At 72.5% G+C, this 228,407-nt stretch carries 203 protein-coding genes, 4 tRNA genes, 3 pseudogenes and 1 riboswitch (2 of these 211 running past the window's edge); of the genes and pseudogenes, 116 read left to right on the top strand and 94 right to left on the bottom strand.

What is annotated here, in order from left to right:
• Positions 1-533 carry the 5' portion of a GNAT family N-acetyltransferase gene (locus OOK41_RS02765; protein WP_266267715.1) on the bottom strand. 13 nt of this gene lie to the left of the window's left edge, so 533 of the gene's 546 nt are visible here — the first part of the coding sequence; the start codon lies at positions 531-533; the stop codon falls past the left edge of the window.
• Positions 534-687: 154 nt separating this feature from the next.
• On the opposite strand from OOK41_RS02765, the gene OOK41_RS02760 reads away from it, so the two are divergent.
• Positions 688-1,230: a DoxX family protein gene (locus tag OOK41_RS02760; protein ID WP_266262857.1), complete on the top strand. Its 543-nt coding sequence runs from the start codon at positions 688-690 to the stop codon at positions 1,228-1,230.
• Positions 1,231-1,444: 214 nt separating this feature from the next.
• On the top strand, positions 1,445-2,899 hold the full coding sequence (locus OOK41_RS02755) for a glycosyltransferase 87 family protein (protein WP_266262856.1): 1,455 nt from the start codon (positions 1,445-1,447) through the stop codon (positions 2,897-2,899).
• A 40-nt stretch (positions 2,900-2,939) separates the two neighbouring features.
• Here OOK41_RS02755 and OOK41_RS02750 read toward each other — a convergent pair whose 3' ends face one another.
• The 4 genes from OOK41_RS02750 to moaC form a co-directional block, all read right to left on the bottom strand.
• Positions 2,940-3,368: a molybdenum cofactor biosynthesis protein MoaE gene (locus tag OOK41_RS02750; RefSeq protein ID WP_117668170.1), complete on the bottom strand. Its 429-nt coding sequence runs from the start codon at positions 3,366-3,368 to the stop codon at positions 2,940-2,942.
• Positions 3,368-4,627: a molybdopterin molybdotransferase MoeA gene (locus OOK41_RS02745; protein WP_266262855.1), complete on the bottom strand. Its 1,260-nt coding sequence runs from the start codon at positions 4,625-4,627 to the stop codon at positions 3,368-3,370. The genes OOK41_RS02750 and OOK41_RS02745 overlap by 1 nt, the downstream gene beginning before the upstream one ends.
• A 140-nt stretch (positions 4,628-4,767) precedes the next feature.
• Positions 4,768-5,238 carry a molybdenum cofactor biosynthesis protein B gene (locus tag OOK41_RS02740; RefSeq protein WP_117668168.1) on the bottom strand — a complete coding sequence of 157 codons (471 nt, stop codon included), beginning with the start codon at positions 5,236-5,238 and terminating at the stop codon, positions 4,768-4,770.
• The gene (moaC, locus tag OOK41_RS02735; protein ID WP_266262854.1) at positions 5,235-5,726 is read right to left on the bottom strand and encodes a cyclic pyranopterin monophosphate synthase MoaC; all 492 of its coding nucleotides are present in this window, start codon (positions 5,724-5,726) and stop codon (positions 5,235-5,237) included. Before moaC ends, OOK41_RS02740 begins: the two co-directional genes overlap by 4 nt.
• 711 nt (positions 5,727-6,437) lie before the next feature.
• On the opposite strand from moaC, the gene OOK41_RS02730 reads away from it, so the two are divergent.
• From OOK41_RS02730 to OOK41_RS02715, 4 genes are read left to right on the top strand one after another with little or no spacing between them, the layout of a single operon-like run.
• Entirely contained in the window at positions 6,438-8,969 is a 2,532-nt protein-coding gene (locus OOK41_RS02730; protein ID WP_266262853.1) for a bifunctional diguanylate cyclase/phosphodiesterase, read from the top strand.
• Positions 8,966-10,324: a glycosyltransferase family 87 protein gene (locus OOK41_RS02725; protein ID WP_266262852.1), complete on the top strand. Its 1,359-nt coding sequence runs from the start codon at positions 8,966-8,968 to the stop codon at positions 10,322-10,324. Before OOK41_RS02730 ends, OOK41_RS02725 begins: the two co-directional genes overlap by 4 nt.
• 3 nt (positions 10,325-10,327) lie before the next feature.
• Complete coding sequence (locus tag OOK41_RS02720) at positions 10,328-10,963, top strand: phosphoribosyltransferase (RefSeq protein WP_266262851.1); 636 nt, start codon at positions 10,328-10,330, stop codon at positions 10,961-10,963.
• Between the two features lie 19 nt (positions 10,964-10,982).
• Positions 10,983-11,387 carry a zf-TFIIB domain-containing protein gene (locus OOK41_RS02715; protein ID WP_117668163.1) on the top strand — a complete coding sequence of 135 codons (405 nt, stop codon included), beginning with the start codon at positions 10,983-10,985 and terminating at the stop codon, positions 11,385-11,387.
• 131 nt (positions 11,388-11,518) lie between these two features.
• Here OOK41_RS02715 and dnaB read toward each other — a convergent pair whose 3' ends face one another.
• The 5 genes from dnaB to rpsF form a co-directional block, all read right to left on the bottom strand.
• Positions 11,519-14,272, bottom strand: a complete 2,754-nt coding sequence (dnaB, locus tag OOK41_RS02710; RefSeq protein ID WP_266262850.1) for a replicative DNA helicase — start codon at positions 14,270-14,272, stop codon at positions 11,519-11,521.
• A gap of 414 nt (positions 14,273-14,686) precedes the next feature.
• Positions 14,687-15,133 carry a 50S ribosomal protein L9 gene (gene rplI / locus OOK41_RS02705; protein ID WP_117668161.1) on the bottom strand — a complete coding sequence of 149 codons (447 nt, stop codon included), beginning with the start codon at positions 15,131-15,133 and terminating at the stop codon, positions 14,687-14,689.
• A gap of 14 nt (positions 15,134-15,147) precedes the next feature.
• A complete protein-coding gene (gene rpsR, locus OOK41_RS02700) occupies positions 15,148-15,387 on the bottom strand; it encodes a 30S ribosomal protein S18 (RefSeq protein WP_007073789.1) in 240 nt (79 codons plus the stop codon).
• Positions 15,388-15,428: 41 nt separating this feature from the next.
• Positions 15,429-15,965, bottom strand: a complete 537-nt coding sequence (locus tag OOK41_RS02695; protein ID WP_172896610.1) for a single-stranded DNA-binding protein — start codon at positions 15,963-15,965, stop codon at positions 15,429-15,431.
• A gap of 89 nt (positions 15,966-16,054) precedes the next feature.
• Positions 16,055-16,345 (bottom strand): 30S ribosomal protein S6, encoded by a 291-nt coding sequence (rpsF, locus tag OOK41_RS02690; protein ID WP_117668160.1) that lies wholly within the window; start codon positions 16,343-16,345, stop codon positions 16,055-16,057.
• A gap of 680 nt (positions 16,346-17,025) precedes the next feature.
• Between rpsF and OOK41_RS02685 the strand changes: the two genes are divergently transcribed.
• Both OOK41_RS02685 and OOK41_RS02680 read left to right on the top strand, forming a co-directional pair.
• The gene (locus OOK41_RS02685) at positions 17,026-17,817 is read left to right on the top strand and encodes a deoxyribonuclease IV (RefSeq protein ID WP_266262849.1); all 792 of its coding nucleotides are present in this window, start codon (positions 17,026-17,028) and stop codon (positions 17,815-17,817) included.
• Entirely contained in the window at positions 17,814-19,883 is a 2,070-nt protein-coding gene (locus OOK41_RS02680; protein WP_266262848.1) for a hypothetical protein, read from the top strand. Before OOK41_RS02685 ends, OOK41_RS02680 begins: the two co-directional genes overlap by 4 nt.
• A 25-nt stretch (positions 19,884-19,908) precedes the next feature.
• On the opposite strand, the gene OOK41_RS02675 is transcribed toward OOK41_RS02680, so the two are convergent.
• The 3 genes from OOK41_RS02675 to OOK41_RS02665 all read right to left on the bottom strand — a co-directional run bounded on the left by OOK41_RS02675 (position 19,909) and on the right by OOK41_RS02665 (position 25,095).
• Positions 19,909-21,420, bottom strand: a complete 1,512-nt coding sequence (locus OOK41_RS02675) for a glycosyltransferase family 87 protein (protein WP_266262847.1) — start codon at positions 21,418-21,420, stop codon at positions 19,909-19,911.
• 130 nt (positions 21,421-21,550) lie between these two features.
• The gene (locus tag OOK41_RS02670; RefSeq protein WP_266262846.1) at positions 21,551-24,430 is read right to left on the bottom strand and encodes a transglycosylase domain-containing protein; all 2,880 of its coding nucleotides are present in this window, start codon (positions 24,428-24,430) and stop codon (positions 21,551-21,553) included.
• Positions 24,431-24,621: 191 nt separating this feature from the next.
• Positions 24,622-25,095 carry a DUF5318 domain-containing protein gene (locus tag OOK41_RS02665; protein ID WP_266262845.1) on the bottom strand — a complete coding sequence of 158 codons (474 nt, stop codon included), beginning with the start codon at positions 25,093-25,095 and terminating at the stop codon, positions 24,622-24,624.
• Between the two features lie 174 nt (positions 25,096-25,269).
• On the opposite strand from OOK41_RS02665, the gene OOK41_RS02660 reads away from it, so the two are divergent.
• Together OOK41_RS02660 and OOK41_RS02655 are read left to right on the top strand one after the other, a co-directional pair.
• Positions 25,270-25,908: a PadR family transcriptional regulator gene (locus OOK41_RS02660; RefSeq protein WP_266262844.1), complete on the top strand. Its 639-nt coding sequence runs from the start codon at positions 25,270-25,272 to the stop codon at positions 25,906-25,908.
• Positions 25,909-25,931: 23 nt separating this feature from the next.
• Entirely contained in the window at positions 25,932-27,011 is a 1,080-nt protein-coding gene (locus tag OOK41_RS02655; RefSeq protein WP_117668154.1) for an inositol-3-phosphate synthase, read from the top strand.
• A 62-nt stretch (positions 27,012-27,073) separates the two neighbouring features.
• Here OOK41_RS02655 and OOK41_RS02650 read toward each other — a convergent pair whose 3' ends face one another.
• From OOK41_RS02650 to OOK41_RS31835, 4 genes and pseudogenes are all read right to left on the bottom strand, one after another.
• Positions 27,074-27,334, bottom strand: a complete 261-nt coding sequence (locus tag OOK41_RS02650) for a hypothetical protein (RefSeq protein WP_128763559.1) — start codon at positions 27,332-27,334, stop codon at positions 27,074-27,076.
• Positions 27,335-27,456: 122 nt separating this feature from the next.
• Positions 27,457-27,663: a ribbon-helix-helix protein, CopG family gene (locus OOK41_RS02645; protein ID WP_161688708.1), complete on the bottom strand. Its 207-nt coding sequence runs from the start codon at positions 27,661-27,663 to the stop codon at positions 27,457-27,459.
• A 206-nt stretch (positions 27,664-27,869) separates the two neighbouring features.
• Positions 27,870-28,157 carry a hypothetical protein gene (locus tag OOK41_RS02640; RefSeq protein ID WP_266262843.1) on the bottom strand — a complete coding sequence of 96 codons (288 nt, stop codon included), beginning with the start codon at positions 28,155-28,157 and terminating at the stop codon, positions 27,870-27,872.
• Between the two features lie 208 nt (positions 28,158-28,365).
• Positions 28,366-28,596: pseudogene (locus OOK41_RS31835) on the bottom strand (hypothetical protein); the annotation flags it as partial.
• A gap of 433 nt (positions 28,597-29,029) precedes the next feature.
• On the opposite strand from OOK41_RS31835, the gene OOK41_RS02635 reads away from it, so the two are divergent.
• Both OOK41_RS02635 and OOK41_RS02630 read left to right on the top strand, forming a co-directional pair.
• Positions 29,030-29,884 (top strand): helix-turn-helix transcriptional regulator, encoded by an 855-nt coding sequence (locus tag OOK41_RS02635; protein ID WP_323136252.1) that lies wholly within the window; start codon positions 29,030-29,032, stop codon positions 29,882-29,884.
• 4 nt (positions 29,885-29,888) lie between these two features.
• Entirely contained in the window at positions 29,889-30,116 is a 228-nt protein-coding gene (locus OOK41_RS02630) for a DUF397 domain-containing protein (RefSeq protein WP_117668151.1), read from the top strand.
• A gap of 40 nt (positions 30,117-30,156) precedes the next feature.
• On the opposite strand, the gene OOK41_RS02625 is transcribed toward OOK41_RS02630, so the two are convergent.
• A complete protein-coding gene (locus tag OOK41_RS02625) occupies positions 30,157-30,636 on the bottom strand; it encodes a methylated-DNA--[protein]-cysteine S-methyltransferase (RefSeq protein ID WP_266262841.1) in 480 nt (159 codons plus the stop codon).
• Positions 30,637-30,799: 163 nt separating this feature from the next.
• Between OOK41_RS02625 and OOK41_RS02620 the strand changes: the two genes are divergently transcribed.
• Both OOK41_RS02620 and OOK41_RS02615 read left to right on the top strand, forming a co-directional pair.
• Positions 30,800-31,312: an NfeD family protein gene (locus tag OOK41_RS02620; protein ID WP_266262840.1), complete on the top strand. Its 513-nt coding sequence runs from the start codon at positions 30,800-30,802 to the stop codon at positions 31,310-31,312.
• Positions 31,313-31,367: 55 nt separating this feature from the next.
• Positions 31,368-32,864 carry a flotillin family protein gene (locus OOK41_RS02615; protein ID WP_117668149.1) on the top strand — a complete coding sequence of 499 codons (1,497 nt, stop codon included), beginning with the start codon at positions 31,368-31,370 and terminating at the stop codon, positions 32,862-32,864.
• A 54-nt stretch (positions 32,865-32,918) separates the two neighbouring features.
• On the opposite strand, the gene OOK41_RS02610 is transcribed toward OOK41_RS02615, so the two are convergent.
• Positions 32,919-34,382: a CCA tRNA nucleotidyltransferase gene (locus OOK41_RS02610; protein WP_117668148.1), complete on the bottom strand. Its 1,464-nt coding sequence runs from the start codon at positions 34,380-34,382 to the stop codon at positions 32,919-32,921.
• A gap of 127 nt (positions 34,383-34,509) precedes the next feature.
• Between OOK41_RS02610 and murJ the strand changes: the two genes are divergently transcribed.
• From murJ to OOK41_RS02575, 7 genes are all read left to right on the top strand, one after another.
• Positions 34,510-36,255, top strand: coding sequence for a murein biosynthesis integral membrane protein MurJ (gene murJ, locus OOK41_RS02605; RefSeq protein WP_266262839.1), 1,746 nt, complete (start codon positions 34,510-34,512; stop codon positions 36,253-36,255).
• 449 nt (positions 36,256-36,704) lie between these two features.
• A complete protein-coding gene (locus tag OOK41_RS02600; RefSeq protein WP_117668146.1) occupies positions 36,705-38,306 on the top strand; it encodes a protein kinase family protein in 1,602 nt (533 codons plus the stop codon).
• A gap of 43 nt (positions 38,307-38,349) precedes the next feature.
• Entirely contained in the window at positions 38,350-39,246 is an 897-nt protein-coding gene (sigM, locus tag OOK41_RS02595; RefSeq protein ID WP_266267714.1) for an RNA polymerase sigma factor SigM, read from the top strand.
• Entirely contained in the window at positions 39,243-40,238 is a 996-nt protein-coding gene (locus OOK41_RS02590; RefSeq protein WP_266262838.1) for a hypothetical protein, read from the top strand. Before sigM ends, OOK41_RS02590 begins: the two co-directional genes overlap by 4 nt.
• 237 nt (positions 40,239-40,475) lie before the next feature.
• Complete coding sequence (trxB, locus tag OOK41_RS02585) at positions 40,476-41,429, top strand: thioredoxin-disulfide reductase (protein ID WP_117668143.1); 954 nt, start codon at positions 40,476-40,478, stop codon at positions 41,427-41,429.
• A gap of 85 nt (positions 41,430-41,514) precedes the next feature.
• Complete coding sequence (gene trxA / locus OOK41_RS02580) at positions 41,515-41,838, top strand: thioredoxin (RefSeq protein WP_117668142.1); 324 nt, start codon at positions 41,515-41,517, stop codon at positions 41,836-41,838.
• Positions 41,839-42,054: 216 nt separating this feature from the next.
• On the top strand, positions 42,055-43,224 hold the full coding sequence (locus OOK41_RS02575) for an N-acetylmuramoyl-L-alanine amidase (RefSeq protein WP_117668141.1): 1,170 nt from the start codon (positions 42,055-42,057) through the stop codon (positions 43,222-43,224).
• A gap of 112 nt (positions 43,225-43,336) precedes the next feature.
• On the opposite strand, the gene OOK41_RS02570 is transcribed toward OOK41_RS02575, so the two are convergent.
• Positions 43,337-44,002 carry a GNAT family N-acetyltransferase gene (locus OOK41_RS02570; protein ID WP_117668140.1) on the bottom strand — a complete coding sequence of 222 codons (666 nt, stop codon included), beginning with the start codon at positions 44,000-44,002 and terminating at the stop codon, positions 43,337-43,339.
• 313 nt (positions 44,003-44,315) lie between these two features.
• On the opposite strand from OOK41_RS02570, the gene OOK41_RS02565 reads away from it, so the two are divergent.
• Together OOK41_RS02565 and OOK41_RS02560 are read left to right on the top strand one after the other, a co-directional pair.
• Positions 44,316-45,629 (top strand): PLP-dependent aminotransferase family protein, encoded by a 1,314-nt coding sequence (locus tag OOK41_RS02565; RefSeq protein WP_266262835.1) that lies wholly within the window; start codon positions 44,316-44,318, stop codon positions 45,627-45,629.
• A gap of 7 nt (positions 45,630-45,636) precedes the next feature.
• Positions 45,637-46,635: a D-alanine--D-alanine ligase gene (locus OOK41_RS02560; RefSeq protein WP_266262833.1), complete on the top strand. Its 999-nt coding sequence runs from the start codon at positions 45,637-45,639 to the stop codon at positions 46,633-46,635.
• A gap of 201 nt (positions 46,636-46,836) precedes the next feature.
• Here OOK41_RS02560 and OOK41_RS02555 read toward each other — a convergent pair.
• The 9 genes and pseudogenes from OOK41_RS02555 to rpmH all read right to left on the bottom strand — a co-directional run.
• Positions 46,837-47,427 (bottom strand): annotated as a pseudogene (locus OOK41_RS02555) (hypothetical protein); the annotation flags it as partial.
• A gap of 2,726 nt (positions 47,428-50,153) precedes the next feature.
• Positions 50,154-51,212, bottom strand: coding sequence for a ParB/RepB/Spo0J family partition protein (locus OOK41_RS02550; protein WP_117668137.1), 1,059 nt, complete (start codon positions 51,210-51,212; stop codon positions 50,154-50,156).
• 27 nt (positions 51,213-51,239) lie between these two features.
• Positions 51,240-52,592: an AAA family ATPase gene (locus OOK41_RS31830; protein ID WP_323136151.1), complete on the bottom strand. Its 1,353-nt coding sequence runs from the start codon at positions 52,590-52,592 to the stop codon at positions 51,240-51,242.
• 251 nt (positions 52,593-52,843) lie between these two features.
• Complete coding sequence (gene rsmG / locus OOK41_RS02540; protein ID WP_266267713.1) at positions 52,844-53,557, bottom strand: 16S rRNA (guanine(527)-N(7))-methyltransferase RsmG; 714 nt, start codon at positions 53,555-53,557, stop codon at positions 52,844-52,846.
• A gap of 247 nt (positions 53,558-53,804) precedes the next feature.
• A complete protein-coding gene (locus tag OOK41_RS02535; RefSeq protein WP_117668134.1) occupies positions 53,805-54,398 on the bottom strand; it encodes a R3H domain-containing nucleic acid-binding protein in 594 nt (197 codons plus the stop codon).
• Positions 54,399-54,615: 217 nt separating this feature from the next.
• Positions 54,616-55,602: a membrane protein insertase YidC gene (gene yidC / locus OOK41_RS02530; protein WP_117668132.1), complete on the bottom strand. Its 987-nt coding sequence runs from the start codon at positions 55,600-55,602 to the stop codon at positions 54,616-54,618.
• Positions 55,603-55,605: 3 nt separating this feature from the next.
• Positions 55,606-55,845 carry a membrane protein insertion efficiency factor YidD gene (gene yidD, locus OOK41_RS02525; protein ID WP_207892709.1) on the bottom strand — a complete coding sequence of 80 codons (240 nt, stop codon included), beginning with the start codon at positions 55,843-55,845 and terminating at the stop codon, positions 55,606-55,608.
• 44 nt (positions 55,846-55,889) lie between these two features.
• A complete protein-coding gene (gene rnpA / locus OOK41_RS02520) occupies positions 55,890-56,306 on the bottom strand; it encodes a ribonuclease P protein component (RefSeq protein ID WP_117668130.1) in 417 nt (138 codons plus the stop codon).
• 35 nt (positions 56,307-56,341) lie between these two features.
• Positions 56,342-56,479 carry a 50S ribosomal protein L34 gene (gene rpmH / locus OOK41_RS02515; RefSeq protein WP_117668129.1) on the bottom strand — a complete coding sequence of 46 codons (138 nt, stop codon included), beginning with the start codon at positions 56,477-56,479 and terminating at the stop codon, positions 56,342-56,344.
• A 586-nt stretch (positions 56,480-57,065) separates the two neighbouring features.
• Here rpmH and dnaA point away from each other — a divergent pair.
• From dnaA to OOK41_RS02490, 5 genes are all read left to right on the top strand, one after another.
• On the top strand, positions 57,066-58,946 hold the full coding sequence (gene dnaA / locus OOK41_RS02510; RefSeq protein WP_266262825.1) for a chromosomal replication initiator protein DnaA: 1,881 nt from the start codon (positions 57,066-57,068) through the stop codon (positions 58,944-58,946).
• Between the two features lie 838 nt (positions 58,947-59,784).
• On the top strand, positions 59,785-60,918 hold the full coding sequence (gene dnaN, locus OOK41_RS02505; RefSeq protein ID WP_117668127.1) for a DNA polymerase III subunit beta: 1,134 nt from the start codon (positions 59,785-59,787) through the stop codon (positions 60,916-60,918).
• A 41-nt stretch (positions 60,919-60,959) separates the two neighbouring features.
• Positions 60,960-61,832: a phosphogluconate dehydrogenase (NAD(+)-dependent, decarboxylating) gene (gene gnd / locus OOK41_RS02500; RefSeq protein WP_117668126.1), complete on the top strand. Its 873-nt coding sequence runs from the start codon at positions 60,960-60,962 to the stop codon at positions 61,830-61,832.
• A 16-nt stretch (positions 61,833-61,848) separates the two neighbouring features.
• Positions 61,849-62,982, top strand: coding sequence for a DNA replication/repair protein RecF (recF, locus tag OOK41_RS02495; RefSeq protein ID WP_117668125.1), 1,134 nt, complete (start codon positions 61,849-61,851; stop codon positions 62,980-62,982).
• Positions 62,972-63,697, top strand: coding sequence for a DUF721 domain-containing protein (locus OOK41_RS02490; RefSeq protein ID WP_266262820.1), 726 nt, complete (start codon positions 62,972-62,974; stop codon positions 63,695-63,697). The genes recF and OOK41_RS02490 overlap by 11 nt, the downstream gene beginning before the upstream one ends.
• 3 nt (positions 63,698-63,700) lie before the next feature.
• Here OOK41_RS02490 and OOK41_RS02485 read toward each other — a convergent pair whose 3' ends face one another.
• A complete protein-coding gene (locus OOK41_RS02485) occupies positions 63,701-63,928 on the bottom strand; it encodes a hypothetical protein (RefSeq protein WP_117668124.1) in 228 nt (75 codons plus the stop codon).
• Between the two features lie 103 nt (positions 63,929-64,031).
• Between OOK41_RS02485 and OOK41_RS02480 the strand changes: the two genes are divergently transcribed.
• Entirely contained in the window at positions 64,032-64,514 is a 483-nt protein-coding gene (locus OOK41_RS02480; protein WP_117668110.1) for a MarR family winged helix-turn-helix transcriptional regulator, read from the top strand.
• Here the strand turns inward: OOK41_RS02480 and OOK41_RS02475 are convergent.
• A complete protein-coding gene (locus tag OOK41_RS02475; protein WP_117668109.1) occupies positions 64,499-65,053 on the bottom strand; it encodes a hypothetical protein in 555 nt (184 codons plus the stop codon). The two genes, OOK41_RS02480 and OOK41_RS02475, sit on opposite strands and share 16 nt — an antisense overlap.
• A 528-nt stretch (positions 65,054-65,581) precedes the next feature.
• Between OOK41_RS02475 and gyrB the strand changes: the two genes are divergently transcribed.
• From gyrB to OOK41_RS02425, 10 genes are all read left to right on the top strand, one after another.
• Positions 65,582-67,528, top strand: coding sequence for a DNA topoisomerase (ATP-hydrolyzing) subunit B (gene gyrB, locus OOK41_RS02470; RefSeq protein ID WP_117668108.1), 1,947 nt, complete (start codon positions 65,582-65,584; stop codon positions 67,526-67,528).
• A gap of 130 nt (positions 67,529-67,658) precedes the next feature.
• Positions 67,659-71,441, top strand: coding sequence for an intein-containing DNA gyrase subunit A (gene gyrA / locus OOK41_RS02465; RefSeq protein WP_266262814.1), 3,783 nt, complete (start codon positions 67,659-67,661; stop codon positions 71,439-71,441).
• Positions 71,442-71,444: 3 nt separating this feature from the next.
• Positions 71,445-72,350: a DUF3566 domain-containing protein gene (locus tag OOK41_RS02460; RefSeq protein WP_117668106.1), complete on the top strand. Its 906-nt coding sequence runs from the start codon at positions 71,445-71,447 to the stop codon at positions 72,348-72,350.
• 151 nt (positions 72,351-72,501) lie between these two features.
• A tRNA-Ile gene (locus OOK41_RS02455) sits at positions 72,502-72,575 on the top strand.
• 43 nt (positions 72,576-72,618) lie between these two features.
• Complete coding sequence (locus OOK41_RS02450; RefSeq protein ID WP_243639459.1) at positions 72,619-72,747, top strand: DLW-39 family protein; 129 nt, start codon at positions 72,619-72,621, stop codon at positions 72,745-72,747.
• A gap of 43 nt (positions 72,748-72,790) precedes the next feature.
• Positions 72,791-72,866 (top strand) — tRNA-Ala (locus tag OOK41_RS02445).
• 198 nt (positions 72,867-73,064) lie between these two features.
• A complete protein-coding gene (locus OOK41_RS02440; protein WP_266262810.1) occupies positions 73,065-73,706 on the top strand; it encodes a DNA-binding response regulator in 642 nt (213 codons plus the stop codon).
• A 98-nt stretch (positions 73,707-73,804) separates the two neighbouring features.
• Entirely contained in the window at positions 73,805-74,755 is a 951-nt protein-coding gene (locus OOK41_RS02435) for an ABC transporter ATP-binding protein (protein ID WP_266262808.1), read from the top strand.
• Positions 74,755-75,501: an ABC transporter permease gene (locus OOK41_RS02430; RefSeq protein WP_266262806.1), complete on the top strand. Its 747-nt coding sequence runs from the start codon at positions 74,755-74,757 to the stop codon at positions 75,499-75,501. The genes OOK41_RS02435 and OOK41_RS02430 overlap by 1 nt, the downstream gene beginning before the upstream one ends.
• Before the next feature lie 71 nt (positions 75,502-75,572).
• Entirely contained in the window at positions 75,573-76,724 is a 1,152-nt protein-coding gene (locus OOK41_RS02425) for a sensor histidine kinase (RefSeq protein WP_266262805.1), read from the top strand.
• Between the two features lie 175 nt (positions 76,725-76,899).
• On the opposite strand, the gene OOK41_RS02420 is transcribed toward OOK41_RS02425, so the two are convergent.
• Positions 76,900-77,658: a class I SAM-dependent methyltransferase gene (locus OOK41_RS02420; RefSeq protein WP_266262804.1), complete on the bottom strand. Its 759-nt coding sequence runs from the start codon at positions 77,656-77,658 to the stop codon at positions 76,900-76,902.
• A gap of 431 nt (positions 77,659-78,089) precedes the next feature.
• On the opposite strand from OOK41_RS02420, the gene OOK41_RS02415 reads away from it, so the two are divergent.
• Positions 78,090-79,055 (top strand): L-threonylcarbamoyladenylate synthase, encoded by a 966-nt coding sequence (locus OOK41_RS02415; protein ID WP_266267712.1) that lies wholly within the window; start codon positions 78,090-78,092, stop codon positions 79,053-79,055.
• On the opposite strand, the gene OOK41_RS02410 is transcribed toward OOK41_RS02415, so the two are convergent.
• Complete coding sequence (locus OOK41_RS02410) at positions 79,006-83,598, bottom strand: cation-translocating P-type ATPase (protein ID WP_266262802.1); 4,593 nt, start codon at positions 83,596-83,598, stop codon at positions 79,006-79,008. The two genes, OOK41_RS02415 and OOK41_RS02410, sit on opposite strands and share 50 nt — an antisense overlap.
• A gap of 418 nt (positions 83,599-84,016) precedes the next feature.
• On the opposite strand from OOK41_RS02410, the gene OOK41_RS02405 reads away from it, so the two are divergent.
• The 4 genes from OOK41_RS02405 (at position 84,017) to OOK41_RS02390 (ending at position 87,277) form a co-directional block, all read left to right on the top strand.
• A complete protein-coding gene (locus OOK41_RS02405; RefSeq protein ID WP_266262800.1) occupies positions 84,017-85,456 on the top strand; it encodes an MFS transporter in 1,440 nt (479 codons plus the stop codon).
• Between the two features lie 131 nt (positions 85,457-85,587).
• A complete protein-coding gene (locus OOK41_RS02400) occupies positions 85,588-86,373 on the top strand; it encodes an SDR family oxidoreductase (protein ID WP_266262798.1) in 786 nt (261 codons plus the stop codon).
• 37 nt (positions 86,374-86,410) lie between these two features.
• Positions 86,411-86,605 carry a hypothetical protein gene (locus tag OOK41_RS02395; protein ID WP_117668099.1) on the top strand — a complete coding sequence of 65 codons (195 nt, stop codon included), beginning with the start codon at positions 86,411-86,413 and terminating at the stop codon, positions 86,603-86,605.
• A gap of 123 nt (positions 86,606-86,728) precedes the next feature.
• Entirely contained in the window at positions 86,729-87,277 is a 549-nt protein-coding gene (locus OOK41_RS02390) for a YbaK/EbsC family protein (RefSeq protein ID WP_117668098.1), read from the top strand.
• Positions 87,278-87,328: 51 nt separating this feature from the next.
• Here OOK41_RS02390 and OOK41_RS02385 read toward each other — a convergent pair whose 3' ends face one another.
• The 4 genes from OOK41_RS02385 to OOK41_RS02370 all read right to left on the bottom strand — a co-directional run bounded on the left by OOK41_RS02385 (position 87,329) and on the right by OOK41_RS02370 (position 90,882).
• On the bottom strand, positions 87,329-87,964 hold the full coding sequence (locus OOK41_RS02385) for a DsbA family protein (RefSeq protein ID WP_266262796.1): 636 nt from the start codon (positions 87,962-87,964) through the stop codon (positions 87,329-87,331).
• Between the two features lie 164 nt (positions 87,965-88,128).
• The gene (locus OOK41_RS02380; protein ID WP_266262794.1) at positions 88,129-88,560 is read right to left on the bottom strand and encodes a SufE family protein; all 432 of its coding nucleotides are present in this window, start codon (positions 88,558-88,560) and stop codon (positions 88,129-88,131) included.
• A gap of 67 nt (positions 88,561-88,627) precedes the next feature.
• Positions 88,628-89,053 (bottom strand): CBS domain-containing protein, encoded by a 426-nt coding sequence (locus OOK41_RS02375; RefSeq protein WP_266262792.1) that lies wholly within the window; start codon positions 89,051-89,053, stop codon positions 88,628-88,630.
• Between the two features lie 59 nt (positions 89,054-89,112).
• Entirely contained in the window at positions 89,113-90,882 is a 1,770-nt protein-coding gene (locus tag OOK41_RS02370) for a proline--tRNA ligase (RefSeq protein WP_266262790.1), read from the bottom strand.
• A gap of 345 nt (positions 90,883-91,227) precedes the next feature.
• On the opposite strand from OOK41_RS02370, the gene OOK41_RS02365 reads away from it, so the two are divergent.
• From OOK41_RS02365 to OOK41_RS02355, 3 genes are read left to right on the top strand one after another with little or no spacing between them, the layout of a single operon-like run.
• Positions 91,228-91,995 carry an SGNH/GDSL hydrolase family protein gene (locus tag OOK41_RS02365; RefSeq protein ID WP_266262788.1) on the top strand — a complete coding sequence of 256 codons (768 nt, stop codon included), beginning with the start codon at positions 91,228-91,230 and terminating at the stop codon, positions 91,993-91,995.
• A gap of 1 nt (position 91,996) precedes the next feature.
• Positions 91,997-92,473, top strand: a complete 477-nt coding sequence (locus OOK41_RS02360; protein WP_266262786.1) for a hypothetical protein — start codon at positions 91,997-91,999, stop codon at positions 92,471-92,473.
• A gap of 10 nt (positions 92,474-92,483) precedes the next feature.
• A complete protein-coding gene (locus OOK41_RS02355; protein ID WP_117668120.1) occupies positions 92,484-93,386 on the top strand; it encodes a sulfurtransferase in 903 nt (300 codons plus the stop codon).
• A gap of 53 nt (positions 93,387-93,439) precedes the next feature.
• Here OOK41_RS02355 and OOK41_RS02350 read toward each other — a convergent pair whose 3' ends face one another.
• Positions 93,440-94,609 (bottom strand): hypothetical protein, encoded by a 1,170-nt coding sequence (locus OOK41_RS02350; RefSeq protein WP_266262783.1) that lies wholly within the window; start codon positions 94,607-94,609, stop codon positions 93,440-93,442.
• On the bottom strand, positions 94,606-95,136 hold the full coding sequence (locus OOK41_RS02345; RefSeq protein ID WP_117668090.1) for a SigE family RNA polymerase sigma factor: 531 nt from the start codon (positions 95,134-95,136) through the stop codon (positions 94,606-94,608). The genes OOK41_RS02350 and OOK41_RS02345 overlap by 4 nt, the downstream gene beginning before the upstream one ends.
• Before the next feature lie 267 nt (positions 95,137-95,403).
• Between OOK41_RS02345 and OOK41_RS02340 the strand changes: the two genes are divergently transcribed.
• The gene (locus OOK41_RS02340) at positions 95,404-97,041 is read left to right on the top strand and encodes a triacylglycerol lipase (RefSeq protein WP_266262779.1); all 1,638 of its coding nucleotides are present in this window, start codon (positions 95,404-95,406) and stop codon (positions 97,039-97,041) included.
• 29 nt (positions 97,042-97,070) lie between these two features.
• Here OOK41_RS02340 and OOK41_RS02335 read toward each other — a convergent pair whose 3' ends face one another.
• Entirely contained in the window at positions 97,071-97,457 is a 387-nt protein-coding gene (locus tag OOK41_RS02335; protein ID WP_266262777.1) for a hypothetical protein, read from the bottom strand.
• A 255-nt stretch (positions 97,458-97,712) separates the two neighbouring features.
• Here OOK41_RS02335 and OOK41_RS02330 point away from each other — a divergent pair, with 255 nt between their 5' ends.
• The 4 genes from OOK41_RS02330 to OOK41_RS02315 all read left to right on the top strand — a co-directional run bounded on the left by OOK41_RS02330 (position 97,713) and on the right by OOK41_RS02315 (position 104,595).
• Positions 97,713-99,500, top strand: a complete 1,788-nt coding sequence (locus OOK41_RS02330; protein ID WP_117668088.1) for an HSP90 family protein — start codon at positions 97,713-97,715, stop codon at positions 99,498-99,500.
• Positions 99,501-99,507: 7 nt separating this feature from the next.
• A complete protein-coding gene (locus OOK41_RS02325) occupies positions 99,508-102,357 on the top strand; it encodes a hypothetical protein (RefSeq protein ID WP_266262773.1) in 2,850 nt (949 codons plus the stop codon).
• Positions 102,358-102,449: 92 nt separating this feature from the next.
• Positions 102,450-103,073 carry a TetR/AcrR family transcriptional regulator gene (locus OOK41_RS02320; RefSeq protein WP_117668086.1) on the top strand — a complete coding sequence of 208 codons (624 nt, stop codon included), beginning with the start codon at positions 102,450-102,452 and terminating at the stop codon, positions 103,071-103,073.
• Positions 103,074-103,221: 148 nt separating this feature from the next.
• Positions 103,222-104,595, top strand: coding sequence for an acetyl/propionyl/methylcrotonyl-CoA carboxylase subunit alpha (locus OOK41_RS02315; protein ID WP_266267711.1), 1,374 nt, complete (start codon positions 103,222-103,224; stop codon positions 104,593-104,595).
• Between the two features lie 115 nt (positions 104,596-104,710).
• Here the strand turns inward: OOK41_RS02315 and OOK41_RS02310 are convergent, their stop codons facing one another.
• Positions 104,711-105,547, bottom strand: coding sequence for a hypothetical protein (locus tag OOK41_RS02310; protein WP_266262770.1), 837 nt, complete (start codon positions 105,545-105,547; stop codon positions 104,711-104,713).
• Between the two features lie 1,048 nt (positions 105,548-106,595).
• Between OOK41_RS02310 and OOK41_RS02305 the strand changes: the two genes are divergently transcribed.
• The 4 genes from OOK41_RS02305 (at position 106,596) to OOK41_RS02290 (ending at position 113,566) form a co-directional block, all read left to right on the top strand.
• Positions 106,596-107,507, top strand: coding sequence for a hydroxymethylglutaryl-CoA lyase (locus tag OOK41_RS02305; RefSeq protein ID WP_266262768.1), 912 nt, complete (start codon positions 106,596-106,598; stop codon positions 107,505-107,507).
• Positions 107,508-107,722: 215 nt separating this feature from the next.
• On the top strand, positions 107,723-109,255 hold the full coding sequence (locus OOK41_RS02300) for an acyl-CoA carboxylase subunit beta (RefSeq protein ID WP_266262766.1): 1,533 nt from the start codon (positions 107,723-107,725) through the stop codon (positions 109,253-109,255).
• 103 nt (positions 109,256-109,358) lie between these two features.
• Positions 109,359-110,507, top strand: coding sequence for an acyl-CoA dehydrogenase family protein (locus tag OOK41_RS02295; protein WP_117668081.1), 1,149 nt, complete (start codon positions 109,359-109,361; stop codon positions 110,505-110,507).
• A 149-nt stretch (positions 110,508-110,656) separates the two neighbouring features.
• Complete coding sequence (locus OOK41_RS02290) at positions 110,657-113,566, top strand: helix-turn-helix domain-containing protein (protein WP_266262763.1); 2,910 nt, start codon at positions 110,657-110,659, stop codon at positions 113,564-113,566.
• Between the two features lie 296 nt (positions 113,567-113,862).
• On the opposite strand, the gene OOK41_RS02285 is transcribed toward OOK41_RS02290, so the two are convergent.
• The gene (locus OOK41_RS02285; protein WP_117668080.1) at positions 113,863-114,372 is read right to left on the bottom strand and encodes a MarR family winged helix-turn-helix transcriptional regulator; all 510 of its coding nucleotides are present in this window, start codon (positions 114,370-114,372) and stop codon (positions 113,863-113,865) included.
• 101 nt (positions 114,373-114,473) lie between these two features.
• On the opposite strand from OOK41_RS02285, the gene OOK41_RS02280 reads away from it, so the two are divergent.
• Together OOK41_RS02280 and OOK41_RS02275 are read left to right on the top strand one after the other, a co-directional pair.
• Positions 114,474-115,055 carry a YceI family protein gene (locus tag OOK41_RS02280; RefSeq protein ID WP_117668079.1) on the top strand — a complete coding sequence of 194 codons (582 nt, stop codon included), beginning with the start codon at positions 114,474-114,476 and terminating at the stop codon, positions 115,053-115,055.
• A 366-nt stretch (positions 115,056-115,421) separates the two neighbouring features.
• Positions 115,422-116,900: a glutamate--cysteine ligase gene (locus OOK41_RS02275; protein ID WP_266262760.1), complete on the top strand. Its 1,479-nt coding sequence runs from the start codon at positions 115,422-115,424 to the stop codon at positions 116,898-116,900.
• Between the two features lie 7 nt (positions 116,901-116,907).
• Here OOK41_RS02275 and OOK41_RS02270 read toward each other — a convergent pair whose 3' ends face one another.
• Positions 116,908-118,461, bottom strand: coding sequence for a hypothetical protein (locus OOK41_RS02270; protein ID WP_266262758.1), 1,554 nt, complete (start codon positions 118,459-118,461; stop codon positions 116,908-116,910).
• A gap of 111 nt (positions 118,462-118,572) precedes the next feature.
• Here OOK41_RS02270 and OOK41_RS02265 point away from each other — a divergent pair, with 111 nt between their 5' ends.
• Positions 118,573-119,256, top strand: coding sequence for a PASTA domain-containing protein (locus OOK41_RS02265; protein ID WP_117668118.1), 684 nt, complete (start codon positions 118,573-118,575; stop codon positions 119,254-119,256).
• 93 nt (positions 119,257-119,349) lie between these two features.
• Positions 119,350-120,129, top strand: coding sequence for a PASTA domain-containing protein (locus OOK41_RS02260; protein WP_266262756.1), 780 nt, complete (start codon positions 119,350-119,352; stop codon positions 120,127-120,129).
• Between the two features lie 66 nt (positions 120,130-120,195).
• Here OOK41_RS02260 and OOK41_RS02255 read toward each other — a convergent pair whose 3' ends face one another.
• Together OOK41_RS02255 and OOK41_RS02250 are read right to left on the bottom strand one after the other, a co-directional pair.
• On the bottom strand, positions 120,196-120,645 hold the full coding sequence (locus OOK41_RS02255) for a hypothetical protein (RefSeq protein WP_117668076.1): 450 nt from the start codon (positions 120,643-120,645) through the stop codon (positions 120,196-120,198).
• A 100-nt stretch (positions 120,646-120,745) separates the two neighbouring features.
• Positions 120,746-121,033 (bottom strand): hypothetical protein, encoded by a 288-nt coding sequence (locus tag OOK41_RS02250; protein WP_117668075.1) that lies wholly within the window; start codon positions 121,031-121,033, stop codon positions 120,746-120,748.
• Between the two features lie 624 nt (positions 121,034-121,657).
• Between OOK41_RS02250 and OOK41_RS02245 the strand changes: the two genes are divergently transcribed.
• The 3 genes from OOK41_RS02245 (at position 121,658) to OOK41_RS02235 (ending at position 123,371) form a co-directional block, all read left to right on the top strand.
• Positions 121,658-122,539, top strand: coding sequence for a helix-turn-helix transcriptional regulator (locus OOK41_RS02245; protein WP_117668074.1), 882 nt, complete (start codon positions 121,658-121,660; stop codon positions 122,537-122,539).
• Positions 122,509-122,730, top strand: coding sequence for a DUF397 domain-containing protein (locus tag OOK41_RS02240; RefSeq protein WP_117668073.1), 222 nt, complete (start codon positions 122,509-122,511; stop codon positions 122,728-122,730). The genes OOK41_RS02245 and OOK41_RS02240 overlap by 31 nt, the downstream gene beginning before the upstream one ends.
• A 233-nt stretch (positions 122,731-122,963) precedes the next feature.
• Positions 122,964-123,371, top strand: coding sequence for a hypothetical protein (locus OOK41_RS02235; protein ID WP_117668072.1), 408 nt, complete (start codon positions 122,964-122,966; stop codon positions 123,369-123,371).
• Here OOK41_RS02235 and OOK41_RS02230 read toward each other — a convergent pair.
• Positions 123,339-123,941 carry a hypothetical protein gene (locus OOK41_RS02230; protein ID WP_266262755.1) on the bottom strand — a complete coding sequence of 201 codons (603 nt, stop codon included), beginning with the start codon at positions 123,939-123,941 and terminating at the stop codon, positions 123,339-123,341. The two genes, OOK41_RS02235 and OOK41_RS02230, sit on opposite strands and share 33 nt — an antisense overlap.
• Before the next feature lie 173 nt (positions 123,942-124,114).
• Between OOK41_RS02230 and OOK41_RS02225 the strand changes: the two genes are divergently transcribed.
• Positions 124,115-124,633: a GNAT family N-acetyltransferase gene (locus OOK41_RS02225; protein WP_266262754.1), complete on the top strand. Its 519-nt coding sequence runs from the start codon at positions 124,115-124,117 to the stop codon at positions 124,631-124,633.
• Between the two features lie 28 nt (positions 124,634-124,661).
• Here OOK41_RS02225 and OOK41_RS02220 read toward each other — a convergent pair whose 3' ends face one another.
• From OOK41_RS02220 to OOK41_RS02210, 3 genes are all read right to left on the bottom strand, one after another.
• Positions 124,662-125,468: a WecB/TagA/CpsF family glycosyltransferase gene (locus OOK41_RS02220; RefSeq protein WP_117668117.1), complete on the bottom strand. Its 807-nt coding sequence runs from the start codon at positions 125,466-125,468 to the stop codon at positions 124,662-124,664.
• A complete protein-coding gene (locus tag OOK41_RS02215; protein ID WP_266262752.1) occupies positions 125,465-126,538 on the bottom strand; it encodes an NAD-dependent epimerase/dehydratase family protein in 1,074 nt (357 codons plus the stop codon). The genes OOK41_RS02220 and OOK41_RS02215 overlap by 4 nt, the downstream gene beginning before the upstream one ends.
• Before the next feature lie 128 nt (positions 126,539-126,666).
• Positions 126,667-126,752 (bottom strand) — tRNA-Leu (locus OOK41_RS02210).
• A 232-nt stretch (positions 126,753-126,984) separates the two neighbouring features.
• Here OOK41_RS02210 and OOK41_RS02205 point away from each other — a divergent pair.
• Genes OOK41_RS02205 through pknB form a run of 7 tightly spaced genes read left to right on the top strand, consistent with a single transcriptional unit; the run spans position 126,985 to position 135,976 of the window.
• On the top strand, positions 126,985-127,761 hold the full coding sequence (locus OOK41_RS02205) for a DUF3662 and FHA domain-containing protein (protein WP_117668069.1): 777 nt from the start codon (positions 126,985-126,987) through the stop codon (positions 127,759-127,761).
• A gap of 6 nt (positions 127,762-127,767) precedes the next feature.
• Positions 127,768-128,256, top strand: a complete 489-nt coding sequence (locus OOK41_RS02200; protein WP_007073875.1) for an FHA domain-containing protein — start codon at positions 127,768-127,770, stop codon at positions 128,254-128,256.
• The gene (locus OOK41_RS02195) at positions 128,253-129,686 is read left to right on the top strand and encodes a PP2C family serine/threonine-protein phosphatase (protein WP_117668068.1); all 1,434 of its coding nucleotides are present in this window, start codon (positions 128,253-128,255) and stop codon (positions 129,684-129,686) included. The genes OOK41_RS02200 and OOK41_RS02195 overlap by 4 nt, the downstream gene beginning before the upstream one ends.
• Before the next feature lie 30 nt (positions 129,687-129,716).
• Entirely contained in the window at positions 129,717-131,207 is a 1,491-nt protein-coding gene (locus OOK41_RS02190) for an FtsW/RodA/SpoVE family cell cycle protein (RefSeq protein ID WP_266262747.1), read from the top strand.
• Positions 131,204-132,709, top strand: a complete 1,506-nt coding sequence (locus OOK41_RS02185; protein WP_117668066.1) for a penicillin-binding protein 2 — start codon at positions 131,204-131,206, stop codon at positions 132,707-132,709. The genes OOK41_RS02190 and OOK41_RS02185 overlap by 4 nt, the downstream gene beginning before the upstream one ends.
• Before the next feature lies 1 nt (position 132,710).
• Positions 132,711-134,168 (top strand): serine/threonine-protein kinase, encoded by a 1,458-nt coding sequence (locus tag OOK41_RS02180; protein ID WP_266262745.1) that lies wholly within the window; start codon positions 132,711-132,713, stop codon positions 134,166-134,168.
• Entirely contained in the window at positions 134,165-135,976 is a 1,812-nt protein-coding gene (gene pknB, locus OOK41_RS02175; protein ID WP_266262743.1) for a Stk1 family PASTA domain-containing Ser/Thr kinase, read from the top strand. The genes OOK41_RS02180 and pknB overlap by 4 nt, the downstream gene beginning before the upstream one ends.
• Before the next feature lie 162 nt (positions 135,977-136,138).
• Here pknB and OOK41_RS02170 read toward each other — a convergent pair whose 3' ends face one another.
• The 4 genes from OOK41_RS02170 to OOK41_RS02155 form a co-directional block, all read right to left on the bottom strand.
• Complete coding sequence (locus OOK41_RS02170) at positions 136,139-136,789, bottom strand: aminodeoxychorismate/anthranilate synthase component II (protein ID WP_117668063.1); 651 nt, start codon at positions 136,787-136,789, stop codon at positions 136,139-136,141.
• 4 nt (positions 136,790-136,793) lie between these two features.
• Positions 136,794-137,069 carry a hypothetical protein gene (locus OOK41_RS02165; protein WP_266262740.1) on the bottom strand — a complete coding sequence of 92 codons (276 nt, stop codon included), beginning with the start codon at positions 137,067-137,069 and terminating at the stop codon, positions 136,794-136,796.
• A 2-nt stretch (positions 137,070-137,071) separates the two neighbouring features.
• Positions 137,072-138,193: a class E sortase gene (locus tag OOK41_RS02160; RefSeq protein WP_266262738.1), complete on the bottom strand. Its 1,122-nt coding sequence runs from the start codon at positions 138,191-138,193 to the stop codon at positions 137,072-137,074.
• Positions 138,194-139,113: 920 nt separating this feature from the next.
• On the bottom strand, positions 139,114-139,920 hold the full coding sequence (locus OOK41_RS02155; protein WP_266262736.1) for a DUF881 domain-containing protein: 807 nt from the start codon (positions 139,918-139,920) through the stop codon (positions 139,114-139,116).
• Positions 139,921-140,150: 230 nt separating this feature from the next.
• On the opposite strand from OOK41_RS02155, the gene OOK41_RS02150 reads away from it, so the two are divergent.
• From OOK41_RS02150 to OOK41_RS02130, 5 genes are all read left to right on the top strand, one after another.
• Positions 140,151-140,414: a cell division protein CrgA gene (locus OOK41_RS02150; RefSeq protein WP_117668059.1), complete on the top strand. Its 264-nt coding sequence runs from the start codon at positions 140,151-140,153 to the stop codon at positions 140,412-140,414.
• A 307-nt stretch (positions 140,415-140,721) separates the two neighbouring features.
• Positions 140,722-142,917, top strand: a complete 2,196-nt coding sequence (locus OOK41_RS02145; RefSeq protein WP_266262733.1) for a (Fe-S)-binding protein — start codon at positions 140,722-140,724, stop codon at positions 142,915-142,917.
• Between the two features lie 328 nt (positions 142,918-143,245).
• Positions 143,246-144,562, top strand: a complete 1,317-nt coding sequence (locus OOK41_RS02140) for a hemolysin family protein (protein WP_266262731.1) — start codon at positions 143,246-143,248, stop codon at positions 144,560-144,562.
• A complete protein-coding gene (locus OOK41_RS02135; RefSeq protein ID WP_266262729.1) occupies positions 144,555-145,556 on the top strand; it encodes a hemolysin family protein in 1,002 nt (333 codons plus the stop codon). Before OOK41_RS02140 ends, OOK41_RS02135 begins: the two co-directional genes overlap by 8 nt.
• A gap of 218 nt (positions 145,557-145,774) precedes the next feature.
• Positions 145,775-146,794, top strand: coding sequence for a C40 family peptidase (locus OOK41_RS02130; protein WP_266262727.1), 1,020 nt, complete (start codon positions 145,775-145,777; stop codon positions 146,792-146,794).
• 162 nt (positions 146,795-146,956) lie between these two features.
• Here OOK41_RS02130 and OOK41_RS02125 read toward each other — a convergent pair whose 3' ends face one another.
• Positions 146,957-148,948, bottom strand: a complete 1,992-nt coding sequence (locus OOK41_RS02125) for an N-acetylmuramoyl-L-alanine amidase (protein WP_266262725.1) — start codon at positions 148,946-148,948, stop codon at positions 146,957-146,959.
• Between the two features lie 212 nt (positions 148,949-149,160).
• Positions 149,161-149,301: riboswitch (cyclic di-AMP (ydaO/yuaA leader) on the top strand.
• Positions 149,302-149,367: 66 nt separating this feature from the next.
• Here OOK41_RS02125 and OOK41_RS02120 point away from each other — a divergent pair.
• On the top strand, positions 149,368-150,354 hold the full coding sequence (locus tag OOK41_RS02120; protein ID WP_266262723.1) for an NlpC/P60 family protein: 987 nt from the start codon (positions 149,368-149,370) through the stop codon (positions 150,352-150,354).
• Between the two features lie 55 nt (positions 150,355-150,409).
• Here the strand turns inward: OOK41_RS02120 and dcd are convergent, their stop codons facing one another.
• On the bottom strand, positions 150,410-150,988 hold the full coding sequence (dcd, locus tag OOK41_RS02115; protein WP_117668115.1) for a dCTP deaminase: 579 nt from the start codon (positions 150,986-150,988) through the stop codon (positions 150,410-150,412).
• A 99-nt stretch (positions 150,989-151,087) separates the two neighbouring features.
• On the opposite strand from dcd, the gene OOK41_RS02110 reads away from it, so the two are divergent.
• On the top strand, positions 151,088-151,645 hold the full coding sequence (locus tag OOK41_RS02110; RefSeq protein WP_266262721.1) for a pyridoxamine 5'-phosphate oxidase family protein: 558 nt from the start codon (positions 151,088-151,090) through the stop codon (positions 151,643-151,645).
• 72 nt (positions 151,646-151,717) lie between these two features.
• On the opposite strand, the gene OOK41_RS02105 is transcribed toward OOK41_RS02110, so the two are convergent.
• Positions 151,718-152,701, bottom strand: coding sequence for a zinc metalloprotease (locus OOK41_RS02105; RefSeq protein WP_266262719.1), 984 nt, complete (start codon positions 152,699-152,701; stop codon positions 151,718-151,720).
• Between the two features lie 287 nt (positions 152,702-152,988).
• Between OOK41_RS02105 and OOK41_RS02100 the strand changes: the two genes are divergently transcribed.
• Positions 152,989-153,062: transfer RNA gene (locus OOK41_RS02100), tRNA-Gly, on the top strand.
• A 113-nt stretch (positions 153,063-153,175) separates the two neighbouring features.
• Here OOK41_RS02100 and OOK41_RS02095 read toward each other — a convergent pair.
• The 10 genes from OOK41_RS02095 to OOK41_RS02050 form a co-directional block, all read right to left on the bottom strand.
• On the bottom strand, positions 153,176-153,694 hold the full coding sequence (locus tag OOK41_RS02095; protein ID WP_266262717.1) for a hypothetical protein: 519 nt from the start codon (positions 153,692-153,694) through the stop codon (positions 153,176-153,178).
• 495 nt (positions 153,695-154,189) lie between these two features.
• Complete coding sequence (locus OOK41_RS02090) at positions 154,190-155,350, bottom strand: tyrosine-type recombinase/integrase (protein ID WP_266262715.1); 1,161 nt, start codon at positions 155,348-155,350, stop codon at positions 154,190-154,192.
• A complete protein-coding gene (locus OOK41_RS02085) occupies positions 155,239-155,556 on the bottom strand; it encodes an excisionase family DNA-binding protein (RefSeq protein ID WP_266267710.1) in 318 nt (105 codons plus the stop codon). Before OOK41_RS02085 ends, OOK41_RS02090 begins: the two co-directional genes overlap by 112 nt.
• The gene (locus OOK41_RS02080) at positions 155,549-157,312 is read right to left on the bottom strand and encodes a replication initiator (RefSeq protein WP_266262713.1); all 1,764 of its coding nucleotides are present in this window, start codon (positions 157,310-157,312) and stop codon (positions 155,549-155,551) included. The genes OOK41_RS02085 and OOK41_RS02080 overlap by 8 nt, the downstream gene beginning before the upstream one ends.
• A 69-nt stretch (positions 157,313-157,381) precedes the next feature.
• Complete coding sequence (locus OOK41_RS02075; protein WP_266262711.1) at positions 157,382-157,960, bottom strand: DUF2637 domain-containing protein; 579 nt, start codon at positions 157,958-157,960, stop codon at positions 157,382-157,384.
• Positions 157,957-158,148 (bottom strand): hypothetical protein, encoded by a 192-nt coding sequence (locus tag OOK41_RS02070; protein WP_266262710.1) that lies wholly within the window; start codon positions 158,146-158,148, stop codon positions 157,957-157,959. The genes OOK41_RS02075 and OOK41_RS02070 overlap by 4 nt, the downstream gene beginning before the upstream one ends.
• A 5-nt stretch (positions 158,149-158,153) precedes the next feature.
• Entirely contained in the window at positions 158,154-158,408 is a 255-nt protein-coding gene (locus tag OOK41_RS02065; protein WP_266262708.1) for a hypothetical protein, read from the bottom strand.
• On the bottom strand, positions 158,405-160,024 hold the full coding sequence (locus OOK41_RS02060) for an FtsK/SpoIIIE domain-containing protein (RefSeq protein WP_266262706.1): 1,620 nt from the start codon (positions 160,022-160,024) through the stop codon (positions 158,405-158,407). The genes OOK41_RS02065 and OOK41_RS02060 overlap by 4 nt, the downstream gene beginning before the upstream one ends.
• A gap of 276 nt (positions 160,025-160,300) precedes the next feature.
• Complete coding sequence (locus tag OOK41_RS02055; protein ID WP_266262704.1) at positions 160,301-160,699, bottom strand: transcriptional regulator; 399 nt, start codon at positions 160,697-160,699, stop codon at positions 160,301-160,303.
• Positions 160,700-160,888: 189 nt separating this feature from the next.
• A complete protein-coding gene (locus OOK41_RS02050; protein WP_266262702.1) occupies positions 160,889-162,172 on the bottom strand; it encodes a hypothetical protein in 1,284 nt (427 codons plus the stop codon).
• 120 nt (positions 162,173-162,292) lie between these two features.
• On the opposite strand from OOK41_RS02050, the gene OOK41_RS02045 reads away from it, so the two are divergent.
• Positions 162,293-162,736, top strand: coding sequence for a hypothetical protein (locus OOK41_RS02045; protein ID WP_266262700.1), 444 nt, complete (start codon positions 162,293-162,295; stop codon positions 162,734-162,736).
• On the opposite strand, the gene OOK41_RS02040 is transcribed toward OOK41_RS02045, so the two are convergent.
• The 4 genes from OOK41_RS02040 to OOK41_RS02025 all read right to left on the bottom strand — a co-directional run bounded on the left by OOK41_RS02040 (position 162,726) and on the right by OOK41_RS02025 (position 165,133).
• Positions 162,726-163,508, bottom strand: coding sequence for a glycosyltransferase (locus OOK41_RS02040; RefSeq protein ID WP_266262698.1), 783 nt, complete (start codon positions 163,506-163,508; stop codon positions 162,726-162,728). The genes OOK41_RS02045 and OOK41_RS02040 overlap by 11 nt on opposite strands.
• Entirely contained in the window at positions 163,496-164,308 is an 813-nt protein-coding gene (locus tag OOK41_RS02035; RefSeq protein ID WP_266262696.1) for a GntR family transcriptional regulator, read from the bottom strand. Before OOK41_RS02035 ends, OOK41_RS02040 begins: the two co-directional genes overlap by 13 nt.
• 158 nt (positions 164,309-164,466) lie before the next feature.
• Positions 164,467-164,712 (bottom strand): precorrin-4 C11-methyltransferase, encoded by a 246-nt coding sequence (locus OOK41_RS02030; RefSeq protein WP_266262694.1) that lies wholly within the window; start codon positions 164,710-164,712, stop codon positions 164,467-164,469.
• Between the two features lie 88 nt (positions 164,713-164,800).
• Positions 164,801-165,133, bottom strand: coding sequence for a hypothetical protein (locus OOK41_RS02025; protein WP_266262692.1), 333 nt, complete (start codon positions 165,131-165,133; stop codon positions 164,801-164,803).
• A 549-nt stretch (positions 165,134-165,682) separates the two neighbouring features.
• Between OOK41_RS02025 and OOK41_RS02020 the strand changes: the two genes are divergently transcribed.
• The 3 genes from OOK41_RS02020 (at position 165,683) to OOK41_RS02010 (ending at position 169,034) form a co-directional block, all read left to right on the top strand.
• Complete coding sequence (locus tag OOK41_RS02020; protein WP_266262690.1) at positions 165,683-166,105, top strand: GntR family transcriptional regulator; 423 nt, start codon at positions 165,683-165,685, stop codon at positions 166,103-166,105.
• Positions 166,106-166,292: 187 nt separating this feature from the next.
• A complete protein-coding gene (locus tag OOK41_RS02015) occupies positions 166,293-167,615 on the top strand; it encodes a protein kinase (protein WP_266262688.1) in 1,323 nt (440 codons plus the stop codon).
• An 84-nt stretch (positions 167,616-167,699) separates the two neighbouring features.
• On the top strand, positions 167,700-169,034 hold the full coding sequence (locus OOK41_RS02010) for a DNA methyltransferase (protein ID WP_266262686.1): 1,335 nt from the start codon (positions 167,700-167,702) through the stop codon (positions 169,032-169,034).
• On the opposite strand, the gene OOK41_RS02005 is transcribed toward OOK41_RS02010, so the two are convergent.
• On the bottom strand, positions 169,018-170,070 hold the full coding sequence (locus OOK41_RS02005; RefSeq protein WP_266262684.1) for a hypothetical protein: 1,053 nt from the start codon (positions 170,068-170,070) through the stop codon (positions 169,018-169,020). The genes OOK41_RS02010 and OOK41_RS02005 overlap by 17 nt on opposite strands.
• Positions 170,067-172,445 (bottom strand): hypothetical protein, encoded by a 2,379-nt coding sequence (locus OOK41_RS02000; RefSeq protein ID WP_266262683.1) that lies wholly within the window; start codon positions 172,443-172,445, stop codon positions 170,067-170,069. The genes OOK41_RS02005 and OOK41_RS02000 overlap by 4 nt, the downstream gene beginning before the upstream one ends.
• 612 nt (positions 172,446-173,057) lie before the next feature.
• On the opposite strand from OOK41_RS02000, the gene OOK41_RS01995 reads away from it, so the two are divergent.
• Positions 173,058-173,378: a hypothetical protein gene (locus OOK41_RS01995; RefSeq protein WP_266262681.1), complete on the top strand. Its 321-nt coding sequence runs from the start codon at positions 173,058-173,060 to the stop codon at positions 173,376-173,378.
• A 436-nt stretch (positions 173,379-173,814) separates the two neighbouring features.
• Here the strand turns inward: OOK41_RS01995 and OOK41_RS01990 are convergent, their stop codons facing one another.
• On the bottom strand, positions 173,815-173,970 hold the full coding sequence (locus tag OOK41_RS01990; protein WP_266262680.1) for a hypothetical protein: 156 nt from the start codon (positions 173,968-173,970) through the stop codon (positions 173,815-173,817).
• 70 nt (positions 173,971-174,040) lie between these two features.
• Here OOK41_RS01990 and OOK41_RS01985 point away from each other — a divergent pair, with 70 nt between their 5' ends.
• The gene (locus tag OOK41_RS01985; RefSeq protein ID WP_243639445.1) at positions 174,041-174,295 is read left to right on the top strand and encodes an e9imm peptide; all 255 of its coding nucleotides are present in this window, start codon (positions 174,041-174,043) and stop codon (positions 174,293-174,295) included.
• On the opposite strand, the gene OOK41_RS01980 is transcribed toward OOK41_RS01985, so the two are convergent.
• Entirely contained in the window at positions 174,247-175,158 is a 912-nt protein-coding gene (locus OOK41_RS01980; RefSeq protein ID WP_266262678.1) for an inositol monophosphatase family protein, read from the bottom strand. The genes OOK41_RS01985 and OOK41_RS01980 overlap by 49 nt on opposite strands.
• Positions 175,159-175,444: 286 nt before the next feature.
• Between OOK41_RS01980 and OOK41_RS01975 the strand changes: the two genes are divergently transcribed.
• Positions 175,445-176,311, top strand: a complete 867-nt coding sequence (locus OOK41_RS01975; protein WP_266262676.1) for an SDR family oxidoreductase — start codon at positions 175,445-175,447, stop codon at positions 176,309-176,311.
• Positions 176,312-176,443: 132 nt separating this feature from the next.
• Here OOK41_RS01975 and OOK41_RS01970 read toward each other — a convergent pair whose 3' ends face one another.
• Positions 176,444-177,001, bottom strand: coding sequence for an SAM-dependent methyltransferase (locus OOK41_RS01970; protein WP_266262674.1), 558 nt, complete (start codon positions 176,999-177,001; stop codon positions 176,444-176,446).
• A 77-nt stretch (positions 177,002-177,078) separates the two neighbouring features.
• A complete protein-coding gene (locus OOK41_RS01965; protein ID WP_266262672.1) occupies positions 177,079-177,555 on the bottom strand; it encodes a GNAT family N-acetyltransferase in 477 nt (158 codons plus the stop codon).
• A gap of 213 nt (positions 177,556-177,768) precedes the next feature.
• On the opposite strand from OOK41_RS01965, the gene OOK41_RS01960 reads away from it, so the two are divergent.
• On the top strand, positions 177,769-178,659 hold the full coding sequence (locus OOK41_RS01960) for an LLM class flavin-dependent oxidoreductase (RefSeq protein ID WP_117668046.1): 891 nt from the start codon (positions 177,769-177,771) through the stop codon (positions 178,657-178,659).
• A 125-nt stretch (positions 178,660-178,784) separates the two neighbouring features.
• Here the strand turns inward: OOK41_RS01960 and OOK41_RS01955 are convergent, their stop codons facing one another.
• From OOK41_RS01955 to OOK41_RS01945, 3 genes are all read right to left on the bottom strand, one after another.
• Positions 178,785-179,198: an ASCH domain-containing protein gene (locus OOK41_RS01955; RefSeq protein ID WP_266262669.1), complete on the bottom strand. Its 414-nt coding sequence runs from the start codon at positions 179,196-179,198 to the stop codon at positions 178,785-178,787.
• A 77-nt stretch (positions 179,199-179,275) separates the two neighbouring features.
• Positions 179,276-180,439 (bottom strand): questin oxidase family protein, encoded by a 1,164-nt coding sequence (locus tag OOK41_RS01950; protein ID WP_266262667.1) that lies wholly within the window; start codon positions 180,437-180,439, stop codon positions 179,276-179,278.
• A 47-nt stretch (positions 180,440-180,486) separates the two neighbouring features.
• Entirely contained in the window at positions 180,487-181,035 is a 549-nt protein-coding gene (locus OOK41_RS01945; RefSeq protein ID WP_266262665.1) for a phosphoribosyltransferase family protein, read from the bottom strand.
• A 196-nt stretch (positions 181,036-181,231) separates the two neighbouring features.
• Here OOK41_RS01945 and OOK41_RS01940 point away from each other — a divergent pair, with 196 nt between their 5' ends.
• The 4 genes from OOK41_RS01940 to OOK41_RS01925 all read left to right on the top strand — a co-directional run bounded on the left by OOK41_RS01940 (position 181,232) and on the right by OOK41_RS01925 (position 185,712).
• Positions 181,232-181,885, top strand: a complete 654-nt coding sequence (locus OOK41_RS01940; RefSeq protein WP_266262663.1) for a septal ring lytic transglycosylase RlpA family protein — start codon at positions 181,232-181,234, stop codon at positions 181,883-181,885.
• A 121-nt stretch (positions 181,886-182,006) separates the two neighbouring features.
• The gene (locus OOK41_RS01935) at positions 182,007-183,134 is read left to right on the top strand and encodes a PP2C family protein-serine/threonine phosphatase (protein WP_117668043.1); all 1,128 of its coding nucleotides are present in this window, start codon (positions 182,007-182,009) and stop codon (positions 183,132-183,134) included.
• 248 nt (positions 183,135-183,382) lie between these two features.
• On the top strand, positions 183,383-185,239 hold the full coding sequence (locus OOK41_RS01930; protein WP_266262662.1) for an acyl-CoA dehydrogenase: 1,857 nt from the start codon (positions 183,383-183,385) through the stop codon (positions 185,237-185,239).
• A 203-nt stretch (positions 185,240-185,442) separates the two neighbouring features.
• Positions 185,443-185,712, top strand: a complete 270-nt coding sequence (locus OOK41_RS01925) for a DUF6458 family protein (RefSeq protein ID WP_043961115.1) — start codon at positions 185,443-185,445, stop codon at positions 185,710-185,712.
• Between the two features lie 103 nt (positions 185,713-185,815).
• Here OOK41_RS01925 and OOK41_RS01920 read toward each other — a convergent pair whose 3' ends face one another.
• Positions 185,816-186,346: a histidine phosphatase family protein gene (locus tag OOK41_RS01920; RefSeq protein WP_266262656.1), complete on the bottom strand. Its 531-nt coding sequence runs from the start codon at positions 186,344-186,346 to the stop codon at positions 185,816-185,818.
• Positions 186,347-186,461: 115 nt separating this feature from the next.
• On the opposite strand from OOK41_RS01920, the gene OOK41_RS01915 reads away from it, so the two are divergent.
• Complete coding sequence (locus OOK41_RS01915) at positions 186,462-186,749, top strand: DUF6458 family protein (RefSeq protein ID WP_117668040.1); 288 nt, start codon at positions 186,462-186,464, stop codon at positions 186,747-186,749.
• A gap of 105 nt (positions 186,750-186,854) precedes the next feature.
• Here OOK41_RS01915 and OOK41_RS01910 read toward each other — a convergent pair whose 3' ends face one another.
• Complete coding sequence (locus tag OOK41_RS01910; RefSeq protein ID WP_266262653.1) at positions 186,855-187,532, bottom strand: hemolysin III family protein; 678 nt, start codon at positions 187,530-187,532, stop codon at positions 186,855-186,857.
• A 106-nt stretch (positions 187,533-187,638) separates the two neighbouring features.
• On the opposite strand from OOK41_RS01910, the gene OOK41_RS01905 reads away from it, so the two are divergent.
• The 3 genes from OOK41_RS01905 to OOK41_RS01895 are packed head-to-tail and all read left to right on the top strand — an operon-like array spanning position 187,639 to position 189,858.
• A complete protein-coding gene (locus OOK41_RS01905; RefSeq protein WP_117668038.1) occupies positions 187,639-188,250 on the top strand; it encodes an allophanate hydrolase subunit 1 in 612 nt (203 codons plus the stop codon).
• Positions 188,247-189,125, top strand: coding sequence for a biotin-dependent carboxyltransferase family protein (locus OOK41_RS01900; RefSeq protein ID WP_117668037.1), 879 nt, complete (start codon positions 188,247-188,249; stop codon positions 189,123-189,125). Before OOK41_RS01905 ends, OOK41_RS01900 begins: the two co-directional genes overlap by 4 nt.
• Complete coding sequence (locus OOK41_RS01895) at positions 189,109-189,858, top strand: LamB/YcsF family protein (RefSeq protein WP_117668036.1); 750 nt, start codon at positions 189,109-189,111, stop codon at positions 189,856-189,858. The genes OOK41_RS01900 and OOK41_RS01895 overlap by 17 nt, the downstream gene beginning before the upstream one ends.
• 87 nt (positions 189,859-189,945) lie before the next feature.
• Here OOK41_RS01895 and OOK41_RS01890 read toward each other — a convergent pair whose 3' ends face one another.
• From OOK41_RS01890 to pdhA, 6 genes are all read right to left on the bottom strand, one after another.
• Positions 189,946-191,784, bottom strand: coding sequence for an NHL domain-containing thioredoxin family protein (locus OOK41_RS01890; RefSeq protein WP_266262649.1), 1,839 nt, complete (start codon positions 191,782-191,784; stop codon positions 189,946-189,948).
• 541 nt (positions 191,785-192,325) lie between these two features.
• Positions 192,326-195,289, bottom strand: coding sequence for a hypothetical protein (locus OOK41_RS01885; RefSeq protein WP_266262647.1), 2,964 nt, complete (start codon positions 195,287-195,289; stop codon positions 192,326-192,328).
• 342 nt (positions 195,290-195,631) lie between these two features.
• Positions 195,632-195,769: a hypothetical protein gene (locus OOK41_RS01880; protein WP_165878079.1), complete on the bottom strand. Its 138-nt coding sequence runs from the start codon at positions 195,767-195,769 to the stop codon at positions 195,632-195,634.
• Between the two features lie 221 nt (positions 195,770-195,990).
• The gene (locus tag OOK41_RS01875; RefSeq protein WP_266267709.1) at positions 195,991-197,430 is read right to left on the bottom strand and encodes a dihydrolipoamide acetyltransferase family protein; all 1,440 of its coding nucleotides are present in this window, start codon (positions 197,428-197,430) and stop codon (positions 195,991-195,993) included.
• 5 nt (positions 197,431-197,435) lie between these two features.
• A complete protein-coding gene (locus OOK41_RS01870) occupies positions 197,436-198,425 on the bottom strand; it encodes an alpha-ketoacid dehydrogenase subunit beta (protein ID WP_266262644.1) in 990 nt (329 codons plus the stop codon).
• Positions 198,425-199,606 (bottom strand): pyruvate dehydrogenase (acetyl-transferring) E1 component subunit alpha, encoded by a 1,182-nt coding sequence (gene pdhA / locus OOK41_RS01865; protein ID WP_266262642.1) that lies wholly within the window; start codon positions 199,604-199,606, stop codon positions 198,425-198,427. The genes OOK41_RS01870 and pdhA overlap by 1 nt, the downstream gene beginning before the upstream one ends.
• Before the next feature lie 502 nt (positions 199,607-200,108).
• Here pdhA and OOK41_RS01860 point away from each other — a divergent pair.
• Together OOK41_RS01860 and OOK41_RS01855 are read left to right on the top strand one after the other, a co-directional pair.
• Positions 200,109-200,837 (top strand): hypothetical protein, encoded by a 729-nt coding sequence (locus OOK41_RS01860; protein ID WP_266262640.1) that lies wholly within the window; start codon positions 200,109-200,111, stop codon positions 200,835-200,837.
• A 70-nt stretch (positions 200,838-200,907) separates the two neighbouring features.
• Positions 200,908-201,540: a phosphatase PAP2 family protein gene (locus tag OOK41_RS01855; protein WP_117668112.1), complete on the top strand. Its 633-nt coding sequence runs from the start codon at positions 200,908-200,910 to the stop codon at positions 201,538-201,540.
• A gap of 130 nt (positions 201,541-201,670) precedes the next feature.
• On the opposite strand, the gene OOK41_RS01850 is transcribed toward OOK41_RS01855, so the two are convergent.
• Positions 201,671-202,354 carry an NUDIX domain-containing protein gene (locus OOK41_RS01850; protein WP_266262638.1) on the bottom strand — a complete coding sequence of 228 codons (684 nt, stop codon included), beginning with the start codon at positions 202,352-202,354 and terminating at the stop codon, positions 201,671-201,673.
• Between the two features lie 78 nt (positions 202,355-202,432).
• On the opposite strand from OOK41_RS01850, the gene OOK41_RS01845 reads away from it, so the two are divergent.
• Both OOK41_RS01845 and OOK41_RS01840 read left to right on the top strand, forming a co-directional pair.
• A complete protein-coding gene (locus tag OOK41_RS01845) occupies positions 202,433-203,530 on the top strand; it encodes an SPFH domain-containing protein (RefSeq protein ID WP_266262636.1) in 1,098 nt (365 codons plus the stop codon).
• Positions 203,527-204,438, top strand: a complete 912-nt coding sequence (locus tag OOK41_RS01840; RefSeq protein WP_117668027.1) for a hypothetical protein — start codon at positions 203,527-203,529, stop codon at positions 204,436-204,438. The genes OOK41_RS01845 and OOK41_RS01840 overlap by 4 nt, the downstream gene beginning before the upstream one ends.
• A 182-nt stretch (positions 204,439-204,620) precedes the next feature.
• Here OOK41_RS01840 and OOK41_RS01835 read toward each other — a convergent pair whose 3' ends face one another.
• The 3 genes from OOK41_RS01835 to OOK41_RS01825 form a co-directional block, all read right to left on the bottom strand.
• Positions 204,621-205,838 (bottom strand): hypothetical protein, encoded by a 1,218-nt coding sequence (locus tag OOK41_RS01835; RefSeq protein WP_117668026.1) that lies wholly within the window; start codon positions 205,836-205,838, stop codon positions 204,621-204,623.
• Positions 205,839-205,890: 52 nt separating this feature from the next.
• Positions 205,891-207,582 (bottom strand): GTPase, encoded by a 1,692-nt coding sequence (locus OOK41_RS01830; protein ID WP_266262634.1) that lies wholly within the window; start codon positions 207,580-207,582, stop codon positions 205,891-205,893.
• A 108-nt stretch (positions 207,583-207,690) separates the two neighbouring features.
• Positions 207,691-209,538: a GTPase domain-containing protein gene (locus OOK41_RS01825; protein ID WP_266262633.1), complete on the bottom strand. Its 1,848-nt coding sequence runs from the start codon at positions 209,536-209,538 to the stop codon at positions 207,691-207,693.
• Positions 209,539-209,733: 195 nt separating this feature from the next.
• Between OOK41_RS01825 and dnaK the strand changes: the two genes are divergently transcribed.
• The 5 genes from dnaK (at position 209,734) to OOK41_RS01800 (ending at position 214,552) form a co-directional block, all read left to right on the top strand.
• Complete coding sequence (dnaK, locus tag OOK41_RS01820; RefSeq protein WP_266262631.1) at positions 209,734-211,608, top strand: molecular chaperone DnaK; 1,875 nt, start codon at positions 209,734-209,736, stop codon at positions 211,606-211,608.
• 42 nt (positions 211,609-211,650) lie between these two features.
• Positions 211,651-212,409, top strand: coding sequence for a nucleotide exchange factor GrpE (grpE, locus tag OOK41_RS01815; protein ID WP_266262628.1), 759 nt, complete (start codon positions 211,651-211,653; stop codon positions 212,407-212,409).
• Positions 212,410-212,488: 79 nt separating this feature from the next.
• Positions 212,489-213,673, top strand: a complete 1,185-nt coding sequence (dnaJ, locus tag OOK41_RS01810) for a molecular chaperone DnaJ (RefSeq protein ID WP_117667999.1) — start codon at positions 212,489-212,491, stop codon at positions 213,671-213,673.
• A gap of 32 nt (positions 213,674-213,705) precedes the next feature.
• Entirely contained in the window at positions 213,706-214,140 is a 435-nt protein-coding gene (locus tag OOK41_RS01805) for a MerR family transcriptional regulator (RefSeq protein ID WP_117667998.1), read from the top strand.
• Positions 214,141-214,321: 181 nt separating this feature from the next.
• Complete coding sequence (locus tag OOK41_RS01800; protein WP_266262625.1) at positions 214,322-214,552, top strand: hypothetical protein; 231 nt, start codon at positions 214,322-214,324, stop codon at positions 214,550-214,552.
• Between the two features lie 75 nt (positions 214,553-214,627).
• On the opposite strand, the gene OOK41_RS01795 is transcribed toward OOK41_RS01800, so the two are convergent.
• The 3 genes from OOK41_RS01795 to OOK41_RS01785 all read right to left on the bottom strand — a co-directional run bounded on the left by OOK41_RS01795 (position 214,628) and on the right by OOK41_RS01785 (position 216,956).
• Complete coding sequence (locus OOK41_RS01795; protein WP_117667996.1) at positions 214,628-215,059, bottom strand: hypothetical protein; 432 nt, start codon at positions 215,057-215,059, stop codon at positions 214,628-214,630.
• 183 nt (positions 215,060-215,242) lie between these two features.
• Positions 215,243-216,448, bottom strand: coding sequence for a cation:proton antiporter (locus OOK41_RS01790; protein WP_117667995.1), 1,206 nt, complete (start codon positions 216,446-216,448; stop codon positions 215,243-215,245).
• Positions 216,449-216,455: 7 nt separating this feature from the next.
• The gene (locus OOK41_RS01785; RefSeq protein WP_117667994.1) at positions 216,456-216,956 is read right to left on the bottom strand and encodes a cation:proton antiporter regulatory subunit; all 501 of its coding nucleotides are present in this window, start codon (positions 216,954-216,956) and stop codon (positions 216,456-216,458) included.
• Between the two features lie 636 nt (positions 216,957-217,592).
• On the opposite strand from OOK41_RS01785, the gene clpB reads away from it, so the two are divergent.
• From clpB to OOK41_RS01725, 12 genes and pseudogenes are all read left to right on the top strand, one after another.
• Positions 217,593-220,184 (top strand): ATP-dependent chaperone ClpB, encoded by a 2,592-nt coding sequence (gene clpB / locus OOK41_RS01780; RefSeq protein ID WP_266262619.1) that lies wholly within the window; start codon positions 217,593-217,595, stop codon positions 220,182-220,184.
• Between the two features lie 91 nt (positions 220,185-220,275).
• On the top strand, positions 220,276-220,647 hold the full coding sequence (locus tag OOK41_RS01775) for a hypothetical protein (protein ID WP_266262617.1): 372 nt from the start codon (positions 220,276-220,278) through the stop codon (positions 220,645-220,647).
• 70 nt (positions 220,648-220,717) lie between these two features.
• Entirely contained in the window at positions 220,718-221,599 is an 882-nt protein-coding gene (locus OOK41_RS01770; protein ID WP_266262615.1) for a hypothetical protein, read from the top strand.
• Positions 221,600-221,682: 83 nt separating this feature from the next.
• Positions 221,683-222,315, top strand: a complete 633-nt coding sequence (locus tag OOK41_RS01765; RefSeq protein WP_266262613.1) for a DUF4178 domain-containing protein — start codon at positions 221,683-221,685, stop codon at positions 222,313-222,315.
• A 3-nt stretch (positions 222,316-222,318) separates the two neighbouring features.
• Positions 222,319-222,819: pseudogene (locus OOK41_RS01760) on the top strand (DUF2617 family protein); the annotation flags it as partial.
• A 119-nt stretch (positions 222,820-222,938) separates the two neighbouring features.
• Positions 222,939-223,364 (top strand): DUF4247 domain-containing protein, encoded by a 426-nt coding sequence (locus OOK41_RS01755; RefSeq protein ID WP_117667988.1) that lies wholly within the window; start codon positions 222,939-222,941, stop codon positions 223,362-223,364.
• Positions 223,365-223,400: 36 nt separating this feature from the next.
• On the top strand, positions 223,401-223,823 hold the full coding sequence (locus OOK41_RS01750) for a DUF350 domain-containing protein (RefSeq protein ID WP_117667987.1): 423 nt from the start codon (positions 223,401-223,403) through the stop codon (positions 223,821-223,823).
• Positions 223,820-224,602 (top strand): hypothetical protein, encoded by a 783-nt coding sequence (locus tag OOK41_RS01745; RefSeq protein ID WP_323136251.1) that lies wholly within the window; start codon positions 223,820-223,822, stop codon positions 224,600-224,602. Before OOK41_RS01750 ends, OOK41_RS01745 begins: the two co-directional genes overlap by 4 nt.
• Positions 224,599-226,191 carry a polyamine aminopropyltransferase gene (locus tag OOK41_RS01740; protein WP_266262608.1) on the top strand — a complete coding sequence of 531 codons (1,593 nt, stop codon included), beginning with the start codon at positions 224,599-224,601 and terminating at the stop codon, positions 226,189-226,191. Before OOK41_RS01745 ends, OOK41_RS01740 begins: the two co-directional genes overlap by 4 nt.
• A 40-nt stretch (positions 226,192-226,231) precedes the next feature.
• On the top strand, positions 226,232-227,254 hold the full coding sequence (locus tag OOK41_RS01735) for a hypothetical protein (RefSeq protein WP_117667986.1): 1,023 nt from the start codon (positions 226,232-226,234) through the stop codon (positions 227,252-227,254).
• A 58-nt stretch (positions 227,255-227,312) separates the two neighbouring features.
• Positions 227,313-228,254, top strand: coding sequence for a hypothetical protein (locus OOK41_RS01730; protein WP_117667985.1), 942 nt, complete (start codon positions 227,313-227,315; stop codon positions 228,252-228,254).
• Positions 228,255-228,380: 126 nt separating this feature from the next.
• Positions 228,381-228,407, top strand: partial view of a hypothetical protein gene (locus OOK41_RS01725; protein ID WP_266262607.1) — the start only. Its footprint extends 600 nt past the window's final position; the window shows 27 of its 627 coding nt (coding positions 1-27); the start codon lies at positions 228,381-228,383; its stop codon lies off the right edge, out of view.

Genomic DNA, 228,407 nt, shown 5'->3' with positions numbered 1-228,407 from the left:
CAGGGCGGCGGGAAGAACACCTCGCCACGGGGCACCGGGCCGTCCCCGCTGGTGCTGGGCGGCAGGACCAGCGCCTGCCAGGGGTCGCCCAGGCCGGACCACGGGCTGGTCAGCCCCATCCGGTCGGCCCTGGTGAAGCCGAACCGCCGGTAGAAGGCCGGGTCGCCGAGCACCAGCACGAGCCGCTCGCCCAGCTCGGTGGCGGCGTCCAGGGCGGCCTGCACCACGGCCGAGCCGTGACCGACCCGCTGCCGGTGCGGCGCGACGGCGACCGGGCCGAGGGCCAGCGCCGGGGCGGTGCCGCCGTCCGCGCGGACCCGGACCCGGGTCAGCAGGGCGTACCCGACCACCTCGCCGCCGTACTCGGCGACCATGGCCAGCTCGGGCACCCAGGCGTCGGTGCCACGCAACTCGTCGACCAGCCCCACCTCGGGCGGGGTCGACACGTCGGGGCGGGCGAAGGCCGCGGCCAGCACCCGGCGGATCGGGCCGGTGTCGGCCGGGCCCTCGGGTCGGAGCCGCAGCGTGGTCACCCGGGCGAGGTTACCGGCCGGAGCCCGTCCACCAGCGACGGTCGCCCCGATCGGCGTGGCGGTCCGGATCATGGGTACGCACGGTGTCCACGCCGACCGATCGGATCGGGCCGTTGCAGGGGTAGCCGCCGCCGCGACGGGGTATGACTGATCCATGAAACCCGTGCGCTCCCTCGCCCGCGTCATGTTGAGCGGCATCTTCGTGGTCAGCGGCGCCCGCAGCTTCCAGAACCCGGGACGGCTGGTGCCGACGGCGAAGCCGGTGACCGACCAGGTCGCCCCGCTGATCCAGCAGGTCTCCCCCCGCATCCCCACCGACCCCGAGGCGCTGGTCCGGGTCAACGGGGCCACCCAGCTCATCGGCGGCCTGATGCTGGCCACCGGGAGGTTCACCCGCCCGGCCGCGCTGGTGCTCGCCGGCACGCTGGTCCCGACCACCATCGCCGGTCATCCCTTCTGGAAGGGCGACCCGGCCGAGCGGGCGCAGAACCAGATCCACTTCATGAAGAATCTCGGCCTCCTCGGCGGGCTGTTGCTCGCCGCCGCCGACACCGAGGGGAAGCCGGGTCTACGGTGGCGGGCGGGGCACCGGATCGGCCACTCGCGACGGTCGGTGCGGCGGGCCGTCCGGACCGCCCGCCGGGAGGCCCGGATCGCCGTACGATCGGCCGCCACCGCGCGCCGACTGCCCGGCTGACCTGCGGCGCGACGCCCCTCCCGCAGCCCGCACCCGGTCAACGCCGCGAATTACCTGAACCACCCGGTACGCGTTAACGCGGTGGAAATGTAAAAAACCAGTGTGGGATCGGACACGGTCGCATAACGCGGGAGGCATCAACGTGAGGCGCCGTTCTAGGCTCCGTGCTGGACCTGGACGGGTAGGACGACCTTGGTATGGGGGTGGCCACGCCATGCCGGCGACCGTCGGACGACGGATGGACCGCCTCGCCCCGGTTCGCCGCGTGACCCGGGCGACCCGTGGGGTCGACCGCAGGACCGTGGTGCGGGCCGGCGTCGTGGCCGCCGTCGCGTACGCCGCCTGGTTCGCCATCGGCGCCTTCGGGCGGCCGTACAACTTCTTCGACATGAAGATCTACCACGGCGCGGTGGTGTGGTGGGCGAACGGCAACGAGCTGTACGACTTCATCGCCCCCTCCACGACGCTCGGCTTCACGTACCCGCCCTTCGGCGGGCTGGTCATGCTCCCGATGGCGTTGCTGCCGGTGGAGGTCGCCGGCTGGCTGAACGCGCTGGCCAGCATCGCCGCCCTCGCCCTCGTCCTGGCCGGCCTGCTGCGGCCGGTCGTGGACCGGCTCGGCTGGCCGCTCTGGTTCACCGTGGGCATCGCGACGCCGATGGCGGTGGCCATCGAGCCGGGCCGGGAGACCCTCGGCTTCGGCCAGGTCAACCTGCTGCTCTTCGCGCTGATCATGGCCGACCTGATCGGGCTGCGCTGGCGGGCGAAGCGGGGCACCCGGTTCGACCCCGCCGACGGGCCGCTGCGGCGCTTCGTGTTCAGCGGGGCCTGGGCCGGGGTCGGCATCGGCCTGGCCACCGCCGTCAAGCTGACCCCCGCGCTGTTCATCGTCTACCTCATGATCACCCGCCAGTGGCGGGCGGCGGCCACGGCGGTCGGCACCGCGATCGGGGTGACCCTCGCCGGCTTCGCGCTCGTCGGCACCGAGTCCCGGGCGTACTTCGGCGGCGTGCTGTGGCAGACCGAGCGGGTGGGCGCGGCCGACATGACGCCCAACCAGTCCCTCGCCGGCCTGCTGGCCCGGCTCTACGACTCGATCGAGACGCCCGGCCTGCTCTGGCTGTCGTTCTCGGTGCTGGTCCTGGCCCTCGGGCTGTCCCGGGCCGTCAGCGCCCGCGGCGACGGCGACGAGCTGACGGCGTTCACCCTGGTCGGGCTCACCGCCAACGTGATCAGCCCGATCTCCTGGTCGCACCACCTGGTCTGGGTCATTCCGGCGATCATCGTCCTGGCCGACGCGGCGGTGCGCCGCCGGGAGGCGAGCCGGGGGTTGGTGCAGCGCCCGGGCCAGGCGTCGTCGTACAGCGGGCTGCCCGGGGTGAACGGGCTGCGCCCGCCGATCTGGTATCCGACGCTCACCGGCCTGCGGCACGGCGTGGCGGCGGTCGGCCTCTACCTGCTGTTCCTGATCTCGCCGATCTGGCCGTACGAGCACCAGCTCCCCGAGGTGTCGCACTACCAGGACGGCCTGTTCGGGGCACTGATGGAGAACTCCCTCGCCGTGGCCCTGATCGTGCTGGTCGCCGCGCTGCCGTGGCGGCCCGGCGCCGAGCCGGCCTTCTACGCCGACCGGTTCGGCCGCGCCGCCCTGGTCAACGGCCGCCGCTGACGCTCCGCCGCCGTCACCGGTCCGGGTGTGCCCGGCGGCGTCAGGGGCAGTTGACCCATTCCTCGGTGCCGTCGGCGAACACCTGCCGCTTCCAGATCGGCAGCCGCGCCTTCACCTCGTCCACCAGCCGGGCGCAGGCGGCGAACGCGGCGGCCCGGTGGGCCGTGCTGACCGCCGCGACCAGGGCCACGTCGCCGATGTCGAGCGGGCCGACCCGGTGCGACACCGCGACCGCGTACACGTCCGGGTCGGCGGCCACCTCGGCGGCGACCTGCCGGAGCACCACGGCGGCGCTCGGATGGCCCTCGTACTCCAGGCTGGTCACCCCGCGGCCGTGGTCGTGGTCACGGACCACGCCCTGGAACGACACCACCGCCCCGGCCCGCCGGTCGGCGACCGCCGCCTCGTGCGCGGCCAGGTCCAGCGGGTCGGTGGTCACCGTACCGAAGACCGCGGACTGCTCGATCATCACCAGGACCGCTCCCCGGGGAGCAGGGGCAGCGGCACGACCGGCACCCGCGCGCCCGGCTCGCCGCTGGTGCCCGGCCGGATGACCGCGAACCCGTCCGCGCCGGCCAGGCCGCGCAGCATCGCCGAGCCGACGTGCCGGACCGGGTGGGCGGTGCCCGCCGCCCGGTCCAGCCGGACCAGGGCCAGATGGGTGAAGCCGCCGCGCCCCGGCACCGGCTCGGCCAGCGTGGCGTGCGGCAGCGCCGGCATCGGCCGCCCCTGCAACCCGGCCAGCAGCGGCGCGACCAGCGAGACGAGCGCGATGATCGCGGACTGCGGGTTGCCGGGCAGGCCGGCGACGAACCGGACCCGGCCGTCCGGGTCGGCCAGCCGGGCCAGCAGCATCGGGAAGCCGGGGCGGACCGCGACCGTGTTGACCACGTAGTCCGCGCCGAGCACCGCCAGGGCGGGGTGCAGGTGGTCGACGGGGCCGTGCATCGTCCCGCCGGTCGTGCAGACCAGGTCCGCGGTGGCCAGCGCCACGCGCAGGGCCGCCACGTGCGCCGGCAGGGTGTCGGCCACCGGGCCCACCACGTCGGCCGGGCGTACCTGGCAGCCGTACCGGCGCAGCCAGGCCGGCACGGCCGGGCCGAGGGCGTCGCGGACCCGGCCGGCGCCCGGCGGGCCCGCGGTCAGCAACTCGTCGCCGAAGACCAGCAGCGCGGCACGCGGCGGCCGGCGCACCAGCAGGGTGTCGTGCCCGCAGGAGGCGGCCAGGCCGATCAGCGCCGGGTCGACCGGGGTACCGGCCGGGAGCAGTTCCTCACCCGAGTACGCCTCCTCACCCGGCCGGCGCCACTCCGGGTCCCGCCGTGGGGTGCCGGCGACCCGGCCGTCGGCCGTCCGGGTGGACTCCTCGACCCGGACGATCGCGGTGACGCCCTCGGGCACCATCGCGCCGGTGGCGATCTCGACGGTGGTGCCGTCCTCGGCCAGCGGGGGCGGGTCGCCGCCGGCCAACACCCGGCCGACGATCCGCCACGGCCCGTCCCCGCGCACCGCCCAGCCATCCACGCTGGAGGTGGGGAAGGCCGGCAGGTCGGTGCGGGTGGCCAGCGGCTCGGCGAGGGTGTGCCCGTCGGCGTCGGCGAGCGGCCGACGCACGGCGGGCAGCGCGGCGGCCAGGCCGGCGGCGTACACCCGGGAGCGGGCCTCCGCCCAGCCGGCCGGCGGCGGTACGGCGACCTGCTCCGCGGCGGACGCGGTTTCCGTGCTCACCGGCCGAGCCTATCCTCGGGCGGTCCGGCCCACCCCGCCAGTGCCCACGCACGCCGGTCGGGCGACCGGCGCACGCCGGCCCCAGGGCCGCGACCGCCCCGCCCGCCGGAGCCGGCGGTGCTCGGACCCTGGCCGGACCGTCAGTGGTCGCCGCCGCGCAACTGGTCGACGGCGTGGGCCAGGATCGGGCCGAGCACGGCGAGGCCGTCGCGGGCGCCGCCGGTGGAGCCGGGCAGGTTGACCACCAGCATCCGGCCGACCACCCCGGCGACGCCCCGGGAGAGCGCCGCCGCAGGCACCTTGTCCCGGCTGTGCGCGCGGATCGCCTCGGCGATACCGGGGATCTCGTGGTCGAGCAACGCGCGAGTCACGTCCGGCGTCCGGTCGGTGGGGGTGATCCCGGTGCCGCCGCTGGTCAGCACGACGTCGACACCGTCGGCGAGCGCGGCCCGCAGCGCCTCGCCGACCGGCTCGCCGTCGGGCACCACCACCGGCTCGTCGACCTGGCAGCCCAGCTCGCGCAGCCCGGCGGCGAGCAGCGGGCCGCTGGTGTCGGCGTAGACGCCGGCCGAGGCGCGGTTGGAGGCGACCACCACCCGGGCGCGGATCACGGCCGGTCCTCCGGCCGCAGCCAGCGGCCGGTCTTGCCGCCCTCCTTGCACAGCACCCGCACCGCGTCCACCGACGCCGCCGGGTCGACCGCCTTGACCATGTCGACCAGGGCCAGTCCGGCGACCGCGACCGCGGTCAGCGCCTCCATCTCCACCCCGGTGCGGTCGGCGGTCCGCGCCGTGGCGGTGATCTCGACGGTGTCGTCGGCCAGGGTGAGGTCGACCGTCACCCCGTGCAGCGCGATCGGGTGGCAGAGCGGGATCAGGTCGGGGGTCCGCTTCGCGCCCATGATGCCGGCGAGCCGGCCCACGGCGAGCGCGTCGCCCTTGGGTAGCCCGTCGCGGCGCAGCAGGTCGACCACCTCGGGCGTGGTCCGCAGCCGACCGGCGGCCACCGCGAGCCGGCCGGTCACCGCCTTGGCGGAGACGTCGACCATGCGGGCCGCGCCCGCCGCGTCGACGTGGGTGAGCTGGGCGGGATCGGTCACGGTGGGGAGCCTATCTTCCGGTACGCCCCGGGCCCCGGCCCGGCCGGAGGTCGTCCGCGCCGGAGTTCGGGCCACGCCGGAGTCCCGCCGGAGGTCTGGTCCGCCGGGAGAGCCGGATCCGCGAAACAAACCGGGCCGGTCGTACGCGCGGTAATGGGAGCCGCCGCGGGACGGGACGAATGGCGAGCGCCCGAGAATTGATTGCCGCAGGTCCGGCCACGCATATGTATACAAACTTAAACAAAGCATTGCAAAAAGTGCGACAGACTCCGTACACCGAACGGACACCGTACTGTCACCACAATTCACCGCACCGCCGATCGACCGCACCACGGGGTACCGACACCAGCACAAACGGCTATTGGACGGACCGGGGAGAGACGAGACGGAAGCCCGCTCCGATAATTATGGCGAGTACCCACAAAAGTTGCGCTGTGGGTTTTCACGCCGGGACGGTGAGTGACAGGAACGGCACTCATTAGCGCATTCTGCGCATATGGACATGTAATGCCGCGAACTCCCATCAAACGTCATAAGATTCAGCGTGTCAGCCAAGCCCGGGCAGGCATCGGTCGACGAAGTTCTTAGGACGAAAGGCGGGACCATGAAGGCTCACGACTGGCTCTGATCGAACTCTTCACCCGAGACCTGACCGGCCGTAAAGTCCGAGATACGCACTGCCAGGAATCATCCGCGGCAGAGGGACTGGACGTGACTGGGAGCGCAAGACGCGACAGTGAGACCGATCGGCGGCTTCTGCTGCTTGTCGGTCTCGTCGTGCTGTGCGCCGCCGCCGCGGTCGCGGTGAGCCTGCGCGACATCGGGTTCGACAGCCCGCCGAGCGCCCGCGAACTCACCAGCGCGGCGACCGTGGCCTTCCTCGTGGCGGTGGGCGCCACCGTGAACGTGCGGATCCGCATCCGGGCGACGACCCACGGTGTCTCCTGGACCGAGGTCGCGGTGCTCGTCGGGCTCGCGGTGGCACCCGTGCCCTGGGTGATCCTCGCGACCGGGCTGGGCGTCGGGTTCGTCCGGGGCATCGTCCGGGTGGCACCCCTCAAGCTGGCGTTCGGCGTCGCGAAGGACATGGTCACCGCGGCTGTCGGCGGGCTGGTGCTGCTGACCGTCGGCTGGAGCTGGCCCATCGGTGGGTCCGTCGGCCGGTCGATCTGGGCGCTCGTCGCCGCGTACCTCGTGGTCGTCGTCCTCGACGAGGTGCTGACCTTCCCGGTCATCGCCCTCGCCACCCGGACCCGGGTCCGCGACCTGTTCCGCGAGCACTTCGACCTGCGCATCGCGAGCGCCGCCGCCCGGTTCGCCGTCATCGTCTCCACCCTGCTGATCCTCAACAGCAACCCCAGCTTCCTAATCGTCGTGCCGCCACTGGTGCTGAGCCTGCACCTCGCCTACTCCAGTCGGGTCCGCAACCGGGCCGAACGCGACGCCTGGCAGCGGCTCGCCCGGACCACCGACGCGCTCAACGTCGTCGACCTCGACAAGGTGCTCACCACCGCCGTCACCCAGGCCGCCGAGCTGTTCTCCGCGGACGAGGTGGAGATCGCCCTGCGCGAGGGCACCCGGACCGTCCGGGGTGCCGCCGGCGCCCTCACCTACGACGGGCCCGCCGACCAGGCCGGCGCGGTGGACGGGTCGGTCATCGAGGTGCCCCTCGAAGGACCCGACCGGGCCGCCGACGTCGGCACGCTGCGGCTGCGGTTCCGCGGCCCGGTCCGGCTCTCCGAACGCGAGCAGTACACCCTGCGCACCTTCGCCTCCGCGCTGTGCACCGCCGTGCGCAACGCCCAGGCGTACGCCGAGCTGGCCCGCGTCGCCGACGAGCACGCGTACGCGGCGACCCACGACGCGCTGACCGGGCTGGCCAACCGGCGGGAGCTGCTGGAGCAGGGCACCGAGCAGCTCGACGCCCGGCACGCCGACGGGGTGACCGCGCTGGTGCTGATCGACCTCAACCACTTCAAGGAGGTCAACGACACCCTCGGCCACGCCGCCGGCGACCGGGTGCTCATGCAGGTCGCCGGCCGGCTGCGCGGTGCCGCCCAGGGCGACGACCTGGTGGCCCGCCTCGGCGGCGACGAGTTCGCCGTGCTCCTGCGCGGCCTGCCCGCGCCGGCGGTGGCCGCCCACCGGGCGGAGGCGCTGCTCGCCGCGCTGCACGAGCCGCTCAACCTGGACGGCATGCGGATCAGCGTCGAGGCCAGCGGCGGCATCGCCGTCGCACCGGCCAGCGGCGGGGTGGCGGAGCTGCTGCGCCGTGCCGACGTGGCGATGTACCAGGCGAAGCGGGCCGGCCAGCGGATCTCCACGTACGCCCCGGCCCGGGACACCGCCGACCTCGGCCGGCTCACTCTCGGCGGGGAGTTGCCCCGGGCGGTCGCCGACCACGAGTTCACCGTCAACTTCCAGCCGATCGTCGACCTCGGCACCGGCGAGGTGACCAGCGCGGAGGCCCTGGCCCGCTGGCACCACCCGGTGCACGGCATGATCGACCCGCTGCGCTTCCTGGAGGCCGTGGAACGCTCCGGCCTGCTCCCGGCGTTCGCCGAGGCGATCCTCGACCAGGCGCTGATCGCCGCCGACAGCTGGCGGGTGGCCGGCTTCGACCTGCCGGTGGCGGTCAACGTGTCGCCGCGCAGCCTGCTCGACGCCCGCTTCCCCGGCTCTGTGCTGGCCCGGCTGCGCGCCCACGACCTGCCGCCGGACCGGCTGGTCCTGGAGCTGACCGAGACGCTGACCCTCAGCCAGCTCGACGTGGTCGACCGGGTGCTCAACCGGCTGCGCGACGAGGGCGTCCGGCTGGCCCTGGACGACTTCGGCACCGGCTACTCCTCGCTCTCCCTGCTCTCCCGGATCCCGGTCCACGAGCTGAAGATCGACCGCAGCTTCGTGTCGGTCATGGAGGGTTCGGCCGAGGCCGCCGCCGTGATCCGATCGACCCTCGACCTCGGCCGCAGCCTCGGGCTCACCGTGGTCGCCGAGGGGGTGGAGAGCGAGCCGCAGCGCCGCGCCCTCTGGGAGGCCGGCTGCACCGCCGGGCAGGGCCACCTGTTCGGCCGGCCGGTGCCGGCCAGGACGCTGCTCTCCACGCTGCACCGGGGTTTCGGCGGTCGCCCCGGCATCCTCGCCCCACCGCTACACGACGCGGGCGCCGTGCTCCGGCTCCCCGCCGGCCGCCGGCAGGGCGGCCGGGCCCGGGGGGAGCATCTGCCACACTTGCCCGCGTGACCGCCGCCGCCGACCGGACCGTCCGCACCCCCTCGCGCTGGCGGAGGGCCGACCGGGCCGCTGGCGGGCTCGCCCTCGACCTCGGCCTGTACGCCGCCTCCGCCGCGTTCGCGGCGGTCACCGCCGCCACCTCCACCCTGCCGCCGCACCGCGCCTGGGGAACCGTCGCCGCGTACGGCTACCTGCTCGCCGCCGTCGCCGTCGCCGTCGCGTTGGCCGCCCGTCGGAGGGACGCCAGCTCCGCCCTGGCCGGCCTGCCGGCCCGCTGGGCGGTCGCCGGGCTCGCCTGGGTCACCGCCACCATGCTGCCGCTGGTCCAGCAGGGCGTGCAGCGGGTGGCCGGCCGGACCGACCGGGCACAGGAGGAGGTGGTGGTCGTCGAGCACGCCGGCAATCGTCTCGTCGAGACCGGCACCCCGTACCTCGGGCACGACGCGATCGCCGCGCTCCCCGCCGACGAGCGGCTGCTCGGCTACACCCCGTACCAGCCGGGGATGGCCCTGTTCGGGCTGCCCCGGGCCGTCGCGGACGGCTGGTGGACCGACGCCCGGGTGTGGTTCGCGGTCGCCACCGCGCTGGTCCTCGCGCTGGCGGTCCGCGCCCTGCGCACGGACGCCCCGACCGACCCGACCGGCCGGGCCGACCGGGGCGCGCTGGTGCTGCGGGGCGTCCAGGCGGCCACCGTGCTGCCGATCTGCGCCCTCACCCTGGCCACCGGCGGCGACGACCTGCCCGTGCTCGCCCTCTGCCTGCTGGCCCTCGCCCTCGCCGCCGTCGACCGGCCGGGCCGCGCGGGCCTGGCCGTCGGGCTGGCCGGCGCGCTGAAGCTCTTCGCCTGGCCGGTCGCCCTCGTCCTGATCGCCTGGGCGGCGACCCGGCGCTCCACCGGGCGACTCGCCGCCGGCGCGCTCGGCGTGCCGGCACTCGCCCTGCTCCCGGCCCTGCTGGTCGACCGGGACGCGCTGGTCGAGAACGTGCTGCGCTTCCCGCTCGGCCACGGCCTGGTCACCAGCCCCGCGCAGTCCCCGTTCCCCGGGCAGCTGATCGCGACCGCCCTGCCCGCCGGCCGGGTGGTCGCCGCCGCGCTGCTGGTCGCGGTCGGCGTCGGGATCGCCGTCCGGCTGCTGCGCCGCCCGCCGCGCACGGCCGCCGCCACCGCCCTCGTCTGCGGGTACGGGCTGCTCGCCGCGATCCTGCTGATGCCGTCCACCCGCTTCGGGTACCTGCTCTACCCGGTCGCCCTGCTGGTCTGGGCGCCCGCGCTCACCCGCCCCGAACCGGCCACCTACGCCCCCCCTGACCGGGGGTCTTCGCCGGAGTGCCGGCGCGGGACGCCAGGCACGGCGTACACCTGAGGTATGACGACGACCTACCGCGACCGGCAGGAGGCCGGCCGGATCCTCGCCGACCGGCTCGCCGGGCTGGCCGACCGGCCCGACGTCACCGTGCTCGGGCTGGTCCGGGGCGGGGTGCCGGTGGCCCGGGTGATCGCCGACCAGCTCCACGCCCCCCTCGACGTGCTGGTGGTGCGCAAGCTCGGCCTCCCGATGGCACCCGAGGTCGCCTTCGGCGCGCTCGGGCCCAACGGGGTGCGGGTGCTCAACGAACCGGTGGCCGTCCGGGTCGACCCGGGGGAGGTCGCCGAGGTACAACGCCACGAGCAGGCGGAACTGGAACGCCGGGAACGCCGCTACCGGATCGGACGGCCCCCGCTCGACCTGACCGGGCGGACCGCCGTCGTCGTCGACGACGGCCTGGCCACCGGGGCCACCGCCCGCGCCGCGGTCCAGGTGGCCCGGCGGCTCGGTGCCCGCCGGGTGGTCGTCGCGGTCCCGGTCGGCGCCGAGGAGGCGTACGAGATGTTGGCCGCCGAGGCCGACGAGGTGGTCTGCGACCAGCGGCCCGCCGGCTTCGGCGCGGTCAGCAGCTACTACCAGGACTTCCACGAGGTCTCCGACGACGAGGTGACCGAGGCGCTCGGCACGATCCGGTGACAGCACCAGGTACCTTCGGATAATGCAGCTCACCTGTCCCAAGTGTCACGGAGACATGCGCCAGTACGAACGCAGCGGAGTCGTCATCGACCAGTGCGGCGAATGTCGAGGAATCTTCCTCGACCGCGGCGAACTGGAGAAGCTGTTCGAGGCCGAGGCGAACTGGAACCGCCAGCAGTCGGCGGGCGCCCCGAACCCGGCACAGCGTCCCCAGGCGCCCGGCGGCTACCCGCCGCCCCCTCCGCCCGCGCACCAGCCACAGCAGCCGGGATACGGCGCGGTTCCCCCGCCGCCGCCTCCGCCGCCCGCGCACGGCTACCCGCCCGCCGCTCCGGCGTACGGCGGGCACGGCCAGCACTACGGTTACCACGGCCACTACCGCCGCAAGAAGCACCACGGCTTCCTCGGCGAACTCTTCGACTAGGGCGGACTGCCCTTTCATCATGGGCCGGGCCGGTTCCGTCACCGGTCCGGCCCACGGTGCGCCCGAGGCCGGGTGGTCTCCCTTGGGCGACCGGGACTGGCCGCTCGGCCGTCCCGCTCGCCGGCGGGGCTTCAGACGATCGCCATGTCCACGAAGCGGGAGAGGTGAAGCTGGGCGGCCACCGTGATGCTGTCGGTCGGCCCATTCCGATGTTTGGCGACAATAAAATCCGCCTCGCCCGCTCGCGGGGACTCCTTGTCGTAGTAGTCGTCCCGGTGCAAAAGGATTACTACATCAGCATCCTGCTCAATTGAGCCAGATTCACGCAAATCAGACAGCTGGGGCCGCTTGTCCGTCCGTTGTTCCGGGCCACGGTTGAGCTGACTCACCGCGATCACCGGGCACTCGACCTCCTTGGCGAGCAGCTTGAGGCCACGGGAAAGGTCCGCGACCTCCTGCTGCCGGCTCTCGGTGCGCTTCGGCGAGGTCATCAGCTGGAGGTAGTCGACCACGATCAGCTTAAGGTCGTGCTTCTGCTTGAGTCGGCGCGCCTTCGCCCGGATCTCCATCAGGTTCATGCTCGGCGTGTCGTCGACGAAGAGCGGGGCCTCGCTGATCTCGCCCATGCACCGGGCCAGCTTGGTCCAGTCGTCGTCGGAGAGCTGGCCGCTGCGCAGCACGTGCAGCGGGACCCGGGCCTCGGCCGAGAGCAGTCGCATGACGATCTCGACCTTGCTCATCTCCAGCGAGAAGATCGCCGCGGCCTGGTTGGCCCGGATAGCCGCATTACGGGCAAAGTCCATGCTCGCGGTGCTGTTGTGCGTCGGGATCATGGACCGGCCGGCCAGGTAGAGGTGGTCCGGGTTGTCCACCGTCACGCAGCGGACCGGGACGCTCGGCACCGGCCGCACATCGACGATGAACCGGCTGTCAGTCCGAGCGGTACTCTCGCTGCGCCTGCGTAGGCGATGAGCCTCCTGCTTCCGAGGCAGGTGGAACACCTCGTCAGTGGTCGTGAAGTTGAGGTTGTACGCGATCGAGGTTTCCGGCCTGCGACCCTTCACCACCTTGCGGCTGATTGAACAGCGATATCCGAGACTGACGACCAGTTCGTAGGCACCCTCGGCAAGCCTCGCCGAGGTTGTAGTGAGCTGAACAGTGCCGGCGTTGGTGATGGTGCCGTCGGTGTCGAGCAGGCCCGCGAGCAGCGCCCGGCGCTGCGTCTGCGATGCCCGCAGGTACGACTGCGGCACGTGCTTGTTACCGAGCACGCCGATTGCCCGCAGCGACTGCGTCAGCGACGACGGCGAACTGGCGCAGAGAACGCAGCCCTTGCGGCCACGGCCACACATTGGGCATTCCGGAGGCCGGATTGAGTGCAGCGTCGGCTCTGTCGTTGACTTTTTCGTCTCGAAGCCGTCCGCCTCGATCCGCCGCAGGATATCCGGGTCAACGGTGGTGAGCCGGCTACCGGCGCTGTGTCCGTCACCAAGCCAGGCGCCCAGCGTGTACGGGGGCACCGGCAGGTCCGCCTCCGGCAGTTGCAGTGCTTCGGCGTTTCGTACCGCGTGGTTCAACCTGCGGTCGGCGGTGGTGGTTCGCAGCGTTGCTCGGATCTCTTCGGTCGTAACGACATCGGAGTACCGGGCGGCGGCAACCGTATTCTGCCAGGCGCTTACGCGATCCAGAAGGCGCCCGTAGATGGCGCGGGCCGGGTAGACACGGGCACGCGGGCCCCCGCGCCGCTCCTGCGCCAGCGGAGCGAATTGGTACGGGAGGTCTCGCACGACGCGGCGGGCGGTGTGGACGAACTCGTCGCCGATCACCGACGCCAGTTCAGCAACGCTGACATCCTCGGATGCCTCAGACGTCACTCGTCGCAGCCGCTCCACCGCAGAGGGGGACCAAGCGACCTCCCGGCGAACCGCGCCGGCACGCCGGGAAGCGCGTGTAGTCGTCTTCCACAGGTGCTCGGCATCCGCAACGATCACACTGCCGTCGGAGAACTCGACTTCGTAGCAGGGTCGACCCTCCATTACGTCAAATGCGTGGGTGACCGTCGTCGGGCACCCGTCAGCACCGATAAGTTGGTCGCCGGCCTTAACTTCGCCCATCGTCGTCCAGCCGTTGGGCGTGGGCAGCGGGGTGTCGAGGGCGAGTGCCTTGCCGAGGCCGGGCCGCCCCGCCACGATGATGAGCTGCCCGGCGTGCAGGCCGTTGAGCAACCGGTCGAGGTCGGTGAAGCCGGTCGGCACCCCGGTCATCACGCCGCCCTGCGCGCCGACCGCCTCGATCTCGTCCAGGGTGGGCTGGAGCATATCGGCCAGGACGGCGAAGTCCTCGCTGACCCGGCGCTCGGTGATCTCGTAGACGGCCTGCTGGGCGAGGTCGACGATGTCGTCCACGTCCCGGCTGCCGTTGTTGCCGGTGCCGTACCCGAGCTGCACGATCTTCGTGCCGGCCTCGACCAGCCGGCGGAGCACCGCCCGCTCTCCGACGATCCGCGCGTAGTAGGCGGCGTTCGCGGCGGTCGGCACGCTCGCGATCAGCGTGTGCAGGTACGGGGCCCCGCCGATGCGGGCCAGGTCGCCGGAGTCGGCCAGGGCGGCGGCCACGGTGATCGGGTCGGCGGGCTCGCCCCGGCCGTAGATGTCGAGGATGGCGTCGAAGACGGTGGCGTGCACCGGCCGGTAGAAGTCGTTGGACTTCAGGATCTCGACGACGTCGGCGATGGCGTCCTTGGACAGCAGCATGCCGCCGAGGACGCACTGCTCGGCGGCCACGTCCTGCGGCGGGGTCTTCTCGAACTGGCCCTCTCGCTGGGCGGGGGCTGGTGGCTGTCCGCCGCCCCGTGGCTCCGTCCGCATGTCGTCGGTGACCGACACGGGTCCCCCCTCCGCTGCGTCGGTTCGAACTACCGGTCCGCCGCCGGGCACGACGACTGCCGATCGGACCGGTCGGGTCGATCGGGGGTCATCGCACCGTCGGTCGAGAGGCAACCATACGGAACCCGAGGTCAGCGACTCAACCACGCCGGTGGATGAGCCTTGGGACAACCTGTGGACGCCGGGGACAATCATGTGCGCAGGGTGTGCACAGGCTGTGGACAACCGCTGGGGAATTCTCCCACGGAATGCGCTGAGCTGCTCAAACGCCGCCCACACCCTGTGGAGAAGAAAATTTCCGGTGAGCTTCGCCGCCCCATCGGCCCCTACCATCTCCTGCGAACGGCCCACCACAGCACGCACAGAGCCCGCCCCGGCGTACCGGTGCGGGCTCTGTGCGTGGTGCTTCGGGTGTCAGCCCTGGACGACGTTCAGGGCGAACTTGGCGGTCACCTCGGGGTGCAGCTTGATGCTGACCGGGTACGCGCCCAGCGACTTGATGTGGCCGGGCAGTTCCAGCCGCCGCCGGTCGAGGGTCGGGCCGCCGGCCGCCTTGACGGCGTCGACGATCTCGGCCGGGGTGACCGAGCCGAAGAGCCGCCCACCGTCGCCGGCACGGGCCTTCAGGTTGACCTTCAGGCCGTCGAGCTGGGTCTTGACCTCGTTGGCGTGGCCGAGGTCGCGGATCTCCCGGGCCGAGCGGGCCCGCTTGATGACCGTGACCTGCTTCTCCGCACCCTTGGTCCAGGCGATCGCGAAGCCCTGCGGCAGCAGGTAGTTACGGCCGTAGCCGTTCTTCACCTCGACGATGTCGCCCGGGGCACCGAGGCCGGACACCTCCTGAGTCAGGATGATCTTCATGTCGGTGCCTCCTCTCAGCGGGCCGTGGCCGTGTACGGCAGGAGCGCCATCTCGCGGGCGTTCTTGACCGCACGGGCGATCTGCCGCTGCTGCTGCGAGGTCACGCCGGTCACCCGCCGAGCGCGGATCTTGCCGCGGTCGGAGATGAACTTGCGCAGCAGCGCGGTGTCCTTGTAATCGATGTAGGTGATCCCGTCCTTGTCTAGCGGGTTCACCTTCTTCTTTGGCTTGCGAAGGGCCGCAGCCTTAGCCATTGCTCGTGCTCCTGGTTTGCGATCGCGGGCGCTCGGCGCCATTAGAACGGAGGCTCCTCGTCAAAGTTTCCGCCACCCGAACCACCGCGCGAGGGTGCCGGTGCGGCCGAAGCCCAGGGGTCGTCGAAGTTGCCTCCGCCGCCGCCCTGGCCGCCACCACCACCGCCGCCGAAGCCGCCGCCGCCCCCGCCGGAGCGGGACATCTTCTGCACCTTCGCCGTGGCGTAGCGCAGGGACGGGCCGATCTCGTCGACCTCGAGCTCAATGACGGTGCGCTTCTCGCCCTCGCGGGTCTCGTAGGACCGCTGACGCAGCCGGCCCGACACGATCACCCGGGCGCCACGCTGGAGCGACTCGGCGACGTGCTCGGCGGCCTGCCGCCAGACCGTGCACGCGAGGAACAACGGCTCGCCGTCCTTCCACTCGCCGGACGCCTTGTCCATGAACCGGGGCGTCGAGGCGACCCGGAACTTGGCGACCGCGGCCCCCGAGGGGGTGAATCGCAACTCGGGGTCATCGGTCAGATTGCCGATGACCGTGATGGTGGTGTCTCCTGCCATGACCATCTCCTCGCGCACTCATCGTTCGCCGTACAGGCTCTCAGAGCCCTACGACAGCGTCGATGAGGCTGATCCGGGTGAACCGGGTGAACCGGGTTGAATGCTTGTTAGCGCATCTCCGGCCGGATGACCTTGGTGCGCAGCACGGACTCGTTGAGCCGCAGCTGACGGTCCAGCTCGGCCACCGCCGCAGGCGTCGCCTGCAGGTCGATGACGGCGTAGATGCCCTCGGCCTTCTTGTTGATCTCGTACGCGAGGCGCCGGCGGCCCCACACGTCGGTCTTCTCGACCGAGCCACCCGCGGTCCGGATCACGTTCAGGTACGTGTCGAGCGACGGGGCGACGGTGCGCTCCTCGAGGCTGGAGTCGAGGATCACCATGACTTCGTAATGACGCAAGACGTGCTCACCTCCTGTGGGCTAAGCGGCCACGGTCCTTCCGTGGCAGGAGGTCGTGCGTCGTGGCCCGCTCCGGAGCCGGGGGAACCCGGCCGGACGCGGACAACCGGACCAGGATACCTGGTCCGAACGATCATGCCCGGGCAGGCTGGCCGCTCCCGGCGGGCCGGCGGGAGCGGCCGGCCGGGCGACGGACCCGGTGCACCGGCGGCCGAACAGGATCGGGGCCCGGGCCGACGCTGACGTCGGACCCGGGCCCCGGTCACGAGGCCGCGGGGCGTCCCGTCCGCATTCCTTGGGTGGGACCTGGGGAGGAACGACCACACCGATGAGGTTGGATCGCGACGCCCCGCGGAGCTTCATCGTGTTGTTATCTGACGGTACAACGACTCTCGTCCCCTGTGGGGCGGATTGGAACTTTCACCCGAGTTTATGCTGATGCTCCGGGTTCCGGACCGCCCGTCGGCCGGGGTGACGGAGATTCCGCTCCGGTTGGCCGGAGCCCGGTCCCGCCGTGGCCTACGGCCCGGAGAGCCGACCGTCGATCCCACCCGGACCAACGACCGCCCGCACCCCGGGTGACGCCCCGCCCACCGGCGCCCGTCCCTGGATGCCGTACCGGGCCCCACCCCGCCGCACCGTCACCCCGCACGGCGGCGCCGCGACGTAGGCTCGCCTCCATGCGTATCGGAGCCCACGTCGATTCCGCCGACCCGCTGTCGGAGGCGGCCGCCCGGGCCGCCGAGGCCGTGCAGTTCTTCCTCTCCGACCCACAGGGCTGGAAGGCCCCGCAACCACGGGAGGACGCCGACCGGTTGCGAGCCGCCGAGGTCGACCGCTACGTCCACGCGCCGTACGTCATCAACGTGGCGACGTTGAACAACCGGATCCGCATCCCGAGCCGGAAGCTGCTGCTCGCTCACGCCACGGCGGCGGCGGAGATCGGCGCGAAGGGCCTGATCGTGCACGGTGGGCACGTCAACGCGGGCGACGACCTGGCGGTCGGCTTCGACAACTGGCGCAAGACCTTCGCGTTCGCGGCGGACTCCGGCGGCTTCGCCCTGCCGGTGCTGATCGAGAACACGGCCGGCGGCGACAACGCCTGCGCCCGTCGCCTCGACGCGCTGGCCCGGCTCTGGGACGCCGTCGGCGAGTACGAGGTGGGCTTCTGCCTGGACACCTGCCACGCCCACGCCGGGGGTGAGGACCTGTTGGACCTGGTCGACCGGGTCAAGGCGATCACCGGCCGGATCGACCTGGTGCACGCCAACAACTCCAAGGACGCGTTCGGCTCGGGCCGGGACCGGCACGACAACCTCGGCGGCGGCAGCATCGACCCGGAGCTGGTGGTGGCCGTGATCCGGGCGGCGGACGCGCCGGTGATCGTGGAGACCCCGGGCGGGGTCGAGGGGCAGGGCGCCGACATCGCGTTCCTGCGCGACCGGCTCGGTGCGGGAAGCCCGGCGGCATGACGACCGAGCGGTCGGACACCACCGACGAGGACACCGCTGGCGAGAAGCCGCCGACGACGGGCACCCCCGGCGAGCAGCCGCCGACGACGGGCACCGCCGACAACAGCGCCGACGCCGTGCAGGACGACGCCTCCGTCGGGAAGGCTGCCGCCGCCAAGGACGGTGTCATCGGGGACGGTGCCGCCGCGACGGGCACCGAGGCCACCGACACCGCCGGCACCACGAGGAACGCCAAGACCGAGCGGACCGACACCGCCAAGGACGACGGCGACAGCACGAAGGATGGCAAGGGCGGTAAGCCGGATCGGTGGGAGGCGTTCGCCCCCGCCCCGGAGCCGGTGCCCGGACGGGTGCGGCGCGTCCTGCGGGCGGTCGGCCGGTTCCTGGTCCACGAGTGGACCCTGGCCGTGCTCGTCTCGCTGGCCCTGGCCGCCGCGCTCACCTGGCCGACGCTGCGCTACCCGCTCTACACGCTGCCCCAGGACTACTGGGACCCGAGCCTCCAGGCCTGGCAGTTGGCCTGGTCGGGGCACATCCTGCTGACGGATCCGGCGCAGCTCTGGCAGTCCAACACGTTCTTCCCGGAGCCGTGGAGCTTCGCCTTCTCCGACACCCTGCTCGGCTACGCGCCGGCCGGCATGATCGGCACCGGTCCCGAGGCCGCCCTGCTGCGGTACAACATCATGTTCGTGCTGGCCCACGCGTTGGCCACGCTCGGGGCGTACGCGCTGGCCCGGCAGCTCGGCGCGGGTCGGGCCGGCGCGGCGGTGGCCGGGGTCAGCTACACCTACGCCCCCTGGCTGCTCGCCCAGGCGGGTCACCTGCACATCGTGTCCAACGGCGGCATCCCGCTGGCGCTGGCCATGCTGGCCCGGGGGCACGGCTGGTCGCTGCGCCACGGCTACCGCCCCGAGCGACGGCACGCCGGCTGGGCGTACGCCGGCTGGCTGGTGGCCGCCTGGCAGCTCAGCCTGGGCTTCGGCATCGGGCTGCCGTTCGCGTACGTGCTGGCGGGGGCGACGCTGGTCGCCGCCGTGACGTGGTTCGTCCGGCGGCGGTCGAACCCCCGGCCGTTCGGGATCCGGCTGCTCGTCGCCGACGCGGTCGGCGCGCTGCTCTTCGCCGGGGTGGGCGGGCTGTTGGCCGTCCCCTACTTCAAGGTCACCGAGCTGCACCCGAACGCCGCGCGGACGCTCGGCGACATCGGCGTCTACTCGCCGCCGTTCGCGGGCTTCTTCACCGCCCCGGCGGAGTCCCGGGTGTGGGGCGGCCTGCACGAGGGCGCGCGGTCGGTCCTGCCCTGGCACCCGGAGATGACCCTGCTGCCGGGCTTCGTGCTGTACGCGCTCGCCGCGGGCGGGCTGTTCTTCTCGGTGTGGCGGCTGCGGCACCGGCTGCTGCTGCTCGCCGGGGTGGTGGTGACGATGGTGCTGGCGATGGGCACCCGGTTCTTCGGTGGCACCTTCACCTACGGGTTGCTCTTCGAGTACTTGCCCGGCTGGAACGGGCTGCGCACGCCCGGGCGGATGATGCTGTGGACGACGCTGCTGCTCGGGCTGCTCGCCGCGGGCGCGGTCAGCGCCTTCGCCGTGCGGGTTCGGGAGTGGGCCGCCGAGCGGGTCCCGCCGTGGCCGGGTCCGTGGCTGCGGCTGGCCACGGTGCTGCCGCTGCTCCTGGTGGCCGCCGAGGGGCTGAACAGCACGCCGCATCCGGTGGTGCCGGCCCAGCCCGCCGCGATGCGGTCGGTGGACGGCCCGATGCTGGTGCTGCCGAGCAGCCAGAACCTCGACCAGCCGGTGATGCTGTGGTCGACCAGCAGGTTCCAGGACATGGTCAACGGCGGCAGCGGCTTCACCCCCGTCCGGCAGGCCGAGATCCGGCAGGCCACGGAGAGCTTCCCGAACCAGGCGAGCGTGACCTACCTGCGTGACCTGGGCGTGCGCAACGTGGTGGTGCTGCGCGACCGGATCGCGGGCACGCCGTGGGAGACGACGATCGACACTCCGGTCGATGCCCTCGGCATCACCCGTGAGGAGGTCGACGGCGCGGTGGTCTACCGGCTCTAGCGGAATCCGACCGGGCCGGGTGGCGTCAGGGGCTCGCCGGGGCCGGTTCGGCGGTGGCATCCGGGGCGGTCGGCCGTCGCCAGCGGCTCAGCCAGGGTGCGTCCGGTGCGCCGTCGAGCACTCCGCCGTCCGGATCGTCGGCGTAGGTGGCCCGCACGGCGTCCCGCCCCGGGTCCAGGATCTCCTTGACGACCAGCACGCAGAGCAGCACGACGGTGCCCAGCCGCAGCGCCGAGGCCAGCACGAAGACTCCCTCGGGGAACACCGGGCGGCTGGTCGCGGTGCCGAGCAGCTCGCCGTAGAAGGCGGCGAAGTAGCCGATCTCGGCGACCTGCCAGGCGATGAACGCGCCCCACTTCGGGCGGGCGAGGACGGCCAGCGGCAGCAGCCAGAGCACGAACTGCTGCGACCAGACCTTGCTGAAGATCAGGAACGCGGCGACGACCAGGAAGGCGAGTTGGGCCAGCCGGGGCCGGCGCGGCGCCCGCAGCGCCAGCCCGGCCACCCCGAGGCAGGCCAGCCCGAACAGGGCGTACGAGAGCCAGTTCAGGGTGGGGATGTTGGCGTTCAGCCACTCGAACGGGCCCATCGAACCAGGGCCGCCGGTGTTGACCTTGCCGTCGAGGTAGCGCCCGATGTACCACAGGGTGCCCCAGTCGATGGGCCGGGTGGTGTTCAGCTCGAAGAAGCGGTCCCAGTTGTCGCGGTAGGGCACTGCGGCGGGGAGGTTGACCGCGACCAGCGCCACGAGCGCCGTGCCGAGGGCGGTGAGGCCGGCGCGGAGCCGGTTCGCGCGCAGGGCGAGCACCAGGATCGGCCCGAGGACGAACAGCGGCCACATCTTGGCCGCCCCGGCCAGGCCGAGCAGCAACCCGGCCATCGCCGGGCGGCGGCGGGCCCAGGCGAACAGCCCGAACGCGGCCAGCCCGACGGCCAGCAGGTCCCAGTTGACGGTGGCGGTAAGGAACAGGGCGGGGGCGAGCGCGAAGAGGGCGGCGTCCCACGGTCGTCGGCGGCGCAGGTTGAGGATGACCGCGACGGTGGCCACCGCGAGCGCGCCGAGCACCAGGACGTTGAGGTTGTAGAACCACTGCCCCTGGTTGATCTCCGGGTTGTCGACGCCGAGCGCGTGCACCGGCAGCCCGAGCGCGCCCATGAAGTACCCGGTCAACACCGGGTACTCGACGGGGTGGTCCCGGTATGGCACCTTGCCCTCGTTGAGCCCTTCGGCGTAGTAGAGCGCCAGCACGTCGGTGTAGCACATGCGGGTGTACTGCGCGTTGTTCTGCCAGGCCCCGTCCTGGCAGGGGGACTTCTGCACCCAGTGCAGGGCCAGCGTCAGGCAGGCCAGGGCCAGCACGATCCGGGCTGCCGTCCAGAACCGGCTCTCCCGGTCGGCCTGCCGGTCCAGCGCGACCGCGTGGTCGCCCAGCGGGCCGCCGATCAACTCCGAGGCGCCGCGGACGAAGCCGTCCGACCGGGACGGGTGGTCAGCGGGCCCGGCGTCGTCGATGTCTGTCGTCGACTGGGTGCTCATGGACAGGAATCATCCCGTACCGGTGGCCTCCGCGTCCCGCCCAGGCGCGAACATTCCGGTAGGCGAAACGCCGCCGGCGGCCGGACCATGGGGTCCGGCCGCCGGCGGCGTGATGATCAGCCCAGCCCGCTCACTCGCGGGTGCGGGGCGCGATGGTGGGCAACAGCCCCCCGCCGTTTCCGCCGTCGTCGTTTCCGCCCGGCCGGGGGCCGGTCGGGTTCCCGGGGGTGCCCGGGGTGCCGGGGGTGCCCGGCGGGGTTCCGGGACCGCCGGGGGTTCCGGGGCCGCCGGGGGTCTGCGGGCAGAAGATGTTCAGCGGGTCGCAGTTCGGCTGCTCGGGCTGGGTCGGGGGGGCCGGCTCGGTGCCGTTGCCGGCCTCCTGGTCGCCCATCCCGGTGACCGAGGGCAGGCCCTCCTTGTCCTCGCCGTCCAGCGCGGCGTTCATGTACCGCTGCCAGATGGCGCCGGGCAGCTTGGAGCCGCCGATGTCCGCGCCGTCCTTGTCGATGATCTGCGGTTTCTTCGGATCCTTGCTGCCCACCCAGACCGCGGTGGCGATCTGCGGGGTGTAGCCGACCATCCAGGCGTGCGCGTTGTGCTTGCTGTCGTACTCCCAGGTGCCGGTCTTGCCCGCCGCCTCCCGGCCGTTCGCCAGCGACCGGCTGTTGGGGCCGGGGATCTGCTTGAGGACGCCGGTGACCTCCTTGGCGACCTCCGCGCGGATCCGCTGCTGGGGCTTGAGCTGCTCCCCCTTGACCAGCTCCCACTGGCCGGTGTCGACGTTCTGCTTCTGGACCTTCAGCACGAAGTGGGCCTTGTTGTACTTGCCACCGTTCGCGAGGGTGGCCAGGCCGTTGGCGTGGTCGAGGACCGTCACGGGGTACTGGCCGTAGCCGATGACGTGGTAGAAGGGCGCGGGCGCGACGTCCTCGCCCTTCTTCTTGGTCAGGTCGATCGGCTTCGGCGGGTTGTCGGACGTGGTCCACATGGTGGTGACGCCGGCCGCGCGGGCCATGTCGACCACCTTTCCCGGGCCGATCTTCTCGGTGACGTGGAAGAACGGCACGTTGTACGACCGGACCGTCGACTCCTCCAGGGTGCACCACTGCTTACAGACGCCGGCGCCGCGGCCCGCGTTCTGCACCTCGTTCTTGAAGCCCTCCGGCTTGAACGGCGTGGCGTCCCAGTGCGACTTCACCGAGATGCCCTCGTTGATCGCCGCGGCCAGCGTGTAAATCTTGAACGACGAACCCGGGGAGTGGCCGCCGGTGAGATTGCCGGCGGAGTCGGTGTTCTTGCCGGCGTAGTCGAAGTCCGCGCCGCTGTCCCCGCCGTAGTAGGCGAGCACCCGCCCGGTCGCCGGGTCGATCGAGACCACCGCCGCCATCAGGTTCTTCGGCTGGTCGTTGAGCTCGGAGTTCTTCTTGGCCCGCATCGCGGTGTTCTCCGCGGCGGTCTGGAGCTTCGGGTCGATCGTGGTCTGGATCCGGTAGCCGCCGTCACGCAGCGCATCGACACAACTGACCTTGCCGGCGGCCTCGGAGTTGGTGCAGATCCCCCACTGCTCCATCTCCTCGCGGACGTAGTTGATCACGTTGCCACGAGGGCTCTTCACGCCGAACGCGGCCGAGCCGGCGTTCTTCGGGCTGAGCGTCTTCGGATACTCCGCGTCGGTCGGCCGCTGCGGCCGGTTCGGGGCGTTGATCCAGCCCTCGGCGGTCATGCCGTCGAGCACGTACGTCCACCGGGACTTCGCGTCGACCGGGTTGACCGCCGGGTCGTAGCCCCTGTGGGTGTCGCTGGCGACCGGCTGCTTGATCAGCGCGGCGAGCACCGCGGCCTGGGCCACGGTGAGCTTCTTGGTCGGCACCCCGAAGTAGGTCTGCGCCGCCGCCTCGATGCCGTACGCGCCGCGCCCGAAGTAGATCACGTTGAGGTAGTGCTCCATGATCTCGGACTTGGTGTACTCGTCGCTCAGCTTGGAGGCGAGGATCGCCTCCTTGACCTTCCGGGCGTACGTGTCGTCCTTCAGGCTCTCGTAGGCGTTGCGGGCGTACTGCTGGGTGATCGTCGACGCGCCCTGCTTGTCGCCGCCGGAGAGGTTGTTCCACGCGGCCCGGGCGATGCCCTTGTAGTCCACGCCCGAGTGCCGGTAGAAGTTCCGGTCCTCGGCGGCGGCCACCGCGTCCTGCACGTGCTTCGGAATGTCGGCGATCTTGACGAGCTGCCGGTTCTGTTCGCCGAGCTTGGCCAGGACCGTCTTGTTGTCCTTGGCGTACACGGTGGTGGACAGCGGCAGCGGCAACTGCTCGGGCAGCACCACGGTGGTGGAGTAGTAGGTGAAGCCGACGACGCCGATTCCGGCCAGCATGATGAAGACCGCGAAGCCGGCGATCAGCATGTTGATCCGGCGACGCTTCTTCGCCCGCGCGACCGCGTTCGGGTCGCCGCCGCGCCCGCCGCGCCCGCCCCGGCCCGGCCCGGTGGGCCCGCCCGGGCCGCCCGGCCCGCCCGCGCCGCCGGAGACCGGAGCCACCCCGGCCCGCCCGACGGTGGCCCGGCCGGCGAGCCCGCCCACCGCCGCGGAGCCGACGCTCGCCCGCCCGGCGGAGCCGACCCCGACCGAGGCCCGCCCGGCCGGGGCGCCGCCGGGTGCCGGGGAGACGGGCACCGAGGCGCGGCCCGCGCCGGCCCGGCCGGCCGCCGGGGCACCGGGTGCCGGGGAGACGGGCACCGAGGCGCGGCCGGCGCCCGCGCGCCCGACCGAGGCGGACCCGGAGGCCGCCCCACCGCGCGGTGGCACCGCCGCCGAGCCACCCACCGAGGCGCGTCCGCCGGCGCCCCGGGGCGCGACCGAGGCCCGCCCACCCTGTGCCGTACCCTCTGGTGACCAGCCGTTGCCGCGGGCGTCGCCGCCTCGGCCGTACGCGTCGGCCGTGCCCGGGTCGCCGTTGGCGCCCGGGATCTGGGCCCGCCCGCGCGAGGAGCTGGGATCGCCGTACGAGTTCATTCCTCACACCCTGCCGGTCGCGGTGGGACGCGATCGCGCCGCCACCGGGTTGCCGTGAGCTGAAACACGCGACGTCCCCGCCCGAGCGCGTCGGGCCGGGGGCGTTGCTTCCGGATCAATCGGGCCAATCAGGCCAAAGGGCTGTCGGTCGTCCCGTCTCCTCCACACCGGGCCAACCGAATCAGCTGGATTCACCGTTGCGCCTCTCGCCTCCGCCGAGCGGCCGGGCCGGGAACCGCGGCCGAGGCGGCCGTGCCACCCACCGCGCCCTGCTCCGCCCCGTCCTCCGTGTCACCGGCCAGCCCGTCCCGGCCGAGCAGGTACTGCTCGACGAGGTGGTTCCAGTCGCAGCCGAGGCACACCTCCACCACGAAGACCTGGAACTCACGCAGAGTCATCGCCAGGACGGGCAACTCGGTCAGAGTACGCGCCTGCCCGGCGGACTGCTTGAGCTCGTCCCCGTAAATGTAATGGACGTGGGTCAGGTTCTCGCTGCGGCAGATCGGGCAACGCTCCTCGGTCGGTTCCCCGTGGAACCGGGCGGCGTTCTTCAGGTACGGGGAGGCGTCGCAGACGTCGTACGTGCCGACCCGGCCAGCGAGGAGTTCGCGCAGCACCGCCCGCTTCCGGAGCGAGTAGTCGACGACCTGGCGCTGCGTACGCATGCGGAGAAGGGTACGCGGTCCGGCTCGACGAGGCGACCACCGTCACAATCCGTCACCCCAGGAACTCGCCTCGAAGGTTTGCCCTGATCCTGGGTGAGCCGCTAACGTGCGATGTATCGGTCCGATACATCGCGGTGGTTACGCCCACGCGTCGGGGGTAAGAAGGGGTGGCCCGTGCTCGAGCTCGCCATCCTCGGCCTCCTCCAGGAGTCCCCGATGCACGGCTACGAACTCCGCAAGGAGCTCGCGGCCAAGTTGGGGGCGATCCGGGCGGCGATCAGCTACGGCTCGCTCTACCCCACCCTGCGCAGGTTGCAGGCGGCGGAATGGATCACCGAAGCCGCCGAGACACCCGCGACCGCCGAGGAGGTTCCCGCGCTGACCAGCCGACGAGGTCGGGTGGTCTACAAAATCACCGCAGAGGGCAAGGAACGCTTCGCCCAGCTCATCGCGCAGGCCGGCCCCGAGACGTACGACGACACGGGCTTCGGCGTGCACTTCGCGTTCTTCGCCCGCACGGACCAGGCGACCCGGCTCCGCATCCTGGAGGGGCGCCGCCGAAAGATCGAGGAGCGTCGCGAGGGGCTTCGCGACGTGCTGGGCCGCGCGGCCGAGCGCCTCGATGCGTACACCCTGGAACTGCAACGCCACGGTCTCGACGCCTGTGAGCGCGAGGTCCGCTGGCTGGAGGAGCTCATCGCCAACGAGCGCTCCGGCCGTGCCCCGACGGTCCCGCGAGCCGGGACGGTTGGCGGCCGACGAGATACCGACAGCCCGCCTCCGCCTGGAGAGTCCAGGAAAGAGCGGCCGTGATGAAGAAGAAGGAGGCAGACGCTATGGGCTCCGTCCGCGTCGCCATCGTCGGTGTGGGGAACTGCGCCTCGTCCCTCGTGCAGGGCGTGGAGTACTACCGCAACGCCGACCCGAACGACCGCGTCCCGGGTCTCATGCACGTCACCTTCGGCGACTACCACGTTTCGGACGTGGAGTTCGTCGCGGCGTTCGACGTGGACGCCAAGAAGGTGGGCATGGACCTCGCGGAGGCGATCGTCGCCAGCGAGAACAACACCATCAAGCTCTGCGACGTGCCGCCGACCGGCGTCAGCGTGCAGCGCGGCCCGACCTTCGACGGCCTGGGCCAGTACTACCGCGAGATCGTCGAGGAGTCGGACGCCGCGCCGGTCGACGTCACGCAGGCGCTGCGCGACGCGCAGGTCGACGTCGTCGTCTCCTACCTGCCGGTCGGCTCCGAGCAGGCCGACAAGTTCTACGCCCAGGCCGCGATCGACGCCGGCTGCGCGTTCGTGAACGCCCTGCCGGTCTTCATCGCCTCCGACCCGGAGTGGGCGCAGAAGTTCACCGACGCGGGCCTGCCGATCGTCGGCGACGACATCAAGAGCCAGGTCGGCGCCACCATCGTGCACCGCGCCCTGGCGAAGCTCTTCGAGGACCGCGGCGTCGAGCTGCTGCGCACGTACCAGCTCAACTTCGGCGGCAACATGGACTTCATGAACATGCTGGAGCGCAACCGGCTGGTCTCGAAGAAGATCTCGAAGACCCAGTCGGTCACGTCGCAGATCCCGCACGAGATGCAGAAGAGCGACGTGCACATCGGCCCGTCGGACCACGTGCCGTGGCTCGACGACCGCAAGTGGGCGTACATCCGCCTGGAGGGCCGCTCGTTCGGCGACACCCCCCTCAACGCCGAGCTGAAGCTTGAGGTGTGGGACTCGCCGAACTCGGCCGGCGTCATCATCGACGCCGTCCGGGCCGCGAAGATCGCCCTGGACCGGAAGATCGGCGGCCCGATCCTGTCGGCCTCGTCGTACTTCATGAAGTCCCCGCCCGTGCAGTACGCCGACCACGACGCGCACGCCGCCGTCGAGTCCTTCATCAAGGGCGAGGTCGAGCGCTGACGCGCTGACCACCAGCACCGCCGCGAGGGCCGGGTCCGTCGGGACCCGGCCCTCGCCGTCGCTCAGGCCGACATCTCCAGGTACGGCGACAGCCGCAATGCCAACTCGTCGACCGAGTCCACCTCACCACTGGTCAACGCGTCGGTCAGCCCCATCCGCTCCTTGGCCGGCATGGTGAAGGTCAGCCCGCCGCGCTGCAGAAACACCCGCATCGCTGCCCAGGCCAGCCCGGCGTTCCACATGTCCAGGGGCCGCCACATCATCAGCCCGTGCAGCAGCGCCGCCGCTTTGTCCAAGACGGTCGGGTAGGCCGGGCGATTCATCATTCGAGCGTGCGGACGGGCCGCTGCGGCGACCAGGATGCCCGCGTCCCGCACCCCACTCTGCGGACCGGTGTACTCAGCCAGAAGGGTCAGCAGATCCTCCGGCTCCGGCCAGGGCTGCCTCACCGGTCCCCCAACATCTCGAAGAACTCGGCGTCCTCCTCGAAGACCCGCCGGGCTGCCTGGCGGGTCCACTCGTTGCGTTCTTGACGTTCGAGGTACTCCTGGATCGCCACCTCGACGGTCTTGTGCATCGAGCGGTGCTCGGCTTCGGCCAGCTCACGGAGCCGCTGTTCGACTTCGGGCTTGAGCGTCAGGGTGAAGGCCATACCACTTTTGTATAACTCTTCAGGGGCCACGTCAATCATGCTTGGCACTCTCTCTGCCTCCTCGCAAATTAGGTGGAGCGGGTCCTGTTGACCTGCTCGGATGTTGCTCCCGAGCGCCGCCCGCAGGCCGCGTACCGGCCAACGGCTGGACAGGAAAGTCGGGTGCGGCAGCATGAGAATCGAAATGTGTAACAGCCGTCACTTATTCATCCGCCGCGTGTCCGCCGGAGCGTCGGTACGGCGTGCCCTCGGTACCCGCCCGGGGCCGCTCTCGGTGCGACGCGGAGCCCGGCCGGCTGCACGTAGATGGTCCGGCGCTCGACCGCGTCGCCCTCCGCATCGAGTTGGTAGACATCGAGCCAGCGCCAGCCGTGGTAGGTGATTAAGTCGTCGCGCACCCGGATCACCCGGGCGATGATCGGCCGACTGATGAACTGGACGCTCGCAGCCCGGGTCACCTGGACCACGTCCCCGGCCCTGATCTCGACGCTCACGACCCGTACCGCCGCCACGCCCTGATCCGGGCCCGCGCCACCTCGACGGCAGGACAACAACTCCCGACGCAGCACGCCCGACAACGGTGGTGCCGGTGGTACTCCAACACCTGCCAGGCAATTCGCACCAGTGCCGGCAGCCGCCGCCCGGTCACGACTCAAGCCAGTTCTCGCGGCCGGTAGGGATAGGGGGACGCGCCCAGCACAGGCGATGCGGTGCCCGCCAGCGTCGCAGGGCCGCCAGGCGGGATTCCGGCACCGCCGCTGGGCACACCGGCAACCCCAACTCGACCAGTTGGTTCGCCGCCGCGTTGGCCGGCCGGCACGGTCCCGGGACCTGGCAGACCCGGCAGAGCCCCGCCGGATCGAGTACGTGCGCGGCGATGATCTCGTACGCGGCGCGGCTCTCCGGCCGTACCCGGCTCTCGTGCAACCCCATCGGTGCGTACCCCTCGCCTGAAGGGGGCGGGCGCGCGGTCCGTCACCGCCGCGAGGGGGATTCGCGGCGGGGTCCACGCGCCCGCCCGGCTTGGCGCCGAGGAATGCGCTGTCGGGTCAGCGCACCCCTCGGCTGGAAACCGAAGGGGTACGCACAACGCAGGCGCGCCGGTGTCCGCTCACAGCGGGTACGGCGTGGTAGACAGTCGGGGAGTCGTTCCCCGGGACGCCATCCATCGCGATGTGTCTCCCGTTCGGCTCGTTCCCGGGCCGGGGTGGGCATGCCGCCAAGCCAACCCACCCCGGTCCTTCCATCAGCCGCCAATTACCTTCAGTAACAGCAGCCACACGCAGCATGCATCAGATCTAGCACTGGTGCAAGCTTGCAACAAGGGAATCTGTTCGCCATGCTGATGCAGACGAATGGAGACGTGATGCCGAACGAACTTGCCTCCACACTTCGCGCCCAGTGGCTTGGTCAGCAGCTCCGCGAGATGCGGGAAGCTGCCCGGCTGACGCTGCGGGACGTGGGTGAATGCCTCAATCGCAACGCCAGCACCGTCAGCCGGATCGAGTCCGGCATGCTGCCGGCCCGGGTACCCGAGGTGCTGGCCTACCTCGATGTCTGCGGGATCGACGACCCCAAACGACGCGACGACCTCAAGACGATGGCGCAGGATGTCTGGCAAAAGGGCTGGTGGGACGGCTTTAGCGCCAACGTCGCCGCCTCATTGATCGACTGGATCTGGCTGGAGAGCCGCGCCACCGCAATCGACTCATTTCAGGACTCGGTGATCCCCGGCCTGCTCCAGACCCGGGAGTACGCCGAGGCCGTCATCCGGGCCGCCGACCAGCACCTTCCCGACGATCAACTCCAACGCTTCGTCGAGCTGCGCATGAACCGCCAGCAGCGCTTGAGCCATCCCGAGCCGATCCGGCTCTCCGCGATCATCGACGAGGGCGCGTTGCGCCGGACGATCGGCGGATCCGAGGTGATGCGCGCCCAGCTTGCCCACCTTCGTTCGCTGGCCGGCTGGCCGAACGTCGAGATCATGATCCTGCCGCTCGCCGCAGGCGCCCACGCCAGCCCAAATGGTGCCTTTGATGTCTTCCGGATGCGGCGGCCGTATCCACCCGCCGGCTGCATCTCCACGGTCGTCGGGACAGTCGTGGTCGAAGGGGAGAAGGCCGATTCGCTGCACCAGCGCTACGATCGGCTACGCCGGGCGGCGCTGCGTAACGGCGCCGTGCAGCGGATCCTCTTCGACCTGGAAGCACGTCTGGAGTGAGCACATGGCGACCGTCGGCCGATCGACCAGCACCGCACTGCCGGTGGCCTGGCACGTCAGCACCCGCAGCGGCAACGGCGACGGCAACTGCGTCGAGGCCGGGCCGGTGCGCGACGGCAGCGGGCGGTTCGCCGTCCGCGACAGCAAGGACCGCGGCGGACCCGTCCTGGTCTACGCCGCCGCCGACTGGGGCACCTTCCTCACCGGCCTGCGCGCCGGACGTCTCGCCTGACTCGCTGACCCGCCCCTCCCGCCGTACACCCCGGCAGCGGTCAGGACCAGGCGCGCCGCAGGGCGACGCCGGCCTCCAGCTCCAGCAGCTTCACCTTGCGCGGCAGGCCGCCGCCGAAGCCGACCAGCTTCGCCCCCGCGCCCACAATCCGGTGGCAGGGCACGATGACGGGGACCGGGTTGCGGTTGCAGGCCACCCCGACCGCCCGCGCCGCACCGGGGTCGCCGACCACCCGGGCCACCTCGCCGTAGGTCGACGTCTCCCCGTACGGGATGCGGGTCATCTCCCGCCACACCGCCCGCTCGAAGTCGGAGCCCCGGCGCACCGCCACCGGCACCGTGAACTCGGTCAGCTCACCGGCGAAGTACGCTCGCAGCTCCGCCACGGCCCGCCCGGACAGCTCGTCGCCGGGCACCTCGGCCGCCGCCGCCACCCGCCCGAAGTGCGCGCCGCACACCCCGGCGTCGTCGGTGGCCACGGAGAACTCGCCGATCGGCGAGTCGAGAACGGTCCAGCGCACACCCCCATTCTTCCCTCCCGGTCCGACCACGCCGCGACCCGGCCTCCCGGGCAGGCAGGACCTTCGGTGCTCGCCTTTCCGACCGGGCGGGAAACTGGCCCAGCAACCCGTGCCCTGGAGGTGGCCTTGGGTGACCTTGCGCGGCAGGGCTACCGTGCAGGTCATGGCCTCGGGGACACTCATCTTCCTGATCATCGGCGGGGTGGGCGTCGCCGTGCTGGCGCTGGCCCTGCTCGGCGCGGAGCTGTTCCAGTTCGGCCATCCCGACGTCGACGGGCCGGTGTCCGTCGAGGCGGTCGCCGGGTTCACCGGCGCCTTCGGCTTCGGTGCCGCGATCGTCAACGAGCTGGTCGGCGGGCGTACCCCCGGTATGATCGCGGCGGCGGCGGCCGGTGGCGCGCTGGCGGCGGTGCCCACGGCCTGGCTCGCGGTCCGGCTCAGTCGGGCGGCCCGCGCCATGCGGACCGACCCCACCCCCAGCCGCAACGACCTGGTCGGCGCGCTCGGCCTGGTGGTGACTCCGGTGCCGACGGACGGGTACGGCGAGGTCCGGATCCGCGTCGCCGGCCAGCCGGTGAAGCTCAACGCCCGCGCCGACGGCCCGATCCCGGTCGGTGCCCAGGTCTTCGTGGTGGAGGCCCTGAGCGAGACCAGCGTGCACGTCGAGACCTACTGAATCCCTGCGCAGAGAACCACCGAACCCCCTTTCACACCCTCAGAGCGGAAGTCGTATGCCCCTCCTCATCGCCATCGGCGGCGCGGTTCTCCTCGTCGTCGTCCTCGTCCTGTTCGTGCTCTCCCGGATCAAGGTCGCCGGGCCCAACGAGGCATTCATCGTCACCGGCCGCAAGGGCCGGACCACGCAAACCGCCGACGGCGGCCGGTCCACCGACAACTCCGGGCAGAAGGTCGTCCTCGGCGCGTCGGTCTTCGTCCTGCCGGTGGTGCAGAAGATCCAGTCGCTGGACCTGTCCAGCCGCCGCATCGACGTCGGCATCAAGGGCGCGGTGAGCAAGCAGGGCATCCGGGCCGACCTGCACGGCGTCGCCATCGTCAAGGTCGGCGGCACCGAGGGCGCGATCCGCGCCGCCGCCCAGCGCTTCCTGCACCAGCAGGGCGAGATCGACAACTTCACCCGCGAGGTGCTGGCCGGCGCGCTGCGCTCGATCGTCGGCCGGCTCACCGTCGAGGAGGTCATCCGGGACCGCGCGGCGTTCGCCAACGCGGTGGCGGAGGAGGCCGAGCACTCGATGACCAACCAGGGCCTGGTGCTGGACACCTTCCAGCTCCAGGACATCGTGGCCGAGGGGTCGTACCTTCAGGACCTCGGGCGGCCGGAGGCGGCCCGGGTGCTCAAGGACGCCTCGATCGCCGAGGCCCGGGCCCGGCAGCAGGCCGAGCAGGAGCGGCTGCTGGCCGAGGAGGCCATCGCCGAGGCGAACCGGAACCTGTCGCTGAAGCAGGCCGCCATCCAGGCCGAGATCGACGCCGCGAAGGCGAAGTCGGCGGCGGCCGGGCCGCTCGCCCAGGCCGAGCGGGACCAGGCGATCCTCTCCGAGCAGCAGAAGGTGGCCGAGCGCAACGCCGAGCTGAAGCAGCGCCAGCTCGACACCGAGGTACGCAAGCCGGCCGACGCCGCCCGGTACAAGGTGGAGCAGGAGGCCGAGGCGGCCCGCAACGCGGCCGTGCTGAACGCCGACGCCCAGCGGCAGGCCACCATCGCCGCCGCCCAGGCCGTCGCCGAGCAGGCCCGGCTCACCGGTGAGGGCGAGCGGGCCCGCCGGGCCGCCCTGGCCGAGGCGAACGCGATCGAAGGCGCCAAGGAGGGCGAGGCCGAGCAGCGCCGGCGCTCCGCGATCGCCGAGGCGGTCGAGCGGGAGGGCCAGGCGGAGGCGACGGCCATCCTGGCCAAGGGGCAGGCCGAGGCCGACGCGATGGCCCGCAAGGCCGAGGCGTTCGCCGCGTACGGCGAGGCGGCGGTGCTGGACCTGCTGGTCCGGGTGCTGCCGCAGGTGGTCGAGGCGGCCAGCGCGCCGATCGGCGCGATCGACAAGATGACGGTGATCTCCACCGACGGGGCGTCCTCGCTGACGAAGTCGGTGGCGAGCAACGTGGCGCAGGGGCTCCAGCTCGGCACCGACCTGACCGGCATCGACCTGGCCGGCCTGCTCGGCAAGCTCGGCGCGGCCCAGTCCGTCGGCGGCGGCAAGCCCGCGGTCGACGCCTGATCTGACGAAGGGGCCCCGGCCGACGGAATACGTCGGCCGGGGCCCCTTCCACGCTCAGGCCGGCGTGACGCCCTGCTCGCGGGCCCAGCGCAGCAGCTCCGCCTCGGCCTCGTCGCGGTCCAGCGGGCCGCGCTCCAGGCGCAGCTCCTTCAGGTGCTTCCAGGCCTGGCCGACGACCGGCCCCGGTGGCACGCCGAGCAGCTCCATGATCGCGTTGCCGTCCAGGTCGGGGCGGACCCGGGCCAGATCCTCCTCGGCCGCGATCCGGGCGATCCGCTCCTCCAGCGCGTCGTAGTCCGCCGCCAGGGCGGCGGCCTTGCGCCGGTTGCGGGTGGTGCAGTCCGAGCGGGTCAGCTTGTGCAGCCGGGACAGCAGGTCCTCGGCGTCGGTGACGTAGCGGCGCACCGCCGAGTCCGTCCACTCGCCCCGGCCGTACCCGTAGAAGCGCAGGTGCAGACCGACCAGCTTGACCACCTGCGCGGTGACGTCCTTCGGGTACTTCATGGCCTTCATCCGGGCCTTGGTCAGCCGGGCGCCGACCACCTCGTGGTGGTGGAAGCTGACCCGGCCGTCCGGCCCGACCGCCTTGGTGGCCGGCTTGCCGATGTCGTGCATCAGGGCGGCCATCCGCAGGACGAAGTCGCAGCCGTCGGTCTCGTACGACACGGCGTTGCTCACCACGGTGAGCGTGTGCTCGTAGACGTCCTTGTGCTGGGCGTGCTCGTCGATCTCCAGCTTCAGCCCGGTCAGCTCGGGCAGGAAGCGGTCGGCCAGCCCGGTGTCGACCAGCAGCCGCAGCCCGGTGATCGGGTCCGCGCCGCAGAGCAGCTTGGTGAACTCGTCGCGGACCCGCTCGGCGGTGATCCGGTCGAGGTCGGCGGCCATCCGGGTCATCGCCGCCCGCACGTCCGGGTGGACGGTGAAGCGGAGCTGGGCGGCGAACCGGGCCGCCCGCAGCATCCGCAGCGGGTCGTCGCCGAACGACTCGGCGGGGGTGCCGGGGGTGCGGATCACCTTGGCGGCGAGGTCGTCGAGGCCGCCGTGTGGGTCGGTGAACCGGTGCCCGGGCAGGCTGACCGCCATCGCGTTGACGGTGAAGTCGCGGCGCCTCAGGTCGTCGGTGAGGTTGGTGCCGTACTCGACGACCGGGTTCCGGCTGACCTGGTCGTACGCCTCGGCGCGGTAGGTGGTGATCTCCAGCCGCAGCCCGTCGCGCTGGCAGCCGATGGTGCCGAACTCGCGGCCGGTCTCCCAGATCGACTCGGCCCAGCCCTTGATGACCCGCAGGGTCTGGTCGGGGTGGGCGTCGGTGCAGAAGTCCAGGTCGTCGCCAAGGCGGCCGAGCAGGGCGTCGCGTACCGAACCACCCACCAGGTGCAGCTCGTGGCCCGCCTCGGCGAACCGGCGACCCAGCTCGTCGGCGACGGGGGAGACGCGGAGCAGTTCGGCGACGGCGTTGCGCTGCGCGGCGGTGAGCTCGCGGCGGTCGGCGGCGTGGGGAGCGGAGGCTTCGAACATGGGATCGCCAGCCTATCGGGCCGGTGGGGGAACTGATCCGCCGGGCGCGGGTAAGCGGTGGAGGTTGACTATGGTCATGGGGTGCGGGCCGGTGCCCGGCTCCGACGTACCCCTTGGAGGCTGGAAGATGAGCGGCGGTCTCTACCGCAGCGCGAACGCCGCGCAGGGCGGCGGCCGGCCCCCGGGTGACGACGCCACCTTCATCTCCGCGGAGCCGCTGAACCAGCCCGCGATGGAGTCGACCGCGCCGCCGCCGGAGGTCGTCGCGGAGACGAGCGCCGCGACGAACAGCGCGGTGATGGCGATCGGCAGCCTGGTCAGCCGGGGCACCGGCTTCCTGCGCACGCTCGTGCTCACCGCCGCGCTGGGCGGGGCCCTGGTCGGCGACGCCTACACCACGGCGCAGATCTTCCCGGGCATGGTGTACGAGTTCCTGCTCGGCGGCATCCTGACCAGCGTGCTGGTCCCGGTGCTGGTGCGCCGGCGCAAGACCGACGACGACCGGGGCCAGGCGTACGCCCAGCGGCTGCTCACCCTGGCGGTGATCGCGCTGGCCGTGGCGGCGGTGCTCGCGGTGGTGATGGCCCCGGTGCTGACCTGGCTGTACGCCAGCGACCAGCAGACCGGCGACTACCGCGGCCTGGTCAACGCGCTGTCCCGGCTGATGCTGCCGATGATCTTCTTCACCGGCCTGAGCGCGCTGATCAGCGCGGTGCTGAACACCCGGGGGCACTTCGCGGCCCCGATGTGGGCCCCCATCCTCAACAACGTCGTGGTGATCGCGACCGGCGGGCTCTACATCGCGATCTTCGGGGCGAAGATCGTCGATCCGGGCGAGATGACGTTGGGGCGCGTCCTGTTGATCGGCGGGGGCACCCTGCTCGGCGTGGCGATCCAGGCCGCCGGCCTGCTGCCGGCGCTGCGCAAGGTCGGCTTCCGCTGGCGGTTCCGCTTCGACTTCGGCAAGCTCGGCCTCGCCGAGCTGGGCCGGCTCGGTGCCTGGATGTTCTGCTACGTCGCGGTCAGCCAGCTCGGCCTGGTCGTGGTGTTCAACCTGCTGAGCCGGGCCAGCGGCGAGAAGGCCGCCGGCCCACTGATCTACAACAACGTCTTCCTGCTGCTGATGATGGCGCACGGCATCATCGCCGTGTCGATCATCACCGCGCTGATGCCCCGGATGAGCGCCGCCGCCGCCGACGGCCGGTACGCCGACCTCGCCGCCGACCTGTCCCGGGGCACCCGGACGGTCACCGCGGTGCTAGCCCCGATCGGGGTCTGCTACGCCGTGCTCGCCGCCCCGATCGCCTTCGCCCTGTTCCAGCACGGCGCGTTCACCGAGCAGAACGCCCGGGACACCGTCCCGGTGCTGGTCGTGGCGGGCATCGCGCTGGTGCCGTTCGCGATCAGCCAGCTGTTCACCTTCGCCTTCTACGCGCTGCCGGACACCCGGACCCCGGCCCTGGTCAACATCCCGGTGGTGGGGCTGCGGGTGGCCGTGCAGATCGGCCTCTTCTCGCTCTTCGCGGCGAGCTTCGCCGCCGCCGGGATGATGCTCGGCAACGCCGTCTCGTACGTGGCGGCGGCCGTCATCTCGGCGTGGCTGCTGCGCGGCCGGGTGGGCCGGATCGGGATGGGGCAGATCGCCGGCACGTTCGTGCGGGTGGCCGTCGCCGCCGCCGGGGCCACCGTCCTCGGGTTGCTGGTGGTGAAGCTGCTGCCGGGCGACGACGCGCCCACGCTGGTCCAGTCGGCGGTGCAGATCGTGGTCGGCGGCGCGGTCATCGGCGGGACGTACCTGGGGCTGGCCATGGTGCTGCGGATCAGGGAGATCACCGAGGTGATCGGGATGGTCCGCAGCCGCCTCGGGCGCTGACCCGGCACCGCGCCGGGGCCCTCCGGCCGTCCAACACGCAGGGTGACCGGGGATCACCAGGCTGGGGATGCGCCTGTGGATAACTCAGCGATTCGCGGGTCAGCAGCCATAAGTGCCTGTGGGCAACCAGCCGGAAGGCTGAGCATAACGGGCCGTTCGGTGGGGTATCCGGGCGGCGACACCAGCCCCGTCGCACCGGCCCGGCCCCTGCGACGACTACTTGCGGTCAACCTCTAGATTGGCTAGTACATGTGCCAGCAACGCGGCTGACAACGGCCGTAACCGGGCGAGTCCGGCATGTCCCGGCACCTCCGCCGGGTTCGGCGGGAAGATGACATGTCGGGGAGGCGGGCAACCCGGGTAAGGTCGCTTCCGACGGGTACGGCTGACCCAGGCGTTCCACGTCGACACCGTCGGCCGGTTCCTCAACAGGCAGAGCGGGAAGCCACATGCCCAGCAGCGCGGGTCCATCGATCGACACGATCACCGAGGGAGGACGGGTGACCCAGGTCGGCGAGGGTCAGGAGGCGGAGGAGAGCGCTCCGCCGGTCATGACCTTCGGTGCTCCCACGGCGGGTGAAATCCTCGCCGAGCGGTACGAGCTGGTCGAGCACATCAACAATGACAGCGCGGGCCGGCTGGTCTGGCGCGGAGTCGACGTCGTGCTGCGCCGTCCCGTCGCGGTCGTGCTGCGCTACCCGGGCGGCGACTCCGCCACCGAGATGCTCCAGGCGGCCGTCGCGGCCAGCCGGGTGATCCACCCGAACCTGGTCGGCGTCTACGACGCCATCGACGAGGCCGATCGGGCGTACGTGGTCCGCGAGTGGGTGGACGGGCAGTCCCTGCGGGAGCTGGTCGCCGACGGCCCCCTCGACCCGGGCCGGACGACCGCGATCGGCAACGCGGCGGCCAGCGCGCTGGCCGCCGTGCACGCCACCGGCATGGTGCACGGCAACGTGCACCCCGGCACCGTGATGATCAGCGACGAGGGCCGGGTGGTGCTGGCCGACGCCCGCACCGACAGCGCCGACAGCCAGGAGAACGACGTCCGGGCGATCGGCGGCGTCCTCTACTTCGCCCTGACCGGGCACTGGCCGCACGCCGAGGCCCCGCTGCACGGCGCCACCGCCGGGCACGGCCGGGCCGCCATCCCGGACGCCGTCCGGGACGCCAGCGGGGCGATCGCCGCGCCGCGGCAGGTCCGCGCCGGCGTGCCGGCCTACCTCGACGACCTGACGATGGACCTGCTCGACGCCGGAATCGCCCCGCCCCCGTCGGACGTGCTCGCGGCCGAGCTGGGCCGGCTCGACATCCCGATCGAGGAGGAGCCGTACCTGGAGCCGGCCGGTCCGCTGCGGTTCGCCGCGGAGACCGGCGACGAGCCGTCCCCACTGGCGTCGGTGGGCGGCCGGAAGGTCGCCATCGGTATCGCCGGCCTGCTGGCGGTCGCCCTGGTCGGCCTGCTCATCGGGATCAGCGCGCTGGGCGGGGACGACGAGCCCCCGCAGGCCGAGCCGGTGGCCCGGCCGTCCAACAGCGCCCCGGCCACCGAGGCGGCGCCCGCCGCCACGCGCAAGCTGTCGGTGAGCGACGTGCGCATCATCGACCCGGACAGCAAGCTCCGCGACGAGCTGGGCGGCGCCGAGAAGGTGATCGACGGCAACCAGGACGAGAGCTGGGACACCGACACCTACACCCAGGCGAACTTCGGCAACCGCAAGAGCGGCATGGGGGTCTGGCTCGACCTCGGCGAGGAGCGCACGGTCAAGTCGGTGCAGGTGAGCCTCTCCGCCACCGGGGCGTCCGCCCAGCTCTTCGCCGGCAAGACCGACCCGCCCTCCACCTCGGCCGGCGACAAGTCGCTGCTCACGAGCTACCAGAAGAGCCCGATCGGGCAGCCGTTCGAGGAGCACGACGGCACCACCATGACCTTCAACGGCTTCGACGCCGACACCAAGTACCGCTACCTGCTGTTCTGGATCACCGAGCTGCCCTCGAACGACCGGGGCTACCAGGTCGGGGTCCAGGAGATCACGGTCCAGGGTTCGTGAACCGGCGACCGCCGACGGGTCGCCACCCCGGGCGGGCGTGGTGATGGACGGTCACGGCGAGCGGACGACAGACGTACCGGTGGACGGCCAGCGCCGTCCACCGGTCGCCGTTCCGACCGGCTCCGTCCCGGGCACCGGGCCGAGCGACGTCGAACTGCTCCGCGCCCACGTCGCCGGCGACCGGTACGCCTTCACCGAACTCTTCCACCGGCACCGGGACCGGCTCTGGGCGGTGGCCCTCCGGACGGTCGGCGACCGCGAGGAGGCCGCCGACGGGCTCCAGGACGCGCTGCTCTCCGCCCACCGCGCGGCGGCCCGGTTCCGGGGTGACTCCGCCGTCACCACCTGGCTGCACCGAATCGTGGTGAACGCCTGCCTGGACCGGATCCGACGCCGGCAGGCGCACCCGACCGTTCCGCTGCCGGACGGGACGCACGGCCCCGACGACGGCCCGTCGACCGGCGGGGTGGAACCGGCCGCCCCCGTCCAAGACCACGACACCGCCCTGGTGGTCCGCCAGGCCCTCGCCGAGCTTCCGGTCGAGCAGCGGTCGGCGCTGGTGCTGGTGGACGTACAGGGCTACCCCGTCGCCGAGGTGGCCCGGATCCTCGGCGTCGCCGAGGGGACGGTCAAGAGCCGCTGCGCCCGGGGCCGCGCCCGCCTCGCTGTGGCGCTCGGTCACCTGCGCACGGGTGTCGTCCCCGAGGGAACGACCGGCGCGGACGCCGACGAGGGCCCGAACCTGCGGTCCGGCCGGCCCGGGCGGGTCGCCCCGCCACAGGACGGGCGGTCCGGGGCGCGAGTCCAGAACGCCGCCCCACCCGACGCCGGGGCCGGCCCGGACGTGCCCGTCGTCACCCGGGGGAACCCTGGGCCGGCGGGGGGCGTCCGATCTGGGTCGGGGCGCTCCCGGCGCGACGCCAACCAGGAGGAATCGTGACGGCCGGGGGGTTCAGGGAGGTCGACCACGACCTGCTCGCCGACTACCTCGGCGGCGCGCTCGACGGCACGCCGGACGAGGCGGTCGTGGCCCGGCTGGTCGAGGAGGACCCGGCCTGGGCCGAGGCCCACGACGCGCTGGCGCCGGCCCTGGCCCGGGTCGGCGAGGACCTTGCGGCCTGGGCCGGACCGGCCCCCGAGATGCCGCTGGCGGTCGCCGACCGGATCGCCGCCGCGCTGGCCGGCGCCGGCCCGGGCACGCCCACCGGTCCCTCCGTTGCGCCGGACGCCACGGACCGGACCGATCCCGAGCGCGCGACCGGAGTGCCGCCCGCGCTGGTGCCGGCCCAGCCGTCGGGCGGGTCGCGCCGGCCGGCCGGAGGGTCCGGGCCGACGACCGGTCGTACCGGCACCGCCGGTCCTGGCCGGCGCGGGCGACGCTGGGTCCGGATCGCCGGGCCGGTAGCGCTGGCCACCGCGGCGGTGTTCGCCGTCGGGCTGGGGCTCAACCGGTTCGTCACCGAGAGCACGCAGTCCGACAGCGCGGCGACCACCACGATGAGGGAACCCGCCGGAGCGGCGATGGGTGCGAACGGCTCCTTCCGCGCGACCGGAAACCCGCAGCACAGCGGCATCGACTGGACGCCGGAGGCGCTGGCCTCCGGCGCGCCGCGCACCGGGCCGTCCAAGTCGGTCGGGCAGGGATCGGCGGCGCCGGAGGTCGGCGGAGGCGAGCGCCTCCCGGCGGTCGGCGACCTCGACCGGCTCACCGCGGCGGGTGCCCTGACCTCCTGCCTGACGGCGGTCAGCACCGAGTACGGGGCCGGTCCGCTCACCGTCGACCTGGTCGACTACGCCCGGTTCCGGGGCGACCCGGCGCTGATCGTGCGCTTCGTCGACCCGTCCGGGGTGCGCTGGGCGTGGGTCAGCGGCCCGGAGTGCGGCGTACCCGGATCCGGGGCCGACACCCGCTACCGGGCGCGGGTAGGGTGAGATCACGGTTCGCCGGCGGGCGTAGCGGGGCGGGGTGACCCGCTGGCCCGGGCGAGACGGAATCGGCGACGCCGTCCTTCCACGTGACGTGACCCACCGGATGACCGGCTCGGGAATCCCCACTTCGTACGATGACGTTTCGCAAGTCAGGAGTCGTGGCGGCGTCCGCGTGGCGGCGGCACTCAGACCGGCATCGGTGCGCGCGCCGATGGCGACCACACACATCGGGAGACGGCAGTGGACGAGGTCCGCAACCTGATCATCATCGGCTCCGGGCCGGCCGGTTACACGGCGGCGGTCTATGCCGCGCGCGCCAACCTCAAGCCCCTGGTCATCGAGGGCGTGCAGTCCGGTGGCGCGCTGATGACGACGACCGAGGTGGAGAACTTCCCCGGCTTCGCCGACGGCATCCTGGGTCCCGAGCTGATGGACAACATGCGCAAGCAGGCCGAGCGGTTCGGTGCCGAGTTCCTCACCGACGACGTGACCCGGGTCGAGCTGAAGGACACCGGCAGTGTCGGCTCCGACGCGGTGAGCACCGTGTGGGTCGGCGAGACCGCGTACCGGGCGAAGGCCGTCATCCTGTCCACCGGTTCGGCCTGGCGTCCCCTGGGCGTGCCGGGTGAGCAGGAGTACCTCGGCCACGGCGTCTCGTCCTGTGCCACCTGTGACGGCTTCTTCTTCCGCAACCAGCACATCGTGGTCGTCGGTGGCGGCGACTCGGCGATGGAGGAGGCCAGCTTCCTCACCCGGTTCGCCGAGTCGGTCACCATCATCCACCGGCGCGACTCGTTCCGGGCCAGCAAGATCATGGCCGAACGGGCGCTCGGCAACGACAAGATCAAGGTCGAGTGGAACACGGTGGTCGAGGAGGTTCTCGGCGCCGACGGCAAGGTCTCCGGCGTACGGGTCCGCAACGTGCACAGCGGGGAGAGCAAGGTTCTCGACGTCACCGGCGTCTTCGTGGCGATCGGTCACGACCCGCGCAGCGAACTGTTCCGCGGCCAGGTCGAGCTGGACGACGAGGGCTACGTGAAGGTGCAGGCGCCGAGCACCCGGACCAGCATCCCGGGCGTGTTCGCGGCCGGCGACGTGGTCGACCACACCTACCGGCAGGCGATCACTGCCGCCGGCACGGGCTGCGCGTCCGCCCTGGACGCCGAGCGCTTCATCGCCACGATCCAGAGCTGAGCCGCAGCACCACCAGCAGCGACGCCGCCCCGGCGTGGCACCGAAACGACGAACGATCTGAACGAAGTCCCGGAGGAGGGTCATAGTGGGAGCGACAAAGGCGGTCACCGACGCGAGCTTCGCCGCCGACGTGCTGAAGTCCGACAAGCCGGTGCTCGTCGACTTCTGGGCCGAGTGGTGCGCGCCGTGCCGCAAGGTCTCCCCGCTGCTGGAGGAGATCGCCGGCGAGATGGGCGACCAGGTCAGCATCGTGAAGCTCAACATCGACGAGAACCCGGAGACGGCCCGCGCCTACCGGGTGATGTCCGTGCCGACCCTGACCGTCTTCAAGGACGGCGAGCCGGTCCAGTCCATCGCCGGCGCCAAGCCGAAGGGCGAACTGGTCAAGCTGATCCAGTCCGCGCTCTGACCGACGCACCCCGAAACCCCGTACCCCTCGCGGGTGCGGGGTTTCGGGTTTCCGGCCCTGACCTGGGCGGACACCGCACCTCGGCCGGCCGGACCGCATAGCCTCAACCCGGGGGCGGCCGGTCGGCCACGCCGCGCCCCGTCGCCCAGCGGGGTCGCCGACCCCGCCTGCGGCGTCGCGGGACGACCGGCCACAACCGTGCGAAGGGGGTCGAGCGTGCGTCCGATCCGACCCGGCGACCGGGGACCGGCGGTGACCGAGATCCGTGGCGTGCTGACCGGCCTCGACCTGCTCCCCTCGTCGCCCACGGGCGACGACGACGAGTACGACGCCGCGACCGAACGCGCGGTCCGGGCGTTCCAGCAGTCCCGTGGGCTCAGCGTGGACGGGCGGGTCGGCGCGGAGACGTGGCGCGCCCTGGACGCCGCCCGCTGGCGGCTCGGCGCGCGGACCCTCTACCACGCGGTGCCGGAGCCACTGATCGGCGAGGACGTCCGGTCGTTGCAGGAACGCCTGCTGGAGATGGGGTACGACGTGGGCCGCGCCGACGCCATCTACGGCGTGCGCACCTCGCGGGCGGTGGCCCAGTTCCAGCGGGAGATGGGGCTCAAGCCCGACGGCTCCTGCGGCCCGCACACCATGGGGACGCTGCGCCGCCTGGGGCGCAAGGTGGTGGGCGGCCGGCCGCAGTGGCTGCGCGAGTCCGACGCGATCCGGCAGGCCGGCCCAGCCCTGGTCGGCCGGACCGTGGTCATCGACCCCGGGCACGGCGGCACCGATCCGGGGGTGGTGGTGCCGGACGGGCCGCTGCGCTGGACCGAGGCCGACCTGGTGCACGACCTGGCCAGCCGGCTGGAGGGGCGGCTCGCCGCCTCCGGGGTGCGGGTGCAGCTCACCCGGGGGCCGGCGCCGGGAAGCTGCCTGCCGGACGTGGAACGGGCGCAACTGGCCAACTCCCTGGGCGCGGACGTGTTCATCTCGCTGCACACCGACGGACACGCCAATCCGGAGGCCGAGGGCGTGGCGACCTACCACTACGGCACCGACAACGGGGTCACCTCGGCCACCGGTGAGCGGCTGGCCGGGCTGGTACAGCGGGAGATCGTGGCCCGGACGGGGCTGCGGAACTGCCGGACCCACGCCAAGACGTGGGACCTGCTCCGGCTGACCCGGATGCCGGCGGTACGGGTGGAGGTGGGCTACCTGACCTCTCCGGCGGACCGGGGACGGCTGGTCGACCCGCGGTTCCGGGACCGGATCGTCGAGGCGATCGTGGCCGCCGTCCAGCGGATGTACTTCCCGGTCGAGCGGGACGTGCCCACCGGCTCGATCGACGTCAGCGAGCTGCGGGCGGCGGTCGCGGCCGGCCGGGTGGCCACCGCCTGAGCCCGCCCGGTCCGTTGCCTGGGCGGGGCCGGGCGAGGGCCGCCGCACGACTCCGACCAGCCGGGCCCGCTCCGCTCCCGCACGGCGCACGGCGGGGGCGGCGGCGTGCGGGTCAGCCGCTGGTGGAACGGGTGGCCGGGGCGGGCCGGACCGGCCGGAGCAGGGTCTCCGGGCTCATCGAGCCGAGCAGCTTCTCCAGGGCGTACTCGACGTCGGACTTCCAGCTCAGCGCAGTGCGCAGCTCCAGCCGTAGCCGGGGGTAGCGCGGGTGCGGGCGGACCGTCTTGAAGCCCACCGAGAGGAAGTAGTCGGCGGGGGCGACGCAGCCGCCGGGCGGGTCGCCGTCGTCGCCGAACTTCGCGTCGCCGAACGCCTCGATCGCCTTGATCCCCCGCTTGGTGAGGTCCCGGGCCACGCCCTGCACGAGCATCCGGCCGAGCCCGCCACCGGCGAAGGGGGCGACCACGTGCGCGGTCATCAGCAGCGCCGCGTCGGCGGAGACGGGCGAGGTGGGGAACGCCATCGCGCGGGGCACGTAGGCCGGCGGGGCGTACATGACGAAGCCGGCGGGCATGCCGTCGACGTACGCGAGCTTGCCGCAGGAGCCCCACTCCAGCAGCGTCTGGGAGACCCAGGCCTCCTTCTCCAGCCCCGGGTCGCCCGCCGCGCAGGCCCGGTCGGCGGACACCGGATCAAGCTCCCAGTAGACGCACTGCCGGCACGGGCGGGGCAGGTCTTCCAGGGTGTCGAGGGTCAGGCTGACCAGACGTCGAGACATTGGCGCATCCCCACAATAGGCTCGGAGACGAGACCGGCGCGCAACGCCACCGCCGCCTCGGCCCCCCGACGAGCGATCGTACGCCGACTGGTGACGCTACGGGAGGGGACGCGCGAATGCACCCGGAGCGCCCCCGGGACGCCCCGTGCCAGCCGGCCCGCGGGTCCGGGATGTGGACTCGGGTCACGTCGTAGGGCCGTTCGTCGCCGACCCGACTACCATCGGGGATCTGCGTCCCGTGCCGCCATGGTCTGCGGCGTCCCGGGTATCCCGGGAGGGCGGCAGCCGCCCGACACGCGATCGAGGTGATGTCATGACCGGCACGACGCTCGACGACTACACCGACCGGTACGCCCGGCGCGTCCGAGGCATGACCGCCTCGGAGATCCGCGCGCTGTTCGCGGTGGCCAGCCGGCCGGAGGTGGTCTCGCTCGCCGGAGGCGCACCGTACATCGCCGCCCTGCCGCTGGACGCGGTGGGCGAGATGCTCGGCCGGCTCGGCTCCGAGCACGGGGCCACCACCCTCCAGTACGGCATCGGCCAGGGCACCCTGGAGCTGCGCGAGCGGATCTGTGAGGTGATGGCCCTCTCCGGCGTCGACGCGTCCTGCGGTGCCTCCCCGGAGGACGTCGTGGTGACCGTCGGCGGCCAGCAGGCGCTCGACCTGGTGGCCCGGCTCTTCCTCGACCCGGGTGACGTGGTGCTCGCCGAGGGGCCGACCTACGTCGGCGCACTCGGGGTGTTCCAGGCCGCCCAGGCCCAGGTGGTACACGTGCCGATGGACGACGAGGGGCTGATCCCGGAGGCCCTGGAGGCGGCCGTGGCGGAGCTGGCCCGATCCGGCCGGCGGGTGAAGTTCCTGTACACCATCCCGACGTACCAGAACCCGACGGGCGTGACGCTCAGCGAGGAACGGCGCGAACGGGTGCTCGACATCTGCGAACGCGCCGGCCTGCTGGTGGTCGAGGACGACCCGTACGGTCAGCTCGGTTTCGAGGGTGACGCCCCGCGCCCGCTGCGGGCCCGCCGCCGCGACGGGGTGTTCTACCTGAGCACCTTCTCCAAGACCTTCGCCCCCGGGTTGCGGGTGGGCTGGATCCTGGCCCCGCACGCGGTGCGCGACAAGCTGGTGATCGCCAGCGAGGCGCAGATCCTCTGCCCCAGCGGGTACGCCCAGGCCGCCGTCTCGACCTACCTGGGCACCATGCCGTGGCGGGAGCAGCTCAAGGTGTACCGGGAGGTCTACCGGGAGCGCCGGGACGCGATGCTGGCCGCCCTAGACGACCTGATGCCCGCCGGCACCACCTGGACCAACCCCGCCGGCGGCCTGTTCGTCTGGGCGACGCTGCCCGACGGCCTGGATTCGAAGGCGATGATGCCGCGGGCCATCGCGGCGCGGGTGGCGTACGTGCCCGGCACCGGCTTCTACGCCGACGGCACCGGCACCGGCAACATGCGGCTCAACTTCTCCTTCCCGTCACCGGAGCGGATCCGTGAGGGCGTGCGCCGACTGGCCAGCGTGATGGAGCAGGACATCGCCATGCGCCGGGTGTTCGGCGCGGTCGGCCGTCCCGAGGTGCGGCGCGGGCAGGCCGGCGCGGACACGCCGGGACCCGACTTGGCATGATTCCGGCATGGCTTCGACCCCTGCCGAGCGAATCACCGTGACCGACCCCGCCGTCACCGACGAGCTGCACGTGCTGGTGCTCGCCGGTGGGCTCTCCTACGAGCGGGATGTCTCGCTCCGGTCCGGCCGGCGGGTGCTCGACGCGCTCCGGGCCGTCGGGGTGGAGGCGGAGCTGCGGGACGCCGACGTCGCCCTGCTGCCGGCGTTGGTCGCCGACCCGCCCGACGCCGTGGTGATCGCCCTGCACGGCGCCACCGGCGAGGACGGCTCGCTGCGCGGCGTTCTCGACCTCTGCGACGTCCCCTACGTCGGTTGTGACGCCCGCGCGTCCCGGCTGGCCTGGGACAAGCCGTCGGCCAAGGCGGTGCTTCGGGAGGCCGGCATCCCCACCCCCGACTGGGTGGCGCTGCCGCACGACCGCTTCTCCGAGCTGGGCGCGGTGGCCGTGCTGGACCGGATCGTCGACCGGCTGGGCCTGCCGCTGATGGTGAAGCCGGCGCAGGGCGGTTCCGGGCTGGGTGCCGCCGTGGTCCGGGAGGCGGCGTCGCTGCCGGCCGCGATGGTCGGCTGTTTCGCGTACGACCCGACGGCGCTCGTCGAGCGGTACGTGCCCGGCATGGACGTGGCCGTCTCGGTGGTCGACCTCGGGGAGGGGCCGCAGGCGCTGCCCGCCGTGGAGATCGTGCCTCGCAACGGCGTGTACGACTACGCGGCCCGGTACACCGCCGGCCGGACCACCTGGCACGCGCCGGCCCGGCTGGACCCGGAGGTGGCGGCCGGGGTGGCCGAGGTGGCGGTGGCCGCGCACGCCGCCCTCGGGCTGCGCGACCTGTCCCGGGTCGACCTGATCGTCGACGCCGACGGCCGGCCGCACGTGCTGGAGGTCAACGTCTCCCCGGGGATGACGGAGACGTCGCTGCTGCCGCTCGCGGTGCAGGCCGCCGGCCTGGACTTCGGCCGTCTTCTCGGGTCGCTGGTGACCCGGGCCGCCGCCCGTCCCGTCTGACCTTCCTCTTCGCCCCGCTTCCCGCCCGTCCGGTACGGGGCGGTGTCAGCGGCGTCCCGGCTCATCCACCGGCTCATCGGTCGACGGGGCGGCGGCGTCCTCCCCGCCGTCCGGTTCCGGGATCTCCTCGGCCGCTTCGATCACCCCGATGGCGTCGTCCTCGTCCGGGGCAGGGGCGGGGGCGGACGACTGGGCGGCGATGCTCGACGGCGCCTGCCACTGGATGCGGGGCGGCTCGGCCAGCGGACGGCCGCCGAACTCCGCCAGCCAGGCGGCCACCAGGGCCAGGTTCTCCCGCCACTGCTCCTCGGAGATGGGCGGGAGGATCGAGTCCCACAGCGACAGGAACGTGCCCCGGAGCTGGAGTCGCCCGTACGGCCGGGCCAGGAACCACAGATGCAGGTGGGCGGACCCGTCGCCCCAACGGTTGACGTGGACCCGCGCGACGCCGTCGAGGGAGCGGATCGCCCGTTCCAGCCGGACCGTCATCACGCCCAGTTCGGCGGCGAGGAGGTTGGGCAGGTCGCCGAGGTCGAGGTGGGAGCGGGACTCCAGGATCAGCACCATCGGCAGCCCGGTCGGCCGGTCCATGGCGCGGACCCGCCACCGCTCGCCGACCCAGATGTACGCATCGTCCGGCGCGCCGCACGCCGTGCATTCCCGAGCTCCCTCGCCCCGGCGCGGGGGCTCCACCGCGACCGGGTCGTCGAGGTGCTTGACCTGGAGATCGCCTTCGAATGGGAAAGAGGGCCAGGAGGTGAAATCGGGGACTGAGGGAGGGGTGTCGTGCACGACGCTGACCCTAACCGAGCGGGCGACCCCTGTCCCTACCTGATTCGTCCACCCTCAGGTACGCCGGACCGGCCGTAGCCGCCTGTCCCGATCCGGGTCAGCCCGCTCCGACTCGCCCCCGCATCGGTTGTCCACACGTTATCCACAGGCCCCTGTGGTCGTCACCACCCCACGTCATCCACAGGCCGAAACCGCGTTTCACGCGGGGTTTCACGTGGAACGGAGGGTGCCTGTGGAAAACCGCTGTGGATAACTTTGCGGATCGGCGACGAAGTTGTGCACAGCCCACCGACTCCCTCGTACCTAACGACCCGCAGAGCGATGGGTCGCTGTCTCGGCGACCTGAAATGTGAGCGCTTCAGGCCCAGGCGAGGTGGCTTCGGTCCCCAGGGAGATGGTCGCGGGAGGAGCCGATAGGCGAAGTTCGGGGGCGGGCCTTCGCGGTTACCCCGGCCGGGCCGGGGCGGCTGGCGCGGCGCCGGCCCCCGACAGCCGCCCCGCTGCCGATCGAGGCCTGGCTCCCCTCGACCATGGGTGCCTCTCCCGTGATCCGCTTCCGGCTCGCTCGCCGGAGGAGTCCCGCGATCGGACCCCCGAGGATGTGGCTATCGGGGGGCATGCGTCCCGTCCCCACCTCGCGCCCGTCCCCTCATGCGCTGGGACCGAACCGGCCGGTGCCGGCCCCGGTGCGTGCCGCGGTTGGGCGCCTCGATATCGCCCGCTCGCCCGTACTCAGTTTGTCGGCCGTTCGGCTCGGTTCCACGTGAAACCGTTGCTCGCGATCCGAGCCGCCTGGCCCGAACGGCGGCGGTGCCGGCGTGTGGTGGGCGCAGTGTTCAACCTGCTGCCGCTGCGCCGTTCGCCAAGGCGTTGGCCCTCCGCGCCGGCTGTCTTGCCGGCTCCCGGCCGGACCACGAGACCGGCCGTTGGCGGTCTGGCGCGGCTGCCTTCGGGCAGGTGGGTGTCCTCGGCTCTGTCTCCTGGTATCGGCCGGTTCTCCGATACCGGGCTCGCGGAGGGCGGTTCGGTGGCGGGTCGGCCGGCGGGGCGTCGTCCCCGAGAACACCGGCGGTCCGGACGTCCGTTCACAGGCATCCCGTCTCGTCCGTCCGCCGGCCCGGTTTCCGGTTTTGGCCCTGGCCCGATCCGGAAACCCCTGACGCCTGCTTGGCCTCGCCCTCGACCCCCACCGGCCCGCGTTCGGCTCTGGTTGCCGCTCTCCGGTCCACCGCCGGCCCCTTGTCCTGCCGCCTTAACTCGGCACCGGCCCCTCGACTGAGCCCGCGCTGCTGTCAGTCCTGCTCATCGGCGAGTGCCCGAACCCGGTTCTCGGCCCGGCCTACCCAGTCCGCCCCAGGGCGACGGCAGGGCCGCTCCCGTCCGGCCGCCTCCGCCGCGCGATCCCCGCAATTCGGTGCCACCGGCCGTCCTCAACCGATCCGACTCGCCGGTCAACGGCCCGGCCACCGTCAGCAAGGCTGGGCAGACCGTTTCACGTGGAACAGCGACCTACCTCGCCGACGTCGGTCCGTCCGGTGAACCTGCACCCGGCGGTCGCGGGGGGCGGTCGCGGGGGGCGGTCGCGGGGGGCGGTCGCGGGGGGCGGTCGCGGGGGGCGGTCGCGGGGGGCGGTCGCGGGGGGCGGTCGCGGGGGGCGGTCGCGGGGGGCGGTCGCGGGGGCGGTCGCGGGGGCGGTCGCGGGGGCGGTCGCGGGGGGCGGTCGCGGGGGGCGGTCGCGGGGGGCGGTCGCGGGGGGCGGTCGCGGGGGGCGGTCGCGGGGGGCGGTCGCGGGGGGCGGTCGCGGGGGGCGGTCGCGGGGGGCGGTCGCGGGGGGCGGTCGCGGGGGGCGGTCGCGGGGGGCGGTCGCGGGGGGCGGTCGCGGGGGGCGGTCGCGGGGGGCGGTCGCGGGGGCGGCTCTCCGACCCGGGTCGGAGAGCCGCCCTGCCGTGGACGGGTCGGTGTGGGGCGAGGGGATGGTGCGGGTCGGCCACAGCCACGCCCGTTCGGTGCTCTCCGGCCCGCGAACCGGTTGCGCCGGGGCCTCGACCGTGGGCGCATGGGCGGGGGATGCGGGGTCGCGTCGGGGAGGGATGCCGCCGTGCGGCCGGTCGCAGGGCCCGCCAAGTCGACCTTGCCGGACCCGCCAGGTCGGCCTTACCGGGCCCGGTGCTCGGCAGCAGTCGCCCGACTCGGTCGACGTTTCACGTGGAACACTTCCCCCGCTTCTTCCGGGCACGGCACGGACTGGGTTCCGAGGCGAGGCGTCACCGCCTCGGCCCTTCGGGGACGGCTCCTGACGGCCCTGGGGCGTCGTGATCAGTCCCCGCTACCCGGTAGCCGCAGCACGTCGATCGGTGCTCGCAGACACCCGCACAGCGGGCTGCTCTGCCAGCCGCGTTCGAACGGCCCCAGCGCCGCTTCCGTTCGTCAGCCAAAGAGGGTCCGCTGGCGGGGCGCCGCGGCGCAGCACGGGTGCCGGCTGCTCGTCACGCTCCTACGCGCTCAGCCCGGTCCGAGCCGAACACCGGTCGGGGCAGACCCGTAGGAGGACAGGAGACGACTCAAAGCCGCCGCAGGGCGGCGTGTCGGCGGCCTGTCTTTTCCCAGGGGCGGGCGCGGGGCGACCTTGCGTCGCCGCCGGCAGCTCCCGCACGACCAGGGGGCCGAGAGACGAATCGGCCGCGTCGTCCTGCACGGACGGCGCGGCCGGGATCCGACCGGGTCAGTCAGTCCTCGGCTTCCTCCTGGCCGACCCCGATGATGCCGACGATCCGTTCGAGGTCGTCGACCGTGGCGAACTCGATCGTGATCTTGCCCTTGCTCCGTCCGATGTCCACCTTCACATGGGTGTCGAACCGGTCGGAGAGCCGGTCCGCGAGATCGGTCAGGGCGGGGGCGTGTGGCTTGGTCCGTCGCTTCGCGGCGGGACCCTTGGCCGGTCCGTCGGCCAGCGCGAGCGCGACGATCTCCTCGGTGGCCCGGACGGACAGCCCTTCGGCGACGATGCGGAGCGCCAACTGCTCCTGGGCCTCCGCTTCGTCGAGGCTCAGCAGCGCGCGGGCATGACCGGCGGAGAGCACCCCGGCGGCAACCCGCCGCTGCACCGGGGCGGGCAGGTTCAGCAGCCGGATCGTGTTGGAGATCTGCGGTCGGCTGCGGCCGATCCGGCGGGCCAGTTCCTCGTGGGTCGCGCCGAACTCCTCCAGCAGTTGCTGGTAGGCGGCGGCCTCCTCCAGGGGGTTGAGGTTGGCCCGATGGATGTTCTCCAGCAGCGCGTCGCGGAGCATGGCGTCGTCGCGGGTGTCCCGAACGATCGCCGGGATGTTCTCCCGACCGACCGCCTGCGCGGCCCGCCACCGGCGCTCGCCCATGACGAGTTCGTACTTCTCGCCGTCCAGCGCACGCACCACGATCGGCTGGAGGAAACCGACCTCCTGGATGGAGGTCTTGAGTTCCTCCAAAGCCTCCTCGTCGAAGACCTGGCGGGGCTGCTTCGGGTTGGGCACGATCGCGTCGACCGGGATCTCGGCGAACCGGGCGCCGGGTACCGGGCTGAGCTGAAGCTCGGGCTCCGTCGGCTCGGGCTCCGTCGGCTCGGGCTCGGTCACCACCGGCTCCGTCGCTACCGGCTCGGTCACCACCGGCGGGGCGATCGCCGGCGGAACCTGGGCGGGGCGTTCACCTGCCTCGGGCGTCGCCGTCATCGTTCCGGCGGGCTGGACCGGACCGGTGGGGATGAGTGCCCCTAGCCCCCGGCCCAGACCGCCCCGAGGACGGTTCTTCATACGACGCCTCCCAGCAACTCGTCCGCACTACGCATTCCGGCTCACCGGCTCCTTGACCCCACGCTCGGCAATTTCCTGGGCGGCCTCGAAGTAACTCGTCGCCCCCCGCGAACCGGGATCGTAGGTCATCACCGACTGGCCGTAGCTCGGCGCCTCCGAGACGCGGACGTTGCGGGGAATGACCGCCTGGAGCACCTTGTCGCCGAAGTGGTTCCGGACGTCCTGCTCCACCGCGTCGGCCAGCCGGGTACGCCGGTCGTACATGGTGAGCAGGATGGTGGAGACATCCAACCTCGGGTTGAGGTGCTGACGGACCAGGTTGATGTTGTTGATCAGTTGGTTGAGCCCCTCCAGCGCGTAGTACTCGCACTGGATCGGGATCAGCACCTCCTGGGCGGCCACCAACGCGTTGACGGTGAGCAGGCCGAGCGAGGGCGGGCAGTCGATGAAGACGTAGTCGAAGTGCCCGGGGTACGCGGCGATCGCCCGGGCCAGGCGAGACTCCCGGGCCACCACCGACACCAGCTCGATCTCGGCACCAGCCAGGTCGATCGTGGCCGGTACGCACCACAGATTGGGGATGCCCTCGACGCCCTGGGCCACCTCCTCCAGCGGCACGCTGTTGATCAGGCAGTCGTAGACGTCCGGAACCCCGGTGTGGTGCGGGACGTTCAGCCCGGTAGACGCATTGCCCTGCGGGTCGAGGTCGACCACGAGGACCCGGTTTCCGTGCAGGGCAAGCGCCACCGCCAGGTTCACCGTGGTCGTGGTCTTACCCACGCCGCCCTTCTGGTTGGCGACGCACATCACCCGGGTCCGGTCGGGGCGGGGCATGCTCACCTCGCCACTTGGATTAAGGATCTGCACGGCGCGCATAGCCTCCATAGCCAACGGTGGGTCATCCTCTTCGCGCGTCGGGGTTTCACGTGAAACGTACGCGGCATCCGCCGGATCGGTCCCGTAGGCCCCGGCTGGTGGTGCCGGCGTGTCGCCAGGAACGGCGACTCCGGGGGTCGTATCGGGCACCGCACGAGGTGCGGGTTGCTGGGGAACGGCCGCTGCGGCGGGCGACGGCTCGAACCGGACGGGCGCGGTGGCGTCGCGCTGGTCGGCGACGGCACGCTCGGCGGGGGCCGGCCCGTCGGGCCGGCCAACACCGTAGACCGTCCCGGACCTTCCCACGGGCTGCCGGGCGCCACCCGGGCCGGCCGGTGCGGCGCGGCGCGGCACCGGTTCGCAGTCGACTGGAGGCGGGACCGCACCCGGGGTGCCGGCGTCCCAGCCCTGCTGGTCGGTTTCACGTGAAACGGGGTCGGTCGCGGAGCGTCCTCCGCGACCGGTCGTCACCCGTGGATCGTCGTACCTGCCGTCGTCATGCACCTGTCATCCCTGCCCGCTCCGGATGGTCGGTCCGCACCCCGTCGTCTTGGCCACGCTCGTCGCACCGCGGAGCGTACGGCCCGGCGGGAGCGGCCGGGGCTCCCTGGGGCGCAGATGCCGCCCGCTCCCGGCCAGCCTACGGCGGACAGGCGCGGCCGGTCCACGTCGGGTTCTCAGGCCGCCGCGCACCCGCATCCCTATCAACGACGCGACCTGCGGTGGGAAGCCGGCGGGGCGGCGAGGAAGTCGGATCAGCGACCCCGGCGCCGACCACCGCGCGTCCGTTTCGAGGCGGACTTGACCCGCGGCGGGTTCACGACCCGCTCCCGGACGATCTCCACCACCGTTGCGGGTGGCTCGATCACCCCGACTCCGCAGTGGTGCACCGTGGGCTCGCCCCCGCCCAGCTTGGCAACCGCCTCGGCGTGCTCGGCGATCTCGTCGGCGGCGGACGATCCCTTCATGGCCAGCAGGCGCCCGCCGCGCACCGCCAGCGGCAGGCACCAGGCGGAGAGCCGGTCGAGCGGGGCCACCGCCCGCGCGGTGACGATCTCCGCGCTGAACGGACCGACGCCGGTGGACCCGGTCGCCGCCTCCTCGGCCCGGCCCCGGAACACCCGGACCGTCTTCGCCAGGCCCAGCCGCTCGACGACCTCGATGAGGAACGAGGTGCGCCGGGCCAGCGGCTCGACCAGCGTCACGGTCAGGTCGGGGCGCGCGACCGCGAGTACCAGGCCGGGCAGGCCGGCGCCGGAACCGACGTCCAGCACCGACACGCCCTCCGGGATGCGCTCCGCCACCGCGGCGCAGTTCAGCAGGTGCCGCTCCCAGATCCGTGGTGCCTCGCGCGGCCCGATCAGGCCCCGGACCACGCCGTCGGTGGCGAGCACCTCCGCGTACGCCGCAGCGAGGTCGAGCCGCTCGCCGAAGAGGGTACGAGCCGCCTCGGCCAGCTCCGGCGGCAGCGCCGCGACGGCAGGGTCCGGCCCGCTGGTGAGGTCCGGCTCGCCCCCCGCCGACGGCTCGACGGCCGGGTCCGACCGTTCGGTGAGGTCCGGCCCGACGGCCGCCGACGGCTCGACGGCGGAGTCCGGCCCGCCGCTCGGGTCCGGCCCGTCGACGGATTGCCGGGACCGGACAGGCGACGGCCCGGGCGGCGTGCCACCCGGGCCGGTCACGGCGTCAGCCGTGGTGTCGTCGTGTGGCACCCGGTCAGTCCGCCGGCCGGACGATGATGCGCCGGTTCGGCTCGACGCCCTCGGACTCGCTCTCCACCCCGCTCATCGCGTTGACGACGTCGTGGACGCACTTGCGCTCGAACGCGGACATCGGCTCCAGCCGCACCGGCTCGCCGTACTCCTTGACCTTCTCCACCGCGTTCTTGGCGACGGCGGCGAGTTCCTTACGGCGGGTGGCCCGGTAGCCCCCGACGTCGAGCAGCAGCCGGCTCGGGGTGCCGGTCTGCCGGAACACCGCCAACCGGGCCAGCTCCTGGAGCGCCTCCAGGGTGGAGCCGCGCTGACCGACCAGGTTCTGCAGCCCGCCGCCGACCACCTCGACGACCGGCCGACCACCGGACACCAACTCGTCGATGTCGCCGTCGTAGTCGAGGATGTCGAGCAGCCCCTCGACGTAGTCGGCCGCGATCTCGCTCTGCCGGAACAGCTCGCTCTCGGCTGGCGCCTTCTTCTCCCGCGTGCCCGCCCCGGCCTCGGCCTCCTCCGCCTCGGTGTCGTCGGTGGCCTCGATCGGCGCGATCTTCTCGTCCAGGGACTGGTCAGCGCTGGGGATGCTGGTCTCGGTCACGGTCTCATCTCCGTACTCGCTCGGCCGGACCGTCGGGTCCGCTGGTCTCCCGGGCCCGGCGGACGATCGCCGGTGCCCTGGGCACGTCTGTACGGGCCAGTCTCGCCCGTGTCCGCGCTGGGCGCGGCGGTTCCGGCCCGGCGCCTGCCCTGTGGGGCGGCTGCCAGGGACCGGGCCCGTCCGCCACCGGCCGGGCCGGTGGCGGACGGCTGGAGGATCAGCCCTGGCGCTTGGCCGGGCCGCCCTTCTTCGGGTTGACCGGCTTGGCGCCCGGCTTGGGACCGGCGACCTTCGGGGCGGACGGGGCCTGCTTGACCGGGGTCGGGGCGGCCTTGCGGCCGAGCAGCCCGCCGATCTTCTTCGCCGGCTGGACCGGCCCGCGGGACGCGGGGGTGCCGGTGCGGCCCGGGGTGGGCGGCGGCGGGTACTTGCGCAGCACCCACTGCTGCTGGCCGAGGGTGAACATGTTGTTGGTGACCCAGTAGATGATCACACCGATCGGGAAGATCGCGCCGGAGACGAGCAGCGACAGCGGGATGCCGTAGAGCATCAGGCGCTGGATCATCTTCTGCTGCGGGTCCTCCGCCCAGCCGGTCTTGAGGATCATCTGGCGGCTGGTGAGGTAGGTGGTGCCCATCATGATCAGGACCAGAATGCCGGCGATCACCTTCACGGTGGTGCCGTTGGCGCCGAGGCGGGCCAGTTCCTCGGCGGTCGAGCCGAACTTGCCGGCGATCGGGGCGGTGAAGATCTTGGCGCTGGAGGCGCTGTTGAACTGGTCGACGGTCCAGCCGTAGAGGGTCTTGTTGTCCTTGGCCGGGTCGAGGCGGCGCAGCACGTGGAAGAGGCCGAGGAAGACCGGGATCTGGAGGAACATCGGAAGGCAGCCCATGAGCGGGTTGGCCTTTTCCTTCCGATAGAGCTCCATCATCTCCTTCTGGAGCGTCTCCCGGTCACCCTTGTGCTTCTCCTGGAGCTCCTTCACCTTGGGCTGGAGCGCCTGCATGGCCCGCTGGGACTTGATCTGCTTGACGAAGACGGGGAACAGGATCACCCGGACGGTGACCACCAGGAAGACGATGGCCAGGATCCAGGCCCAGTTCGTACCGATCACCGCGCCGACCGGCACGCCGATGGCATCCCAAGCCGAGTGCCAGGTCAGCAGGATCCACGAGATCGCGTAGTAGATCCAGTCGAGACTCAATTCTCAGACTCCAGTCACATCGGCACGGCGGCGACCGCCCGGCTCGGGCACCGGGTCGTATCCACCTGGGTGAAAGGGGTGGCAGCGCGACAGCCGCCGGACCGTCAGACCGGCTCCCCTCAGCGCGCCGTGTCGGGCCACCGCCTCAAGGGCGTATGCACTGCACGACGGGTGGAACCGACAGCGGGCCGGCAGCGCCGGGCTTATCCAACGACGGTACGCGACGATGGGCCCGCTCAGCAGTCGGGCACCCAGGCTCGTCGGCCGCGGAGCGGCGGAACCGCTGCTCACCGTGATCGCCGGCCCCGGGAGGTGCGGGCCGCGTCGAGCGCCGCGTCGAGGTCTGCCCCGAGCCGGGGGTACGACGCCTCGGCGGCGGCCGGCAGCGCGCGTACCACCAGGGTGCTGCCGGCCGGCAGGGCCGCCAGCCGCTCGCGGACCAGGTGCCGCAGCCGGCGCCGGACCGTGTTACGGACGACGGCGGGGCCGACGGCCTTGGACACGACGAAGCCGGCGCGGGTCGGTGTGGAGGTCTCCTCCGCACCGGGGGTCCGCGCCGGCTTCGGCGAGGTGTCGGCCGTGGGGCCGGGTGTGACGGGCAGGGTCAGATGGACGACGACGGCGCCTCGGCCGGCTCGACGGCCAGCCCGGACCGCTGCGGCGAAGTCGCTGCTGCGCCGCAGTCGTTGCGCGGCCGCCAGCACGACTGCCCACGTCCCCCGGACCGGACCTGTCGGCCTCAGGCCGACAGGCGGGTGCGGCCCTTGGAGCGACGGGTCGAGATGATGGCGCGGCCGGCCCGGGTGCGCATGCGCAGCCGGAAGCCGTGGGTCTTCGCGCGCCGGCGGTTGTTCGGCTGGTAGGTGCGCTTGCTCACGTCAGGCTCTCCGTTTTCGTACGCCCCGGAGGCAGGACCGCCGGGGTCGTGTGGTGGTCCAGGCCACCTCGGCGGTGGCCCCCGATCGGTGCTGCCCGGCGGCGCGGGACCTCGACTATGCGGGGAAGGCGACTGCGGACAGCAAGCACACACCACCCTAGCAGAGGGCGGCAGAGCAGCCGCTCCAGCCTACGCAGGGGGGCAATGACCGTCAAACACCTCGTACGGCGGCCCCGCCAGGCCGCGAGCGCGACCGAAGCGGCGGTTTTCACTGATGCCGACAAGGGTGCCACGCGTCGGCGGTTGATGGCCCCCGCCCCCCGCTGTTAGCGTGCGCGTTTGCGGTCGGCATCGGCAGCCGGTTGGCGTCGGCAGGCAAGACCGGACAAGGTAGTGAATCGTTCGGCACGGTGAAACCCGCTTCAGCGCCCGCCCAGACAGGGGGCAGGTCCGACCCGCCTCCGGCGGGAGGCCACAATCGGTCGGTACACACAGGCTGTGGATAACTTGTGGATGACGACGACCGGTCAGCCGTTCGGGCTGGACCAGCGGCGGTCGGGAGCAGAGGCGAGGGGGTGGCACGACGGTGGCCGGTACGACCGACCTTGCCGCGGTGTGGACGGCGACCACGGACGAACTCGCCGATGAGATCATCTCCGCGCAGCAACGCGCGTACCTGAGGCTCACCCGCCTCCGCGCGATCGTGGAGGACACCGCGCTGCTCTCGGTCCCGGACGCGTTCACCCGCGACGTGATCGAGTCCCGGCTGCGGCCTGCCATCACCGAGGCGCTGACCCGGCGGCTCGGCCGGCCGATCCAGGTGGCCGTCACCGTACGGGTGGCCGAGGAAACGGCCGGACGCCCGGCCGGCACGGTCTACCGCGGCGCCCCGGACGCCGGTGGCCCGCCCGGCTTCGACGGGCCCTCCGGCTTCGACGCCCACAGCTACGACGGGCCGGGAACGAACCGACACGAGCCGGAGCCCGGCCGCCCTACCCCGGGGTACCCGGACCGGGGCGAGCAGGCCCACGCCGGCCACGGCCGACCGGCCGGTCCCGGGCGCGAGGACGCCGGCTACCCGGAGCGCGGCGCGACGGAGCACCCGTCGGCGGACGACGCCCCCGCGCACTCCCCGGCGGGTGCCGACGGTCACCGGGCGGGGCTGGTGCCGGCCAGCCGGGACGCCCAGGAGCCGCTGTTCAGCACCGCCTTCGCCGAGCCGCTGGCTCCGGACCGGCGCGGCTACGAGGGGCGACCCGCGCTCGACCCGGGTGCCGACAGCCGGCCCTACGAGCCCCGGTACCGCGACGCGGGGCCGGCGCCCGGCCCACGGCTGCCCCGCGACGGCGGGACGGACAGCGGCCCCGGGCGCGGCGGCGCGGATCACCGGCCCGGCGGCCGGGACGACCGGCGGATGCCCGGGGGCGCGGATGCCGGCGGGAACCGGCTCAACCCGAAGTACATGTTCGAGACGTTCGTCATCGGCTCGTCCAACCGCTTCGCGCACGCCGCCTCGGTCGCGGTGGCCGAGTCGCCCGCGAAGGCGTACAACCCGCTGTTCATCTACGGCAGCTCCGGGCTGGGCAAGACCCACCTGCTGCACGCCATCGGCCACTACGCCACGACGCTGGGCAACGCCCGCTCGGTCCGGTACGTCTCGACCGAGGAGTTCACCAACGACTTCATCAACTCGCTGCGGGACGACAAGACCAGCGCGTTCCAACGCCGCTACCGCGACGTCGACATCCTGCTGATCGACGACATCCAGTTCCTGGAGAACCGCGAGCGAACCCAGGAGGAGTTCTTCCACACCTTCAACACCCTGCACAACGCCAACAAGCAGATCGTGATCACCTCCGACCGGTCGCCGAAGCAGCTCGCCACGCTGGAGGACCGGCTGCGGACCCGGTTCGAGTGGGGGCTGCTGGCGGACATCCAGCCGCCCGACCTGGAGACCCGGATCGCGATCCTGCAGAAGAAGGCGGCCCAGGAGCGGCTGTACGCCCCGCCGGACGTGCTGGAGTTCATCGCCTCGCGGGTGTCGAACTCGATCCGGGAGCTGGAGGGGGCGCTGATCCGGGTCACCGCGTTCGCCAGCCTCACCCGGTCGACGGTGGAGCTGTCGCTGGCCGAGGAGGTGCTGCGGGACTTCATCCCCGACGGCGCCGGCCCCGAGATCACCGCGGACCAGATCATGGTGTCCACCGCCGACTACTTCGGGGTCAGCCTGGAGGACCTGCGCGGGCACTCCCGGTCCCGGGTGCTGGTCAACGCCCGGCAGGTGGCCATGTACCTGTGCCGCGAGCTGACCGACCTGTCACTGCCCCGGATCGGACAGGCGTTCGGCGGCCGGGACCACACCACCGTGATGCACGCCGACCGGAAGATCCGCCAGCAGATGGCGGAGCGCCGCTCGCTCTACAACCAGATCGCCGAGCTGACCAACCGGATCAAGCAGACCACCTGAGCCGTACGCCCGCCGCCGCGCCACGCGGCGCGAGAACCCCGACGCCCTGCCGGACCCCGGCAGGGCGTCCGCGCGTTCGGGTCGGGTGACCCCGGACACATCCCGCCCGACGGTCCACTGTCCACAGGGGGTTCCGGGCCGTCGGTGTTGACCCTCCACCGGGTCGAGGCCGCAGGATCGGGCCGTGTCCGTCCACAGCCGCCGCTCGTTGTCCACAGCCGGTTTTCCACCGACGGTGGAAAACTACGTTCCGTCCTACGCCAGTTACCCACAGGCTGTGGACAAACCCTGGGGACGAGGCTGTGGACGGCTGGGGACAGAGCCGCCGTTGTCCACGGATCCGAGGGGTCCTGTGGGTTTCCTGTTGAAGGTTCTGGGGACAACGGCGATCCGGGCGGCCCGGCCCGTCCACAGGACTGGGGAGAAAGTCGGTGGATAACCGGTGGATAACCGGTGGACGACGGTGGACAACCCGGTGGATCGGGCGGCCTGTGGATCGCGGGGCCAGTTGTACCCCCGGTTCTCCACAGCCAAACCACCGGTGGATAACCTGTCTGACCTGCGCAGACGTCGGTTTTCCACAGTTTGCACAGGTGCGATGAAGACGATGAGTTTGTTCTTCTAAGAGAACAAAAACCAATCATCACCGTTGGACTTCCTGTGGATCGGGTCGGAACGGCCGGGGACAGCCCGTCCGGCACCGACGCGATCCACGGGGTCGGGCGCACAGCCGTTGCCCGCGCGCCCTAAGGTGCGATGGGTACCCGCACGGTCGGGCGGGACGGTAGGCAGCGGTCGGCATGAGAGAGTTGTCGCTGACGTCGACGCGGAGGCATTGATGAAGTTCCGAGTGGAGCGCGACGCGCTCGCCGAGGCCGTGGCGTGGACCGCTAAGAGCCTGCCCAGCCGGCCGTCCGTGCCGGTGCTGGCCGGCGTGATGCTCCGGGTGACCGACGGCAATCTGCAGGTCTCCGGCTTCGACTACGAGGTCTCCAGCCAGGTGACCGTCGAGGTGCAGGGCGACGCCGACGGCGCCGCGCTGGTCTCCGGGCGGCTGCTCGCCGAGATCACCAAGGCGCTTCCGGCCAAGCCGGTCGACATCGCCGCGGTCGGCGCGCACCTGGAGCTGGTCTGCGGCAGCGCCCGGTTCACCCTGCCCACCATGCCGGTGGAGGACTATCCCTCGCTGCCGGAGATGCCGGAGAGCGCCGGCACCGTGGACGCCGCCGCGTTCGCCGCGGCCGTCGCCCAGGTGGCCGTGGCAGCCGGCCGGGACGAGACCCTGCCGATGATGACCGGCGTCCGGGTCGAGCTTTCCGGTGGCAACCTGGCGATGCTCGCCACCGACCGGTACCGCCTCGCCCTGCGCGAGATGGAGTGGAACCCGGACGACCCCGAGGTGAGCATCAACGCCCTCGTGCCGGCCCGGACCCTGCACGACACCGCCAAGGCCCTCGGCCCGCTCGGCGGCCAGGTCACCATGGCGCTCTCCCAGGGCGCGGCCGGCGAGGGCATGATCGGTTTCTCCGGCGGCACCCGGCGCACCACCAGCCGGCTGCTCGACGGCGCGAACTACCCGCCGGTGCGCTCGCTCTTCCCGAGCAGCCACAACGCCGAGGCCCGGGTGGCGGTGAGCACCCTGATCGAGGTCGTGAAGCGGGTCGCCCTGGTCGCCGAGCGCACCACGCCGGTGCTGCTCAGCTTCAGCTCCGACGGGCTCGTCGTCGAGGCCGGCGGCACCGAGGAAGCCCGGGCCAGCGAGGCCATGGACGCCACCTTCACCGGTGAGGCGCTGACGATCGGCTTCAACCCGCAGTACCTGATCGACGGCCTGAACAACCTGGGCACCCAGTTCGCGCTGCTCGCGTTCGTCGACGCGTTCAAGCCGGCGGTGATTTCCCCCGCCGGCGAGGATGGTGAGGTCATCCCGGGGTACCGGTACCTCATCATGCCGATCCGCGTCTCCCGCTGATCGCACACCCCTTGACCAGACCCAGCGGAGGTAGGAAACAGATGCAGCTCGGCCTGGTAGGGCTCGGCCGGATGGGCGGCAACATGCGCGAGCGGTTGCGCGCCGCCGGGCACGAGGTGGTCGGCTACGACCGCAACGCGGAACTGAGCGACGCCGCGAGCCTGGCCGAGCTGGTCGACAAGCTTGACGCGCCCCGCGCCGTCTGGGTGATGGTCCCGGCCGGCGTCACCGACACGACCATCGACGACCTCGCCGGCGTGCTCGGTGCGGGCGACATCATCATCGACGGCGGCAACTCCCGGTTCAGCGACGACGGGCCCCGCGCCGAGCGGCTCGCCGAGCAGGGCATCGGCTACCTCGACGTCGGCGTCTCCGGCGGGGTCTGGGGCAGGGAGAACGGGTACGGCCTGATGGTCGGCGGCGCGCAGGAGCACGTCGACCGGCTGCTGCCGATCTTCGAGGCGCTCAAGCCGGCCGGCGAGTTCGGCTTCGTGCACGCCGGCCCGGTCGGTGCCGGCCACTACGCCAAGATGGTGCACAACGGCATCGAGTACGGCCTGATGCACGCCTACGCCGAGGGTTACGAGCTGCTCGCCAAGTCGGAGATCGTGACCAACGTGCCGGGCGTGTTCAAGTCCTGGCGCGAGGGCACCGTCGTCCGCTCCTGGCTGCTCGACCTGCTCGACCGAGCCCTCGACGAGGATCCGGAGCTGGCCGAGCTGAGCGGCTACACCGAGGACACCGGCGAGGGCCGGTGGACGGTCGACGAGGCCGTCCGGCTGGCCGTGCCGCTGAACGTCATCACCGCGTCGCTGTTCGCCCGGTTCGCCTCCCGGCAGGACGACTCGCCCGCGATGAAGGCCGTCGCCGCGCTGCGCCAGCAGTTCGGCGGGCACGCCGTCCACAAGCGCTGAGCGGTATCCACAGCCTGTGTACGTCCGCCGGCTCGAACTGGTCGACTTCCGCTCGTACGAGCGGGTCGGCGTCGATCTGGAGCCGGGTCCGAACGTCCTGACCGGCGCCAACGGCGTCGGCAAGACCAACCTGGTCGAGGCGCTGGGTTACGTGGCGACGCTGGACTCGCACCGGGTCGCCACGGACGCCCCGCTGGTCCGGATGGGGGCGTCCGCCGCGGTGATCCGGTGCGCCGTGGTGCACGACGGGCGCGAGCTGCTGATCGAGTTGGAGATCGTCCCGGGCAAGGCCAACCGGGCCCGGCTGGGGCGCTCGCCGGCCCGGCGGGCTCGTGACGTCCTCGGCGCGCTGCGGCTGGTGCTGTTCGCTCCGGAGGATCTGGAACTCGTCCGCGGTGACCCGGCCGAGCGCCGCCGCTACCTCGACGACCTGCTGGTCAACCGTCAGCCCCGGTACGCCGGGGTGCGCGCCGACTACGAGCGGGTGGTCAAGCAGCGCAACGCCCTGCTGCGCACCGCGTACCTGGCCCGCAAGACCGGCGGGTCGCGGGGCGGGGACCTGTCCACCCTCGCGGTCTGGGACACCCACCTGGCCCGGCACGGTGCCGAGCTGCTCGCCGGCCGGCTGGAACTGGTCGCCGCGCTCGGCCCGCACGTCACCAAGGCGTACGACGCGGTGGCGGCGGGGCGCGGCGCGGCCGGTGTCGCGTACCGGCCGTCGGTGGAGTTGACCGGCCCGACGCCGGACCGGGCGGCGTTGGTCGAGGCGTTGACGGCGGCGTTGGCCGAGTCCCGGTCGGCCGAGGTCGAGCGGGGCACCACCCTGGTCGGTCCGCACCGCGACGACCTGGTGCTCACCCTCGGTCCGCTGCCCGCGAAGGGGTACGCCAGCCACGGCGAGTCCTGGTCGTTCGCGCTGGCGCTGCGGCTGGCCGGGTACGATCTGCTCCGCTCCGACGGCATCGAGCCGGTGCTGGTGCTCGACGACGTCTTCGCCGAGCTGGACGCGGGCCGCCGGGAGCGGCTGGCGGAGCTGGTCGGCGGGGCCAGCCAGGTGCTGGTGACCTGCGCCGTGGACGACGACGTGCCGACCGGCCTGCGCGGCGTCCGGTACCAGGTCGGCGAGGGGGCGGTGCGTCGTGTCGGATGATCGGGAGCTTCCACCGGCCCGCCTCGGGCCGCCGCGCCCGGGGCGTACCCCGCCCGGCGCGACGGCCGGCCGGAACGCGGCCGGGGGCGAGGTAGCGCCGCGCCCGGCCGGGCGGCGCGACGGCGGCCCGTCGGCACAGCCGGCCGGCGGTGCCGGGCGGCCCGACGGTCCGGCGGCCGACGGTGCCGGTGGCGACGCAGCCGCCGGGGGTGCGGCGGGGCCGGAACTGGCCCGGGCGGTACTGGACGCCGCGAAGGCCCGCCGTGACGCGGCGGCCCGGACCCGCCGGCGCAGCGTGGTTTCCGGCGACGGCGAGGGCGGCCGGCGGCTGCGCGGCTACTCGGGCCCGGGGCCGGACCCGCGCGACCCGCAGCCGCTGGGTGCCGTGCTCAACCGGCTGGTCAAGGCGCGTGGCTGGGAGCAGCCGGCCGCCGAGGCGACGGTCTTCGGCGCGTGGGAACGGGTGGTCGGCCCCGAGGTGGCCCAGAACAGCCGCCCGGTGAAGCTGGAGAACGGCGAGCTGACCGTGGAGGCCCGGTCCACGGCGTGGGCGACCCAACTGCGGCTGCTCGCCGCTTCCCTGCTGAGGCAGATCGCCAGCGAGGTGGGCCACAACGTGGTGCGCAAGCTGCACATCCACGGCCCGGCCGCGCCGTCCTGGTCGCGCGGGCCGCGCAGGGTCCGGGGGCGGGGCCCACGCGACACCTACGGCTGACGGTCACTGCCCGGCGCGCTGGGCCTCTCGCTCGGCGCGCTTGCGTTCCCGCTGCTCACGGCTCCACTGCTTCCGCCTCTCCAGATCCTGCTTCCAGGCCTCCCGGGCATGGCGCGAGCCGCCCTGCACCGCTCCCTGCACCTCGGAAGGGCCGGCGAGGTTGCGGAACACCCAGCCCATGAGGCGGCCACCCTTGCCCGAGGAGTCGCCCACCTGCTTGTCGTCGCTCATCCGCCTGGCCTCTCCCGCCCCGCGCCCGGAAATAATTTCGTGCACCAATAATTGGTACACCAATCGTTGTTAGGATCGCAACGGCGACGACGAGGAGGCCGAGGTGTCCGACCAGCTAGAGGGCAACCCCCTGGCCCTGGAGGAACAGGTGTGCTTCGCGCTCTCCGTGGCGGCGCGGGGCGTGGTCGCCGTCTATCGCCCGCTGCTGGAGCCGATGGGGCTGACCCATCCGCAGTACCTGGTCATGCTGGCGCTCTGGCAGTACGCGCCGCTGTCCGTACGGGAGCTCAGCCGCCTGTTGCAGCTCGACCCCGGGACGCTATCACCGCTGCTCAAGCGCCTGGAGGCCAACGGGTACGTCCGGCGGGAGCGCGACCCCGCCGACGAGCGCAGCCTGGCCGTGACGCTCACCGGCAGCGGCGAGGCGCTGCGTGCCCGCGCCGAGGAGATCCCGCCGGCAGTGGTGCGGCGGCTCGGGATGCCGATCGAGGAGTTGCGGGACCTGCATGCCGTCCTGACCCGGGTGATCGCGGCGACCAACCGGGCCGGCGAGGGCGGTGCGAACCCCGCTCAGACGTCGGCGTAGACCGCGAAGCCGCGGTCGGCGCAGCGCCGGTAGAAGGCCGCCAGCACGCCCAGTTCCGCGCAGGTGAAGTCCCACTGCGGCGGGTCGCCGTTCTCGTCGCGCAGCGCGTCCAGCCGGCTGCCCAGCCAGCGTAGTTGCTGTTCGGCGAGGCGACCGTCGGCGAGCAGGCTGCGCAGCACGGTGCTGACCGAGTCGAAGTCGACCGTCTCCCCGTGCGGGCGGTGCCCGGCCACGAAGCGCTCGATCCCGCCGGCGATCCAGGCGCAGCCGTCCGGGTCGATCACCGGGTCCTCGTCCTCGGCGGCGGCGTCCGTGGCGTAGAGCACATTTTCCAACCCGAGCAGGAGGTCGACCAGCTCGGTGTAGGCGGTCGCCCGGACGGTCCCGGTCTTGGCGACGTGTTCCGCGAGGGCCGCTGTCGGCGCGGAGATCCGCGGCAGGTCGACGATCTCGCCGAAATCGACGAACTCGGCCGGTGCGACCGGGTCGTAGAAGCGGCCGGTCCGCGGCCAGTGCACCGCGACGTTGTCCAGCCCCATCTGGCGTCACCCCTTGAGAGCACGTGTCGGATCGTTCGGGTCGATCGTCCGGTTCCGACCGGAAAAGATCAAGACCAGCCACGCTGGGCGCCGCAAAGGTACGCCCACTTCGGTTCCGCCGCGACCCCACCCCCCGGCAACGCCCGGCCCGACGGTCGGCGGCGCCGCCCCCCGATCCGGGCGTTGCGTGTAGGGGGAGTCGCGGGTGGCGCGGTTCGGCCGGCTACGGAGGTCTCAGCCGCCGCGAAGGGGTGCCGAGTGGTGGTTCTGTCGCCTGCGCACAGTAAGATTGAGGGCGAGACGAAGACCCGACACGGAGCGACGGAAACGGCCCACCACGGGGCCGAGATCATTGTCCCACGTCGGGTCTAGCCGATCGCGATCCGCGGGCAACCGCGGCGACCGGCGCTCCGGCCCGTGCCCCGGTTTCCCTTCGGTGTCGGTCCGCGCGCCGACGTCGCGTCCTGTCCGCCGAACCCGCGCCCGACGCGCCGCTTGCGGCACCAGGGCGCGAGAAAGTGGCCGAGGGTGGCAGCGCAGGACAAGCAGGAGTACGGCGCCGAGTCGATCACCGTCCTGGAAGGGCTGGAGGCGGTCCGCAAGCGGCCGGGCATGTACATCGGGTCGACCGGCGAGCGCGGTCTGCACCACCTGGTGTGGGAGGTCGTCGACAACGCGGTCGACGAGGCGATGGCCGGCTACTGCGACACGATCGACGTGGTGCTGCTCGCCGACGGCGGCGTCCAGGTCACCGACAACGGGCGCGGCTTCCCGGTCGACCTGCACCCCAAGTTGAAGAAGCCGGGCGTCGAGGTGGCGCTGACCGTGCTGCACGCCGGGGGCAAGTTCGACGGCAAGGCGTACGCCGTCTCCGGCGGCCTGCACGGCGTCGGCGTCTCCGTCGTCAACGCCCTCTCCACCCGGATGGCGGTGGAGATCCACAAGTCCGGCTTCGTCTGGCGCCAGCAGTACGCCAACTCCAAGCCCTCGCCGCTGGAGAAGGGCGAGACGACCGACCGCACCGGCTCGGCAGTCTCCTTCTGGCCCGATCCGGACGTCTTCGAGACCGTCGACTTCGACTTCCAGACCATCTACCGGCGCCTGCAGGAGATGGCCTTCCTCAACCGCGGCATCACCATCCACCTGCTCGACGCGCGGGTCCCGGAGGGCGAGGAGGGCAAGACCCGCGAGGTCACCTTCTGCTACCAGGGCGGCATCGCCGACTTCGTCCGGCACCTCAACGCCTCCAAGAACCCGATGCACAAGACGGTGGTCGAGTTCGACGCGGAGGAGGAGGGCATGTCGGTCGAGATCGCCATGCAGTGGAACGAGTCGTACGGCGAGTCGGTCTACACCTTCGCCAACAACATCAACACGCACGAGGGCGGTACCCACGAGGAGGGCTTCCGGTCGGCGCTGACCAGCGTCGTCAACCGCTACGGCGCGGACAAGAAGCTGCTCAAGGGCGACGAGAAGCTCTCCGGTGAGGACATCCGCGAGGGCCTCGCCGCGATCATCTCGGTCAAGCTGACCAACCCGCAGTTCGAGGGCCAGACCAAGACCAAGCTCGGCAACACCCCGGTGAAGAGCTTCGTGCAGCGGGTCTGCAACGACCGGCTGGTCGACTGGTTCGACCGCAACCCGGCCGAGGCGAAGACGATCATCCAGAAGGCGTCCCAGGCCGCCCGCGCCCGGATCGCCGCCCAGCAGGCGCGCAAGCTGGCCCGCCGCAAGTCGCTGCTGGAGTCCGGCTCGATGCCGGGCAAGCTGGCCGACTGCCAGTCCACCGACCCGCGCGAGTCCGAGGTCTTCATCGTCGAGGGCGACTCGGCCGGCGGCTCGGCCAAGCAGGGCCGGGACCCGCGTACCCAGGCGATCCTGCCGATCCGCGGCAAGATCCTCAACGTGGAGAAGGCCCGGATCGACCGGGTGCTGAAGAACAACGAGGTCCAGGCGCTGATCACCGCGCTGGGCACCGGCATCCACGACGACTTCGACATGGAGAAGCTGCGGTACCACAAGGTCGTGCTGATGGCCGACGCCGACGTGGACGGCCAGCACATCCAGACGCTGCTGCTCACCCTGCTGTTCCGTTTCATGCGACCGCTGGTCGAGCTGGGCCACGTCTACCTGGCCGCCCCGCCGCTCTACAAGATCAAGTGGAACAAGAAGGGCGACGACGCGCAGTACGCGTACTCGGACCGGGAACGGGACGGGCTGATCGCGCTGCGCCAGCAGAAGAAGCCGAACGCCAGGCCGGACGACATCCAGCGGTTCAAGGGCCTCGGTGAGATGAACTATCCCGAGCTCTGGGAGACCACGATGAACCCGGCGACCCGTACCCTGCGCCAGGTCACGCTCGACGACGCGGCGACCGCGGACGAGCTGTTCAGCGTGCTGATGGGCGAGGACGTCGAGGCGCGCCGCTCGTTCATCCAACGCAACGCCAAGGACGTCCGCTTCCTGGACATCTGACGGACCGGGCGGGCCGCCCCGGTCGTCCACCGGGCGGCCCGCCGATCCACAGGGTTATCCACAGCATGGCCGGTTTCCACAGCGGTTATCCACAGCACGAAACCGACTCTGATTCTGATAAGGGTTAACAGTGACCGATACCCCCGAGTCCACCCCGAGCGAGCCCGAGGTCCCCGAGACCGCCGCCGCCGCAGTCGTGGCGCACGACCGCATCGAGCCGGTCGGGCTCGAGGTGGAGATGCAGCGCTCCTACCTCGACTACGCGATGAGCGTCATCGTCGGGCGGGCGCTGCCGGACGTCCGGGACGGGCTCAAGCCGGTCCACCGCAAGATCCTCTACGCCATGTTCGACTCCGGCTACCGGCCGGACCGCGGCTACGTGAAGTGCTCCCGGGTCGTCGGCGACGTGATGGGTCAGTTCCACCCGCACGGCGACTCGGCCATCTACGACGCGCTGGTCCGGATGGCGCAGCCCTGGTCGCTGCGGTACCCGCTGGTCGACGGCAACGGCAACTTCGGCTCGCCCGGTAACGACCCTGCTGCGGCGATGAGGTACTGCGTAACGGGAAATGTCCGTATTCGTACTGCCGGCGGCAGTCTACGGATTGGTAACCTCGTCACGGACGCGGCGCCGGGCAGCGAGACGGACATCGAGCTGAAGGTCCGCGACCGCAACGGCGACCTGGTCCGCGCCTCCAAGTTCTTCCACTCCGGCGAGCACCCCACGCTGCGGCTGCGCACCCGTGAGGGGTACGAGCTGACCGGCACCCACAACCACCCGGCGCTCTGCCTGGTGGACGTGGCCGGCGTGCCGACCCTGCTCTGGAAGCTGCTCGCCGAGATCAACCCCGGTGACCGGGTGGTCATCCAGCGGACGGTGCCGGACGAGATCGGCTACCCGATGCTGGAGCACGTCGAGGCAGCCGTCCTCGCCGGCGCCTTCGTCAGCGAGGGCTGGGTGTCCGAGGAACGCGCCGGCTTCAACAACGTCGACCGGGAGTTCTTCATCCGGGTCCTCGCGGCCTACGACCTCGCCGTCGGCGGCCCGCGCTACGTCAGCCAGCGCACCATCGCCTCCGGCAGCCTGCTGCACGAGATCGACATCCAGGACCTCTCCGCACTGCGGGCGAGCATCCTCGGTGAGCTGGTCGGGGCGCGGAGCGCCGCGAAGTTCGTGCCGGAGTTCGTCTGGCAGGGCCCGGCGGCGATCAAGCGGGCCTTCCTCCAGGCGCTCTTCGAGGGCGACGGCTCCTCCTCGCTGCTGCCCCGCAACACCATTCAGATCTCGTACTCGACCCGCAGCGAGCGGTTGGCCCAGGAGGTCCAGCAACTGCTGCTGGAGTTCGGCGTGATCAGCAAGCAGGTCCGGTACGACTCCGGTGAGATCAAGGTCGTGGTGAACAACCGCCGCGACGCCCGGATCTTCGCCCAGCAGGTCGGTTTCTTCGGTCGCAAGCAGACCAAGCTGGAGTCGGAGCTGGCGGCCGTGCCGGTCATCAGCACGGCTCTCTCCAGCGACCACGTGCCGCTGGTCGGCGACTTCATCCGCGAGCACGGTGCGACCCGGTGGACCGAGCGGGACTGGCTGCGCCGGCACAACGTCGACCGGATCGAGCGCTGGGAGCGGGACCGCGACGAGATCGCCGCCCGGATCACCGAGCGCGACGTGCTCGACGTGGTCGAGCCGCTGGTCGACGGCAGGTTCTACTACGCCGAGGTGGCCAGCGTCACAGACGCCGGGGTGCAGCCGGTCTACAGCATCCGGGTGGACACGGACGACCACTCGTTCGTCTCCGACGGCTTCGTCAGTCACAACACCGAGTGCAAGCTCGACCCGCTGGCGATGGAGATGCTGCGGGACATCGACGAGGACACCGTCGACCTCCAGGACAACTACGACGGCCGGGCCAAGGAGCCCACCATCCTGCCGTCCCGGATCCCGAACCTGCTGATCAACGGCTCCGAGGGCATCGCGGTCGGCATGGCCACCAAGATCCCGCCGCACAACCTGCGCGAGATCGGCGCGGCCGTGCAGTGGTGCCTGGAGAACCCGGAGGTCGACGAGGCCAACACCCTCGACGCGCTCATGGAGATCGTCAAGGGCCCGGACTTCCCCACCCACGGCCTGATCGTCGGCACCCAGGCCATCCAGGACGCGTACCGGACGGGTCGGGGCTCGATCCGGATGCGGGCCGTGGTGGAGGTCGAGGAGGACAAGCGGGGCCGCCCCTGCCTGGTGGTCAGCGAGCTGCCCTACCAGGTCAACCCGGACAACCTCGCCGAGCGGATCGCCGAGCTGATCAAGGAGGGCAAGCTCGGCGGCATCGCCGACATCCGGGACGAGTCCTCCGGGCGTACCGGCATGCGGATCGTGCTCGTGCTCAAGCGCGACGCGGTCGCCAAGGTGGTGCTCAACAATCTCTACAAGCACACCCAGCTTCAGGAGACCTTCGGCGCCAACATGCTGGCGCTGGTCGACGGCGTGCCGCGCACGCTGAACCTGGCCCAGTTCATCCGGTACTACGTCGAACACCAGATCGAGGTGATCCGGCGGCGGACCGCGTTCCGGCTGCGCAAGGCCGAGGAGCGGGCGCACATCCTGCGCGGCCTGTCGAAGGCGCTAGACGCCCTCGACGAGGTGATCGCCCTGATCCGGCGCTCGCCGACCGTCGAGGACGCCCGGCAGGGCCTGATCCGGCTGCTGGAGATCGACGAGATCCAGGCCACCGCGATCCTGGACATGCAGCTGCGCCGGCTCGCCGCACTGGAGCGGCAGCGGATCCTCGACGACCTGGCCAAGCTGGAGATCGAGATCGCCGACCTCAAGGACATCCTGGCCAAGCCGGAGCGGCAGCGGCGGATCGTCTCGGAGGAGCTGGGCGAGATCGTCGCCAAGTGGGGCGACGAGCGGCGGACGAAGATCGTGCCGTTCGACGGCGAGGTCTCGATGGAGGACCTGATCGCCCGCGAGGACGTGGTGGTCACCATCACCCGCACCGGGTACGCGAAGCGGACCAAGGTCGATCTGTATCGCTCCCAGCGGCGCGGCGGCAAGGGCGTCAGCGGGGCCACGCTGCGGCAGGACGACATCGTCAGCCACTTCTTCGTCTGCTCGACCCACGACTGGATCCTGTTCTTCACGAACAAGGGTCGTGTGTACCGGGCCAAGGCGTACGAGCTTCCGGAAGCCAGTAGGGTAGCTAAGGGCCAGCACGTGGCCAATCTGCTCGCGTTCCTACCGGACGAGCAGATCGCGCAGATCATCGAAATTCCGAACTACCAGGTGGCCCCCTACCTGGTACTGGCCACGAAGAACGGCCTGGTGAAGAAGACGCGGCTCGAGGAGTTCGACTCCAACCGTTCCGGCGGAATCATCGCGATCAACCTGCGCGATGAGGACGAGTTGGTCGGTGCTGCCCTCGTCGCCCCGTCCGACGATCTGCTGCTGGTCTCGAAGAACGCCCAGGCGATCCGCTTCAACGCCACCGACGAGGCGCTGCGGCCGATGGGCCGGGCCACGTCGGGCGTGATCGGCATGCGGTTCAGCGACGACGACGTCCTGCTCGCGATGGAGGTCGTCCGCGAGGGGCTGGATGTTCTGGTGGCCACGAACGGGGGATACGCGAAACGTACCCCGATCGAGGAATACCCGGTCCAGGGCCGGGGAGGTAAGGGCGTGCTGACTGCGAAGATCACCGAACGGCGCGGTGGTCTGGTCGGCGCGGTGGTGATCGACCCGGACGACGAACTGTTCGCGATCACCAGCAACGGTGGTGTCATCCGGACTCCGGTGAAGCCTGTACGCCGTACGCGTGACCGGAACACAATGGGGGTCAAGCTGATGGACCTCCCGGACGGCGTGACTATCGTGGCGATTGCTCGCAATGCCGACGAGCCTGACGAACAGGACTAGTTGATGACGGAGACACAGGCGAAGTCGGGGAACAAGGGGACCTCGGCCAACCCGGTCGACGAGGAGGCCGCCGCTAAGGGCGGCGCACCAGCGACCGGCCGCGCGGCCGTGGGCCGGGCGACGGTCCCCGCCGACGCGCCTGCCCCGAAGTTCACCCGGGCCCCCGGTATGACACCGCCGCCGGAGAAGCCCGGCGACGACCAGGGGGCCAGTGACAAGACCGAGACATCCGGCATCGACGCCCCCACCTCCGCGGCGGCTCCGGCCGCGGCGGCGGGCGGCACCCCCCGCCCGGGGCCGACAGCGTCGACCCGGACAGGCAGCGGCCCGTCTGCCGGCAGTGCCGCCACCGGCACGCTGCCGCGCATCGGTGGCGGCACGACCAATCCCCAGCCGGACGGTGCCCGTCCGGGTGCCGGTGGCCGCCCCGCCAATGGCGGCGGGCTGCCGCCGGGGGTCGCCGGGGCGTCCGCCGTCGGGGCCGCCCGGGTCGGTGACGCGGTACGCGCCGCGCGTACCTCGGTCAGCTCGGCCGCGTCCCGCGGGCCGCGTCGGGCCCGGCTGAACCTGAAGCGGATCGACCCCTGGTCCGTGATGAAGTTCGCCTTCGCCGTCTCCGTGGTGCTCTTCATCGTGGTGGTCGTCGCCACCTCGGTGCTCTACCTGGCGCTGGACGCGATGGGCGTGTTCCAGAGCGTCAACGAGAGCCTGAGTGACCTGGTCAACGCCGGCGGGCAGAGTGCCGGCGGCTTCCAGATCACCGCCAAGGGCGTGATCCTCAGCTCCGCCCTGATCGGGCTGGTCAACGTCGTCCTGTTCACCGCGCTCGCCACCCTCGGCGCGTTCGTCTACAACGTCTGCGCCGACCTGGTCGGCGGGATCGAGCTGACGCTCGCCGAGCGGGACTGATCGCACCCGACGCCGGGGCGCGCCGCGTAAAAGCGGTCGCCCCGGCGTCGGGCGTCCGGGTAGTTTCAGGGGGCACGGCGAGCAGCGGACGGCCACCGACCCCGATTTGGGGCGCGGCGGGCGGATGCGTTAACCTTGGCCGTCGCCACGCGGGGCTATAGCTCAGTCGGTTAGAGCGCAGAGCTGATAACTCTGAGGTCGCTGGTTCGATTCCAGCTAGCCCCACCGCACATCGTTCCGACGGCTGTCGAGCGCGAGGGGTCGCCCCATGTTCAAGAAGCTTCTGATTCTGGCCGGCGTCGTCGGCGTGGCCGCCGTGGTCGCTAGGAAGATCATGGCTTCGAACGACGAGCGCGCACTGTGGCACGAGGCGACCACCGCCCCCGACCTGCGCTGATCGTTCCTCCGATTGCCAGCTCCCGGCGGCTCCGCCCGCCTTCGGGGCCCTAGCTCAACTGGCAGAGCACTGCCTTTGCAAGGCAGGGGTTAGGGGTTCAAGTCCCCTGGGCTCCACCAGCACGGATACTCGAACGGAGGGGTGCGCGAGCCGCACAGCCGCAGTTCGGGTCCGAGATCCTGGGCAGTACCAGGGCGCCAGGGTGGAGCAGTCGGGTCTGGACGTACCGCAGCCGGCTCGTTTGTGGACCATCGCCCCGCTGCGCCGGGAGTGCTCGGCATGCAGCTCCTGACGGCCGCCCCCGTACTGTGGTCGCCATGACAGCTGCCCTGGTCGGAGCCGGTTCTGCGGCACTCATCAAGATCCTTCTGGCCGAGGACCAGGGGATGATGCGCGGGGCGCTCGCTCTACTGCTGGGCCTCGAAGAGGACATGGAGGTCGTGGCCCAGGTGGCCGAGGGCGACGAGATCGTGCCGGTCGCACTGAAGATCCGGCCCGACGTCGCGGTGCTGGATATCGAGCTGCCCCGTCGTAGTGGGCTGGACGCCGCCGCCGAGCTGCGTACCCAACTGCCCGACTGCAAGGTGCTCATCGTCACCACGTTCAGCCGTCCGGGCTATCTGCGCCGGGCGATGGAGGTCGGGGCGATGGGTTTCCTGTCCAAGGACGGCCCGGTCGACCAGTTGGCCGCGTCGATCCGGCGGGTGCTCAACGGCGAGTCGGTGATCGACCCCTCGCTGGCGGCTGCCGCGCTCAGTGCGGGGCCGAGCCCCCTGACGGCCCGGGAGCGGGAGGTGCTGGCGGCAGGGCTGGGCGGCGCGACGGTGGCGGACATCGCGGCGAAGCTGTGGCTGTCGGAGAGCACCGTCCGCAACTACCTGTCGTCGGCCATCGGCAAGACCGGCGCCCGCAACCGTACGGAAGCCGCTCGGATCGCCGACGAACGGGGCTGGCTCTGACCGGCTGACGGCGGGCCGTCGGCAGTGACATTTGTCCTGCCGGAGTCCGGATATCTTCTTCTACAAGGGGTCCGACCTGCATTCGTAGTGTTCTCGGCATGACGAAGACACACGAGGCGGCCCCGGTGGTGGCCTTTGCCGGCGCGGTCCGGACATTCGGGGAAGTGCGAGCTGTCGCCGGTCTCGACCTCACGATCGGGCGGGGCGAGCGGGTCGCGCTGCTCGGCCGCAACGGCGCGGGCAAGTCGACCTCGATCAGCCTGCTACTGGGCCTGGACGAGCCGACTGCCGGCGAGGTACGGCTGTTCGGGGAGACCCCGCAGCACGCGGTACGTGCCGGTCGGGTTGGTGCGATGCTCCAGGGCACCAAGCCGGTACCCCGCGTCACGGTGCGGGAGCTGGTGAACTTCGTGGCCAGCAGCTACCCGAATCCCATGCCGGTCGACGAGGCCCTGGAACTGGCCGGGCTCGGTGAACTCGCCGGCCGGCGGGCGGACCGCCTCTCCGGCGGCCAGGCGCAGCGGGTCAACTTCGCCGTCGCCCTCGTCGGTGACCCGGGCCTGCTGGTCCTCGACGAGCCGACCGCCGCGCTCGACGTGGCGGCCCGTCGCTCGTTCTGGCAGTCGATGCACGCGTTCACCCAGCGGGGCAAGACCGTGCTCTTCTCCACGCACTACCTGGAGGAGGCGGACCAGAACGCCGACCGGGTCGTCGTCATCGACCGGGGAAGGGTCATCGCCGACGGCAGCAACACCGATATCAAGCAGGCGGTCGGAGCCAGCCTCGTCTCCTTCGACCCCCAGGGCCGTTCGGCGCCCGCCGGCCTGGCGTCGCTGCCCGGCGTGCTCTCCGTGGCAACGCGCGACGGCCGGGTGCAGCTACGGACCGCCGACTCCGACGCGACCGTCTACGCCCTCGCCCAGCTCGGTCCGGTACGGGGACTCGAAGTGACCTCCGCCGGACTGGAGGACGCCTTCCTGGCCCTCACCTCGCCCGCCACCACCTCCGCTTCCGTCTTCTCCGCGCCGACCCAGAAGGCAGGTTCGTGATGTTCGGCCAGATCGCCCCGGTCAACCAGTACGTCAAGCTGGAGCTTCGTCGGACATTCCGGGACACCGGGTTCGTCATCTTCGGCATTGGCACCCCCGTGCTCATGTATCTGATGTTCACCAACGTCGGTGGGAAGGCCGACGGCTCCTCCGGCTGGGCGGTCACCGCGATGGTGGGACTGGCCGCGTACGGTGCGCTGAGCGCCGGCCTGACCGTCGGGACGGCGGTCGCCGAGGACAAGTCCGCGGGCTGGCTCCGGCAGTTGCGGATCACCCCGCTGACCCCGGCCCAGGCGGTCGTCGGGCGGGCCGTGACCGGTTCGCTGATGGTCCTACCGGCGATCATGGTGGTGCTGCTCACCGGCGCGATCGTCAACGGCGTACGGCTCGGGCTCGGGCAGTGGGTCGCGCTGATCCTCCTGCTGTGGATCGGCTCCCTGCCCTTCACCATGCTTGGTCTCGCCAACGGCTACGCCCTCTCCGCCCAGACCACCAACGTGACCAACGTGGTGACCAACCTGTTCCTCGCGTTCCTCGGCGGTCTGTGGTTCCCGGTGTCGGAGTTCCCCGGCTGGCTGGCCGCCGTTGCCCGGTGGACTCCGGCGCACCGCCTCGGGCAGCTGGGCTGGGACACCGTGCAGGGTGCCGCGCCGGGTCTGGACACGGTCCTGGTGCTGGTCAGCTGGCTGGTGGTGTTCGGGGCGTACGCCAGCTACGCGTACCGTCGGGCCGGCCGCCGTGCCTAGCGGTGACCAGGGCTGGTGACCACTTCTGCCGCCGGGGTGGGGCATGCAAACCTGAGTCAGGAGAGACAGGCATGAAGAGGCGCTGGTGGTCGACCTCGAACGTAGACGTCGGCAAACTGCCGGAACTGACCAGCGGGACCGCCTTCCTTCCAGGGCTGATGCTGACCGCCGGTGCCGTCGCCGACCTTGTCCGGGGTGAGATGTCCCTTCCCTGGCTGGGCGGTGCCGGCCTGCTGGCCTTCGTCGCCCTCTACGTCACGGTGGCGTATCGGGCGTTCGATCCCAGTCGCCGCGCGAACCGGATCAAGCTGGGGCTGCTCGCCGCCCAGGCTGCTGTCACCTACCCGCTCGCCCTGGGGTACGGCGGAAACTGGATCCAGTTGTTCATACCGTTGGCGCTGGTCTGCGGTGCGGTACTCCGTGGTCAGCACCTCGTCGTGGCGCTGACCGTCCTGGGCGGGTCGGCCGGCTTGATCTCCGGGGAGCGGGACCACGACCCGTTGGCCGCGATGATCAACGGCTATGGCACCTTCATCTCCGGCCTGGTGACGGCCGCCATCCTCGGTCTGGCCGCGACGGCGGCGGAACTCCGCCGGACCCGGGAGGAGCTGGCCCGGTCTGCGGTGGATCGGGAACGTCTGCGCTTCGCCCGCGACCTGCATGACCTGCTCGGACACAGCATGTCGGTCATTGTGGTGAAGGCCGAGGCGGTGCGACGGCTGATGGAGCGTAACCCGGCGCAGGCAGCCGTCCAGGCGTCCGACATCGAGACCGTCGGCCGACAGGCCCTGACCGAGATCCGGGAAGCCGTCTCGGGCTATCGAGAGAGCAACCTGGCCACCGAACTGGACCGGGCCCGGTCGGCCTTGAGCACGGCGGGGGTAACGCAGGACGTCCAGCTCTCCGGTCCACCACTCGATCCGGAGACCGAGGCGGTGCTCGGTTGGGTGCTACGGGAAGCGGCGACGAACATCATTCGGCACAGCAACGCCACCCAGGTCGAGATCGTCATGGTGCACAGCCAGCAACAGGTCCGACTGGAGATCACGGACAACGGCACCAACCGGCCCTCGTCCCGTCCGGCGGGCACGCCCGATGCGACGCCCGGCAACGGGTTGAAAGGCTTGGCGGAACGCCTCGCCGAGGCGGGCGGATCGTTGGTGGCCCAGGTCGGACCACAGGTCGGCTTCCAGGTGATCGCCGAGCTGCCGAAACCGATGTGACCGGTGCTGGTCACGCCGGCCGCGACCGGGCCGGGACTTCCGCGACTTGGTCAACGCCGACGCGGTCGGGACGGCCAGGTTTTTGCCCAGACAAGATCATCGGGCACAGGTTCGGCACGGATCATTCTTGATCTTTGAGCCGATGACGCCGCTGGGCCGATCGGCTACCCCGGCGCTAGCGCCGTTCGAGCGTGAGTAGCGGCTCGGACAGCGCGGGCGATGGCGCGCCGGGATCGCCGGATACGGCCTCCTCGATGCTGCGGAGGCCGGCCTCCACCTCGTCGGGGCTGAGCCGGGCGAAGAACGAGAGAGTGCGCAAGCGCAGCCGTTCGAGCATGTCGGCGCGAGTGCCGTCGGACGGAGGGGTGACCATGCCGAATCCGGCAACGCGCCAACCGGCCGCCGTGAACATCGCGATGACCTCGTGCAGCGGCTGGAACAGCGCGGTGTCCACCTCAAGGCCGCGAGGGAAGTGGTCCAGCCACCACGGCTCGGGATGATGGTCGCTGAAGTTTCCGCGCAGTAGCAGCCGCCCGGCCGGCCTGAGTACCCTGGCCAGCTCCCGGACCGCTCGAGGCTTGTCCTCGACGTGGTGCCAGGACAAGAACATGAGCGCGTAGTCGGCGCTGCCGGACGGCACTGGCATGTCCTCGGCGGAGCCTGCCAGGTACCGCACGCCGGGACGCTGGGACTGCGCCTGCGCCACCTCGCGCATGCGGACCGACGGCTCGACCCCGGTCACCGGCCCGAACGCTCGCGCCAGCGCAGGGGTGAACCTGCCGGTCCCTGACCCGACGTCCAGCCCCACCAGCGGGCGCCGCTCGGGTAGCGCGGCTGCGAAGGCGGTTATCCATGCCCCCAACTGCTGCTCGGTGAGCGCGCGGCCGCGCGGGTAGTTCTGGTGCTGCCCCGTGTCGTAATCGACCCGCCTCATCGCCGCTCCCTCGTCAGTCGGGTCTAACTATGCGATATATCGAACCGATACGTCGGGACGATACGCGGCGTCGCGCTGGAAGCTAAGGCGGCGAGTGCCCGTGACACGCTTGCCCAGTAACTTGGCGTCAACTGTGGCGAACCGCTCGCGGGCATGCGGCGCTGCGAGAACGGACCGCCGCCGGAGCCTGGCTCCGAGAAATGACGCGCAGGGGAGAGCCGGCAAGCCCGTCACCTGGCGCCGTCGCCCCGGTGCTGGTTGTCTGGCCGGGTCGGGGACGGCCACGAGTCGCAGCGCCGGGCGTACCGGTTCCTCGACGACAACGAGTCGCGGCTGGTGGGGGCTCTCGGGGGCGGGGCATGCCCCCACCGGCCGCGTCCTCGGAAGGGGCAGGTTAGCGTCGGGGCGTGAGCACCGGAACCCCGCGACTCCTGTCCGCCGACGGTGGCATCGCCGAAGCCGCCTCCGTCCTGCGCGCCGGGGGGCTGGTGGCGTTCCCCACCGAGACCGTCTACGGGCTGGGTGCCAACGCCCTCGACGCCCGGGCAGCGGCCCGGATCTTCGAGGCGAAGCAGCGGCCGAGCTTCGACCCGCTGATCACCCACCTGGCCGACGCGGCCGACCTGACCGGGCTGGTGGGGCGGGTGCCGGCGGCGGTGGCGGCGCTGGCTGAGCGGTTCTGGCCGGGTCCGCTGACGTTGATCGTGGACCGGCCCGCCGCGATCCCGCCGATCGTCACGTCGGGGCTGGAGACGATGGCCGTCCGGGTGCCGGACGAGCCGTCCGCCCGGGCGTTGATCGCCGCGGCCGGGGTGCCGGTGGCCGCGCCCAGCGCCAACCGGTTCGGCCAGCTCAGTCCCACCCGGGCCGAGCACGTGGTGGCCGGGCTGGGCGCGGCGGTGGACGTGGTGCTCGACGGCGGGCCGACCCGGTGCGGCATCGAGTCCACCATCGTGGACGCCCGGGGCGAACGCCCGGTGGTGCTCCGGCTCGGCGCGCTGCCGGTGGAGGCCCTGGTCGAGGCGGTCGGTCCGGTGACCGTACGGCCGGGCAGTTCCGGTCAGCCGGTGGCGCCCGGTACGTTGGCCGCGCACTACGCCCCGCGTACCCCGTTGCGGGTGGTCGGGGCGGCGGAGTCGGCGGCCGGCGACGGCGGCCGGCGAGGGCTGCTCGCCTTCCGGGAGTTCCCAGCGGGCGGCGACTGGGCGGCGGTAGAGGTGCTGTCCCCGGCGGGGGACCTGACGGTGGCGGCGGCCCGGCTCTTCGACGCGTTGCACCGGCTCGACGCGACCGGGGTGACCGAGATCGTCGCCGAGCGGGTCCCGGACACCGGCGTGGGTCGGGCGATCAACGACCGGCTGGGTCGGGCGGCTGCGACCTGGCGCCAGGGCGGCTGACGCGCGCAGCATCCTCCCCGGTGTCGTCCGGGGCATGCTCCCCGGGGCTGGCCGGGGCGTCGTTCCCGGCCTCGGCCGGGGTGTCCGCCCCGGGGTTGGCCGGGGTGTCCGCCCCGGCGTTGAGCAGGCGGGTGAGGGCGCCGTTGGCGAGGGTGGCACCGAGCGCCGAGCCGGTGGCGATGCCCCAGCCGACCGGCCCGAGCGGGGTACAGCCGAAGAACTGGCTGACCCCGGGGGTCTGTACCACGAGGACCAGCACCCCGATCGACGCGGCGGTCGAGGCGAGCACCGCCGGGCTGGTCCCACCGGCGAGCACGGTCTGCCCGAGCTGGGTGCCGATCAGCGAGGCCAGCGCGACCGTGCCGGCCCGGCGCCGCCGGCCGGTGTACCGGGCGAGCGTCCAGCCCACCGTCGCGCCCAGCGTCGTGGACGCCGCGCGTAGCGCGATCTCCCGGTTGAGGGTCTCGCCGAGCGAGCTGTCCGGGCCCTCCCGCAGCAGGTGGTCGGCGTGGTCGGAGGCGGGCGGCCGAACCGCGATGGCCATCGCGGGCGCGAGGTCGGTGAGCAGGTTGACCAGGAGCAGTTGCCGCCCGGTGAGCGCCGAACGGCCGGTGCTGGCCGCGCTCAGCACGCTGAACGCGATCTCGCCGAGGTTGCCGCCGACCAGGATGCTCAGCGCGTGCCGGACCGACGACCACATGGCCCGCCCCTCGACCAGGGTGGCGATGATCGTCTCCAGCCGGTCGTCGGTCACCACCAGGTCGGCGGCGGCCCGGGCGGCGGGGGTGCCGCGCTGGCCGAGGGCGATGCCGACGTCGGCCAGCCGGATCGCCGGGGCGTCGTTGGCCCCGTCCCCGGTCATCGCCACGGTCCGGCCGCACTTCTGCAACGCCTGGATGATCCGGACCTTGTGGGCGGGAGTGCAGCGGGCCACCACGTCGGTGCGGGTGAGCCGCTCGGCGAGCGCGTCGTCGTCGAGCCGGTCCAGCTCCGTGCCGGTGGCCACCCGCTGCTCGCCGTGGTCGGGGCTGATGGTCGACGCGATCGCCGAGGCCGTCGCCGGATGGTCCCCGGTGATCATGATGGTGTGCACCCCGGCCTGCCGGATCCGGCGGACGGCGGGCGCGGCCGACTTGCGTACCCCGTCGGCGAGCGCCAGGAAGCCGACGAAGACCAGGTCGTCGACCTCCTCGTCGGTGATCGACTCCCCGGCTACCCGCCGCTCGGCGACGGCCAGGATGCGGTGCCCGGCGCCGGCCCGGTCGGCGAGCATCCGGTGCAGCTCGTCCCGGCCGGCGTCGTCCAGCGGTCGGTCGCCACCGTCGGCGGTGCGCCGGTCGGCGCACCGCGGCACCACGGTCTCCGGCGCGCCCTTGACGCTGAGCAGCAGGCCGTCACCGGTTCTGCCGACCGTGGCGTGGTAGCCGCGGGACGGCTCGAACGGCAGGCCCCCGGCCGCCTGCCAGCCGTCCGCGCCGGCGCGCTCGTCGACCCCTGCCGCCCCGGCCCCCCGGCGGACCGCCCGGTCGGTCTGCTGCGGCAGCTCGTCCGGATCGCCGGCCGGGGTGGCCCGCAGCGCGGCGGCCAGGGTCAGCCGCAGCGGATCGTCCAGCCGCTCCGGCGGGGCGTACCGGGTGCCGCTGCCGTCGCCCACCCCGGCGAGCAGCAACTGGCCCTCGGTGAGGGTGCCGGTCTTGTCGAAGCAGAGCACGTCGACGCGGCCCAGCGCCTCGATCGTGCGCGGATTGCGGACCAGCGCGCCGTGCTCGGCCAGCCGTCTGGCCGCGGCGAGCTGGGCAGCGCTGACCAGGAACGGCAGTCCCTCCGGCACCGACGCCACGGCCAGGTTCGCGGCGGTCGCCGCCGTCTCCGCCAGGGGTACGCCGCGCAGCAGTCCCGCCCCGGCCACCGCCACCGCCGATCCGGCGGCCAGCGGGATCGCCGTGCTCGTCAGCCGGCCGAGGCGGGCCTCCACCCCGCTGGCCGGGGGCGACTGCTGGGCCAGCGCCAGGCTCCGCCCGGCCTCGGTGCCCACGCCGGTGGCCACCACCACGGCGGTGCCGTGCCCGGTGGCGATCGTGGTGCCCTCGTACAGCATGGAGCGCCGGTCGGCGACGGCGGCGGCGACCACCGGGTCGGCGGTCTTACCCACCGGCAGCGACTCGCCGGTCAGCGACGACTCGTCGGCTTCCAGGCCGTCCGTCGCCAGCACCCGGCAGTCCGCCGGTACGGCGTCGCCGGGCCCGAGCACGATCACGTCGCCCGGGACCAGTACGTCGGCGGGCACCAGCCGTTCCTCGCCGTCCCGGCGGACCCGGGCGGTGACCGCCGAGCGGGACAGCAGCTCCGCCAGCGACCGTTCGGTGTTGCGTTGGTGCACCGCCCCGACCAGGGCCGATCCGCCCACCACCCCACCGACCAGGGCCGCGTCGACCAGTGAGCCGAAGCTCGCGGAGAGGACCGCGCCGGCGGCCAGCACCGGCGTGAGCGGGTTGGCCAGCTCGTCGACGAAGGTGCGGAGCAGCCCGGACGGGCCGGGCCCCTCTCCGGTCTCGCCGCCGGAGCGGCGCTCCGCCTCGGCGGAGTCCAGGCCGTCGCCGTCGGTGTCGAGCTGGCGGAGCACGGCGTCGGCCGGCATCAGGTGCCAGGCGGTCACGGCCGGGACCGGGGAATCGGCGCGGTCGGACAGCCGGCCCGCCCGCCACACCCCGTGCAGGAAGGCCAGGGCGGCGGCCCCGTTGACGGCATCCAGCGACCGTCTCGGCAGCCGTCGGGGGTCGGCTGTGAACGCCCCCAGCGCGCCCAGGCCGGTGCCGGCCAGCGACAGCCGGATGTTCTGTTCGGTCATCCGGCGGGCCACCCCGGCAGCCTCGATGATCAGCGCGGCGATCCGCAGGTCGGCGCCGACCAGCAGGTGCGCCCCCCAGGGCGGCAGGTCATCCGGGCCGGCCAGCCCCAGCCCGCAGTCGGACGCGCCCAGCGCCGCCCGGTCGGCGGAGAGCAGCATCACCACCGCGCCGTCGCGCTGCAACCGGCGGACGGTCTCGGCGATCCGGGCACCGCCGGGCAGCACGGCGTCGGCGAAGGTGTACCGGCCGTCGTCGTCGCCGGCCACCACCAGGCGCAGGCCGGCGAGCCGGGCGGCGGTCGGCAACGCGTCCACGGCCGGGGCGGGTTCGGGCTCCACCTGGAGCAGGGCGGCCAGGCGATCCCCCTCCGCGAGGCCGAGCAGGGTGCCTCCGTCCGCCCGCATCCGCCGGCTGTCGTCGGTGTCGCCCGGGTCGGTGGCGTCGAGCTCGTCCAGCGGGCCGAGCCGCCACCCGTCCGCCTCCCGCACCCGGTCGGGCGCGGCCGGGTCGAAGAGGGCGAAGGCGCGGGCCGCCACCTGCCCGGTGTCCGCCCCGGACAGCGGGGCCAGGTCGGCCAGCACCCCCCGGTCCGAGCCGAGCACCGCCGCGTCCAGCACCACCGTGTCGATCCGGTCCAGCTCGCGCAGCACACTGCCGTCCATGGCGATCACTCCGCGCCGGGCGAGCATCCGGCCGAGCTGGGCCGCGTACCCCTCGCGCCCGCTGCCCGGGGCCTTGGGCAGGCTGGACAGCGCCACCGCGGCGGCTCGCTTGCGGCCGACCACCGGCACCGCCGCCGCGCCGGCCGCCGCGCCCGCAGCCAGCATCCGGTTGATGAACCGCTCGACGGGGCCGTCCGGCTTCGGGTTCGGCCGCCCGGCCGTGGGCACCCGGGCGACGGCCCGGTCCGGGTCGCCGGTGAGCCGGGGTTCGGCCTTCGTCCAGGCCGCGAGCTGGGCATGCGCCTCGCCCCACTGCACGATCCGCTGGGCGCCGTCCAGCACGATCCCGGCCCAGCCGCCGGTCAGTCCCTGCACGACCGCCTCGGCGAGCGGGAAGAGCACGTCGGCGCGGGGGTCGGCGCGTAGCCCCCGACCGGCCAGGGCGTGCAGCTTCGGGTGCAGGTCGACGGCGGTGAGCACCCCGGCCACCTCGCCGGGGACCGGGGCGAACGGCAGGATCCGGGTGGCCGCCGAAAGGGTCAGGCCGAGCGCGTCCGAGGCGAGCGCGCCGAGGGTGCGTGGGGTGCGTGGTCCCTCCTCCGGCGGGTGCGGTGGGGGGATCTCCGGGTCCGGCTCGTGCTCGCAGGTGCGTTCGCACCGGGCGACCGTGGCGATCAGGTCGCGTAGTCTCGGCTCCGGCTCCCGGACCGCAACCACCACCCGGCCGGAGGGGGCGTTGACCCTGGCCCAGCACACGCCGGGTTGCCGCTCCAACTCCCGCTCCACCTGGCGGGCGAGCCGGTCGCCGCCGTCCTGGCAGACGCCGTGCACCTCGATGTGGTGCCGCCCGGGCCGGGACCAGACCCGGCGCCGGGTCAGGCCCGTCAGCCGGGCCAGTCGGGCCGCGGCGGTGCTGGCGGTACGCGACGCGTCGCCGACCAGGTGCGGGACGGCCCGGGACGCGCCGCCGAGGAGGTGGGGCACGGCCACCGACGGCAGGAGGCGGCCGGCGACCCGGCCCAGCGACATCATCGAGCGGTACGGCCGGGTAGTGGCCGGCCCGGTCTTCCGGTGCCGCCGTTGTCCCCGCCGTGCCCCATTTCGCCTCCCACGCTCGGTCCCGGCGCGCTGCCTTCCCGCCCGCACGCCGGTCATACCCTGGCCGGCGGGGAAGTTTCCGCCGTCGCGGGCATGGACCGGAGCGCGGGTGGAACCCGGTCGAGGTCGCCGCCGGCGCGGCCGAGACAGCGCGGCCGAGAAACCGGGTCGACCCGCCAAGGCCGTCACCTCTGCCTTGACCTCAATCCGGGTTCAAGTCGGAGGCTGGGCGCATGTCGTGGGAACTGTTCAGGTCGGCGGCGGGCCGTAACCGGCCGGCCGGTGGCCGTCGCCGCACTCGGGACGCCTCGGCGCGGGGCCCGGTCCGGGTGCCCGGACCGGCCGGTCGCCGATGACCGCCGCGGTCGCGAGCCCGGTCGCGCCGGACCGCCTGTTCGCCCCGCGCCTGCGGGCCATGACGGTGGGGGTGGTGGCCCTGGTCTCGCTGATCGCGTTCGAGGCGCTCGCCGTCGGCACCGCGATGCCCACGGTGGCCCGCAGCCTCGACGGGCTGTCCTGGTACGGGCTGGCGTTCGGCGGTCCCTTCGCCTCCGGCGTGGTGGCCATGGTGGTCTCCGGCATCTGGTGCGACGCGCGGGGTCCCCGGGCGCCGGTGTGGCACGGGGTGGCGTGGTTCGTCGTCGGGCTCCTGCTCGCCGGCACCGCGTCGGCGATGGGCGTGCTGGTGGTGGGCCGGTTGGTGCAGGGTTTCGGCTCCGGCCTGCTCTCGGTGGCGCTGTACGTGGTGGTCGGGCGGGCGTACCCGGAGGTGCTGCACCGGCGGATCTTCGCCGCGTTCGCGGCGGCCTGGGTCGTACCGTCGTTGGTCGGGCCGGCGCTGGCCGGTCTGGTGGTCGAGCACCTCGGCTGGCGCTGGGTCTTCCTGGCGGTGCCGGCGGTGGCGGTGCCGGCGGTGGCGGTGCCGGCGGTGCTGCTGGTCCAGCCGGGCCTGCGGACCGTCGTCTCGCCCGCCGTCCGGCTGGCCTCCGGCGCGGCGGCCCGGGTCGGCTGGGCCTGCGGGGCGGGGGTGAGCGCCGCGTTGCTGCACTACGGGGGTCAGCAGCGCGGCGCCGTGGCGGTCGGACTGGTGGCAGCGGCGCTCGCCGGACTGCTGTGTTGCGCTCCGCGCCTGCTGCCGGCCGGTTTCCTGCGCGCCGGCCGGGGCCTGCCGACGGTGATCGGGCTGCGCGGGCTGGCCTCCGCCGCGTTCGCCAGCGCGGAGGTGGTGATCCCGCTGATGCTCTCCCGGGAGCGCGGGCTGTCGCCGACCGAGGCGGGCCTGATGCTCACCGTCGGGGCGCTCTCCTGGTCGGCCGGGTCCTGGTTGCAGGGCCGGCTGCCCGCGCCGGGCAGCGCCCCGGTGAGCGGGGGCCGGGTGCGGCTGCCCGTGCCCCGTTCGCCGGCCACCCTCGTGCGCGCCGGACTGGTCTGCATCGCCGTCGGGACGGCCACGGTGGCACTCGCGGTGTGGCCGGCGGTGCCGCTGCCGGTCGGCGTGCTCGGCTGGGCCGTCGCCGGGCTCGGGATGGGGCTGCTGTACCCGTCGCTGTCGGTGCTCACCCTGGAGCTGTCGGCCCCCGGCGAGCAGGGGCGCAACAGCTCCTCCCTGCAACTTGGCGACTCGCTGTTCGCGGCGGCGGTGCTGGCGCTGACCGGCGCGGTGCTCGCGGTCGGGTCGGTGCCGGGCCCGGGCAGCTACACCGCCGTCCTCGTGGTCGCCGCCGCCCTGGCCGCGGTGGGCGTCCTGCTCGCCGGCCGGGTGGTTCCGGCCCCAGCCCGGCCGGCCGGCTGACGGAACCGCTCCCGCCGCCGACCACCCGCGCGGTCCTCGGGCCGCCGGCGCGGACCGACATCGTCACGATTCGGCCGGCCGGCTCGTCGGGAGGGGTGGACGCCCCGCGAGGGCTCCGCGAGGGAGGTGCCATGAAGGTGCTGGTGACCGGGGCGTCGGGTGCGCTCGGGCGGGCGGTGCTACCGCGGCTGCGAGGAGACGGTTTCGTCGTGCGGGCGATGAGCCGTCGGCCGCACGGTGGCCAGGCCGCGGAGTGGGTGACGGGGGACCTGGCCACCGGCGAGGGGCTGCCCGACGCGGTGGCCGGGGTGGCAGCCGTCCTGCACCTGGCCTCCACGCCGGGCGGCGGGCGGCGCACCCACCAGGTCGACGTGCTCGGCACCCGTCGGCTGGCTGTCGCGGCCGGCCGGGCCGGGGTCGGCCACCTGCTCTACGTCTCGATCGTCGGGGTGGACCGGGTGCCGTTCCCGTACTACCGGCACAAGCTGGCCGCCGAGCGGGTGGTCGCCGCCGGGCCGGTGCCCTGGTCGGTGCTGCGGGCCACCCAGTTCCACCCCTTCCTCGACGACCTGCTGGCCCTGGCGGGCCGGCTCGGCCCGGTGATCGGCGACCGGGCGGTGCTCGCCCAGCCGGTCGACGCGGGCGAGGTGGCCGCCCGGCTCTCCGGGCGGCTCGCCGCCGGTCCGCTGGAGGGCATCGAGGAGTACGGCGGCCCGCAGGTGCTGCGCTTCGACGCGGCGGTGGAGGCGTGGCGTGCCGCTCGGGGATCGCGCCGCCCGCTGTTGCCCGTGCGCGTTCCGGGGCGGCTCGGGCGGGCCCTGCGCTCCGGTGCGCTCACCACCCGGGCGGCCCCGACGGGCATCCGGAGCTGGTCCGACCACCTGGCCGACACGTACGGGGGAACCGGCCGGAGGTGAGCGGTCCACTCGTTCGCCGGCTGCCTACGGTGACCTCATGCTGGTTCTCGTCACCACCGTGATTCTCTACGTCTGCGGATTCGTGTTCCTCTACGGGGTGATCCGGATCGCCGTCCGGCACGCCTTCGAGGATCTGGAGGCCCGGCGGCCCGGCCTGCTCCGTGCCGAGGAGGTTGCCGCCGCCGGGGACCGGACGTTCGTCCGAGACAACCCGTTCGTCGCCAACGGCTGACGGGTCGCCTGTTCCGATCGGGGCGGAGCGGGTCCCGTGGGTCGGCCCGGGCACGGGGCCGGGCCGACCCACGACGGGCCGCCGCGAGCGCGTGGGATGGCGGGGTGCGAGGATCCACCCGTGATGGGGACGCTGAAGACCGAGCCCGCCCGTACCCGCTTGGACCTGCTGGCGCCTCCGGTGGCAGCCGCGATCGGGCGGTGGTCCGCTGACGCGCCGGTGGACGTCGACGACGTGCTGGTCGCGCCGATCGACGCCGACCTCGCCGACACCGCCGCGTTCTGCGCCGCGTACGAGGTGGGGCTGGACGTGTCGGCGAACTGCGTGGTGGTCGCGGGCCGGCGCGAGGGCGAGGTGCGGTACGCCGCCTGCGTCGTGCTCGCCACGACGCGTGTCGACGTGAACGGGGTGGCCCGCCGGACGCTCGACGTGCGTAAGGCGAGCTTCGCCCCGATGGCCGACGCGGTCGCGGCGACCGGGATGCAGTACGGCGGGATCACCCCGATCGGGCTGCCCGAGGACTGGCCGATCCTGGTGGACGCGCGGGTGATCGCCGCCCCGCACGTCATCATCGGCTCGGGCGTGCGGCACAGCAAGATCGCCCTGCCGGGGCCGGCCCTCGGCGCGCTGCCCGGCGCGCGGGTGGTGGAGGGCCTGGCCAGACCGGCGTGAGCTTCAACTATGTCGATGTTGTTGCACGTGAAACATCGTGATCTTCGATGGTCAGCGGGCGCTCGCCTCGCGCTGCTCCACCTCGGCCAGGGCGGCCAGCAGGGTCTGCGGCTCCTGCGCCCCGGTGACCGCGTACTTCCCGGCCAGCACGAACGTCGGGACACTGGTGACGCCCAACTCCCGGGCGGCGGCCAGCTCGGCGGCGACCTCCGCCGACCCCTCCCCGGAGTCGAGGTGGGCCCGCACCTCGGCCTCGTCGAGCCCGACTCCGGCGGCGAGCCGGGCCAGCTCCGCCCGCGACCCGACGTCCACGCCGTCGGTGAAGTGGGCCCGGTACAGGGCGTCCACGGTCTCGGCGGCGAGGCCCTGTCCGGTGGCGTACCGGACGAGCCGGTGGGCGTCGAACGTGTTGGCGGTGACCGCCTGGTCGAAGTCCAGCCGCAGCCCCGCGTCCGCCGCGACGCCGGTCACGTGGCTGAACATCTGCTCGACCCGTTCCCGGCTGCCGAACTTCGCGGCCAGCCCCGTCACGAGCGGCTGCGGGGCCGGCACCGGCGACGGGTCGAGCTGGAACGGCCGGTACCGGATCGTCACCGCACCGTCGTACGACTCCAGGGCCTGCTCCAGCCGGCGCTTGCCGATGTAGCACCAGGGGCAGGCCACGTCGGCGTAGATCTCGATCTCCATGACCGGGGACAACCCGCCGACCGGCGCGGCTGTTCCCGGATGTGACGGGAAACGGGCCGGCCGGGTCGCCCCGGCGCCACCACCGACGGGGCCGACCAGGCCCGTCGACGACCCGAGCCGGGTCGGTCGAGCCCGCTCCGGGCTCGGGGTCGGGTTTCGCGGCGTCAGGCGGCGACCTGCTCCCGGACCTGGCGCTTGAGCCGGGCCAGGATCGCCGTGCCGCCCCGGACCCGCAGTGGGCTGATCGCCTGGGCCAGCCCCATCCGCTGGTAGAGGTCGTCCGGCACGGCGAGCACCTCCTCGGCGCTCGCCCCGGCCAACCCCTCGCCGAGGATGCCCGCGAAGGCGCGGGTGGTCGGCGCCTCCGGCGGGCAGTCGAACCAGGTGGTCACCGTGCCGTCCGGTGCGACCTCGGCGCGCAGGAAGAACGCCGTCTGGCACTCGGGGACCTGTTCCATGCCCTCCCGGCCGGCCAGCTCCTCGGGCAGCGGCGGGATGACGTCGGCGTACTCCAGCAGCATCTCCAGCACCACGTCGCGGGGCGCGGCGGCGAACTCGTCGACGATCTCGGCCAGCTTGGTCGGCATCTCGGGCATCCCGTCAGGTTACCGGCGTGGTCAGGTGGCCCCTCCGCTCGCGGAGGCGTCGGGAGGGGCGCGCCCGTCAACTGGCCGGGGCCTGCTCGCTGATGTCGCTGAGGGCGGAGCTGGGGTCGAGCTGCCTGGCGAGGTCGCCGAGGGAGACGATGCCGACGAGCTTGCGCTCGTTGTCGCAGACGAGGATGCGGCGGACGCCGCGCTCGCGCATCAGCGAGGCCGCCTCCCCGGCGGTCGAGTGCTGCTCGATCATCACCACCTCCCGGGTGATGATCGAGCCGATGGTGGTGCTGGCCGGGTCGCTGCGCTCGGCCACCGCCCGGACCACGATGTCGCGGTCGGTCAGCATGCCGGCGAGGCTGGCGCCGTCGGTGACCACCACGTCGCCGATGTCCGACTCCTTCATCACCCTGGCCGCCTCGTCCAGGGTGGTCTCCGCGGACAGGTAGACCACCTGCTTGGTCATCACGTCGCTGACCCGGTAACCGGTCATGAAAGCCTCCGAATGCGCACCTGTGCCGATTCGGAAACCGGTACCCAGTTCGGCCGTCGTCACACCTTGTCGCCCCGAATGCGTGGCACCTCGTCCCGCAGCCGGTCGACGAGTCCGTCCACCGGCAGCTCGGTCCGCGCGCCGGTGGCCCGGTCGCGCAGCTCGACGTACCCGTCGGCGAGGCGGCGGCCGACCACGACGGCGCGCGGGATGCCGATCAGCTCGGCGTCGGTGAACTTCACCCCGGCCGAGACGTGGGTGCGGTCGTCGACCAGCACCCGCAGGCCCGCGGCGGCCAGCCGCTCGCCGAGGTCGAGCGCCGCGTCGAGCTGCGGCCCCTTCCCCGCCGCCACCAGGTGTACGTCGCACGGTGCGACCGCCGCCGGCCAGACCAGCCCCCGCGCGTCGTGGTGCTGTTCGGCGATCGCGGCGACCGCCCGGGACACCCCGATCCCGTAGCAGCCCATGGTGGGGCGGACCGGCTTGCCGGCCGGGCCGAGCACGTCGACGGCGAACGCGTCGGTGTACCGCCGGCCGAGCTGGAAGATGTGCCCGACCTCGATCCCGCGCCGCATCGTCAGGGTGCCGGCGTCGCAGGCCGGGCACGGGTCGCCCGGGAGCACCTCGGCCGCCTCGATCGTGCCGTCCGGGATGAAGTCCCGCCCGCACACCACGTCGGTGGCGTGCCGGTTCGGCTCGTTCGCACCGGTCAGCCAGGCGGTGCCGGCGACCACCCGGGGGTCGACCAGGTACCGGATCCCCAGCTTGCCGAGCAGTTGCGGGCCGATGTACCCGCGCACCAGCTCCGGGTGGTCGGCCCAGCCGTCGAAGACCGCCACGGTGGCCGGGGCGAGCGCCGCCCCGACCCGCCTCAGGTCCACCTCGCGGTCGCCGGGCAGCCCGACCACCAGCAGCTCGGCCTCGTCCGCGCCCGGCCGGCGGACGGTCAGCACGACGTTCTTCAGGGTGTCTGCGGCCGTCCAGTCGGTGCGACCGGCGAGGCGGCGGGCGTTGGCCAGCTCGACCAGCGCGGCGATCGTCGGGGTCTCCGGGGTGTCGTGCACGGCCGCCGCCGGCTGCGCGTCGGGGTCGCCGCCGGCCGGGGCCCGGGTGACGACCGCCTCGGTGTTGGCGGCGTGGTCGCAGGCTGTGCAGCCGACGAAGGTGTCCTCGCCCACCGGCGTGGCGGCCAGGAACTCCTCCGACGCCGACCCGCCCATCGCCCCCGACGTCGCGTGCACCACCGTGTGGTCGAGCCCCAGCCGGTCGAAGATCCGCCGGTACGCCGCGCGGTGCCGCTCGTACGCCGCCCGGAGGCCCACGTCGTCCAGGTCGAACGAGTACGCGTCCTTCATCAGGAACTCGCGCCCGCGCAACAGCCCGGCCCGGGGGCGCGCCTCGTCGCGGAACTTCGTCTGAATCTGGAACAGCGTCACCGGGAAGTCCCGGTACGAGGTGAACAGGTCCTTCACCAGCAGCGCGGCCAGTTCCTCGTGGGTCGGGGCGAGCAGGTGCTCGGCGCCCCTCCGGTCGGCCAGGGTGAAGATGTCGTCGCCGTACTCCGTCCACCGTCCGCTGGTGCGGTAGGGCTCGGCCGGCAGCAGCGCCGGGAAGTGCACCTCCTGGTCGCCGATCGCGGTCATCTCCCGCCGGACCACCTCGGTCACCCGGTCGAGCACCAGCTTGCCCAGCGGCAGCCAGGTGTAGCCGCCCGGGGCGGCGCGGCGGACGTAGCCGGCGCGCAGCAGGAGCCGGTGGCTCGGCACCTCCGCGTCCGCCGGATCCTCGCGCAGGGTCCGGAGCAGCAGGGTCGACGTGCGCAGCAGCATCAACGCAGCGTACGACCGGCGCGGGAGAGAAGGCGATCCAATTCAGGCGGTGGGCGATTCATCAGTCACGCCGGCCACGCTCGCTCGGAAGAGACACGCGACCGTCAACCGGGTGGTGCCTGTTCCGGTTGAACCCGCACGACGGCCCGACGCCACGGGAGCTGTTCGAGCGCTTCGTCGCTTGGGGGCCGTACCGGAGAGGGGCGGTCGACCCTCCGACGGGCCATCGGTGATCCAGCCCTGGGAGATGGGACACGTCGGCCCCGGGTCCGGTGTGTCGGGCCCCGCCGGCGGTGCCAGACTGATCGGCGCAGGGCGATCCGAGGACACACGTGGGAGGGTGCGGTGCGCTGGCGCAGCTTCGTGGCGGTGGGGGACAGCTTCACCGAGGGCATGGACGACGCGTACCCGGACGGCACCTACCGCGGCTGGGCGGATCTGGTGGCCACCCGGCTCGCCGCCGGGGCCGGCCCCGACTTCCGGTATGCGAACCTGGCCATCCGGGGTCGGCTCTTCCCCAACGTCGTGGCCGAGCAGGTGCCCGCCGCGCTGGCGATGAAGCCCGACCTGATCAGCTTCGCCGCCGGCGGCAACGACGTGTTGCGCCGTACCTTCGACCCGAACGCCCTGGTGGAGCGCTTCGACGACGTGGTGGGGCGGCTGCGCTCCGGCGGCGCGGACGTGGTGCTGTTCCGGTTCGCCGACGTGATGGCCCGGCTGCCCGGGCAGCGGCTGGTCGCCCCCCGGGTCGAGCTGCTCAACCGTGCCGTCGGCGAGACCGCGCAGCGGCACGGCGCGATCCTGGTCGACCTGTACGCCGACGACACCTTCCTCAATCCGATGCTGTGGAGCACCGACCGGCTGCACCTGTCCCCGGCCGGGCACCGGCGGGTCGCCGGGCAGGTGCTCACCGCGCTCGGTGTCGGCTGCGACGAGGACTGGCTGCTGGTCCCGCCGCACCCGGCGCCGACGCCCTGGCTGGCCGCCCGCGCCGCCGACCTGCGCTGGGCCGGGCAGCACCTGGCCCCGTGGATCAAGCGTCGGCTGACCGGCCGGTCGTCCGGCGACACGGTCACCGCGAAGCGCCCCCAACTCGGGCCCGTCACCGACTGACATGTCCACCCTGCACGCCGCGCCGCTGCTGCGCCGTACCCTCGACGACCGACCGGTGCCCGGCCACGCCGTGCTGGTGACCGGGCACCGGATCGGGGCGGTCGCACCGCTGGCCGAGCTGCTGGCGGCGTACCCGGGGGTGCGGGTGCGGCGGTGGGCCGGGACCCTCGGGCCGGCGCTGGTGCACGACGCGCCGCTGCCGGCCGCCCCCACCCCGCGCGAGCGGGTGCACGCCCTGTTCCGGGCCGGGGCGGCGGCGGTGCCGGCCGCACACCTCACGGACCCGGAGCTGCGGACGGCGGCGATCCGTGGCGACGTCGCGGTCCTCGACCGGGTACGGACGCTGGCGCTGGACGTCGGCGAACGCGCCGACCTGGCCGTCTTCGCAGACGACGGGAGCTGCCTCGCCACGGTGGTGGCCGGCCGGCTGGTGTACCGCCGCGCCGATGCCGGGCGGACGGACGGGAACCCGGCGTAACTTGGGGCTCATGCCTGTGTCGAGTGATCCGAACCCCCGCCTCCAGTCGTACGCCGACCCGCAGCGGCTGGTCACCACCGAGTGGTTGGCCGAGCACCTGGGCGACGAGGGGCTGGTGGTGGTCGAGTCCGACGAGGACGTGCTGCTCTACGACACCGGGCACATCCCGGGTGCCGTGAAGGTCGACTGGCACACCGAGCTGAACGACCAGGTGACCCGGGACTACCTGGACGCCAGGAGCTTCGCCGAGCTGTGTGCCGCCAAGGGCATCGGCCGCGACGACACCGTCGTCTTCTACGGCGACAACTTCAACTGGTGGGCCGCGTACGCGCTCTGGGTCTTCTCCCTCTTCGGGCACGCCGACGTGCGGCTGCTCGACGGCGGCCGGCAGAAGTGGGCCGCCGAGGGGCGCGAGCTGACCCGGGACAGGGTGACCCGGCCCCGCGCCGAGTATCCGGTGCCGCTGCGCGACGACGCGCCGATCCGGGCGTACCGGGAGCAGGTGATGGCGCATGTGGCCGCCGGCCGGCCGCTGGTCGACGTCCGCTCGCCGGGCGAGTACACCGGCGAGATGCTGCACATGCCGGACTACCCGCAGGAGGGCGCGCTGCGCGGCGGGCACATCCCGGGCGCGGTGAACAAGCCCTGGAAGTCCGCCGCGAACGACGACGGGACCTTCCGGTCCGCCGACGAACTGCGCGCCATCTATCGCGACCAGCTCGGGTTGAGCCCGGCCGACGACGTGGTGGCGTACTGCCGGATCGGGGAACGGTCCAGCCACACCTGGTTCGTGCTGCGCCACCTGCTCGGGTACCCGCAGGTGCGCAACTACGACGGCTCGTGGACCGAGTGGGGCAACCTGGTCCGGGCCCCCGTCGTGAGGGGCGACCAGCCGGGCGGCCTCGCCGGCTGACCTCCCGTCGCCGTCCCGCGCGCCGCTGCCGTGGCGCGCGGGACGGGCGGTTCTCAGCCGGCCAGCGAGACGACCCCGGCCAACTCCCGGACCACCCCGGTCACCTCGCCGGTGCGGGGCCGCCAGCGGACCAGCCCGCCGGGCTGCACCCGGAGCACCACGTCCCCGTCCGGTTCCCAGCCCTGCACCTCACAGCAGCCCTTCCACCGGTCCCGGCCCAGGCTGAGCAGGTGGGTCACCATGCCCGTCCGGCTGTCCAGCACGGCCACCCCCTCGGCTCCCTCCTCGCGACCGTCGGTGATCCATCCGGACCGGGCCACCAGTTCGCCCTGCTGCCAGCCACGGCCGTAGAACTCGATGACCTGGTACGGGCGCACGGCCTCCGCGCTGCGGACCGGGTGCTGCGTTCGTACCGTGCCGTCCGGCATCGACCTGCTGCGCAGGGAAAGCTGGTCCCGGACGCCGCCGACCTCGATGAGCGTCCCCGTCGCGACGGCGGGATCCGGGGTCACCAGGTCCCAGGGCGAGACGGCGATCCTGTCGGCCTTGCCGGAACCGGGATCGACCAGGTAGGTGTTCCTCTCGTCGCCGACCAGCAGCCGGCCGTCCGACCAGGCCACGTGCTCCAGGTAGCCGGCGAGCGGCAGTTGCCGGACGGCGGCGGTGGTCAGGTCGACCACCAGCACCGCGCCGGTCTGCGCGAACGCCGCGAACCGGCCGTCCGGGGAGAGGCTCCCGGTCTTGAGCGGCACCGCCTCGTTGCCAGCGGCGTCCCGGGTCCGGGCCGGGGTGACCACGTCGAGGGTGCGTACCAGGCCGTCGTCGCCGAGCACCCGGATCCGCCCCTCGGCGCCGGTGTCCGCGTTGACCGGCTGGTAGAGCGCCAGCGCCCGGCGTACCGGGCTGCTGGAGAGCGACAGGGTGGCCGGGTCACCGATCCGGCCGAGCGGGTCGCCCGGGTAGGTCAGGTCGGCCGGCATCCGTCGGACCGGTGCGGTGTCCGGACCGGGGGACACGGAAGCCGCCGGTGCCGGCTGGACGGAGGGCCGCAGGGCCAGCAGCGTCCCGCTGGTGACCAGGACGACGGCCAGGGCGACGGCGCCGACGGCGCGCCGGGTGCGCCGGGTCCGGCCGGCCCGTTGCCATGCGTGCACCGCCGGGCGGGTCGGCCGCACGTCCTCGGCGGCGACGGTCAACAGGCGGCGCAACTCCTGTTCGTTCACGGGTTCACCGCCAATCCGTTGTCCAGGTCGTCGTCCCGGCCGAGTTCCGGAGCCACCTCGCGTAACCGGCGCAGGCCCGCATGGCACTGGCTCTTGACGGTGCCGACGGTGACGCCGAGCACCTCGGCGGTGCTCGTCTCGGTCAGGTCCTCGAAGTAGCGCAGCACGAGGACGGCCCGCTGGCGTGGCGGCAATCGTCCCAGCGCGTCGTGCAGCGCGAGCCGCAGCGCCCCGTCGCGGTCGCGGGTCAGCTGCTCGGGCGGGTACTCGCTGAGCCGTTCCCGGCGGCGGCGCCGCCACCACGACACGGCGTCGCGGTAGAGGATGGCCCGGACGTACGCGGCCGGATCGCCCTCCCGCACCGATGGCCAGCGCAGGGCGAGCTTGAGCAGCGCATCCTGGAGGAGGTCCTCGGCCTGGTGCTGATTCCCGCAGATCAGGTACGCCGAGCGGAGCAGCCGGAGCTGGTGGGACTCGACGAAGGCCACGTAGCTGGCCCGGTTGTCATCAGCCGTCGTCGGTCCCATGCGTCCCTCCTCCCCGGCCGGGGCGCCCGCGCCCGTCACCAGGCAGACGCTCGGCGACCCGGAAATGGTTGGGCAGTCCGGTGCCGGATCCGGCCGGCACGGGTGTCGTGCCGACATCCGGTGTCGTGCTGACGCCTCGGCTGCGACGGCCGGGTCGTGGCCGCGTCCGGCCCTGTGGGCGGCCAATGTGCCGGATGCCCCGACATCGGGCCCGCATCCGGTGGAGTCTGCGAGGGGAGAGCAGACGGGCGGCGGCGAGGAGGCGGAGTGCTGACCCTGGACCGGAGGTCCGTCGGGCTGCTGGTGATGGCCGCCCTGCCCCCGACGATCGAGGCCATCGTCCTCGTCTCGATGAACTTCGTGGCCGCCGAAGGGCTCGCGCCCCAGAACACCTCCGTCTGGCCGTACGACACGTACCACGACCTGAGGTGGCTGTTCGTCTACCACGACTCCTGGCCCGCGTTCCTGTTCTGGCTGTGCCTCGTGGTGCTGAGCCGGGGGGTGTACACCACCGGGCTGGTGGTGCTGGCCTGGCCGGTTGGGGTGCGGCGCCCGCCGGTGCGCTGGTTGCTGCGGCGCAACGTCGGTCTCGCCATGGTGATCACGGTCCTCGTCGCGCCGTGGGCGGTGGTCTCGGTGGCCGCGTCCGTGGTGGCGCTGTCCTGGGTGCTGCTCGCGTCCCTGCTGCCGATGTTCCTGCTCGCGCCGTTCCTGCAACGGACCGCCGTGGTCGGTCCGTGGTGGCGAGGGCTGCCCTCGACCGCCCTGGTGGGCTGGTCGCTGCTGAACTTCGTGGTGCTCACGGTGGCCGGCGCGCTGGCGTGGAGCGTGCCGCGTTGGTGGACGGTGCCGGTGGCGACCGCGGCGGGCGTGGCGAACGGGCTGCTGTGGAACCGGACGGTGCGGGCGGCTCTCCTCGCGCCCCGGGTGCGGTGGGCCCGGGTGCCGGTGACGCCGCTCGTGGCCCTGCTGGCGCTCGCCGTGCCGCTGCTGATCCCGTGGTTGGTGGAGGTGGTGCCCGGCGGCCAGCAGCGGATCGAGAGCGTGGTGCTCGGCCGGCCTCTGCCGCCCGAGGTGCCCCAGGCAGTGATCATCCTTGCCGGCTACGCCTCCGACTACGGGGGCGAGCAGCCGTCCGACCCGAGGGTGGAGATGTTCTCCTACCGGGGGCTGGGCCCCGACGGGAAGCCCCTGCCGTACGGCGCACAGGACACGACCATCTCGGTGACGGAGAGCGTCGGGCTGCTCGAGGAGCAGGTGGACCGCCTGCACCGCCGTACCGGCCGGCGGATCGCGCTGATCGGCGAGAGCGAGGGCGCGCTCGTGGCCCGCACCTACCTCGCCCGGCGGCCCCATCCGGTGGTCGACACGCTGGTGATGTTCAGCCCGCTGATCAACGCCGGCCGGGCGTACTACCCGCCTGCCGGCGAGCGCCACGGGTACGGCGTTGTCACCGGATTCCAGCTTCGAGCCATCTTCGGGCTGGTCAGCCTCGCCACCGGGCCGGGCGACGGCCCAGATCAGCCCTTCATCCGGTCGCTGCTCGACGACGCGCCATTCTACCGCAACCACCTCATGTGCCCGGTGCCCGGCGTCCGGATCGTCGCGTTCCTGCCCACCACCACGGCCGCCGAGGCCCCGCCCGGGGAGTACACCCGGATTCCGGTGTTCCAGCTACCCGGCGTGCACGGGGGTCTGCTGAACCGGTCGCTGGTCCAGGACCGCCTGGTCAACTTCCTCGTCGGGGAGCCGATCCACCGAACCCGGCGCGAGTACCCGCTGGTCCAGCAGCTCGGTGCCGGCTGGCAGGCGCCGCCGCTGGCGATCTCGGCCAACCCCGCCTGGTGGGGGAACCGGGAGCCGGACCCGGCCTTCACCGGCAAGGTCTGCCTGCCGGGCCGGTGATCCGCCGGTTGCGGCCGAGGGCCAAATGGTCAGCTTGCGGACCGGCGCGGGTGCCGCAGCACCAGCCGGGCCGCGGCCAGGGCCAGCCCGATCACGATCACCGTCTGGATCGGGTGGTATGTCAGGACCAGCAGGTGCGATGCGACGAGGGCGGCGACGGCGACCAGGGCGAGGCGGGCGGACCAGCGCCGGTCCAGCGGGACGAGCACGCCGGCCCCCGCCGCCAGTGCCCCGGCCGCGAGGTGCAGCCACGCCCAGCCGGTGATGTCGTAGTGGTACATCCCGCCGCCCTCGATCGAGACGTACGGGTCGCCGGTCAGCTCGCCGACGCCGCCCAGCACGTCGAAGATGCCGGCCCCGCCGAGCAGGACCGCTGCCAGCAGCAGCGGACGCCCACCCGCTCCGTCGTCGACCACGTGGCCCTCCGTCCGCCAGCCTGCCGGCCCCGCTCCCCGGCCGCCTCCGGGCCTGCCTCTCGCCCCCGGCCTCCAGGCTAGGGGTCGTCCGGTCGGCTGTCCGGGGTTCGGCGCTGGGTGGGGTGGGTGGTAGGTCATCCGGCCGGCTCTGCGGGCTCCACCTGGTCGAGGGCCGAGCCACGGCGGACGGGGGCAGCCGGCCGTTGGTGGTCACCGGTACGGTGAGCGCCGGCACCGGACCGGGGAGCAGCAGGCGTGGACCGCACCTTCCAGGTCGACCTCCGAGGCGTGGTCGACCTGCTCAGTCATCATCTCTACGGCAGCCCACGGGTCTACGTCCGTGAGCTTCTGCAGAACGCGGTGGACGCGATCACCGCGCGCCGGGCCACGGAGCCCGACGCCCCGGCGCTGGTCCGGATCGAGCCGCCCGAGCTGACCGGCGACGGCACGCTGCGGGTGCACGACACCGGCATCGGGCTCACCGAGGCGCAGGTGCACGAGCTGCTGGCCACCATCGGCCGCAGCTCGAAGCGGGACGAGCTGGGCTTCTCCCGGCACGAGTTCCTCGGCCAGTTCGGCATCGGGCTGCTCTCCTGCTTCCTGGTCGCCGACGAGATCCGGGTGGTCACCCGGCACGCCGACCAGCCGACCGTGCTCTGGACCGGGTACGCCGACGGCCGGTACGCCGTGGCGACCGCCCCGGCCGGGCAGCGGCGGGCCGAGCCGGGGACGACCGTGACCCTGGTGCCGCGCCGCGACGCCGACCAGTGGTTCGGCACCGCGACGGTCACCGACCTGGCCCGGCTCTACGGCTCGCTGCTGCCGGTCACCGTCCGGGTCGGCAACGTGGTCACCACCGCCGGGGACCCGCCCTGGCCGACCGCACCCGGCGCGCCCGTCGACCGCCCGGCCCTGCTCCGGTACGCCCGGCAGCTCCTCGGCGTCGACCCGTTCGACGTGGTGCCGCTGTCGGTGCCGGAGGCCGGGCTGACCGGCGTCGCGTTCGTCCTGCCCACCCCGGTGAACCCGGCCGCCCGCGCCGGCCACCGGGTGTACCTGAAGCGGATGCTGCTCACCGAGCACGCCGACGGGCTGCTGCCCGACTGGGCGTTCTTCGCCCACTGCGTGGTGGACGCCAGCGAGCTGCGCCCCACCGCCAGCCGCGAGGCCCTCTACGAGGACACCCTGCTGACCGCGACCCGGGAGGCGCTCGGCGAGCAGGTGCGCGGCTGGCTGGTCCGGCTGGCCCGGCACGATCCGCGCCGGCTCGCCGAGTTCCTCCAGGTGCACCACCTCGGGGTCAAGGCGCTCGCCCTGCACGACGACGAGATGCTCCGCCTGGTCGACCAGTGGTGGCCGATGGACACCAACGTCGGCACGCTCACCCTGGCGGAGTTCCGCCAGCGGCACGGCCTGATCCGGTACGCCGCCAGCCTGGACGAGTTCCGCCAGCTCGCCGCGGTCGCCGCCGCGCAGGACCTGGCCGTGGTCAACGCCGGCTACACGTACGACACCGAGCTGATCGAGCGGCTGCCGGCGGTGGACCGGTCGGTGCTCATCGAGCGGCTGGAGCCCAGCGACCTGACCACCCGCTTCGACGCCCTCGACCCGCAGGTGGAGCTGGCCCTGCGGCCGTTCCTCGCCGGGGCGCAGCGGGCCCTGGAGCGGCTCGGCTGCGAGGTGGTGGTGCGGGCGTACGACCCGGTGTCGCTGCCGGCGCTCTACCTGGTCAGCCGGTCGGCGGCGTTCAACGACCAGCTCGCCGCGACCCGGGACCGGGCCGACGAGCTGTGGGGCGGGGTGCTCGACGCGCTCGCCGCGTCCGCCCCGCCGGACCGCCCGCAGCTCGTGCTCAACCACCGCAACCCGCTGGTCCGCCGGGTCACCACCCTCGACGACCCGGAGCTGGTCGGGCTCGCCGTCGAGGCGCTGTACGGACAGGCCCTGCTGCTCGGGCACCATCCCATCCGCGCGGCCGACGCCGCGTTGCTGAACAGTTCCTTCCTCGGCCTGCTCGGCCGGGCCGTACCGGGACGGGAGTGAGGCCGCGATGAGCGAGGACGACCTGTGGCGGATGCTGCACGAGACCACCGGTATGCCGTACGGGGCCGGGCGGACGGCCGCCCTGGAACAGTTGCTGCGCCGGGCCGACACCGGCGACGACCGGCACCTGGCGTTCGCCGCCCGGATGCAGGCCACCACCGGGTACGTCTACGGCGGTGAACCGGCCAAGTCCTTCGTCACCTTCTCCTGGTGCCTGGCCGAGTTCGACCGGGACCCGCAGCCGTACCACCAGGGCTACGCCCACCAGCTCCTCTGGCACTTCAAGTACATGGTCAACGCCATGCTGAAGTTCCCCGAGCTGCCGCTGGACCGCACGTACGCGGTGCTCGACGACATGGAGCGCCGGTACCGGGACGCCGGGCACAGCCTCCAGGCCGTGCACAAGCACCGCTACCTGGTCGCCGACCACGTGGGCGACGCCGGGGCCGCCGAGCGGTGGTACCGGGAGTGGCTGACCGCCCCGCGCGACGAGCTGTCCGACTGCGCCGGCTGCGACCCCACCACCCAGGTCGCCCACCTCGCCCACGTCGGCCGGCACGACGAGGCGGTGGCGCTGGCCGAGCCGGTCCTCGCCGGTCGGCTGACCTGTACGGAGCAGCCGCAGGCGATCCTCACCGCGCTGCTCGTGCCGTACCTGCGCACGGGGCGGGGCGACGCGGCCCGGAACGCGCACCGGGAGGCGTACCGGCGGCTGCGGGGCAACCTGTCGGACCTGTGGGACATCGGGGACCACGTCGAGTTCTGCACGCTGACCGGCAACGAGGCCCGGGCCGTCGAGATCGTCGAGCGGCACCTGGACTGGCTGGACCGGGCGCCCACCCCGGCCGCCGCGATGCACTTCGCGGCCACCGCCGCCGCCGCGCTGCGTCGGGCCGCCGGGGCCGGGGACGTCACGCTGCACCGGCGGGCGGCCGGGGACCGGCCGGCGGGCGAGGTGTCGGCCGCCGCTCTGGCCGTCGAGCTGACCGACACGGCGACGGCGCTGGCCGCCCGGTTCGATGCCCGCAACGGCACCTCGTACCAGTCGGAGTGGATCGCCCGCCGACTGGCCACCGGGCCCGCCGGGGAGCACCTGCCGCTCTCGGCCAGCCTGCGCCGCAGCCCGGCCGACCCGGCCCGCCCCCCGCAGCCGGCGGCACCCCCGGCCGAGGAGCCGACCGTCCCGGCCGACGCCACCGCCGACGAGCTGCTCGACCTGGCCGACGAGTGCCTGCGCACCCACCGTCGGTCGGGGCTCACCGCCGTCCTGGCGGCGTACGACGAGCGATGCGGCGCGGCTGAGGCGTCGCCCCGGAGATCGGCGCGCCGGCTGGAGCTGCGGGCGGGCGAGCTGACCCACACCGCCGGCCCGGAGGCGGCGCGGGACGCGAACCGGGCGGCGCTGGCCGCGTACCGGGAGCTGGGCGACCCGGTCCGGGTGCAGGTGGTGGCCGGCCGGCTCGGGGTGCTGCTCTGCATGACCGGGGAGGCCGAGGAGGGACTGGCGCTGGTCCGGGAGGCCGCCGCCTTCCTCGCCGCGCACGGCGACGCCCGGGAGCGGGCCGCCGCGCACGACCGGCTCGCCCTGGCGCTGGCGCACCTCGGACGCTGGGCGGAGGCGCTGGCCGCCGCCGACCGGGCCGCCGCCGAGGAGTACGACGATCCGTGGCTGGCCGCCCGGGCTGCGCTGCACCGCGCGCACGTGCTGGAGGAGCTGGACCGGCCGGAGGAGTTCCGGGCGGCGGCCGGGCAGGCCCGCCGGCTCGCCCGGGAGGTGGGCGTCGACGAGCTGGTCACGGCCGCCGCGCTCGCGTACGCCCGGGCGGCGGACGACCCCGCCGAGACGGTGGCGGCCTGCGACGAGGCGCTGCGTACCGCACCGCCCGGCGCCCGGCTCCCGGTCCGGGTGTTCCGGGCCCGGGCGCTGCTGGCGGCGGAGCGGGCGGCCGAGGCGGTGGAGGACTTCGCCGAGGCGGTCACCCTCTGCGTGGAGCAGGGCGCCGACGGGGACGCCTTCCTGCGCTGGGAGCTGGCGAACGCGTACCGGGTCGCCGGGCGGCCCGCGGAGGCGGCCGAGGTGGCCGAGGAGGCGGTGCTCGGGCTGGACCGGCTCGGGGCGCAGGCCGAGGCGGACCGCTGCCGACACCTGCTGGTCGGGATCTACGTCGACCTGGGCGAGCTGGAACCGGCGCTGGCCCTGCTGGACCTGCTGGCCCGCAACCTCGACGGGCCGGACAACCTGCCGCGCCGGGCGCAGGTGCTGGAGGAGGCCGGTGGCCTGCTCTACGACGCCGACCGGGACGCGCTGGCCGGGCAGCGGTTCGCCGAGGCGGCGACGGCGTACCGGCTGGGCGGCGCGCCGGTCGACGAGCTACGCGCCCGCCGTCGGGAGGCGGACGCGCTCTCCTGGGCGGGCGACGTGCCGGCGGCCGTCAGCGCGGTGGAGGTCTGCGACGGGCTCGCGAGCGCACTGTCCGGTCAGCCGGAGCCGCCGCCGGTGGTGACGTACGAGGTGGCGCTGGCCGCCGAGGTGGCGGCCCGGGTGCTGGCCGGCGCGGGCCGACCGGACGAGGCGCTGGACCGGCTGGCCGGGATCCCGGCCCGGTTGCGGTCGATCGAGGCATTCGGCGAGGCGGCCCGGGTGGAGCTGCTCACCGGCGAGACGCTGATGCGCGCCGGCCGCCCCGGCGAGGCCGAGCCGCTGCTGCGCGAGGTGCTGGGTGGGCTGCCCCCGGGCTCCCGGCCGGCCATCCGGGCTGCCTGGTTGCTGGCCGGGTCGCTCGACGAGCTGGGCCGCCCGGACGACGCGGCGGCGGTCCGCGCGGAGCACGGGCTGACCGCCGACGAGGAGGACTGACCGGGCCGGGAGCCGCCCGGCCGGCTCCCGGCTGATGTGACCGACGGATAACCGAGACCCACTTCGTCCTGGGGCGGGTCTAGGCTTGCCCGGTGAGTGTGGAGCAGCGGGCACGGGGGGCGGCGGGCGGCGTGACGGGTACGGGTCGGCGGCGGTCCCGGCGGGACGAGATCCTGGAGATCGCGGTCGGGCTCTTCGCCTCGCGGGGTTACCACGGCGTGTCGATGGACGACATCGGCGCCGCCGCCGGCGTCACCGGCCCCGCCCTCTACCACCACTTCGCCGGCAAGGAGGCGATGCTGGTCGCCGCGCTGGTCCCGGTCAGCGAGGGGCTGCTCGACGGCGGGCGGGAGCGGGCCGCCGGCCACCCGGACGACCCGCGCGGAACGCTGGAGTCGCTGATCGACTTCCACGTCGAGTTCGCGCTGGCCAATCCGGCCGTGATCGCGCTGCACCTGCACGAGCTGGACCGGCTGCCGGACGAGCCGCGTCGCCGCATCCGCCGGCTCCAGCGGATGTACGTCGAGGAGTGGGTGACCGTGCTGACCGCGCTGCACCCGGGGTTGCCGGCCAGCGAGGCGCGGGTCCTGGCGCACGCCGCGTTCGGCCTGATGAACTCGACGCCGTTCCTCGGCGGTGAGGTGGACCGGCGGCGCCGGGCCGCCCTGCTGCGCGCCGCCACCCTGGCCGCCCTGCTGGCCGAGACGGCCGCCTGAGCCCGCCCGGGTCACGCCGCCACCTGTCGTCGCCGGTCCGTCCTGGGCCGGCCTGCTCCGGACCCGGACCTGCGGCGCTTGACTCGTGCGTACCGGCCCACCCATGGTTCCCTTGCACCGTCCCACCCTTTGGACGCTGGAGGAGAACATGATCGAGTCGCTGCTGGTCGCCAACCGGGGCGAGATCGCCCGCCGGATCATCCGTACCGCGAAGCGGCTCGGGATCCGCGCGATCGCGGTGTACTCGGAGGCGGACGCCGGCCTGCCGTTCGTCACCGAGGCCGACGAGGCGGTCTGTGTCGGCCCGGCCAATCCGGCCCAGAGCTACCGCAACGTCGAGGCGATCCTCGCCGCCGCCAAGTCGACCGGCGCGCAGGCGATCCACCCCGGCTACGGCTTCCTGTCCGAGAACGCCGAGTTCGCCCGTACCGTCGAGGCCAGCGGGCTGGTCTGGGTCGGGCCCGGCGCGGACGCGATCACCGCGATGGGCGACAAGATCAACGCCCGGAACCTGATGGCGGCGGCCGGGGTCCCGGTCGCGCCGGGCACCACCGACCCGGCGGCCGACCTGGACGCGGCGGTCGCCGCCGCCACCGAGATCGGTTACCCGGTGATGGTCAAGGCGGCGGCCGGCGGCGGCGGCATGGGCATGGGCGTGGCCACCGACGAGGCCGCGCTGCGCATCGAGTACGACAAGGTGCGCGCGTTCGCCGAGCGGATGTTCGGCGACGGCTCGGTGCTGATCGAGCGGTACTTCCCCCGGGTGCGCCACGTCGAGGTGCAGATCCTCGGCCTGGCCGACGGCCGGGTGGTGGCGCTCGGCGAGCGGGAGTGCTCGGTGCAGCGGCGCAACCAGAAGCTGGTCGAGGAGTCCCCGTCCCCGGCGGTCTCGCCGGAGCTGCGCGAGCGCTTCCTCGCCGCCGCGGTGCGCGCGGGCGAGGCGGTCGGCTACCGCAACGCGGGCACCGTCGAGTGCCTGCTGGTCCCCCGTCAGCGGAACCTGGCGGACGACGGCTCCGGCTCCGGCTCGGAAGAATTCTTCTTCCTGGAGATGAACACCCGGCTCCAGGTGGAGCACCCGGTCACCGAGTACGTCTACGGCGTCGACCTGGTCGAGGAGCAGCTCCGGGTGGCATCCGGCCTGGCTCCGACGTTCGACCCGGACGCGCTCGCCCCGCGCGGGCACGCCATCGAGCTGCGGATCAACGCCGAGGACCCGAAGCGGTTCCTGCCCGGCCCGGGCGCGATCAAGACCTGGAACGAGCCGACGGGCGAGGGTGTCCGGGTCGATTCCGGCTACGTCGCCGGCAACACGGTGACCCCGTTCTACGACAGCCTGATGGCCAAGCTCATCGTCAGCGGCAGCGACCGGGCAGAGGCTGTAGAGCGGGCCCGGGCGGCGGTGGCGGCCTTCGAGATCGCCGGCCCGAAATGCAACCTCCCGTTCCACGCGGAGCTACTGGAGAACGAGGAATTCCTCTCCGGCGACTACGACACCGGCATCGTCCCCCGCATGCGCTAACCCGCCCCACCCAACCCGCCCGCCCACCCGCGTTGATCAAGAGGTTTGCGTCGGGGTTTCGTCCTGCGCCGACGCAAACCTCTTGATCACCTCTGTCCGGACGTCCCCGACGGCGTTACGGGAGCGGGGTTGGGGCGGGGCCGACGGTGAGCCAGACCGGGTCGACCCGGGGTGACCGGTGCCGCCCGGCGGGCGCCTCGTTGGTCGGGGCCGGCCCGGCGGGGAAGCGCCCGGGGTTCCAGCCTCCGCGCGGCGTCCCGCCCGGGGCCGAGGACTCCCGCTGTCGCGGCACGTCCTCCGGGCGGGGCTCGCCGCCGAGCGGCCGGTGTCGCGAGTGTCCCCGCACCGCCGGCCGGGCCGGCGCGCGAAGGGCCGCGCGCAGCAGGTCGTTCTCGGCCTGGCTGGCGGCCAGCCTCCGGCGCAGCGAGGCGTTCTCCCGCCGCAGCCCGTCCTCGCCGCCGCCGCCACCGTTGCCGCCACTGCCGTCGCCGTCGTTCGGGTGGGCGCCGGCGTGGGGGTGGACCGGTCCGGCCGGCTCGCGGCCCCGCGACGGCGGCCTCTCCTCCCGGGCCGCCTCGTAGAGCCGCCCGAGGCGGTCCAGCGTCGCGTCGCGGTCGGCCCTCGGCACCGTGTACTCCACGACCAGGACCACCGTCGGCCACGGCGGGCCCTTGGTCTCCGTGGTGAAGTGCCGGGAGAGCCGCTTGCGCAGGGCGTCCCGGTTCCGTCCGGGCCGGTCCCGGCAGATCCGTTCGGACAGTTTGCTCCACGTGTCGATCGGTCCGATCTCCGGGCAGCCCTCGACGACGTCGCGGACCGCCAGCCCGTACGCGGAGACCGCCGCCGAGCCGTACCGGGACTCGTAGCCTGCGGCCAGTCGTGCGCGGGCGACGAGTCGGTGCCGCTGATGCTGCCCTCCCGCCGGGGACGGCGTGGTGTTGTGCGGGGTCATGTCGGTCCTTCCAAGAGCTACATGACTCGGAACCGTATTTGTACCCCCTCTGATCAACGGCGGGCCCGCTTTTCCTGCGCCCACGGTCAGTTTTTGGCCGGGTGCCTGTCCGGGTAGGACGGTCTGATTCCACGCGGCCGACCGCTTTCCGATTCCGTACGGCTACTGGGCTGCGGTCATTCGGCGCCGATCATCTACTTTGGCCGCCCTGGCCCGCGGCTACCCGGCCAGAACCGCGCGTACCCCGTCCGGACCGCGTCGTTGTTCCCGTCGCGTGACCGGTGCGGCGGCGATCCGCCGGTTCGGCAGTTATCGGAACGTGCGTATTCGACCGGTGGAAATTCCATCGGTGCATCTTGCGTCTCTGGATGGATGAAATGACAAGAGGAAGACCGATTGGCGGCGCCGGGTGGCCCGTCGACCGTCGGCGGGTGGTCCGGTGGCTGCGATCCATGTCGCTGGGCGCGGAGGGCGGGGTCGCCATGGCCGTGCTTCTGGGCCGAGAGGACGCCGTCGCGTGCGCCGGCGCCCTCTCGGCCATGCTCCGGGGTGCTGCGGAGCTCTTGGAAGGACCGTCGCAGCCCTGATCCCGGAGGGGGTGGCGAGGGGCGGGCCGACGGCCGGCCGCCTCGCCGCCCCAACCCACCGTCGCGAGTCGGGGCGTGCCCAACGTAACGATCCGGGGCGCGGCCGATCGATGCGCCGGGGGGATTCTGGCCGTCCGGTCCCCCGTTCCGGCGAACGTGGCCCCCGGGGTCGGCCGGACGGGCCACCCGGGCGGGGCGGGCGCCGCACAGCGCGTCCGGCCATCGACTGGGAATGCTGCTAGGCGGCTCGGCTCGCCCCGGCGCGCGTCTCCCGTCCGGCGCGGTTCGCCGCGCTTCCGCGTTTACCCGGCCGGGGGCCGGTCTGGCGTCCGCTCCCGACGTTCTGGTTCCCTGGAGGGACCACCGGTCGTCCGGCGTCGCCCGTCTGCCGCCCCTACGAGGGGCGTCCGGGCGACGGCGTCCGGGCGACCCGACGTCACAGCGAGGTGACCATGAGTCAGATGCCCGCAGCCGTGTCGATCCGCGAGGTCGGGCCGCGCGACGGGCTCCAGAACGAGGAGCCGGTCCCGACCGGGGCCAAGGTGCGGCTGATCGACGCGCTCTCCCGTACCGGCGTCCGCCGGATCGAGGCGGTGTCGTTCGTGCACCCGAAGGCCATCCCGCAGATGGCCGACGCGGACGAGGTGTGGCAGCGGGCCGCGAGGGTCGACGGGGTGCGCTACTCGGCGCTGGTGCCGAACACCCGGGGCGCGCAGCGCGCCCTCGCGGCCGGGTTCACCGAGATCGAGGTGGTGGTCTCGGCCAGCGACACGCACAACCGGCGCAACGTCAACCGGTCCACCGACGAGTCGCTCGACGACATCGCGGAGCTGATCGACCTGCTGCACGGGGCCGGGGCGACCGCCGAAGTGATCGTGGCGACCAGCTTCGGCTGCCCGTACGAGGGGGACGTGGCCCCCCGACGGGTCGCCGGCATCGTCGACCGGGTGGTCCGCGACGGCGCGGACCGGGTCGCGTTCGGCGACACCACGGGCATGGGCACGCCGCGCCGGGTCCGCGAGCTGCTGACCGCGGTACGCGACCGCAACGCCCACGTCCCGGTGCTGCTGCACTTCCACAACACCCGGGGCACGGCACTGGCGAACCTGCTGACCGCGCTGGAGCTCGGGATCACCGAGTTCGACGCCAGCGTCGGCGGCCTCGGCGGCTGCCCGTACGCCCCGGGGGCCAGCGGCAACCTGGCCACCGAGGAGGCGGTGCACATGCTGCACGACATGGGCATCGACACGGGCATCGACCTGGACGCCCTGATCGAGGCCGCCGAACTTGCCGAACACCTGCTCGGCAAGAAGCTCCCCTCCGGCGTCCTCCGCGCCGGCCCCCGCACCCGCCTAACTCCCCTCCCCACCTAACCCCACCCACCCCGAATGGACCTCGTTGATCAAGAGGTTTGCGTCAGGACTTTCGCTCAGCCCGACGTAACCCTCTTGATCAACACCTCGATAGGGCGGGGGTGGGGCGGGGTGTTGGAGGGGGGAGGGGGGATGCGTTAGCCTAACGATCGTTCAGGTCACTTGCTGCGCATTCTCACGGGTCGCGCGGCCGGTCAGGCGGCGAGGGAGTCGGCGTGACGCTCGACGGTGAGGCACTGGAGCAACTGCGCAAGCGCGCCCGGGCCGGCGGTGCGGACAAGTACCACGCGGCGAACGTCGCCAAGGGAAAGCTCTTCGCCCGCGAGCGGGTGGCGCTCCTGGTCGACGAGGGCTCCTTCGTCGAGGACGGGCTGTATGCCAACGCGCTGGCCGAGGGCCTGCCCGCCGACGGCGTGGTCACCGGCACCGCCACCATCGACGGCCGGCAGGTCTGCCTGATGGCCAACGACTCCACGGTCAAGGCCGGGAGCTGGGGCGCGCGTACCGTCGAGAAGATCATCCGGATCATCGAGCGGGCGTACTCGACCGGGGTGCCGATGGTCTACCTGGTCGACTCGGCCGGTGCCCGGATCACCGACCAGGTGGACCTGTTCCCGGGCCGGCGCGGCGCCGGGAAGATCTTCTGGAACCAGGTCCGCGCCTCCGGCTCGATTCCGCAGGTGTGCGCCCTGTTCGGGCCGAGCGCGGCCGGCGGGGCGTACATCCCGGCGTTCTGCGACGTGGTGGCGATGGTGGACGGCAACGCCAGCATGTACCTCGGCTCCGACCGGATGGTCGAGATGGTCACCGGGGAGAAGACCACCCTGGAGGCGATGGGCGGCGCCAAGGTGCACTGCGCCGAGTCGGGCGTCGGGCACTTCCTCTGCAAGACGGAGGCGGACGCGCTCGACGTGGTCCGGCGCTACCTGTCGTACCTGCCGGCGAACTGGACGCAGCAGCCGCCGGCCGCCGAGGCGGTGCCCGCGCCGGAGCGGGCCGACCTGGCCGCGCTCGTCCCGGCCAGCGAGCGGCAGGCGTTCGACATGCGCCGGTACGTCCGGGGGCTGCTCGACGACGGTTCCTTCTTCGAGATCCAGGCGCTCTGGGCCAAGGAGCTGACCATCGGCTTCGGCCGGCTGGACGGCCAGGTCGTCGGCGTGGTCGGTAACAACTCGATGTTCAAGGGCGGGGTGCTCTTCGTCGACTCGGCCGACAAGGCGACCCGGTTCGTGCAGCTCTGCGACGCGTTCAACGTGCCGCTGCTGTTCCTGTCCGACGTGCCCGGGTTCATGGTCGGCAGCGCGGTGGAGAAGCAGGGCATCATCCGGCACGGGGCGAAGATGATCACCGCGATCTCCGAGGCGACCGTACCCAAGATCTGCGTGGTGGTGCGCAAGGCGTACGGCGCGGGCCTGTACGCGATGGCCGGCCCCGGCTTCGAGCCGGACGCCACGATCGCCCTGCCCACCGCGAAGATCGCGGTGATGGGCGCGGAGGCCGCCGTCAACGCCGTCTACGCCAACAAGATCGCGGCCATCGCCGACGAGGCCGAGCGGGCCGCCTTCGTCGCCGCGAAGCGCGAGGAGTACGAGCGGGACATCGACGTCGTCCGGCTCGCCAGCGAGCTGGTGGTCGACGCGATCGTCGAGCCGCACGAGCTGCGTGCCGAGCTGGTCCGGCGGTTCGTCGCCGCCCGCACCAAGGACCGGCACTTCTCCCGCCGCCGGCACGGCGTCACCCCGGTCTGACCGCCCCGCACCCCAGGGGCCCGCACCGCCACCGTCACCCGGAACCACCCCCACCCGTCGGCGTCACGAGCGCCCGGCGGAGGAACCCATACAGGAGGAACCGATGGACTTCCGGCTCACCGAGGAGCAAGAGGCGCTGCGGGAGAGCGTCCGGGACTTCGCCCGGGAGGTGGTCGCGCCGGTGATCGCCGAGCACTACGAGAAGCACACCTTCCCGTACGAGGTGGTCCGGCAGATGGGCAAGATGGGCCTGTTCGGCCTGCCCTTCCCCGAGGAGCACGGCGGCATGGGCGGCGACTACTTCGCCCTCTGCCTCGTCCTGGAGGAACTGGCCCGGGTCGACTCCAGCGTGGCGATCACCCTGGAGGCGGCGGTCTCCCTCGGCGCGATGCCGATCTTCCGCTTCGGCACCGCCGAGCAGAAGGCACGGTGGCTGCCGAAGCTGGTCAGCGGCGAGGCCCTCGCGGGCTTCGGCCTCACCGAGCCCGGCACCGGCTCGGACGCCGGTGGCACCCAGACGAGGGCGGTGCTGGACGGCGACGAGTGGGTGATCAACGGCTCGAAGGCGTTCATCACCAACTCGGGCACCGACATCACCGCCCTGGTGACGGTCACCGCCGTCACCGGCACCCGGCCGGACGGCAGCAAGGAGCTGTCCACCATCATCGTGCCGTCCGGCACCCCCGGCTTCACGGTCGCCCCGGGCTACTCCAAGGTCGGCTGGAACGCCTCGGACACCCATGAGCTGACCTTCGACGACTGCCGGGTCCCGGCCGCCAACCTGCTCGGCGAGCGAGGGCGGGGCTTCGCCCAGTTCCTGCGCATCCTCGACGAGGGCCGGATCGCCATCGCCGCCCTCGCCGTCGGTCTCGCCCAGGGCTGCGTCGACGAGTCGCTGAAGTACGCGAAGGAGCGCCAGGCGTTCGGCCAACCGATCGGCAACTACCAGGCCATCCAGTTCAAGATCGCCGACATGGAGCTGAAGGCGCACACCGCCCGTCTGGCGTACTACGACGCCGCCGCCCGGATGCTGGCCGGCGAGCCGTTCAAGCGGCAGGCGGCGATCGCCAAGCTGCACGCCAGCACGATCGCCGTGGACAACGCCCGCGAGGCCACCCAGGTCCACGGCGGCTACGGCTTCATGAACGAGTACCCGGTGGCCCGGTTCTGGCGCGACTCGAAGATTCTGGAGATCGGCGAGGGCACCAGCGAGGTCCAGCGCATGATCATCGCCCGCGACCTCGGCCTGTGAACGGCGGGGGCCCGCGCTGACGCCTGCGGCCCGGCGACGGCCCCGCCGACCGCAACCACTGCGGCACTGTCGGATATCCGTGTCCGGAGGCGTCGGCAGGGCGACGGTTGCCTGCCGGCCGTCACACCCGATCCGTACCCTTCCTGCCCATGGCTCCCGATCATGATCGTTCGCCGGGTGCGGACGGTCGTACCGGCCTGTCGGACCTGTTGCGCGCGTACCGGCGCGCGGCCGGTCTCACTCAGGCCGAGCTGGCGTCCCGGGCGGGCATCGGCGTGCGCACGGTCCGCGACCTGGAGCGCGGTCGGTCCGCGCGACCGCAACGGACCACCGTCGAGCTGCTCGCCGGCGCGCTGGCCCTGGCCGGTCCGGCGCTCGCGGAGTTCACCGCCGCCGCCCGGGGCGCGGTCCCGGCCCGGTCCGCCCCCGCCGCCAGGCCGTCGTGGCGACCGCCCCCGGCCGTCGGCGCCGGGCCGCCGCCGGGCACCCAGTCCGCCGGTACGTCGATCGCGCTTCCGCCACCGGTCGAGCTGATCGGTCGGGAGCAGGACGTGGCCGAGCTCGTCGAGCTGCTGACCGCCGGCCACGGTCCACCGGTGGTCAGCCTCGTCGGACTGGCCGGGGTGGGCAAGACGGCGCTGGCCCTGGCGGTGGCCCACGCCGTCGCCGGCCGGGCGCCGGGGGGCGCGGCCGGGGTGCTCGTCGGGGAGGGCTCGGACACCGCCGACGTGCTCTCGGCGGTGGCGGCCGTGTTCGGCGGCGCCCGCCCCCCGGACCTCGCCGTCCGGCTCGCCGGCCGCCCGGCGCTGCTGCTGATCGACGCGGTGGAACGTGCGCCGGACCCGGTGGCCGAGGCGTTGCACCGGCTCGCCCGGGCGGTGCCCATGCTCCGGATCCTGGTGACCGGCCGGCATCCGGTCGGTGTGCCGGGCGAACGGGTCTGGCCGGTGCCGCCGCTGGACGTTCCCCCGCCCGAGCTCGACCCGGCGGAACCCGACGTCCTCGCCGGCTACCCGGCGGTGGCGCTGTTCACCGCGCGCCTGGCCCGGGTACGGCGGGAGCCACCGGACCCGGCCGAGCTGCCGGCCCTCGCCGCGCTCGCCCGCCGGCTGGGCGGGCTGCCGCTGGCCATCGAGCTGATGGCCGCCCGGGGACGCATCCTCGATCTCAACGAACTGCTCGACCGGTACGGCGATCGCGTCCTCGACCTCGCCACCTCCCCGGTGCCGGCGCCCGGGCCGGGGTGGGCGGCGTCCGAGCCCGGCGGGGCGCACGCCCCTCGGCCGCCGGACCCGGCGGCCATCCGGCGGCCCGCCGGTTCGGCCGGGCCCGGCGGCCCTGCGATGGACGGCGGCCCTGCGATGGACGGCGGCCCTGCGATGGACGGCGGCCCTGCGATGGACGGCGGCCCTGCGATGGACGGCGGCCCTGCGGTGGGCGGCAGGCCGGCGGAACCGGGCGGTGCGGTACCCGGGCCGGCGGCGTCGGGCGGGGCGGGGGGCGGCGCGCCGGTCACCCTGCGGGACGCGGTGGCAGCCAGCTACCGCCTGCTCGCGCCCGAGGAGCGGGCGGCGCTGCGCCGGCTCTCCGCGTTCCGCAACCGCTGGTCCGTGGAGCTGGCGGAGGAGATGCTCGCCGACGACGCCGACCCGGAGGGCACCGTGTCGGTCGACCCGGTGCCGCTGCTGGACCGGCTGCTCCAGCTCGGCCTGCTCAGCGTGCGCGGTGCCGGGCCGTTCCGGTTCCGGCTGCTCGACGCGGTGCGGGAGTTCGCCGCCGAGCAGGCCATCGGCGCCGGCGAGCTGAGCGTCGTCCGGCGGCGGCATGCCGAGGTCTTCTCACGGCTGGTGGGCCGTACCGTTGCCGACCTGGCAGGTTCCCAGCTCACCTCGGCGGTACGCCGGCTCGACGAGGCGACCGGCGACATCACCGCCGCTCTGGCCCACGCGGCGGTCGACGACCCGGTCACCGCGCTGCGGCTGGCCGCCGGACTGGCCCGCTGGTGGCGGTTCCGGGGGCGCAACGTCCTCGGGCGGCAGTGGCTGTGCCGGCTGTTGGCCGACCCGCGTACCGCTGACGCCGACCCGATGCTGCGCGCGTGGGCCGCGCTCGGGGCGGCCCGGCTGGCCGCCGAGCACGGGGCCGCAGAGCAGGAACTGCCGGCGGCGCGGGGGGCCTGGGCGGTGTTCCACCGGGTCGGCGACGTGACCGGCGAACTGGAGGCGCGTACGGTGCTCGGCGCGCTGCTGGTCGCCACCGACGCGCACGACGAGGCGCGGGAACAGGCGCTCGCCGTTCTCGCCCTGGCCACCCGGCACGGCCGGGTACGCGACATGGCCGTGGCGCAGAACAATCTGGCCTGGCACGAGACCCGGCTGGGCGACCTGGCCGGGGCCCGCCGCCGGTTGGCCGCGGTGGACCGACTGGCCGCGCAGTGCGGCGAGCGGCGACTGAGGGTGTTGGCCCGGGCGAGTCTGGCGGAGGTGACCCGCTTGGAGGGCCGGTACGCCGATGCCGTGGCGCAGGGCCGACGGGTGCTGGCCGGGGTGGCGGAGCTCGGTGATCCGGGACACCGCCGCCGGGCCGTCGGCACCGTCGGACTGGCGCTGGCCCAGGACGGGCGCCCGGACGAGGCGACCGAGGTGCTGTCCGGCCTCCGCTCGTGCGCGGCGGGCGACGCGGCCCTCGGGGCGGCTCTGGCCGGTGGCCGGCCGGCCTTCGGGTGGGACGCCCGTGGCCGGGTCGCGGACGCCCGGTTCGAGGACGCGGTCTGCGCGTTGATCGAGGCGAACATCGCCCTGCACCGGGGGGACCGGGACCTGGCGGCGGAGTGGTTCGCCGCCGCGGTCGAGGCGGGCGCCGCCGGACGGGACCGCCGGGACGTGGTGGAGGCGCTGGTCGGGCTGGCGGCGAGCACCGTCGACGCGGACGTGCTCGACCGGCTGGACCGGCTCTGCCGGGAGACCGGCATCACCCTGCTGCCCCGGGAGGTCGCCCAGCTCGCGCCGCTGCGGGCCGCCGGACACGATCTCGGACACGTCGGCGTGGTGAATGGGTGACCCGGCGGCGCGGCGGAGCGACTTCACGCCGGGCGCAGTGGTGACGCGCAGTGGTGGCGCGGAGGGGTGGCGCGAGCGAAGGAGCCCCCTGGTGTTACCCCTCGCTCATCGCTCGCGCCAGCACCCCCCGGTGCGCCCCCGCTGAGAGCACAGTAGCCACCGCGGGCAATGGGCTTCGTCCGTTTCGCCCGGATAGCTACCGCTGGCTGAGCCGATTCTGCCGGTCTTTCTGCCGGTATCACCACCCGGAGCCCGCCCGGGCTCCGTACCCGTGTCCAGCGGGGGCCGTCGGGGAGTCAGCCGCCGGGCGGGGCGGTCGGCTCCGCCGGATTCGGTTCGGTGCTGCCCGCCGTGGCCCCTGGGTGCACGGCGTCGCGCACCTGCCGGAGGCCGTCGAGGAGGACGCGCAGCGTGTCGGGCGCCAACTGGCCGGTGAACCACTGCTCGATGATGCGCAGGTGCCCCGGGAGGGTCTGGTCCAACCGCTCCAGGCCGGCGGCGGTGACCACGGCGTACGAGCTACGCCGGTCGGACGGGCAGGCCCGACGGCGGAGGAGCCCGTCGCGCTCCATCCGGTCCACCACCCGGGTCACCCCGCTGGTGGAGAGCGAGGTCTGCGCGGCCAGGTCCGTCATCCGGAGCTGGTTGCCGGGCGAGCGGGCGAGGCGGGTCAGCATCTCGAACTCGACCGGGGAGAGCCCGTGCTCCTCGAACTGGGCGGCGAACCGGGCCGACAGCCCGGCGTGCGCCTCGACGAGCAGGCCGACGGCGGTGATCCGGGGGTCGTCGAACACGTTCTGGTCCACCCGCCCATCGTAGCAGTACTTGACACGAGGAATATTGTTGCGGCTATAGTTGCTCAGTCAGCCGTTGGGCTACTAAACAATCTCCCCTGGAGGACAGCACCATGACCAGCAGCACCGAATCGGTTACCCGCGAGTGGGACGGCCTCACCATCCCGGCCGCCGGCACCTATCTGCTGGACGCGGCTCACAAGCGGGTCGGCTTCGTCGCCCGGCACATGATGGTCAGCAAGGTCCGTGGTGAGTTCGCCGACGCGACCGCCACGATCACGATCGCCGAGGACCCGTTGCAGTCCACGGTCTCCGCGACCATCCAGGCCGCGAGCATCAGCACCGCCCAGGCCGACCGGGACGCCCACCTGCGCAGCCCCGAGTTCCTGGACACCGAGACCTTCCCGACCCTGGAGTACCGCAGCACCGGCGTGAAGTCCCGGGACGGCAACGAGCTCGTGCTCTCCGGCGAGCTGACCATCAAGGGCGTCACCCGCCCGGTGGAGCTGGAGGTCGAGTTCGAGGGCGTCGGGCGCAGCCCGTTCGGCCAGGACATCTTCGGGTTCTCCGCGAGCACCGAGATCGACCGCGAGGACTTCGGCCTGACCTGGAACGTCGCCCTGGAGACCGGCGGTGTGCTGGTCGGCAAGAAGATCAAGATCGAGATCGAGGGCGAGGCCGTCCGCCAGGCCTGATCCCCGCAACTTCGAGGACTGCACACCCTGAGTCCTGAGCACCGGAAGACCCCGTGGGCCCGCGCCGCACCAGTCGGCGCGGGCCCACGGTCCGTGTCGGGCCCGCGAGCCCCGGGGCGGCGTGGAGCTGGCGTCCCCGACGGGACGGTGCGAATTGTCACGAACCGTCGGTCACCGTGCCCGATGGCGGGCACGCCCACCTGGGTAGAGATCCGTCGGGAGCGACCCTCGGCCCGGTCGTGGCCGTCGTCGCGGTGATCGCCCGGCGTCGGCCGCTGGCCCGGGGCGTTGGGCACATTTACCGTAGATGGTTCACAATGCGCTGCGGAACGGCACGTTCCGCAGCGCCTCGCGCCGGGAGGACACATGGGCAGGGACGTCGAGCAGGGCGCCTTCTCCCGGGAGGACAGAGTCCGCTACCGGCAGAAGGTCCGGCGGTGTCTGGACGTCTTCGCGTTGATGCTGGACGACTTCGGTTTCGACGCCGACCGGCCGATGACCGGGCTGGAGATCGAACTCAACCTGATGGACCCGGCGGCCGAGCCGGCGATGCGCAACGAGCAGATCCTCGCGGACATCGCCGACCCGCTCTTCCAGACCGAGCTGGGGCAGTTCAACCTGGAGCTGAACGCCAAGCCCCGGCTGATCGAGGGCGGCGGCTTCGCCGACTACGAGCACGACCTGCGCGGCAGCCTGACCCGGGCCGACGAGCGGGCGGCGAAGTCCGACGCCCGGATCGTGCTGGTCGGCATCCTGCCCACCCTCACCGAGCGCCACCTGGTCGCCGACAACCTCTCCACCGCCGCCCGGTACCGGGTGCTCAACGACCAGATCGTGGGCGCCCGCGGCGAGGACATCGAGCTGGACATCCGCGGCGTCGAGCGGTTGCAGACGCACACCGACTCCATTGCGCCGGAGGCCGCCTGCACCAGCCTTCAGTTCCACCTCCAGGTCGCCCCGGACAGCTTCGCCGACTACTGGAACGCCTCCCAGGCCATCGCGGGCGTCCAGGTGGCGGTGGGGGCGAACTCGCCGTTCCTGTACGGCCGACAGCTCTGGGCGGAGACCCGGATCGCACTGTTCCAGCAGGCCACCGACACCCGCCCCGACGAGCTGAAGGCCCAGGGCGTACGCCCCCGGGTCTGGTTCGGGGAGCGCTGGATCACCTCGATCTTCGACCTGTTCGAGGAGAACGTCCGCTACTTCCCGCCGCTGCTGCCGATCTGCGAGGACGAGGACCCGGTCGAGGTGCTGCACGCCGGCGGCGTCCCCGAACTGGCGGAGCTGCGGCTGCACAACGGCACGGTCTACCGCTGGAACCGGCCGGTCTACGACATCATGAACGGCCGCCCGCACCTGCGGGTGGAGAACCGGGTGCTGCCGGCCGGTCCCACGGTGGTCGACATGCTGGCGAACGCCGCCTTCTACTTCGGACTGGCCCGGGGCCTGGCCGAGGCGGACCGGCCGATCTGGAGCCAGTTGACGTTCAGCTCGGCGGAGGAGAACTTCCACACCGCCGCCCGGCGCGGCATGGACGCTGTCCTGCACTGGCCCCGCCTCGGGGACGTGCCGGTGACCAAGCTGGTGCTCGACACCCTGTTGCCGACGGCGGCCGTCGGGCTGGACCGCTTCGGCGTCGCGCCGGCCGAGCGGGACCACCTGCTCGGCGTCATCGAGCAGCGGTGCCGCACCGGCCGCAACGGCGCGGTGTGGCAGACCGAGGCGGTCTGGGCCGCCGAGCGGCGCCGGGGGATGGACCGCGACGCGGCCCTGCACGACATGGTGCAGCGTTATGCGGCGCTTCAGTGCGGCAACGAGCCGGTGCACACCTGGCCGGTCGACTGACCAGGCGTCAGCGGGTGCGCCGCCCGCCGCGGGGCTTCGGCGCCGTCGGCGGCCGGCGCTCCGCGGCCACCTCCACACCCCCGGCGGGTACGCCGTCTCCGGCGCCCGGCTCCACCGCGCGCCCGGCCCCCGTCCCGGCTGCCGGGGCGGTCCCGGCGGTCCCGGTCTCCCCGGCGGTGCTGGCTTCTCCGGCGGTCCCGGTTTCCTCGGCGGTGCTGGCTTCCCCGGCCCCGGACCCGGTGGCCGTCCCGGCGTCGGGAGTGACCGGGCCGGCCTGGCCGGCGGCGGGCGGTCCCGGCTCGGCGTTGGTGCCGCCGGAGCGCTGCCGGGGCACCGGAACCGCAGCGCCGGACGCGGGCAGGGCTGCCAGCGGCACCGGTACGCCGGCGCGGCGGGCCGCCGTCCGCTGGGCCAGCGCGGCGGTCAACATCGACCCGGCGAGGCCGGCCAGCACCGCGTACGGCGCGACGAGGTGGGCCGACACCTGTTCCCGGCCGATCGTGGCGAGGCCGGGCACGGCCAGCAGGTAGGCCAGCGCGACGAGCAGCGGACCTGCCGCGCCCGAGGCCGCCGCCCCGAGTCGGCGCTCCGGCGACCGGGCGGTACGCCGCGCGGCCAGCGCGCCGATCAGCAGTGCCGAGCCGAGCGCCAGAAGCGCGCCGGGCCAGTAGAACCAGTCCCGGATCCAGAAGGCTGGCCGGTCCGCGCTGAGCTGCCAGATGCCGAGTTGGGCGGTGGTCAGCCCCCGCCCGGAGAACACCCCGTCCGCCACGGCGACCACCGCGAGCAGCCAGAGCCAGCCGACGGTGGCGACCACGTCGGCAGCCGCAGCCGGTGAGCGCAGCGCCCACCTGGCCACCAGCATCCCGATCAGCACCCCGGCCCCGGCGTACGCGGCGGCCACGGCCTGTGGTGCGGAGACGTCCGGGACGCTCACCACCCGGGCCGGTACGGCCACCAGCAGCACGGTGACCAGCGCCCCGATCCCCCCGGCGAGCGCCAGGGCCGTCGATCCGAGCCCGCCGGCCCCGCCCTGCCCGGAACCGCCCCGGCCCGGGGTGGGAGCGGCCACGCCGGAGGAGCCGCCCGGGCCCACCCCGGGCGTGCCGACCGGCTCGGGCGGGGACGGCGTGCCGACCGGGTCCACCCAGGCGGGCGTGCCGACCCGGTCCACCCAGGCGGGCGTGCCCACCGGGTGCACCCGGGCGGGCGTGCCGACCGGGTCCGGCCCGTCCGGGGAGCCGCCACCCGCCGGGGCGTCGGGGGTGGCGATCGCCTCCAGGCGCTGCTCGGCGGTGGCGGGAGCATGCGGGGCGGGGACGCCCGGTGCCGGGGCGCGCTGCCGCAGCCGCTGGGCGCAGACCGCGCCGGCGATCGTCGAGGTGCTCGCGATCCAGGTCGACCAGGCCAGGCTGGCCACCCAGGACGCCCCGCCGCCGACGTCCGCCCCCGCCCAGCTGATGATGCCCAGCCCGTAGCCGAAGCCCAGTTGGGCGGCGCCCGCGCCGGCAGCGACGCCGACCGCCGTGGCGATCGATCCTCCCCAGCCCCGTCTGGCCATGCCGGGGAGCGTAACGTCCCGAGGTCGGCCCGGCGAGCCGTGGCGGAGAACCGGACTCCCGGGTGCTTGGCGCGGCCCGGTACGGTCGCCGGTGATGAGGTGGTGGGCGCGATGACGGACGGGAACACCGCTCGGGAGACGTACCCCGGCGAGCCGGGCGGGTCCGGGTCGGGCCGGATGGCCAGGGTGCTCGGCGGTGGGCTCGCCGTCGCGCTCCTCGCGGCCGTCGGCGCGGCCGGCGGCTGGCTGCTGGCCGACGAGGACGCCGCCCCGTCCGGCCCGAGTGCGGACGCCGGCGCGACGGCCCCGGCCACCGAGAGCCCGTCGCCGACCGTCCGGACGACCTCGCCCGCGCCCCGGACCAGCGCACCCGCCCCGTCCGGCGGGCTGACCGTCCCGCCGGTGGTGGGCACGGACTTCGAGGACGCCCGGGACGAACTGCGGGACCGCAGGCTCGGCTGGCGGCTGGTCTTCGGCACCGGGTCGGGGCGCAACGTGCGCGACGCCGACCCCCCGGTCGGCTCGGCCGTGCGCCGGGGCACCACCGTCGTGCTGCACGTCGCGGGGCCGGCGCCCGAGGTCAGCGTCCCGGACCTGCTCGACGACGACTGCTCCGACGCGGCCGACGACCTGGTCGAGGAGGGCCTCTACCCGCGCTACCGCACCGGCCGGACGGGCACCGTCACCGCACAGGACCCGGAGCCTGACAGCACGGCGTCCTGGAACGACGTGGTGGCCCTGACCTGTGGCAAGGAGCCGGCGGAGCCGAGCGGGGAGCCGGCACCGACCCCGTGACCGCGGCTCGCCGCGCTGATCCGAGCCGGCGTGCGCGGCAGCGGTTAGCGTGGATGCCGAGGGCCAGGCCGCCCGGTGGGGAGAGGACGTGCGATGAGCGACGACCGCCAGGGCCCGCCGCCGCCGGCCGACGACGCCGACGACCGCACCCGCCCGCTGCCCCGCTCCGGGGACGGAACCCGGCCGCCGCCGGGTTCCCCGCGCGGGCTGCCAGCCGAGGAACCCGCCGACGAGACCCGGCCGCTGCCCCGGTCCGGGGACACCGGTCGGCAGCCGCCGGCCGGCCCCGCGGTCTGGTCCGGGCGGGCCGGGGTCCCGCCACCGCGCCCGGCGGACTACCGCGACCCGGCCGGCGAGGACTGGTACGCCGAGGACCAGCCCGGTCGGCGCTGGTGGACGCCGATCCTGCTCGGCGTGCTGGCGCTGCTGCTGGCAGGCCTGCTCGGGGCCGGCCTCTGGCTGCTCGCGTCCACCGACGACTCCCCCGGTCCCGGGGACACTTCCTCGGCGCGGCCGACCACCGCCCCGGCGACGACCGGTGCGCCGACGACCGAGGCGACGACCGCCGGGCCGTCCACCACCCCGCCGTCCACCACCCCGCCGTCGACCACCCGACCCGCGGTGCCGATGCCGCCGCTGGTCGGGCTGTCCCGGGCGACGGCCGAGCTGGTCCTGGACCAGCTCGGCATCGAGCACCGGGTCGAGGCCCGGGAGTCCGACCAGCCGGCCGGCACGGTGCTTGAGACCGATCCCGGTGCCGGCGAGCTGGTACCCGCCGGGGAGGAGGTCACGCTGGTGGTCGCGGCGGCCCCGACACCCGCCAGCAGCGCGGCCGAGCCGTCGGCGACCAGGGCTGCCAGCCCGACGCCCTGACGCCGCCGGGCCGGCCCTCGGCGGCACCGGGTCCCCGCCGTGCCGGGTGCTCACCACATCCGGTGCTCACCACATCCGGCGTCTGGTCCCGACCAGTCCAAGCCCGGCCAGCGCGATGGCCAGGCCGAGGACCCCGGACCAGAACAGTGAGCGGCTCACGTCGTTCCGGCGCTCCGCCGCCCCGTCCGGGGCCCGGCGGGCCTCGACGATCGAGTCCGTTCCGGCGCCGGCTCCCACGCCGGCGGGGCCCGGTACGCCGACCGCCCCCGCCGGAGCGGCTTGCGCCCCCGCCGGCTGATCCGCCCGGTCGGCCCAGCCCGGCTCGGGACCGGGCTCGTCCACCACGGTGATCTCGGGGGCCGGGACCGGAGCGCTCAGCTCGGTGGCGGACAGGGCCGGGTAGCGGACCACCATCACGAGGATGGTGACGGCGCCGAGCAGCGCCAGCAGGCCGAAGGCGTAGAGGGCACGGGAGCGGTGGTGTCGCCGCGCGGCGGGCAGAATGACCATGACCATCCCAGGTTCAGGGTCCGGGATGCGCGAGGTGGAGACTTCGCCGGGGTGGCGTACCGATCCTATGCCGGCGGCACGCATCCCGACCTGCGATTCCGGCGGGTCAGCCCACCCGGACCGCCGTACGGGCCACCGGGCGGCGCGGCCGGACGGTGTGCTGCCGGGGCGGCTGCGGCGCGGTCCGGAGCTGGCGCAGCCCGGCCGCCTGCACGAAGATCGACCGCCGGTTGACCGCTTCCCCCGTCGCGTTCAACTCGTAGCCGTCGAGCCACACCCAACCCTGGTACGTGGGCCAGTCGTGCACCCGGATCACGCGGAACATGATCGGTCTGAGGAACTGGACACTCGCCGCGCGAGTCACGTGCACTACGTCACCTGAGCGGGGAAGCACAGAGGGCTCCTGGAGAGGATCGGCCGGCGTGCGCCGGCGGTGGTTCGGGGGATGTCGCGGGTCCGGTGACGGGGTCGTGCCTCGTGAACCGGTCAGCGGGGCGGTGGTGGTCGGGTCGTGCCCGCTGGTGGCGTGCCGTCACCCGACCACCACCCGACTGCACCCGGTCGTCGCGCCCGCCGTCGCAGCCAGTGGCGTGCGGCGACGGGGCCTGGAACCGGGGGCAGGTCCGTCGTGTGGTGCCTGGGCCCGGCCCTCGACCGAGCGCTCCGTCGCGGCGGAGCACCCCCCTCTCCGGTGGCCGACCGGAACGGTGAGTGACCTTGGCCCTACGGACAGACTGCATCAGTGACGTGCTTCATGCAAGTTGCATGTCGACTTTTGCCGATACGTGAGCGGCGCGCGTAAATAGACGCTTGATGCCGCCGTCCCCGGGGCGGCACACTGAACGTCGGTTTCGCCCGCCGCGGCCGGCCGACGACCGGCACCACGCCTCCGCCGCGAAACGCTCGCCGCCCGACGGTCGCGCCCCGGCGGGCGTCGACCCCCGGCGCGATCGACCGGAGGTAACCGGGTGAGCGCGAGCAGCGATCGGTCCGGCCAGGCGGCCCACGGGGGGACGCCGTGAGCGAGCGACGCAGCCCCACCATCCGCCGTCGCAGGCTCGGCGCCGAGTTGCGTCGCCACCGCGACGCGGCCGGCATCACGATCGAGGTGGTCGCCGAGCAACTGGAGTGCTCCGCGTCGAAGATCTCCCGGATCGAGACCGGCCACACCACCGCCACCCCCCGCGACGTCCGGGACATGTTGCTGATCTACGGGGTGTCCGGCGCCGAGAGCGACGAACTGGTGCAGATTGCCCGGGAGGCCCGGCAGAAGGGCTGGTGGCACCCGTACAGCACGGTGCTGGTCGGGGCGTACGTCGGCCTGGAGTCGGCAGCGAGCTCCATCCGGGCTTACGAGCAGCAGGTGGTGCCGGGCCTGCTGGAGACCGAGGAGTATGCCTCGGCGATGATCCGGGCCGCCCGTCCCGACTTCACCGTGGATCAGGTCCGGCAGAGAGTGCGTGTCCGACTCGACCGTCAGTCGTTGTTGACCCAGGACGATCCGGTCGATCTGTGGGTGGTGCTCGATGAGGCGGTGCTGAGCCGGCCGGTGGGCGGCGACGTGGTGATGCGTGGTCAGCTCAAGCGGCTGGTGGAGGTGGCGGAGCTGCCGAACGTGACGCTCCAGATCCTGCCGTTCTCGGTAGGGGCGCACGCCGGCATGGACGGCACCTTCACCATCCTCAGCTTCCCCGAAGCGGGTGATCCCGATGTCGTGTACGCGGAGAACGCCACGGGTGGGCTCTTCCTCGAGAAGAGCGACGAACTGCAGAAGTACAGCTTCATCTTCGATCACATTCGAGCAGCGGCCACACGCCCGGAGGAATCCATCGCACAAATCGCAAAACTGGCAGAGGAGCCGTTGTGGAAGTGGCGACCAAGAGGTTCCGTGGGGACCTGACGCGGGCGACGTGGTTCAAGAGCTCGAAGAGCGGGCCGAACTGTGACAACTGCGTCGAGGTGGCGTACGTGACCGGAGCAATCGGGGTACGGGACTCGAAGGACAAGAGTGGGCCCAACCTGATCTTCGCTCCGGGTGACTGGCACGCCTTCGTCGCCGGTACCAGGGAAGGCACCTTCGCCCGGGACTGATGGACCGGACCCCGACACGACGGGCGCGGCCCGTTCGGCAGCGTAGCCGGACGGTCCGCGCCCGTCGCGCGTCCGAAGGGAAGCCGGTGACTCTGCGGTACGGATCGGCGGCCGGCGGTACGGATCCGCCCCGACCCGTCGCCAGCCCCGCCCCGGGTCGTTGTACCCCTCGGTACGGCGCTGGTCGACAAACCCGCCGCACGGATCGGCAACCAAGCGAGGCAGGCGAGACGATGACGACGATCGGGTCAGAGAACCTCACCAACGGTCCGGGCAAGCCGGAGCGGTTCGGCGGCAAGTACCGCGGGGCCCGCCGGGACACCGTGCTGACCGAGGTGGTCTCCACCGACACCGAGTTCGCTGGTCGGGACGGCGGGTCGGCCACCCCCGAGCAGGCCGGGCCGCCGCTGTCGCTGCCCTCGCTGGACCCGAACCCGCTCACCGAGCCGTCGTTCCCGCCGGCCGGTTGGCCGACCGGGTCGGCCGAGCCCCTGGCCGACCACCCGCTGCTGCGCGGCCTGCTGCTGGAGTTGCCGCCGAAGGGGAGCGTGCCTCCGCCCGGCTGGATGGACCGCTGGTTCGAGGCGACCCGGGCGATCCTGGAGCTGCTATACGTGCAGGGGGCTGGCCGCCCGCGGTGACGCCGGCTGCCGCTGGGGCAATGCCCGCTCGGCCAGCCGGCTGTGGCGCAGCGCGTGTCGTACCCCGATGGCGACGACACCCAGCGCGCCGATGGTGACCCCGGCCCCGGTCGTGCCGGGCCCCGCGAAGACGTCCAGGCCGCTGGCCGAGAGCACACCCGGGATGGTGGCCAGGCCGGTGACCTGGAGCGGCAGGCCGACGAGCGGGTGGGCGGCGGCGGCCCGCAGGCCGTGCGGGGCCGGGGCGTGCGGGGCCGTGGCGAGGGCACCGGCCCCGGTCCACAACCGGCGGACCCGCCGGGCGGTGCTGGCCCCGACCAGCAGCGCGGGCGTGGCCGCCAGTGCGAGCCCGGCGGCGGCCCGGTCCACCGTGCCGGTGCCGGCGCTCTGCAATCCGGCGGCGAGCACCCCCGCCGTCAGGCCGAGGCCGGTCAGGGTCAGGGCGAGCAACCATCCGGTACGCCGACGCAGCGCGCGGGCGCGGTCCAGCCGGGGCAGCCGGTCGGCGAGGATCCCCGCGGCCAGCCACACGCCGGCAACCGGCAACAGAACGATGAGATGCCCATCCATGGCATCAGCCTTGCCCAGCCCGCCGCCCACCGAATCCGGGCCGACCCCGGGTTCGCCCCGGACCAGCCACCAGTAGGGGGCGGGACGCGTCGGCGCTATGCTCCCGTCGTGCCCATGTTCGTCCTTTTTGGGGCTGATCCGTCTGCATGAGTGGAGCCGCTAGCATGTGGCCGGTGCGGCAGCCAGCGGATCGCGAACCGGTGACCCTCCAGGTCGCCACCGAGCAGCTCCAGCCGGTCGTCGAGCGGCTGGGTCAGCTCTACCGGCACGACCTGTCCGAGTTCCGCGGCATGGTTCCGCGCGCCGACGGGCTCTTCGCGTTCGACCAACTGCCCTTGTTCCTCGGGGCGGCCGACCGGGTGGCCCACCTGATCCGGTGGGGCCCCACCGTGGCCGGGTTTGCGCTGACCAGGCACCCGTCCGACGGTCCGTCCTCCGTCGCCGCCTTCTTCGTCGTACGCGCGCTGCGTCGGCGGTCGGTCGGTCACGACGCCGCGTTGGAGTTGCTGCTCGACCGCCCGGGTAGCTGGGAGATCGCGTTCCAGGAGGAGAACCCGGGGGCGGCTCGGTTCTGGCGGGAGGTCGCCGCCTCCGTCGGTACGGGGTGGCGGGAGGAGCGCCGGCCGGTGCCGGGTAAGCCCCAACTCCCGCCGGACACCTGGCTGCTGCTCGACGTTCCCACCCGGCGCTGAACCGCCAGCGGCCCGGAAGCGAAGTCGGTCAGACGGCGAAGGGGGCGGGGCGCTCGGTGGCCGGGGCGGGTGGCTTCGCCTTCCACAGACCGGTCTTCTGCGCCGCCAGCCGACCCAGGTACGCCGGGTTGAGGATGACGTACCGGCGCCAGAGCCGCTTCGGCTCCAGGCCGAGCCGCCAGAACCACTCCAGGCCGGCCCGCTGCATCCACGGCGGCGGGTTGCGCAACAGCCCCGCGTGGTAGTCGAAGGCGGCCCCGACGGCCATCAGCGGCATGTCCAGCAGGGGCCGCATCGCGTACGTGAAGACCTCTTGGCGCGGGCAGCCGAGCCCGACCAGGACGAGCCGGGCACCGCTGGCCCTGATCCGGTCGGCGATCTCGACGTCCTCGCCCGGCTGCACGGCGCGGAACTTCGACGGCTCCACCCCGGCGATCTTCAGCGCCGGGAACATCCGCTCCAGCGCCGGGATCAGCCGGGCCAGGGTCTCCTCGGTCGAGCCGTACAGGTAGACCGGCAGGCCCTCCTCGGCGAACCGGCGCAGCACGTGCAGGGTCAGCAACGGGCCGTAGACCCGGTCGGTGAGGCCGGCGTGGTGCAGCAGGTTCAGTGCCCAGCGCACCGGCTGCCCGTCGGGGGTCACCACGTCGAACGAGTTGAGCCGGGCGTTGTGCGCCGGGTCGAGCACCCCGGTCATCACGCCGTGCACGGCGAGCGCGGTGAGCGCCAGCGGCCGGCGCTCGTGCGCCGCGGCCACCACCCGCTCGGTCGCGGTGGCGTAGTCGGTGGCGTCGACCAGCACGCCGAGAACGTTGCGCTTGCCGTCGACAGTCATGCGCCCGGAACCCACTTGTCCACGTTGGCCTCGTAGATCTCCCGCATGATCATCGGTACGTCGTACACCTGCTTCCACTCCGGGTAGTCGGCCTGGAACGCCTCGTTCGAGCCGATCCACCACTTGTGGTCGCCGATCCGGTTCGCCTCGACGTACTCGGTGACCATCTCCTGGCCGGTGATCTGCTCGGCCAGGGCGAACGCCTCGCGGTTGGAGGTGTTGGAGTGCCGTCCGCCGCCGAGGTTGTAGACGGCCGCCGAGCGCGGGTCGCGGAAGAAGACCTCGAACGCCGACACCACGTCGGAGCTGTGGATCGCGTCCCGGACCTGCTTGCCCTGGTAACCGAAGATCTTGTACGTCCGGCGCTCCATGTTGGCGCGCATCACGTACCCGAGGAAGCCGTGCAGCTCGGTGGCGGAGTGCGCCGGGCCGGTCAGCGTGCCGCCCCGGAAGCAGGCGGTCCGCATCCCGAAGTAGCGGCCGTATTCCTGCACCATCACGTCGGCGGCCACCTTCGACGCGCCGAAGACCGAGTGCAGGCAGGCGTCGATCGACATGTCCTCGCGGATGCCCTGCTCGTACGGGTGCCCCGGCTCGATCTCCCACCGGGTCTCCAGCTCGACCAGGGGCAGGCTGTTGGGGCGGTCACCGTACACCTTGTTGGTGGAGCAGTGGATCACCGGCACCTCGACGCAGTGCTCGCGGACGTTCTGCAACACGTTCAGCGTGCCGCCGGCGTTGACGTCGAAGTCGGTGAACGGGTCCCGCACCGCCCAGTCGTGCGACGGCTGCGCGGCCGTGTGGATCACCACGGCGATGTCGCGGCCGTACCGGCCGAAGAGCTTCGCCAGCGAGTCGCGGTCCCGGATGTCGATGCTGTGGTGCGAGTACGCCCCGCCCAACTCCTCGGCCAGCCGCCGGACGTTCCACGCGGTCGACGCCTCGGCGCCGAAGAACTCCTGCCGCATGTCGTTGTCGATGCCGACGACGTCGAGACCGAGGCCGGCGAAGTGCCGGACCGCCTCGGAACCGATCAGGCCGCCCGACCCGGTCACCAACGCGACACTCACACGCCACTCCTGGTCCATAGGAATCAGGGAACGATCGGAGCATAGCGTGACGTCCGGCACCGACCGGACGCGACGCAGGGCACCCCGAAACGACTCAAGGGCCCCGCATCGCTGCGAAGCCCTCGATCTGGTGGGGAAGGGGGGAGTTGAACCCCCACGCCCTTTCGGGCACACGGACCTGAACCGTGCGCGTCTGCCATTCCGCCACTTCCCCGTGGCTGACCGGGAACACTGTAGCCCGCCCCGGTTCCGCTGTCGCCAGCGGCCCGGCACATCCTACGGTCTTTCCGACCCTCGCCGCGACCGGTTACCGTTCGTGGCGGACGAAACTGTAGCACGAGGGCACCGGCCCTTCCGAACGGGCCGGCAGAAGCCGGCCGAGCGGCGTGTGAGCTGCGCGCGCGCCGGCCGGATACCATCATGTCCTCGGGACCGAGGAGGAGCCGGTGAGCGTGCTGCAACGCTTCGAGAAGCGTCTGGAAGGCCTGGTCGAAGGAGCCTTCGCCAAGGTCTTCAAAGGGGTGGTTCACCCCGTGGAGATCCTCAACGCCATGCAGCGGGAGGCCGAGGCGCACAAGGCGATCCTGGCCGGTGGGCGCACGTTGGTGCCCAACCGCTACGTGATCGATCTCTCGCCCTACGACCACAGCCGGCTGGCGCCGTACGCCGCCGCCCTGGCTCAGGAACTGGCCCAGTCGCAGGCGGAGTTCATCGGCGAGCAGGCATGGACGGTCTACGGCGACGTGATCGTCGAGATCGAGCGCGGCGAGGGTCTCGACACCGGGATGTTCCGGGTCACCGCCGAGGTCTACACCGGCGGCGACGTCGCCCCGGTCTCCGCGCCCGGCTACGACCAGGGCGGCTACGACGCGGGCCCGCCCGCGTACCCGGCGTACGACCAGGGCGGCGGCTACGGCCCGCCGCCGGGGCACGGCGGCGGGCGCAACGTCCGGTTGGTCTCCGGCGACGGCCGCACCTACCCTCTCCAGATGGGCTCGACCGTGATCGGCCGCGGCGACCAGGCCAACCTGCGCCTGCCGGACGTCGGCATCTCCCGGCGACACGCCCGGCTGGACTTCGACGGTGGCCAGGTCGTGCTGACCGATCTCGGCTCGACCAACGGCACCATGGTCAACGGCCAGCGGGTCTCCGCCGTCGCCCTCAACCCCGGCGACATGATCCAGCTCGGCACCACCACCCTGACCTTCCGCGTGGACGGCTGATCCGCCTTGCCGGAACTCGTCATCACCGTCGCCCGGTTCGGGTTCCTGATTCTGCTGTGGATCTTCGTGTTCACGGTGGTCGGCGTCATCCGCCGGGACCTGTTCGCGGGTGCCCGTTCGGGTCGGCTGGTGGCCGCGCCACGGGCGGTGGGGGCCTCGACCGGGCAGCCGCAGGCCAAGCCGGCGAAGGTGAAGCGGGGGCGGGCCGCGCACCAACTGGTGGTGACCGCCGGCCAGCTCGCCGGCACCCGGATCACCCTGGGCGAAGCGCAGATCACCATCGGTCGGGCCGAGGATTCGACCCTGGTCATCACCGACGACTACGCCTCCGCGCGACACGCCCGACTCGTGCCGCGTGACGGGCAGTGGTTCGTCGAGGACCTCGGATCGACTAACGGCACCTACCTGGATCGCGCTAAGGTCACCGGACCAACCCCCGTCCCCCTCGGCGTGCCGATCCGTATCGGCCGCACCTCTCTCGAATTACGGCCATGACTCTGACCCTGCGCTATGCGGCCCACAGCGACCGCGGTCTGATCCGAGACGGTAACCAGGATTCCGTCTACGCCGGGCCGCGGCTTCTCGCCGTCGCCGACGGCATGGGCGGCATGGCCGCCGGTGACGTCGCCAGCAACATCGTCATCGGTGCCATGGAGCCGCTCGACCAGGACGTCCCCGGTGACGCCCTGGTCGACGCGTTGCGCTCGGCCGTGGGCACCGCCAACCAGCAGCTCCGCGACACCGTGGACGCCAACCCGCAGCTGGAGGGGATGGGCACCACGCTGACCGCGACCCTCTTCTCCGGCACCAAGCTGGGGATGGTCCACATCGGTGACTCGCGGGCCTATCTCCTGCGCAACGGCGAGTTCGCGCAGATCACCAAGGACGACACGTACGTCCAGATGCTCGTCGACGAGGGCCGGATCAGCGCCGAGGAGGCGAGCAGCCACCCCCAGCGTTCGCTGCTCACCCGGGCGCTCGACGGCCGCGACATCGACCCGGAGTACAGCGTCCGGCAGGTGCTGCCCGGCGACCGCTACCTGATCTGTAGCGACGGCCTCTCCGGCGTCGTCAGCGCGGAGACCATCGCCGACACCCTGCGCGAGTACGCCGACCCGCAGCAGTGCGTCGAGCGGCTGGTGCAGCTCGCGCTGCGCGGCGGCGGCCCGGACAACATCACGGTGATCATCGCCGACGCCACCGACCAGGACATCGTCGAGGCGAGCCCGATCGTCGGCGGCGCCGCCGCCCGTGACCGGGGCATGGCCACCTCCGCCGACGTCTCCACCCCCGCCGCGCGCGCCTCGGCGCTGTCCGCGCCCCGGCCGCCCGCCCCCGAGGAACCGGCCGAGGACGACGACGACCGCCCGAAGCGCCGCCCGCTGCGGACCACCGCGATGCTGCTCGGCCTCGTGGTCATCCTCGGCGGCGTGTTCTTCGCCGGCTGGAGCTACACCCAGCGGCAGTACTACGTCGGCGCCACCGAGCAGGGCCAGGTGGCCGTGTTCCGGGGCGTCCAGGGGCAGATCGCCGGCCTGGACCTCTCGGCCGTGCACTCCACCAGCCCCGCCCGCCTGGACGATCTCACCCTGGCGGCGCAGGAGCAGGTCAAGCAGGGCATCCCGGCCAAGAGCGAGCCGGACGCCGAGCGCCGGCTGGCCGAGCTGACCAGCGACGACCCGGCCAACCCGAACCTGAAGCCGATCTGCCCGGCCGGGCCGACGGCGACGCCCGACCCGGCCACCCCGGATCCGGCGACCCCGACGCCCACCACCCCCGCGGCCACCCCCGGGACGAGCCGTACCGCGGTCGCCAGCGGCGAACCCGCCGCCACGTCGACCCCCGCGCCCACCACCACACCCGACGCGCCGCCCTCCGACACGGTCCCGCCGGCCGACCCCGCCGGCTGCCGGTCGCCCGAGTGAGCGTCGGCTGAGAAAGCCCGAGGACCATCCGTGACCGCAGCGGCCGCACCGGCAGCCTCGCCCGCCACGACGGGCGAGCAGCCCGGCGTACGCCTGGCCAGGTCGCGGCGCAACGCCGAACTGTCCCTGCTGCTGCTGGCCCTGGTGATCGTGGCCGCGTACGGCGCGACGGTGGAGGCGACCGTGCTCGACACGGTCACCCCGGACTTCTGGGTCCCGACCGCCGTGCTGGCGGCCGTCTTCCTCGCCCTGCACGTGGTCATCCGGTTCCTCGCGCCGTTCGCGGACCCGGCCCTCCTACCGGCGGTCGCCCTGCTCAACGGGATCGGCGTGGGCTTCCTGCGCCGGCTCGACCTGGCCCGGGCCGCTCCGGAGGAGCGGGAGACCCTGGCGATCTTCGCCGGCAACGGAGGGCGGCAGTTCGCCTGGACGCTCGCCTCGGTGGTCCTCGCCGCCGCGCTGCTGGCGCTGATGCGCGACCACCGCTCGGTCTCCCGGTACGCGTACACCCTGGGCCTCGCCGGCATCGTGCTGGTGATGATCCCGGCGGTGCTGCCGGCGAAGTACTCCGAGATCTACGGCGCGAAGCTGTGGATCCGCATCGGCGGCTTCAGCATCCAGCCGGGTGAGTTCGCGAAGCTGGCGCTGCTCGTCTTCTTCGCCTACTACCTGGTGCGCAAGCGCGAGGTCCTGTCGCTGGCCAGCCACCGGGTGCTCGGGATCGACTTCCCGCGCGGGCGGGACCTGGGCCCGGTGCTCGCGGTGTGGGTGCTGAGCGTGCTGGTCCTCGTGTTCGAGAAGGACCTGGGCACCTCGCTGCTCTACTTCGGCATGTTCGTGGTGACCCTCTACATCGCCACCGAACGGGTGAGCTGGCTGCTCATCGGCCTGATCCTGTTCTTCGGCGGGGCGTACCTGGCGTACGTGCTGGGCGGCGTGATCGGCGGGCCGTTCGCGAACTTCCACCTGCGCGCCGAGATCTGGCTGGACCCGTTCGCCGATCCGTACGAGGACGGCTACCAGTTGGTGCAGGGCCTGCTGGCGCTCGGCAGCGGCGGCCTGTTCGGCGCCGGGCCGGGCGGTGGGCAGCCGCTGGAGATTCCAGAAGTGCAGAACGACTTCATCTTCGCCGGCATCGGCGAGGAGATCGGCCTGTTCGGGCTCTCCGCGCTGCTGGTGGTCTACCTGCTGATCGTGGAGCGGGGGCTGCGGGCCGCGCTGGCCGTGCGGGACTCGTTCGGCAAGCTGCTCGCCGGTGGCCTCGCCTTCACCCTCGGCCTCCAGGTGTTCGTGATCGTGGGCGGGATCAGCAAGCTGATCCCGCTGACGGGTCAGACCACCCCGTTCCTGTCTGCCGGTGGCTCGTCGCTGATGGCGAACTGGCTGCTCATCGCGGTGCTGCTGCGGGTCTCCGACGGCGCGCGCCGTCCGGTGACCGGGGCCGGCGGCTCCGCGGCCCGACCCGGGGGCGGCCCGCCCGAGCAGCTGCACGGTGCCCCCACGGAGGTGATCCGGCCGTGAACGCACCCCTGCGCCGTGTCGGCGTCGTCGCGATGGTCCTGTTCGGTCTGCTCTTCGCGAACCTGAACTGGATCCAGGCATACAAGGCCGACGAGTACCGCAACAGCGACTACAACGGCCGGGTCCAGGTGGCCGAGTACGAGCGCAAGCGCGGCAACATCGAGGCCGGCGGCACCGCCCTGGCCACCAGCAAGCAGACCAGCGGCAAGCTGCGCTTCCTGCGCACCTACCCCGGTGGGGAGAAGTACGCGCACGTCCTCGGCTACAAGCCGGTCAACCTCGGCGACACCGGCATCGAGCGGGTGGAGAACGACTTCCTCGCCGGCACCAGCGACGCGCTGATCGCCAACCGGATCAAGGACATGTTCACCGGCGACGAGACCGGTGGCGGCAACGTGCTGCTCACCCTCTCCAAGCGGGCCCAGGACGCGGCGTACAACGGGCTGGCCAAAAACGACGTCGGGGCGAAGAAGGGCGCGGCGATCGCGTTCGACCCGCGTACCGGTGCGGTGCAGGCGCTGGTCTCCATGCCCAGCTTCAATCCGAACCCGTTGGCCAGCCACGACAGCAACGAGGCGACGGCGGCGTACAACAAGCTGGACAAGGCCCCGGACGGCCCGCTGAAGAACCGGGCGCTGTCGGAGGTGCTGCCTCCCGGGTCCACCTTCAAGATCGTGGTGGCCGCCGCAGCCCTGGAGAACGGCGTCGGCAAGAACACCCCGATCCCGGCCGGCTCCAGCTGGACCCCGCCGACCTCGGGCACCCCGATCCGCAACGCCGTGCCGTCGATCTGTCCCGAGGACCAGGTCACCCTCCTCGACGCGGTCACCGAGTCCTGCAACACCGGATTCGCCCAGCTCGGCGTCAGGCTCGGCGCCGACAAGGTGAAGGAGAAGGCCCGCCAGTTCGGCTTCGAGCAGGAGGGCCTCACGGTCGGCCAGCTCGGCGAGGACGGGCTGCCGACGGCGGCCAGCCGCACCGGGGCGATGCAGGGCCCCGACGGCGCCACGGACCCGGCCGCCCTGGCCCAGTCCTCCATCGGCCAGCGCGACGTCAAGATGACCCCGCTGGAGGGGGCGATGATCGCCGGGGCGGTGGCCAACGGCGGCAGCCAGATGCGCCCGTACCTGGTCCGGCAGTTGCTCGCCCCGGACCGCACCACCAGTTACTACACCGCCAAGCCACGGGAGCTGCGCAAGCCGGTCAGCGGCCAGGTCGCGTCGGACCTGCGCGACATGATGGTCAGCGTGGTGGAGAACGGCACCGGCCGCAACGCGAAGATCAACGGCTACACGGTCGGCGGCAAGACCGGCACCGCCCAGTCCGGCCCGCAGACCCCCGACCACGGCTGGTTCATCGGCTTCGCCCTCGACAAGAACGGCACGCCGGTCTCCGCGGTCTGCGTGGTGCTGGAGGAGGCGGGCAGCGGCGGCAGCGCCGAGGCGGCCCGGATCGCCGGCAAGGTCATGCAGGCGGCGATCGCCGACTCCGGGGGCCGCTGACATGCTCGGCCCCGGCGTCCAGCTCGGCAACCGCTACCGCCTCGACGAGCGGATCGCCAGCGGCGGCATGGGCGACGTGTGGCGCGGCACGGACCAGGTGCTGGGCCGGACGGTCGCGGTGAAGAGCCTGCTCCCGGCGCTGCTGGACGAGCCGGGCTTCGCCGAGCGGTTCCGCGGCGAGGCGCGCACCATGGCCACCATCAACCATCCCGGCGTGGTCGACGTCTACGACTTCGGCAGCGACCAGCACATCGCCTTCCTGGTGATGGAGTACATCGAGGGCGACGCGCTATCCGCCACGCTCAGCCGGGTCGGCCGGCTCACCCCGGCCCGCACCATGGCGCTGCTCGCCCAGGCCGCCGACGCGCTGCACGCGGCGCACTGCAAGGGCATCGTGCACCGCGACGTGAAGCCGGGCAACCTGCTCGTCCGGCCGAACGGGACGCTGGTGCTGACCGACTTCGGCATCGCCCGCTCCGAGCTGGTCGGCCAGCTCACCGCGGCCGGCTCGGTGCTCGGCACCGCCTCGTACATCTCTCCCGAGCAGGCCACCGGCGCGGTGGCCACGCCCGCCTCCGACGTGTACGCCCTCGGCGTGGTCGCGTACCAGTGCCTCGCCGGACGGCGGCCGTTCGAGGGGGACAACCCGCTTGAGATCGCCATGAGGCACGTCCGGGACGCCCCCCGGCCGCTGCCCGGCGACATCCCGCCGCCGGTCCGGGCGATCGTCGAACGGGCGATGGCCAAGGACCCGACAGCCCGCTGGCCCAGCGCCGCGGCCCTGGCCGGGGTGGCCCGGCAGGCGAAGCTCGCGCTCGGCCAGCAGCCCCGCACCGCCGGGCAGCTCGGCCAGATCTCCGCCGCGCCGGCGTCCCCGGCGGCCCCGCAGGCCCGCGCCCAGGTGCCCCCCGGCCCGCGCCAGCCGCCCCGCCCGCCCGTGGTGGCGCAGCGGCCGGTCCCGATGTCCGCGCCGCCGCAGTCCCGGCCGCCGGTCGCCGCACCCCGGCCGCCGGTCGTCCACCAGCCGCGCCCGCCGGTCGTGCACCAGCAGGCGCAGCCCCCGGCGGTCGTCTCCCGCCCGCCGGTCGCCAGCCCGCCGGCCTACCCGCGCGGCGCCGCGACCGTGCCACCGGCCCCGGTCCGGCAGGCCGGCCCGATCGGGTACGTCCAGCAGGCCGGCCCGCCGCCGGCTCCGCCACAACAGTCCAGGTCAGGGGCGATCCTGCTGGTCGTCGTGCTGGCCGTGCTGGTCCTGCTCTGCTCCGGCGTGATTTCCTACAACTTCCGGAAGAACGCGGCGGCCGGTGATCCCGGCGTCCTCGGCACTCGGGCCGTGACCTCCGGCGCGCTGGCGGTCGGCGAGGGCGACGAATCCTCCCGGACGCCGTACCGTCGGGTGCAACGGCTCCTGCCGAGTGGCGGCGGGCCGACGACGAGCGAAGGACGACAGACGCGATGACAGCGCAGGCCCGCCTGCTCGGTGGCAGGTACCAGGTCGGCGAGCTGCTCGGCTACGGCGGCATGGCCGAGGTGCACCGCGGCCGTGACCTCCGGCTCGGTCGGGATGTCGCGATCAAGATGCTCCGGGCCGACCTGGCCCGGGATGCCACGTTCCAGATGCGGTTCCGTCGGGAGGCGCAGAATGCCGCCTCGCTCAACCACCCCGCGATCGTCGCCGTGTACGACACCGGCGAGGAGACCGGGCCGACCGGCGAGACGCTGCCGTTCATCGTGATGGAGTTCGTCAACGGGCGGACCCTCAAGGAGGTGCTGGGCGTCGAGGGGCGCCTCCAGCCGCGCCGGGCGCTGGAGATCTGCGCCGACATGTGCGCCGCGCTGGAGTTCAGCCACCGGCACGGCATCATCCACCGGGACATCAAGCCCGGCAACGTGATGCTCACCCAGACCGGCCAGGTCAAGGTGATGGACTTCGGCATCGCCCGGGCCCTGGCCTCCGGCGTCACGACGATGACCCAGACCAGCGCGGTCATCGGCACGGCGCAGTACCTCTCCCCCGAGCAGGCGCGCGGCGAGGCCGTCGACGCCCGATCCGACGTGTACGCGGCCGGCTGCGTGCTCTTCGAGCTGGTCTGCGGCCACCCGCCGTTCGTCGGGGACAGCCCGGTCAGCGTGGCGTACCAGCACGTCCGGGAGGCCCCGCCGACCCCCAGCGACATCAACCCGGACGTCAACCCCGCTGTCGACGCGATCGTGCTGAAAGCGCTGTCGAAGAACCCGCTCAACCGGTACCAGAGCGCCGGCGAGATGCGGGCCGACCTGCTCCGGGCGGCGGCCGGCCGGCCGGTGCTGGCCACCCCCGTGATGCAGGAGGCCGAGACCACCCCGATGGCGGCAGCCGGGTCGGGATACCCGACCCAGGTCGTCGGCGGCGCGGCCACCCGGCAGCAGCCGCCGGCCCGGGTCGGCGACCCTCGGCGGCGCAAGGCGTCCTCCTGGGTGATCGCCACCTTCGCGGCGCTCGGCGTGCTCGCCGTGATCGCCCTGGTCGCCGCCATCCTGCTGAACCAGGGCGGCCCCGACAAGGTCGGCACCCCCGACGTGGCGGGGCAGACCAGGGACGCCGCGGTGGCCGCGATCGAGGGAGCCGGCCTGGTTCCCGCCGACGGCGACCCGGTCTTCGACAGCACCTGCAAGAAGGACACGGTCGTCAAGCAGGAGCCGCCGGCGCGCACCGAGCTGGAGAAGGGCCAGGGGGTCACCATCCAGCTCTGCGGCGGCAAGCCGGAGGTGCCGATCCCGCCTGCCCTGGTCGGCTCCCCGTTCAAGAACGTCGAAAAGCAGCTTGACGGGCTGAAACTCGTGGTGATCAAGAAGGAGATCGACAACGCCGCGCCCGAGGGGGAGGTGACGAAGGTCGACCCGCCGTCCGGAACCATGGTCGCCGAGGGGACCAATGTGACGGTGACGGTCTCCAAGGGCAACATCCGCCAGGTGCCGAACGTCGTCGGCTCCTCCGTGGAGGACGCGAAGCGGGAGCTGGAGCGGGCTGGCTACAGGTGGAAGGTCGTCGACGGCAACGAGGTGCCAGCCGACCAGGCCGGCAAGGTGTCCGGCCAGAACCCCGCACCAGGCAGGCAGTTGGAGAAGGGTAGGACGGTGACGATCGAGGTCGACATCGTCGAGCCCAGCCCGGATCCCACGGAGCCGACCGGGACGCCGTCGCCCAGCAACAGTCCGACCCCGCCGGGGGGCGGCGGCGGTGGGCTGCCGTTCCCGACCCCACCGGCCCGCCTCCCCGAGCGGTGAGCTTCGGACCCGGCCCTGATCAGGGGCCGGGTTCGCCGCCGTGGGCCTGGTCGACTCGACGTCGGTGACACGGGGGTTTCCGGTATCGAGGATGGCCCGAGGTCATTGACCTGGAGTTGATTGTTGACGTCGGGCGGTGTGACGTCAGGCCAGCGGGTGGGGTCAGGCGGCGGCAAAGGCCGAGCGGCGGCGGGCGTCGACCTCGGCGGCCAGCTCCGGCGCGCGCTCCAGCGCCTCCGGGTGCCCGCAGCCCGCCAGCCAGTTGGCCAGCATGAGGTGGCCGCCCTCGGTGAGCACCGACTCCGGGTGGAACTGGACGCCCTCGATCGGCAGCGTCCGGTGCCGCATCGCCATCACCACGCCGGATCCCGTCCAGCCCGTGACCTCCAGCTCGTCGGGCAGCGTCTCGGGCAGCACGGCGAGCGAGTGGTACCGGGTGGCGGTGAACGGGTCCGGCAGCCCGGCCAGCACCCCCACCGAGCGGTGCCGCACCTCGGACGTCTTGCCGTGCAGCAGCTCGGGGGCGCGGGCCACGGTCGCCCCGAACGCCTCGCCGATCGCCTGGTGGCCCAGGCAGACGCCGAAGATCGGCAGCTCGCCCGCGTACCGGCGGATGACGTCGAGGCAGATGCCGGCCCGGTCCGGGCTGCCCGGCCCCGGCGAGAGCAGGACGCCGGCCGCGCCGACCCGGCCCACCTCCTCGACGTCGATCTCGTCGTTGCGTCGCACGTCGCAGTCCACGCCGAGCTGGCCGAGGTACTGCACCAGGTTGAAGACGAACGAGTCGTAGTTGTCGATCACCAGGACGCGCATCGACTCACCTGTTCGGGGTGGGGGGCGGGGTGTTGTTCTGGTCGGTGTCGTACGGCAGGTCGTGGTCGTCGCCGGCTGGGGCGTTGCCGTCCCCGCCCGGGTCGCCGCCCGGCACGCCCGAGTCCTGGGTGACCTGCACGTCGTCGAAGGGGAGCAGCGGCTCCGCCCACGGGAAGACCACGTACCAGAGCAGGGCGACCGTGGCGGTGGCGAGCAGCAGCGAGCCGACCAGCTTGCCGGGCAGCCCCAGCGGCAGCCTGCGCCAGATCCAGCCGTACATCGTCAGGCCCCCAGCTCCGCCGGCCGGCCCGCCGACTTGGCCTCGGTGTGGTCCAGCTCGGCGTGGATGATCAGGCGCTGGTAGTTGTCGAACTTCGGGTTGCAGGTGGTGAGGGTGAGCAGCTTCTTCGTCGGCTTCGCGTCGGGCTCCATCGGCACCGGGGCGACGACCTCGACCTGGTTCGGCCTGACGATCCGGGTCTTGTAGACCTTGTAGACGTACCAGTCGGTCTTGCCCTCGACCACGATGGCGTCGCCGCTGTTCAGCTCGTCCAGCCGCCAGAAGGTGGCCCGGTTGCGGTGGCCGGCGACGGAGAAGTTGCCCAGCTCACCCGGCATCGCGCTGTCCGGGTAGTGGCCGGGGGCGTACCGGATGTCCTCCTGGGTGACGCCCTGGACCACCACCCAGTTCTTGTCCAGCTTCGGAATGTAGAGCCCGGCGAGGGGCTTGCCGTGCACCGGCGGCTTCTGTTTCGCGGTGGCGGTGGGGGCCACGGTGGGGTCGCCGCTGGGACCCCAGGCCTGGGCGAGCTGGCGGTTGAGATCGTTCTGGTGGGCGTCGACGATGGCCGACTTGCCCCACACCTCGTACCCGGCGAAGAGGAGCACCACCAGGCCGAAGGTGATCAGCACCTCGCCGGACACCCGTAGCCCGGTGCGCAGCCGGGTCCAGACGGACGGCCGGGTCAGCTCGGAGTAGACGCTCCTGTAGCCCTCCCTGGTCTGCTCGGCCCGGAGCTGGACCACCCGCTCGCCGCGGCGGGGCCGGGGCGGCTCGGCCGGCTCGGCGTCGGCCGGGTCGGCGCCCTCCGGCATGCGGGGCACGGCGCCCATCAGCGCGGTCGAGTCGGGGGCCGGCGGCCGGCCGGGCACCGCCGGGATGAGCGCGGTGGCGGCCGGGTCGGCGAGGTGGTCCCCGCCATCCGGCGGGACCGCCCGCTGGTCGGAACCGAACAACGCGGACCCGGAGCGGAGGCCGGGACCGGACGGGTGCGGCCCGGTGCGGTCGGCTGGGCCGGACGCCGCCGGCCCGGAGCGGGGGCCGGGACCGGAGGACGACGGCCCGGAGCCGTCGGCGGCCTCCGGGGGCCGGGGACCCGGGCGGTCGCCGGTGTCTGGCTGCATCGGCCCGGGGTAGCCGCCTCGGGGCGCTGCCGCCCCGGCGCCGCCGGCCGAGCGTCCGTCGATCAATGGGAGGAAGGCGGTGGGGGACTCGGCGGACCCCGGGCGGCTCGCGGAACCGAACTCGGAACGCTCCCCGGCCGGCCACCCGTACGGCTCCGGCGCGGCCTGGTCGGCGGGCCTTCCAGGTGGCGGGGGACCGGACCGGTCGGCGGGCCACCCGTACGGCTCGGGATCGGGCCGGGCGGCGGGCGGGCGGCTGGGGCCCCCGGCGGCCGGCTCGGTGGCCGGGCGCAGCGGGGGGCGGGTACCGGCCCGCGGGGCGGGCTCCCGTGGTGGCGTGGTGGCTCGCGGGCCGGTCTCGCGTCCCGGCGCGACGACTCGCGGATCGGGCTCGCGTCCCGGCCCGGCGGTGGACCGGTCCGGCGGGAGGCCCGGTCCGTCGGCGGCCCGGGAACCGGGTCCGCGCCCGAGGCCGGCCGCGGACGGGCCGGGCTGTCGCACCGGGCCGGCGGCGGGTGGGGCGTGCGGGTCGCGGGTCGGCCCGGGGAACGGGCCGGCACCGGGCGTCGGCCGGGGGCCCGGCCCGTTCGCCGCGGGTGGCCGGGCGGGACCGGGTCGCTCAGGCGTGCCGGTCGCGGGCCTGCCGGGGAACTCGGGGGCGTGGGCCGGGGGGCGGTTCGCGGCGGGGCCGGGCCAGGCGGGCGGCGCGGCCGGTGGCTTCGGCCGGGTGCCGGGCGTCGCCGGGTCGCCGGCCCGGGGGGCCGTCGAGCGGGGCGGCAGCACCGGGTCGGGCCAGGGGCCGGACTGGCCCCGGCGCTCCGCCGGGTTCGGGCCGGAGCGGTCGACCGGGGGGAGGACGTCGGTCGGGTCCTCGTCCCGGCCGCGGTGCTGGCCGTCCCAGCGGTCGTCGGGCGTCCGGTTCATCTGGGCACCTTGGCCGCGCGCAGGGCGGTCGAGTCCTCGAAAGCGGGCACGGTGACCGTCGAGACCCGCTCCCGGTACCCGAGGTGGAAGTCGTTCACCACGCCCTTGAACACCCGGACTCCCTCGGAGGCGGCGAGGGCCTGCTGGAGGGCAGCGGGATCGCCGATTGCTACGATCTTGAAAGGTGGGGAGTACACCCGGCCGTGCAGCAGCAGGGTGTTACCAACGCAGCGTACCGCGCTGGTGGCGAGCACGCGGACGTTCATGATTGACATGGCCTCCGCGCCGCCGGCCCACAGCGCGTTCACCACCGCCTGGACGTCCTGCTGGTGGACGACCAGGTCGTCGTTGCTGGCACCTTCGGGCAGCCCCTGCTCCGGCCGTCGCGGCGCGTCGTCCAGCTCGACGACGACGCCGGTCCCGCGCAGCGCGGTGAACCCGGCGGCCTGGCGGCTGGCGGCGGCGCGGTCCCGCTGCTCCCTGATCGGGCTGTCGGAGCCGGCGAGGGCGGCGGTGTCGCCCTCGACCTCGTCGCGCAGCCGGGCGGCGCGCCGCTCGCTCGCCGCGACCTGCTCCCTGCGGTCCTCGATGAGCTGGGTGAGCTGGGGGCGGCGGTCCTCGCGCAGGGCGGTGCCCCCGGCGGTCGTCGCGGTGGTGGTGAAGAGCAGCCCGGCCGCGGCGGCGATCAGCGGCACCCCGATCGACCAGCCCGGTCGGCGCTGGCGTGGGCGCCCGGGCAGGAGAGCGACGACCGCTCGCCGGAGGACCTTCCGCCAGGAGGCGGCGCCGGATGTGTACTCCACCGAGCGTTCCTTCCGCGTCGTCTGGTGTCAGCCCGCGACGACGCGGACCGGTGTGGAGACCCGAACAGTCCCGCCCTTTTCGGTCACTCCGCGCATCGGCCTGACCCCATTCGTGGCCTGGACGGGCCTTCGGGACTACGCTAGCTGTCGAAACATTATTGGCCATGGACCGTCGCCCCCGCGCCCGGTTGTCAGGCCGGACGAGGTCGTCACCCCCTCTGGAGAGCGTCGTGCCCAAGTCTCAGGTCCGCAAGAAGAAGGTGTACACCCCGCCGACGGACGTGCGTCCGACGGCGACGGCGGCGACGCGCAAGCCTAGCCCGGTCTGGCTGCCGATCACGGCGGTTGCGCTGATCGTCGCCGGAATCGGCTGGCTGGTGGTCTACTACCTGTCCGAGCAGGCGTACCCGGTCATGTCGTGGGGTTACTGGAACCTCGCGGTGGGCTTCGGCGCGATGGTCGGCTCCCTGGTCCTGCTCTCCCGCTGGCGCTGATCCGGCCGGGCCACCGGCGCGGCGTGTCGTCCCCGGTGGCGGACCCGATCCACGTCACCGCGCGAGCCCCTGCCCGGCGCCTCGGCGCCGGGCCCCTTATGGTGTCCGCAGGGCGACGCGGCCCCGGGTGCGAGAAGTCTCACGTTACTGCTGGGTAACCTTGCGCGTAGGCTGCACTGCATGACTGAGTGAGCGAGGTCATCGACCGGTCCGGTCGGGGCGCGGGGGCGGCGGAACGCCGGTCATGCCCCTGACCGTCCCCGGTCGCCCAGCCGCTCGACAGGCAGCAGACCGGGAGGCCAACTCGATGGGCAGCGTCCAGATCGTCACCACGATCCTCGCGGCCGCCATCACCGCCGTGGCGGTGTGGCTTGCGGTGCGCGCGGTCATGAAGATGGTGGCAGTGATCAGGTTGGGTCAGCCCGACCCGGAGCGGTTCACCGACCGGGGCGCCCGCACGAAGACGATGCTGGCGGAGACCGCCGGCCACACGCGGATGCTCAGGTGGAGCGTGGTGGGCGCCGCGCACTGGTTCGTGATGGTCGGCTTCATCGTGCTGTCGCTGCTGGTGCTGGAGGCGTACTTCGAGGTCGTCTCCCCGACCGGGGGCCTGCCGCTGATCGGTGGCCTGGCGGTCTACGGCCTGGTCACCGAGCTGATCGCGGTGCTCGGCGTGGTCGGCATCCTGGTGCTGATCACGATCCGGGTCCGCAACCGGCCGACCCGGCCGGGCGGGCGGTCCCGGTTCACCGGCTCGACCATGTGGCAGGGCTACTTCGTCGAGGCCGTGGTCCTCGCGGTGCTGATCATGGGCTTCGTCGTCCAGGGCTTCAAGGTCGCCACTGACCACTTCGAGTACCCGGTCTGGGCCACCCCGGTCAGCCACGCCGTCGGCTCGTTGCTGCCCGACTGGGAGGCCGGCGTCAGCATCGCCGCCCTCATCAAGATCGCCATCTCGATGACCTGGCTGATCGTCATCGCGCTCAACGTGACCATGGGCGTCGCCTGGCACCGCTTCCTGGCGTTCTTCAACATCTTCTTCAAGCGCAACCCGGGTACGGCCGGCTCCGGTCTCGGCGCGCTGCGGCCGATGATGAGCGAGGGCAAGCCGCTCGACTTCGAGGAGGCCGACCCCGAGTCCGACCAGTTCGGCGTCGCCCAGGTCGAGCAGTTCACCTGGAAGGGCCTGCTCGACTTCAGCACCTGCACCGAGTGCGGCCGGTGCCAGTCGCAGTGCCCGGCCTGGAACACCGGCAAGCCGCTGTCGCCGAAGCTGCTCGTGCTGAGCCTGCGCGACCACGCGTACGCCAAGGCGCCGTACCTGCTGGCCGGCGGCGGCAAGGACCTGACCGGCGAGGAGAAGGCCACCGCCGCCCAGCTCGCCCACATGGACGTGCTGGCGCTCGCCGAGGCCGAGAAGCCGCTGATCGGCGGGGCCGAGGAGGGCGGGGTCATCGACCCGGACGTCCTCTGGTCCTGCACCACCTGCGGGGCGTGCGTCGAGCAGTGCCCGGTCGACATCGAGCACGTCGACCACATCGTCGACATGCGCCGCTACCAGGTGCTGATCGAGTCGAGCTTCCCGTCCGAGGCCGGCGTGATGCTGCGCAACCTGGAGAACAAGGGCAACCCGTGGGGCGCGCCGCAGAACACCCGGGAGGACTGGACCAAGGGCCTCGACTTCGAGGTGCCCCGGGTCGGCGAGGTCGAGGACTTCGAGTACCTGTTCTGGGTCGGCTGCGCCGGCGCGTTCGAGGACCGGGCCAAGAAGACCACCCGGGCGGTCGCCACGCTGCTCAACGAGGCCGGCGTGAAGTTCGCCATCCTCGGCGAGGGCGAGACCTGCACCGGTGACCCGGCCCGCCGGATCGGCAACGAGTTCGTCTTCCAGATGCTCGCGCAGCAGAACGTGGAGACCCTCAACGAGGCGTTCGAGGGCCGGGAGCAGGGCAAGCGCAAGATCGTCGCCACCTGCCCGCACTGCTTCAACACCCTGGGCAACGAGTACGGGCAGCTCGGCGGCGAGTTCGAGGTGGTGCACCACACCCAACTCCTGGCCCACCTGGTCAGCAGCGGCAGGCTCACCCCGGTCCAGCCCGTCGACGGCGGCGTCACCTACCACGACCCCTGCTACCTGGGCCGGCACAACCGGGTCTTCACCCCGCCGCGCGAGGTCCTCGACAGCTCCGTCGCCGGCGAACTCACCGAGATGCCGCGCAACAGCGAGCGCTCCTTCTGCTGCGGGGCCGGCGGCGCCCGGATGTGGATGGAGGAGAAGATCGGCAAGCGGATCAACGTGGACCGGGTCGAGGAGGCCATGTCCACCGGGGCGAAGACCATCGCGGTCGGCTGCCCGTTCTGCTCGACGATGCTGAACGACGGGGTGAACGGCAAGGGCGCCGGCGAGCAGGTCGAGGTGGTCGACGTCGCCAGCGTGTTGCTCCGCTCGGTCAGGCCGGCGGACGCCGCCGGCGCGAAGGAGACCGCGGCGGCCGGTAGCTGACGGCCATCCAGCCACCCGGGCGCGCGGCACCCGGACGGGTGCCGCCGCGTCGCTTTCGGGGTGGTCGGCGACCCGGTCCCGCACCACGTCCATGGCGGGCGGCGACGCCGGCGGCCCCTCGGGCCGCGTCGCGTCGCGGTTCCCGGCTGGAGAACCGCGGCCGGCCCGGGTCAGGTGACGGTGGCGGTCGCCACGACGGGCGCGGCGGTGGCGACGATCAGGGGGCCGGCGACGGGCCGGCGGCGACTGCGCGTGGTCGTGTGCGACGCGGCCGGTCGTGGAACAATCGCGCCGAGGTGAACCGATCATCGACAGTCCTCTTGTTACCATGGTGTTGCCCCTGGTCGGCTTCGTGCTGCTGACGGCGGGTAACGCGTTCTTCGTCGCGGCCGAGTTCGCCCTGGTCACCGTGGACCGGCCGGAGATCGACCGGCGCGCCGCGGCCGGGGACGGCGGGGCGGCCACGGTCCGCCACGCGCTGCACGAACTCTCCTTCCAGCTCTCCGGGGCGCAGCTCGGCATCACCATCACCGCCCTGCTCACCGGGTACCTGGCCGAGCCGGCGCTGGCCCGCCTGTTCACCCCGCTGCTGCACCCGCTGGGGGCGTCCGCCGACCGGTTCACCCCGTTCCTGGCCCTCGCCCTGGCGACCCTGCTCTCCATGCTCTTCGGCGAGCTGGTGCCGAAGAACCTGGCGCTGGCCCGGCCGATGCCCGCCGCGCTGGCCACCGCCCCGGGGATGCGCGGCTTCTCCCGCACGTTCGGGTGGCTGATCAGAGGGCTGAACAACTCGGCGAACACGCTGGTCCGACGCCTCGGGGTGGAGCCGCAGGAGGAACTGGCCAGTGCCCGGTCCCCGGAGGAGCTGGGCCTGCTCGCGGTGATCTCGGCCCAGGCCGGCGCGCTCCCCCCGGACACCGCGATGCTGCTACGGCGCACCATCCGCTTCGGCGACAAGCGGGCCGCCGAGGCGATGACCCCCCGGGTGGACGTGATCGCGCTACGCGCCACGGCCAGCGTGGCCGAGCTGCTCACCCTCGCCCAGCAGACCGGCCGGACCCGGTTCCCGGTCTTCGAGGAGACCCTCGACCTGGTCACCGGCGTCGCGGCGGTGCCGGACGCGCTGGGCGTCCCGCTCGCCCGCCGGGCCGGCGCCAGCGTCGCGTCGGTCGCCCGGGAGCCGGTGTACGTGCCGGAGAGCCTCGACCTCGACGGCGTCCTCTCGGCGCTCAAGGCGGCCGGCTCGGACCTGGCGATCGTGGTGGACGAGTACGGCGGGACCGACGGCGTGGTGACCATGGAGGACCTGGTGGAGGAGCTGGTCGGAGAGATCGCCGACGAGTTCGACCCGGCTGCGGTCGACGACGTCGGGCCGGTCGAGCTGACCGTGCCGGGCGGCGAGCGGACCGCCCTGGTCGACGGGGTGCTGCGCGAGGACGAACTGGCCGAGCAGACCGGCTTCCGGCTGCCCGAGGGCCCGTACGAGACCCTCGCCGGCTTCCTGATGGCCCGGCTCGGGCACATCCCGGTGGCCGGGGAGACGGTCGAGGAGAGCGGGTACGAGTTCACCGTGGTCGAGGTGGAGCGGCACCGCATCGAGCAGGTGCGGGTGGTCCGCCCGGAGGAGCCCGGCGACGATGCTTGAGCTGTCGGTGACCGTGCTGCTGCTGCTCGGCAACGCCTTCTTCGTCGGCAGCGAGTTCGCGCTCATCGCGTCCCGGCGGACCGTGATCGAGCCGCTCGCGGCGACGTCGAAGCGGGCCCGGTGGGCGCTGTCGGCGATGAACCAGATCCCGCTGATGATCGCCGGGGCGCAGCTCGGCATCACGGTCTGCTCGCTGGGCCTCGGCGCGATCGCCGAACCGGCGCTGGCACACCTGCTGGAGACGCCATTCCACGCGCTGGCGCTGCCGGCCGGGGCGGTGCACCCGGTGGCCTTCCTGATCGCCCTCGGCGTGGTGGTCTTCCTGCACACCGTCGTCGGCGAGATGGTGCCGAAGAACATCACCCTCGCCGGGCCGGAGCCGGCGGCGCTCTGGCTGGGCCCGGCGATGCTCGCGTTCTGCACGGCGACCAAACCGCTGCTGCTGGCGATGAAGTGGGCGGCGCGGCAGGTGCTGGGGCTGTGGCGGGTCGAGGCGACGGACGCGGTCAAGACGGTCTTCACCGCCGAGGAACTGGCCGGGCTGGTGGCCCAGGCCCGCACGGAGGGGCTGCTCGACGCGGAGGAGCACGCCCGGATCACCGGCGCGCTCGCGCTGCACAGCCGCACCGCCGCGGACGCCCTGCAACCGTGGTCGACGGTGACCACGGTGGCCGAGGACGTCTCGCCGGCCTCGCTGGAGGTGCTGGCCACCCGCACCGGCCGGTCCCGGTTCCCGGTGGTGCAGCGGGCCACCCGCCGGGTGCTCGGCTTCGTGCACGTCAAGGACGTCCTCGGGTACGCCGGGGCGGACCGCCGTGCGCCGGTGCCCGCCGAGGTGTACCACCCGCTGGCCGTGGTCCCGCCGGACCGTACGCTGGCCGACCTGCTGCTGGCGATGCGCCGCGAGCGGCGGCACATGGTCCTGGTCAGCGACGGGCGCCTGCCGCTGGGCGTGGTGACCCTCGACGACGTGTTGACGGCCATCGTCGGCTGAGCGCCCCGGCCGGCCGGCCGGCTCGGCACGGCCCGGGCCCGCCGTCGCGCCGCGACCCACACCCGTTGTGTGCGAACGGTTGTCGGGGCGTGACGGTGGGCCGCCCCGCCTTGATTCCCCGCGCGGGCCTCCCTTAATGTGGGGCGCTGACCGCTGTGGGTCGTCTGCCTCGATCTTCCCTCTCGCGAGGCGCCCGGCGGTCGGTTGCGAAGGAGTCGGTGCCGGTGGCAACCATGCCCCCCCATCGTCATGTCCTGGGCCGGTCACCTGCTCGTCCGGGTGGCGCCCGCCGATTCGTACGCCGTTTACTCACCCTGGTCGCGGCGGTCGCCGTGGGGGTCGGAACGCTGACCGCGCCCGCGTACGCCGAGCCCTCGGTCGACGAGATCGAGGCGCAGATCGACAAGCAGTGGGAGCAGCTCGAACCCACCATCGAGCAGTACAACAAGGTGCGCTCCCAGCTCAAGGTGAACAAGCAGAAGTCGGCGGAGCTGGAGAAGAAGATCGAGCCGCTCGCGCTCGAGACCGAGCTGGCGATGAACCGGGTCGGTGACCTCGCCGCCCGCTACTACATCTCCGGCCCGTCGCAGGACCTCGGCGCGCTGCTGGTCAGCACCAAGCCGGGGACGCTCGCCGAGCAGCTCACCATGCTGGACCGGCTGGCCTCGGAGGAGCGCCGTCAGTTGCAGGGCGTGCTCGCCATCCGGGCCAAGTACGACGGGCAGAAGCTGAAGCTGGACACGCTGATCGTCGCCCAGGAGAAGCAGACCAAGGAACTGGCGGCCAAGAAGACGCAGATCAACACCGAGATCAAGCGGTTGCAGTCGTCGATGCCGAAGACCGTGGTGCCCGCCGCCAACGGCTGCCCGACGATCAAGGGCGTGGTCAGCTCGGCCGCCCGTACCGCGATCAAGACCGCCTGCGCCCAGGTCGGCGACCCGTACGTCTGGGGGGCGACCGGCCCGAACTCGTTCGACTGCTCCGGCCTGACCCAGTACGCGTACCGGGCGGCCGGGATCTCGCTGACCCACTTCACCGGCGCGCAGTGGAACGAGGGCCGAGCCATCCCGCGCTCGGAGGCCCGCCCCGGTGACCTGGTGTTCTTCTTCAGCGACCTGCACCACGTCGGCCTGTACCTGGGCAACGACCTGATGGTGCACGCGCCCCGGGCCGGCAAGCCGGTCAACGTGAGCAGCATCAACACCATGCCGGTCGCCGGCTTCCGCCGACCCGGCTGACGCCGCGCGCGGCCCCGGTCCGGGCCGCGCAGCCGGTATCCCGGCGCGGTCCCCGCGAAGGCCGCCCGGACCCGGTGCCGCGCGAGCCGCGGTACCTGAGCACCGTCCACGCGAAGGCCCCCGGTCACCCGACCGGGGGCCTTCGTCGTGCCGTGGGGACCGTCAGCGGGGCGCGCCCAGCGGGGACGGCACCAGGTCCACGTCGGCGCGGTCGACGTACATGATCCGGTGGCCGAACTGGATCTGCACGTACTGCTTCTCACCCCGGATCACCGTCCAGTCACCGGGGGCCGAGCCGTCGAACGTGGCGGCCCGGTAGTACTCGCCGGGCAGCACGTTGCCGACGGCGTACCGCTGGCCGGCGGAGAGGGTGTACTGCAACGGCGAGATCGGCTGGTACGGCACGCCTGCCGGGTACGCCGCCTCCTCCGGGTACGCCCGGCCGTACACCGGGATCGTCGCCTTCCCGGCCTTCGGGGTGGCCACCAGGCCGACGGTCCACGCTGCGGTGGGCGCGGACGCCGGGTTGTGGAACCACGCCTTCTGCCCGAGGTACCAGATCGCCGTCCAGTCGCCCTCACGGCCGGCCAGGGCGTACGTCTGCCCGGACGAGGCGCGGGCGCCGTGGTCGGAGACGGCCATCGTGGCCGGCGAGCCGTCCGGACGCAGGGCGATGTCGTTGACCAGCGGCGCGTCGGCGCGCGGCGCGGCACGCAGCACCACCGCCGAGGAGCCGCGCGAGGGGCACGGCACGCCCGCCGTCACACAGCCGGTGAACGCCGGCCGGTTGGTGGCGAAGTCCGGGTCGATCCGCACCATGCCGGTCAGCGGGGTGCCGGTGTTGAGCTCCGGCGCGCGCAGCAGGTCGAAGTAGTGCGACCAGTCCCAGTACGGGCCCGGGTCCCAGTGCATGCCCCGCACGTTCGCCGCGACGGTGCCGGGGACGTTGTCGTGGCCGATGATGTGCTGCCGGTCCAGCGGGACGCCGTACCGCAGCGCGAGGTACCGGACCAGCTTCGACGAGGTGCGGTACATCGCCTCGGTGTACCAGGTGCCCTGGGCGGCGAAGCCCTCGTGCTCCAGCCCGATCGACTTGGCGTTGACGTACCAGTTGCCGGCGTGCCAGGCCACGTCCTTGGTCTTCACGTGCTGGGCGATGTGCCCGTCCACCGAGCGCAGCGTGTAGTGCCAGCTCACGTAGGTCGGGTCCTGGACCATGTTGACCGTGCCCGCGTAGCTGCCCTCGGTGTCGTGGATGAGGATGTACTCGACCTTCTGCCGCTTCGGCCGGTCGGACAGGTCGTGGTTGCCGTAGTCGCCGGGGTCGGCACCGAGCGACTGGTACGGCGCGGGGATCCACTCGCAGGAGATGGTCGACGGGCACTCCAGGCCGTCGGGGCGCTCCGGCAGGCGCAGGCCGAGCCGGTCCAGCCAGGACTTCTCCGGGGTCACCGCGCGGGCGGCGAGGGTCACCCGCTGCCCGTCGTCGGTCACCCGGCTCTCGCCCTCGGCGATGGTGCCGAAGACCTCGTCGGCGAAGGCCGCCGCCGCGTCGGCGCCGTCCGCGCCGGCGTACCGGGCCACCGCGCCGTACCAGGCCGCCGGGTCGGTGCCGGCCCCGACCGGGGCGCCGATCTGCCGCTGGTACGACGCGAGCAGCGCCGCCCCGCCCCGGATGTTCGTCGACGCGTCGGTGCGCAGGGTCGCCTCGTCGGCCCCGGTGAGGGTGGCGGCGGCGTCCAGGGTCTGCAACGACGCCGCGGTCGGGGCCTCGTCGGCCGGGGGCTGGGCGGCGGCCGGGGCCGGGCGGGAGTCGTCCCCGCGCGGGTCCTCGTCGCCGGAGTCGTGATGGGTGCCGGCGGGCAGGCCGGTCACGTACTCGGCGTCGGTGAGGTGCATCGGCCCGTAGCCCCCGCTGGTGCTGGGGGTGCCGGCGTTGGTGTCCCACCGGGACTGTAGGTAGGAGACGCCGAGCAGGACGCTCTCCGGCACGCCGTACTCGGCGGCGGCGTCGGCGTACTGCTGCTGGCGGTCGGGGGTCTGGCCGGCCGCGGCCGGGGCGGCCGCGGTACCGAGGGGCACGAGGGCCGTGGCGGCGGCCACGGCGGCACCGAGCAGGATCCGTCTGCTCGACGACACGACGGAACGGGGCATCGAACCTCCTGAGTGGATGTTGATGAGGTCACCCTCCCGCCGTCGTCTCCCCGCGTCAATAGCTTTCCATGAAGCGCCTTGATGTGAAGGAAACTTCCGTATCGTGGCACGGTACGTCGTGTCACGGCCCGGCGGGTTGCGGATCGATAACGGCGATCTCTACTCTGGTCAATCGTCGACCGGAAGCTGCACCGCCCAGCCGGGGCGGTGACGGTCCGACACCGCCGAGTCGCCTCCGGGCGAGCCGGGGACCCAGGTACGCCGGGGTGAATCCGCAGCGCCGCTGCGGTAGGGCGCTCTCCCTTCCCGCCCGAACCCGTCAGCTAACCCGGTAGGCGGTCAGGGAAGAAGGAGAACGGAGCCCGGTGGCACACCATGCCCCGCGGCACCCGTCACGCCGGTCGGCACAGGCCGACCGCATGCCGGCTGCGCCGCGCCCACGCTGGTCACGCTTCACCACCGCCCTCGCCGCTCTGGCCGGCATCGCCGTCGTCCTGACCGGCACCGCGACCGCGGCCCACGCCGATCCCTCGGTCGCCGAGATCGAGCGGCAGATCGACCAGGACTGGAACAAGCTCGAACCGCTCATCGAGCGGCACAACGCCACCCGCCAGGACCTCGCCCGCAAGCGCCGGCAGGCCGACGCGCTCGCCAAGCAGATCGGGCCGCTGCAACGCCGGGTCGACGAGGCGATGGACAAGGTCAGCGGCCTCGCCGTCGAGGCGTACAAGAGTGAGAACCTCTCGGCGGTGAACGCGCTGCTCGGCAGCCGCTCGCCCGGTCAGATGATGGGGCAGTTGGAGCTGCTCGACCAGTTCGCCGAGCGCCAGCAGCGCGACGTCCGGGCGGTGATCGACCTCCGCGACGAACTGGACGCGAAGAAGAAGCCGCTGGACGAGATGGTCGCCCAGCTCACCCGCGCCGAGGCGCAGCTCGCCGCCAAGCGCAAGCAGATCAACACCGAGATCGACCGGCTGCAGAAGCTGCGGCTCAAGGTGTACGGCAACGGTGGCGGCGGCCCGCTGCGGCCCGCCCCCTGCCCGGCTGCCTACCCGGGCGGCGGCGCGGGGGTCGCGGTGAAGTTCGCCTGCGCCCAGATCGGCAAGCCCTACGTCTGGGGCGCCGAGGGCCCCAACTCGTACGACTGCTCGGGCCTGATGCTCGCGGCCTGGGCGAAGGCCGGCGTGTCGCTGCCGCACAACGCGGCCCAGCAGCGGTCGGTGACCGCCCGGGTGAGCCGCGCCGACCTGCGCCCCGGCGACCTCGTCTTCTACTACGCCGACCTGCACCACGTCGGCATGTACGTCGGCGGCGGGTGGGTGGTGCACGCCTCCCAGGCCGGCCAGCCGGTCAAGATGAAGCGGGTCGACGACGGTCAGATCAACAGCTACGGACGCCCCGGCTGAGCGGAAGGGGCCCGTTCCGACGACGGGACGGGCCCCGTCCGCCGCACCTGCGGCGTCAGCGGGTGGGCCAGGTGCGCCAGTTCCGCCAGGAGCGACTCGGGGTCGGGCCGCGCTGGCCCTGGTACCGCGAGCCGTACACCGCCGACCCGTACGGGTGCTCGGCCGGCGAGGAGAGCCGGAAGATGCAGAGCTGACCGATCTTCATGCCCGGCCAGAGCGTGATCGGCAGATTCGCCACGTTGGACAGCTCCAGCGTGACGTGGCCGGAGAAGCCCGGGTCGATGAACCCGGCCGTGGAGTGGGTGAGCAGCCCGAGCCGGCCCAGGCTCGACTTGCCCTCCAGTCGGCCCGCGAGCTGGTCGCCGAGCGAGATCACCTCCAGCGTCGAGGCGAGCACGAACTCGCCCGGGTGCAGCACGAACGGCTCGCCGTCGGGCACCTCGATCATGGAGGTCAGGTCGTCCTGCTGCACCGACGGGTCGATGTGCGTGTAGAGATGGTTGTTGAAGACCCGGAAGAGCTTGTCCAGGCGTACGTCGATGCTCGACGGCTGCACCAGGGTGGGCTCGAACGGCTCCAGCGCGAGCGTGCCAGCCTTCAGCTCGCTGACGAGATCGCGGTCGGAGAGCAGCATCGCCACACCATAGCGACCCTGCTCGGCGGGCCTGTCATCGCCTGCGGCGTCCGGCGTGCCGCGCTCGCCTGTCGTACACGTGTTCGATAGAATGTCCACATGGCTTCCTGGTCCGAATTCGCCGCTGACGAGCCACGACTCGCCGGCGGGATCCGCCTCCTCATGCAGCAGTACGGGCCGGGCTTCGGCTACCTGGCCACCGTCCGCGCCGACGGTGGGCCCCGGGTGCACCCGGTCTCCCCGGTGATCACCGACGACGGCCTCTTCTGCTTCATCGTCGACTCGCCGAAGCGGCGCGACCTCGAACGCGACGGCCGCTACGCGCTGCACTCCTTCCCGCCGGAGGACAGCGACGACGAGGCGTACGTGGCGGGGCATGCGTGGCCGGTGACCGACCAGGCCCGGGTGGCCCGGCTCGCCGAGTTGGGGCGGGCCGCCCCGCAGGTGGACTGGCGGCTGTTCGAGTTCACCGTCGACGTGGCGATGCTCGCCCGGCACGGCCAGGGCGGCGCCGTCTTCCCTGGCGAGGGCCCGGGGCGGCCGGCCGTGCAGGTGTGGCTCGACCCCCGGGCCGGCGGCGCGGGTGGCGCCCCGGTGGGCGTACCGGATCAGGGGCCGACCCGGCATGCCCGCGGCGCCCACCGCGCGGCGGCCTGACCCCCCGACGACGCCGGTGCCGGCCCCGTCGGAGGACGGAGCCGGCACCGGAGGGTCAGGAACAGGGGTACGTCAGGCCGCGCGGTACGCGTTCCACGCGGTCAGCATCCGGCTCGCCTGCCCGGTGGTGAACTGGTGCATGCACGAGTCGTAGGTGTAGTCCATGAAGTTGGTGATCGGGTCCAGGCCGGTCGCGGTGCAGGTGTCCCGCCCGGTCGGGCACTGGTACGCCGGCGAGGCCTCCGCCGGGGTGTCGCTCACGCCGTCGCCCGAGCCGGAGCAGCCACCCTGGAAGGTGTGGTAAAGGTTCAGCCAGTGGCCGATCTCGTGGGTGCCGGTGTCGCCCTGGTTGTAGTTGGTGGCGGTGCCGCCCGGCAGCGACTCGCTCAGCACGACGACGCCGTCCATCTTGTCCAGCGCCTTCTTCGGGAAGGTCGCCCAGCCGAGCAGGCCGTCGCTCAGCTCGCCGAGGTACATGTTCAGGGTGTTCTTGCCGCCCTCACGCAGCGAGGTCTTCATCGAGCGCTCGGCCGACGAGCCCGACACGATCGGGTACCACGCCGGGTTGGTGACCCGGTTGATCTTCTGGAGCTGGAAGCTGAAGGCGGTCGCCGCGCCGCCGGTGGCACCGCTGTAGGCCTGGTTCAGCACGGTGATCTGCGAGGTGATCAGCGAGTCCGGGATGTTGCCGCCGGCCCGGGTGCTGTTCTCCTGGATGACGTGCACGACGACCGGGATGGTGACGGTGGCGAGCGTGCCGGCGCCGGCGCCGGCCCGGTAGTTGGCCCGCTCGCGCAGGGCGCTCGACAGGTCGGCCTCGCGCTCGCGGACCTGCGCGACGGTCAGCTCGTTGGGTTCGTGCTTGGCGTGCGCGCCGGCCTTGACCCGGGCGTCGGAGTGCACGTCGGCCGGCTCGGCGCAGCTCTCCGCAGGGGCGGCGGAGAAGGCCGATGCGGCCGGAACGACGCCCACGGCGGCGGTGCTGAGCAGGAGCGCGAGGGTCGTCGACGCGACGCCGGCGGTACGCCGGGTCAGCAGGTTGGGACGGAGTCCCATGGGCCCACCTCTTTCTGGCGGCACGACAGGGGGTGTGTCGCGCCATGGCTGGAACGTGCGCCAGACGTTACAACTGATCGAGGGATTTGAGAATGGCTATATATTGCCTACGTGGAACTTCTACGGCTCATCGATGGGCCGGGGATCGCGGGGCGACGGTGAGGGCGGCCACGGACCGGATGGCGGTGCGGGCGGCGGCGCCGGCCCGGCGCGGCTGCCGGTCGGTGGCGCGCGATGGGGGTACCTGGATGCACCCGGTGACGCCGTCGGGTACAGTGGTGCCGCCTGCGGGTGTAGTTCAATGGCAGAACATCAGCTTCCCAAGCTGACAGTGCGGGTTCGATTCCCGTCACCCGCTCCAGCACGAAGGCCCTGCTCAGGACGCGAGTCCCGAGCCAGGGCCTTCGAGGTTTCAAGATCAATGATCATGCGGCGTGCCATTGGCGTGCCATTAGCTCACCGAGCGGCTCACTGCTACGCCGTGAGCAGGTTGACCAGTGCTGCCATGTGAGGGACGCGCTCACGGTGCTGCCGGGCCTGAAGCACGAGGTTCGCCACGACGAGTGCCGGGTCTGATTCCGGTGCATCGATCTTGAGGTTGCGCCTGATCCAGGGGGCAACCTCGCTCCAACGGTAGAAGGATGTGCCGTCACGAGCTGGGTTGACGGGTGGTGGAAAGGTGCCGGGACCGCGTTCCCCCGTGGTGTATCGCCGCACCGATTCCCGGCTCTGACCGATGCGGTCCGCTATGTCGGCCAGGGTCAGCAGATCTTGGTCTGCGATGCGGAGCGCCACCAGGCCGACGCCATCAAGTTCGCGTACCGCGGATGCGATCGCGTCTGCCATGGTTTCCGCCTCCCGATCGAACTCGCCAATCGGGAGGCCGTTTTCTGAGCCGAACGCGGCATCATCACAGCCAGCGGCGAACAGAGCATCCAGTTCATCATCGGCTGGCTCCCGATCCAGCACCACCGTGAACACGTGTGTTGTCATCGCCTACCTCCCTCCGGCCTCAGATTGCTGCAGTTGGTCACGCTGAAGGCAAGGGGTGGGTGTGGTTCCGAGTGAAACGCTCGATCTGCTTTGCATGGGTGCCCGCGTCCTGTGGCGTGGTCCAGACGCCGCGGCTGGTGGAACAGTGCTGGCAAACTACCTTCCCCCACCGGTGGCCCCGATGAATCTCGTCCACGATGAGGCCGACATCCTCAGCTCGGCAAAGCGCATCGGAGATCTCCTTCTTCGGGTGTCGTCCCCGACTTACCATTCTTCGCTCCTTGACGCATGTGACGTTGCTCTTCGTGCATTCGGGTGCCTCCGCATATAGAAATTTATTCACGATCAACTCGGCGCCATGTAGTTGGTTGTATATGCGCCAAGCCGGTAGCTACGGGGGTACCTCCCGTGGCTCGGCGCCTTCTGCCAAAGGGCTACCCGCCGAGGTGGTGCAATAGTACACCGGCCGGTGCGGTAGTGCACCGGCCCGGGTGCTCAGTCGCCTGCCGTGCTCTTGGCCCTTCCTTCCTTTTTCTTGGATTTCTTCTTAGAAGACCCCCTCTTCTTAGGTCTTGCCTGGCTTGTGCTCATTGCCTCGTTCAATGCCAGGGCGATGGCCCGGCCAGCTTCCGCCGTCGCGTGCTGGTAGATCAGCGCGGCCTGCGGTGAGTCGTGACCCATCCGGGCCATCAGGTCGCGAGTGCTCGCCCCGGTCCGGGCGGCGAGGGTGTTCCCGGTGTGCCGCAGGTCGTGGAAGTGCAGGTTCGGCTGTCCGATTCGGGACACGCTCGCCTTCCAGGCGATGAGCTTGTTCAGGTTGCCCCGCCAGATCGGGCGCCCACTCTCGGTGGTGAAGACGAACGCGTCAGGGTTGTCGTCGACCTCGGCCGCCAGGTGGTCACGGACGACCTCGACGACCGCCGGGGGCAGGGTGACCGTGCGTCGGCCGGCCCGGGACTTCGGCGGCCCGAGCACCAGGCCGACCCCACGCTGTTCGGTGTACGCCTGCCTGATCCGGATCGTGCCGGCCGCTGGGTCGACGTCCTGCCGTTGCAGTGCGGACACCTCGCCCCAGCGCAGGCACCCGAAGGCGGTCACCAGGACCAGGGCGCGGTACCGGGGCGGCACGATGTCGGCCAGCTTGAAGACCTGGGCCAGCGTGAGCACCGGCCGTTCCGCGGCCTTCTCCTGGTCGGCACCGGGTATCTGGCACGGGTTCCGGGTCAGGATCTGGTCTTCCTTGACCGCCGTCATCAGCACCGCGCGCAGCAGCCGGTACGCCTTGGCCGCCATGCTCACCGAGACGCCGTTGCCGAGCAGTTTCGCCCGCCAGTCGCGAACCATCGGCGTGTCCAGCCGGCCCAACTCGGTCCCGCCGAGGTGCGGGACGATGTGCTTTTCCAGGAGCCAGCCGTACAGGTGGACGGTCCGGGGTCGCAGGTTCGGCCGCTGTTCGATCCACCGCCGTGCGTAGTCGTCGAGCTTCACCTTGGCCAAGTCCGGGTCGACCCACTCCCGCCGCACCATCTGTGCCTCGACGAGCGTCAGGTACCGGTCGGCGTCCGACTTCCGGCTGAACGTCTCCGGCGCGTTCCGCATCCGACCGTCCGGCCCCGGGTACCGCGCCTGGTACCGCCCGGACGGCAGCTTGCGCACGTTGCCGAACCGCCGGTGCCCTTCCTTGTTCGCCAGCAGGCCACCCGCTGAAGGTCACGCCACACCCCGGAGGAGGTCAGCGGTTCCACCCGCCCGGATTCGACGTGCGCAGCGAGGTCAGCGGCCTTGATTCGGACGCTGCGCCCGAGCTTGTGGAACGGGATACGCCGTTCGGCGACCAGGCGGCGCACGTAGCGCTCACTCATGTTGATCCGGGCCGCTGCCTGCTCGATCGTAAGGACCTCGTCCAACTTGATCTTCCTCCCCGTCGTGCTGTGGTGCGATGTGCTGAGTTGCCGAAAGGTCAGCCGGTCCCTGCTCGGCCCGGTCCTTCGCGGCGAGTAGTTCGGTGCGCCAGCGGGCGCGTTCGCTGGTCGAGCGCATGAGCCGGTAGGACAGCGGGCCGACGTCGGCGTCGTCGGGTCGGGCGAGTTCCCAGGCGTGCCGGGCCCGTTCGGCGGTGGCGCCCTGGTCGTCGACGAGCTGCCCGGGGTCGCCGGCCGCACCGCTGGCGGTGGCGCTGTCGGTGGTGACGCCGAGCAGTGCGCGTACCCAGGCGCGTACGTCGTGTTTGTGGTCGGCGAGGGTCTTGCCGGACCAGTCGCGGGAGATGAGGATGCGTCGGCCGCCGATGCCGAGGGTGTCGCGTTGGTGGACCTTGCCCTTGCAGCGGCCCGGCTTGAGCTTGGCGTTGGCCTTGCGGGGTTGGATGCCGTAGAGCAGCCAGTTGGCGCACCGGTCGGTGCAGGGGGTAACTCGCAGTGCGCGCCAGAGCCGGTCGAGGTGGGCGCGTTGCCGGTCGGTGGTCGCCTTGTGGCAGTCGCCGGTGTGCTTGGTGATGTACTTCGTGACGTACCGGATGGTTCGTTCGGCGTCTTCGGTGCCGGGCATGACGCCGCGGGCGTCGACCTGGGTGCCGAAGCGGACGACGTGTACGGGTTCGGCGTCGGGGTTGTCGTCGATGGCGTCGAGGGCTTCGTTCCAGGTGGTCAGCGGGTGACGGGTGTCCGGGTCGACCCACGCCGCCGCCTGTTCGTCCCAGACCGGGGGCCGGTCGGCGGTGTACCGCTGGACGTCGACGGACGGCCACCACACTTGGTGGTAGGTGGCGGCGGCGACGGTGCGCAGGGTGTCGCGGGGGATGGTGCCCCGGATGGCGAAGTGTGCGTGTGGGGCGAGTCTGCGTTGGGGTTCGACGCAGCCGGCGTACTGGACGTTCCATCCCTCGCAGCGGCGTAGGTTCTGCCAGAACCGGTCGAGCAGGCGGGGGAAGTGGACGGCGTCCCAGGCGGCGCGGCGGTAGTCGTAGCGGTCGGGGTTGACGGGGGTGCCGTCGGGGCGGACCGGCCCGTACGAGTCGAGGGTGAGGGTGAGCCACATCGACGGCCGGTAGGTGGAGCCGTCGGGGGCGGTGTAGGTGCGGCCGACGGTGCGCGCTTCGACCTTGCGCCGGGGCAGGTCGGGTGCGTCCTGCCGCCGCTTCGTGGAGCGCTTGCGGCGGCGGCTGGTGTCGTCGTCGCTCTGGTCGTCGTCGGTGCTCGTGTGGGGTGGGCCGACGCGCCCGCGCAGGCCCTCGGCGGCGATGGCTTCCTCTACCTCGCGGATGGCCTCGTCGAGGTCGGCGACCTGGTCCCACTGGCAGGCGCGGGATGCCTCGTCGCGGGAGAACTGCAGGTGTGCGCGGAACAGGATCAGGGACTTCTGCGCTTCGGTGGCGGGTTGCGGGCCGGGTATGGGTTCGTCGTCGCGGTGCCAGCCCTCGCGGATCTGGGCCTGTCGCAGCCGGCGGTTCTTCTTCGCGCACGGTGGGCACTTGTCCTCGCGGGTCGCGCCGCAGGGCAGGTCGATGACCTCGGTCAGGCCGGTGTCGAGGTCGGTGCGGCGCATGGCGAGGGGGCGGACGCAGACGCCGTACTCGATGGCGATCTGCTTGAGCACGTCAACGGAGCGGGGCAGCGCCATGCGGGCCGCCCGCGACCCCGGCCGGGGAGTGGCAGCCGGGGTCGGGGCAGGCGGGCAGGGTCGCAGCCGTCATCGGATGATCCCGACGACGTGCGGCCGGTTCGACTGGACGACGCCACGCGGAGGCGGCATCACCGCCGGGGCGGAGATGGCGGCCGGGGCCGGGACGGCCGGCGGCACGGGGTCGGCTGGACGCTTCGGTTCGGGGTCGGGGGTGGTCTGCTCGGGTACGTCGTCCCAGTCGATCGGGGGTTGGTCGGGTTCGGGTGCGGGCGGCAGGGCGGGGGTGTTGGACAGGACGACCTTGACCAGGGCGAGGAACGCCAGGGACGGCACGGCGGCCACGGTCCAGCCCCACACGGACGGTTCGGCTTCGGCGACCTGGGCGGCGAGGGACAGCAGCGCGAACGCGACGAGCAGTGAGGCGACCAGGCCGACCGGGCGGCGGGCGCGGCGGCGGGCGCGTAGTTCGAGGCCGAGGTAGATGGCCATGAGTTCGACGGCTACGGCGTTGGCCCAGCCGATCCAGTCGGGTTGGCCGTGGGTGACGGACAGGTCGTGGACGTGGGTGAAGGCGGCGGCGCCGGCCATGGTGCCGATGGCGAGCAGGATGACCAGGCGTACGGCGGTTTCGGTGCGTTCGGTCATCGCCACTCCTGCAAGGGCTTCTCGCGGATGGTGAGGTCGATGCGGATGCGCCGGTCGGCCATGTCGGGGCGGCGGCTGACCATGTGCGCCAGGCCGTGCAGGGCGGCGGCGGTCTGGTCGGCGGGGCCGACGAGGCGGATGCGCAGCGGACGCCGGAGCCGGTTGACGATGCGGACGAGGGTGTACACGGCGGTTACCTCCGGGCAGGTCGGATGTCAGTGCGGATGTAGTCGGGAGGGGTGCCGAGGGTGGCGACGGCTTCGGAGAGGCAGCGCCACAGCGCCCACGCCTCGTCCGGGGTGAGGGACATCCGTCGCCGGCCCGCGCCAACGGCCAGGTGGACCGGGTACGGGTCGGGCCATTGCGGGTCGACGCGGACGGAGACGGCGGTGACCGGGTCGGGGGTGCGCAGCCGGTAGAACCGGCGGCCGTTCGGCGTGGCGGTCATCGCGGTTCACTCCCGCCGTCGGGGTCGAGGAGGTTGCGCAGGGCGTCGGGCAGCAGCGGCCCGGACGGCTTGCGGGGCAGCGGCGGGCGCACCGGTTCCGGGGTCGACTCGCGGTCGACCTGGGCGAGGATGTCCGCCGCATCAGCCGGGGCCGGATACCGCCGGGCAAGGTCGCGAATGTCGTCGTCGCTGACGTAGGAGAAGCGGACCCGCAGGGGTTCGGGGGTGCCGTCGAGGATCACGTACCCGACGCCCTTGGCCCATCGCGGCATCTGATCGGCCAGGGCGCCCCGGTTGCGGGCACCGTCGCCGAGGACCATGTCCACCTGTGCCGCTTCGGTGAGGCCGAGCGCGATGCGGGTCGGGAACAGGTCCCGGAACGGCAGCACCTCTTTGCGCGGGTCCTGCAACGCGGCCACCACCAGGACGCCGACGCCGGCACCCTGCGACAGCAGCAGCCCCAGCGACGACGCGATCCGCCTACGCAGGTCGACATCTTGCAGGTACGCCGTCAGCGCGGCCATTTCGTCGATGACGACCACGACCAGGGGGTCGGCTTCGGTCGGGGTGTGGACCCGGACGGTTCCGGCGAGCCGGGTCTGACGTTCCCGCATCACGGTCACGGCCTCGTCGAGGAGGTCGGCCATGGCCTCGAACGAGGTGCCGGCGAACCGGGCGAACAGGGGCCGGCCCATGGCGAACTCCATCCCGCCCTTGGGGTCGATCACCCACAGCCGGACCAAGCCCGAGGTGATGCCCCCGGCCAGCGCCCGCACCAGCGACCACAGCACCGAACCCTTGCCGGAGCGGGTGGCCCCGCCAATGAGCACGTGCGTGGCCAGCAGGCACAGCGACCAGGTCTGTAGGTCCTCCCGCCGAGCCAGCGGCAGCGCGGTGAAGTCGGGCACCGGCGGGGCGTCGAACGGCGGCACGACCGGCCGCAGCGCGTCAGTACGGACGAGCACCAGGTACACCAGCGTCGGGCGGTCCCGGAACCGCACCCGGTCCACCCAGCCCAGCAGCAACGCCCAGTAGCCGGTACGGGTCGGCGGGGCGTCGGGCCGCTCGGAGTAGACCCGGGCGTGCCGCCGGCCGAAGGCGTACGCGAGGTTCGCCGTCACCTTCTGGAAGTCGGCCGGGGTCTGCCCCCGCACCATGCGCACGGTCAGCACGTCGAGCGCCTGATCCGACCGCACCCGCAGCAACTCCGGCAGGACCGGCCGATGGTCGTACGTCTCGGCGAGGCCGCAGAGGGTCATGGCCTCGTGCCACGCCCGCCGATACACGAACACGTGCCGGAATCGGCCGAGCAGCGGCCCCGCGCACCACCGCCACCAGGACGCCTCATCGCGCCACCGCCACAGCGCCGACACCGCCGAGGACAGCACCAGCGGCACGACCACGCCCGCCCAACCGTGCTCGGCGTAGAGGACGACGGCGGCCACGGCCAGGCCCACGGTGACCGGGTGACGCAGGCACCACCAGCAGAACCGGGCCAGCCAGCGCAGCACCAGGCCGAGCACGACCAACCACATCGGCAGGACGAACCGCTTCGGCCGGATCACCAGCAGATCCCCGGCCGACGTCATGATCACCTCACCGCGCGGCTGGCGCATCATCGCCCACCTCGCAGGGACACGAACCGGCCCGACGCATCCCGCACCGGAGGGAACGGAAGAACGAGCTGCCCGACGCAACCGGCACACCGACCGTCGGCACCCGCGGCCGAGTCGAACCGGGACTGACACACACCACACCGCGCCTGAACGGGGGCAGCCGAACGCCTACGCTTGGACACGTCACTACCTCTCTCGACAGAGCAGGGGAAAGAGACACAGGGGGCGGGGCTGCCGTCCGCCAAGACCTGACAGCCCCGCCCCCACCCGATACGGCTACGCCGCCTTCTGCTTGCCGGCCACGCCCGCCGGGGCGCGCATCCCGGTCGCCCGCAGCGAGTACGCCATCCGACCGGTGTTCGACACGTACGGCGTCACCGTCATGCCCTCGAACTCCACCGCCTCGAACGGCGCACCCGTCGGCGGCACCGGCTGGTGGTCCGCCGAGATCTTGACCGTCGTCTCCCGCGAGCGCTTGCCAAGCTCCGGGTCCAGGTCCATCACGCGGACCTGCCACACCCGCTGGCCGGTCAGCTTGTCCTTCGCCGGGCTACGCCGGCCGGTCTTCTCGTCGTAGTCCTCGACCTCACCCAGGGACTCGGGGACCAGGGCGCACCCCGCCGGGAACACGTCCTCACAACGCACGGCGAACCTCGTACCGCCACGCAGAGCCATCGCTCAACCTCCAGGTCGTTGGCATGTCTGCCAAGTTGAGACTCCAAGGTAGACGGCACTTGGCAGACAAGTCAACAACCTGGAGGTTAGGCGTCGACCCAAGTCCCACGGGCGCTTCCGCCTCATGGCTCCACCGGAGCTTCAGCCCGCAGTAGCGGCCTCCCCGGTGGTAACAGAGTGACGAACTACCTAAGAGGGCGAAGTCTTAAGCACCTTGACAAACCTGGGCATATAGGAAGACGTCACCCTGACGTCAGGAGGAAGCCAAGGGCGAAGCTCGGGCGTTAGCTCAAGGAGCCTTCTCTCAACGTGCCTCCAAGAGCCCTTCCCGAGGACCTCCGTCGCACAGAGGCAACCATTTGCATGTGCAGGGTCGGAATCGAGGCGAGCGCGTATGCAGCAGAAGGCATCATTGCTTACGTCCGCTCGTACCAAGTACCATCGACCACCGCGCTCGTCTGCCGGAAGTCCGAATGCCACAGCGGGCTCCTGCGGGAGAAAAAGTCGTTCTCCATCATGACGAATCATGAAGAGTCGATCAACCAGCTCGACAACGTCTGGATTTGGTCGGTTTGCCGCAAGCCAGGACATGGCTTCCAACTTGCTTCCGGGACCCCAGACATATTCGGAAGGAAGTCGCGTTGCAGCGTATCGGGCATCGAAGTGGAGTAGGTCTGGATCGTGGAAAGATCCTTTTAATAGGACCCACAGCCAGTCCGGGTCGTCAAATTCTGAGAAGTTCGCGTAACCCGCGCTCGTTCGCACACCCGGACGGTCCCACCCTATTGCTAGGACATCGCGACGGATGGGGGCCGGATAGATCCGACCTCCAGGGGTAGGAATGCCCCATAGCTGATTAACGAACTCAGCAATGTCTCGAATGCCTAGCGTGGCATCAACTGGCGAAAGGATGTGATAGGAAGAGGCGTGTGAAAGACGATTTCTCATTCGAGCGACCAACCTTTCTTTTCCCCTCGCGCGCTGCCCACGAAGGAGCCCCTCAGCACGCGCCCATCGCATCAGGCCATCAAGAGTCCCGTTGAATGCTATCGGGCCATTCGCCGTCTCTACTTTTACGAAGCCCTCACTCCTTATTTGCTGATGCACGGCATCGTAACTCTTTACTGCGATCGTTGATGTAGTCCCGTCGCGTCGGACTAGTCGCGCTCGCCGAGAGTTGAAGAACTCCACGAATCTTGCCCGCAAAACCGGCTCGTACATCATCAACGCAGAGTCAGCAACGTCGGTGAACTGCTCGTAATCGACAACGCCGAACAGGTATTTCTGCCTTAGTCGCTCAAATCTCTTTCGCAGATCGTTCGGCACTGCGGCCCTAATCTCAGCTGATTCAATCGACGACCTGTGGATTTCGAGCGCAGCGTCAGGATCGAGCTTGCCGCTCGTGTAAAGCCCATAGGGAGTGACTCGCAAAGAGCGTTCGTCTGCTTGCGAGAAGTCGAAGAACTGACCCACTGTGGCTCCTCATTACGCGGAGATCAGCAACAGGCCATCTTAAGGGAGGCACGCTGAGGGCGTCTTCCTGGTTTGTCGACTCCAGGTGAACGGCGTGACAAATAGGGTACTTCAGGAGGCATGTCGGATCCTGAGCAGTCAACAGCAGTAGATAAGGCGCATGCGAGACCCCTTGCCATAGGCGCAACGACCGTCGAGGCGCTGGGCGAGTTGAGCAAGGCGCTGGAGACGATCCACCGGGTGCGGGGTCACCTGTACTCGGCGCACCAGCTCGTGGGCGGCGCGGACCTCACCCTTGACCGGGTGGTGAGGCTGCTCCGCGAGGCTGGGCATGACGAGGTGGCCGACCGGGTTGAGCACGAGTTGTTGGGGCGCAACGTGCTGCCCGGTCGGTGGACGTTCCAGATCGTGGAGGAGTTCGACGACGGCTACTACGCGGCGTTCCAGGAGATCGAGCGGGACGCGCGGGAGAGGTTGGCCGGTGGTCGGCGGCACATCTACGAGGCGGAGATGAAGGAGCGTCGGCGTACTCCCGGTATGCCGGGGCACGAGGCTACGCCGTAGCGCTGCCGCCGAAGTCGAAGCCGTTCGGGGCCATCGAGGCCAGGGCGTGGGCTCTGGCCTCGATGATCCTCATGCGTGCCTGATACTCGGCGGGTTCCCGGTGCGCGGCCTGGCTGGTGACCTGGCCGGGCCACTTGCGGTAGAGCAAGCCGTACTCCCGGGTGAAGTAGCCCTCGCTGACCGCGTTGGCCGCCAGGAGAAGCCCGGTGTCCTCGGATGCGGGCAGGGCCATCCAGCCGCCGAGAGCGAAGACGAGATCCCGGCGCAGGCACAGCGTCGCCGGATGCACCGAGGCCCGGTAGTTGTTGGCCTGCCAGAAGGCCAGGACCGCACCGCGGTCGATAACGCCGCCGGCCGGGTCTTTGTCCCATCCGGCGGTCGACCCGTCGGGGAGCAGGTCGAGTACCCGCGAGGTGGTCCACCCGATCTGCGGGTGCGCGTCGAACGCCGCGATGTCCCGGGCGAGCGCCCCGGGGGTCAACTGGTCGTCGGCGTCCAAGACCTTGATGAGCTGCCCGGAAACCCGGGAAAGCGCGAGGGTACGGGCGACGCCAGGACCACCGGGACGCCCGGTGCCATGGCTGATCCGGGGGTCATCGGGCAGCGCGTCGACGAGGGCGCCGGTCTGTCCGTCTTCCTGGACGAGCCATTGCCAGTCCCACCCCGGGGGCACGTCCTGCTTGGCCAGCGACTCGTACGCGCCCGGCAGGTACTCGATGCTGGGCGCGTGGACCGGGGTGATGACCGAGACGAGCTGCGTCACGTTTTCCACCGCTGGAGTTTGTGGGAGTAGACAAGCTCGGTCCGGTCGCCCGGCATCACCACGTCGGCCACTTCGACGACGCGGCCGGTGGTGTCGACGGAGGTCTTGCGCACGGTGAGCACGGAGACGCCCGGGTCGATGTCCAGCAACTCGGCCTCGTCCGGCGACGGCGGACGGGCGCGGATTTCGTCGTCGATGCGGTCCAACTCGATGCCGAGGGTGTAGAGCTGGTGTTGCGTTCCGCCCGGCCACGGTTCCTTGCTCTCGTCGAGCAGGTCGGGGTTTCCGGCTACCAGGTCGTACGGAAGATAGGAGTACGACACGGTCAGCGGCGCGTTCTCGTGCCGCGACGACGTCCAGTAGACCCGACGCAGCAGCGGCGTGCTCGGCTCGACCTGGAGGGCCGCCGCCATGTCAGCGTCGGCGTCGACGCGGGTGTACTCGGCGTGGAACTTGAGGTCGTCGACGGTCAGGCCGGTGTCGTGCTCGGTCGCGCCGGTCTTCAACCGCTCGGCCTCATCGAGCAGGACCCGATCCTTCTCCCACTGGTACCGCTCGGTGTTGCGACGGCGTACCCGTTGGCGGGGTGCCCGCACGTAGGTGCCGCGCCCCTGCTCGGCCCGCACAAGGCCCCATTCCCGCAACTGGCGGATGGCGTTGCGCACGCTCGTGCGGGACAGCCCGGAGGTGTCGGCCAACTCGGTCTCGCTGGGCATCAGCGTGCCGGGGGCCAGTTCACCGCTCACGATCTTCGCCCGCAACTCTTCGGCGAGTTGCAGGTAGCGAGGGCGCCAGTCCCGACCATGCACACCGGTCACCGTACCCCCTAGACGTTCCAACGTCTGCCAGGTGGTCCCCCCAGCCGGCCGCTCAGGAACCGGAGGCACCGCCACCGCCGTACGCGACGACAGCGTCCGACGCGGACCCGGAGTCCGAGGAACAGGTACGCCCCGACGGCTGCTGGCGTTCACCGCGTCTCCTCTGCCTGCCCGTGCGGGTCGGCCGCCGCCTGCATCGCCTGCCGAGCGTGGGTCAGTTCCTCGATGAGCCGGTCCACCTGGGCGGCGGACAGCAGCACGGCTTGAGTCGCGCCGTAGCGGGTCGCGTCGAGCTTGACGGCCAGGTCCCGACGCGCGAACCGGTCAACGAGCAGTTGCACGCTCACCCAGCCGGTCCGCTCCCGCCCGATGGTCGCGAGAAGCCCCCGATGCATCGGGTCGTTCGGCCCGCAGCCCCGACACCACACCGGACACACCACAAGCGCAGCCGACGACGGCCGGGCATCCGTCACGGGTACGCCTTCACTCATCATCGGCCCCCTGGCCGGCGGCGGCCTGCTCCAGCAACCCGCGCAGGTGCTCGACCAGTTCGGCCGCCTGTGGCAACGTCAACTCGGCCCAGGTGTTGCCCGCCCGGCACGTCGCGTGAACCCCCACCATCGGACCGAGGCCATCGGCACCGATGAGGTAGGTGGCGACGAACCCGGACGCGCGGGAGTCGCCGACGCGGTGCATCGGGCCGCGATGCCGGCGGGCCATGTGCGCCATCACCGGCGGCACCAGATAGCCGCAGCGGTCAGGAGCACACCACTCCGGGTGTCCCGTAACCCCGACGGGCCTGATCGTGTGCCTCATCGCGGACACCGCCCGCCATTGCCCCGCGCCGCCTGCGCAAGAGTCATCAGCGGCGCGTACGGAAGTACGGGCACCTCCCGCGTCGGAGCCACCGACCACCACGGCGACGGCGGAACCGAGGCCGGGCGCGGGCGGGACGGGGCGTTGCTGCTGGCGGGCCGGATCGGCGTACGCGTTCGTGACCACCAGGACGAGAACCAGCCGCGCCGACGGTGAGAGCCGGACATCGCACCTCCAGAGGTAGGAGGGGCCGGTGGCCAGCCATGGAAGGAGATGGCCAGCCACCGGCCCGGATGAAGGCACGGCGCACCGTCCGACACAGACGGGTCGGGTATCGCCGAGCCAACTGGTACGCGCGGCTACCGCAACCGGTCCGACAGGACGCCGCGCTTCAAGTGCGACCAGGGCCGGCCCGAGACCACCCCTGACACGAGCCGTCACCCTGGCCGCACAGAAGGAAACGTACCTACAACTAGACGAGTTGTCTACAAGTCGAAACGGGTCTCTTGGTTGACACTTGGTAAGACAAGTGCCAGGTACGGTGAACAGGTGCCCACCCCGCACTACGGACAGCCCCGCTACCGCGCCATCGCCGGCGAACTGAGACGGCGCATCGAGAGCGGCATCATCCCGCCGGGCTCCCTACTGCCGGCCGAGAGTGCGCTCACCGCCGAGTTCGCGGCAAGTCGCGGCACGATCCGACAAGCTATAGCAGTCCTACGAGATGACGGTTTGGCTACCACTGAGCATGGCCGGGGCACTTATGCGATCGCCCGTCCTTACGCCTCCGCTCTGATTGAGAACAGCAACCTAAACGCAAGGCGCCGCGAGGTGGCTGCCGATGCCGATTTGGCGAAGCTGTTCGACATCGCACCCGGTTCCATCTTGGTAATGCGTGAGACCGTTACGTGCGCACAAGACAAAGTCGAGTCGGTCGTCAGGGTGTATCAGCTACTCAACGGAGATCGATAGGCCAACGCCAGTGCCCGAGATCACACGCCACACCTGCGTGGGCTGAAAGGTTGAGGACCGTCACCTGGCTTGCGCCTTGGAAAGGGGCAAGGAGGCACCTAGACCGGCAAAGATTGGCACGTTTTGCAGCTTATGCCCGTTTGTTGGGGCTAGTTGTGCCCCCCGATCGATCTCTAAGCTAAGTACCATGCAGCCGATCGAGTCGACCGCGGAACTGAAGCGGCTTTACCGCTTGGACGCAAAACCACGAGGTAGCGGCGGTTTCGCAGACGTAACTCGAGCGGTCCACAAGATAGAGGGCACCGAAGTTGCGATCAAGCGGGCCAAACATTTTCCTGAGGCAGGAGACCGGATCAAGCGCGAGATTCTCGCCCAGAGCAAGTTGGCTCATCCGCACATTATGCCCATCTGGGATCACGATCCGGCATTCTTCTGGTATGCGATGCCGTTAGCGGATGGCAACCTGTTTGAGGCTCGTAATCAACTCGGCGAGGAAGACTTAGCTTCGATTCTTCTAGACTTAGCCGACGCACTCGCTTTGGCGCACAAGCATGATTTGATCCATCGTGATGTATCTCCGAGCAACATCCTGGGATTACCAGGCGCTACCGCGGGGCGCCTCAGATGGGTAGTGGCTGATTGGGGAATGGTACGGGTTTCGCCGGAGTCGGTATCGCGGGTCCTAACCCGGACTGGCCAGCGTATGGGGACACCCGGATATGATGCTCCGGAGCTGGACGATGATCCGAGCCGAGCGACCGCTGCTGTCGACGTTTACAGCCTGGGGCGCGTCGCGGCTTGGTTTCTGACTCGACGCGACCCCCGGGCTGGAGTTGAGTTATTGCCGGACGGGGAATGGCTTCATTGGCGACCCTTTGTGCGAGCATGCACTGAACAAAACGTGCATATGCGAATTCCTGACATGGATGGCCTGCGCGAGCTTCTTCAGGGAGTCTTCGAGCACCGTGACGATCCGCCATCTGAGCGAGCAGCCCGCCTGCTTGAAGCTCTTCTCAGTGGAGACGAAGAGAGCCTGACAGAACTCATCTCACTCGCTGAGAGCTACAGAGAAGACACGGTTGTTTTCCTGGACTATCTGGCCCAAGTGCCCAGCGGCAAGACAAAGGCCTGGACGGGTAGAAACCCGGACCGAGCTGCCTCGATAGCGAGATCGATGGCCGCGCACCTACTCCGCAGCTCGTGGGGTGACCGTGATGTCCAGTACGCTGCGACACCTCTCACGTTTGTTCTTACTATCTTGCGTGGGCTTGTGGAGATGCACAGCTTCGGCCTAGCCCAGGATGTGGCAGGGGTCTACTTTGAGGCAGACGTGAAGTGGGACCAAGTATCGCAGAGGACCCGCACGCTTGAGTGGTTAGCCGACTTGAGTGACACTGCCGTCGGCGCGGTACACCCAGAGTTGGCACGGCGCCCAGCAGTCGTCGAGTACTACAGAGAGCTAGGTTGGCATCCGCGGAGCGTTGCTCTACGTAACCTGCTCGCTTCCTGATCTAGAAAATCCAGCCCCGGCGTAGCCCAGTGCCCAACACCGTGGTGGAATGGGCCCGTGTCTATCAAGCATGCCCTGGCCCCCGTGACCGAGGCCGTCCCAAGTGAGCGGTCCCCTCGAGCCGCCGGCGAACCGTTGCCGGTGGTACCCGCCTCCGGCCAGGGGCGAAGCCACGGTACGAGTAGCAGCGAAGCCTTTGACCGCTGGTTCAGGTATCCGGCTGGATTCGCCTCCGATTACGTCTCTTTGCTGCTTAGTCGTCTCGAAATCCCGGCCAGAAGCGTGATCGTTGACCCCTTTGCTGGATCAGGAGTTACAGGCACATCGGCGCGTAGGATGAACTACTCCTTCTTCGGGATTGAGGCTCATCCAGCTATTGCCGAACTGGCTGTCTTGAAGCTTCAACCTGCACCCCGCGATGCTAGCGAGTTGACAAAAGTGGGGATGCGCTTGACGGAACACGCACAGCGTGTCGCTGATGAAGTCAGTCGGGTTGCGAAGCCTGAGACAGACCTGATCCGACGATGCTTCACGCCGGATGTCCTCGCGCAGTTGGTGTCGGTGCGGGAGCTAATTAAGGGGGGAGAAGCCGGCGATTGGTACTTGCACGCCAAGTGGGCCCTACTCAGCACGTTACGTGATGTTGCAGCAGTGCGCGTAGGATGGCCCTACCAGAATCCTACTAAAGTGCGGAAACCCAGATTCACGGACCCGCTCTCGCGGTTTCGACAGCGCCTCGAGTGGATGAGAGACGATCTCGTGACGGCGGAATCGCAGCCATCCGACGACCTCGAGCTCCAAGTCGTACACGGGGATTCTACGGACCAACGATCATGGGATTCATTGGATCCTGGTTCCGCGCACGGCTGCGTTTCATCGCCACCCTATTTGAACAACTTCGATTATGCTGATGCAACTCGCTTAGAAATGTACTTCTGGGGGGACATCAGCAACTGGGCAGAGATGTGCACAACGATCCGATCTAAGATGATAACCGCGACGACGCAGCAAAGTAGTGTCGGAGCTGCGTTGGCAGCCAACGAGTCGCTTGAGGACTACGGAGACGTTTCCAAGCGGATATCTGACGTCACGGATGACTTGAAGAACGAGCGCCTCGCGCGGAAGCGCGGAAAGGAATACGACCGCGTTGTACCTGATTACTTCTCCGCCATCGGGAAGGTGCTAACCAACCTATTTGCTGCCCTAGAGCCGGGAGCGCCTGTTGTGTGGCTAGTCGGTGACAGTGCGCCGTATGGGGTGTACGTGGACACACCTTCAATCATTGCCGAGCTTGCCGAGCACGTCGGGTTTATCGCCGAGGACGACCGGCCGCTACGCCGACGAGGCCAGCGTTGGGCGCAGAACACTACCAGGCACCAGGTCGAGCTGTCTGAACGCTTACTTACGCTACGTCGATAGCTACTTCGCCTTCAGTAGTCATGGTCTCCACGTCTTCGGGCCTATGCCGGATAAAGGATGAGAGCAGGCTGGCGCGGAGATCTCTGGTGTCGGCAGGGCGTTCGAAAACCATAGACTGATGCGCGAGATTCCCAGAATTTGCCCGAAATGCGACAGTCAGCTGATCGAACGCAAGTGCGAGCTTGTCTCTGGTGAGCGCGGGTCGCCGGGCAAGGTCCCGTCCGAGGAATTCCACAACCTCCTGTCGGTAGGCGGCTGGGATATAAAGGAGTACCTCGCCGTTTCTTTTTGCGGCTGCCAATTTGGGGGCCAGTCGCCGCCGCGCTTCACTTAGTCCGTAACCCTTTTTTAGGTGCTGCTCGCCCGACGAGCGACGGTCGCTGCCCGTGACCACGTGTGCGAACCGTTCAGCAGCTGCGAAGACAGCGGAATCAATCAAGCTGCCCTCCAGTGACTTTGGGTCCGGCTGGACTACCGCCTTCTCCGGAGAGTCTGAACGGTTAACAAGCAAAGCAAGAACGACGCCAACTGCAATAGCCTGCATCACCTCCTTCCCGCGGCCGCTCCGCAGGTCGACTACCTGGGTTATCTTCGTGAGCACCCATGATCGATAAATTCTCAGCGCCTCATGTTCAGCCGCAGCAATTCGGCCAGGTGAAATTACGACTAGGTCCTCGGCGCCCTCTAATTGCTCCTCGAGAAGATCGATCAAGAGGCGGCCTTCGACTCCGATGAGGAGCGCGTCATCCCCCCCATCAATGATCACTGGCAAACCTAGTGGATTCAGGGCACGTCGTAGCGTTGGCGGCGTCTTAGGGAGGTGGGAGAGCCTTTCACGTAGCGACTGACCTCGCGCAAGTGGGTCGAAGAATCTCTTACACTCAACCAGATCCTCGTGGAGCTTGGACACGCCCTTGCCGTAGGTTAGGCGCCATAGCTGGCAGAGGTCTACTAAAAGCTTCCTTGCCTCTGATTCGGCAAGAACTGCAGGCGCTCCGAAGGCTTGCCGAACCGTGTGGCGTTCACTGTAGGTCATAGCGCGAACGCTTCGGTCAGATAGCCACGCTGTGTTAGCTCATTGATTCGGGCTTGCTGTTCCTTGCCCCCGCCTTCCATGGAAGGAATCTTGTCGAGCGGGGAGATAACTACCACCTGATCATGCGGCTGTCGCAGCCGACGCTCCTCGAGGTAAGCGGCCAGGTCCCGCATTCTCTCAGCATCCAGAAAAGCGTTGAACTCGTCTAGTGCGATCAACCTATTCGCTGCTCGAGACTCCTCTCGCTCCAACTGCGCGAGCTGTGCGTGAGTGTATGCAAAGGCCTGCTGTCCGCTAGAGAATCCGGAGAGAGGCCTGCTCATCTCCTCGCCCCTTGCCGTCCATTGGACCCTCATATCGCGCCAATCCAGCCGCAAATCTTTGGCGCCTTCGAAGAGGAACTCGCGGAGCAGAGGGTCACTGAACCAGCTCTCGACCTCGCTGGCTAGCCACACGCGTGCCGTTCTGTCCCAGTAGGTAGGGGCCGTCAATGTTCCGGACGAATTCCCTAGTTCACCGTAAAGGCGGCCCAGCGCGGATCCGATTCCCCGAATAGCGGCATATTGTTGCTGAAGCTTGTCGCGCGCCTGCTCCAGCCGGGCAGAAATGTCATTTAATAGAGTTGCCTGCTGAGTGGGCGATGCCCGACGTAGTTCCGCAATCCCGGGCAGGGCTTCACGCAGCCACGCATAGGCGTCGCTCTGCGTCAACAGTTCGACGACTTGGGCGATTCGCGACTTCCGGTCCTCTAGGGCCCGCTGTGTCCTTTCCGCAGCCTGAATCGCTTGCACGTGGCTCCTGGTCAACTGATCAATTTCTGAGCGTGCCTGCTCTCGTCGTCCGCGAAGGCGGGCAACATTCACCTCGGCTTGCTTGCATAGTCGGAGAAGCTCAGCGGCCAAGGCATCTTCTGTCATGCCGCCTCCCAAAAGCTCGCGGGCGTGCTCAAGGCGGGCGTGATCTGCTTGAACTAAGCGGCTTCTCTGGTCAAGCTCATTTCGCATTCTGATGAGGTCGTCAATGGTCTTTGCAGTCTGAGCGGGAAGTGACTCGGATGCCTCTCGTAGTCGCTTCTCGGCTCTCGAGAAGTTTACCTGGGCCTGCTCGACTTCGGATAGCTTCGCTGAAGTTTGTACGACAGCGTCAATGCGAGAACGGACCGAATCAATCTCAGCAGCGAGTTGTTGTGCATCTCCGGAGGGCGTCCGCTCGCGCAGCTTTGCGGCCTGTCTGAGGAAAGCGCCGCGCAGGTAAGAGACGGTCCGTCCGGGAACACCCTCGTCCTCTTCCAGGAGAACAGTTTGCCCAAGTTCGTGTCGTTCAGCGTCAGAGAGCCGGTCGGCTAAGTCCTCGAGGATGGACACGAGCATTGGCGCGGCATGGACTTGAGGCTGCCGCTCCAAGAGTTCGTGGAGATTACGAGCCAACTCTCGTTGAGTAGCTAGGAGTCGGTCGTTGTCTGGTTCTACTCCCGCTGCTATCGTGAGCCGTTCTAGCTCGCTAGTAGCTTGTCGTAGCGCCTTGTCATTGCGGACAAGGAACTTTCTCGCGTTCGCGAACTCGCGTTCGGCTTGCTCGTCGAGGTGTTGACGGCTACTCGCCTGGGTTATCTGCTCATCGAGCTTCTCGGTCTTTTTCTCAAGCTCGTCGAGTTCCTCCTTCAGTCGGTCAAGCTTCTCCTGCATTTCTGGACCTTGGCCTCGAACTTGGTCAAGTCGGTCCATCACGCCCGCAGCGCGATCCAATATTTCCATGCGATGGCGCTGTGTGCTCAGTTCGGCGGTCAACAGCCCGCTGATCTTCGCGTTATCCTCCGCGGCCTTCATCTCCGTTTGCAGCTGAGATGGCCCGCTTTGCAGGATAAGCTTCTGCACCTCATCTATAGCGAAGTCAACTTCGTGTTGCCTTCCCTCTCCCGGGTCCTCCAGCCAGTCGGAAATGCGCCTGCGGAATGCTTCGACGCGATTTGATAGCACCTTCAGTGGCGTCTCGGCAGCAATGATGTGGTGGACACTTAACAGCGGAAGGACCGCCCTGTGGCCAACACGCTTTCCATCTATCGAGATCCGCCCTAAGCGCTCCTCCAATGGCCTGGGCTCCAGCGGCCATTCAGACGGGTCCAGTATCCATTCGATAGATCGAGCTTCCCGTAGCCCCGTTACGGTTACGCGCGCTCTTACTAGTTGATCCCGGAAGCTTCGCCAGTCCTGAGCGTGCTCCGCGAACGGCTGATCTCCAGCGCACAAGCGGAGTAACTTGATGGCGGCGGTCTTTCCAATTCCGTTGTATCCCTCGATCCTGCAAAGCGGGATATCTGGGATCTCTTCGATGACGCGGAGCCCTCGACGAGATTCGGCTTCGATCTTAATCTGCACTCTGCATCAGCCTTCCCGTCACCATCCGAAGGTCCAGCGAATCCTCTGTTAATGCCTGCAGGAGGTTGAGGTCGAGGAGATCCGTCGCCGGACTGACACCATCGTCTACGTCGCTCGCGCCCTGGGAAGCGCCCGTAATGTCGGTTATGGCTTGCAGGACCTGCTTCCCCGGGCTAACCACAAGCACACTCCTCCGCGACGATGGCCGAACCCGTCATTCTTATCCCCTGTTGCGCTAGCGATCAAGATGCCACCCGCTCGACTGCACCATCACGAAGTCTGCCGTTGGTGCTGCCGAAATGGCCTTTACATGATCAAGGCACCGCGCTGCGCGCGGTGCGGGCGCGGTGGCCCCGTCCGGCGGCAAGCCGCCCCGGTCGTCTGCGACGCCGGGGCGGGAAGCCGCCGACAGCCGACGGGCTGCCGCGCCCGCAGCATCCTGAACCCGGATGACGACCCCGACCAGGCCGTGACGATCGCCAGCGTGGCTGGTCGCCGTCGAGCTTCTGGCGATCGGCTGCCGCGCCGGCTTCGCCGGCTTGCCCTCGGCCCTCCCAGGTCGCCCCGCATCGCGCCGGAACCGACCACACCGGGTCCGCCTACGCTGTCGCGGTGGACGCGGGCAGGGTGTGGCGGCTGTACCACCGAGGCGAGCTGGTCGGCGAGATCGACGAGCAGAGTCACGACTTCCCGTGGACGTACGGCCGGTTCCGCCCGCTGCCGGGGTTCGAGCCGCTACGCCCGCTCTTCGTTGCCCGGAGCGCCGCCCTCGACGCGGACGACGACGAGGCCATGATGCGGATCGACGACGAGATCCGGGCCGCCCTCACCATGACCCAACCGGACGGCCGCCCGGTGGCCGAGTTCCTGCTGAGCATCGAGGACGACGAGGCCGGCTTCCGCTGGCATGACGAGCCGTTCGAGGACGGGTAGCCCGTGCCATTGGCGTGCCATTAGGGCAGGACAGCCGGGGTCAACCCAGGCCACCAGGGACCGTCCTGACCAGGCTGCCGGCCCCACGACCTGCCGCTCATCGTCGATTCCCAAGCTGACAGTGCGGGTTCGATTCCCGTCACCCGCTCCACCACGAGGGCCCTGGCCAGGACGCGAGTCCTAGCCGGGGCCTTCGGTGTTTCCGGGTGCGCGCGGCGAAGTGTTCCCACTGCCGCAGGTCGTGGAAGTGCAACCCCCGGGACGCCGAGCTTCTTGACCGCCGCCGGCCAGCCGATGACCTTTGCCCTGGCCCCGCGCGCCCTCCCGAGCCAGGGCCTTCAGCTTTCGCTGACCAGGAACCGCCCCGTGCCTCCCGTGTGCAGTCAGCGGGGGTGGTGGGCGAGCAGGCGACAGGGCCCAGCGATGGCCCGTCGGGTCAGCGGCATCCACTCGTGGAGGACGTCGAGATCGGCGCCCGCAGGCGGGCCAGTTCGCCGACGAACGGCTTTGCCTCGACCTGGTAGTTGCCGGAGCGGACCAGCCGGACGGAGTTCTTGGCCAGCGGGATGCGCTGCGAGTGCAGGGCGGTCACCGAGGGGACGATGGTCTCCGTTCGTAGGCAGGATCTGCATCCCCGAGGACGCTCGCCTACGCTGCGCGGCATGGATCAGAGCCTGCCGCCGAAGCTCACCCGGGATGAGGCCATCGTCCTCGTTGAGCGGATCATGAGTCTCGGCTACGCGGACGACGACGAGCTCAACGGCCTGCTGGATCAGCTCGAACGTGACCTCGTCTGCCCGGACGTCGCTGAAATGATCTTCTCGGTCCCCGAACTGACGGCTGCTGAGGTCGTTGACCGGGCCATCGCCTACGAGCCGATCGAGATGAGGTCCGGGCCGTGGACGGAGCTGTCGTAGGTGACGTCGCCGCCAGCTGAGCCGGTAGTTCCGTCGAGAGCCAGCCGAACCTGGGTGGCTCCTGCTTCCGGCGGGAACTGGTTGTCGACCAGCGTCAGCAGGGCCGCGTGGGTCTGACGATCCGCCGCCACGACGAGCCCGCCGACGCCGGTGTGCAACGGTTGCCCCTCGATGCCGGTCACCACACATCCTGCGGCCTGGCACAGGGCGATCCCGCTGGCGAAGTGCACGCTGTCCCGCAGGTCACCGTCGGTGACATAGGCGGCCCGCCGGCCGGCGGCGACCCAGGCGACCGCCAGGGTGGTGGAGACCACGCGCGGACGGAAGCGCTCGACGAACCCGGGGTCGGCGAGCAGCCGCGCCGCCTGGAACCGGGGAGCGTTCGGAAACGGCGGATCGAGGTTGACATCCACCAACCGTGACTCGGCGGAGGGCTTGAGCGGCTCGTCCACACCGTCGCGGCGTACGTAGGCGTGAGTGCCGTGGGTCCAGAACACCTCGTCCGTGAACGGGTCGGCCGAGGCCGCCACGGTGACCTTCGCATCGGTCCGCAGCGCGACGTTCACCGCGACCAGCATGTTGCGTACGGCGTAGTTGAGCGTGCCGCACAGGGGGTCGACCAGCCACTCGCGCGCGGCGCTGTCGGCACCTGTGCGTCCACTCTCCTCACCCCTCACGGCATCCCCCGGGCGCGCGGAGCGGAGGACATCGAGGATGGCGTTCTCCGCCTCGATGTCGGCCGAGGTGGCGAAGTCACCCCCGGACTTCTCCAGGCGGGTCAGGGCTGCTCCGTACCTGGCCCGGACGACAACGGCTCCCGCCTGCGTGGCCGCGATCGCCACGTCCTCGTCTCTGCCCAGCATTAGCGCAGGGTACCGGCCCGCGACGGGTCGAGTCCCGCCCGACCAGATGGGGGCGGGGACTCCCTCTGCCAACTGCGTCACGCAGAGCGGAAATCAATGCCGAAACAATTCTTCCGCATTCGTACGTGCAGATCTGAGAGTGAACATGAACGATGTGTTCGCGTTTGCCTGATCGCCACTTCCTGGATAAAGATGAGTGGACCTCAGGCGCCCCCCCGTACCGGCCGGCGCGCGGCGGCCGTTCGACGCACGCTGATGGTTTCGGCATCGAGGAGAGGGGAATTCCGTGACGATCTTGGTGACCGGTGCAACCGGGAACGTGGGGCGGCTCGTGGTGGAGCGACTGGTCGAGGCGGGAGAGCGGGTGCGGGCACTGACCCGTGCCCCGCAGTCGGCCAGCTTTCCCGCCGGTGTGGAGGTGCTGGCCGGCGACCTCAACGATCCGTCGACCTTGGACGCCGCCTTCAGCGGCGTCGACCGCACGTACCTCTTCCCGGTTGCCCGAACCGCGCGCGAGGTGGTCGCTCGCGCGGCCCGAGCGGGGGTGCGGCGCATCGTGGTGCTCTCCGCCGGTGCGGTCACCAGCGGTGCCGACACCGACTTCCATCTCCCCGTGGAACGGGCGGTCGAGGAGTCGGGCCTGGAATGGACGCACGTGCGCCCGGGCGAGTTCATGCTGAACAAGGTCTGGCTGTGGGGGCCGTCCATCCGTGCCGAGAGCGTGGTCCGGGAACCCTTTCCCGACGCGGTGTGGTGCCCGGTGCACGAGCGCGACATCGCCGAGGTCGCGGCCGAGGCGCTGGTCAGGGACGGGCACCAGGGCCGGGCGTACGACCTGAACGGGCCGGAGCCGATCACCCGGCGAAACCAGGTGCGGGCCATCGCCTCCGCGATCGGTCGTGACATCCGGATGGATGTGGTGACCCCCGAGCAGGCGCGGGTGGCCTACCGGGAGCAGGGCGGCTTCGCCGCCGACAATGCCGACTTCCTGCTCGGCTTCGAGGACTACTCGGGCAACGAATCGGACCCGGAGCTACTCAAGAGGCTGGACCTCGGCGCGTTGGGACCGCTGCCCACCTCGGAGGCGGTCACCGGCCGCCCGGCGCGGACGTTCGACCAGTGGGCACGCGACCACGCGGCGGACTTCCGTTGATACCGCCCCCGTCGTGCGGTTGGGAAGTGTGGGTGGACGTCAACTCCATGTCAGTGACATGGCGGTGTTGAGTGGCAGGTATACCGCTTTGTCACAGACCTGGAGTTGACCAGGCTGGCTGGCGGACCCCGGTCAGCGGACGAACGTGAACAGCACCCCGGAGGCGTCGAGCGGGCGGGGCGTGCCGGCGAACCGGTGCACGCCGACAGCGAAGAGCACCCCGTCCGGGGCGTGGAACGCCCGCTCCACGAAGCCGGCGGCCCGTAACCAGCCGCGTAGCGCCGGGGTCAGGTCGGGGGATTTCCGGGTGCGCGTCCAGATGACCGTGGCGCCCGTCGCGCAGAGCTGTGGCAGGGCGGCCACGGTCCGGCGTACGTCATCCTCGGTGACGTTGCCGAAAACGCCGGCCATCAGTACCAGGTCGGCCGGCACCGCCCCCGCGTACGACGAGAGCCGCCCCGCGTCCGCCGGCTCGACCAGGATGTTCGCGAGGCCAGCCTGTGCGGCGGCGGTGCGGGCGGCGGTCACGTTGCCCGCGTCGTACTCCAGCAGCGTCGCGCGGACCCGGTGCGCGTCGGCCCGCCCGGCGAGCACGCCGACGAGGTCGTGCCCCTGTCCCGCGCAGGCGCTGACCACCGTCAGCCGCTCGTCGGGGCGCTCGTCCAGCCACGTGGCGATCTCCCGTCGCACGAGGCGCAACCGGCGCGACAGGGGTGATCCTTCGTCAGCATAGGGCTCATGCCACGCCTGCCAGTCGGTCCGGGACATCATCTCGTTACGTCGTTCGGAGCCCAGCGGAGGGTCATGTCGGGCAGGTGCTCCATGTTCTGGCTGCCGTCGCTGGTGTCCAGGACCGTGAAGCCGTGACGTTCGTAGAAGGCGCGGGCGTCGGTGTTCTGCTGGAAGACGTGCAGCAACACTCCGTCGGGGCTGTGCCGTCTGACTTCGTCGAGCAGTAGCGTGCCGACGCCCTGACGGCGGGCGTCCGGCCGCAGGTAGAGGTGTTCGAGCACGTTGCCCCCGAGAGCGGCGTAGCCGAGGACCACCGCGTCGCGCACCGCCACCCAGATGTGGCACTCCTTGAGCAGAACATCCTCGACCCAACGGGTCACCTGCGCGGGGCTGCGTTTCTGCGGGGGGAGATACGGCATGGTCGCCGCCCGGGAGGCCAGATGGATACGCGCGATCACCGTCGCGTCCGCCGCGTAGGCGAGCCGGATCTCCGCCCTGGTGTCGTCACCCACCCGGTGAACCTAGGGGCCGGCGAGCTTCCGATCCACCGGATAACCGTCGCCCGGCTCGCGGTCCGTGGCCGGTCGCTGGTCCCGGTGTGGAGGAACCGAGGCATGGGCGGGCGGGTCAGTCGGTCACCGAACCGGACACCCTGGACGACGGGACGGTCCCGCGATTGGCGACCAGACGCCGGACGGAGCCCGGTAGCCCGTACGCTGGCGATCATGCGGATTGGCGTCGTGATTCTTCCCGACCAGCGCTGGTCGGACTCGCAGCGCCGGTGGCGGCAGGCGGAGGAGTGGGGCTTCGACCACGCCTGGACGTACGACCACCTGGGCTGGCGGGACCTGGTCGACGGGCCGTGGTTCGACTCGATGACGACGTTGACCGCCGCCGCGACCGTGACCTCCCGGATCCGGCTCGGCACCCTGGTCGCCTCGCCCAACTTCCGGCACCCGGCGGCGTTCGCCCGGCAGATCACCGCCCTCGACGACGTCTCCGCCGGCCGGTTCCTGCTCGGCCTCGGCGTGGGCGGCATCGGATTCGACTCGGCCGTGCTGGGCGGCGAGACGCTGCCGCCGCGCCAGCGCGTCGACCGGCTCGCCGAGTTCGCCGAGCTGCTCGATTTGATCCTGCGGGAGGACGGGACGACGTGGCGCGGCGAGTGGTTCGCCGCCGTGGACGCCCGGAACAACCCCGGTTGCGTGCAGCGCCCCCGGGTGCCGTTCGTGATGGCCGCCAACGGCCCCCGCTCGATGCGGCTGGTGGCCCGGTTCGGGGAGGGCTGGGTGACCACCGGCGCGGGCGGTGACGACCTGGACGCCTGGTGGGGGACCGTGGCCGACCTCGCCGCCCGGATGGACCGGACGCTGGCCGAGGCCGGCCGCGACCCGGCCACCCTGGACCGCTATCTCTCCCTCGACTCCGCCCCGGTCTTCTCGCTGAGCAGCGCGGACTTCCTCGCCCAGCAGGTCGGGCGGGCCGCCGCCCTGGGCTTCACCGACGTGGTCACGCACTGGCCGAGGGCCAGTAGCTGGTACGTGGGCGACGAGGCCGTCCTGGCGGACGCGGCCACCCGCCTGCTGCCCGAGCTGCGCCGCCTCGCCCCCGCCTGACCGCCCCACCGCTCCCGCCTGACCGCCCCACCGCTCCCGCCTGGCCGCTGCGCCGCCCTGACGGTGCGGCTCCGGCGGTGGTGCGCAGGAGACCTCCCGAGCGTCAGCAGGGGCCTTCGTGTGCCTCAGGTGGCGGTGCCGCCCTCAGTCGAGACGAGCCGGAACCGGATGCAGACGACCTGGGTGTCGTCGGTGACGGGGGTGCCGACCCGGGCCCAGTAGGCGGCATGTCCGGCCCGCCACTCCTCGACGGACCGGTCGCCCTCGCCCTCCGAGCGGGCGAAGTCCCAGGAGACGTCGGCGAAGCGAACCACCTCGACGCCGGTCACCTCGACGACCCCGACCAGCGCGTCGTGGTCGTCCACGAGAGCCAGCCGTTCGCCGGCCCGCTCCAGCTCCTCGCCCTCCTCGGCGTACTCGTCGGTCAGGCCGGCGGTCGCCGTCTTGACCCCGGCGAGCACCAGGGCGTTGAGTCGCGCCCGCAGCTCGCCGGGAGTGCCGAGGGCGAGGGAGCGCAGTCCACCGATGCGAGGCCACATCCTGCCGAGGATACGCAGGCCCGCCGCCCGCCGCCCGCCCGCCGCCGCCCGGTTCCGCCGCCGTCGGACCTCGGCGGTCAGAGGAGTTGCCCGGCGTACCCGGCCGAGGTCAGCACCCGTTCGTCGCCGGTCGCCGCGTGCGCGTCGAGCACCGCGTCGGCGAGTTTCACCACGTGCTCGTCGCCGTGCCGGGCCGCCCGGGCGAAGACCTCCGCCGGGGTGGCGGGGGCCACGGCCGGGGGCACCACGCCGGCCGTGGAGGCGTACCCGGCGGTCACCGCCGCCGTCGCGGACCAGGCCGCGGCGAGACTCGGCGTCCAGAGCCCGGGGTCCAGCGCCGGCAGGGTACGCAGCACCGCCGTCGGCGCGGTCACCGCGTGCACCAGCATGACGGGCTCCGCGTGCCCGTACCGGAGGTAGTCCAGGCACGCCCGGCGCACCAGTTCGGCGAGCGCTCGCTCGGCCTCGGCCGGGGTCCGCGCGGGGCGCAGCGCCGCGAGCGAGGCCTCCCAGCCCGGTACGTCGGGCAACCGCCCCAACCGTTCCCGGATGCCGCCGGTGCGGTCGGCGATCCGGGGCAGCCCGGCCAGTGCGGCGGCCACCCCGATCCGCCCGGCCCCCGGGTCGGACGGATCGCCTGCGCTCGCGGGCGTCCAGGCGCGTCCGGCAGATGTGCCGGCCGGGTCGGCCCGGCCGGTGCCCGCCTCGACCGTCCCTGCCGGGTCGGCCCGCCCGGTGCCTGCCTCGACCGGGGTGGCCGACAGTGGGGTCGCGCCCGGCACCGGCTGCCAGCGGGCCGCCCAGTAGCCGAGCGCCTGGCCGAGTTCGGTGAGCCGGTCCGGGCTGGTCTCGTCGGCGCGTAGCGCCCGCACGGCGTGCCCCACCCGGATGACGCCATGGGTGGCGCCGGCCGCGATGCCGGGCAGCAGCCGGGGCCACCAGGTGCCGAGCACCTCCCGCCAGGGGCGTTCACGCAGCTCCCGGTCGAAGTGCGCCAGCCAGTCCCCGGCCCGCTTCGGGTCGCCGAGCGCCTCCCGCCAGTCGTCGACCGGCCGCAGGCCGCGCGGCAGCTCGTCCAGCCGGCGCAGGTAGCCGTCCAGCCAGCGGTGCACCCGGTCCCCGTGCCCGTGCCGGGCCAGCGCCTCCGCCGCCATCGGCCCGTGGTTGGACAGCCAGCCCTCGTACTCGGGGCCGGTCCGGTGCAGCCGTCGGTACGCCTCGTCCAGGATCCCGTCGTCCATGCACGGATCGTCCGACTTCAACCTCGCTTCAGGTCAACAGTCGCCGCTCAGCCCAGCCGGGCGGCGTCGAGCAGGCCGCGTACCCGCAGCTCGGCGGCGAGGACGGGCGGGCAGTCGACGACCACGGCGGACGTGCCGAGGACCTCCGCTCCCCGGGTCGCGCAGATCGCGTACAGGGCGTGGAGTTGGGCGCCGGTGGCCACCCAGTCGTCGACCACCAGCACCCGGTCCCCGGGGCCCAGGTGCCGGTCCCGGACGCCCAGCTCGACCCGGCGGCCCCGGAAGTCGGGCGGGCTGTGCGCCCAGGTGGTCGCCCCGGCGGGCAGTCGCCCGTCGGTCGCCTTGTGCGCCGGCACGAAGCCCACCCCGAGCGCGGTGGCGGCGAGCGGGCCGAGCAGCAGACCGGTGACGGCCGGGGCGAGCACCACGGTCGGCCGGGCGGCCCGGAACGGCGCGACCAGGGCCGGCCCCAGCTCCGCCAGGACGGCCGGGTCCCGCCACCAGCCGGAGACGTCGCTGACCAGGTGGCTGCTCTCCGGACCGGGATCGATCCACCGGAACAGCTCGACGAGACGTTCGCTCAGCTCAGCGGGCATGCCGCCCATCCTGCGGCATCCGCGACCCGCGCGGTGTCGGCCGGGTCCGGGGCCGAGCGGGCCACCTCGCCTCGGATGATCGGCTACACGTATGCGAGCAAATGCCAACATAGCACCATGATCACGTTGACTTCGGAAGTGCTTCTCTCGCTACGGTCCGGGCCGGTTTGTTCAGCGACGACGAAAGGACGGGCCGGTGGCTGGTAGGCACTCCCGTACCCGCATGTTCTCCTCGCCGGCCGGCATCGCGGCCACCGCGGCCGTCGGCGTCGCGCTCGCCGTCGGTGGGACCGTCGGCGCCGTCCAGCTCGCCTCCGGTGAGCCGGCGGACTCCTCGCCGGTCCTCGTCGACGCCCCGGCGACCAGCCTCGCCGACATCCCCACCGTGTCGGCCTCGCCGTTGGTGTCGCCGAGCGCGAGCCTGTCGCCGAGCGCCAGCCCCTCGCCCACGGTCACCGCCAGCCCGAAGGCGACCCGGAGCCAGGCCGCGTCGCGGAGCAAGGCCCGCACCGTCGCGCCGAAGCCGGCCGCCACGACGAAGAAGCCCGCCCCGACCAGCACCGTCGTCGACAGCGGCTCCTGTGGCGCGTCCTTCTACGACGAAGGCCAGCTCACGGCCAACGGGGAGACCTTCGATCCCGAGGCGCTGACCGCCGCGCACAAGACCCTGCCGTTCGACACCAGGGTCCGGGTGACCAATCCGGCGAACGGCAAGTCGGTCACCGTGCGGATCAACGACCGTGGCCCGTTCATCGCGGGCCGCTGCATCGACCTGTCCCGGGCCGCGTTCGCCACCATCGCCTCCGTCGACGTCGGCGCGCTCACGGTGAAGTACGAGGTCCTGGGCTGACGCGACGGCCCCGGCGGTGGGCGAGGCGGCCATTACCCGTCGGTCCGGCGCCACGGACCGGCCGGCCAGAACATCCTCGGACGACGGGCCAGGTTCATTCACCGGTCCACGTCGATCAGGCATGCTGTCCCTCGTACGCACGCATGCCTTCCAGTCGGGCCGCGGCCCGCTGAGCCCCGGATCCCGCGCCGGCCTCGGCGCGGCCCTTGCCCTGCTCGCGATCATCTCCGGGGTGGAGCTGGCGGACGGGCGCCCGGCCCACTACGTCGCCCTGATGGTCGCCGCGCCCTTCCTCGCCGCCGTGTTCGCCTCCTGGCGGGTGGTGCTCGGGGTGGGCGCCGCCGCCACCGCGATCGGGTCCACCTTCGCCCTGATGGAGCCGACGACGTCGCTGGTGACCGCGGTCAACGTGGCCGGCATCGCGCTGGCCACCACAATCGCAGGGGCGGTGGCAGCCGTCCGGGAGCGGCAGGCCGAGCAGATCGCCGAGCTGTCCAAACTGGCGGCGGTGGCCCAGCAGGCGGTGCTGCGTCCACTCGGCCCGCAGGTGGGCACCCTGGCGGTGGCCGGGCGCTACATCTCCTCCACGGCGACCGCCGAGATCGGCGGCGACCTGTACGAGGCGATCGACACCCCGTACGGCGTCCGCATGATCATCGGTGACGTCCGGGGCAAGGGGCTGGACGCCGTCCGGTTGGCCAGCATCGTGCTCGGCTCGTACCGGCACGTGGCGTACGAGCGGGCCGACCTGCGGGCCGTGGTGACCGACCTGGACCGGGCGGTGGCCCGCAACGTCGGCGACGAGGACTTCGTCACCGCCGCGCTGGTCGAGGAGCGGGGCGGGACGCTCACCATCGTCAACTGCGGCCACCCGGCACCGTTGCTGCTGCGCCGGGGCGCGGTGATCCCCCTCGAACCGCCGGCCCCCGCTCCGCCGCTGGGCTTCATGCCGGTCGTCCGCCCCCGGGTCGAGCGCCTGGAGCCGGGCGACCGCCTGCTGCTGTTCACCGACGGTCTCGGCGAGGCCCGCCGGGACGGCGAGTTCTTCCCGACCGCCGACCGGGCCTGGCGGCTGCTCGGCCACGGCACGGTCGGCGACGGCCTGGCCTCGTTGGAGACCGCACTGGTCGAGTGGGTGCACGGCCGGCTCGACGACGACATCGCCCTGGTCCTGATGGAGTACGCGGGCCCGAGCAGCGTGGCGACCGCCCCGGTGCCGAGCTGGGAGGTCGGCGCCGCCGACGGCTGACGGCGACGGCCCCGCCCCGCCCCGCCACCCACGCGCCCCGTGCCAGGAAAGGGCACGATTTCGTCACTCGGCACCCGGCTGCGGTGCCCCGACGGCCGCTGACCTGCCGCTTCGTTGGCCCGGCGACCGTCGAAACGCGGGTGTGTAATGGCTGTCACTTCCGCGATCGGCTTGTCGCTTCCTACCGGCGGGTAATACAGTCTCAGTTACTGATCGGTAACACCTGTCCGGAAGCGGGGCCAGCGAGCATGACCCACTACAAGAGCAACCTTCGGGACCTCGAGTTCAACCTGTTCGAGGTCTTCGGGGCGGACCGGGCGTTCGGCCAGGAGCCGTACTCGGATCTCGACATCGACACCGCGCGTAGCTTCCTCGCCGAGGTGGACCGCCTGGCCCGCGATGACCTGGCCGCCAGCTACACGGACAGTGACCGGAACCCGCCGGTCTTCGACCCGGCCACGCACACCGCCCCGCTGCCGGAGTCGTTCAAGAAGTCGTACCAGGCCTTCATGGACTCGGAGTTCTGGCGGCTGGACCTCCCGCCGGCGCTGGGCGGCACCAACGCCCCGCGCGCCCTCTGGTGGTCGCTCGCCGAGCTGGTGCTCGGCGCGAACGCCCCGGTCTGGATGTACGCCTCCGGCCCGTCGTTCGCGCACGTGCTGCACGTCGAGGGCACCGAGCGGCAGCAGGGGTGGGCCAAGCTCTTCATCGAGAAGCAGTGGGGCTCCACGATGGTGCTCACCGAGCCGGACGCGGGCTCGGACGTGGGCGCCGGCCGCACCCGCGCCGTCCCGCAGCCGGACGGCTCGTGGCACATCGAGGGCGTGAAGCGCTTCATCACCTCCGGCGAGCACGACCTGAGCGACAACATCGTGCACTACGTGCTGGCCCGCCCGGTCGGCGTCGAGGGCGTCGGCGGCCCGGGCACCAAGGGGCTGTCGCTGTTCGTCGTGCCGAAGTACCACTTCGACGAGCACACCGGCGAGCTGGGCGAGCGTAACGGCGTCTACGCCACCAACGTCGAGCACAAGATGGGCATTCAGGTCTCCAACACCTGCGAGATGACCTTCGGCGAGCACGGTGTGCCGGCGAAGGGCTGGCTGTTGGGCGACCGGCACGACGGCATCCGGCAGATGTTCATGATCATCGAGTACGCCCGGATGATGGTCGGCACCAAGGCGATCGCCACCCTCTCCACCGGCTACCTCAACGCCCTCGAATACGCGAAGAACCGCGTGCAGGGCGCCGACCTGATCCAGCAGGCCGACAAGACCGCGCCCCGGGTCACCATCACCCACCACCCGGACGTGCGCCGCTCGCTGATGCTGCAGAAGTCGTACGCCGAGGGCCTGCGCGCCCTGGTCTGCTACACCGCCACCTGGCAGGACCAGGTCGCCATCGCCGAGGCGGCCGGCGACGAGAAGGCGACGAAGATCGCCAAGCGGGTCAACGACCTGCTGCTGCCGCTGGTCAAGGGCGTCGGCTCGGAGCGGGCGTACGAGATGCTCGGCCACGAGGCGCTCCAGACGTTCGGCGGGTCTGGCTTCCTCCGGGACTACCCGCTGGAGCAGTACGTCCGGGATGCCAAGATCGACACCCTGTACGAGGGCACCACGGCGATCCAGAGCCTCGACCTGATCTTCCGGAAGATCGTCCGGGACAACGGCAAGGCCCTGACGACTGTGGCCGCCGAGATCCAGGAGTTCATCACCTCCGAGGGCGGCAACGGCCAGCTCAAGCAGGAGCGGCAGGCGCTCGGCAAGGCGCTCGCCGAGATCCAGACCATCCTCGGCGTGCTCACCGGCTGGCTGGGCGAGGCGCAGGCCGGCGACCCCCGGGCGCTCTACAAGGTCGGCCTGAGCAGCCGACGGTTCCTGCTGGCGATCGGCGACCTGGTCGTCGGCTGGCTGCTCCAGCGGCAGGCCGACGTGGCCCTGCGTGCCCTGAACGGCGAGCTGTCCGCCAAGGACAAGGCGTTCTACACCGGCAAGGTGGCCGCCGCGAAGTTCTTCGCCCGCGAGGTGCTGCCCCGCCTCGGCGCGGACCGGCGGATCATCGAGAACACCGACCTGGACGTGATGGACCTCCCGGAGGAGGCCTTCTGAGCCAGGGCGGTACCCAGGCACCGACCGGCGGCCGGCGAGCGGACAGCTCACCGGCCGCCGCCGTGTCGCCGCCGTGCCGGTCCGGGCGACCCGTACCGCTATCGCCGGCCCTGTCCCGGGTAGTTGCCGGCACGGGCGGGTAACCCTGGCCCGGACGTAGTCAGTGAACGCCCAGAGCCACCGCACGTGGGGGTGCAGCGCACATGGGCATTGGTAGCGGAATCTTCCTGATCGCCATCGGCGCGATCCTGACCTTCGCCATCCGGGCGAACGTCTGGTGGGTGGACCTGCGCGCGGTCGGCTGGGTGTTCATCCTGGCCGGGTTGGCCGTGCTGCTCACCACGCTCTGGTTCTGGCAGGACCGGCGCAAGCGGGCGCGCACCCTGATCGTGGAGGAGAACCGGCTGTCGCATCCGACCGCGATGATGCCGCCTCCGCCCGATCCGCCGCCGCCCACGGCTCCGCCGTCCTGAGCGAGCCCGTGAGCAGGGGCCCCGGTCGCACCGGGGCCCCTGCCACGCGTCCCGCCCCGTTGCCACCGCCCGCCGCGCGTGTTCAGCCCCGCCCGCCGCGCGTTCAGCCCCGCGCGGTGTGGCGGGCGGTGATGGCGGCGTGGCGCAGGTCGGCCCAGGGCAGCCGGGTGCGGTGCACCACGACGTCGGTGGTGCGCAGGCCCTGCTGGTCCGCCCGCTCCGGGTCGAGGAGCGCCGAGAGCAGCGAGACGCCCGGGTTGTGGGCGACCAGCAGCACCGTCGTCGCCTCCGCCGGCACCGAGCGGACCAGGGCCAGCAGCTCCGCCGGTTGCGCCTCGTACGCGCCCGGCTCGTAGCGCACCGCCGGGGCGGAGCCGGCCGGCCCGGCCTCGTCCGACGAGCCGGACAGGCCCTGCACCACCCCGTGCCAGGTCTGCCGGTTGCGCCTGGCGGTCGAACAGAGCACCACGTCGGGCAGCAGTCCGTGCCGGGCCAGCCAGGCGCCGGCGGCGGCAGCGTCGGCGTGCCCCCGCGCGGTCAACCGCCGGTCGGAGTCCGCGCCGTCGCCCGGCGGTTCCGCCTTGGCGTGCCGTAGCAGCACCAGCGTCCGTTCCGTACCCGCGGCGTCCGTCATGGACCCAGCTTGCCCGATTGGCGGGTGGAGTGCCGGGGTATGTCGATGGATGCCGCAACCTCATCCATGGCCGCGGCGGGTAGCAGCGCCAGCTGATAGCCAAGGAGGCGACGAAATGGGCATTGGTGCCAGCATCTTCCTCATCGCACTGGGTGCGATCTTCGCGTTCGCCGTGCAGGCCGACCTGGGGTGGCTCAACCTCGGGGTAGTCGGCTGGGTGCTGATGCTCGCCGGGGTCGTCGGCCTGCTCACCACCCTCTACTTCTGGAACCGCGGCCGGCGGACCGTGGTGGCCACCCCGGTCCGGGAGAACCGGATCGTGGCCGACCGGGGCGTGCCGGTGCAGGGCGAGCCGGTGGTGCAGGAGTACCGCGAGGTGCGCCGCCCGGGCCGGACGGTCTGACGTACGACCCGGCCGCCCCCGGCCCGTCCCCGGCCGGCGACCCGCCTGCGGACCGGCGGTGGGCGCCGGTCGTGCGGGCCTCGGTCGGGCGGGCGGCGCGGCGGCTCAGGCGAACAGGGCGAAGTAGATCGCGATGTGGTGGCAGATCGCGGCCACCAGCGTGCAGGCGTGGAAGAACTCGTGGTGGCCGAAGACAGTGGGCCACGGGTTGGGGCGGCGCAGCGCGTAGAAGACCGCGCCGACGCTGTAGATCGCCCCGCCGACGGCGAGCAGCACCAGCGCCGTCACCCCGCCGGAGCGCAGGATCTGCGGCAGCATCGCCACCGCGACCCAACCGAGCGCCAGGTAGAGCGGGGCGGAGACCCAGCGCGGCGCGTGCGGCCAGATCAGTTTCACCGCCACCCCGCCCAGCGCGCCGCCCCAGACCAGGGCGAGCATGGTGGTCGCGTGCCGGACGTCCAGCAGCAGGACGCAGAACGGCGTGTACGTGCCGGCGATGAACACGAAGATCATCGAATGGTCCATCCGGCGCATGATCTGGTACCCGCGCTCCGACCACACCCGGCGGTGGTAGAGCGCGCTGGTGCCGAACAGCCCGCAGACGGTCAGGCTGTAGACCAGGCAGCTCACCAGCGGGGCCCAGCCGGGCCGGCTGGCCGCGATGGAGCAGAGCACGATGCCGCAGACGAGCGCGACGAAGAACGCGTAGGTGTGCAGCCAGCCCCGCATCCGGGGCTTTCCGATGTCGACCGGCTTGAGTCGAAGCGGGGCGGAGGTCGTCACACACCTAGGTTACGGCACCGTAGGTTACCTGCAAGTAGTGCCGCCGGTCACGGAATCGGCGGGTCCGATGCCCCTGGCCCTCCGCCGGATCGGGAATCATGACGGGATGCGGATCCGACCCGTCGGCGCGAACGCCCTGCTGCTCGACTGCGACGACCCCGACCAGGTCGAGTCGTGGCGCGCCGAGTTGTGGCGTCGCCGGGCAGCCGGCGAGCTGACCGCCGTCGAGATCGTCCCGGCGGCCCGTACCGTGCTGCTCGACGGGGTGCCCGACCCGGCCCGGGCCGCCGCGCTCGTCGCCGGCTGGACGCCCCGGCCCGCCGACGCCGCCGCGCCCAGCGACGAGGTCGATGTCCCCGTCGGGTACGACGGCGCGGACCTGCCCGCCGTCGCCGGCCACTGGGGGGTGGACGTGACCGAAGTGGTCGCCCGGCTCACCGGCACCGAGTTCCGGGTCGCCTTCTGCGGGTTCGCGCCCGGGTTCGCGTACCTGACCGGGCTGCCGGCGCAGTGGGCCGTACCCCGGCTGTCGACCCCCCGGCCCCGGGTGCCGGCCGGCTCGGTCGCCCTGGCCGGCCCGTACGCCGGGATCTACCCCGGCGCGTCGCCCGGCGGCTGGCTGCTGGTCGGTCGGACCGACCTGACCCTGTTCGACGTGCGCGCCGACCCGCCGGCCCGGCTCAGCCCGGGCACCCGGGTCCGCCTGGTGGCCAGGTGAGCGCCCGACCCGCCGGTCCGGCGGGCCGGATCGAGGTGCTCCGGGCCGGCGCGCTCACCACCGTGCAGGACCAGGGGCGGCCCGGCTGGGCGCACCTCGGCGTGCCCCGGTCCGGGGCGCTCGACCCGATGGCGCTGCGGCTGGCCAACCGCCTGGTCGGCAACCCGGAGGCCGCCGCCGGCCTGGAGATCACCCTGACCGGCTGCGCGCTGCGGCTGACCCGGGCCGGCACGGTCGCGATCACCGGCGCGGACGTCGACGTCCGGGTCGGCGACCGGCCCGGCGACGTGGGCCGGCCCCTCGCGGTCCCGGCCGGGACGGTCGTGCGGGTCGGCCCGGCCCGCGCCGGGCTGCGGAGCTGGCTCGCGGTGGCCGGCGGGATCGCCGTCGCACCTGTGCTCGGCAGCCGGTCCACCGACACGCTCTCCGGCCTCGGGCCGCCCGCGCTGCGCGACGGCGACACCCTGCCGCTCGGCGCCCCGGCCGGCGACCCCGCGCCGGTGGACGGCACCGTCGGCCGCCCGGCCCCGGTCGAGCTGCTTCTCGGGCTGCGCCCCGGCCCCCGGGACGACTGGTTCACCCCGGCCGCGCTCGACCTGCTGCTCGGCACGGCGTACACGGTGAGCGCGGTGAGCAACCGGGTCGGCGCGCGACTGGTCGGCGCGCCGCTGCCCCGCGCGGTGGCCGGGGAACTGCCCAGCGAGGGCATCGTGCTGGGCGCGGTGCAGGTGCCCGCCGACGGCCAGCCGCTGATCTTCCTCGCCGACCATCCGACCACCGGCGGCTATCCGGTCGTCGGGGTGGTGGACGACGTGACCGGACTCGCGCAGGCCCGCCCAGGTACTACGGTGAGGTTCCATGGACCTCAACGCTGACCTCGGCGAGGGTTTCGGCATCTGGCGGCTCGGCGACGACGAGGCGCTGCTGGACCTGATCACCTCGGCCAACGTCGCCTGCGGCTTCCACGGCGGCGACCCGTCCACCATGCGCCGGGTCTGCGCCGCCGCCGCCGAGCGCGGGGTCACCGTCGGCGCCCAGGTCGGCTACCGCGACCTCGCCGGCTTCGGCCGGCGGCACATCGCGTACGCCTTCGCCGACCTGCGCGACGAGGTGATCTACCAGCTCGGCGCGCTCGACGCGTTCTGCCGGGCGTTCCGCATCCAGGTCCGGTACCTCAAGCCGCACGGCGCGCTCTACCACGCGGCGGCGGTCGACGAGTCGCAGGCCGCCGCGCTGGTCGCCGCGATCAACGACTACGACCACGAGCTGCCGGTGCTCTGCGCGCCCGGCTCGGTGCTCGCCCAGCTCGCCACCGGGGCGGGCATCCGGGTGGTCGCCGAGGGATTCGCCGACCGGGGTTACCTGCCCAACGGCACGCTGGTGCCCCGCACGGCCCTCGGCGCGCTGGTCACCGACCCCGAGCGGGTGGCCGAGCGGGCCGTCCGGATGGCCACCGAGCGGACCGTGATCGCGGTCGACGGCAGCGTCGTTCCCTGCCCGGTCGAGTCGATCTGCCTGCACGGGGACACCCCGGGCGCGGTGGCGTCCGCCGCCCTGGTGCGGGCCGCGCTCATCGACGCGGGAGTCACCCCCACCCCGTTCAGGTGAACGGGCCGGGCCCGCCGGACCCCGGTCCGGCGCGGGACGAGCCGGTGCAACCGCGCCGGTGCAGCGGGGCCGGTGGGTGGGCGGCGGTCAGGTGTCCAGGCCGCGCAGGACCAGCGGGAGCCGGGCCGTGGCACCCTGGACCACCCGGACGGGCACGCCCCAGTCCTGCCGGGTCAGGTGGCAGGCCGCGTGTTCCACGTCGGCGTCGCAGGTTGCCGCCTGGGCGGTCACCTGGAGCACTCCGCCGGCCACGGCGTCGTTGACCACCAGCCGGCGGGACAGCTCGTTGCCGGTGCCCGCCCCGTCCAGCAGCAGCTCCGGCGGGGACGCCGAGACCACCAGCCGGGTCGACGGACCGTACGTCTCGTCCAGTTTCTGCCCCGGAGCCGGGGTGAAGACGATGTCGAGGGTGACCTCGCCGGGCGCCACGTCCGTCGGCCTCCGTTCGGTGCGGTGCCGGGGGCCGTCGACCGTGCTCGCCCCGGCCGCCGACAGCGCGCCCGGTGCCAGCCGGGTCAGCCGGTGCGCCGCCGACTCGACCACCAGCACCCCGCCGTCGGCGGTCAGCACCACGTCGCTCGGCTCGGCCAGCCCGTCGGCGACCGTGGACACCTGGCCGGACCCCGGGTCGAACCGCCGGACCGCACCGTTGTAGGTGTCGGCGACCAGCACCGAGCCGTCCGGCAGCGCGCAGACGCCCAGCGGGTGCTGGAGCAGCGCCCGGTCGGCCGGCCCGTCCACGTGGCCGAAGTCGAACAGCCCCTGCCCGACGGCGGTGCCCAGGACGCCGTTCTCGACGTACCGGACCGCGCTGGTCTCGCTGTCGGCGATCCACAGCCGCGCGCCGTCGGTCGACACCGACAGGCCGGACGGCTGGGCCAGCCACGCCTCGGCCAGCGGGCCGTCGCGCAGCGCCTCGACCGTCGTGCCGGCATACATCCCCGCCGTGCGCCGGATCGGGTCGAACCACCAGAGCTGGTGGATGCCGGCCATCGCGACGATCATCTTGTCGTCGTACCAGGCCAGGTCCCAGGGGGAGGAGAGGTCGACCGAGAGCGCGTCGTGGGCGTGGTCGTCCACCGTGGAGCGCCACTGCCGGCCGGTGCCGGCGACGGTGAGCACCTCGCCGGTGCCCAGCTTCACGCCGCGCAGCAGGTGATTGACGGTGTCCGCGACGACCAGGTCGTACCCGGCCACCTCGGCCACGTGCTCCGGCAGCCGGCACAGCCCCTGCGGCTCCGAGAACGCGGCGGCGCCGGCCGGGCCGTCGGCCCGCCCCCGGTCGCCCGAGCCGATCCGGCGGACCAGCGTCTCGCCGTCGGGGGCCAGCTCGACCAGGGAGTGCCGGGCCGAGTCGGAGACCAGCAGGTTCCCGCCGTCGAGCGGGACGGCCTTGCCGGGGAAGCGCAGGGTGGTCTCCGGCTCGACGGGCGGCACGTACGGGCCGTCGCCCCGGTGCAGGGTGCCCTTCGCCTCGTGGGTGGCGACCAGCTCGTCCACCAGTCGGGCCAGCCCTTCGGCGTGGCCCTCGCCGGCCATGGTGGCCACCACGTAACCCTCGGGGTCGATTACCGCGAGGGTCGGCCAGGCCCGGGCCGCGTACTGCTGCCACATGTCCAGCTCGGGATCGTCGAGGACGGGATGGTGCACGCCGTACCGCTCGACGGCGGCGGCGAGGGCGGCCGGGTCCTTCTCGTGCTCGAACTTCGGCGAGTGGACGCCGACGACCACCAGCACGTCGGCGTACTTCTCCTCCAGCGGGCGCAGCTCGTCGAGCACGTGCAGGCAGTTGATGCAGCAGAAGGTCCAGAAGTCCAACAAGACGCAGCGCCCTCGAAAGTCCTGCAACGTCAGGTTCTGTCCACCCGTGTTGAGCCATTGCCGGCCCCGCAGCTCGGGGGCACGTACGCGCGGTGTCGTTCCCATAGCTGTCAGCCTGCCATGTCACGTTGAAGCTGGCCGGACGCCGTCCGCTTCGACCACACCGCCTTCGTCGACCCCGAGGCGTAGCGGTTGGCCGAGACCGCGGCCGAGGAAGCGTCGCAGATGTGTAATGCAACAAGGCCCCTCACCCGGCGCGGGATCGGGCCGGCGGCCAGCCGGTACTATCGGCGCTTCGCGGTAGGCATGGTCTCCTCGGGGGCCTTCGGACAGCCGGCGGTACCGGTACGGTGCGCGGCATGGGTGCAATCAAGCCGTGGCACATCGCCACGCTGTGCTGTCTTGTCACGTCCGTCGCGCTCGTGGGCGGCCTGGTCTGGTTCCTGGTTACGCGGGCAAACCGCCGCTAGCCGGGGCTTCAGGTCCAGCCCACCGCAACCCCGTCCGCTCCGGGGCCCGTACTCGTGCGCTCATCCCCAGCCTGTCCGACGGGACCGCCGCTCGGCCAACACCCCGCGCGTCACACCCGGCGGCGTACGACGGGGGCGGGGCCACGGTGGTCCGTGGCCCCGCCCCCGGGAATCCGCTACTTGGTGGACGGCTTCAGGCAGAGCACCTTGTTCGGCACGTCGCCCTGGAGCATGACGTACGGCTGGGCCGGGTCGGCGCACTTCTCCTTGGCGTCGACCTTCGACACCACCGTGAAGACGCCGGCGTCGCCGCAGGTCGCCGATGTCGCGTTGCCGCCAACCTGCTTCACGCAGGAGCCGACCGCCGGGTCGAAGGCCGGCGTCTTGCCACCGCCGACCTTGCCGAGCAGCATGAGCAGGCCGAGCGGGACCGCGAGGATCAGCACGGCGGCCACCAGTACGACGGCCAGCACCCGGCCGTTGCGCACCTTCGGCACCGGCGCCTCGGTCTTCTGCTCGGCTGCGTCCGGCTTGAACGCGTCGAACCGGCCCTGCTCGGACTCCGCGTCCCAGGACGAGCCGGACTGCTGGCCCTGCGGCGGGAAGCCGCCCTGGGCCGGCTCGCCGAACGGGGCGGGGCCGTGCCCCTGCACGGCGGTGCCGCCGCTGACCTGGGTGGCCGGGCCGCCGAACTGGTCACCCGGCCGGTCGCCGTCGTGCGGCCGGACGCCGTTCACGGGCCGGTTACTGGCCGGCGGGTCCACGAAGGACGGCACGCCGGGCGGGAACGTGGGCGGAACTGCCGCCGCCGCGGCGGCCGGCCTGTCGCCGTACCCGTGCTGCCCGTCGGGCTCGTCGAAGCGCTGCGGCCCCCGATCGTCGAACCGCTGCGGCGGGCCCGGCTCGTCGAACCGGCTTTGCGGGCCGGGCTCGTCGAAGCGTCCCTGCTGCCCCGGCTCGTCGAACCGTCCCTGCGGGCCTGGCTCTTCGAAGCGGTGCGGCGGGTTGGGGTCGGGGTGGAAACCGTGCTGCTCTGCCTGCTCCGGCTCCTCGGCCGGCTCGGGGCGGGTGGGCCGGCCGTACACCCGGGGCTGCGGCGCGGGCGCTCCGCCGGGCAGCAGGGCCTGGTCGGGCGGGGGCATGACTCGGCTGGCCAGCGGCACGGACGCGCTCGCCGAGATGCTGCCCGCCGCCGGCTCCCCCGTCTCGGGCAGGGATACGGCCGCCCGGGCGGACGCTTGGCCCTCCGGCGACAGCCGGGGAGCGGGCACGACCGGGCCGGCCGGAGACTGCGGCTCCTCGACGCGGCCCCAGCCGTTGTCGGCTCCCGCCGGCTCCGGCTCGTAGGCCGGCGGCCCGCCCTCGCGGCCGGCCGGCTCGACGGCCGGCTGGACCTGGGGAGGGAACTGGGCCGGCGGGGCGGCGGCCAGGCTGGCACCGGGCACCCGCTGCTCCTGCGGCGGTAGCGGGACGGCGTTGGCCGGCGAGATCCCCGGAGCCGGGGCCGGCTGGTACAGCGGCCGGTCCTCCGACCGCTCGGACTCCCAGCCGTTGCCGGCCGGCTGCGGCGCGGCGGGCTCCGCCTCGGCGGAGCGTCCCCACGCCTCGCCCGGTGCCCACGGCTCGACGTCCGGCACGGCGGGCCGCTCGGTCCGGTCCGGTGCGGGCCACTGCTGCTGGTTCTCCGCCGGCGTGCCCCACGAGGGCGGTCCGTCCACGCCGACGGTGGCGGTGGCCCGGGCCGGCGGGACCGACGTCGGCTCGGCCGCTGCCCAGTCCGGGACGGCCGGCCGGTCCTCCTCCTGCTGCTGCGGCACGGACGCCGCGCCCCACGCGCCGGGCTGGGCCGGCCCGTCCGCACCGGCCCAGGCGGGCGGCTGGGACTGGTCGTCGGGCTTACCCTCCGTCGCGGCCCAGCCGTCGGAGCGGGCCGGGTCGTCCTGCCGCCCGCCGACGTTCCAGCCGCCGGAGCGAGCGGGGTCGTCCTGCTGGGCGGAGGGGGAGCCGGTGTTCCAGCCGCCGGAGCGGGCCGGGTCGTCCGGCTGTCCGCCGGCGATCCAGCCGCCCGGTTGGGCGGGCTGGTCGTCCTGTTGGCCCGTGGGGTTCCAGCCGTTGGCGTCGTCCTGGGCGGGCCAGGCGTCCGGGGGTGGGGTGGCCTGGCCGGGGACGCGGGCGGCGCCTCGGGCGGCCGACTCGGCCTGGCCCCACGCGGCGGGCGGCTGCTCGGCCTTGCCGGCGTATGCGACCTGCTCGGCCGGGGGCCAGCCGTCCGGGTGGGCGGGCTCGTCGTCCTGCTGCCGGGTGTTCCAGCCGCCGGAGCGGGCGGGGTCGTCCTGCTGGGCGGAGGGGGAGCCGGTGTTCCAGCCGCCGGAGCGGGCCGGGTCGTCCGGCTGTCCGCCGGCGTTCCAGCCGGAGCGGCCAGCTTCGTCGTCCTGTTGGCCGGTGGGGTTCCAGCCGTTGGCGTCGTCCTGGGCGGGCCAGGCGTCCGGGGGTGGGGTGGCCTGGCCGGGGACGCGGGCGGCGCCTCGGGCGGCCGACTCGGTCTGGCCCCACGCGGCGGGCGGCTGCTCGGCCTGGTCGGCCCAGGCCGGCGCCGGCTGTTCGGGCTGGGTTCCCCAGGCCGGCTGGGGCGGACCACCGGCGGAGCCGGGCGGAGTGGGCGGCGCGGTGGCGGCCCAGGCGGGGCCGGGCTGCTCCTCCTGCCTCCAGCCCGGCGTCGGCTGGTCGGCCTGGCCCCAGGCGGGCTGCGGCGTGGCGGCCGGCGGGCCCCACGCGTCCGGCCGGGCCGGCTCCGGCTGCTGGGCCGGCACCTGGGCGGCGCCCCACGCGGCGGTGGGTGGCTGGTCGTTCTGCGGTGCGGCGCCCCAGGCCGCCGTCGGCGGCTGGTCACCCTGCGGGGCCGCACCCCACGCGGCGGTCGGCGGCTGGGCGTTCGGCGGGGCGGCGGCGCCCCAGGCCGCCGTGGCCGGCTGGTCGTTCTGCGCCGTCCAGCCGGGAGCTGGCGGACTCGGACGGGCCGTGGGGGGCGGGGGCGCCCAGCCCAGGTCCGGGTTGGCGACGCCGTACGGCGCCGGTGCGCCGGTGCCCGGCGACACCTCGTCCGGCTCCTGGCCGGGGTGGTGCGGGCCCTCGGACGTCATCGGTGCGCCTCCTCCATCACATGTCGGCCGCCGATGCCGACGGTGCGTCGGCGTGGGTGCCGGCGCCGCCGGCGGTACCGGCCGTGGGGACTCCCCGCACCGTATCCGGTGACCGCCCGTGGCATCCGGGGAGCACCGGCCGTCACTCCGCGTTGCTGGACCGTGTCGAGCAGCTTCTATCGGCGCGACGGGTTCCGGACGTGCGGATGACGACCGAGCCCCACCGTACCGGGCGGTGCCGCGAGGCGGAATCCCGGTGTCAATCGGTCCGAAACGCCGACGACCCGCCCGGGTTGACCGGGCGGGTCGTCGAACTGGAGGAGGTGAGAAACGTGCGGGGCGTCAGCTCATGTGACGCTGGGCGATGGCGAGAAGCTCGTCGCGGACCGCGGGCGAGTTGGCGGAACGCAGCGCGTGCTCGATGGCGCGGGCACGGCGGTTGGCGTCGCGGCGGTTGCGGATTCGCTCGATCATGCTCATCTGGATCTCTCCTCCTGGCTATTCGGTTGTCAGCCCCTGATGCATCCATTGAAGCGCAACGCGGGCGGATAATCCATCGATTCTTAGGTGAGCTGAGACACGGGCTTAAGGATCGAAGGTCAACGGAGCCGTGGACGGGGGTTTTCTTCTACCAACGGCAACGGCCGGTGTGCCGGGCGTTCACCCGTGGCACACCGGCCGTGGCTGGTGTCGGCTAACCGTCAGGTCCAGGCGAGCAGCGCCGCCTCCGGGTCGGCCAGGAAGTCCCCGATGTCGCGGAGGAACTTCGACCCGAGCTCACCGTCGATGATCCGATGGTCGAAGGACAGGCCCAGCGTGGTCACCTGACGCGGCCGGACCTTGCCCTTGTGCACCCAGGGCAGCTCACGGACCGCGCCGAAGGCCAGGATCGCCGACTCGCCCGGGGGCAGGATCGGCGTGCCGGTGTCCACCCCGAACACCCCGACGTTGGTGATCGTCAGGGTGCCGCCGGACATGGCGGCGGGCGAGGTCCGGCCGGCCTTGGCCGTCTGCACCAGGTCGGTCATCGCGTCCGCCAGCTCACGCAGCGACAGCCGGCCGGCGTCCTTGATGTTCGGCACGATCAGCCCACGCTCGGTGGCCGCGGCGATGCCCAGGTTGACGTAGTCCTTGACGACGATCTCGTCGCCGGCCCACGTCGAGTTGACCATGGGATGCCGCCGCACCGCGAGCAGCACCGCCTTGGCCACCAGCAGCAGCGGCGAGACCCGGACGTCGCGCCACTCCCGCCGGCCGCGCAGCCGGTCCAGGGCCTTCATCGCCCGGGTGACGTCGACGGTCAGGAACTCCGTCACGTGCGGGGCCGTGAACGCCGAGCGGGACATGTTCTCGGCGGTGAGCTTGCGTACCCCCTTGACGGGGATGCGCTGCTCGCGGTCCGCGCCGAAGCTCGCGGCCACCGTGGTCGGTGCTGCCACCGTCAGCGGCTCGGCCCCGCTCGCCGCCCGCTGTACGTCCTCCCGGGTGATCGAGCCCAGCGGCCCCGACCCGGTCACCACGCCGAGGTCGACGCCGAGGTCCCGGGCGAGCTTGCGCACCGGCGGCTTGGCCAGCACCAGCCCGGCCCCGTTGCGTCGATCATGGACCTGGGGTGCCGGGATTGTTGCGATCGAGGCGGGCTTGTCGCCCACCGCAACTCCATGATCGGCGGAGCTGGCGGGGGGCGTGGGGGACGGGACGCCGACCTTGCGAGGGCGGCGCTTGGCGGCCGTGGTGCGGGGGCCGTAGCCCACCAGGACCGCCGTGCGGCCACCCGGGGCGGGGCCGCCGATCAGGCCCGGCTCGATCGCGCCCTCGCTCGGGGCCACCTCGACCGCCGCCAGCGAGGCCGCCGACGGGGCGTCGGTGGTCGACTCCTCGATCGGGCCGGCGCCCGGGTCGGTGTCGATCGCGATGATCGGCGTGCCGACCTCGACCGTGCTGCCCTCCGGGTGGAAGATCGACCGCACCTGGCCGGCCCACTTCGCCGGGATCTCGACGGCCGCCTTGGCCGTCTCCACCTCGACGATCGGCTGGTTCAGCTCGATGACGTCGCCCACCTTGACCAGCCAGGCGAGGATCTCGCCCTCGGTCAGGCCCTCGCCCAGGTCGGGCAGGTTGAACTCCTTGATCCGCGACATGACGCTCACCAGCCGAAGGTGCGGTCGACGGCGTCGAGCACCCGGTCGAGGTCGGGCAGGTACTCCTCCTCCACCCGGGAGGCCGGGTAGGGGGTATCGAAGCCGGTCACCCGCAGCACCGGGGACTCCAGGGAGTAGAAGCACTCCTCGGTGATCCGGGTGGCGATCTCCGATCCCAGGCCCAGGTTGCCCGGGGCCTCGTGCACGACCACGCACCGGCCGGTGCGCCGCACCGACTCGTACGCGCCGGTCAGGTCCAGCGGGGAGAGCGTGCGCAGGTCGATGACCTCCAGCTCCCGGCCGTCCTCCGCCGCGGCGGTCGCCGCGTCCAGGCAGGTGCGGACCATCGGGCCGTACGCCAGCACGGTCGCGTCCGTGCCGGGCCGCGCCACCCGGGCCGAGTGCAGCGGGTACGCCTGCGACAGCGGCGCGTCCACGTCGACCGGGCCCTTCTCCCAGTAGCGCCGCTTCGGTTCCAGGAAGACGATCGGGTCGTCCGAGGCGATCGCCTGCTGGATCATCGAGTACGCGTCCTGCGGGTTGGCGCAGGTGACGACCTTCAGGCCGGCGGTGTGCGCGAAGTACGCCTCCGGCGACTCCGAGTGGTGCTCGACCGCGCCGATGCCGCCCCCGAACGGGATCCGGATGACCATCGGGATGCGGACCTTGCCCTGCGAGCGGTAGTGCATCTTCGCCACCTGCGACACGATCTGGTCGTACGCCGGGTAGACGAAGCCGTCGAACTGGATCTCGCAGACCGGGCGGAAGCCGCGGATGGCCAGGCCGACCGCGGTGCCGATGATCCCGGACTCGGCCAGCGGGGTGTCGATCACCCGCTGGTCGCCGAAGTCCTTCTGGAGCCCGTCGGTGATCCGGAAGACGCCGCCGAGCTTGCCGACGTCCTCGCCCATGATGACGACCTTCGGGTCGTCCTCCAGGGCCCGGCGCAGGCCGGTGTTGAGCGCCTTGCCGAGGGTGAGTGTCTCAGTGGCCATCAGTGGGCACTCCCCTCGAACGACTCCAGGTAGCGGCTGAACTGCGCCCGTTGCTCGTCGAGCTCGGGGGAACCGTTGGGGTAGACGTGGTCGAACATCGTCGCCGGCTCGGGGTCGGGCATGGCGAGCACCCGCTCGCGCAGGTGCACCGACTCGGTGCGGGCCTGCTCGTCGACGGCGGCGAAGAAGTCCGCGTCGGCGATCTGCTGCCTGGTCAGGAACGCCTTCATTCGGGCGATCGGGTCCTTGGCCTGCCAGGCCTCGACCTCGCTGGCGATCCGGTACCGGGTCGGGTCGTCGGAGGTGGTGTGCGCCCCCATCCGGTAGGTGTACGCCTCGATCAGGCTCGGGCCCTGGCCGTGCCGCGCGTTGTCCAGCGCGTGCCGGGTCACCGCGTACGAGGCGAGCACGTCGTTGCCGTCCACCCGGACGCCGGGGAAGCCGAAGCCGCCGGCCCGCCGGTAGAGCGGAACCCGGGTCTGCCGCTCCAGGGGCTCGGAGATGGCGTACTGGTTGTTCTGGCAGAAGAACACCAGCGGGGCGTTGAAGACGCTGGCCCAGACGAAGGACTCGTTCACGTCGCCCTGGCTGGTGGCGCCGTCGCCGAAGTAGGCGATCACCGCCTCGCCGTCGTCGCCGCCGGTCTTGCCGTCCACGGCGACGCCCATCGCGTACCCGGTCGCGTGCAGGGTCTGCGCCCCGATCACGATCGTGTACATGTTGAACTTGAACTCGTTCGGGTCCCAGCCGCCCTGGTCGACGCCCCGGAACAGGCCGAGCGGCATGATCGGGTCGATGCCCCGGCAGTAGAGCACGCCGTGCTCCCGGTACGTCGGGAAGGCCATGTCCTGGCTGCGCAGCGCCCGGCCGGAGCCGACCTGCGCGGCCTCCTGGCCCAGCAGGCTCGCCCACAGGCCCAACTCGCCCTGCCGCTGCAACGCGGTGGCCTCGGCGTCGAGCTTGCGCACCAGCACGAGGTCGCGGTAGAGCCCGCGGTACTCCTCGTCGGTGAAGTCGACGCGGTACTCCGTCCCGTCCGGGCCCACCGAGGTCTCGACGCGCTCGCCCTCGGGCGTCAGCAGCTGTACGAGTTCCGGGTCGCCGGCAGCCGCCGCGGCTCGCTTGGAACGGGGTGCCGCCCGCCGGCCGCGGGTGGTGACCCCGGGGTCGCCCTTTGCCATCCGTCTCTCCCTGTCGTGTCTGCGTCGGCGCCGGGGGGTGACCCGTCCGCGCAAATCGTGCGCCGGCCCGGCCGGTGCCGGGCTGGTCCTGGCGGCCGCGCCTAGCCCCGGTGAGGGTTGCCGCGCGGCGTGAGCCGGATCCGTGGGACGAACCCGGTTCGGGAGCGCCGGCGCCCAACCGCGCCTGCCGCGGGGTGCGCGGAGGTCGCGGCTGCGTTGCCGTCGTGGTCCATATTCGCAGAGGAGGTGAGGGGCCCCACAGTACGCCCGCCCCAGGTTTCCGGCCGCTGTCGGCTTTGTGGCTCATCAAGGGATTTGTCGTAGGCGGATTCGCGGCCCGGGTAGCGCGGCGGACAAATTGTGTGTCGACACGCTGTGGTGCCTGGTGAACTGGCCGTCACTGGGCCAAGCTGATGATGCCGGGGCGCGCCTTTCGTGGGCTTATGTCCGTTTGTCTCGACGCCCTGCCGCCCGTGACCATGCCCGACGACGAGGAGTGTCCGTGTCCCAGCCAGGTGAGGGTCCGGCCGTTCCGCTGCTCGGTCGGCACCGCGCGGTGGGCGGCTACCGCCGGGTGGTCGGCGCGCACCGCGCCCCCGGCTCCGGCGGCCCCGGTCGGGGCTACCTCTTCACCGTCGCCCTACTCGCCGGCACCGCCTCGATGCCGATCCTCGCCGCCGTCAGCGCGGGCTCGGCCACGATGGGCAGCACGGCGCTGCCGGCCAGCGGCACCCCGTTCATCCCCACCCCGTCCGTCGGCCCGGTGGTCGTCCCGCTGCCCGTGACCGGCCGGCCCACGGCGATCCCGTCCGCCCGGCCGAGTGTGGTCGTGGTGCCGTCGACCGGGCCGGCCGGCCCGGGCCTCGCGCCGCCGGCCCCGGCGGCCGACCCCGACCGGTCCGACCCGGATCCGGTACGCCATCCGCCGCCCCCGGCGCCCACTCCCCCGCCCGCCCCCCGGCCGCCCCCGGCACCCCCCTCGCCGACCCCGACCCCGACCCCGGCGCCACGCCCGACGCCGGTGCCGTCGCCGACCGACCCGCCGACGCCGGAGCCAACGCCCACGGCCGAGCCCACGGTGACGCTCTCCGGCTCGACGCACCCCTCCCCGCCGGGCGACAGCGAGCCCTCGACCAGCTCGGAGCCGACCACGAGCAGCCCCGGCGCGACCGCCGACCCGGCCGTCCGGCCGGCCCGGCCGGGTGGCACGCTCCCGGGTCGTGGAGCGTGAACCGGATCGGCGGGCAGGCGCGCGGCACCGGCCGGAGCGGGGACCGGCCCGCGCGACCGGGGACGGGGCGCTGAGCGGGCCGGGCCAACCCGCCGAGTCGCCGGTCCCGGCCGCGCCGGCCGGTCCCGGCCGGCGGATCGCCCGGCTGGTCACCGAGCTGACCGCGCCCGCCGTCCTGGTGACTTTGCTGACCGTGGTGGTCGCCTGGCACGGCGCCCGGGGCGGGGCGCACGGGTTGGCGTGGGGGCTGCTCGCCACCGTCTTCGCCAGCGGCATCCCGTTCGCGTACATCCTCGGTGGGGTGCGGCGCGGGCGGCTCACCGACCACCACGTCGGCGTACGCGAACAGCGCCGGCTGCCGCTGCTGTTCGGGCTGGCCTCGGTGGCGGTCGGGTGGGCCCTGCTCGCGGCGTTCGGTGCGCCCCGCCCGCTGCTGGCCCTGGTGGCCGCCGGCGTGGTGGGGCTGGTCGTGGCGGTGACGGTGAGCCACTGGTGGAAGATGTCGATCCACACGGCGGTGGCCGCCGGGGCGGTGGTCGTCCTGGTACTCACCTTCGGCGCCCCGCTGCTGGCCGCCGCGCCGCTGCCCGTCCTGGCGGGCTGGTCCAGGGTGCGGCTGCGCGCCCACACGCGGTCGCAGGTGGTGGTCGGCGGCGCCGTCGGCGGACTGGTCGCCGGGGTCGTGTACGCCGCGCTCGGCTAGCCGCCCGCCCCCGGGGTGGTCCCGGCCCCGCCGCTCGCCCCGGCCGTCGGGCCGGGGCGGTCCCGGCCCCGCCGCCCGTCGGGCCCCTCGACCGGGCCGTCGGCCGGCCGGCCACCCATCGGGCGGGTGCTCAGTGCGGGCGGAGCATCGGCGGGTGCAGGAGGGTGGCCGGGCCGCGCCGGAAGAGCTGTGCGGGCCGTCCCCGCTCGCCCTCCGTGGAGCGGCCGACCGGCTCGACGAAGCCGGGGGTGCCGGTCACCTTCCGGTGGAAGTTGCGCGGGTCGAGGTGGGTGCCCCAGACCGTCTCGTAGACCCCGCGCAACTGCGCCACCGTGAACTCGGGCGGGCAGAAGGCACTGGCCAGCGGGGTGTACTCCAGCTTGGCCCGGGCGCGTTCCAGCCCGTCGGCCAGGATCCGGTCGTGGTCGAAGGCGAGCTGGCCGGGAGGCAACCGGGCGACCGGCACCCAGTCGGCCGACGCCGCGTCCGAGCCGGCGACCGGGGCGGGCAGGTCGGGCAGGAGCGCCAGCCAGGCCACGGTGACCACCCGGCCGCGCGGGTCGCGCTCCGGCCGGCCGTACGAGCCGAGCTGCTCCAGGTGCCCGGCCGGCTCGGGCAGGCCGGTCTCCTCGGCCAACTCCCGGACGGCCGCGTCGGGCAGGTCCTCGTCGATGCCGACGAAGCCGCCCGGCAGCGCCCACCGTCCCTCGTACGGGGGGATGCCCCGGCGGATCAGCAGCACGGCCAACTCGCCGGCGCGGACGGTCAACACCACCAGGTCGGCCGTCACGGCGAAGGGGGGGTACTCGCCCATCTCTTTATCACCACCTTGACGATAAGGTACCAGGATGTTTATCGTCTGGTAGACGAAAAAAAGGGGAGGGTGTACACCATGGCCGATGTGACGAGGCGACTCTTCCTGCGCCACCTGCGCGGCGCTCCGACCAGTTGGGTGCGGCTGCACGTCGGTGGCCGGGTCCGCCGCGAGGGGGTGGGCCAGTCCTTCTGGTACCGGCCGCTCAACGCGGTGCTCAGCGAGGTGCCGGTCGACGACCGTGAGCTGCCGCTGCTGTTCCACGCCCGGACCGGTGACTTCGCGGACATCACCGTGCAGGCCACCGTGACCTACCGGGTGGCCGACCCGGCACTGGCCGCCGCCCGGCTCGACTTCTCGGTCGATCCGCGCACCGGCAGGCCCCGGGCCCGCCCGCTCGACCAGGTGGCCACCCTGCTCGCCGAGCTGGCCCAGCAACCCGCCCTCGATCTGCTGGCCCGGGTGCCGCTGGCCGAGGCGCTCACCACCATCGCCGGCGTCCGCGAGACGGTCTCCGCCGCGCTGCGCGAGGAGTCCCGGCTGGTCGACGTCGGCGTCGCCGTGGTCAGCGCCCGGGTGGTCGCGATCCGGCCCGAGCCGGAGCTGGAGCGGGCGTTGCAGACGCCGACCCGGGAGGCGGTCCAGGTCGAGGCCGACCGGGCCACCTACGCCCGGCGGGCGCAGGCCGTCGAACAGGAACGCTCGATCGCCGAGAACGAGTTGCAGAACAAGATCGAGCTGGCCCGGCGGGAGCAGCAGCTCGTGGAGCAGCACGGGTCGAACTCCCGGCGCAAGGCCGAGCTGGACGCCGCCGCCGACCTCGCCGCCGCCCAGGGCAAGGCCGAGCGCGAGAAGGTCGCGAACGCCGCCGCCGCCGAGCGGGCCCGGGTGCTCTCCGCCGCCGAGGCCGACAAGGAACGCGTCCTCGCCGCCGCCAAGGCCGACACCGTGCGCGCGGTGGGCCACGCCGAGGCCGAGACGGAGGCGGCCAAGCTCTCCGCGTACGCGGAACTCCCGCCCGGGGTGCTGCGGGCCCTGACCGTCCGTGACCTGGCCGGGCAGCTTCCCCGGATCGGGCAGCTCACCGTCACCCCCGACCTGCTCACCGACCTGCTCGGGCGGCTGACCGGGCCGGCGGCGACGGCAGCGGTCACGACGCCGGCGGCCGACCGGTGAGCGGCACGCTGACCCCCCGGGTGGTCGTGGTCAGCCGGCGCAGCGAGCTGGACGAGCTGCTGGCCCTGCACGGCACCCGGGCGGCGGCGCAGTGGTACCTGCGGGCGCGTGGGCGGGACCTTGCCGAGGTGGTCGACCGGCACGAGGCCCTCCAGGCGGCGCTGACCGCGGTCGCCGCCGCCGTACCGGCCGACTGGCGGCGCGGGTCGGTCGACCGGAACGACCTCCCCCGGTTCCTCTTCGGCCCCGAGGACGTGCTGGTCGCCGTCGGGCCGGACGGGCTGGTCGCCAACGTCGCGAAGTACCTCGACCGGCAGCCGGTGATCGGGGTCGACCCGGAGCCCGGACGCAACGCCGGTGTGCTGGTCCGGCACCGCGCCGGGCAGGTCGCCGACCTGCTGCCGGCGGTGGCGGCCGGCGCGGCGCGGACCCGGCACCGGGCCATGGTCCGGGCCACCCTCGACGACGGCCAGGAGCTGGTGGGCCTCAATGAGGTGTACGTCGGCCACTCCTCCCACCAGTCCGCCCGCTACCTGCTCACCGTCGCCGACGGCGAGCGGGCCCGGCACGAGCGGCAGTCCTCCTCCGGGCTGGTGGTCGGCACCGGGACGGGGGCGACCGGCTGGTGCGCCTCGATCGCCCGCGCCCGGGCGGGCGCGCCCCGCCCGCCCGTTCCCGAGGAGGCGGCGCTGTGCTGGTTCGTCCGGGAGGCGTGGGCGTCCCCGGTCACCGGCGTCGACCTGACCGCCGGCCGGTTGACCGGGGACGATCGGCTGGAGTTGGTCGCCGAGTCCGACGGCCTGGTGGTGTTCGCGGACGGCCTGGAGAACGACCGGCTCGCCCTGCGCTGGGGTCAGCGGCTGCGGGTCGACGTCGCGCCCCGCCGCCTGGCGCTGGTCGAGCCGTGACCCCGCCGGACCACCCGGCAGCGACCACCCGGCAGCGACCGCCCGGCAGCGACCGCCCGGCAGCGACCGCCCGGCAGCGACCGCCCGGCAGCGACCGCCCGGCAGCGACCGCCCGGCAGCGACCGCCCGGCAGCGACCGCCCGGCAGCGACCACTCGGCAGCGACCGCCCGCCGGGCTCCGCTCAGGCCCCGTCGTCGGCGAGCCGGTGCCGGTTCGCCTCGATCCAGGCGTCCAGGGCGACCGGGTCGTCCGGGTCCACCCCGTCGGCCATGAGCTGGGCCACGGCTGCGGTGGCCGGGCTGCGCCGCTCCCCCGTCGAGTAGAGCCGGGCGAACTCCGGAACCATTTCCTCGATCGCCGTGTCGGTCCGGGTCGCCGCCGCCCCGGGCAGCCCCTTCCGCCGGGCCGCGTACGCCGCCCAGCCGCGCAGTACCCGGGGGAGCATCGCGGCGTCGTCCATGTCGAGCACGGCCCGCCGGTGCACCCAGTCGAGCAGGAACAACTCGGCCACCGTGGGACTCCACCGCAGCGAATCCGCGTCCGGGAAGCTCGCGGCGTGGTCGAGCAGCAGGCTGAGGCAGAAGTGCAGCGAGGCCAGCCCCGCGTCGTCGGACGGGTCCAGGTCGAACCGGACCGCCTCGGGCGAGGCGAGGAACGCCCGGACCAGGTCGGTCCGCTCGTCGCCGGAGAGCGGCTCGGCGCCCCGGGCGGGACGCGCCGGCGGGGGCAGCAGCGCCAGCCGCGCGCCGGCCAGCGCGCGGTCGGTGGCGAGCGACCCCTCGGCGGGCAGTTCGCCAAGCTCGTCGGTGACCGCCAGGTGCCGGCCGACCTCGCCGTGCATCCGGGCCGGGTCCTCCTCCCGGAACCAGGTCAGCTCGTCGCCGTCGACCATCTCCCGGACCTGGTCGACGATCCGGCCGGCGGGACCGCCGACGAAGATGTCCTTGGTGATCCCGATGTTGTGGTCGACCAGGGCCACCAGCGCGTGCTCCGGGCCACCGGCGGCATCGTCGTAGGCGAAGGTGGCCAGGTAGGAGGTCTGGTCGCCGTACACGTCGCCGTAGCACCAGGTGCCGGTGAGGTGCACCCGGCCGAGCTGCTCGGACCAGGCGGGGGCCTGGGTGCCAGGGTTGACCTTCGCGGTGCCCTCCGCGTCGGGCACCAGGGCGGCGAAGACGGCGCGGATGGTCCTGGCGGCGGCCGTGCGGCGGCGTGCGGTGGCGGCGAGGAATCCGGAGACGAACTCCCGGACGGCCCTCTCCCGGTCGGTCTCCGCGACCGCGTAGACGCTGCCCAGCAGCGCCGCGCCGAGCATCTCCGCATCGAGGGCGGTGTCGAGCCTGGTCACGTCGCGTGCGGCGTGCAGCACCGCGTCGTAGGGGGTCTGAGGCGTGGCCATGCGTCGACCCTACGCCGGGAGGGGAGCCCCGGACAGTGAAGGCTGACCGGGGTCAGCGGCGCCCGGCGTCCCGCAACGCCTGCCTTGCCTGCCCGTACCGGTCGAGCACCGCCCGGACCGGCGTCACCACGTACTCGATGCCGACCGCATCGACGGCGGCGGTGAGTCGCTTCTCGGCCCGGCGGCGGGCCCGGCGGGCCGACCAGCGCACCACCGGGCGGGTCAGCGCGGCCAGCAACAGCCCGGCGAGCAGGCCGCCGAGCAGCAGCACGGTGGGCAGCGGGGCCTCGCCGACCCGCGGGTAGTCCAGTGCCGGCAGGCCGAGGGCGCGCAGCGCGTAGCCGAGGGCCAGCCAGCCGAGGCCGGCCACGGCCGCGACCGTGACCAACCACTGCGCCGCGCCGACGAACCGCCACCACACCGGCCGGCGGTCGATCCCCAGGTCGGCGCCGGCCACCGCGCGGTCCAGCGCGTCCGGCAGGTCGCCCAGCCGGGACCGGGCGGCGGTGGTCACCGCGGTCGCCCAGGGGGCCGGCAGGCCCGCGCCGGACCGGTCGGCCACCGCGCGCACGGCCAGCCCCAGCGCCGAGCGCTGGGCGGCGGTCGGATCCGGTACGGAGGTCGCGGCGACCAGGCTCTCCGCCGGGTCCCCGGTGTCCGCGCCGGCGACCGGGCCGGGCAGGTGCAGCCGGCGCAGCGGGTCGGGGCGCAGCCGCCGCCAACCCCGCACCAGTGGCCAGCCGGTGCTCGCCACGGCCCGGTGCCGGTACGCCCCCTCGACCGCCTCCGCCACCGCCGGCACGCCGGCCGCCCCGGCCAGCGCCCGGCTCAACGGGCCGCCGGCCCCCTCGTCCGGCCCGGCGGCCGGTGCCTCGGCGGCGACCAGCTCGTCCAGCCCGGCGACGACCGCGTCGACGTCCCCGGCGAGGCGCCGCAGCGCGGCCTGCCGCCCGGCGACCGTGCGCTCCAGCGTCCCGCGAAGCTCGACGATCCCGACCGGGTCGACGGCGGTCGTGGCCAGCAGCGGCACCCCGCCCAGCCCGTCGGCGTCGAGCAGCCGGCGCAGGTCGTCCAGCACCCGGGGCAGCTCCGCCGGGGGCAGCCGGTCGGCCTGGTTGAGCACCACCAGCGTCACGTCCCGGTGCCGGTGGAACTCGCGCAGGTAGCTGGTGTGGATCACCCGGTCGGCGTACTTCTGCGGGTCGACGACCCAGATCACCAGGTCGACCAGGCCGAGCAGCCGGTCCACCTCCAGCCGGTGCGACCGCTGCACCGAGTCGAAGTCCGGCAGGTCGAGCAGCACCAGCCCGTGCAGGGCGGACTCGTCGTCGGCGTCCAGCGCGCTCTCCCGGACGAACCGGTGGCGGGGCAGCACGCCGATCCAGTCGAGCAGCCGGTTCGCCCCGTCCAGCGGGCCCCAGACGCAGGCGTGCGCCACGCCGGTGGTGGGGCGGCGCACCCCGACCGGGGACAGCCCCAGCCGGGCGAGCGCGTTGAACAGGCTCGACTTGCCGCTGCCGGTGGCCCCGGCGAGCGCGACGACGGTGTGGTCGCGGGAGAGCGCCAGCCGGGTGCCGGCCCGCTCGACCAGGGTGTGCGCGGGCACGAGCTGGGCGTCGGGGAGCTGGCCGTCCACCGCGTCGAGGAACCGGCGGACCGCGTCCAGTCGGGCGATCAGTGCGTCCGGATCGACCCGCTGATCACCCCGGAGCGCCTCGCGCAGCCGGCCGGCGATGTTGGTCATCGGGCCCCCTTTTCGTTCGCGACTGCGGGGCTCGCAAGCTCACTCCTCGCGCTCACGGGTGCCCCTTTTCGTTCGCGACTGCGGGGCTCGCAAGCTCACTCCTCGCGCTCACCGGGTTTCGTCCTGCGGGGGCGGCACCACGGGCAGGTCCGACGCGTCGGCCGTCGCCAGGCCGCTGCGGCGCCGGGCGTCCTCCACCTGGTCGCCCGCGGCGCGCAGCGGGTCGCCGGCGTCCGCCGCCGGGCGGGCCGCCGCAGTGCGGGACAGGAACCGGTCGGCCTCGGCGTCGAGCAGTTCCCCGACCCGCGCCAGCAGGTCGGCCCGGGCCCGGTCGGCCAGCGTACGCACGGCCTGGTCGCCGAAGATCGCCTGGAGCACGGCCTGCGCGGCGACGGTCGTGCCGGCCCCGGTGGCCACCTCCAGCCCGGTCGGGATGAACGCGGTCGAGGCGAACACGGCGATCATCACGGCCAGCCCGGTGGCGTTGACCGCGTACGCGGCCGTGCGGGCCACGAACCGCTTGTCGCCGCCCTCGGCCCGGACCAGCTCCAGCACCCCGCGCTGCCAGTCGCGGACCAGGCGCTCGGCGCGGGCGGCGAAGTCCTCGGCCGGGTGCGCCAGCGGCGGGTCGAGCAGCGCGGCCCCGGCCGGGTGCGCCCGCCACCCGGTGTACGTGTTCTCGGCCGCCTCGGCGGCCACCCCGCGCAGCAGCGTGACGAGCTGGGACTCGATGGCGTTGCGCAGTTCCGCGGCGGGCGCCGGCCGGCCGGTCACCGCGGCCACCAGGCGGTCCCGCAGCCGGCCGATCCGGGCCTCCAGGGTGCGGAAGAACTCGCCGGTGCCGACGAACTCCTGCCAGCGGGCGAGCACCTCGCCGCGGAGCAGCCGGCCGTCCTTCAGCCCCTGCTCCACGGTCCGCTCGGCCCCCCGGTACGCGGCCCGCACCCGCTCGTCGAGGGCGTCGGCGGCGGCCACCTGCTCGTCGGCGGCGTCGGCCAGCCCCGCCACCGCGGGGTACAGGGCGGCCAGCGCCCCGTCCAGGGTCTGCCGGACGACGGCGGCCCGCGCCCCGGCGTCGGCGGCCAGCCGGGCGAACCAGGTGCTCAGCGGGGCGGTGACCTGGTCCGGCAGCAGGCCCTGGCCGTCCACCCCCGTCTCGGGCAGGACGAACAGCGGCGCCGCGCCGAGACCCTGGTCGGTGAGCATCTCGGCCAGGTGGGCGGCCACCTCGTCGGTCGCCTCCACCGGCACCCGGTCGAGCACCATCGCGATCACCACGCCCCGGGCCCGCGCGGTGTGCAGCAGCTCCCAGGGAACCGCGTCGGCGTACCGGGCGGCGGTGGTGACGAAGAGCCAGAGGTCGGCGGCGGCGAGGAGCTGCCCGGCCAGCGCCCGGTTGGCGTCGACCACCGAGTCGATGTCGGGGGCGTCGAGGAAGGCCAGTCCGGCGGGCAGCGCCGGGGCGGTGACCAGGTGCAGGGTGCCCGGGTCCTCGCTCGGCTCGTTGGTGCGGGTGAGGCCCGGCAGCAGTTGGCCCTGGCGGAACCAGCCGGAGTCGGCCGGGTTGCACACCAGCACCGGTGAGCGGGTGGTCGGCCGGAGCACCCCGGCGGCGCTGACCCGGGCCTGGACCAGGCTGTTGACCAGGGTCGACTTGCCAGCCCCGGTGGAGCCGCCGACGACCACCAGCAGCGGCGCGTCGAGCCGGGCCAGCCGGGGCAGGAGATAGTCGTCGAGCTGGGCGGTGAGGCTCGTGCCGATCTGGCGGGCGGCCTCGGCCGAGGGCAGGGCGAGCGGGAACCGGACCGCGCCGATCGCGGCCCGCAGGTGGGTGAGCGCGGCGGGCAGGCCGTCTCCGGAAGGGCCGGACGGGTCCTCCCCGGCGTCCTCGTTGCCGGTACGGGCGGCGACGGCGGGCGAACCGGTGCGGGTGGCGGGATCGCCGTGCGTCGTCACCGCTAAAGCGTGCCCGACCGGTGCAAGTGAAGACAACCGGGCTCCCGGTAACGTGAGGTTGCGCCGGGTCGACTCAACCCGACTTGACGATCGCCGTGGGCGTGGCACTATTGAGTCAAGTTCACTCAACTTGTGGCCAGTGTGCGGCGGGCGGAGCCCGTCACCTGCTCCAACGTAAGAAGCGAGGAAGCGAAGATGGCACGTGCGGTCGGTATCGACCTCGGCACGACGAACTCCTGCGTCAGCGTTCTCGAGGGCGGTGAGCCCACCGTCATCGCCAACGCTGAGGGCTCGCGGACGACCCCGTCGATCGTCGCGTTCGCCCGCAACGGGGAGGTGCTCGTCGGTGAGGTCGCCAAGCGCCAGGCGGTGACCAACCCGGACCGGACGATCCGGTCGGTCAAGCGGGAGGTCGGCACCAACTGGACCGTCGACATCGACGGCAAGAAGTACACCCCGCAGGAGATCTCGGCCCGGACGCTGATGAAGCTCAAGCGGGACGCCGAGGCGTACCTGGGCGAGCAGATCAGCGACGCGGTGATCACCGTTCCGGCCTACTTCAACGACAGCCAGCGGCAGGCCACCAAGGAAGCCGGCGAGATCGCCGGCTTCAACGTGCTGCGGATCGTGAACGAGCCGACCGCCGCCGCCCTGGCGTACGGGCTGGACAAGGGCTCCAAGGAGCAGACCGTCCTGGTCTTCGACCTCGGCGGCGGCACCTTCGACGTCTCGCTGCTGGAGCTGGCCGAGGGCGTCGTCGAGGTCAAGTCCACCAGCGGTGACAACCAGCTCGGTGGCGACGACTGGGACCAGCGGATCATCGACCACCTGGTGAAGACCTTCCGCGGCGAGCACGGCATCGACCTGGGTCAGGACAAGATGGCCCTCCAGCGGCTCCGCGAGGCGGCCGAGAAGGCCAAGATCGAGCTGTCGGCGGCCACCACCACCAACATCAACCTGCCGTACATCACGGCCGGCGCGGCGGGCCCGCTGCACCTGGACGTGACGCTCAGCCGGGCCGAGTTCCAGCGGATGACGCAGGACCTGCTGGACCGCTGCAAGGGCCCGTTCGAGCAGGCCGTGAAGGACGCCGGCATCAAGGTCTCCGGCGTCGAGCACGTCATCCTGGTCGGCGGCTCGACCCGGATGCCGGCCGTGACCGACCTGGTCAAGCAGCTCACCGGCCGCGAACCGAACAAGGGCGTCAACCCGGACGAGGTCGTCGCCGTCGGCGCCGCACTCCAGGCCGGTGTGCTCAAGGGCGAGGTCAAGGACGTCCTGCTGCTCGACGTGACCCCGCTGAGCCTGGGCATCGAGACCAAGGGCGGCATCTTCACCAAGCTGATCGAGCGCAACACCACCATCCCGGCCAACCGTTCCGAGGTCTTCACCACCGCCGACGACAACCAGCCGTCGGTGCTGATCCAGGTGTTCCAGGGCGAGCGGGAGATCGCGGCCTACAACAAGAAGCTCGGCACCTTCGAGCTGACCGGCCTCCCGCCGGCGCCGCGTGGCGTGCCGCAGATCGAGGTCACGTTCGACATCGACGCCAACGGCATCGTGAACGTGCACGCCAAGGACCTGGGCACCGGCAAGGAGCAGAAGATGACGATCACCGGCGGCTCCTCGCTGCCGAAGGACGACATCGAGCGGATGCGCCGGGACGCCGAGGAGCACGCCGACGACGACAAGCGCCGCCGCGAGGAGGCGGAGACCCGCAACGTCGCCGAGGCGCTCCAGTGGCAGACCGAGAAGTTCCTCGCCGAGAGCGGCGACAAACTGCCGGGCGAGAACCGGGAGCAGCTCAACGAGGCCCTCGGTGAGCTGCGCGGCGCGCTCGGCGGTCAGGACATCGAGAAGATCAAGGCGGCCCACGAGCGGCTCGCGCAGGTCTCCCAGCAGGCCGGCTCGCTGCTCTACGCGTCTCAGCAGGCCGACCAGGCCGAGCCGGGCCAGCAGCCGGGTGCGGCGGGCGCGGGCACCGGGGCGACCGGTGGCGCGCAGGCCGGCGGCGCCGGCGGCGCCGACGACGTGGTCGACGCGGAGATCGTGGACGAGGACAAGAAGTGACGATCCGCCTCGGACACGTACCCACAGGGATGAGGTAACCGCATGACGGAGAAGCCACGAGCCGTCGACCCGGACACCACCGGGTCGACGCCGGGTGGCTCCGCGACCGCCGGGCAGTCGGCCGGCGAGCAGCCGCGGGTCGTCATCCGTGACAACCGCAAGATCAGTACGCCGGAGGCGCCCGCCGCCACCGACGCCGGGGCGGACGTCCCGGCGGAGGGGCTGGTCGCCGACGCCGAGGTCGTGGTCGACGAGATCGAGGTCGAGGCCGCCTCCGTCGACGGGCCGCCCGTGGTCGACGCCCCGGCGCAGCCGGTGGAGAGCGAGGCCCCGGCCACCGAGGCCGCCGCCACCGGCGGGCCGCTCGGCGCGGAGCTGGAGGCGCTGCGGGCCGAGCTGGACGAGCGGACCCGGGATCTCCAGCGGGTGACGGCGGAGTACGCCAACTACCGCAAGCGGGTGGACCGGGACCGCGGCCTGGTCCAGGAGCAGGCGACCGGCTCGGTGCTCGCCGCGCTGCTGCCGATCCTGGACGACCTGGACCGGGCCCGCGAGCACGGCGACCTGGTGGGCCCGTTCGGCACGGTGGCCGAGCAGCTCACCACCGCGCTGGGCAAGTTCGGCCTGAGCGCGTTCGGCGAGCAGGGCGACCCGTTCGACCCGACCCGGCACGAGGCGGTGGCCCACCAGACCTCCGCCGACGTGACCGAACCGGCCTGCGTGCAGGTCATGCGCCGGGGCTACCAGCTCGGCGAGCGGCTGCTGCGGCCGGCCATGGTCGCGGTCGCCGACCCGGAGTAGTGCCGACCCGTGCCGTCCCGCCCGCCCGCACCGGGCGGGCGGGACGTCCGGGATACGTCCCGTGGAAGGGGGTGGACCGGTGAGTTCCAAGGACTGGATCGAGAAGGACTACTACGCCACGCTGGGCGTGCAGAAGTCCGCCTCCTCGGACGAGATCAAGAAGTCGTTCCGGAAGCTGGCCCGGGAGTCGCACCCGGACCACAACCCCGGCGACCCGTTGGCCGAGGAGCGGTTCAAGGCCGTCTCCGAGGCGTACGCGGTGCTTGGCGACGAGGCCAAGCGCCGCGAGTACGACGAGATGCGCTCGCTGTTCGGCTCGGGTGCCTTCCGGCGTAACGCCCGGGGCGCGGGTGGGCCCGGCGGGCAGCCGTTCGACGCCTCCGACCTGTTCGGCGGCGCGGCCGGCGGCGGTGACCGTCGCTTCGGCGGCGCCGGCTTCCAGGACCTGTTCAGCTCGATCTTCTCGGGCGGGGGGGCCGGTGGCCCGGCCCGTCCGCGCGGCCCGGCCAAGGGCCGGGACATCGAGACCGAGGTGGCGCTCGACTTCGGCGACGCGGTCCGCGGGGTGACCCTCCCGCTGACCCTGCGCGCGCCCGGGGCCTGCGACACCTGCCACGGCAGCGGCGCGAAGCCCGGCACCCAGCCGGCGCCCTGCCCGGTCTGCCACGGCGCCGGGGTGACCACCCGGAACCAGGGGTCGTTCAGCTTCTCCGAGCCGTGCCGCAACTGTCAGGGCGTGGGCACGGTCGTCGAGGAGAAGTGCCCGGAGTGCCACGGCACCGGCGGGGTCACCAAGACCCGCACGCTGAACGTCCGCTTCCCCACCGGGGTGGCCGACGGGCAGCGGATCCGGCTGGCCGGGCGCGGCGAGCCGGGCGAGCGCGGCGGCCCGGCCGGCGATCTGTTCGTGCACGTGAAGGTCCGCCCGGACGAGCTGTTCGGGCGTACCGGAGACGACCTGACGCTGACCGTGCCGATCACCTTCCCGGAGGCCGTGCTCGGCACGGACCTGCGGGTGCCCACGCTCGACGGCACGGTGACCCTGCGGGTGCCGCCGGGCACGCCGGGCGGCCGGGTGCTGCGGGCCCGCGGCAAGGGCGTGGTGCGCAGGGAAGGCCAGGCCGGCGACCTGCTGGTCACGCTCGACGTGGTGGTGCCGGCACGGGTGTCCGACGAGGCGCGGGCGGCGCTGGAGACGTTCGCCGAGCAGACCCCGCCGGCCGCCCGGGAACATCTCGACGCCCGGGTGCGTCGGTTCAGTTGAGCCTGCTGGAGTGCGTACGGAGGTGAGCGGCGATGGCGGGAGAGTTCACCGGCTCAAATGACCCTGCCTACGAGGCCAAGGTCCTGATGATCTCGGTGGCGGCGCGGATGGCGGGGATGCATCCGCAGACGCTGCGCCAGTACGACCGGCTCGGCCTGGTGCAGGCTGGCCGGGCTGCCGGCGGCGGGCGTCGCTACAGCGTCCGGGACGTGGTGCTGCTGCGCGAGGTGCAGCGGCTCAGCCAGGACGAGGGGGTCAACCTGGCCGGGGTCAAGCGGATCATCGGCTTGGAACGCCTGCTGGAACAGGCGCAGCAGCGGATCGCCCGGCTGGAGGCGGAGCTCGACGCCGCGTACCGCCGGGTGGCCGAGCTGGAGTCGCTGGCCCGGTTCCCCGGCCGCGACCTGGTGCCCACCAACCGCACGTCCACCGCCCTGGTGGTCTGGCGCCCCCGCCGCGACCGCTGACCGTCGGCTGCCCGGCCGCACCGCTGCGCAGTTCCCCTGCTCCGGACCGCTTCACCGGCCCGGTCCGCTTCCCGGTATCCCGGCGCGGACCGGGCCGTTCCGTTAACCTGTGAATCAGGCCCTATCCGCTCAATACGGGCCAGAAGCACCGCTGGATCCACCGCGCTGGCGAGGGGGAACCATGTCGGAACCGGTCAAGAAGGCGGCGCAGCAGGCGGAGGAGCGGCTCGACCGGGTCGCGACGTCCGTCCGGGAGCAGTTCAACAAGATCATCGAGAGCCGGTTCGCCGACCGGATCAAGGAGGGCCGGTTCGCCGACCAGGTCGACCACGGCGTCGACCAGGGGCGGGCCGACACGCGGCGCGACCAGCAGGGAGCGCGGCGCGGGGGGCGCGGCCGATCGCCCGCCTGACGGTCGGTGCGCTGACGTGCGGGCCGGGTTCCACGGGGGAACCCGGCCCGTTCGCCGTCCCGGGGCGGGTGCCGGTCAGCCGATGCGGCGGTTCTCCCGGACCAGGCCGCCCTCGCACCAGTCGCGGTAGGCGAAGAGGCCCGGACGGGCCAGCAGCACCCGGCTGTTGTGCGCCCAGTTGCGCATCAGCTCGTCGCCGGCCCGCTCCGCCTGCTCGACCAGCTTGCGGAACCGCCGCTTGGGGTGGGCGCGGAAGTTCGTCCGGATGCCGTCGGCGGCGTAGATGTAGAGGCAGTGCAGCGCGAACCGGCGGGCCGGGCAGGCCGGGTCCATCGCCAGCTCGAAGAGCGTCTGCACGAGGTGGTCCCCGGCGACCAGCAGGTCCCAGTCCTGGGGCATCGAGGTCAGCGGCACCGAGTCCGGTTGGTAGGCCCACGCCCGCAGCTCCGCCGGGGACGGGTCGACGGGGTTGGCGAAGCCGCGGAACGTCGACTCCTGCACGCTCACCGGCCAACCTTTCCCGCTCGCGTCCGCGGGGGACCGGCCACCCGTGGACCCTGGCTGTTGGGGCGAACGGTAGCCCGGGGCTTCCGACCAGCGGAAGGGCTCTGCGGCACGAATTCGCAACCGTTGGACCGGGCCGGGTCGACCGTACGGCCGACCCGGCCCGGTCCCGTGCCGGTGTCGTGATCAGTCGGTGCTGACCAGCGGCTCCGCGCGCTGGCGGACGGCCCGCTGCCGCAGCCACACCTTGAACCAGGCGAAGTCCGGCAGCCGGGCCAGCATCGGCCCGGTCACCACGGTGATCAGCACATACGCCGTGGCCAGCGCGGCCAGCTTCGGTTCGACGCTGCCGGCGGCGACGGCGAGCCCGGCGATGACGATGGAGAACTCACCGCGGGGCACCAGGGCCAGTCCTGCCCGCCACCGGCCGGGCTCGGCGATCCCGACCCGCCGGGCGGCCAGGTATCCGGTGAGCGTCTTGGTGCCCATCGTCACCACGGCCAGCGCGAGCGCCGGCAGCAGCACCGGCGGGATGTCCCGCGGATCGGTGACCAGCCCGAAGAACACGAAGAAGACCGCGGCGAAGAGGTCCCGCAGCGGGGAGAGCATCTCGGTGGCGTGGTGGGCCACCGGCCCGGACAGCGCGATGCCGACGAGGAACGCGCCGACCGCCGCCGACACCTGGAGCTTCGCGGCGACGCCGGCGACCAGCAGGGTCAGGCCGAGCACGCCGAGCAGCAGCGCCTCCGGATCCTTCGCCGACAGGGCTGCGGAGATCAGGTGGCCGTACCGGATCGCCACCACCAGCACCAGCACCACGGTGCCGACCGCGACGCCCAGCGCGATGCCGCCGCCGAGCAGGCCGCTGCCGGCCAGCACGGCGGTGAGCAGCGGCAGGTACAGCGCCATCGCCAGGTCCTCGATGACCAGCACCGAGAGGATCACCGGCGTCTCCCGGTTACCGAGCCGGCCCAGGTCGGCCAGCACCTTGGCGATCACTCCGGACGAGGAGACCCAGGTGATGCCGCCGAGCACGACGGCGGCCACCCAGTCCCAGCCGAGCAGGAAGGCGAAGGCCGCGCCGGGCAGCGCGTTGAGCACGCCGTCGATCAGCCCGGCCGGGGCCGCCGAGCGCAGGTTGCCGACCAGTTCGCCGGCCGAGTACTCCAGACCGAGCATCACCAGCAGCAGGATCACGCCGATCTCCGCGCCGACCGCGAAGAACTCCTCGCTGGCGTTCAGCGGCAGCACACCACCGTGCCCGAAGACGAGGCCGGCGAGCAGGTAGAGGGGGATGGGTGAGAGGCCGATCCGTCGGCCGAGCCGCCCCAGCAGCCCGAGTAGGAAGAGCAGTGCACCGACCTCGATGAGCAGCGTTGTGGTCTCGTGCATCCGCGCCTCAGCCGTCCGGGTCGTTGTCGGCGAGGATGGCTGTCACGCCGTCGAGCCCCTTGCGGGTCCCGACCACGACGACCACGTCGCCGGCCTCGAAGCGGAAGGTCGGGTCCGGCGAGACGATCACCTCGCCGTGGCGCAGCACCGCCACGATCGAGGCGCTCGTCCGGGTGCGGGCCTTGGTGTCGCCGAGCCGCTTGTTGACGTACTTCGAGCCGGCCGGGATGGCGATCTGCTCGGTGAGCAGCCCGGCGGCCTGCTCGCGTAGCCCGGAGAGCTGACCGAGCATCAGCGACGCGCCGAGGATGTCCGCCAGCGCCTCCGCCTCGTCGTCGGTAAGGGGTATGTCGGCCTGGCATGAATCGGGATCATCCGGGTCGTACAGGACGAGGTCACGGCGGCCATTGCGGTGGGAGACCACGCCGAGCCGGCGGCCGGATTCCGTCACCAGATCGTGACGCATTCCGATCCCGGGTAGGGCAGTCTGTTCGACACGTACTCGCACGTGCGCAAGGCTACCGGCTGGGAAGGTCGTCGATGACTGGTCAGGGGCTGCGCAGGGGGGTCGCGCTCCTGCTCGTACCGCTCCTGCTCGTACCGCTCCTGCTCGTGCCGCTGCTGGCGGTACCTCGTTCGCGGCCCGCGCGGTCGGTAGCCGCTCCTGCCGCCCTCGGCGCGCCGCCCCGTCGGCGTTACCGCGGCCCTCCAGGTCGGCTCCCGCGGTGCCTTTGGAGCTGAGTCGTTCACGACATCACTGGCCGACTCGGCGGCGAGGGTCAGCTCGTCCACCGTGGGTGGGACGGGTGGCCTCGCCCCTTGCTGTCGGTTGGCCCGGCCAGTGCCGGCCACCCCTCCGGGCGGGGGCTGCCCCGCCCGGAGGGGTGGACGGGCCGGACGCCGGCCGGGCCGATGGGTCGGACGCCGGCCGGGGCCGATGGGTCGGACGGAACCGGCGCGATGACGTGAACGACTCAGCTCCAAAGGCGCCGCGACGCATGCCGCCGCCGCCGGGGGCCGGCGGAAGCGACCGGGGAAGCGGCGAGCCGGTGAAAGTGACTCGGGTCACACGGTCAAGGTTGAGCGGAATAGGCTCAACTCTGGTTGTGTCCTTCCTAGTGGACACGCCGATCCGGGGGAGCCCATGAACACGGAACGCCTTACCACCAAGAGCCGCGAAACCATCACCGGTGCCGTCGCGCTGGCGAACCAGCGCGGCCACGCCACCGTGGAGCCCTGGCACCTGCTGCTGTCGTTGCTGGACACCGAGGGTTCGACCGCCGCCGGCCTGCTGCGCGCCGCCGGGGCCGACCCCGCCGAGTTGCGCCGGGCCGCCCAGCGCGCGGTCGACACCCTGCCAGCCGCCCGGGGCTCCAGCCTCGCCGAGCCCACCCTGGCCCGCGAGTTCGTCAACGCCATCGGCGCCGCCGAGCAGATCGCCCGGCCGCTGGGTGACGAGTACACCTCGACCGAGCACCTCCTCGCCGGGCTGGCCCGGGTCGGTGGCGCGGTCGCCGGCGCGTTGAGGAACGCCGGCGCGACCGAGGAGAACCTGGTCGCGGCCTTCCCGACCGTTCGGGGCGGCGACCGGCGGGTCACCACCGCCGACCCGGAGCAGACCTACCAGGCCCTGACCAAGTACGGCGTCGATCTGACCGCCAGCGCGCGGGACGGCAAGATCGACCCGGTGATCGGCCGGGACTCCGAGATCCGTCGGGTGATCCAGGTGCTGTCCCGACGTACCAAGAACAACCCGGTGCTGATCGGCGAGCCCGGCGTCGGCAAGACGGCGATCGTCGAGGGGCTGGCCCAGCGGATCGTGGCCGGCGATGTGCCCGAGTCGCTGCGCGGCAAGAAGCTGGTCTCGCTCGACCTCGGCGCGATGGTGGCCGGCGCGCAGTACCGGGGGCAGTTCGAGGAGCGGCTGAAGTCCGTGCTGGAGGAGATCAAGAACTCCAACGGGCAGGTCATCACCTTCCTCGACGAGCTGCACACCGTCGTCGGCGCCGGCAAGGGCGAGGGCTCGATGGACGCCGGCAACATGCTCAAGCCGATGCTGGCGCGCGGTGAGCTGCGGATGGTCGGCGCGACCACCCTCGACGAGTACCGCGAGCACATCGAGAAGGACCCGGCCCTGGAGCGCCGCTTCCAGCCGGTGCTGGTCGGCGAGCCGACCATCGAGGACACCATCGGCATCCTGCGCGGCCTCAAGGAGCGCTACGAGGTGCACCACGGCGTACGGATCACCGACGCAGCCCTGGTCGCCGCCGCGTCCCTGTCCGACCGCTACATCACCGACCGGTTCCTGCCCGACAAGGCCATCGACCTGGTCGACGAGTCCGCGTCCCGGCTGCGTATGGAGATCGACTCCCGGCCGGTCGAGGTGGACGAGATCGAGCGGGCGGTCCGCCGGCTGGAGATCGAGGAGATGGCGCTGGCCAAGGAGCCGGACGCCGCCTCCGCCGAGCGGCTGGAGCGGCTGCGCAAGGAGTTGGCCGACAAGCGCGAGCAGCTCACCGCGCTGTCCGAGCGCTGGCAGCTCGAGAAGGACCACATCACCAGGCTCTCCACGGCCAAGGAGGAGCTGGAGCGGCTCGGCGGCGAGGCCGAGCGGGCCGAGCGTGACGGCGAGCTGGAGCGGGCCGCCGAGCTGCGGTACGGCCGGATCCCCGCGCTCAAGGCCGACCTGGCGAAGGCCGAGGAGGAGCTGGCCCGGCTTCAGGCCGAGGGCGCGATGCTCAAGGAGGAGGTCGGCGCGGACGACATCGCCGCCGTGGTCGCCTCCTGGACCGGCATTCCCGCCGGCCGGCTGCTGGAGGGCGAGACCACCAAGCTGCTCCGGATGGAGCAGTCGCTGGGCTCGCGGGTGGTCGGCCAGGCCGAGGCCGTCGCCGCGGTCTCCGACGCGGTCCGCCGGGCCCGGGCCGGCGTCGCCGACCCGGATCGCCCGACCGGGAGCTTCCTCTTCCTCGGGCCGACCGGCGTCGGCAAGACCGAGCTGGCCAAGGCGCTCGCGGAGTTCCTGTTCGACGACGAGCGGGCCATGGTCCGCATCGACATGAGTGAGTACGGCGAGAAGCACTCCGTCGCCCGCCTCGTCGGCGCCCCGCCCGGGTACGTCGGCTACGAGGAGGGTGGCCAGCTCACCGAGGCGGTGCGCCGCCGGCCGTACTCGGTGATCCTGCTGGACGAGGTGGAGAAGGCCCACCCGGACGTGTTCGACGTGCTGCTCCAGGTGCTCGACGACGGCCGGCTCACCGACGGCCAGGGCCGTACGGTGGACTTCCGCAACGCGATCCTGATCCTCACCTCGAACCTCGGCTCGTCGGTGATCAGCGACCTGACGCTGGCCGAGGAGCAGCGCCGGGAGGGCGTCCTCGCGATGGTCCGGTCGCACTTCAAGCCGGAGTTCCTCAACCGGCTCGACGACATCGTGGTCTTCGCCGCGCTGCACGGGGACGACCTGCGGGCCATCGTGGACATCCAGCTTGAGCGGATGCGCCGGCGACTGGCCGACCGCCGGCTCGGCCTGGAGATCACCGAGGCGGCCCGCGGCTGGCTCGCCGAGCACGGGTACGACCCGATCTACGGTGCCCGCCCGCTGCGCCGGCTGGTGCAGTCCGCCATCGGCGACCAACTCGCCAGGGCACTGCTCTCCGGCACGGTGCGGGACGGCGACACGGTGAAGGTCGACCTGGCCGACGGCCGGGACGGCCTGTCGGTCACCGCCGCCTGACAACCCTCGACCGAATGTCGAAAGGGGCCCCCTGTGCAACGTTTCGGCGTTGACAGGGGGCCCTTCGCTCAATCGGGGTATGGAGGTGGGCATGTTCGGACGCGGGAACAAAGAGCTCGACGCGGCGGTGAGCGAGCTGGCGAAGGCCGACACCGTCGCGTTCGGCGGAGTGGGGTTCGCCGGTACGATGCTGCCGGTGACCGAGGCATACCGGGAGGTCGAGCGGCAGCTCGACGCGCACCCGGAGCAGGCCCGGCGGAAGGTCGACTGGCTGCTGGAACACGGCTCGCCGGCCGGCCGGGCGTACGCGGCGACGCTGCTCGGCCGGGTCGATCCGGCGGGCGCGCGGGCGGTGTGGGAGGCACTGCGCGGCGAGCCGGCCGAGTTCACCACCTTCGGCGGCTGCGTCATGGGCCGGAGCAGGCTGGGCGAGTACGCCGCCGCCCGGCTCGCCGAGGGTTGAATCAACCAGCCGGGTCGACGCTGACCGATCGGGGCTGCCGCCCGCCGGCCGCCAGCCGTACGGTCCTGCCATGACCGTACCCGTGGCCGCCCCGGTCCGTCCGCCCCGACCGACCTCGGTCGCTGTCGCCTGCTGGCTCCAGGTCGCCACCGTGCTGATCCTGCTCGGACTGGTCGCCCTGGTCGGGTACGAGGCGGTGCGCTTCGACGGCGAGATCAGCCGGGCTGCCCGGCTGGTGCCGGACGCCGGCCCCGCCGAGGTGCGCGGCGAGCGGGACGGCAACGTCTTCGGCTCCCTCCTCCTGGGCATGCCCGTACTGCTGCTCGCCGGCTGGCTCGCCGGTACGGCCCTGCCGCTGCTGCGAGGGCGGAACGTCGCGCGCATCCTGGTCTTCGTCTCCGGCGGTGGGCAACTGCTGCTCTGTCTCGGTCAGGCGTGCTCGGGCGCGCTGATGCTCCCGCTCGTCCTCGCGCTCGGGTTCTCCGAGGGGGTGGACCCCATGGGGGAGCCATTCCCCGAGGAGGACCTCTGGCAGGAGTCGAGGTTCCTGGAGACCCTGTACGGCCGGCAGGAGTCCCACGACGCGATGATCTTCCCGATCGTCGGGATCAGCGTGCTGACCGTGCTGCTGCTCACTGCGGTCGTGGTGCTGCTGCTCTCCCTGCCGCCCGCGAACCGGTACTTCCGCCCCCGGGCGCAGCCGCCGGCCGGCCCGGTGCCGTACGGCGGCTGGCCGACCGCCCCGGTCCCCCCGGTCCCGCCGGTCGGCGCCTGGGCGCCGACCGGGTACCCGGTCCCGCCGGGGTACCTGATCTGCCCCGACCCGGCCCTGCACCTCGCCCATCCTCCGACGTCGCCCGGTCCGGCCGGTCCGGCGTCCGTGCCGCCCGGTTTGGCCCCCGCGCCGGCCGTGCCGCCGGCCACCAATCCGCCCGCAGCGCCAGGTAGCTGAGCCTTTACTCAGCGGTCACGCGGTTTCCCCACGTGCGCCGGGTTGTTACCGTCTCCGCCGACGCAAATGGGGAGGCGATCGGATTGAACGGATCGGTGGCGTATCTGGTGACGGCGGCGGGCTGCCTCATCGCGGTGGCCGGGATCGTCGTCGCCGTGGTGGCGTTGCGGCGGACCCGGAACAAGCAACCCCGGCACCCCGGCCCGACCGACCCGTTCCGCGACCGGGACGCCGACGCGCTGCGGGGTGACCCGCGCAGGCTGCGCCCCGGCGACATCGTCGAGATCCGCCGGGTGCCGTACACGCTGCGCGGCTCGGTGGAGCTGAGGGAGGGCAGCTGGACCTGGTGGGAGCACTTCCTCGACGACGCCAGTGGCGGACAGCTCTGGCTCTCCGTCGAGGAGGACCCGGACCTGGAGCTGGTGCTCTGGAGGACCGACCCGGACGCGGCCCTGACCCCGGGCGCCCCGACCGTCGACTTCGACGGGCGCCGGTTCACCAAGGAGGAGTCCGGCCACGCGCGGTTCACCGGCACCGGCACCACCGGCCTCGACCCGACCGGCGCCATGCGGTACTTCGACTACCGGTCCCCGGACGGGGCTCGGCTGTCGTTCGAGGCGTTCGGGGACGCCGCCTGGGAGGTGTCCCGGGGCGACGTGTTGCACCGCTCCGACGTGATGATCTACCCGCAGGCCGACCCGGGGAAGGTGGGCTGACCCGTGCTGGTCACGCTCGTCACCCCGTACGTCGACACCAGCGCGGCCGACCTCAGCCTCGCCCTCGGCGACGCCGAGCGGCCCGCGCTGCACGTGCTCGACCTCGACCTACCCAGCGGCGTCCGGCTGCGGCTGCGGCTGCTCGGCGCCTCCCACCAGATGGTGCTCCGCGCGGTGGGCACCGAGCTGATCGAGACCGTGGCCTGCCTGCCGGGCCGCCCGCCCGAGCTGCCCGCCACGAGGCTGGACGAGGCGAACGGCTACCGGTTCACCGCCACCGTCCTGCGGCCGGCGGGGGCGGAGCTGAGCGACCGGGTGGCCGCGCTCCGCGCCGAGCTGGCCGACGACCCGTACGCGCTGGTCGGGGTCTTCCCCGGCGACGCGGACGCGGTGACCGCCCTCGCGGTCCGGCCGGATCCCCCGGCCGGGACGGTGGCCTGGCGCACCTGGCACGCGTACCCCCAGACCAACGAGCTGGTCCTGACCGAGACGGTGGTGGCACTTGTGAACGCGAGGAGTGAGCCGGTCCTGCGAGCCCCGCAGTCGCGAACGGTGGTGGCACTTGTGAACGCGAGGAGTGAGCCGGTCCTGCGAGCCCCGCAGTCGCGAACGGAGGTGGCCCTGTGACGTACCGACGCTGGTTCGTGGTGGGAGCGGCGGTCGCCGTGGTCGGCGCCCTGCTCGCCGCCTTCGCGATTCTCTACGGCAACTTCTCCCCGCGCGGCTACGTGGAGGACCGGTACACCCGGGCGACCAGCCGCGACATCGGCCGCGCGGCCGTGGCGTACACCTCGTCCAAGTCGCCCAGCCAGGTCGCCGACGAGGTGACCAGCGCCTGGAAGCCGGCCGACCAGTACGTCGACGGCAGCGGTGTCTACCTGCGCTACGACGACGACTCGCTGGTGATCCTGCCGATCGCCGCCGGTTCGGTGATCCTGCTCGAACGCATGACCACCGCCTACCCCCGCTACCACTCGACCGTCGGGTCGCACTGGGGCTGGGGACGCGGCAGCACCGTCCGGGGCGGCGGCCCCGGCGCCGGCAAGTAGCCCGACGACCGACCCCCCTCACCCTGGAGCCCCCCTGTGCAGAATCTCGTCATCGATCTGCTGGTCACCCTCGCCTACGGCGTGGTCGGCGTCGTCCTGATGGGCGTCGGCTACGGGTTGGTCGACGTGGCCACCCCCGGCAAGCTCCACGAGCTGATCTGGACCGAGCGCAACCGCAACGCCGCCCTGCTGCTCTCCTCCAACCTGCTCGGGGTCGGCACCATCGTGGTCGCCGCGATCGTGGCCAGCGAGGACGACTTCGTCATCGGCCTGGTCGGCGCGGCGGCGTACGGGATCGTCGGGCTGGTCATCATGGCCGCCGCGTTCCTGCTGCTCGACGCGGTGACCCCGGGCCGGCTCGGCGAGCTGCTCGTCGACCCGGAGCCGCACCCCGCAGTGTGGGTGTCGGCCGTGGTGCACCTCGCCACCGGCGCGATCATCGCCGCCGCGATCAGCTGATGGCCGCGGATCACCCGGGCCACGGCCGGCCGGGCAAGCCGACGGTGAAGGGGTCCTCCTCGGCCGCCGCCGGCTGGATCGTCGGCCTGGTCACCGTCGTCGTGGTCGGCGGCTGCATCGGCATCGGCGTCCTGAACGGCGACTCCGGTGACACCACCGTCCCCGCGCCCGCAGCCGACGAGCGTGCGGACACCGTGCCGATCCTCGCCCAGGCCGCCACCAGCCAGGGCATCTGCTACGGCTGGCGGCTGGAGAGCTACTACGGCTCCGTGGTCAGCGTCGGCTCGAACCTCGGCGACGGGGTGGCCGTGGCCGACAACCCGGCCTGCCCGCGCTGGGTCGAGGTGGCCGCCGAGGTCAGGTACACCTCGGAGAGCAGCGAGAGCAGTGACTCGGCGACTGTCGACGTGACGGGCTCGACCGACATCGACCGGGCCGACCTGTACGCCGTGGAGAACGGACTGCAACGGTTCGGCCTGGACGACGACGCCTTCGTCGACGACCCCGGCTGGGCGGTCTGCCGGGCCGCCGTGGCGCTGCCGCTGCTGGTCGCCGAGGCCGGCCTGGCCGAGCCCGCCGCCGCCCCCACCGCCGCGCCGGGCGCGCCGGCGGCCCCGCTGCCCGACGCCGGCAGCGACTTCTGGCGGGACCGCTGGGGCTGGCTGCTGGCCGCCGCCGGGTTGCTGCTGGTCACCGCGCTGCTGTTCACCGTCGGGTTCGTGCAGCGCAGCCGGCAGCGCACCCGGACGCCCGCCGGGCGTACCCGGGGGAAGGCGTGACCACCGAGGCGCCGGCGGTGGCCGACGGCGGTCCCGCCGCCCGGCCGCGCTGGCGGCTGTCCCGCGCGGCGGTGCTGGTCGCGGTCTTCGTCTGCGCCGCCTGCGGCCTGGTCTACGAGCTGGCTCTGGTCGCGCTGGGCAGCTACCTGATCGGCGACACCGTCGGGCAGGCGTCGATCGTGCTCGGCGTGATGGTCTTCGCGATGGGCGTCGGCGCGCTCGCCGCGAAGCCGTTGCAGTCCCGGGCCGCCGCCGCGTTCGCCGTGGTGGAGCTGGCCCTGGCCCTGCTCGGCGGCCTGTCGGTGCTCGGCCTCTACGCCGCCTTCGCCTGGCTCGACCTGTACGGCCCGGCGCTGGTCGGCACCGCGTTCGTGCTCGGACTGCTGATCGGCGCGGAGATCCCGTTGCTGATGGTCATGCTGCAACGCATCCGGGAGCAGTCCGCCGGCAGCGCGGTGGCCGACCTGTTCGCCGCCGACTACGTCGGCGCGCTGCTCGGCGGGCTCGCCTTCCCGTTCCTGTTGATGCCCGTCTTCGGCCAGCTCAAGGGCGCCCTGGTGGTCGGCGCGGTGAACGCGGTGGCCGGCGTCGCGCTGGTCTGCACGGTGTTCCGCGCCGAGCTGAGCCGCCGGGCGCGGATCGCGGTCGGCGCCGGCTCCGTCGTGGTCGCCCTCTGCCTCTCCTACGCCTGGATCACCGCCCACGACTTCGAGGTGACCGCCCGGCAGCAGCTCTACCGGGACCCGGTGGTGCACGCCGAGCGCAGCCGGTACCAGGAGATCGTGCTCACCCGCTCGGTACGGGAGGCCGGCCACGCCGACACCGACCTGCGGCTGTTCCTCAACGGTGACCTCCAGTTCAGCTCGATCGACGAGTATCGCTACCACGAGGCGCTGGTGCACCCCGCGCTGAACGGCCCGCGTGGCGAGGTGCTGGTGCTCGGCGCCGGGGACGGGCTCGCGGTCCGGGAGATCCTGCGCTACCCCGACGTGCGCCGGGTGACCGTGGTCGACCTCGACCCGGCGGTGGTGGCGCTGGCCCGCAGCGAGCCGCAGCTACGCCGGCTCAACGGCGACGCGTTCGCCGACCCCCGGGTGCGGGTGGTCAACGTCGACGCGTTCGGCTGGCTGCGCGCCGCCACCGAGCGGTTCGACGTGGTGGTCGCCGACCTGCCCGACCCGGACGAGACGGCCACCGCCAAGCTCTACACCGTCGAGTTCTACGAGCTGGTCCGGTCGGTGCTCGCCGAGGGCGGGCGGCTGGTCGTGCAGTCCGGCTCGCCGTACTTCGCGCCCCGGTCGTACTGGTCGATCGAGGCGTCGGTGCGGGAGGCCGGCTTCGCCACTGTCCCGTACCACGTCGACGTGCCGAGCTTCGGCGACTGGGGGTTCGTGCTCGCCGCGCCGGGGGGCACCCCGCCGGGGCTGGCGCTGCCGGCCGACGCGCCGGGGCTGCGCTTCCTCACCGCCGGGACGCTGGCGTCGGCCGCGAACTTCCCCGCCGACCGGGGGCGCGTCGACGTCCCCGCCTCGACCCTGTTGCGGCCCAGGGTGCTGGAGTACGCCCGCGCCGAGTGGCGTGGCTACTAACGTCGGGGCAATGGTGCGCGGACCTTCGCGGCGCCGCTGGATGCCGCCCCGGGCGGAGGCTGCGGCGGCGTACCTCCAGGCGTTCGTCCTCTCCGGGGTGGCCACCGTGCTGCTCACCCGGGCGTACCTGCGGGCCACCGGCTACCCGCAGCTCGGCGGCGGCAGCCTGCACATCGCCCACGTGCTCTGGGGCGGCCTGCTGATGACCGCCGGCCTCGGCGTGGCACTGGTCTTCCTCGGCGGTGTGGCCCGGATGGCCGGGGCGATCCTCGGCGGCGTCGGGTTCGGCCTGTTCATCGACGAGGTGGGCAAGTTCGTGACCACCGGGACGGACTACTTCTACGCCCCGGCCGCCGGCATCATCTACGGCGTCTTCGCCCTGCTCGTGGTCATCACCCAGGCGGTGCGCGGCCGGACCCGGCTGCTCCCCGCCGAGCGCACGGCGAACGCCCTGGACGCCGTGCTCGGCGGGCTGATCGACGGGCTCACCGACCGGCGGCGGGCCGAGGTGCTCCGGCTCGCCCGGGGCTCCGGGGCGCTGACCGAGGCCGCCGTGGCCGGGCTGCTCGACGCGGTGCCCCGCCGGGAGCCGCCGCCACCCCGGTTCTGGCAGCCCTGGCTGGCCCGGCTCCGCCGGATCGTCGTCGGGCTGACCGTCCAGCGCTGGGTGGTCAGCCTGGTGGTCATCTACCTGGTGGTGGAGCCGGCGGTGACCGTGCTCGGGGTGCTGGTGGACGGGGTGACCGGCGCGCTGGACGAGCAGCGGGAGTGGGGGGCGCTGCTCGGCTCCTCGGCGTCCGCCCTGATCACCGCCGTGCTCAGCGTCACGGCAGCGTTCCGGCTGCGCCGGGACCGGGTCGACGCGTTCCGGCTGTTCAAGCTGGCCCTCCTGGTCGACCTGCTGTTCGGGCAGATCTTCAACTTCACGGTCAACCAGTTCGGCGCGGTCACCGCGGTCGGCGCCGACCTGTTCCTGCTCGCCGTGGTGACCGCCGAGCACCGGCGGCTGCGCCGCGAAGTCGACCGGCCCGCGTCCGCCTCCGGCGCGCCCCACTCCGTCTGACGTGCCGGCCTGGCCTGTACTGGATACGGTGTGGGCCCGACTCCAGGGAAGGAGCACCGTGGTCGACCCCCACAGTCCACCGCCGGCCCGGACACGTCCGGCCGTCGTCACCATCTCCAGCTACCTGCTGATCCTCGTCGCCGCGATCCAGGTGATCCAGCTGATCCTGACGCTGGTCACCATCGGCACCACCCGAGACGTGCTGCACGACGCGTACTCGGGCACCGACGCCAACGGCGCCGACGCGTTGGCGGACTTCACCGTCGCGGTCGGCGTCGGTGGGGCCATCCTGGTCCTGCTCATCGGGATCGGGCTGGTGGTGCTGGCCATGCTCAACAACCGGGGCCGCAACGGCGCCCGGATCACCACCTGGGTGGTCGGCGGCATCCTGGTCTGCTGCACCGGCGGCAACCTGATCAGCGGGCTCGCCGGCGGCTTCGCCGGCAGCGGCCAGACCTCCGGCAACGCCCCGAGCCCGGAGGAGATCCAGCGCCGCCTGGAGCAGGAACTGCCCTCGTGGCTGACCCCGGTCAGCACCCTGCTCGCCGTCGTCGCCCTGCTGGCCCTGCTGGCGGCGCTGATCCTGCTGGCCCTGCCTGCGGCGAACGCGTTCTTCCGCAAGCCGCAGCAGGGCTGGGAGCCCCCGGTCCCGGGCGCCGCCTACCCGGCCTACCCGCAGAATCCGGGCTACCCGCAGGCCCAGGCGTATCCGCAGACCCCCGGCTACCCGGCGGCACCCGGCTACCCGCACGGTCCGGGCCAGCCCGGCCAGCCGAGCTACCCGCACGCGACCCCTGGTCCGTCCTCCCCGGACCAGCCGAGTCCGTACCCGGACCAGCCGACCCCGGGGCCGTCCTCGTCCGACCGGCCGGACCCGTCCGGGCCGGGCCAGTGGGGCGACTCGGGGCCGTCCACGAGCGGTGGTGACTCCGGGCCGTCCACGGGCGGCGGCGGGGACTCCGGATCGTCCTCCGGCGGCGGCTCGTCGTCGTCGGACTGAGCACCGGCCACCACCCCGCCCGCCGGCCGGCGCAGCCCGGGCGGCGGGCGGGGTGCGCCGGATAACGGCGACACAGACGATCCCTCCGAGTAGGTTCCACACGGACGCCTACCGGAGGGATCTGTCGTGTCGTACCCCGATCAGGCGCCGTCC

The sequence above is a fragment of the Micromonospora sp. NBC_01655 genome (genome assembly GCF_026339755.1).
Classification (GTDB): domain Bacteria; phylum Actinomycetota; class Actinomycetes; order Mycobacteriales; family Micromonosporaceae; genus Micromonospora.
This window is presented reverse-complemented; position numbering and strand designations above follow the sequence as displayed.

Coding starts and splice junctions, on each gene's coding strand:
- OOK41_RS02760 (WP_266262857.1), top strand. CDS start 688: ATGAAACCCGTGCGCTCCCTCGCCCGCGTCATGTTGAGCGGCATCTTC.
- OOK41_RS02755 (WP_266262856.1), top strand. CDS start 1,445: ATGCCGGCGACCGTCGGACGACGGATGGACCGCCTCGCCCCGGTTCGC.
- OOK41_RS02750 (WP_117668170.1), bottom strand. CDS start 3,368: ATGATCGAGCAGTCCGCGGTCTTCGGTACGGTGACCACCGACCCGCTG.
- OOK41_RS02720 (WP_266262851.1), top strand. CDS start 10,328: ATGACGACGACCTACCGCGACCGGCAGGAGGCCGGCCGGATCCTCGCC.
- rplI (WP_117668161.1), bottom strand. CDS start 15,133: ATGAAGATCATCCTGACTCAGGAGGTGTCCGGCCTCGGTGCCCCGGGC.
- rpsR (WP_007073789.1), bottom strand. CDS start 15,387: ATGGCTAAGGCTGCGGCCCTTCGCAAGCCAAAGAAGAAGGTGAACCCG.
- OOK41_RS02685 (WP_266262849.1), top strand. CDS start 17,026: ATGCGTATCGGAGCCCACGTCGATTCCGCCGACCCGCTGTCGGAGGCG.
- OOK41_RS02680 (WP_266262848.1), top strand. CDS start 17,814: ATGACGACCGAGCGGTCGGACACCACCGACGAGGACACCGCTGGCGAG.
- OOK41_RS02675 (WP_266262847.1), bottom strand. CDS start 21,420: ATGAGCACCCAGTCGACGACAGACATCGACGACGCCGGGCCCGCTGAC.
- OOK41_RS02670 (WP_266262846.1), bottom strand. CDS start 24,430: ATGAACTCGTACGGCGATCCCAGCTCCTCGCGCGGGCGGGCCCAGATC.
- OOK41_RS02665 (WP_266262845.1), bottom strand. CDS start 25,095: ATGCGTACGCAGCGCCAGGTCGTCGACTACTCGCTCCGGAAGCGGGCG.
- OOK41_RS02655 (WP_117668154.1), top strand. CDS start 25,932: ATGGGCTCCGTCCGCGTCGCCATCGTCGGTGTGGGGAACTGCGCCTCG.
- OOK41_RS02650 (WP_128763559.1), bottom strand. CDS start 27,334: ATGAATCGCCCGGCCTACCCGACCGTCTTGGACAAAGCGGCGGCGCTG.
- OOK41_RS02645 (WP_161688708.1), bottom strand. CDS start 27,663: ATGGCCTTCACCCTGACGCTCAAGCCCGAAGTCGAACAGCGGCTCCGT.
- OOK41_RS02635 (WP_323136252.1), top strand. CDS start 29,030: ATGCCGAACGAACTTGCCTCCACACTTCGCGCCCAGTGGCTTGGTCAG.
- OOK41_RS02630 (WP_117668151.1), top strand. CDS start 29,889: ATGGCGACCGTCGGCCGATCGACCAGCACCGCACTGCCGGTGGCCTGG.
- OOK41_RS02620 (WP_266262840.1), top strand. CDS start 30,800: ATGGCCTCGGGGACACTCATCTTCCTGATCATCGGCGGGGTGGGCGTC.
- OOK41_RS02615 (WP_117668149.1), top strand. CDS start 31,368: ATGCCCCTCCTCATCGCCATCGGCGGCGCGGTTCTCCTCGTCGTCGTC.
- OOK41_RS02610 (WP_117668148.1), bottom strand. CDS start 34,382: ATGTTCGAAGCCTCCGCTCCCCACGCCGCCGACCGCCGCGAGCTCACC.
- murJ (WP_266262839.1), top strand. CDS start 34,510: ATGAGCGGCGGTCTCTACCGCAGCGCGAACGCCGCGCAGGGCGGCGGC.
- OOK41_RS02600 (WP_117668146.1), top strand. CDS start 36,705: ATGCCCAGCAGCGCGGGTCCATCGATCGACACGATCACCGAGGGAGGA.
- sigM (WP_266267714.1), top strand. CDS start 38,350: ATGGACGGTCACGGCGAGCGGACGACAGACGTACCGGTGGACGGCCAG.
- OOK41_RS02570 (WP_117668140.1), bottom strand. CDS start 44,002: ATGTCTCGACGTCTGGTCAGCCTGACCCTCGACACCCTGGAAGACCTG.
- OOK41_RS02565 (WP_266262835.1), top strand. CDS start 44,316: ATGACCGGCACGACGCTCGACGACTACACCGACCGGTACGCCCGGCGC.
- OOK41_RS02560 (WP_266262833.1), top strand. CDS start 45,637: ATGGCTTCGACCCCTGCCGAGCGAATCACCGTGACCGACCCCGCCGTC.
- OOK41_RS02550 (WP_117668137.1), bottom strand. CDS start 51,212: ATGAAGAACCGTCCTCGGGGCGGTCTGGGCCGGGGGCTAGGGGCACTC.
- dnaN (WP_117668127.1), top strand. CDS start 59,785: ATGAAGTTCCGAGTGGAGCGCGACGCGCTCGCCGAGGCCGTGGCGTGG.
- gnd (WP_117668126.1), top strand. CDS start 60,960: ATGCAGCTCGGCCTGGTAGGGCTCGGCCGGATGGGCGGCAACATGCGC.
- OOK41_RS02485 (WP_117668124.1), bottom strand. CDS start 63,928: ATGAGCGACGACAAGCAGGTGGGCGACTCCTCGGGCAAGGGTGGCCGC.
- OOK41_RS02475 (WP_117668109.1), bottom strand. CDS start 65,053: ATGGGGCTGGACAACGTCGCGGTGCACTGGCCGCGGACCGGCCGCTTC.
- OOK41_RS02460 (WP_117668106.1), top strand. CDS start 71,445: ATGACGGAGACACAGGCGAAGTCGGGGAACAAGGGGACCTCGGCCAAC.
- OOK41_RS02450 (WP_243639459.1), top strand. CDS start 72,619: ATGTTCAAGAAGCTTCTGATTCTGGCCGGCGTCGTCGGCGTGGCCGCC.
- OOK41_RS02440 (WP_266262810.1), top strand. CDS start 73,065: ATGACAGCTGCCCTGGTCGGAGCCGGTTCTGCGGCACTCATCAAGATC.
- OOK41_RS02435 (WP_266262808.1), top strand. CDS start 73,805: ATGACGAAGACACACGAGGCGGCCCCGGTGGTGGCCTTTGCCGGCGCG.
- OOK41_RS02430 (WP_266262806.1), top strand. CDS start 74,755: ATGTTCGGCCAGATCGCCCCGGTCAACCAGTACGTCAAGCTGGAGCTT.
- OOK41_RS02425 (WP_266262805.1), top strand. CDS start 75,573: ATGAAGAGGCGCTGGTGGTCGACCTCGAACGTAGACGTCGGCAAACTG.
- OOK41_RS02420 (WP_266262804.1), bottom strand. CDS start 77,658: ATGAGGCGGGTCGATTACGACACGGGGCAGCACCAGAACTACCCGCGC.
- OOK41_RS02410 (WP_266262802.1), bottom strand. CDS start 83,598: ATGATGTCGCTGGGCCGGGTCGCCGGCCGCCTCCTGCCGTCGGTGGCC.
- OOK41_RS02405 (WP_266262800.1), top strand. CDS start 84,017: ATGACCGCCGCGGTCGCGAGCCCGGTCGCGCCGGACCGCCTGTTCGCC.
- OOK41_RS02400 (WP_266262798.1), top strand. CDS start 85,588: ATGAAGGTGCTGGTGACCGGGGCGTCGGGTGCGCTCGGGCGGGCGGTG.
- OOK41_RS02395 (WP_117668099.1), top strand. CDS start 86,411: ATGCTGGTTCTCGTCACCACCGTGATTCTCTACGTCTGCGGATTCGTG.
- OOK41_RS02390 (WP_117668098.1), top strand. CDS start 86,729: ATGGGGACGCTGAAGACCGAGCCCGCCCGTACCCGCTTGGACCTGCTG.
- OOK41_RS02385 (WP_266262796.1), bottom strand. CDS start 87,964: ATGGAGATCGAGATCTACGCCGACGTGGCCTGCCCCTGGTGCTACATC.
- OOK41_RS02380 (WP_266262794.1), bottom strand. CDS start 88,560: ATGCCCGAGATGCCGACCAAGCTGGCCGAGATCGTCGACGAGTTCGCC.
- OOK41_RS02375 (WP_266262792.1), bottom strand. CDS start 89,053: ATGACCGGTTACCGGGTCAGCGACGTGATGACCAAGCAGGTGGTCTAC.
- OOK41_RS02370 (WP_266262790.1), bottom strand. CDS start 90,882: ATGCTGCTGCGCACGTCGACCCTGCTGCTCCGGACCCTGCGCGAGGAT.
- OOK41_RS02360 (WP_266262786.1), top strand. CDS start 91,997: ATGTCCACCCTGCACGCCGCGCCGCTGCTGCGCCGTACCCTCGACGAC.
- OOK41_RS02355 (WP_117668120.1), top strand. CDS start 92,484: ATGCCTGTGTCGAGTGATCCGAACCCCCGCCTCCAGTCGTACGCCGAC.
- OOK41_RS02345 (WP_117668090.1), bottom strand. CDS start 95,136: ATGGGACCGACGACGGCTGATGACAACCGGGCCAGCTACGTGGCCTTC.
- OOK41_RS02325 (WP_266262773.1), top strand. CDS start 99,508: ATGAGCGAGGACGACCTGTGGCGGATGCTGCACGAGACCACCGGTATG.
- OOK41_RS02315 (WP_266267711.1), top strand. CDS start 103,222: ATGATCGAGTCGCTGCTGGTCGCCAACCGGGGCGAGATCGCCCGCCGG.
- OOK41_RS02310 (WP_266262770.1), bottom strand. CDS start 105,547: ATGACCCCGCACAACACCACGCCGTCCCCGGCGGGAGGGCAGCATCAG.
- OOK41_RS02305 (WP_266262768.1), top strand. CDS start 106,596: ATGCCCGCAGCCGTGTCGATCCGCGAGGTCGGGCCGCGCGACGGGCTC.
- OOK41_RS02295 (WP_117668081.1), top strand. CDS start 109,359: ATGGACTTCCGGCTCACCGAGGAGCAAGAGGCGCTGCGGGAGAGCGTC.
- OOK41_RS02290 (WP_266262763.1), top strand. CDS start 110,657: ATGGCTCCCGATCATGATCGTTCGCCGGGTGCGGACGGTCGTACCGGC.
- OOK41_RS02280 (WP_117668079.1), top strand. CDS start 114,474: ATGACCAGCAGCACCGAATCGGTTACCCGCGAGTGGGACGGCCTCACC.
- OOK41_RS02275 (WP_266262760.1), top strand. CDS start 115,422: ATGGGCAGGGACGTCGAGCAGGGCGCCTTCTCCCGGGAGGACAGAGTC.
- OOK41_RS02270 (WP_266262758.1), bottom strand. CDS start 118,461: ATGGCCAGACGGGGCTGGGGAGGATCGATCGCCACGGCGGTCGGCGTC.
- OOK41_RS02265 (WP_117668118.1), top strand. CDS start 118,573: ATGACGGACGGGAACACCGCTCGGGAGACGTACCCCGGCGAGCCGGGC.
- OOK41_RS02260 (WP_266262756.1), top strand. CDS start 119,350: ATGAGCGACGACCGCCAGGGCCCGCCGCCGCCGGCCGACGACGCCGAC.
- OOK41_RS02255 (WP_117668076.1), bottom strand. CDS start 120,645: ATGGTCATGGTCATTCTGCCCGCCGCGCGGCGACACCACCGCTCCCGT.
- OOK41_RS02235 (WP_117668072.1), top strand. CDS start 122,964: ATGACGACGATCGGGTCAGAGAACCTCACCAACGGTCCGGGCAAGCCG.
- OOK41_RS02230 (WP_266262755.1), bottom strand. CDS start 123,941: ATGGATGGGCATCTCATCGTTCTGTTGCCGGTTGCCGGCGTGTGGCTG.
- OOK41_RS02220 (WP_117668117.1), bottom strand. CDS start 125,468: ATGACTGTCGACGGCAAGCGCAACGTTCTCGGCGTGCTGGTCGACGCC.
- OOK41_RS02195 (WP_117668068.1), top strand. CDS start 128,253: ATGACTCTGACCCTGCGCTATGCGGCCCACAGCGACCGCGGTCTGATC.
- OOK41_RS02180 (WP_266262745.1), top strand. CDS start 132,711: ATGCTCGGCCCCGGCGTCCAGCTCGGCAACCGCTACCGCCTCGACGAG.
- pknB (WP_266262743.1), top strand. CDS start 134,165: ATGACAGCGCAGGCCCGCCTGCTCGGTGGCAGGTACCAGGTCGGCGAG.
- OOK41_RS02170 (WP_117668063.1), bottom strand. CDS start 136,789: ATGCGCGTCCTGGTGATCGACAACTACGACTCGTTCGTCTTCAACCTG.
- OOK41_RS02165 (WP_266262740.1), bottom strand. CDS start 137,069: ATGTACGGCTGGATCTGGCGCAGGCTGCCGCTGGGGCTGCCCGGCAAG.
- OOK41_RS02160 (WP_266262738.1), bottom strand. CDS start 138,193: ATGCAGCCAGACACCGGCGACCGCCCGGGTCCCCGGCCCCCGGAGGCC.
- OOK41_RS02145 (WP_266262733.1), top strand. CDS start 140,722: ATGGGCAGCGTCCAGATCGTCACCACGATCCTCGCGGCCGCCATCACC.
- OOK41_RS02140 (WP_266262731.1), top strand. CDS start 143,246: ATGGTGTTGCCCCTGGTCGGCTTCGTGCTGCTGACGGCGGGTAACGCG.
- OOK41_RS02135 (WP_266262729.1), top strand. CDS start 144,555: ATGCTTGAGCTGTCGGTGACCGTGCTGCTGCTGCTCGGCAACGCCTTC.
- OOK41_RS02125 (WP_266262725.1), bottom strand. CDS start 148,948: ATGCCCCGTTCCGTCGTGTCGTCGAGCAGACGGATCCTGCTCGGTGCC.
- OOK41_RS02120 (WP_266262723.1), top strand. CDS start 149,368: ATGCCGGCTGCGCCGCGCCCACGCTGGTCACGCTTCACCACCGCCCTC.
- dcd (WP_117668115.1), bottom strand. CDS start 150,988: ATGCTGCTCTCCGACCGCGATCTCGTCAGCGAGCTGAAGGCTGGCACG.
- OOK41_RS02110 (WP_266262721.1), top strand. CDS start 151,088: ATGGCTTCCTGGTCCGAATTCGCCGCTGACGAGCCACGACTCGCCGGC.
- OOK41_RS02105 (WP_266262719.1), bottom strand. CDS start 152,701: ATGGGACTCCGTCCCAACCTGCTGACCCGGCGTACCGCCGGCGTCGCG.
- OOK41_RS02095 (WP_266262717.1), bottom strand. CDS start 153,694: ATGACAACACACGTGTTCACGGTGGTGCTGGATCGGGAGCCAGCCGAT.
- OOK41_RS02085 (WP_266267710.1), bottom strand. CDS start 155,556: ATGAGTGAGCGCTACGTGCGCCGCCTGGTCGCCGAACGGCGTATCCCG.
- OOK41_RS02080 (WP_266262713.1), bottom strand. CDS start 157,312: ATGGCGCTGCCCCGCTCCGTTGACGTGCTCAAGCAGATCGCCATCGAG.
- OOK41_RS02075 (WP_266262711.1), bottom strand. CDS start 157,960: ATGACCGAACGCACCGAAACCGCCGTACGCCTGGTCATCCTGCTCGCC.
- OOK41_RS02065 (WP_266262708.1), bottom strand. CDS start 158,408: ATGACCGCCACGCCGAACGGCCGCCGGTTCTACCGGCTGCGCACCCCC.
- OOK41_RS02060 (WP_266262706.1), bottom strand. CDS start 160,024: ATGCGCCAGCCGCGCGGTGAGGTGATCATGACGTCGGCCGGGGATCTG.
- OOK41_RS02055 (WP_266262704.1), bottom strand. CDS start 160,699: ATGGCTCTGCGTGGCGGTACGAGGTTCGCCGTGCGTTGTGAGGACGTG.
- OOK41_RS02045 (WP_266262700.1), top strand. CDS start 162,293: ATGTCGGATCCTGAGCAGTCAACAGCAGTAGATAAGGCGCATGCGAGA.
- OOK41_RS02030 (WP_266262694.1), bottom strand. CDS start 164,712: ATGCATCGGGGGCTTCTCGCGACCATCGGGCGGGAGCGGACCGGCTGG.
- OOK41_RS02025 (WP_266262692.1), bottom strand. CDS start 165,133: ATGAGGCACACGATCAGGCCCGTCGGGGTTACGGGACACCCGGAGTGG.
- OOK41_RS02015 (WP_266262688.1), top strand. CDS start 166,293: ATGCAGCCGATCGAGTCGACCGCGGAACTGAAGCGGCTTTACCGCTTG.
- OOK41_RS02005 (WP_266262684.1), bottom strand. CDS start 170,070: ATGACCTACAGTGAACGCCACACGGTTCGGCAAGCCTTCGGAGCGCCT.
- OOK41_RS01985 (WP_243639445.1), top strand. CDS start 174,041: ATGGATCAGAGCCTGCCGCCGAAGCTCACCCGGGATGAGGCCATCGTC.
- OOK41_RS01980 (WP_266262678.1), bottom strand. CDS start 175,158: ATGCTGGGCAGAGACGAGGACGTGGCGATCGCGGCCACGCAGGCGGGA.
- OOK41_RS01960 (WP_117668046.1), top strand. CDS start 177,769: ATGCGGATTGGCGTCGTGATTCTTCCCGACCAGCGCTGGTCGGACTCG.
- OOK41_RS01955 (WP_266262669.1), bottom strand. CDS start 179,198: ATGTGGCCTCGCATCGGTGGACTGCGCTCCCTCGCCCTCGGCACTCCC.
- OOK41_RS01950 (WP_266262667.1), bottom strand. CDS start 180,439: ATGGACGACGGGATCCTGGACGAGGCGTACCGACGGCTGCACCGGACC.
- OOK41_RS01945 (WP_266262665.1), bottom strand. CDS start 181,035: ATGCCCGCTGAGCTGAGCGAACGTCTCGTCGAGCTGTTCCGGTGGATC.
- OOK41_RS01935 (WP_117668043.1), top strand. CDS start 182,007: ATGCTGTCCCTCGTACGCACGCATGCCTTCCAGTCGGGCCGCGGCCCG.
- OOK41_RS01930 (WP_266262662.1), top strand. CDS start 183,383: ATGACCCACTACAAGAGCAACCTTCGGGACCTCGAGTTCAACCTGTTC.
- OOK41_RS01925 (WP_043961115.1), top strand. CDS start 185,443: ATGGGCATTGGTAGCGGAATCTTCCTGATCGCCATCGGCGCGATCCTG.
- OOK41_RS01920 (WP_266262656.1), bottom strand. CDS start 186,346: ATGACGGACGCCGCGGGTACGGAACGGACGCTGGTGCTGCTACGGCAC.
- OOK41_RS01915 (WP_117668040.1), top strand. CDS start 186,462: ATGGGCATTGGTGCCAGCATCTTCCTCATCGCACTGGGTGCGATCTTC.
- OOK41_RS01905 (WP_117668038.1), top strand. CDS start 187,639: ATGCGGATCCGACCCGTCGGCGCGAACGCCCTGCTGCTCGACTGCGAC.
- OOK41_RS01895 (WP_117668036.1), top strand. CDS start 189,109: ATGGACCTCAACGCTGACCTCGGCGAGGGTTTCGGCATCTGGCGGCTC.
- OOK41_RS01890 (WP_266262649.1), bottom strand. CDS start 191,784: ATGGGAACGACACCGCGCGTACGTGCCCCCGAGCTGCGGGGCCGGCAA.
- OOK41_RS01885 (WP_266262647.1), bottom strand. CDS start 195,289: ATGACGTCCGAGGGCCCGCACCACCCCGGCCAGGAGCCGGACGAGGTG.
- OOK41_RS01880 (WP_165878079.1), bottom strand. CDS start 195,769: ATGAGCATGATCGAGCGAATCCGCAACCGCCGCGACGCCAACCGCCGT.
- OOK41_RS01875 (WP_266267709.1), bottom strand. CDS start 197,430: ATGTCGCGGATCAAGGAGTTCAACCTGCCCGACCTGGGCGAGGGCCTG.
- OOK41_RS01870 (WP_266262644.1), bottom strand. CDS start 198,425: ATGGCCACTGAGACACTCACCCTCGGCAAGGCGCTCAACACCGGCCTG.
- pdhA (WP_266262642.1), bottom strand. CDS start 199,606: ATGGCAAAGGGCGACCCCGGGGTCACCACCCGCGGCCGGCGGGCGGCA.
- OOK41_RS01850 (WP_266262638.1), bottom strand. CDS start 202,354: ATGGGCGAGTACCCCCCCTTCGCCGTGACGGCCGACCTGGTGGTGTTG.
- OOK41_RS01845 (WP_266262636.1), top strand. CDS start 202,433: ATGGCCGATGTGACGAGGCGACTCTTCCTGCGCCACCTGCGCGGCGCT.
- OOK41_RS01835 (WP_117668026.1), bottom strand. CDS start 205,838: ATGGCCACGCCTCAGACCCCCTACGACGCGGTGCTGCACGCCGCACGC.
- OOK41_RS01830 (WP_266262634.1), bottom strand. CDS start 207,582: ATGACCAACATCGCCGGCCGGCTGCGCGAGGCGCTCCGGGGTGATCAG.
- dnaK (WP_266262631.1), top strand. CDS start 209,734: ATGGCACGTGCGGTCGGTATCGACCTCGGCACGACGAACTCCTGCGTC.
- grpE (WP_266262628.1), top strand. CDS start 211,651: ATGACGGAGAAGCCACGAGCCGTCGACCCGGACACCACCGGGTCGACG.
- OOK41_RS01805 (WP_117667998.1), top strand. CDS start 213,706: ATGGCGGGAGAGTTCACCGGCTCAAATGACCCTGCCTACGAGGCCAAG.
- OOK41_RS01800 (WP_266262625.1), top strand. CDS start 214,322: ATGTCGGAACCGGTCAAGAAGGCGGCGCAGCAGGCGGAGGAGCGGCTC.
- OOK41_RS01790 (WP_117667995.1), bottom strand. CDS start 216,448: ATGCACGAGACCACAACGCTGCTCATCGAGGTCGGTGCACTGCTCTTC.
- clpB (WP_266262619.1), top strand. CDS start 217,593: ATGAACACGGAACGCCTTACCACCAAGAGCCGCGAAACCATCACCGGT.
- OOK41_RS01775 (WP_266262617.1), top strand. CDS start 220,276: ATGTTCGGACGCGGGAACAAAGAGCTCGACGCGGCGGTGAGCGAGCTG.
- OOK41_RS01770 (WP_266262615.1), top strand. CDS start 220,718: ATGACCGTACCCGTGGCCGCCCCGGTCCGTCCGCCCCGACCGACCTCG.
- OOK41_RS01735 (WP_117667986.1), top strand. CDS start 226,232: ATGCCGCCCCGGGCGGAGGCTGCGGCGGCGTACCTCCAGGCGTTCGTC.